220 protein-coding genes, 1 tRNA gene and 3 pseudogenes (1 of these 224 cut by a window edge) are annotated in these 227,025 nt (G+C 62.9%); 108 read left to right on the top strand and 116 right to left on the bottom strand.

Features of this window, described 5'->3' with window-relative positions; genetic code table 11:
* The first annotated feature begins 96 nt into the window (after positions 1-96).
* Genes GDH07_RS18725 through GDH07_RS18715 form a run of 3 tightly spaced genes read left to right on the top strand, consistent with a single transcriptional unit; the run spans position 97 to position 3,726 of the window.
* Positions 97-1,518: a di-heme oxidoreductase family protein gene (locus GDH07_RS18725; protein WP_152898491.1), complete on the top strand. Its 1,422-nt coding sequence runs from the start codon at positions 97-99 to the stop codon at positions 1,516-1,518.
* Positions 1,519-1,561: 43 nt separating this feature from the next.
* Positions 1,562-2,626: an imelysin family protein gene (locus GDH07_RS18720; protein ID WP_053131646.1), complete on the top strand. Its 1,065-nt coding sequence runs from the start codon at positions 1,562-1,564 to the stop codon at positions 2,624-2,626.
* Positions 2,627-2,628: 2 nt separating this feature from the next.
* Positions 2,629-3,726 carry a DUF1513 domain-containing protein gene (locus tag GDH07_RS18715; protein ID WP_152898880.1) on the top strand — a complete coding sequence of 366 codons (1,098 nt, stop codon included), beginning with the start codon at positions 2,629-2,631 and terminating at the stop codon, positions 3,724-3,726.
* 66 nt (positions 3,727-3,792) lie between these two features.
* On the opposite strand, the gene GDH07_RS18710 is transcribed toward GDH07_RS18715, so the two are convergent.
* The 9 genes from GDH07_RS18710 to GDH07_RS18665 form a co-directional block, all read right to left on the bottom strand.
* A complete protein-coding gene (locus tag GDH07_RS18710; protein WP_053131648.1) occupies positions 3,793-4,020 on the bottom strand; it encodes a hypothetical protein in 228 nt (75 codons plus the stop codon).
* A gap of 2 nt (positions 4,021-4,022) precedes the next feature.
* The gene (locus tag GDH07_RS18705; protein ID WP_152898490.1) at positions 4,023-4,736 is read right to left on the bottom strand and encodes a lipopolysaccharide kinase InaA family protein; all 714 of its coding nucleotides are present in this window, start codon (positions 4,734-4,736) and stop codon (positions 4,023-4,025) included.
* A gap of 4 nt (positions 4,737-4,740) precedes the next feature.
* Complete coding sequence (locus tag GDH07_RS18700) at positions 4,741-5,421, bottom strand: class I SAM-dependent methyltransferase (RefSeq protein WP_152898489.1); 681 nt, start codon at positions 5,419-5,421, stop codon at positions 4,741-4,743.
* A 197-nt stretch (positions 5,422-5,618) separates the two neighbouring features.
* On the bottom strand, positions 5,619-6,899 hold the full coding sequence (locus GDH07_RS18695; protein WP_152898488.1) for a sensor histidine kinase: 1,281 nt from the start codon (positions 6,897-6,899) through the stop codon (positions 5,619-5,621).
* Complete coding sequence (gene colR / locus GDH07_RS18690) at positions 6,889-7,572, bottom strand: two-component system response regulator ColR (RefSeq protein ID WP_053131653.1); 684 nt, start codon at positions 7,570-7,572, stop codon at positions 6,889-6,891. Before colR ends, GDH07_RS18695 begins: the two co-directional genes overlap by 11 nt.
* Positions 7,573-7,842: 270 nt before the next feature.
* Positions 7,843-9,489, bottom strand: coding sequence for a chaperonin GroEL (gene groL / locus GDH07_RS18685; RefSeq protein WP_053131655.1), 1,647 nt, complete (start codon positions 9,487-9,489; stop codon positions 7,843-7,845).
* 49 nt (positions 9,490-9,538) lie between these two features.
* A complete protein-coding gene (locus GDH07_RS18680; RefSeq protein ID WP_029614823.1) occupies positions 9,539-9,832 on the bottom strand; it encodes a co-chaperone GroES in 294 nt (97 codons plus the stop codon).
* Positions 9,833-10,086: 254 nt separating this feature from the next.
* A complete protein-coding gene (locus GDH07_RS18670; RefSeq protein ID WP_022640597.1) occupies positions 10,087-10,560 on the bottom strand; it encodes an FxsA family protein in 474 nt (157 codons plus the stop codon).
* A gap of 66 nt (positions 10,561-10,626) precedes the next feature.
* Positions 10,627-11,358, bottom strand: coding sequence for a HugZ family pyridoxamine 5'-phosphate oxidase (locus GDH07_RS18665; protein WP_343038285.1), 732 nt, complete (start codon positions 11,356-11,358; stop codon positions 10,627-10,629).
* A gap of 163 nt (positions 11,359-11,521) precedes the next feature.
* Between GDH07_RS18665 and GDH07_RS18660 the strand changes: the two genes are divergently transcribed.
* Entirely contained in the window at positions 11,522-12,280 is a 759-nt protein-coding gene (locus GDH07_RS18660; RefSeq protein ID WP_152898487.1) for an SDR family oxidoreductase, read from the top strand.
* A 91-nt stretch (positions 12,281-12,371) separates the two neighbouring features.
* On the opposite strand, the gene apbC is transcribed toward GDH07_RS18660, so the two are convergent.
* Positions 12,372-13,466 carry an iron-sulfur cluster carrier protein ApbC gene (gene apbC, locus GDH07_RS18655; protein WP_152898486.1) on the bottom strand — a complete coding sequence of 365 codons (1,095 nt, stop codon included), beginning with the start codon at positions 13,464-13,466 and terminating at the stop codon, positions 12,372-12,374.
* Between the two features lie 184 nt (positions 13,467-13,650).
* On the opposite strand from apbC, the gene metG reads away from it, so the two are divergent.
* The 8 genes from metG to GDH07_RS18615 all read left to right on the top strand — a co-directional run bounded on the left by metG (position 13,651) and on the right by GDH07_RS18615 (position 20,704).
* Positions 13,651-15,696 carry a methionine--tRNA ligase gene (metG, locus tag GDH07_RS18650; protein WP_152898485.1) on the top strand — a complete coding sequence of 682 codons (2,046 nt, stop codon included), beginning with the start codon at positions 13,651-13,653 and terminating at the stop codon, positions 15,694-15,696.
* A gap of 130 nt (positions 15,697-15,826) precedes the next feature.
* A complete protein-coding gene (locus GDH07_RS18645; protein ID WP_152898484.1) occupies positions 15,827-16,405 on the top strand; it encodes an Rnf-Nqr domain containing protein in 579 nt (192 codons plus the stop codon).
* The gene (gene rsxB, locus GDH07_RS18640; RefSeq protein ID WP_152898483.1) at positions 16,402-17,610 is read left to right on the top strand and encodes an electron transport complex subunit RsxB; all 1,209 of its coding nucleotides are present in this window, start codon (positions 16,402-16,404) and stop codon (positions 17,608-17,610) included. Before GDH07_RS18645 ends, rsxB begins: the two co-directional genes overlap by 4 nt.
* Positions 17,597-18,586, top strand: a complete 990-nt coding sequence (locus tag GDH07_RS18635) for an RnfABCDGE type electron transport complex subunit D (RefSeq protein WP_152898482.1) — start codon at positions 17,597-17,599, stop codon at positions 18,584-18,586. The genes rsxB and GDH07_RS18635 overlap by 14 nt, the downstream gene beginning before the upstream one ends.
* On the top strand, positions 18,583-19,194 hold the full coding sequence (locus GDH07_RS18630; RefSeq protein WP_085595123.1) for an RnfABCDGE type electron transport complex subunit G: 612 nt from the start codon (positions 18,583-18,585) through the stop codon (positions 19,192-19,194). The genes GDH07_RS18635 and GDH07_RS18630 overlap by 4 nt, the downstream gene beginning before the upstream one ends.
* The gene (locus GDH07_RS18625) at positions 19,187-19,771 is read left to right on the top strand and encodes an Rnf-Nqr domain containing protein (RefSeq protein WP_152898481.1); all 585 of its coding nucleotides are present in this window, start codon (positions 19,187-19,189) and stop codon (positions 19,769-19,771) included. Before GDH07_RS18630 ends, GDH07_RS18625 begins: the two co-directional genes overlap by 8 nt.
* Before the next feature lie 7 nt (positions 19,772-19,778).
* Complete coding sequence (gene nth / locus GDH07_RS18620; protein ID WP_022640607.1) at positions 19,779-20,417, top strand: endonuclease III; 639 nt, start codon at positions 19,779-19,781, stop codon at positions 20,415-20,417.
* 107 nt (positions 20,418-20,524) lie between these two features.
* The gene (locus GDH07_RS18615) at positions 20,525-20,704 is read left to right on the top strand and encodes a PA3496 family putative envelope integrity protein (RefSeq protein WP_022640608.1); all 180 of its coding nucleotides are present in this window, start codon (positions 20,525-20,527) and stop codon (positions 20,702-20,704) included.
* 138 nt (positions 20,705-20,842) lie between these two features.
* Here GDH07_RS18615 and GDH07_RS18610 read toward each other — a convergent pair whose 3' ends face one another.
* The 5 genes from GDH07_RS18610 to GDH07_RS18590 form a co-directional block, all read right to left on the bottom strand.
* Complete coding sequence (locus GDH07_RS18610) at positions 20,843-21,469, bottom strand: response regulator transcription factor (RefSeq protein ID WP_152898480.1); 627 nt, start codon at positions 21,467-21,469, stop codon at positions 20,843-20,845.
* Positions 21,470-21,782: 313 nt separating this feature from the next.
* Positions 21,783-22,022, bottom strand: a complete 240-nt coding sequence (locus tag GDH07_RS18605; protein ID WP_152898479.1) for a hypothetical protein — start codon at positions 22,020-22,022, stop codon at positions 21,783-21,785.
* Positions 22,023-22,199: 177 nt separating this feature from the next.
* Complete coding sequence (locus GDH07_RS18600) at positions 22,200-22,619, bottom strand: hypothetical protein (protein ID WP_022640611.1); 420 nt, start codon at positions 22,617-22,619, stop codon at positions 22,200-22,202.
* Between the two features lie 279 nt (positions 22,620-22,898).
* Positions 22,899-24,116: an argininosuccinate synthase gene (locus GDH07_RS18595; RefSeq protein ID WP_022640612.1), complete on the bottom strand. Its 1,218-nt coding sequence runs from the start codon at positions 24,114-24,116 to the stop codon at positions 22,899-22,901.
* A gap of 129 nt (positions 24,117-24,245) precedes the next feature.
* Positions 24,246-25,160 carry a flagellar protein MotY gene (locus tag GDH07_RS18590; protein ID WP_022640613.1) on the bottom strand — a complete coding sequence of 305 codons (915 nt, stop codon included), beginning with the start codon at positions 25,158-25,160 and terminating at the stop codon, positions 24,246-24,248.
* A 157-nt stretch (positions 25,161-25,317) separates the two neighbouring features.
* Here GDH07_RS18590 and pyrC point away from each other — a divergent pair, with 157 nt between their 5' ends.
* Positions 25,318-26,364: a dihydroorotase gene (gene pyrC, locus GDH07_RS18585; RefSeq protein ID WP_053131679.1), complete on the top strand. Its 1,047-nt coding sequence runs from the start codon at positions 25,318-25,320 to the stop codon at positions 26,362-26,364.
* Positions 26,361-27,029: a ribonuclease T gene (rnt, locus tag GDH07_RS18580; RefSeq protein WP_022640615.1), complete on the top strand. Its 669-nt coding sequence runs from the start codon at positions 26,361-26,363 to the stop codon at positions 27,027-27,029. The genes pyrC and rnt overlap by 4 nt, the downstream gene beginning before the upstream one ends.
* A 59-nt stretch (positions 27,030-27,088) precedes the next feature.
* On the opposite strand, the gene GDH07_RS18575 is transcribed toward rnt, so the two are convergent.
* The gene (locus GDH07_RS18575; RefSeq protein ID WP_022640616.1) at positions 27,089-27,691 is read right to left on the bottom strand and encodes a peroxiredoxin; all 603 of its coding nucleotides are present in this window, start codon (positions 27,689-27,691) and stop codon (positions 27,089-27,091) included.
* Between the two features lie 324 nt (positions 27,692-28,015).
* On the opposite strand from GDH07_RS18575, the gene GDH07_RS18570 reads away from it, so the two are divergent.
* Positions 28,016-28,234, top strand: coding sequence for a bacterioferritin-associated ferredoxin (locus GDH07_RS18570; RefSeq protein WP_022640617.1), 219 nt, complete (start codon positions 28,016-28,018; stop codon positions 28,232-28,234).
* A 203-nt stretch (positions 28,235-28,437) separates the two neighbouring features.
* Entirely contained in the window at positions 28,438-28,911 is a 474-nt protein-coding gene (gene bfr, locus GDH07_RS18565) for a bacterioferritin (RefSeq protein ID WP_022640618.1), read from the top strand.
* Between the two features lie 128 nt (positions 28,912-29,039).
* Here the strand turns inward: bfr and grxD are convergent, their stop codons facing one another.
* The 3 genes from grxD to GDH07_RS18550 all read right to left on the bottom strand — a co-directional run bounded on the left by grxD (position 29,040) and on the right by GDH07_RS18550 (position 32,011).
* Entirely contained in the window at positions 29,040-29,381 is a 342-nt protein-coding gene (grxD, locus tag GDH07_RS18560) for a Grx4 family monothiol glutaredoxin (RefSeq protein WP_022640619.1), read from the bottom strand.
* 96 nt (positions 29,382-29,477) lie between these two features.
* Positions 29,478-31,586: a molybdopterin oxidoreductase family protein gene (locus tag GDH07_RS18555; RefSeq protein ID WP_152898477.1), complete on the bottom strand. Its 2,109-nt coding sequence runs from the start codon at positions 31,584-31,586 to the stop codon at positions 29,478-29,480.
* 134 nt (positions 31,587-31,720) lie between these two features.
* Positions 31,721-32,011 carry a hypothetical protein gene (locus GDH07_RS18550; protein ID WP_152898476.1) on the bottom strand — a complete coding sequence of 97 codons (291 nt, stop codon included), beginning with the start codon at positions 32,009-32,011 and terminating at the stop codon, positions 31,721-31,723.
* Positions 32,012-32,424: 413 nt separating this feature from the next.
* Here GDH07_RS18550 and argF point away from each other — a divergent pair, with 413 nt between their 5' ends.
* Positions 32,425-33,345: an ornithine carbamoyltransferase gene (argF, locus tag GDH07_RS18545; protein WP_031320415.1), complete on the top strand. Its 921-nt coding sequence runs from the start codon at positions 32,425-32,427 to the stop codon at positions 33,343-33,345.
* Complete coding sequence (locus tag GDH07_RS18540; RefSeq protein WP_031320416.1) at positions 33,342-34,451, top strand: ABC transporter ATP-binding protein; 1,110 nt, start codon at positions 33,342-33,344, stop codon at positions 34,449-34,451. Before argF ends, GDH07_RS18540 begins: the two co-directional genes overlap by 4 nt.
* Positions 34,452-34,509: 58 nt before the next feature.
* Here the strand turns inward: GDH07_RS18540 and ybaK are convergent, their stop codons facing one another.
* Entirely contained in the window at positions 34,510-34,980 is a 471-nt protein-coding gene (gene ybaK / locus GDH07_RS18535; RefSeq protein ID WP_022640623.1) for a Cys-tRNA(Pro) deacylase, read from the bottom strand.
* A gap of 371 nt (positions 34,981-35,351) precedes the next feature.
* Here ybaK and GDH07_RS18530 point away from each other — a divergent pair, with 371 nt between their 5' ends.
* The 14 genes from GDH07_RS18530 to GDH07_RS18465 all read left to right on the top strand — a co-directional run bounded on the left by GDH07_RS18530 (position 35,352) and on the right by GDH07_RS18465 (position 49,795).
* Positions 35,352-36,200: an MIP/aquaporin family protein gene (locus GDH07_RS18530; protein ID WP_152898475.1), complete on the top strand. Its 849-nt coding sequence runs from the start codon at positions 35,352-35,354 to the stop codon at positions 36,198-36,200.
* Between the two features lie 76 nt (positions 36,201-36,276).
* The gene (glpK, locus tag GDH07_RS18525) at positions 36,277-37,782 is read left to right on the top strand and encodes a glycerol kinase GlpK (protein ID WP_022640625.1); all 1,506 of its coding nucleotides are present in this window, start codon (positions 36,277-36,279) and stop codon (positions 37,780-37,782) included.
* 221 nt (positions 37,783-38,003) lie between these two features.
* Positions 38,004-38,759, top strand: coding sequence for a DeoR/GlpR family transcriptional regulator (locus tag GDH07_RS18520; protein WP_011063123.1), 756 nt, complete (start codon positions 38,004-38,006; stop codon positions 38,757-38,759).
* Between the two features lie 267 nt (positions 38,760-39,026).
* Entirely contained in the window at positions 39,027-40,565 is a 1,539-nt protein-coding gene (gene glpD / locus GDH07_RS18515) for a glycerol-3-phosphate dehydrogenase (RefSeq protein ID WP_152898474.1), read from the top strand.
* A 360-nt stretch (positions 40,566-40,925) separates the two neighbouring features.
* Entirely contained in the window at positions 40,926-41,840 is a 915-nt protein-coding gene (locus tag GDH07_RS18510; RefSeq protein WP_022640627.1) for a glutamate/aspartate ABC transporter substrate-binding protein, read from the top strand.
* Positions 41,841-42,034: 194 nt separating this feature from the next.
* A complete protein-coding gene (locus GDH07_RS18505) occupies positions 42,035-42,781 on the top strand; it encodes an amino acid ABC transporter permease (protein ID WP_022640628.1) in 747 nt (248 codons plus the stop codon).
* Positions 42,781-43,452, top strand: a complete 672-nt coding sequence (locus GDH07_RS18500) for an amino acid ABC transporter permease (RefSeq protein WP_022640629.1) — start codon at positions 42,781-42,783, stop codon at positions 43,450-43,452. The genes GDH07_RS18505 and GDH07_RS18500 overlap by 1 nt, the downstream gene beginning before the upstream one ends.
* Positions 43,449-44,183 carry an amino acid ABC transporter ATP-binding protein gene (locus tag GDH07_RS18495; RefSeq protein ID WP_022640630.1) on the top strand — a complete coding sequence of 245 codons (735 nt, stop codon included), beginning with the start codon at positions 43,449-43,451 and terminating at the stop codon, positions 44,181-44,183. Before GDH07_RS18500 ends, GDH07_RS18495 begins: the two co-directional genes overlap by 4 nt.
* A 177-nt stretch (positions 44,184-44,360) precedes the next feature.
* A complete protein-coding gene (gene aauS / locus GDH07_RS18490; RefSeq protein ID WP_053131689.1) occupies positions 44,361-46,262 on the top strand; it encodes a two-component sensor histidine kinase AauS in 1,902 nt (633 codons plus the stop codon).
* A complete protein-coding gene (aauR, locus tag GDH07_RS18485) occupies positions 46,259-47,584 on the top strand; it encodes a two-component response regulator AauR (protein WP_022640632.1) in 1,326 nt (441 codons plus the stop codon). Before aauS ends, aauR begins: the two co-directional genes overlap by 4 nt.
* A 27-nt stretch (positions 47,585-47,611) precedes the next feature.
* A complete protein-coding gene (locus tag GDH07_RS18480) occupies positions 47,612-47,941 on the top strand; it encodes a GlpM family protein (protein WP_178124098.1) in 330 nt (109 codons plus the stop codon).
* Positions 47,942-48,070: 129 nt separating this feature from the next.
* The gene (locus tag GDH07_RS18475; RefSeq protein WP_053131694.1) at positions 48,071-48,991 is read left to right on the top strand and encodes an arginase family protein; all 921 of its coding nucleotides are present in this window, start codon (positions 48,071-48,073) and stop codon (positions 48,989-48,991) included.
* Positions 48,988-49,362, top strand: coding sequence for a DMT family transporter (locus GDH07_RS18470; RefSeq protein WP_053131697.1), 375 nt, complete (start codon positions 48,988-48,990; stop codon positions 49,360-49,362). The genes GDH07_RS18475 and GDH07_RS18470 overlap by 4 nt, the downstream gene beginning before the upstream one ends.
* 31 nt (positions 49,363-49,393) lie before the next feature.
* Positions 49,394-49,795: an EamA family transporter gene (locus tag GDH07_RS18465; protein ID WP_085595101.1), complete on the top strand. Its 402-nt coding sequence runs from the start codon at positions 49,394-49,396 to the stop codon at positions 49,793-49,795.
* A gap of 157 nt (positions 49,796-49,952) precedes the next feature.
* Here the strand turns inward: GDH07_RS18465 and GDH07_RS18460 are convergent, their stop codons facing one another.
* Positions 49,953-50,816, bottom strand: coding sequence for a fatty acid desaturase family protein (locus GDH07_RS18460; RefSeq protein ID WP_152898472.1), 864 nt, complete (start codon positions 50,814-50,816; stop codon positions 49,953-49,955).
* Positions 50,817-50,928: 112 nt separating this feature from the next.
* Positions 50,929-51,699: a MipA/OmpV family protein gene (locus GDH07_RS18455; RefSeq protein ID WP_152898471.1), complete on the bottom strand. Its 771-nt coding sequence runs from the start codon at positions 51,697-51,699 to the stop codon at positions 50,929-50,931.
* 229 nt (positions 51,700-51,928) lie between these two features.
* On the opposite strand from GDH07_RS18455, the gene GDH07_RS18450 reads away from it, so the two are divergent.
* From GDH07_RS18450 to GDH07_RS18425, 6 genes are read left to right on the top strand one after another with little or no spacing between them, the layout of a single operon-like run.
* Entirely contained in the window at positions 51,929-52,624 is a 696-nt protein-coding gene (locus GDH07_RS18450; protein ID WP_022640639.1) for an HAD-IB family phosphatase, read from the top strand.
* Entirely contained in the window at positions 52,617-54,011 is a 1,395-nt protein-coding gene (locus tag GDH07_RS18445; protein ID WP_022640640.1) for an aspartate aminotransferase family protein, read from the top strand. Before GDH07_RS18450 ends, GDH07_RS18445 begins: the two co-directional genes overlap by 8 nt.
* Positions 54,008-54,874, top strand: a complete 867-nt coding sequence (locus GDH07_RS18440) for an alpha/beta hydrolase (protein ID WP_022640641.1) — start codon at positions 54,008-54,010, stop codon at positions 54,872-54,874. Before GDH07_RS18445 ends, GDH07_RS18440 begins: the two co-directional genes overlap by 4 nt.
* 14 nt (positions 54,875-54,888) lie before the next feature.
* The gene (locus GDH07_RS18435; RefSeq protein ID WP_343038284.1) at positions 54,889-56,016 is read left to right on the top strand and encodes a GNAT family N-acetyltransferase; all 1,128 of its coding nucleotides are present in this window, start codon (positions 54,889-54,891) and stop codon (positions 56,014-56,016) included.
* On the top strand, positions 56,013-57,791 hold the full coding sequence (locus GDH07_RS18430; protein WP_152898470.1) for a sensor histidine kinase: 1,779 nt from the start codon (positions 56,013-56,015) through the stop codon (positions 57,789-57,791). The genes GDH07_RS18435 and GDH07_RS18430 overlap by 4 nt, the downstream gene beginning before the upstream one ends.
* Positions 57,781-59,178: a sigma-54-dependent transcriptional regulator gene (locus GDH07_RS18425; RefSeq protein ID WP_053131708.1), complete on the top strand. Its 1,398-nt coding sequence runs from the start codon at positions 57,781-57,783 to the stop codon at positions 59,176-59,178. The genes GDH07_RS18430 and GDH07_RS18425 overlap by 11 nt, the downstream gene beginning before the upstream one ends.
* A gap of 50 nt (positions 59,179-59,228) precedes the next feature.
* Here GDH07_RS18425 and GDH07_RS18420 read toward each other — a convergent pair whose 3' ends face one another.
* Complete coding sequence (locus GDH07_RS18420; RefSeq protein WP_053131711.1) at positions 59,229-60,263, bottom strand: alpha/beta fold hydrolase; 1,035 nt, start codon at positions 60,261-60,263, stop codon at positions 59,229-59,231.
* Positions 60,264-60,496: 233 nt separating this feature from the next.
* Here GDH07_RS18420 and metR point away from each other — a divergent pair, with 233 nt between their 5' ends.
* A complete protein-coding gene (gene metR / locus GDH07_RS18415; protein WP_085595091.1) occupies positions 60,497-61,414 on the top strand; it encodes a transcriptional regulator MetR in 918 nt (305 codons plus the stop codon).
* Between the two features lie 24 nt (positions 61,415-61,438).
* Here the strand turns inward: metR and GDH07_RS18410 are convergent, their stop codons facing one another.
* The 6 genes from GDH07_RS18410 to GDH07_RS18385 all read right to left on the bottom strand — a co-directional run bounded on the left by GDH07_RS18410 (position 61,439) and on the right by GDH07_RS18385 (position 65,326).
* Positions 61,439-61,948, bottom strand: a complete 510-nt coding sequence (locus tag GDH07_RS18410) for a GNAT family N-acetyltransferase (RefSeq protein ID WP_031321378.1) — start codon at positions 61,946-61,948, stop codon at positions 61,439-61,441.
* A 2-nt stretch (positions 61,949-61,950) separates the two neighbouring features.
* A complete protein-coding gene (locus tag GDH07_RS18405) occupies positions 61,951-62,316 on the bottom strand; it encodes a nuclear transport factor 2 family protein (protein WP_152898468.1) in 366 nt (121 codons plus the stop codon).
* A 16-nt stretch (positions 62,317-62,332) separates the two neighbouring features.
* Positions 62,333-62,971 (bottom strand): LysE family translocator, encoded by a 639-nt coding sequence (locus GDH07_RS18400; RefSeq protein WP_022643459.1) that lies wholly within the window; start codon positions 62,969-62,971, stop codon positions 62,333-62,335.
* A gap of 23 nt (positions 62,972-62,994) precedes the next feature.
* On the bottom strand, positions 62,995-63,426 hold the full coding sequence (locus GDH07_RS18395) for an NUDIX hydrolase (RefSeq protein ID WP_053131715.1): 432 nt from the start codon (positions 63,424-63,426) through the stop codon (positions 62,995-62,997).
* A gap of 87 nt (positions 63,427-63,513) precedes the next feature.
* Positions 63,514-64,860, bottom strand: coding sequence for a response regulator c-di-GMP phosphodiesterase, NosR family (gene nosR / locus GDH07_RS18390; RefSeq protein ID WP_152898467.1), 1,347 nt, complete (start codon positions 64,858-64,860; stop codon positions 63,514-63,516).
* A 196-nt stretch (positions 64,861-65,056) separates the two neighbouring features.
* Positions 65,057-65,326, bottom strand: a complete 270-nt coding sequence (locus GDH07_RS18385) for a type B 50S ribosomal protein L31 (protein ID WP_152898466.1) — start codon at positions 65,324-65,326, stop codon at positions 65,057-65,059.
* Positions 65,327-65,446: 120 nt separating this feature from the next.
* On the opposite strand from GDH07_RS18385, the pseudogene GDH07_RS18380 reads away from it, so the two are divergent.
* The 6 genes and pseudogenes from GDH07_RS18380 to GDH07_RS18355 all read left to right on the top strand — a co-directional run.
* Positions 65,447-65,545: pseudogene (locus GDH07_RS18380) on the top strand (LuxR C-terminal-related transcriptional regulator); the annotation flags it as partial.
* A 163-nt stretch (positions 65,546-65,708) separates the two neighbouring features.
* The gene (locus GDH07_RS18375) at positions 65,709-67,328 is read left to right on the top strand and encodes an FMN-binding glutamate synthase family protein (protein WP_022643463.1); all 1,620 of its coding nucleotides are present in this window, start codon (positions 65,709-65,711) and stop codon (positions 67,326-67,328) included.
* Positions 67,329-67,386: 58 nt separating this feature from the next.
* Positions 67,387-67,683, top strand: coding sequence for a cupin domain-containing protein (locus GDH07_RS18370; protein ID WP_152898465.1), 297 nt, complete (start codon positions 67,387-67,389; stop codon positions 67,681-67,683).
* Positions 67,684-67,761: 78 nt separating this feature from the next.
* Complete coding sequence (locus GDH07_RS18365) at positions 67,762-68,604, top strand: alpha/beta fold hydrolase (protein WP_152898464.1); 843 nt, start codon at positions 67,762-67,764, stop codon at positions 68,602-68,604.
* A gap of 248 nt (positions 68,605-68,852) precedes the next feature.
* Positions 68,853-69,446 (top strand): papain-like cysteine protease family protein, encoded by a 594-nt coding sequence (locus GDH07_RS18360; RefSeq protein ID WP_152898463.1) that lies wholly within the window; start codon positions 68,853-68,855, stop codon positions 69,444-69,446.
* Between the two features lie 9 nt (positions 69,447-69,455).
* Positions 69,456-70,055, top strand: coding sequence for a hypothetical protein (locus tag GDH07_RS18355; RefSeq protein WP_152898462.1), 600 nt, complete (start codon positions 69,456-69,458; stop codon positions 70,053-70,055).
* 103 nt (positions 70,056-70,158) lie between these two features.
* Here the strand turns inward: GDH07_RS18355 and GDH07_RS18350 are convergent, their stop codons facing one another.
* Positions 70,159-71,577, bottom strand: coding sequence for an amino acid permease (locus GDH07_RS18350; RefSeq protein ID WP_022643468.1), 1,419 nt, complete (start codon positions 71,575-71,577; stop codon positions 70,159-70,161).
* Between the two features lie 592 nt (positions 71,578-72,169).
* On the opposite strand from GDH07_RS18350, the gene GDH07_RS18345 reads away from it, so the two are divergent.
* The 3 genes from GDH07_RS18345 to GDH07_RS18335 all read left to right on the top strand — a co-directional run bounded on the left by GDH07_RS18345 (position 72,170) and on the right by GDH07_RS18335 (position 76,805).
* Positions 72,170-75,277 carry a transglycosylase domain-containing protein gene (locus GDH07_RS18345; protein WP_152898461.1) on the top strand — a complete coding sequence of 1,036 codons (3,108 nt, stop codon included), beginning with the start codon at positions 72,170-72,172 and terminating at the stop codon, positions 75,275-75,277.
* A gap of 164 nt (positions 75,278-75,441) precedes the next feature.
* Complete coding sequence (locus tag GDH07_RS18340) at positions 75,442-76,023, top strand: PadR family transcriptional regulator (protein ID WP_022640647.1); 582 nt, start codon at positions 75,442-75,444, stop codon at positions 76,021-76,023.
* Positions 76,020-76,805 (top strand): siderophore-interacting protein, encoded by a 786-nt coding sequence (locus GDH07_RS18335; protein WP_152898460.1) that lies wholly within the window; start codon positions 76,020-76,022, stop codon positions 76,803-76,805. Before GDH07_RS18340 ends, GDH07_RS18335 begins: the two co-directional genes overlap by 4 nt.
* Positions 76,806-76,859: 54 nt before the next feature.
* Here the strand turns inward: GDH07_RS18335 and GDH07_RS18330 are convergent, their stop codons facing one another.
* Complete coding sequence (locus tag GDH07_RS18330) at positions 76,860-77,531, bottom strand: Pr6Pr family membrane protein (RefSeq protein ID WP_022640649.1); 672 nt, start codon at positions 77,529-77,531, stop codon at positions 76,860-76,862.
* 8 nt (positions 77,532-77,539) lie between these two features.
* Positions 77,540-77,770, bottom strand: a complete 231-nt coding sequence (locus GDH07_RS18325; RefSeq protein WP_022640650.1) for a VF530 family protein — start codon at positions 77,768-77,770, stop codon at positions 77,540-77,542.
* 404 nt (positions 77,771-78,174) lie between these two features.
* On the opposite strand from GDH07_RS18325, the gene GDH07_RS18320 reads away from it, so the two are divergent.
* Positions 78,175-80,214 carry a TonB-dependent receptor gene (locus tag GDH07_RS18320; RefSeq protein ID WP_152898459.1) on the top strand — a complete coding sequence of 680 codons (2,040 nt, stop codon included), beginning with the start codon at positions 78,175-78,177 and terminating at the stop codon, positions 80,212-80,214.
* Between the two features lie 30 nt (positions 80,215-80,244).
* On the opposite strand, the gene GDH07_RS18315 is transcribed toward GDH07_RS18320, so the two are convergent.
* A complete protein-coding gene (locus GDH07_RS18315; protein WP_152898458.1) occupies positions 80,245-81,633 on the bottom strand; it encodes an aminotransferase-like domain-containing protein in 1,389 nt (462 codons plus the stop codon).
* 315 nt (positions 81,634-81,948) lie between these two features.
* On the opposite strand from GDH07_RS18315, the gene GDH07_RS18310 reads away from it, so the two are divergent.
* The 6 genes from GDH07_RS18310 (at position 81,949) to GDH07_RS18285 (ending at position 89,063) form a co-directional block, all read left to right on the top strand.
* A complete protein-coding gene (locus GDH07_RS18310) occupies positions 81,949-83,151 on the top strand; it encodes a benzoate/H(+) symporter BenE family transporter (RefSeq protein WP_085595069.1) in 1,203 nt (400 codons plus the stop codon).
* 220 nt (positions 83,152-83,371) lie between these two features.
* Positions 83,372-84,727: a carbohydrate porin gene (locus GDH07_RS18305; protein WP_053131733.1), complete on the top strand. Its 1,356-nt coding sequence runs from the start codon at positions 83,372-83,374 to the stop codon at positions 84,725-84,727.
* A gap of 118 nt (positions 84,728-84,845) precedes the next feature.
* Complete coding sequence (locus GDH07_RS18300; protein WP_152898457.1) at positions 84,846-87,266, top strand: glucose/quinate/shikimate family membrane-bound PQQ-dependent dehydrogenase; 2,421 nt, start codon at positions 84,846-84,848, stop codon at positions 87,264-87,266.
* A gap of 317 nt (positions 87,267-87,583) precedes the next feature.
* Positions 87,584-87,844, top strand: a complete 261-nt coding sequence (locus GDH07_RS18295; RefSeq protein WP_022640657.1) for a hypothetical protein — start codon at positions 87,584-87,586, stop codon at positions 87,842-87,844.
* A 176-nt stretch (positions 87,845-88,020) separates the two neighbouring features.
* Complete coding sequence (locus GDH07_RS18290) at positions 88,021-88,314, top strand: hypothetical protein (RefSeq protein WP_022640658.1); 294 nt, start codon at positions 88,021-88,023, stop codon at positions 88,312-88,314.
* Between the two features lie 101 nt (positions 88,315-88,415).
* On the top strand, positions 88,416-89,063 hold the full coding sequence (locus GDH07_RS18285) for a carboxypeptidase-like regulatory domain-containing protein (RefSeq protein WP_152898456.1): 648 nt from the start codon (positions 88,416-88,418) through the stop codon (positions 89,061-89,063).
* A gap of 6 nt (positions 89,064-89,069) precedes the next feature.
* Here the strand turns inward: GDH07_RS18285 and GDH07_RS18280 are convergent, their stop codons facing one another.
* Positions 89,070-90,698 (bottom strand): hybrid sensor histidine kinase/response regulator, encoded by a 1,629-nt coding sequence (locus GDH07_RS18280; protein ID WP_152898455.1) that lies wholly within the window; start codon positions 90,696-90,698, stop codon positions 89,070-89,072.
* 141 nt (positions 90,699-90,839) lie between these two features.
* Between GDH07_RS18280 and GDH07_RS18275 the strand changes: the two genes are divergently transcribed.
* Both GDH07_RS18275 and GDH07_RS18270 read left to right on the top strand, forming a co-directional pair.
* Positions 90,840-91,457, top strand: a complete 618-nt coding sequence (locus GDH07_RS18275; RefSeq protein WP_022640661.1) for a LuxR C-terminal-related transcriptional regulator — start codon at positions 90,840-90,842, stop codon at positions 91,455-91,457.
* Positions 91,458-91,516: 59 nt separating this feature from the next.
* Positions 91,517-91,948: a hypothetical protein gene (locus GDH07_RS18270; protein WP_053131741.1), complete on the top strand. Its 432-nt coding sequence runs from the start codon at positions 91,517-91,519 to the stop codon at positions 91,946-91,948.
* 36 nt (positions 91,949-91,984) lie between these two features.
* Here the strand turns inward: GDH07_RS18270 and GDH07_RS18265 are convergent, their stop codons facing one another.
* Complete coding sequence (locus GDH07_RS18265) at positions 91,985-94,327, bottom strand: putative bifunctional diguanylate cyclase/phosphodiesterase (protein ID WP_031320427.1); 2,343 nt, start codon at positions 94,325-94,327, stop codon at positions 91,985-91,987.
* Positions 94,328-94,784: 457 nt separating this feature from the next.
* Here GDH07_RS18265 and lon point away from each other — a divergent pair, with 457 nt between their 5' ends.
* From lon to cmoB, 5 genes are all read left to right on the top strand, one after another.
* Positions 94,785-97,205 carry an endopeptidase La gene (lon, locus tag GDH07_RS18260; protein WP_152898454.1) on the top strand — a complete coding sequence of 807 codons (2,421 nt, stop codon included), beginning with the start codon at positions 94,785-94,787 and terminating at the stop codon, positions 97,203-97,205.
* Positions 97,206-97,383: 178 nt separating this feature from the next.
* On the top strand, positions 97,384-97,776 hold the full coding sequence (locus tag GDH07_RS18255; protein ID WP_022640665.1) for a protease inhibitor I42 family protein: 393 nt from the start codon (positions 97,384-97,386) through the stop codon (positions 97,774-97,776).
* Position 97,777: 1 nt separating this feature from the next.
* The gene (locus GDH07_RS18250; protein WP_031320428.1) at positions 97,778-98,413 is read left to right on the top strand and encodes a lysoplasmalogenase; all 636 of its coding nucleotides are present in this window, start codon (positions 97,778-97,780) and stop codon (positions 98,411-98,413) included.
* Positions 98,414-98,523: 110 nt separating this feature from the next.
* Positions 98,524-99,267, top strand: a complete 744-nt coding sequence (gene cmoA, locus GDH07_RS18245; protein WP_022640667.1) for a carboxy-S-adenosyl-L-methionine synthase CmoA — start codon at positions 98,524-98,526, stop codon at positions 99,265-99,267.
* Entirely contained in the window at positions 99,264-100,220 is a 957-nt protein-coding gene (cmoB, locus tag GDH07_RS18240) for a tRNA 5-methoxyuridine(34)/uridine 5-oxyacetic acid(34) synthase CmoB (RefSeq protein ID WP_152898453.1), read from the top strand. Before cmoA ends, cmoB begins: the two co-directional genes overlap by 4 nt.
* Before the next feature lie 126 nt (positions 100,221-100,346).
* On the opposite strand, the gene tadA is transcribed toward cmoB, so the two are convergent.
* From tadA to treP, 7 genes are all read right to left on the bottom strand, one after another.
* Positions 100,347-100,841, bottom strand: a complete 495-nt coding sequence (tadA, locus tag GDH07_RS18235) for a tRNA adenosine(34) deaminase TadA (protein WP_053131743.1) — start codon at positions 100,839-100,841, stop codon at positions 100,347-100,349.
* Positions 100,841-102,223, bottom strand: coding sequence for a multicopper oxidase family protein (locus tag GDH07_RS18230; protein ID WP_068584812.1), 1,383 nt, complete (start codon positions 102,221-102,223; stop codon positions 100,841-100,843). The genes tadA and GDH07_RS18230 overlap by 1 nt, the downstream gene beginning before the upstream one ends.
* Before the next feature lie 127 nt (positions 102,224-102,350).
* Complete coding sequence (locus tag GDH07_RS18225; protein ID WP_022640671.1) at positions 102,351-102,641, bottom strand: PTS sugar transporter subunit IIB; 291 nt, start codon at positions 102,639-102,641, stop codon at positions 102,351-102,353.
* Between the two features lie 2 nt (positions 102,642-102,643).
* Complete coding sequence (ptsP, locus tag GDH07_RS18220; RefSeq protein ID WP_152898452.1) at positions 102,644-105,175, bottom strand: phosphoenolpyruvate--protein phosphotransferase; 2,532 nt, start codon at positions 105,173-105,175, stop codon at positions 102,644-102,646.
* A 60-nt stretch (positions 105,176-105,235) separates the two neighbouring features.
* Positions 105,236-106,459, bottom strand: coding sequence for a maltoporin (locus GDH07_RS18215; RefSeq protein ID WP_152898451.1), 1,224 nt, complete (start codon positions 106,457-106,459; stop codon positions 105,236-105,238).
* Between the two features lie 120 nt (positions 106,460-106,579).
* Positions 106,580-108,232 carry an alpha,alpha-phosphotrehalase gene (gene treC, locus GDH07_RS18210; protein WP_152898450.1) on the bottom strand — a complete coding sequence of 551 codons (1,653 nt, stop codon included), beginning with the start codon at positions 108,230-108,232 and terminating at the stop codon, positions 106,580-106,582.
* A 52-nt stretch (positions 108,233-108,284) separates the two neighbouring features.
* The gene (gene treP / locus GDH07_RS18205) at positions 108,285-109,727 is read right to left on the bottom strand and encodes a PTS system trehalose-specific EIIBC component (protein ID WP_022640675.1); all 1,443 of its coding nucleotides are present in this window, start codon (positions 109,725-109,727) and stop codon (positions 108,285-108,287) included.
* A gap of 230 nt (positions 109,728-109,957) precedes the next feature.
* Here treP and treR point away from each other — a divergent pair, with 230 nt between their 5' ends.
* Positions 109,958-110,662, top strand: a complete 705-nt coding sequence (treR, locus tag GDH07_RS18200; protein ID WP_152898449.1) for a trehalose operon repressor — start codon at positions 109,958-109,960, stop codon at positions 110,660-110,662.
* A gap of 12 nt (positions 110,663-110,674) precedes the next feature.
* On the opposite strand, the gene GDH07_RS18195 is transcribed toward treR, so the two are convergent.
* From GDH07_RS18195 to GDH07_RS18170, 6 genes are all read right to left on the bottom strand, one after another.
* Positions 110,675-111,193, bottom strand: coding sequence for a helix-turn-helix transcriptional regulator (locus tag GDH07_RS18195; protein WP_152898448.1), 519 nt, complete (start codon positions 111,191-111,193; stop codon positions 110,675-110,677).
* Positions 111,194-111,198: 5 nt separating this feature from the next.
* Entirely contained in the window at positions 111,199-111,477 is a 279-nt protein-coding gene (locus GDH07_RS18190; protein WP_152898447.1) for a hypothetical protein, read from the bottom strand.
* A 323-nt stretch (positions 111,478-111,800) separates the two neighbouring features.
* Positions 111,801-113,378 carry a glutamine-hydrolyzing GMP synthase gene (gene guaA / locus GDH07_RS18185; RefSeq protein WP_022640681.1) on the bottom strand — a complete coding sequence of 526 codons (1,578 nt, stop codon included), beginning with the start codon at positions 113,376-113,378 and terminating at the stop codon, positions 111,801-111,803.
* A 104-nt stretch (positions 113,379-113,482) separates the two neighbouring features.
* On the bottom strand, positions 113,483-114,958 hold the full coding sequence (gene guaB, locus GDH07_RS18180; RefSeq protein WP_022640682.1) for an IMP dehydrogenase: 1,476 nt from the start codon (positions 114,956-114,958) through the stop codon (positions 113,483-113,485).
* Between the two features lie 162 nt (positions 114,959-115,120).
* Complete coding sequence (locus GDH07_RS18175) at positions 115,121-115,669, bottom strand: sugar ABC transporter ATPase (RefSeq protein ID WP_152898446.1); 549 nt, start codon at positions 115,667-115,669, stop codon at positions 115,121-115,123.
* A gap of 131 nt (positions 115,670-115,800) precedes the next feature.
* Positions 115,801-116,571 (bottom strand): sulfite exporter TauE/SafE family protein, encoded by a 771-nt coding sequence (locus GDH07_RS18170; RefSeq protein WP_152898445.1) that lies wholly within the window; start codon positions 116,569-116,571, stop codon positions 115,801-115,803.
* 102 nt (positions 116,572-116,673) lie between these two features.
* Between GDH07_RS18170 and GDH07_RS18165 the strand changes: the two genes are divergently transcribed.
* The 4 genes from GDH07_RS18165 to leuA all read left to right on the top strand — a co-directional run bounded on the left by GDH07_RS18165 (position 116,674) and on the right by leuA (position 121,880).
* The gene (locus GDH07_RS18165; protein WP_022640685.1) at positions 116,674-117,570 is read left to right on the top strand and encodes a LysR family transcriptional regulator; all 897 of its coding nucleotides are present in this window, start codon (positions 116,674-116,676) and stop codon (positions 117,568-117,570) included.
* A 47-nt stretch (positions 117,571-117,617) separates the two neighbouring features.
* Positions 117,618-118,997, top strand: coding sequence for an exodeoxyribonuclease VII large subunit (xseA, locus tag GDH07_RS18160; RefSeq protein ID WP_022640686.1), 1,380 nt, complete (start codon positions 117,618-117,620; stop codon positions 118,995-118,997).
* 3 nt (positions 118,998-119,000) lie between these two features.
* Positions 119,001-119,822 carry a M23 family metallopeptidase gene (locus GDH07_RS18155; RefSeq protein ID WP_022640687.1) on the top strand — a complete coding sequence of 274 codons (822 nt, stop codon included), beginning with the start codon at positions 119,001-119,003 and terminating at the stop codon, positions 119,820-119,822.
* Between the two features lie 378 nt (positions 119,823-120,200).
* Positions 120,201-121,880, top strand: coding sequence for a 2-isopropylmalate synthase (gene leuA, locus GDH07_RS18145; protein ID WP_022640688.1), 1,680 nt, complete (start codon positions 120,201-120,203; stop codon positions 121,878-121,880).
* 93 nt (positions 121,881-121,973) lie between these two features.
* Here the strand turns inward: leuA and GDH07_RS18140 are convergent, their stop codons facing one another.
* The 22 genes from GDH07_RS18140 to trmJ form a co-directional block, all read right to left on the bottom strand.
* Positions 121,974-122,381 carry a hypothetical protein gene (locus tag GDH07_RS18140; protein WP_152898444.1) on the bottom strand — a complete coding sequence of 136 codons (408 nt, stop codon included), beginning with the start codon at positions 122,379-122,381 and terminating at the stop codon, positions 121,974-121,976.
* 66 nt (positions 122,382-122,447) lie between these two features.
* Entirely contained in the window at positions 122,448-123,239 is a 792-nt protein-coding gene (locus tag GDH07_RS18135) for an amidohydrolase (RefSeq protein WP_022640690.1), read from the bottom strand.
* Complete coding sequence (locus tag GDH07_RS18130; protein ID WP_022640691.1) at positions 123,227-124,375, bottom strand: pyridoxal phosphate-dependent aminotransferase; 1,149 nt, start codon at positions 124,373-124,375, stop codon at positions 123,227-123,229. Before GDH07_RS18130 ends, GDH07_RS18135 begins: the two co-directional genes overlap by 13 nt.
* 166 nt (positions 124,376-124,541) lie before the next feature.
* Positions 124,542-126,014 (bottom strand): ribosome biogenesis GTPase Der, encoded by a 1,473-nt coding sequence (gene der, locus GDH07_RS18125; RefSeq protein WP_022640692.1) that lies wholly within the window; start codon positions 126,012-126,014, stop codon positions 124,542-124,544.
* A 141-nt stretch (positions 126,015-126,155) separates the two neighbouring features.
* Complete coding sequence (gene bamB, locus GDH07_RS18120; protein WP_022640693.1) at positions 126,156-127,307, bottom strand: outer membrane protein assembly factor BamB; 1,152 nt, start codon at positions 127,305-127,307, stop codon at positions 126,156-126,158.
* Positions 127,300-127,941 (bottom strand): tetratricopeptide repeat protein, encoded by a 642-nt coding sequence (locus tag GDH07_RS18115; RefSeq protein ID WP_022640694.1) that lies wholly within the window; start codon positions 127,939-127,941, stop codon positions 127,300-127,302. Before GDH07_RS18115 ends, bamB begins: the two co-directional genes overlap by 8 nt.
* 40 nt (positions 127,942-127,981) lie before the next feature.
* Positions 127,982-129,271: a histidine--tRNA ligase gene (gene hisS / locus GDH07_RS18110; RefSeq protein WP_022640695.1), complete on the bottom strand. Its 1,290-nt coding sequence runs from the start codon at positions 129,269-129,271 to the stop codon at positions 127,982-127,984.
* A 22-nt stretch (positions 129,272-129,293) separates the two neighbouring features.
* Positions 129,294-130,403 (bottom strand): flavodoxin-dependent (E)-4-hydroxy-3-methylbut-2-enyl-diphosphate synthase, encoded by a 1,110-nt coding sequence (gene ispG / locus GDH07_RS18105; protein ID WP_022640696.1) that lies wholly within the window; start codon positions 130,401-130,403, stop codon positions 129,294-129,296.
* 3 nt (positions 130,404-130,406) lie between these two features.
* Positions 130,407-131,423, bottom strand: coding sequence for a RodZ domain-containing protein (locus GDH07_RS18100; protein ID WP_152898443.1), 1,017 nt, complete (start codon positions 131,421-131,423; stop codon positions 130,407-130,409).
* Entirely contained in the window at positions 131,423-132,181 is a 759-nt protein-coding gene (gene pilW / locus GDH07_RS18095) for a type IV pilus biogenesis/stability protein PilW (protein WP_053131780.1), read from the bottom strand. Before pilW ends, GDH07_RS18100 begins: the two co-directional genes overlap by 1 nt.
* 12 nt (positions 132,182-132,193) lie before the next feature.
* Positions 132,194-133,342, bottom strand: coding sequence for a dual-specificity RNA methyltransferase RlmN (rlmN, locus tag GDH07_RS18090; protein ID WP_031320437.1), 1,149 nt, complete (start codon positions 133,340-133,342; stop codon positions 132,194-132,196).
* 31 nt (positions 133,343-133,373) lie between these two features.
* Entirely contained in the window at positions 133,374-133,799 is a 426-nt protein-coding gene (gene ndk, locus GDH07_RS18085; protein WP_022640700.1) for a nucleoside-diphosphate kinase, read from the bottom strand.
* A 94-nt stretch (positions 133,800-133,893) separates the two neighbouring features.
* On the bottom strand, positions 133,894-134,094 hold the full coding sequence (gene iscX, locus GDH07_RS18080) for a Fe-S cluster assembly protein IscX (protein ID WP_022640701.1): 201 nt from the start codon (positions 134,092-134,094) through the stop codon (positions 133,894-133,896).
* 14 nt (positions 134,095-134,108) lie between these two features.
* Positions 134,109-134,450, bottom strand: a complete 342-nt coding sequence (gene fdx, locus GDH07_RS18075; RefSeq protein ID WP_022640702.1) for an ISC system 2Fe-2S type ferredoxin — start codon at positions 134,448-134,450, stop codon at positions 134,109-134,111.
* 3 nt (positions 134,451-134,453) lie between these two features.
* Positions 134,454-136,316 (bottom strand): Fe-S protein assembly chaperone HscA, encoded by a 1,863-nt coding sequence (gene hscA, locus GDH07_RS18070; RefSeq protein WP_152898442.1) that lies wholly within the window; start codon positions 136,314-136,316, stop codon positions 134,454-134,456.
* A gap of 51 nt (positions 136,317-136,367) precedes the next feature.
* Positions 136,368-136,889, bottom strand: coding sequence for a co-chaperone HscB (gene hscB / locus GDH07_RS18065; protein WP_343038283.1), 522 nt, complete (start codon positions 136,887-136,889; stop codon positions 136,368-136,370).
* Positions 136,890-136,897: 8 nt separating this feature from the next.
* Positions 136,898-137,221 carry an iron-sulfur cluster assembly protein IscA gene (iscA, locus tag GDH07_RS18060; protein WP_053131791.1) on the bottom strand — a complete coding sequence of 108 codons (324 nt, stop codon included), beginning with the start codon at positions 137,219-137,221 and terminating at the stop codon, positions 136,898-136,900.
* Between the two features lie 42 nt (positions 137,222-137,263).
* Positions 137,264-137,650, bottom strand: coding sequence for a Fe-S cluster assembly scaffold IscU (gene iscU / locus GDH07_RS18055; RefSeq protein ID WP_007929523.1), 387 nt, complete (start codon positions 137,648-137,650; stop codon positions 137,264-137,266).
* 93 nt (positions 137,651-137,743) lie between these two features.
* Complete coding sequence (locus GDH07_RS18050; RefSeq protein WP_022640706.1) at positions 137,744-138,958, bottom strand: IscS subfamily cysteine desulfurase; 1,215 nt, start codon at positions 138,956-138,958, stop codon at positions 137,744-137,746.
* Between the two features lie 50 nt (positions 138,959-139,008).
* Positions 139,009-139,500 carry a Fe-S cluster assembly transcriptional regulator IscR gene (gene iscR / locus GDH07_RS18045; RefSeq protein WP_011063217.1) on the bottom strand — a complete coding sequence of 164 codons (492 nt, stop codon included), beginning with the start codon at positions 139,498-139,500 and terminating at the stop codon, positions 139,009-139,011.
* Positions 139,501-139,736: 236 nt separating this feature from the next.
* On the bottom strand, positions 139,737-140,513 hold the full coding sequence (cysE, locus tag GDH07_RS18040) for a serine O-acetyltransferase (RefSeq protein ID WP_022640708.1): 777 nt from the start codon (positions 140,511-140,513) through the stop codon (positions 139,737-139,739).
* On the bottom strand, positions 140,513-141,283 hold the full coding sequence (gene trmJ / locus GDH07_RS18035) for a tRNA (cytosine(32)/uridine(32)-2'-O)-methyltransferase TrmJ (RefSeq protein ID WP_152898441.1): 771 nt from the start codon (positions 141,281-141,283) through the stop codon (positions 140,513-140,515). Before trmJ ends, cysE begins: the two co-directional genes overlap by 1 nt.
* Before the next feature lie 226 nt (positions 141,284-141,509).
* Here trmJ and suhB point away from each other — a divergent pair, with 226 nt between their 5' ends.
* A complete protein-coding gene (gene suhB / locus GDH07_RS18030) occupies positions 141,510-142,328 on the top strand; it encodes a type III secretion system regulator SuhB (protein ID WP_007941397.1) in 819 nt (272 codons plus the stop codon).
* A gap of 88 nt (positions 142,329-142,416) precedes the next feature.
* On the opposite strand, the gene GDH07_RS18025 is transcribed toward suhB, so the two are convergent.
* From GDH07_RS18025 to queA, 6 genes are all read right to left on the bottom strand, one after another.
* Positions 142,417-142,965 (bottom strand): glycine zipper 2TM domain-containing protein, encoded by a 549-nt coding sequence (locus GDH07_RS18025; RefSeq protein WP_343038282.1) that lies wholly within the window; start codon positions 142,963-142,965, stop codon positions 142,417-142,419.
* A 121-nt stretch (positions 142,966-143,086) separates the two neighbouring features.
* A complete protein-coding gene (gene secF / locus GDH07_RS18020; RefSeq protein ID WP_022640713.1) occupies positions 143,087-144,001 on the bottom strand; it encodes a protein translocase subunit SecF in 915 nt (304 codons plus the stop codon).
* Between the two features lie 9 nt (positions 144,002-144,010).
* Positions 144,011-145,879 (bottom strand): protein translocase subunit SecD, encoded by a 1,869-nt coding sequence (gene secD, locus GDH07_RS18015; protein ID WP_053131797.1) that lies wholly within the window; start codon positions 145,877-145,879, stop codon positions 144,011-144,013.
* A gap of 61 nt (positions 145,880-145,940) precedes the next feature.
* Entirely contained in the window at positions 145,941-146,279 is a 339-nt protein-coding gene (gene yajC / locus GDH07_RS18010) for a preprotein translocase subunit YajC (protein ID WP_011063224.1), read from the bottom strand.
* A 46-nt stretch (positions 146,280-146,325) separates the two neighbouring features.
* A complete protein-coding gene (gene tgt / locus GDH07_RS18005; RefSeq protein ID WP_022640715.1) occupies positions 146,326-147,441 on the bottom strand; it encodes a tRNA guanosine(34) transglycosylase Tgt in 1,116 nt (371 codons plus the stop codon).
* 14 nt (positions 147,442-147,455) lie between these two features.
* Positions 147,456-148,520 carry a tRNA preQ1(34) S-adenosylmethionine ribosyltransferase-isomerase QueA gene (gene queA, locus GDH07_RS18000; protein WP_085594997.1) on the bottom strand — a complete coding sequence of 355 codons (1,065 nt, stop codon included), beginning with the start codon at positions 148,518-148,520 and terminating at the stop codon, positions 147,456-147,458.
* Positions 148,521-148,628: 108 nt separating this feature from the next.
* Here queA and GDH07_RS17995 point away from each other — a divergent pair.
* The 3 genes from GDH07_RS17995 (at position 148,629) to GDH07_RS17985 (ending at position 151,526) form a co-directional block, all read left to right on the top strand.
* Positions 148,629-148,713, top strand: a tRNA-Leu gene (locus GDH07_RS17995).
* Positions 148,714-149,546: 833 nt separating this feature from the next.
* Positions 149,547-150,326, top strand: a complete 780-nt coding sequence (locus GDH07_RS17990) for an AraC family transcriptional regulator (protein WP_152898440.1) — start codon at positions 149,547-149,549, stop codon at positions 150,324-150,326.
* 243 nt (positions 150,327-150,569) lie between these two features.
* A complete protein-coding gene (locus GDH07_RS17985) occupies positions 150,570-151,526 on the top strand; it encodes a DMT family transporter (RefSeq protein ID WP_152898439.1) in 957 nt (318 codons plus the stop codon).
* Here the strand turns inward: GDH07_RS17985 and pcaF are convergent.
* The 8 genes from pcaF to GDH07_RS17945 all read right to left on the bottom strand — a co-directional run bounded on the left by pcaF (position 151,510) and on the right by GDH07_RS17945 (position 158,844).
* Positions 151,510-152,715 carry a 3-oxoadipyl-CoA thiolase gene (pcaF, locus tag GDH07_RS17980; protein WP_152898871.1) on the bottom strand — a complete coding sequence of 402 codons (1,206 nt, stop codon included), beginning with the start codon at positions 152,713-152,715 and terminating at the stop codon, positions 151,510-151,512. The genes GDH07_RS17985 and pcaF overlap by 17 nt on opposite strands.
* Positions 152,716-152,731: 16 nt before the next feature.
* Positions 152,732-153,403: an alpha/beta hydrolase gene (locus GDH07_RS17975; RefSeq protein ID WP_152898438.1), complete on the bottom strand. Its 672-nt coding sequence runs from the start codon at positions 153,401-153,403 to the stop codon at positions 152,732-152,734.
* Between the two features lie 469 nt (positions 153,404-153,872).
* On the bottom strand, positions 153,873-154,712 hold the full coding sequence (locus tag GDH07_RS17970; RefSeq protein WP_152898437.1) for a beta-keto acid cleavage family enzyme: 840 nt from the start codon (positions 154,710-154,712) through the stop codon (positions 153,873-153,875).
* A gap of 572 nt (positions 154,713-155,284) precedes the next feature.
* Positions 155,285-155,524, bottom strand: a complete 240-nt coding sequence (locus GDH07_RS17965; RefSeq protein ID WP_053131800.1) for a Rieske (2Fe-2S) protein — start codon at positions 155,522-155,524, stop codon at positions 155,285-155,287.
* Entirely contained in the window at positions 155,508-156,365 is an 858-nt protein-coding gene (locus GDH07_RS17960; protein ID WP_053131802.1) for an iron-containing redox enzyme family protein, read from the bottom strand. The genes GDH07_RS17965 and GDH07_RS17960 overlap by 17 nt, the downstream gene beginning before the upstream one ends.
* The gene (locus tag GDH07_RS17955; protein WP_053132165.1) at positions 156,365-157,165 is read right to left on the bottom strand and encodes a dihydrodipicolinate synthase family protein; all 801 of its coding nucleotides are present in this window, start codon (positions 157,163-157,165) and stop codon (positions 156,365-156,367) included. The genes GDH07_RS17960 and GDH07_RS17955 overlap by 1 nt, the downstream gene beginning before the upstream one ends.
* Positions 157,155-157,673, bottom strand: coding sequence for a DUF6190 family protein (locus tag GDH07_RS17950; RefSeq protein ID WP_053131805.1), 519 nt, complete (start codon positions 157,671-157,673; stop codon positions 157,155-157,157). The genes GDH07_RS17955 and GDH07_RS17950 overlap by 11 nt, the downstream gene beginning before the upstream one ends.
* On the bottom strand, positions 157,666-158,844 hold the full coding sequence (locus GDH07_RS17945) for a pyridoxal phosphate-dependent aminotransferase (protein WP_053131807.1): 1,179 nt from the start codon (positions 158,842-158,844) through the stop codon (positions 157,666-157,668). The genes GDH07_RS17950 and GDH07_RS17945 overlap by 8 nt, the downstream gene beginning before the upstream one ends.
* A 326-nt stretch (positions 158,845-159,170) precedes the next feature.
* On the opposite strand from GDH07_RS17945, the gene GDH07_RS17940 reads away from it, so the two are divergent.
* Complete coding sequence (locus GDH07_RS17940) at positions 159,171-159,809, top strand: acyl-homoserine-lactone synthase (protein ID WP_425502127.1); 639 nt, start codon at positions 159,171-159,173, stop codon at positions 159,807-159,809.
* Here GDH07_RS17940 and GDH07_RS17935 read toward each other — a convergent pair.
* Positions 159,779-160,507: a helix-turn-helix transcriptional regulator gene (locus GDH07_RS17935; RefSeq protein WP_152898435.1), complete on the bottom strand. Its 729-nt coding sequence runs from the start codon at positions 160,505-160,507 to the stop codon at positions 159,779-159,781. The two genes, GDH07_RS17940 and GDH07_RS17935, sit on opposite strands and share 31 nt — an antisense overlap.
* Positions 160,508-160,792: 285 nt before the next feature.
* Positions 160,793-161,422: a glutathione S-transferase family protein gene (locus GDH07_RS17930; protein ID WP_152898434.1), complete on the bottom strand. Its 630-nt coding sequence runs from the start codon at positions 161,420-161,422 to the stop codon at positions 160,793-160,795.
* A 117-nt stretch (positions 161,423-161,539) separates the two neighbouring features.
* Between GDH07_RS17930 and GDH07_RS17925 the strand changes: the two genes are divergently transcribed.
* Complete coding sequence (locus tag GDH07_RS17925; protein WP_152898870.1) at positions 161,540-162,658, top strand: transketolase-like TK C-terminal-containing protein; 1,119 nt, start codon at positions 161,540-161,542, stop codon at positions 162,656-162,658.
* Positions 162,659-162,662: 4 nt separating this feature from the next.
* Here the strand turns inward: GDH07_RS17925 and GDH07_RS17920 are convergent, their stop codons facing one another.
* Positions 162,663-163,115, bottom strand: a complete 453-nt coding sequence (locus GDH07_RS17920; RefSeq protein ID WP_152898433.1) for a MarR family winged helix-turn-helix transcriptional regulator — start codon at positions 163,113-163,115, stop codon at positions 162,663-162,665.
* Positions 163,116-163,294: 179 nt separating this feature from the next.
* Between GDH07_RS17920 and aceE the strand changes: the two genes are divergently transcribed.
* On the top strand, positions 163,295-165,964 hold the full coding sequence (aceE, locus tag GDH07_RS17915; protein ID WP_022639709.1) for a pyruvate dehydrogenase (acetyl-transferring), homodimeric type: 2,670 nt from the start codon (positions 163,295-163,297) through the stop codon (positions 165,962-165,964).
* A gap of 115 nt (positions 165,965-166,079) precedes the next feature.
* Here aceE and GDH07_RS17910 read toward each other — a convergent pair whose 3' ends face one another.
* Positions 166,080-166,748, bottom strand: coding sequence for a M35 family metallo-endopeptidase (locus GDH07_RS17910; protein WP_152898432.1), 669 nt, complete (start codon positions 166,746-166,748; stop codon positions 166,080-166,082).
* Between the two features lie 396 nt (positions 166,749-167,144).
* Here GDH07_RS17910 and ppk2 point away from each other — a divergent pair, with 396 nt between their 5' ends.
* Positions 167,145-168,038, top strand: a complete 894-nt coding sequence (ppk2, locus tag GDH07_RS17905; protein WP_164485063.1) for a polyphosphate kinase 2 — start codon at positions 167,145-167,147, stop codon at positions 168,036-168,038.
* Positions 168,039-168,409: 371 nt separating this feature from the next.
* Positions 168,410-169,147: a hypothetical protein gene (locus GDH07_RS17900; RefSeq protein WP_152898430.1), complete on the top strand. Its 738-nt coding sequence runs from the start codon at positions 168,410-168,412 to the stop codon at positions 169,145-169,147.
* A 140-nt stretch (positions 169,148-169,287) separates the two neighbouring features.
* Here GDH07_RS17900 and GDH07_RS17895 read toward each other — a convergent pair whose 3' ends face one another.
* On the bottom strand, positions 169,288-170,622 hold the full coding sequence (locus tag GDH07_RS17895) for an ATP-binding protein (protein WP_343038281.1): 1,335 nt from the start codon (positions 170,620-170,622) through the stop codon (positions 169,288-169,290).
* Positions 170,619-171,329, bottom strand: a complete 711-nt coding sequence (locus GDH07_RS17890; RefSeq protein WP_343038280.1) for a response regulator — start codon at positions 171,327-171,329, stop codon at positions 170,619-170,621. Before GDH07_RS17890 ends, GDH07_RS17895 begins: the two co-directional genes overlap by 4 nt.
* Before the next feature lie 166 nt (positions 171,330-171,495).
* On the opposite strand from GDH07_RS17890, the gene GDH07_RS17885 reads away from it, so the two are divergent.
* Positions 171,496-171,819, top strand: coding sequence for a hypothetical protein (locus tag GDH07_RS17885; protein ID WP_053131820.1), 324 nt, complete (start codon positions 171,496-171,498; stop codon positions 171,817-171,819).
* 90 nt (positions 171,820-171,909) lie between these two features.
* On the opposite strand, the gene GDH07_RS17880 is transcribed toward GDH07_RS17885, so the two are convergent.
* Positions 171,910-173,037 (bottom strand): MFS transporter, encoded by a 1,128-nt coding sequence (locus tag GDH07_RS17880; RefSeq protein ID WP_152898429.1) that lies wholly within the window; start codon positions 173,035-173,037, stop codon positions 171,910-171,912.
* Positions 173,038-173,138: 101 nt separating this feature from the next.
* Between GDH07_RS17880 and gcvA the strand changes: the two genes are divergently transcribed.
* The 5 genes and pseudogenes from gcvA (at position 173,139) to GDH07_RS17855 (ending at position 177,243) form a co-directional block, all read left to right on the top strand.
* Positions 173,139-174,068, top strand: coding sequence for a transcriptional regulator GcvA (gene gcvA, locus GDH07_RS17875; protein ID WP_152898428.1), 930 nt, complete (start codon positions 173,139-173,141; stop codon positions 174,066-174,068).
* Between the two features lie 75 nt (positions 174,069-174,143).
* Positions 174,144-174,254: pseudogene (locus GDH07_RS17870) on the top strand (LysE family translocator); the annotation flags it as partial.
* A 177-nt stretch (positions 174,255-174,431) separates the two neighbouring features.
* Entirely contained in the window at positions 174,432-176,357 is a 1,926-nt protein-coding gene (locus GDH07_RS17865; RefSeq protein WP_152898427.1) for an alkaline phosphatase D family protein, read from the top strand.
* A 37-nt stretch (positions 176,358-176,394) separates the two neighbouring features.
* Entirely contained in the window at positions 176,395-176,865 is a 471-nt protein-coding gene (locus GDH07_RS17860; protein ID WP_152898426.1) for a hypothetical protein, read from the top strand.
* Between the two features lie 12 nt (positions 176,866-176,877).
* Complete coding sequence (locus tag GDH07_RS17855; protein WP_031320450.1) at positions 176,878-177,243, top strand: DUF7079 family protein; 366 nt, start codon at positions 176,878-176,880, stop codon at positions 177,241-177,243.
* Between the two features lie 8 nt (positions 177,244-177,251).
* Here the strand turns inward: GDH07_RS17855 and GDH07_RS17850 are convergent, their stop codons facing one another.
* The 3 genes from GDH07_RS17850 to GDH07_RS17840 form a co-directional block, all read right to left on the bottom strand.
* On the bottom strand, positions 177,252-177,833 hold the full coding sequence (locus tag GDH07_RS17850; protein ID WP_068588876.1) for a hypothetical protein: 582 nt from the start codon (positions 177,831-177,833) through the stop codon (positions 177,252-177,254).
* A 160-nt stretch (positions 177,834-177,993) separates the two neighbouring features.
* On the bottom strand, positions 177,994-180,039 hold the full coding sequence (locus tag GDH07_RS17845) for a c-type cytochrome (RefSeq protein ID WP_152898425.1): 2,046 nt from the start codon (positions 180,037-180,039) through the stop codon (positions 177,994-177,996).
* A gap of 215 nt (positions 180,040-180,254) precedes the next feature.
* A complete protein-coding gene (locus GDH07_RS17840; protein WP_152898424.1) occupies positions 180,255-180,920 on the bottom strand; it encodes an ArsR/SmtB family transcription factor in 666 nt (221 codons plus the stop codon).
* A 109-nt stretch (positions 180,921-181,029) separates the two neighbouring features.
* Between GDH07_RS17840 and GDH07_RS17835 the strand changes: the two genes are divergently transcribed.
* From GDH07_RS17835 to GDH07_RS17820, 4 genes are all read left to right on the top strand, one after another.
* Positions 181,030-181,539 (top strand): DUF2938 domain-containing protein, encoded by a 510-nt coding sequence (locus GDH07_RS17835; RefSeq protein ID WP_053131840.1) that lies wholly within the window; start codon positions 181,030-181,032, stop codon positions 181,537-181,539.
* Between the two features lie 41 nt (positions 181,540-181,580).
* On the top strand, positions 181,581-182,099 hold the full coding sequence (locus GDH07_RS17830; RefSeq protein ID WP_152898423.1) for a hypothetical protein: 519 nt from the start codon (positions 181,581-181,583) through the stop codon (positions 182,097-182,099).
* 139 nt (positions 182,100-182,238) lie between these two features.
* Positions 182,239-182,820, top strand: coding sequence for a DedA family protein (locus GDH07_RS17825; protein WP_152898422.1), 582 nt, complete (start codon positions 182,239-182,241; stop codon positions 182,818-182,820).
* Between the two features lie 120 nt (positions 182,821-182,940).
* The gene (locus GDH07_RS17820; protein WP_152898421.1) at positions 182,941-184,188 is read left to right on the top strand and encodes a 2-aminoadipate transaminase; all 1,248 of its coding nucleotides are present in this window, start codon (positions 182,941-182,943) and stop codon (positions 184,186-184,188) included.
* A gap of 25 nt (positions 184,189-184,213) precedes the next feature.
* Here the strand turns inward: GDH07_RS17820 and GDH07_RS17815 are convergent, their stop codons facing one another.
* The 3 genes from GDH07_RS17815 to GDH07_RS17805 all read right to left on the bottom strand — a co-directional run bounded on the left by GDH07_RS17815 (position 184,214) and on the right by GDH07_RS17805 (position 186,223).
* The gene (locus GDH07_RS17815; RefSeq protein ID WP_022640740.1) at positions 184,214-184,798 is read right to left on the bottom strand and encodes a hypothetical protein; all 585 of its coding nucleotides are present in this window, start codon (positions 184,796-184,798) and stop codon (positions 184,214-184,216) included.
* A 4-nt stretch (positions 184,799-184,802) separates the two neighbouring features.
* Positions 184,803-185,246, bottom strand: a complete 444-nt coding sequence (locus GDH07_RS17810; RefSeq protein WP_022640741.1) for a DUF3592 domain-containing protein — start codon at positions 185,244-185,246, stop codon at positions 184,803-184,805.
* Positions 185,247-185,392: 146 nt separating this feature from the next.
* Entirely contained in the window at positions 185,393-186,223 is an 831-nt protein-coding gene (locus GDH07_RS17805; protein WP_022640742.1) for an amidohydrolase family protein, read from the bottom strand.
* A gap of 170 nt (positions 186,224-186,393) precedes the next feature.
* On the opposite strand from GDH07_RS17805, the gene GDH07_RS17800 reads away from it, so the two are divergent.
* The gene (locus tag GDH07_RS17800) at positions 186,394-186,789 is read left to right on the top strand and encodes a GNAT family N-acetyltransferase (RefSeq protein ID WP_152898420.1); all 396 of its coding nucleotides are present in this window, start codon (positions 186,394-186,396) and stop codon (positions 186,787-186,789) included.
* Between the two features lie 35 nt (positions 186,790-186,824).
* The gene (locus tag GDH07_RS17795) at positions 186,825-187,454 is read left to right on the top strand and encodes an SMI1/KNR4 family protein (protein ID WP_152898419.1); all 630 of its coding nucleotides are present in this window, start codon (positions 186,825-186,827) and stop codon (positions 187,452-187,454) included.
* A gap of 24 nt (positions 187,455-187,478) precedes the next feature.
* On the opposite strand, the gene msrA is transcribed toward GDH07_RS17795, so the two are convergent.
* The 3 genes from msrA to msrB form a co-directional block, all read right to left on the bottom strand.
* A complete protein-coding gene (gene msrA / locus GDH07_RS17790; RefSeq protein WP_053131854.1) occupies positions 187,479-188,177 on the bottom strand; it encodes a peptide-methionine (S)-S-oxide reductase MsrA in 699 nt (232 codons plus the stop codon).
* Between the two features lie 87 nt (positions 188,178-188,264).
* Positions 188,265-190,043, bottom strand: a complete 1,779-nt coding sequence (locus tag GDH07_RS17785) for a cytochrome c biogenesis protein DipZ (RefSeq protein ID WP_152898418.1) — start codon at positions 190,041-190,043, stop codon at positions 188,265-188,267.
* Positions 190,044-190,074: 31 nt separating this feature from the next.
* A complete protein-coding gene (msrB, locus tag GDH07_RS17780; protein ID WP_152898417.1) occupies positions 190,075-190,593 on the bottom strand; it encodes a peptide-methionine (R)-S-oxide reductase MsrB in 519 nt (172 codons plus the stop codon).
* Between the two features lie 150 nt (positions 190,594-190,743).
* Here msrB and GDH07_RS17775 point away from each other — a divergent pair, with 150 nt between their 5' ends.
* On the top strand, positions 190,744-191,457 hold the full coding sequence (locus GDH07_RS17775) for a response regulator transcription factor (RefSeq protein WP_152898416.1): 714 nt from the start codon (positions 190,744-190,746) through the stop codon (positions 191,455-191,457).
* Positions 191,454-192,962 carry a sensor histidine kinase gene (locus GDH07_RS17770; protein WP_152898415.1) on the top strand — a complete coding sequence of 503 codons (1,509 nt, stop codon included), beginning with the start codon at positions 191,454-191,456 and terminating at the stop codon, positions 192,960-192,962. Before GDH07_RS17775 ends, GDH07_RS17770 begins: the two co-directional genes overlap by 4 nt.
* 137 nt (positions 192,963-193,099) lie before the next feature.
* On the opposite strand, the gene GDH07_RS17765 is transcribed toward GDH07_RS17770, so the two are convergent.
* From GDH07_RS17765 to GDH07_RS17750, 4 genes are all read right to left on the bottom strand, one after another.
* Positions 193,100-193,897, bottom strand: coding sequence for a GNAT family N-acetyltransferase (locus GDH07_RS17765; RefSeq protein WP_152898414.1), 798 nt, complete (start codon positions 193,895-193,897; stop codon positions 193,100-193,102).
* A 1-nt stretch (position 193,898) separates the two neighbouring features.
* A complete protein-coding gene (locus tag GDH07_RS17760) occupies positions 193,899-194,375 on the bottom strand; it encodes an HIT family protein (RefSeq protein WP_152898413.1) in 477 nt (158 codons plus the stop codon).
* A gap of 107 nt (positions 194,376-194,482) precedes the next feature.
* The gene (locus GDH07_RS17755) at positions 194,483-196,090 is read right to left on the bottom strand and encodes a 5-guanidino-2-oxopentanoate decarboxylase (RefSeq protein WP_152898412.1); all 1,608 of its coding nucleotides are present in this window, start codon (positions 196,088-196,090) and stop codon (positions 194,483-194,485) included.
* A 121-nt stretch (positions 196,091-196,211) separates the two neighbouring features.
* Positions 196,212-197,132 carry a LysR substrate-binding domain-containing protein gene (locus GDH07_RS17750; RefSeq protein WP_022640755.1) on the bottom strand — a complete coding sequence of 307 codons (921 nt, stop codon included), beginning with the start codon at positions 197,130-197,132 and terminating at the stop codon, positions 196,212-196,214.
* Positions 197,133-197,358: 226 nt separating this feature from the next.
* On the opposite strand from GDH07_RS17750, the gene GDH07_RS17745 reads away from it, so the two are divergent.
* The 9 genes from GDH07_RS17745 to GDH07_RS17705 all read left to right on the top strand — a co-directional run bounded on the left by GDH07_RS17745 (position 197,359) and on the right by GDH07_RS17705 (position 205,935).
* Positions 197,359-198,153 carry an ABC transporter ATP-binding protein gene (locus tag GDH07_RS17745; protein WP_022640756.1) on the top strand — a complete coding sequence of 265 codons (795 nt, stop codon included), beginning with the start codon at positions 197,359-197,361 and terminating at the stop codon, positions 198,151-198,153.
* 49 nt (positions 198,154-198,202) lie between these two features.
* Entirely contained in the window at positions 198,203-198,976 is a 774-nt protein-coding gene (locus tag GDH07_RS17740) for a transporter substrate-binding domain-containing protein (RefSeq protein ID WP_053131879.1), read from the top strand.
* A gap of 50 nt (positions 198,977-199,026) precedes the next feature.
* A complete protein-coding gene (locus GDH07_RS17735) occupies positions 199,027-199,740 on the top strand; it encodes an ABC transporter permease (RefSeq protein ID WP_022640758.1) in 714 nt (237 codons plus the stop codon).
* Positions 199,741-199,749: 9 nt separating this feature from the next.
* Positions 199,750-200,454 (top strand): ABC transporter permease, encoded by a 705-nt coding sequence (locus GDH07_RS17730; protein WP_053131882.1) that lies wholly within the window; start codon positions 199,750-199,752, stop codon positions 200,452-200,454.
* A gap of 42 nt (positions 200,455-200,496) precedes the next feature.
* A complete protein-coding gene (locus GDH07_RS17725; protein ID WP_152898411.1) occupies positions 200,497-201,678 on the top strand; it encodes a pyridoxal phosphate-dependent aminotransferase in 1,182 nt (393 codons plus the stop codon).
* A 130-nt stretch (positions 201,679-201,808) separates the two neighbouring features.
* On the top strand, positions 201,809-203,557 hold the full coding sequence (locus GDH07_RS17720) for an amidohydrolase (protein WP_343038279.1): 1,749 nt from the start codon (positions 201,809-201,811) through the stop codon (positions 203,555-203,557).
* Positions 203,554-204,480 (top strand): CobW family GTP-binding protein, encoded by a 927-nt coding sequence (locus GDH07_RS17715; protein ID WP_152898410.1) that lies wholly within the window; start codon positions 203,554-203,556, stop codon positions 204,478-204,480. Before GDH07_RS17720 ends, GDH07_RS17715 begins: the two co-directional genes overlap by 4 nt.
* 78 nt (positions 204,481-204,558) lie before the next feature.
* Complete coding sequence (locus tag GDH07_RS17710) at positions 204,559-205,056, top strand: hypothetical protein (protein ID WP_152898409.1); 498 nt, start codon at positions 204,559-204,561, stop codon at positions 205,054-205,056.
* A gap of 180 nt (positions 205,057-205,236) precedes the next feature.
* Positions 205,237-205,935 carry a hypothetical protein gene (locus GDH07_RS17705; protein ID WP_022640764.1) on the top strand — a complete coding sequence of 233 codons (699 nt, stop codon included), beginning with the start codon at positions 205,237-205,239 and terminating at the stop codon, positions 205,933-205,935.
* Positions 205,936-206,001: 66 nt separating this feature from the next.
* Here GDH07_RS17705 and GDH07_RS17700 read toward each other — a convergent pair whose 3' ends face one another.
* On the bottom strand, positions 206,002-207,357 hold the full coding sequence (locus GDH07_RS17700) for a serine hydroxymethyltransferase (RefSeq protein ID WP_031320455.1): 1,356 nt from the start codon (positions 207,355-207,357) through the stop codon (positions 206,002-206,004).
* 510 nt (positions 207,358-207,867) lie between these two features.
* Here GDH07_RS17700 and GDH07_RS17695 point away from each other — a divergent pair.
* Both GDH07_RS17695 and GDH07_RS17690 read left to right on the top strand, forming a co-directional pair.
* Positions 207,868-208,470, top strand: coding sequence for a helix-turn-helix transcriptional regulator (locus GDH07_RS17695; RefSeq protein WP_085594901.1), 603 nt, complete (start codon positions 207,868-207,870; stop codon positions 208,468-208,470).
* Positions 208,457-209,332, top strand: a complete 876-nt coding sequence (locus tag GDH07_RS17690) for a queuosine precursor transporter (protein WP_152898408.1) — start codon at positions 208,457-208,459, stop codon at positions 209,330-209,332. Before GDH07_RS17695 ends, GDH07_RS17690 begins: the two co-directional genes overlap by 14 nt.
* Positions 209,333-209,431: 99 nt before the next feature.
* Here the strand turns inward: GDH07_RS17690 and GDH07_RS17685 are convergent, their stop codons facing one another.
* The 8 genes from GDH07_RS17685 to hmpA form a co-directional block, all read right to left on the bottom strand.
* Positions 209,432-209,986 carry a cytochrome b gene (locus GDH07_RS17685; protein ID WP_152898407.1) on the bottom strand — a complete coding sequence of 185 codons (555 nt, stop codon included), beginning with the start codon at positions 209,984-209,986 and terminating at the stop codon, positions 209,432-209,434.
* Positions 209,987-210,130: 144 nt separating this feature from the next.
* Positions 210,131-211,018: a heme o synthase gene (gene cyoE, locus GDH07_RS17680; RefSeq protein ID WP_022640771.1), complete on the bottom strand. Its 888-nt coding sequence runs from the start codon at positions 211,016-211,018 to the stop codon at positions 210,131-210,133.
* Between the two features lie 10 nt (positions 211,019-211,028).
* Positions 211,029-211,370, bottom strand: coding sequence for a cytochrome o ubiquinol oxidase subunit IV (gene cyoD / locus GDH07_RS17675; protein ID WP_022640772.1), 342 nt, complete (start codon positions 211,368-211,370; stop codon positions 211,029-211,031).
* Positions 211,371-211,997 (bottom strand): cytochrome o ubiquinol oxidase subunit III, encoded by a 627-nt coding sequence (locus tag GDH07_RS17670; protein WP_031320461.1) that lies wholly within the window; start codon positions 211,995-211,997, stop codon positions 211,371-211,373.
* A 3-nt stretch (positions 211,998-212,000) separates the two neighbouring features.
* The gene (cyoB, locus tag GDH07_RS17665) at positions 212,001-214,019 is read right to left on the bottom strand and encodes a cytochrome o ubiquinol oxidase subunit I (protein WP_068588657.1); all 2,019 of its coding nucleotides are present in this window, start codon (positions 214,017-214,019) and stop codon (positions 212,001-212,003) included.
* Between the two features lie 3 nt (positions 214,020-214,022).
* Entirely contained in the window at positions 214,023-214,967 is a 945-nt protein-coding gene (gene cyoA / locus GDH07_RS17660) for a ubiquinol oxidase subunit II (protein ID WP_031320464.1), read from the bottom strand.
* A 795-nt stretch (positions 214,968-215,762) separates the two neighbouring features.
* The gene (locus GDH07_RS17650) at positions 215,763-216,272 is read right to left on the bottom strand and encodes a disulfide bond formation protein B (protein ID WP_022640776.1); all 510 of its coding nucleotides are present in this window, start codon (positions 216,270-216,272) and stop codon (positions 215,763-215,765) included.
* A 381-nt stretch (positions 216,273-216,653) separates the two neighbouring features.
* On the bottom strand, positions 216,654-217,835 hold the full coding sequence (hmpA, locus tag GDH07_RS17645; protein WP_152898406.1) for an NO-inducible flavohemoprotein: 1,182 nt from the start codon (positions 217,833-217,835) through the stop codon (positions 216,654-216,656).
* Between the two features lie 154 nt (positions 217,836-217,989).
* On the opposite strand from hmpA, the gene norR reads away from it, so the two are divergent.
* From norR to GDH07_RS17620, 5 genes are all read left to right on the top strand, one after another.
* Positions 217,990-219,543 (top strand): nitric oxide reductase transcriptional regulator NorR, encoded by a 1,554-nt coding sequence (gene norR / locus GDH07_RS17640; protein WP_022640778.1) that lies wholly within the window; start codon positions 217,990-217,992, stop codon positions 219,541-219,543.
* Between the two features lie 136 nt (positions 219,544-219,679).
* On the top strand, positions 219,680-220,582 hold the full coding sequence (locus tag GDH07_RS17635; protein ID WP_152898405.1) for a chemotaxis protein CheV: 903 nt from the start codon (positions 219,680-219,682) through the stop codon (positions 220,580-220,582).
* A 3-nt stretch (positions 220,583-220,585) separates the two neighbouring features.
* The gene (locus GDH07_RS17630) at positions 220,586-221,065 is read left to right on the top strand and encodes a GNAT family N-acetyltransferase (RefSeq protein ID WP_022640780.1); all 480 of its coding nucleotides are present in this window, start codon (positions 220,586-220,588) and stop codon (positions 221,063-221,065) included.
* A gap of 163 nt (positions 221,066-221,228) precedes the next feature.
* On the top strand, positions 221,229-221,555 hold the full coding sequence (locus GDH07_RS17625; protein ID WP_152898404.1) for a hypothetical protein: 327 nt from the start codon (positions 221,229-221,231) through the stop codon (positions 221,553-221,555).
* Positions 221,556-221,646: 91 nt separating this feature from the next.
* Positions 221,647-222,396: a YkgJ family cysteine cluster protein gene (locus GDH07_RS17620; protein ID WP_152898403.1), complete on the top strand. Its 750-nt coding sequence runs from the start codon at positions 221,647-221,649 to the stop codon at positions 222,394-222,396.
* Between the two features lie 30 nt (positions 222,397-222,426).
* Here the strand turns inward: GDH07_RS17620 and GDH07_RS17615 are convergent, their stop codons facing one another.
* From GDH07_RS17615 to GDH07_RS17610, 3 genes and pseudogenes are all read right to left on the bottom strand, one after another.
* A complete protein-coding gene (locus GDH07_RS17615; RefSeq protein WP_371263436.1) occupies positions 222,427-223,482 on the bottom strand; it encodes a methyl-accepting chemotaxis protein in 1,056 nt (351 codons plus the stop codon).
* A gap of 246 nt (positions 223,483-223,728) precedes the next feature.
* A pseudogene (locus GDH07_RS32890) lies at positions 223,729-224,010 on the bottom strand (PAS domain-containing protein); the annotation flags it as partial.
* 157 nt (positions 224,011-224,167) lie between these two features.
* A complete protein-coding gene (locus tag GDH07_RS17610) occupies positions 224,168-224,413 on the bottom strand; it encodes a hypothetical protein (protein WP_022640784.1) in 246 nt (81 codons plus the stop codon).
* 223 nt (positions 224,414-224,636) lie between these two features.
* Here GDH07_RS17610 and GDH07_RS17605 point away from each other — a divergent pair, with 223 nt between their 5' ends.
* Both GDH07_RS17605 and GDH07_RS17600 read left to right on the top strand, forming a co-directional pair.
* Complete coding sequence (locus GDH07_RS17605) at positions 224,637-225,797, top strand: efflux RND transporter periplasmic adaptor subunit (protein ID WP_152898402.1); 1,161 nt, start codon at positions 224,637-224,639, stop codon at positions 225,795-225,797.
* Positions 225,794-227,025: the start of a multidrug efflux RND transporter permease subunit gene (locus tag GDH07_RS17600; protein WP_152898401.1), read on the top strand. The gene runs 1,864 nt beyond the window's last position; only the first 1,232 of its 3,096 coding nucleotides appear in the window; it begins with the start codon at positions 225,794-225,796; its stop codon lies off the right edge, out of view. The genes GDH07_RS17605 and GDH07_RS17600 overlap by 4 nt, the downstream gene beginning before the upstream one ends.

Here is a 227,025-nt window from a genome sequence, read left to right as displayed (position 1 = left end):
TGTCCTGGATCAAACCAAACGATAATTCCTCTTATTCAAACCAGGCTGCCCTGTTAGACTTTGCGCCCTTGTTTTGCTCGTCCTGCAGGATATCCGATGCCTTCGTCGCTGCTTCGCTGGTCCGCGCTGTTCCTGGCCTTGAGCCTGGGCGCCTGCGATGAGGCGCCGCGCTTCACCCAGGCCGAGCCTGGCGAAGCCCGCGCCGGGGGCGCGACGACAGTCAACAAGAGCGATCGCAATGCCTTTTCCCTGCCCTCGGCCAACCTGCCGCCTACCCGCCGCCTGGATTTCAGCGTCGGCAACAGTTTTTTCCGCAACCCCTGGGTCATAGCCCCTTCCACCACCACCGCCCGCGATGGCCTGGGCCCATTGTTCAACACCAACGCTTGCCAGAACTGCCATATCAAGGATGGCCGTGGCCATCCACCGGCCCCGGACGCGCTTAACGCGGTATCCATGCTGGTGCGCCTGTCGATCCCCGACGATCCGACCCTGGCCCGGCTCATCGAGCGCACGGGGGTAGTGCCGGAGCCGGTCTATGGCAGCCAGCTGCAAGACATGGCGATCCCCGGGGTGGTCCCCGAGGGCCGAGTGCGGGTGGACTACGAACCGCTCCAGGTGCACTTCAAGGACGGCACCCAGGTTGAGCTGCGCAAGCCCAGGCTGCGGGTGACCGACCTGGGCTACGGCCCGATGCATCCGGAGACCCGTTTCTCGGCCCGAGTGGCGCCACCCATGATCGGCCTGGGGCTGCTCGAGGCCATTCCCGAGGAAGCCATCCTGGCCAATACCAGGCCGACCCGGGAAAACCCCATCGCCGGCCGGCCCAACTGGGTCTGGGACGATGCCCGGCAAAAGACCGTACTCGGGCGTTTTGGCTGGAAAGCCGGGCAACCGAGCCTCAATCAACAAAATGTTCACGCGTTCTCTGGTGATATGGGCCTGACCACCAGCCTGAGACCCTTCGATGACTGCACCGACGCGCAAACCGCCTGCAAGCAAGCCCCCAACGGCAATGGCCCAGACGGTGAACCGGAGGTCAGCGACAACATCCTGCGCCTGGTGCTGTTCTACACCCGCAACCTGGCGGTGCCCGCCCGCCGCGATGTGGACTCGCCCCAGGTCCTGGCCGGCAAGAACCTGTTCTTCCAGGCCGGCTGCCAGTCTTGCCATACCCCAAGCTTCACCACGGCGGCCAACGCCGCGGAACCTGAATTGGCCAACCAGTTGATCCGCCCCTACAGCGACCTGCTGCTGCACGACATGGGCGAAGGCCTGGCCGACCAGCGCACCGAGTTCAAGGCCAGCGGTCGCGACTGGCGCACCGCTCCGCTCTGGGGCATCGGCCTGACCGAAACCGTCAGCGGCCATACCCGGTTCCTGCACGATGGCCGCGCCCGCAACCTGATGGAAGCGGTGCTCTGGCATGGCGGCGAAGCCGAAGGTGCGAAACAGCAAGTCCTTGCTTTCAATGCCCAGCAGCGCGCGGCGTTGCTGGCATTCCTGAATTCCTTGTAACGCTCGACTCATATGCTTTCTCCACAATAAAGGGAGCCCGAACATGTTCCGCCCCAAACTGCTCTTCACCAGCCTTGCCGCGCTCGCCCTGGGCGCCTGTTCGCCCCAGGACCCACAAGCCGTGACTTCCGCGGCCATCGCCAAGCAGGTGATCCTGCCGACCTACAGCCGCTGGGTCGACGCCGACCGCCAGCTGGCCGTCAGCGCCCTGGCCTTCTGCGAAGGCAAGGAAAGCCTGGAGACCGCCCGCGCCGACTTCCTCCATGCCCAAAAAGCCTGGGCCGAACTGCAACCGCTGCTGATCGGCCCGCTGGCCGAGGGCAACCGCTCCTGGCAGGTCCAGTTCTGGCCGGACAAGAAGAACCTGGTCGGTCGCCAGGTCGAGCAACTGGTCAACGCCAACCCACAGATCGATGCCGCCGCCCTGAGCAAGTCCAGCGTCGTGGTGCAAGGCCTGTCGGCCTATGAGTACATCCTCTTCGACAGCAAGATCGACATGGCCGATAGCACCCAGAAAGCCCGCTATTGCCCGCTGCTGACCGCCATCGGCGAACGCCAGAAGCAACTGGCCGAGGAGATCCTGTCGAGCTGGAACAACAACGACGGCATGCTGGCGCAGATGAGCAAGTTCCCCAACCAGCGCTATGCCGATTCCCACGAAGCCATTGCCGACCTGCTGCGTGTGCAAGTCACGGCCCTGGATACCCTGAAGAAGAAGCTCGGCACCCCGATGGGCCGCCAGACCAAGGGCATCCCACAGCCGTTCCAGGCCGATGCCTGGCGCAGCCAGTCGTCGCTGCAAGGCCTGGAGGCCAGCCTCAGCGCGGCCCAGACCGTCTGGGCCGGGGTCGACAACAAAGGCCTGCGCGGCCTGCTGCCGGCCGAGCAGAAACCACTGGCCGACAAGATCGACGCAGCCTATGCCGCGTCCTTGAAACTCTTCGCCAGCACCCAGCGCTCGCTGACCGAAATGCTCGGCGACGACGCCGGGCGCCAGCAGCTCAACGACCTGTATGACAGCCTCAACGTGGTCCATCGCCTGCACGAAGGCGAACTGGCCAAGGCGCTGGGCATCCAACTGGGCTTCAACGCCAACGACGGTGACTGATGATGCTGCGACGTCAGGCTTTGGCACTGGGCAGCTTGCTGCTCAGTGCGGTGACCTTGGGCGGCTGGACGCTGTTCAAGCAAAAGGGCAAGCAGCCCTTGCTGCTTTCGGCCAGGGATGACGGCGACGGCAAGCATTACGCCGTCGGTTATCAACTGGACGGTAAACAGGTGTTTGCCACCCAGGTCGGCCAGCGTTGCCACGACATCATCAACCACCCGCGCTTGCCCATCGCCCTGTTCGTGGCCCGGCGCCCGGGTACCGAGAGCTACCTGGTCGACCTGCGCGACGGCAAGCTGCTGCAGACCCTGACCTCGCAACCCGACCGGCATTTCTATGGGCACGCGGTGATCCACAAGGATGGCGAGTGGCTGTACGCCACCGAGAACGATACCCGGGACCCTGGGCGCGGCCTGTTGGGGGTCTACCGCTTCGAGGGCGAACGCCTGGTGCACAGCGGCGAACTGTCGACCCACGGCATCGGCCCGCACCAGGTGTCATGGATGCCCGATGGGGAAACCCTGGTGGTGGCCAACGGCGGCATTCGCACCGAAGCCGAAAGCCGGGTGGAAATGAACCTCGATGCCATGGAACCAAGCCTGGTGCTGATGCAGCGCGACGGCACCCTGCTGAGCAAGGAAACCCTGGCCCAGCAGATGAACAGCGTGCGCCACATGGGCATCGCCAGCGACGGCACCATCGTCACCGGCCAGCAATTCATGGGCGCCGCTCATGAGTCGTCCGAACTGCTGGCGATCAAGCGGCCCGGCCAACCCTTCAGTGCATTCCCGGTGGCCGAACAGCAATTGCAAGCCATGGGGCACTACACCGCCAGCGTCGCCGTGCACAGCGAGCTGCGGCTGGTCGCCCTGACCGCTCCACGGGGCAACCGCTTCTTCATCTGGGACCTGGACAGCGGTGCGCTACGAGTGGATGCCCCGCTGCCGGACTGCGCGGGGGTCGGCGCCGTGGCCGATGGCTTCGTGGTGACCTCGGGACAAGGCCGTTGCCGCTTCTACGATTGCCGTCAGGCGCAGATCGTGGCCAAGCCCCTGGAACTGCCTGCAGGGCTGTGGGACAACCACCTGCACCTGGCGTGAAGACAGGATTCGGGAAAAATCAAAAGGCCTCGCATCGCGAGGCCTTTTGATTGGCAGGAAAACTCTTCAGCTCTGGGGCTTGAGGCCCTGGCTCATGCCGAACATGAACAGCAACAGGTCATGGTCGGGCTTGGCCGCCGTGGACACCTTCGCCACCCGTGGCAACGGACAGTGGGCATTGCCCTTGGCCGCGCTCAGCACCTGGGTGCGTGGCTGCTCCCAGGCAACCACCGCCAGGGAAGCAACTGCCAAGGCTCCTGCCAGGAATACACCTCGTGCAATTTCTAGCTTCATAGCTATAAACCTTTGATAGAGCTGCCAAACGCCGTTCTGTAAAAGTAGTAGAGCTTCTCCCAGTCGGTGTCGCTCCACGACGAATGGCGGCGCAATTGTTTTAGATCATGAGCCGCAGCCCGCTTGCTGCTCAGGCGCTGGCGGCATTTCTCGAAATCCAGCAAGGCGATCTTCGGCCGAGCCTGCTCGCCTTCACCGTCCACCCGCACGAACACATGCTTGGAATACAGGCAACCATGCTGCCAGCGTCCCTTGTGCATCCGCGCCAGTGTCGTCGCCAGGGATTGCAGCACCTGGTCGTGGAACGCCTCGCCATGGCGCTCACGCTCGCCGGCGGCGTACCAGTTGTCGATCTCGATGAAACCATCGAGCGCCGCGGTGACCAGCAGTGCTTGCCATTGCTGCTCGGGACCGCGTCGAGCCCCGCAGTAAACCAGCTCCGGGACCGTCACTTCCAGCAGGCGCAGGCCCCGCAGCGCATCATGTTCACGCAACACCGTGGGTCGACCGAAAGGGTGCAGCCAGCTGCGATAGATATGTCCCACTTGGCGCTTGGCATAAAGCTGGCGTCCATTGCCGCTCATCAGCCGTTGCACACCACTCTCGCCACCTCGGCGTCGATTGGGCTCCTCGACCCATTCACCTTGTTCGTTCCAGAAGTATTCAAAACGATCTGTGGGTGCGGCATCCATTTCCGAAGCACATTCAACAGCCATCCTTTTACCTCTTGCGTAGTACGTACACTCGCCACATGGCGTAGAGCGGAAGGAAGTCCAGATGTCGCTGGACGCTAAAGCCGGCTTGCCGGAATTCTTCTTCGACCGTGGCCGCCGGTAACACGAAACGATTCTGGTAACCCTGTTGTTCGGCGCCGAAAGAGCGCTTGCGCTCCATCCTTTTGCGTTTCCAAGCCTTGAAGTTGCCGTCGACCCACAACGAGACGATCACGCTATCGCGGGTCACGCGCTGGAACTCGCGCAACAGCGCCATCCGATGTTGCGCCTCGCCGATATGGTGCAACAAGCGCATGGAGAAAATGCAGTCCACGGCGTTGTCCGGCAGGTCGATGGCAAACGCCGATGTCTGCAAGGGCCGTACCCGTTTCACCACTTCGGCAGGTTGCGCCACTGTGGCGGTGTTGAGCATAGCCGCTGAATAATCGGCACCAATGATGATTCGATTGCTCTTTTCGGCCAGTAACGGCCAGAAACGCCCAGCGCCACACGGCAGGTCCAGTACCAACCCCGGATCGCCCGCCAGGGACAAGGCGGTGCGAGCCAAGTGCTCATCTCGCTTGTGGGACAGCTGGCGCGCCAGTCCATCCTGATGCTTGAGCAGGTACTCCAGGGCATGCTGGGTATCGTACTTCTCGGAAAACTTCAGCTTGATCGGTGCAACCATCGCCAGAACCTCCTGCAATTGATGGCGCTACCTTAAGCAGCACCATGTCAGCGACAGGTTGTTCCCGCGTGAAAACTTCGTACCGTCCAGCCAAGAAATATTGCAGAGTTTTACAGTGTACGAGCAGTGGCCTGGGGCCATACCAAAGGGGAAATCGACAAGTGACAGGCCCCGTAAAACAGGGCCATACAGGATAATCAGGCCTTGGCCGATTGCAGTTGAACGTGAAAACGACAGCCATTGGGGGTCATGGTGCTGAGGCTGACGCTCCAGCCCTGGTTCTCACAGATACGCTGGACCAGCGACAAGCCAAGGCCCAGGCCCTCGCCACGCTTCTCATCGCCACGCACGAAAGGCTCGAACATCGCCTCGCGCTTTTCCTCGGGAATGCCCACGCCGCTGTCCTCCACCGTAAAGCCGCCAGGCGCCAGACTCAGGCGAATGAACCCCTGCTCGGTATAGTGCAGGGCGTTGCGCAGGAGGTTGCCCATCACCGCATGCAGGAAGGTGGCGTGGTAGCGGGTATCGTCGGACTGTCCGGGATCGAAGATCAGCTCGATGCCCTTGGCCTCGATGGACTCGCTCCACACCCCGAGCAGGTCGTTGGCGGCCTGGCTCAAGGTCAACTGCGGCGACATGCTGGCATCCTCACGCTGGGCTCTCGCCAGCATCAGGAAGGTCTGCACCAGTTCGCGCATTTCCGAACAGGCCCGAGTGATACGCTCCACCTGGGCCCGCCCGCGATGGTCCAGGGCCGGGTTTTCCAGCAACAGCTCGCAAGAGGTGGCCAGGACCATCAATGGCGTACGCAATTCATGACTGACGTCACTGGTGAACAGCCGCTCGCGATTGAGCGCCTGGCGCAGGCGGCCCAGGGTCGCATCGAAGGCAATGGCCAGCTCTCCCACTTCGTCCGCCGCGTAGTCCGGCGCCAATGGCGGTGCCAGGCCCAACAACTGGTCACGATGCCGTACCTGGCGTGCCAGGCGCACCACCGGCGCCATCACGCGCCGCGCCAGCACCCAGCCGAGGAACACCGCCAGCGCCAGGCTGAGCACGAAGCCCACCAGCACCACCGCGAACAACACTCGCTCGCGCTCTTCGAAGTCGCTCTGGTCTTGCAGCAGCACATAGCGCCGGCCATCCACCACCTCGACCATGGCGTGATAGGACAACTGTTCGCGAAACACTTCATGGAACCCGGGGTCCAGGTGACGCAGATCCTTGGGCAACTCGAAATCGCCGCGACCACCACTGTAGTAGAAGAGTTGGTCGGGCTCGGGGCGGTGGCTCCAGTCGCCGACGTTATCCATCAACAGCAGGCGTTGCAGGTCGCCTCCGAGACCGGCGGAGATGAGCTTTTCCTCCACCAGGTGCACGGTGGCCACGATGCCCATGGCGAAGGCCCCGGCCACCAGGGCGCTCATCAACGCAAAGGCGATGATGATCCGCTGGGCAAGGCTCTGCTTAAACTCCATCGCGGCCCTCGGCCAGGCGGTAGCCGACACCATGCACGGTGTGCAGCAGCGGCTTGGCGAACGGCTTGTCGATCACCTGGCGCAATTGGTGGACGTGGCTGCGCAGGCTGTCGCTGTCCGGACAGTCATCGCCCCACAGGGCTTCTTCGAGGATCTCCCGGCGCAAGACATGGGGACTCTTCTGCATCAGCACCGCCAGCAGTTTCAGGCCGACCGGGTTGAGCTTGAGCAGGCGTCCCTCACGGGTGACTTCCAGGGTATCGAGATCGTAGCTCAGATCGCCCACCTGCAATGCACGCCTGCCGCCACCCTGGCTGCGGCGCATCACCGCCTCGATCCGGGCGGAAAGCTCCGAAAGGGCAAAGGGCTTGACCAGGTAATCGTCGGCTCCGGACTTGAAGCCCTGGAGGCGATCGTCGAGCTGGTCGCGGGCGGTAAGCATGATCACCGGGGTGTCTCGCCGCGCGTCTTCGCGCAGGCGCTTGCACAGGGTGTAGCCATCGATCCCCGGCAACATGATGTCGAGCACGATCAGGTCGTAGTGCTCGGTGGCGGCCAGGTGCAAGCCCGACAGACCGTCCTGGGCACAGTCCACGGTGTAGCCCTTGAGCCCCAGGTAGTCAGCCAGGTTGGCGAGAATATCGCGGTTGTCTTCAACCAGTAGGATTCGCATCGGCACTCTCTCCGTATACAGTTACGGCCGTCTTGGCTCGCGCAGCTTAAGGCCAAGTCCGGCTCACCGCCACCCTTGTCGGAAGGCTCGGGTGACTGTTTCCAGTGTCGCCATGGCTTGACGTTTTTTTCACCTGGGACTCACGTCCCGACGACAGCCAGGGCAACACAATGGCAGCCATTTGCCCTGGGTTTGCCGCAGGACAACGGAAACGAAAAAGCCCCGCCGGCTTGCGCCGGCGGGGCTTTTCAGTACGGGGGTAAGGCTGGCTTACATCATGCCGCCCATGCCACCCATGCCGCCCATGTCTGGCATGCCGCCGCCAGCTGGAGCGTCTTTCTTCGGTGCGTCGGCAACGGCTGCCTCGGTGGTCAGGATCAGACCGCCGATGGAAGCTGCAGCTTGCAGAGCCGAACGGGTTACCTTGGTTGGGTCCAGGATGCCCATTTCGATCATGTCGCCGTATTCGCCGGAAGCAGCGTTGTAACCGAAGTTACCTTTGCCGTTCTTCACTTCGTTGACTACAACGCTTGGCTCGTCGCCGCTGTTAGCGGAGATCTGGCGCAGCGGAGCTTCAACGGCGCGACGCAGAACCGCGATACCTACGTCCTGGTCAGCGTTGTCGCCCTTGAGGTCGACGATCGCTTGCAGGGCACGGATCAGGGCCACGCCACCGCCAGGCACCACGCCTTCTTCAACGGCTGCACGGGTAGCGTGCAGGGCGTCTTCAACGCGGGCTTTCTTCTCTTTCATTTCAACTTCGGAGCCAGCGCCAACCTTGATCACTGCAACGCCGCCGGACAGCTTGGCCAGGCGCTCTTGCAGTTTTTCACGGTCGTAGTCCGAGGAAGTCTCGGCCACTTGGGCACGGATCTGGGCGATACGGGCTTCGATGTCGGCCTGGTTGCCAGCACCGTCGACAACGGTGGTGTTTTCCTTGGACAGGGTCACGCGCTTGGCGCTACCCAGGTGCTCCAGGGTGGTGCTTTCCAGGCTCAGACCGATTTCTTCGGAGATCACGGTACCGCCGGTCAGGACGGCGATGTCCTGCAGCATGGCCTTGCGACGATCGCCGAAGCCTGGAGCCTTGACGGCTGCGACTTTGACGATACCGCGCATGTTGTTCACAACCAGGGTCGCCAGGGCTTCGCCTTCGACGTCCTCGGCCACGATCAGCAGTGGGCGGCCGGCTTTGGCAACGGCTTCCAGCACTGGCAGCATTTCGCGGATGTTGGAGATCTTCTTGTCCACCAGCAGGATCAGCGGGCTGTCCAGCTCGGCAACCATGGTGTCTGGCTTGTTGACGAAGTATGGGGACAGGTAGCCACGGTCGAACTGCATGCCTTCAACGACCGACAGTTCGTTTTCCAGGCCGGTGCCTTCTTCGACGGTGATCACGCCTTCTTTACCGACTTTTTCCATGGCTTCGGCAATGATGTCGCCGATGGAGTTGTCGGAGTTGGCGGAGATGGTGCCTACCTGGGCGATGGCCTTGGTGTCGGCGCATGGCTTGGACAGAGCCTTGAGTTCCTTGACGATGGCGATGGTCGCCTTGTCGATGCCGCGCTTGAGGTCCATCGGGTTCATGCCGGCAGCAACGGCCTTCAGGCCTTCGTTGACGATCGACTGAGCCAGAACGGTGGCGGTGGTGGTGCCGTCGCCAGCGTCATCGTTGGCACGGGAGGCAACGTCCTTGACCAGCTGCGCGCCCATGTTCTCGAAACGGTCTTCCAGTTCGATTTCCTTGGCTACGGAAACGCCATCCTTGGTGATGGTCGGAGCGCCGAAGCTCTTTTCCAGGATCACGTTACGGCCTTTCGGGCCCAGGGTAGCTTTTACCGCGTCAGCCAGGACGTTGACGCCGGTGAGCATTTTCTTGCGGGCGGAGTCGCCGAATTTAACTTCTTTAGCAGCCATGATCGATATTCCTTAAATACTGTGTAGTAGCGGGAAAATACGCGGGTAATCAGCCTTCGATAACAGCGAGAATCTCGTTCTCGGCCATTACCAGCAGATCTTCGCCATCGACTTTCACGGTGTTGCTGCCGGAGTACGGGCCAAACACCACTTTGTCACCCACTTTCACGGCCAGCGCACGTACTTCACCGTTGTCCAGCACACGGCCGGTACCTACAGCGACGACTTCGCCACGGTTAGGTTTTTCAGCGGCCGAACCAGGCAGAACGATACCGCCGGCAGTTTTCGATTCTTCTTCGCTGCGACGGATGACGACGCGGTCATGCAGAGGACGAAGCTTCATTGTCGATCTCTCCTAATTGTGGTTTTCAGCGGCCGGTGTCGATACCGGCGGGTTAACAAATCCGGCGTGGCCGGTTGCGGCTCGACGAGCGAGACGCGGAAGTCTGTCTGGTATCAGCACCAGAAACCTTGCGGTGACCGTTACATAAGGGCGCACAAGGCTATTACAAGGGCTGGTCGATGAATTTTTTTAAATCGCCTGCGCAATAACCAACACGGCACCCGAAGGTGCCGTGTTTGCGAGGCTGGAAGCGATCAGTCGCGGTGCTCGAACTCACCTTCGATGACGTTCGGTTCGCGTCCCAAGGGTTGCTGCGGCGCAGGACCACCACGGGCCGAGCGCATGTCGTCGGCGAAGGCGCGCTGGCGCATGGCCTGCTCCTCGGCACGCTCGCGCATCTTGTTGGCCAGCAGACGACGGGTGAATGGCAGCAGCATCAGCAGGCCGAACACATCGCTGATGAAGCCCGGCAAGATCAACAAACCACCACCCAGGGCCAGCATCAGGCCCTCGAGCATCTGCTGGGCCGGCAACTCGCCACGATTGAGACTTTCACGGGCGCGCAGGGCCGTGGCCAGGCCGGCCACACGCAACACCATCACGCCAAGCAGCGAACCGAGAATGACCAGCAGCAGCGCCGGGAAAAACCCGATCGCCGCGCTGACCTTGACGAAGACGAACAGCTCCAACACTGGGAACAGCAGAAAGAGCAACAGAAAAGGGCGCATCAAATGGTTTCCTCTGCGGAAGAATGCCTTCCAGTAGACCGTAAATGACGTCGCCAATTCGTGAATTCAAGCATCCACGGTCTGATTTTTCGGCCACTGATCGGCGCGCGCCAGGAAAACCAGGGCCTCGCGCACTTGTGTCGGCGTGTTGCAAGGGGCTTGGAATGGCAACCAATACAGCGCCTGGCCAATACGCAGGTGCATGCCCTCGGTATCGATCCCGGCCATCTGCGCCGGCACCTTGTCAGGCAAGCCGGTCAGCTCGACGTAGTGGGCGATGGCCTTGGCATGATCGCTGTTCATGTGCTCCACCATGCTCAACTCGGCCTTGCCGGCGAACGGGTTGGCCAGGGTCAGCTGGTCGACCCAATGGATGGCGCCGAAACCGCCGATGTAGCGATGGCGCACCGGCTTGAGCACCCAGAAATCGAAATCGTGGGCCTGGTGATAGTTCTGCGATTCGGGAAAGTAGCGGTAGTAGCGCTCGGCGGCGGCCTCGATCGACGCCTCGTCGGCCAGCTTCTCGGCCTCGGCCAGGTAGGTCAGGCGCCCCACCGCCTGCACGTCATCGGCGTCGCGCTCACCGACCAGCAGCGAACACTTGGGATCCTTCTGCAGGTTATGGGTGTGCTGGGCGATGCGGCTGATGAGGATCAGCGGACGACCTTCGGCATCGAGGCAATAAGGCACTACGGAACCGAAGGGAAAACCCGGCATGGACTTGGAATGCGTGGACAGCACGCCGCGGTATTCCTTGAGCAGCAGTTCTCGTGCATTCTTGGCAGCTTCAACGCTCACTTTATGACTCCTTCAATAGAATCCGTCGAAAACGGACGGACGATCGGACCACGGTCCGTCTACGCCAACGGGGCAATACTCGTCTGCAGCCAGGCCAGGCCCAGCTGTCGCGAAGGGCCCTGGTACAAGGACACCCTCTCACGACAGCTGACAGGACATGCGAATGCAACTCACTGACAAAGTAATCATTATCACCGGCGGTTGCCAAGGCCTGGGCCGCTCCATGGGCGAGTATTTCGCCAGCCGTGGAGCCAGGCTGGCCCTGGTGGACCTGAACCAGGAAAAACTCGATCAGGCCGTCGCGGCCTGCAGAGCCCATGGCGTCGAGGCACGCTCCTACCTGTGCAACGTGGCCAACGAAGAACAGGTCGAGCATATGGTGAATCAGGTTGCCGAGGACTTCGGTGCCATCCATGGCCTGATCAACAACGCCGGGATCCTGCGCGATGGCCTGCTGCTCAAGGTCAAGGACGGTGAAACGACCAAGATGAGCCTGGCCCAATGGCAGTCGGTGATCGACGTCAACCTGACCGGCGTGTTCCTGTGCACCCGGGAAGTGGCGGCGAAGATGGTGCAACTCAAGACCAGCGGCACCATCATCAACATCTCGTCGATTTCCCGCGCCGGCAACATCGGCCAGACCAACTACTCCGCGGCCAAGGCCGGGGTTGCCGCAGCGACCGTGACCTGGGCCAAGGAACTGGCGCGCTACGGCATCCGCGTGGCCGGTATCGCCCCGGGCTTCATCGAGACCGAGATGACCCTGGGCATGAAGCCCGAGGCCCTGGAGAAAATGACCGCCGGCATTCCGCTCAAGCGCATGGGTAAGCCGGAAGAAATCGCCCATTCGGCGGCCTATATCTTCGAGAACGACTACTACACCGGACGCATCCTGGAAATGGACGGCGGCTTGCGCCTCTGATCCGAAGACGCTGCTCCCAGCCCTTGCGGCGCGGGAGTTGATGCAACAACGCTCGCCGCAACCTAAATCGCGACGAGCGCCTGCCCTGGGCTCAATCTTCGCTGACGGTGATGCTGGGCATCGCCGGGGCGGCAGCTTCCTGCAACACGATACGTGCCCCCACGTGCCGTGCCAGTTCCTGGTAGACCATGGCGATCTGGCTATCCGGCTCGGCGATCACCGTCGGCTTGCCGCCATCGGCCTGCTCGCGGATCAGCATCGACAGCGGCAGCGAAGCCAGCAGTTCGACGCCGTACTGGCTGGCCAGCTTCTCGCCGCCGCCTTCGCCGAACAGGTGCTCGGCATGGCCGCAGTTGGAGCAGATGTGCACCGCCATGTTTTCCACCACACCCAGTACCGGGATGTTCACCTTGTGGAACATCTCGATGCCCTTGCGTGCATCCAGCAGGGCCAAGTCCTGGGGCGTAGTGACGATCACCGCACCCGCCACCGGGACCTTCTGCGCCAGGGTCAGCTGGATGTCGCCGGTGCCCGGCGGCATGTCGATCACCAGGTAGTCGAGATTGCCCCAGTCGGTCTGGGTCACCAGTTGCTGCAAGGCGCCAGAGGCCATCGGGCCACGCCAGACCATGGGCGTGTTGTCGTCGGTGAGGAAGGCCATGGACATGACTTCGACACCGTGGGCCTGGATCGGCACGAACCACTTCTGGTCCTTGATCTTCGGCCGTGTGCCTTCGGCGATGCCGAACATGATGCCCTGGCTCGGGCCATAGATATCGGCGTCGAGAATGCCCACCCGGGCACCTTCCCGGGCCAGGGCCAGGGCCAGGTTGGCGGCGGTGGTGGACTTGCCCACGCCGCCCTTGCCCGATGCCACCGCCACCACGTTCTTGACGTTGGCCAGGCCCGGTACCTGGGCCTGGGCCTTGTGCGCGACGATCACGCTGCTGGCCTCGACCTTGGCCGAGCCCACGCCTTCCAGGCCCTCGATGGCCAGTTGCAGCATCTGCGCCCAGCCATTGCGGAACAGGCCGGCGGCATAGCCCAGCTCCAGGCGGACCGAGACCCGGTCGCCCTGGATGTCGATGTCCCGCACACAGCCGGCGCTCACCGGGTCCTGGTTCAAATAGGGGTCGGTGTACTGGCGAAGCACGGCTTCCACCGCTGCGCGATTGACGGCGCTCATGGGCAACTCCGATAACAAGACAGGAAAATCAGCCGGCTATCCTACGCCGCCTCTCCCTTCGTGGCGAGGGAGCGGCGCCGCCCCTGGAGCTTGCCTGCGCTGCACAGGGACGCCTGGAAGGGTGAAAATTCCGTCCCGGCGTTTTATAGTGACCGACCTTCGTTTCATCAAGTAGCCGAGCCCCATGTCCGAGCCACGCAAGATCCTCGTCACCAGCGCCCTGCCCTATGCCAATGGTTCCATCCACCTTGGCCACATGCTCGAGTACATCCAGACCGACATGTGGGTGCGCTTCCAGAAGCACCGCGGCAACCAATGCGTCTATGTCTGCGCCGACGACGCCCACGGCTCGGCCATCATGTTGCGCGCGGAAAAAGAAGGCATCACCCCGGAACAACTGATCGCCAACGTCCAGGCTGAGCACAGCGCCGACTTTGCCGACTTCCTGGTGGACTTCGACAACTTCCACTCGACCCACGCCGAGGAAAACCGCGAGCTGTCGAGCCAGATCTACCTCAAGCTGCGGGATGCCGGGCACATCGCCACGCGCGCCATCACCCAGTATTTCGACCCGGACAAGAAAATGTTCCTGGCCGACCGCTTCATCAAGGGCACCTGCCCCAAGTGCGGCACCGAGGATCAATACGGCGACAACTGCGAGAAATGCGGCGCCACCTACGCCCCCACCGACCTGAAGGATCCGAAGTCGGCGATCTCCGGCGCCACTCCGGTGCTCAAGGAGTCCCAGCACTTCTTCTTCAAGCTGCCGGACTTCCAGCAGATGCTGCAGACCTGGACCCGCAGCGGCACCCTGCAAGACGCCGTGGCCAACAAGATCGCCGAATGGCTGGATGCCGGCCTGCAGCAGTGGGATATCTCCCGCGATGCGCCGTACTTCGGCTTCGAGATCCCCGATGAGCCAGGCAAGTACTTCTATGTCTGGCTGGACGCGCCGATCGGCTACATGGCCAGCTTCAAGAACCTCTGCGCCCGCCGTCCGGAACTGGACTTCAATGCGTTCTGGGCCAAGGACTCCAGCGCCGAGCTGTACCATTTCATCGGCAAGGACATCGTCAACTTCCACGCCCTGTTCTGGCCCGCCATGCTCGAGGGCGCGGGCTTTCGCAAGCCCACGGCGATCAACGTCCACGGTTACCTGACCGTCAACGGCCACAAGATGTCCAAGTCCCGCGGCACCTTCATCAAGGCCCGCACCTACCTGGACCACCTGTCGCCGGAATACCTGCGCTACTACTACGCCTCCAAGCTGGGCCGTGGCGTCGACGACCTGGACCTGAACCTCGAGGACTTCGTGCAGAAGGTCAACTCCGACCTGGTAGGCAAGGTGGTCAACATCGCCAGCCGTTGCGCCGGGTTCATCCACAAGGGCAATGCCGGGGTGATGGTCGACACCAACGCCGCCCCCGAGCTGACCGAGGCCTTCCTGGCCGCCGCGCCGAGCATCGCCGAGGCCTACGAGGCCCGTGACTTCGCCCGTGCCATGCGCGAGATCATGGCCCTGGCCGACCGCGCCAACGCCTGGATCGCCGACAAGGCGCCCTGGTCGCTGAACAAGCAGGAAGGCAAGCAGGATGAAGTCCAGGCCATCTGCGCCACCGGCATCAACCTGTTCCGCCAGCTGGTGATTTTCCTCAAGCCGGTACTGCCGGTCCTGGCCGCCGACGCCGAGGCATTCCTCAACGTCCCGGCACTGACCTGGAACGACCACCAGCAATTGCTGGCCAACCATCAGCTCAACGAATTCAAGCCGCTGATGACGCGGATCGACCCAGTGAAAGTACAAGCCATGACCGACGCCTCGAAGGAAGACCTCGTCGCCAGCCAGACCGACACCGGTGCGCCCAAGGGCAATGGCGAACTGGCCAAGGACCCGCTGTCGCCGGAAGTCGACTTCGACACCTTCGCCGCCATCGACTTGCGCGTGGCGTTGATCGTCAAGGCCGAAGCCGTGGAAGGTGCCGACAAGCTGCTGCGCCTGACCCTGGATATCGGCGATGAACAGCGCAATGTCTTCTCCGGGATCAAGAGCGCCTACCCGGACCCGTCCAAGCTCGACGGTCGCCTGACCATGATGATCGCCAACCTCAAGCCGCGGAAAATGAAGTTCGGTATCTCCGAGGGCATGGTGATGGCTGCCGGCCCAGGCGGTGAAGAAATCTACCTGCTGAGCCCCGACAGCGGCGCCAAGCCCGGCCAGCGGATCAAGTAAGGCCGTCGGCTGGACCCCGTCCCCCCGTTGCCCACTGGCGCAACGGGGGGATTTGCATATCTGGGCAGTCACGCGCACGCGTGGAGTTTGCCTACTCTTGAGGGACAGCCTGCCTGCACCGGCATCGACCATGACCCACTTCCTGCTCGCTCTCATCAGCACCGCCCTGGTCAACAACTTCGTGTTGCAGTGGCCGCTGGGCGTCGACCCGCTGCTGCAGTCCCAGGCTGGCCACAGGCGGCAGGTCCACGCCCTGGGCCTGGCCACCACGGTCTTGATGCTGGTCAGCAGCGTGCTGGGCCAGCTGCTCTATCGTGGCCTGCTCGAGCCTTGGGGGCTGGCATCGCTGCAACTGTTCTTCTGGCTGCCCCTGAACGTGCTGCTGATCCAACCGCTGCTGGGCTTGCTGGCGCGGATTCTGCCCGGTTGGCCGTTCGACGGTCTCTGGCTGTTGCTCCTGGGCAATGCCGGCGTGCTTGGCCTGTTGCTGGCGGGCAGCCGCGATGATCTGGGGCTGGCGACCCTCGGCGCCATGGCGCTGGGAGCCGGCCTGGGTTTCTGGCTGGTACTTGGCTTGTTCAGCGACCTGCGCCAGCGCGTCTGCAACAACGATGTTCCCCTGCCCTGGCGGGGCCTGCCCCTCGACTTGATCGGCGCCGGCCTGCTGGCAGTGGCGTTCCTGGGCTTCAACGGAATGGTCAAACCATGAGTCTGATTCAACGCATCGATGCCCTCTTGCCGCAAACCCAATGTGGCAAGTGCGGCCATGGCGGATGCAAACCCTACGCCGAAGGCATCGCCAAGGGCGAGGCCATCAACAAGTGCCCACCCGGCGGCGAGGAAACCATCGCCGGCCTGGCCCGGCTACTGCAATTGCCGGTCATCGAACTGGATCGCAGCCGCGGCGAAGCCCCGGCCCAGGTGGCCTACATCCGCGAAGCCGAGTGCATCGGCTGCACCAAGTGCATCCAGGCCTGCCCGGTGGACGCCATCGTCGGCGCGGCCAAGCTGATGCACACCGTGCTGGTCGATGAATGCACCGGTTGCGATTTGTGCGTGGCGCCCTGCCCGGTGGATTGCATCGACATGCTGCCCCTGGCCCTGGGCCAGGTGGTACCGATTGTCGGCGGCCTGGCCGGCAGCCCCGAGCAATTGCAGGCCCGCAGCAGCAAGCGCGAGCACGCCAGGCGCCGCTTCGAACAACGCAACCAACGCCTGCAGCGTGAAGAAACCCGACGCCTGGCCGAACGCCAGGCCCGGGCGCAAAAGGCCGCCCAACCTGTCGCGAGCGGCGACAACCCGGTCCAGGCGGCGATCGAACGAGTTCGCGCGCAGAAGGCCGCGGCTGCCGATGCCGCGCTGAAAAAAGCCAAGATCGAATTAGCCATGAGCCGGACCCAGTTGAACAAGTCCCTCAAGGCCTTCGGTCATCCGCCCACCTTCGAGCAACAGTCGCAACTGATCGTCCTGCAGCGTCAGTTCGAAGCCGCCGAGCAGGCCCTGGCTCGCCTGGAAGCCCAAACCCCAGCCACGTCACCAGTGGCGACGCCCAAGGATGCCAATCTCAAGCGCGCCAAGATCCAGCTGGCCACACGCCGCGCCGAACTGAAAAAAGCCCAGGCCGCAGGTGCTCCACAGGCTGAACTGGAGGCGCTGGGCGCAGCCCTGGCGGCTGCCGAACAGGACCTGCATGCCGCCGAGGATGCCAGTGCCAAGCCGGCACCGGTGCTCACCCGTACCGAGAAGCGGCCAATCGACCCGCAACTGCGTCGCCTGAAGACCGAGCTGGCCTATGCCCGGGCCGAGCTGCACAAGTTGCAACGCCAGGCAGGCAGCAGTGCCGAGCAATTGACCCAGGCCCAGGCACGCCTGAGTGAAGTCGAACGCCAGGTGGATGCCCATGCCGCTGGCTGAGGGCGCCGACCCACGCCTGCGCCAGGCCATGCAGCGAGTGCTGCTGGCCACTCTGCCAGGGCTGCTGGTACTGCTGTGGCTGTATGGTTGGGGAGTGCTGTTGAATCTGCTGCTGGCCGCTGGTGCCGCACTGGCCATGGAGGCCCTGGTATTGCGCCTGCGCAAGCGCCCGCTGCTGGCGTCCCTCAGCGATGGTAGCGCCCTGGTCAGCGCCACTCTGCTGGCCTTGGCCCTGCCGGCCTACTGCCCCTGGTGGCTGGCTCCAAGCGCCGCGGCCAGCGCCATGCTCCTGGGCAAGCACCTGTATGGCGGCATCGGGCAGAATCCCTTCAACCCGGCCATGCTCGGCTATGCCCTGGCCCTGCTGTGCTTCCCGCAGTCGATGACCCATTGGCCTGCCCCCCAGGCCATGGGCTTGCTGGACGGCCTGCAACTGGTCTTCGGCCTGGACGGTTCGCGTCCCGATGCCTGGGCCCAGGCCACTGCGCTGGACAGCCTGCGCATCAACAAGAGCCTGACCATCGACGAGCTATTCGCCGCCAGCCCGGCCTTCGGTCATTTCGCTGGTCGCGGCGTCGAATGGGTCAACCTGGCCTTCCTGGCCGGCGGATTACTGCTGCTGCAACAGCGAGTCATCAGCTGGCATGCCCCTGTTGGCATGCTCGGCAGCCTGCTGCTCATCAGCCTGCTGTGCTGGAACGGTACAGGCTCCGACTCCCACGGCTCGCCGCTGTTCCACCTGCTCACCGGGGCCAGCATGCTCGGCGCCTTCTTCATCGTCACCGAACCGGTATCAGGCCCCAAAGCAGCCAGGGCACGCTTGCTGTTCGGGGTCGGGGTCGGCCTGCTGACCTACCTGATCCGTACCTGGGGCAGCTACCCTGACGGCCTGGCCTTCGCCGTGCTGCTGATGAACTTGGCGGTGCCCGCCCTGGAACGCCATTGCGCCCGCGAACCAGCCGGGAGCCGACCATGAAGCCCCCACGCAGCCTGTTGTTGCTGGCGGCCCTTGGCATCCTGGGCATCGGTGCCACGCTGTGGTTGCAACATGCCAGCGCCCCGCGGATCGAAGCCGAGCAAAGAGCCCTGCAAGCGCGCAAGCTGCTGGACTTGCTGCCAACGGACAGCTATGACAACCAGCCCCTGGATCGGCCAGTGCCACTACCTGCCACGCAGTTGGCCAACAGCCGCCTGCTCGAGGGCTACCTGGCCACCCGCAATGGCCTGCCCAGCGCCCTGCTGCTGCGCAGCCAGGTTACGGGGTATGCCGGCCCCATCGAGCTGCTGATCGCCATCGACAATCAGGGCCGCCTGCTCGGCAGCAAGGCCCTCAGGCAGGAGGAGACACCGGGCCTGGGCTCCCACATCGGCGATCAACCCAACCCTTGGCTGGCCGGGTTTTCCGGCAAGTCCCGCAACGATCCCGGTGACGCAGGCTGGGCACTGAAGAAGGACCAGGGCCAGTTCGACCAGATCGCCGGCGCCACCATCACCTCCCGTGCAGTGATCAGCGCCCTGCACGATGCCCTGCGTTACTTTGACGAACACCGCGCCACCCTGCTCGAGGGAGCCGACCATGAATAAGCCGCTGGCGCTGCCCGGGTTGTTGATGCTGCCGGCACTGATCGGGGCGACGGATTCCTGGGTCAAGGCCCTGGGCATGACCCTGGGCTTTGGCTTGCTGGCGACGGCTTTCGGTCTTGGCATGCGCTCGCTACGCCCGCATCTGCAGGCCGGTGGCCCGCGCCTGCTGGCCAGCTTGTTGCTGGCCGCCGGCCTTGGCAGTTGCCTGTGGCTGGCCGCGCAGGCCTGGAGCCTGGATTTGCACCAGCAACTGGGCCTGTACCTGGCGCTGCTGCCCTTGCAGTGCATAGCACTGGAACAGGTGGGATTTTTTCAGCATGCCGACCGGCTACGCCTGGCGCTGGCTTTTTGTGCCGCCCTGAGCCTGCTGGGCGCCCTGCGCGAACTGCTAGGCACCGGGGCCCTGGGTAGCCACCTGGGCTGGCTCATCGGCATGACCGATACCGGAAGCGGCTGGGTAGTAGCCAATGGCGGCTTGCACCTGCTGACTCTCGCCCCGGGCGGTTTTATCCTTCTGGGCCTGTTGCTGGCCGCCACCCGGGCCTGGACCCTCTACCGATCGCCTTCGAGGAAATGAATCACCCATGAATGCAGCCAAACGCCTGGAAATATTTCGCCGGCTCCATGAGGACAACCCCGAACCGAAGACCGAACTGGCCTACTCCTCGGCATTCGAACTGCTGATCGCCGTGATCCTTTCGGCGCAATCGACCGACGTCGGGGTCAACAAGGCGACTGCCAAGCTGTTTCCCGTGGCCAACACCCCGGCAGCCATCCATGCCCTCGGGGTCGATGGGTTGTCGGAGTACATCAAGACCATCGGCCTGTACAACAGCAAGGCCAAGAACGTCATCGAAACCTGCCGCCTGCTGGTGGAACGCCATGGCGGCGAGGTACCGCAGACCCGGGAAGAACTCGAAGCCCTGCCGGGCGTTGGTCGCAAGACCGCCAACGTGGTCCTCAACACGGCTTTTCGCCAATTGACCATGGCCGTGGATACCCACATCTTCCGGGTCAGCAATCGCACCGGGCTGGCGCCAGGCAAGAACGTGGTGGAAGTGGAAAACAAGTTGATGAAGTTCGTGCCCAAGGAGTACCTGCTGGACTCCCACCACTGGCTGATCCTGCACGGTCGATATGTTTGCCTGGCCCGCAAGCCACGTTGCGGAAGTTGTCGGATCGAGGACCTGTGCGAATACAAGCAAAAGACTTCCGATGATTGATCGAGCATTGATTTTCTTCATGACTCGATTGAAAAAATCTTTTTTACCCGCCAGGAGAATATCGATATAAGGAGCGCCAATGGCAGTCCTAGCCTGGAGTCGACCTTATGAGCACTGGCAAAGAACAACTGGACGTAGAAGACGATTTCACCGCGGCTGAAACAGACGATGCCGAACCTGTGGTGGAGGTGGCGAAGACCAACCTGAGCAAGCGCCGCACCATCGACAATCTTCTGGAAGAACGGCGCCTGCAAAAGCAGCTGGCCGATTACGATTTCGATCTTTAGTAACGAGAAAACCTCCGACTGGAGGTTTTCTCGTGTACTGGTTTCTCCTGCTCCCACGGTCGGCCTTAGAGGCCGACCAGGCGTTCGCAGTATTCAGGGATCATCCCGCCCGCTACAGTCCTTGCTATCGGAAAAACTTCATATCAACCGGTGCCGCTGGGCAAACTCGATCAGGTCGACCAGTGACCGGGCATTGAGCTTGGTGAGTAATCTTCGCTTGTAGGTACTGATGGTCTTGTTGCTCAGGCATAGTCCTTCGGCGATTTCCTTGTTACTCATTCCACTGGTGAGTTGTTTCAATACCACCAACTCACGCCCTGACAACCGTTCGATCATTTCTTCCTCGCTGCTGACTCCCTGGCTGGAACGGAAAGTGTGCAACGCTTCATTGGGGAAGTAGCTGTAGCCGGCCAGCACCGCCCGCACCGCGCTGATCAACTCGGTAATGTCCTGCTGCTTGCACACATAACCCGCCGCCCCGGCCTGCATGCAACGCATGGAAAAAGGCCCGGGCGTCTGCAGGGTCAACACCAGTATCTTGATCGGCATGGCCCGTGACATCAGCCGCGTTATAACTTCAAGCCCATCAAGTTGTGGAAGTCCAATATCCAGGATCAGGATGTCCGGTACATACTCCACGGCCAACTTCAATGCATCCGCGCCATTGTCCGTTTCCGCTATAACTTCAAAACCATGTCGCTCCATCAACATACGTACGGCCAGACGAGTTACCGGATGATCATCCACGATCAAGACTCTTTTCATAGGTCCGTCCACGTCCTGAGATTTTTAGAGCCAGCACCATACCCGAGAGAATTGACGCTGGCACTGTGTATCAGGCGGCTACGACTGTAGGAGGACGTTCCTTACAAGCAATACCGAATTGCCTTACAAAATAACTTTCACACTGAACAACAAACTTTAAAGACACATAAGACCAATCAACAGCCAAGCTACTTTCCGTACTAACAGAAATTTAATAAAAACATGACAAGTATTGTTTCTAAAAGTTTAAATCACTCAAAACCCAAAACTAACCAACGACCACCCCATGATTTAGCCCCATCTAAATATTCATCTATTGAGTTTGTCTTCGACTGATCAAGTGGGCCTTTACTTCATCCGCATATGCGACCAGCCGCTCCTCGTCGTCCTGGAACAACTGGCACATCCTCACCAGCGCCTCGGCATCCGCACCATTGCCTGCCTGGCGCAGCAATTCAGCGATACGCCTGAGTTCCACCGCCGACCAGCGCAAGTCGGAAGCCGTGCCTTGCAGGTCACGCCGGAGACTCTGTTCCACATCGTTGAGCCGCATGCTGATCTCCCTGGTTTTCGTCGATCCCCAATCCTGAACATGATAGGCCCTGCCCCGCAAGCTGCCAGGCTGCTCGTCAACCGACGGTTGCTGGAAACCTGGGCAGAAAAAACCGGAGCCCCGCGGGGGCTCCGGATCGCCTACTCATATCAGGCAAGGATCAACGACACTTCGCCCTCATTTATCGCAGGTGGCGTGGTAGCGCCCCTTGGGATTCTTGTATGAGAAAGCGTGGCAGGTCTTGAGGCGGGTATCGGGGTCGGTGGATTTATAGACGTAGGCAGTTACATGCTGCTTGCCCTTGAACGGCTCAATGCCACCTATGTGCCAAAGACTTTTCTTCAGATAGAGGTCAGTGTTGGCGATGCTGTTGTAGCCATTGGTGATGGATTCACTCGCCGAAAGGCTGAGGGTCTGGCGAATGGTCGTATTTTCTCCATCGGTGGACTTGGTCTCGAGCTGCACTTCGGTAATGGCATCCCAGGTGCTGCATTCCTCATCGCCACAGACATAAACCGCCGCCAGCGCATGGCTGGAAAGCACAGCCAGGCCCAGCGTCGAGGCCAGGGGAAACAGGTAGGATCTGAGCGTTTTCATTGGAGTCCCTCCCAATAGGAACTTGATAGGCGCAACGGTAAGTTAGGGTCTGGCCCTTACCCTGTACCGACGGCCTATTGGCAGCCAGGGGCAGGTACCGCTAACGACCTTATTCCCGCCCGTGTGGCGCTACCACGCGGAACCGCTTCCCCGACAAGCCGCCCAGAGACCCCGAGCATTTGCCGGCCCCATGCAAAACGCCGCTGGTCTCACAATGAGCCAGCGGCGTTTTGGGTACGACGGTGTGCCTATGGCGGCCTGTCACGGCCGCTCAGGGATTCAGAGCATGCTCCGGCCCTTGTTGGCGGCGATGCGCATGCGCAACGCATTGAGCTTGATGAAGCCTGCCGCGTCCGCCTGGTTATAGGCGCCGCCATCTTCTTCGAAGGTGGCGATGTTAGCGTCGAACAGCGAATCGTCGGACTTGCGGCCGGTGACGATGACGTTGCCCTTGTACAGCTTCAGGCGTACCACACCGTTCACGCTGGCCTGGGAGGCGTCAATCATCTGTTGCAGCATCAAGCGCTCCGGGCTCCACCAGTAGCCGGTGTAGATCAGGCTGGCGTACTTGGGCATCAGCTCGTCTTTGAGGTGAGCCACTTCACGATCCAGGGTGATGGACTCGATGGCACGGTGGGCCTTGAGCATGATGGTGCCGCCAGGAGTCTCGTAGCAGCCACGGGACTTCATGCCTACGTAGCGGTTCTCGACGATGTCCAGGCGACCGATGCCGTTCTCGCCGCCGATGCGGTTCAGGGTCGCCAGCACGGTGGCCGGGCTCATCTCGACGCCATCGATGGCGACGATGTCGCCGTTGCGGTAGGTCAGCTCGATGTAGGTCGGGGTATTGGGGGCCTTCTCCGGGGAGACGGTCCAGCGCCACATGTCTTCTTCGTGCTCGGTCCAGGTGTCTTCCAGCACGCCGCCTTCATAGGAGATGTGCAGCAGGTTGGCGTCCATGGAATACGGGGATTTCTTCTTGCCATGGCGCTCGATCGGGATGGCGTGCTTCTCGGCGTAGTCCATCAGCTTCTCGCGGGACAGCAGGTCCCATTCGCGCCAAGGGGCGATCACCTTCACGCCGGGCTTCAAGGCATAGGCGCCGAGTTCGAAACGCACCTGGTCGTTGCCCTTGCCGGTAGCACCGTGGGAGATGGCGTCGGCGCCGGTCTCGTTGGCGATCTCGATCAGGCGCTTGGCGATCAGCGGACGGGCGATGGAGGTACCCAGCAGGTACTCGCCTTCATAGACGGTATTGGCGCGGAACATCGGGAAGACGAAGTCACGCACGAATTCTTCGCGCAGATCGTCGATATAGATCTCTTTGACACCCATGGCTTGTGCCTTGGCGCGGGCCGGTTCGACCTCCTCGCCCTGGCCCAGGTCAGCAGTGAAAGTCACTACTTCACAGTTGTAGGTATCCTGCAGCCACTTGAGGATCACCGAAGTGTCCAGGCCGCCCGAATACGCGAGAACGACCTTGTTAACGTCCGCCATGCCATCACTCCACGGGGTTGTACGGAAAGCCGTCGAGTCTACCGGTCAATGCGGATAATTTACAGAGGGGCGACAGCTTATGACGCCCAGGCGACAAAATATGTCAGGCGGGCGACGATGAAAACCGGGTCAGGAAGTGGCCGCAGCCCCCGCTCCGGAGGCCGCCTGGGGCGCCGGGGCAGGTTTCTCGGCGGGGGCGGCCCGCTCCAGATGCACGTTGACCCGACGATTCTTGGCCCGGTTGGCGGCATTGGTATTGGGTGCCAATGGATAGCGTTCGCCATGGAAACGCACGACGATCTGGTTTTCGGCCAGGCCATTGGCCTTGAAGAACTCCATCACCGCCAGGGCCCGGCGCCGCGACAGGTCACGGTTGGTCAGGCGATTGCCGCTGTTGTCCGAGTGGCCATCGAGCTCAATGTGATTGACCGTCGGGTCGGCCTTGATGAAGTCCACCATGACCTGCAGCTTGGCCTTGGCCCGGGCATCGAGCTCGATACCACCTCCAGGGAAACCGATCTCGGCCTGCTTGATCTGGTCGTAGTTCATCGGCAGCAACTTGGTCATGCAGGTTTGATAGTCGCCATAGGCCTTGCTGAACTTCACCGGTAGCAGGCGAACCTCGGAAACGCCGCCCTCGCGGGAGTAATGACGGACCACCGGGCTGCGCCCTTCCAGCAAGCCGATGATCAGGCGGCCAGCTTGCATCTGGTTGCTGTTGAACAACACGCCATCGGTGCCGGCCTTGACCGCCCCGAGGTTGATGTCGCCACGACCGGGCTGCCAAGGCGCGGCAGCCGCGAGCAGGGTCGCCGAGCCACCCGCCTGCATCGGGTTGAAACTCTTGAGGCGGAAGATCGCTTGTTCGCCGGCCCGGCGCACGAACTCACCAGAACCGAAATCGGTCACCGGCTGGATCAAGCGGCATTCGAACTTGTCGCCTTCGACCGTCCACTCAATGCTCTCCAGGCGAGTCTGGAAAGTGAGAGCCATCGCGGGCAGGCTGGCAAACACACTGAGCAAGGCTAGATAACGCTGGCGCACGGGAGGCTCCACTGACGTGTACAACAGAAAAATCGACAGGCGTGAATACGCCATACCTTCGGGCTATCGGTCGCTCTGAGCAAAACTTGATAGCGAGTGCCTGCAAGAGTCTTTTCCGGTAGCATTCCCCCCTAGTTTTACCCGCCTGGAACCTCCCATGTCCGACCGCCTGACCCTATTGCGTCCCGACGACTGGCATATCCATCTTCGCGATGGTGCCGTGTTGCCCAATACAGTCGCAGATGTCGCGCGCACCTTTGGCCGCGCGATCATCATGCCCAACCTGGTGCCTCCAGTGCGCAATGCCGCACAAGCCGACGCCTATCGCCAGCGCATCCTCGCCGCCCGCCCGGCCGGCAGCCGCTTCGAGCCGCTGATGGTGCTCTACCTCACCGACCGTACCCAGCCGGACGAGATCCGCGAAGCCAAGGCCAGCGGCTTCGTGCACGCCGCCAAGCTGTATCCGGCCGGCGCGACCACCAACTCGGACTCGGGCGTGACCAGCATCGACAAGATCTTCCCGGTACTCGAAGCCATGGCCGAAGTCGGCCTGCCGCTGCTGGTCCACGGTGAAGTGACCCACGGCGACATCGATGTCTTCGACCGCGAGAAGATCTTCATCGACGAACACATGCGGCGCGTGGTCGAACGCTTCCCGACGCTGAAGGTGGTGTTCGAACACATCACCACCGCCGATGCAGTGCAGTTCGTCAAGGAAGCCCCGGCCAACGTCGGCGCCACCATCACCGCGCATCACCTGCTCTATAACCGCAACCACATGCTGGTAGGCGGGATTCGCCCGCACTTCTATTGCCTGCCGATCCTCAAGCGCAACGTCCACCAGCATGCCCTGCTGGATGCTGCTACCAGCGGTAGCGAGAAGTTCTTCCTCGGCACCGACTCCGCGCCTCACGCCCAGCATGCCAAGGAAGCCGCCTGCGGTTGTGCCGGCTGCTATACCGCGTTTGCCGCCATCGAGTTGTACGCCGAGGCCTTTGAACAACGCAATGCGCTGGACAAGCTGGAAGCCTTCGCCAGCCTCAATGGCCCACGCTTCTATGGCCTGCCGGCCAACACCGACCGTATCACCCTGGTTCGTGAAGAATGGACCGCCCCCGCCAGCCTGCCGTTCGGCGAGCTGACTGTCATTCCGCTGCGCGCCGGGGAAAAACTGCGCTGGCGCCTGCTGGAGGATCACTCGTGAGTGACGAACATTTCGACGATGAACAAGAAGGCAGCGGTGGCCCTCGCCACCCCATGGCCGCACGCTTTCGCGGCTACCTGCCAGTTGTCGTCGACGTAGAGACCGGCGGCTTCAACTGCGCCACCGACGCCCTGCTGGAAATCGCCGCTACCACCATCGGCATGGACGAAAAAGGCTTCGTGTTCCCCGAGCACACCTACTTCTTCCGGGTCGAGCCTTTCGAGGGAGCGAACATCGAGCCGGCGGCCCTGGAGTTCACCGGGATCAAGCTCGATCACCCCCTGCGCATGGCCGTCAGCGAAGAGACCGCCCTCACGGATATCTTCCGCGGGGTGCGCAAGGCCTTGAAGGCCAACGGTTGCAAGCGCGCGATCCTGGTCGGCCATAACAGCAGCTTCGACCTGGGCTTCCTCAACGCCGCCGTGGCGCGCCTGGATATGAAGCGCAACCCGTTCCATCCGTTCTCCAGCTTCGACACCGCCACCCTGGCGGGCCTGGCGTACGGTCAGACGGTACTGGCCAAGGCCTGCCAGAGCGCAGACATCGACTTCGACGGTCGCGAGGCACACTCGGCGCGCTACGACACCGAGAAGACCGCCGAGTTGTTCTGCGGCATCGTCAACCGCTGGAAGGAAATGGGCGGCTGGCAGGACTTCGACGACTGAAGATCGCTGCATAAAAAAACCGGCCCTGAGGCCGGTTTTTTTATGCGAGATGCCAGGCCTTACAGCTTGCCGGCGTTCTCGGTCAGGTAGGCAGCAACGCCTTCTGGCGAAGCGGTCATGCCTTTGTCGCCTTTTTTCCAGTTGGCAGGGCAGACTTCGCCGTGCTCTTCGTGGAATTGCAGGGCGTCGACCAGACGGATCAGCTCTTCCATGTTACGGCCCAGTGGCAGGTCGTTGACGATCTGCGAGCGAACCACGCCCTTGTCGTCGATCAGGAAGGCGCCACGGAAAGCCACGCCGCCTTCGGACTCTACGTCGTAGGCCTTGGCGATTTCGTGCTTCATGTCGGCAGCCATGATGTATTGAACCTGACCGATGCCGCCGGCATTGATCGGGGTGTTACGCCAGGCGTTGTGGGTGAAGTGCGAGTCGATCGACACGGCGATCACTTCCACGTTGCGTGCCTTGAAGTCAGCCATGCGGTGGTCCAGGGCGATCAGCTCGGACGGGCAGACGAAGGTGAAGTCCAGTGGGTAGAAGAACACCAGGCCGTATTTGCCTTTGATGGCCGAGGACAGGGTGAAGCTGTCGACGATTTCGCCATTGCCGAGAACGGCCGGGACGGTGAAGTCAGGGGCTTGTTTGCCTACGAGAACGCTCATTGGATATCTCCTGGTGTGGACGTACTGATGGAAGAAGGGGACCGGCCTCGAGTCTGTCATTTTGATACGACAGCTGCATGACCTGACCCCGCTTCGCATGAACCGAGCATCATACACGGCGTTTTTAAGCTGTCCTTAGTGGTTTTTTCCCAAGCTGGCCCACAAGGCGAAAAATACCGCTTATCTGTCATTAACGGGAGCAAAAGCCATTCGTCACCCCGACGGAAAACCGCAGGAAATGCTGTCGAAACCACTTTGACAATCATTCTCGTTAACATTAAGATCCATCGCAATTGAGCCCTAACCAGCGACGGTTCTCATCTTATGTATGTCTGCCTCTGCACCGGTGTCACCGACGGCCAAATCCGCGAAGCGATCTACGAAGGTTGCTGCAGCTACCGTGAAGTGCGCCAGGCGACCGGCGTTGCCAGCCAATGTGGCAAATGTGCTTGCCTGGCCAAGCAGGTAGTCCGCGAGACGCTGACCGAATTGCAGACCGCCCAAGCAGCGATTCCCTATCCTGTGGAATTCAGCGTCGCCTGATTTAAACACCCAGATTCAAGAACCGGACCTAGTGTCCGGTTTTTTTATGCCTGCAATTCAATTGCTTAGGTGCAAAACGCGGAACACAAACATTCTTATTCCGATTAATTTTTATATATTATTCAATAACTTAGGTTTGACAGTAATCTATATGCGGCTCAGACTCTGCCCGTGTTCAACTAATTAAAGGGCAGGACCCCATCATGAAAGGCGACATTACAGTCATCCAGCATCTCAATAAAATCCTTGCCAATGAACTGGTCGCGATCAATCAGTACTTCCTGCATGCCCGCATGTACGAAGATTGGGGCCTGAACAAGCTGGGCAAGCACGAGTACCACGAGTCCATCGACGAGATGAAGCATGCGGACAAGCTGATCAAGCGCATCCTCTTCCTCGAAGGCCTGCCCAACGTCCAGGACCTGGGCAAGCTGCACATCGGCGAACACACCAAGGAAATGCTCGAGTGCGACCTGCGCATCGAGCGTACCGGCCATGCCGACCTCAAGGCAGCGATCGCCCACTGTGAATCGGCCGGCGACTTCGGCAGCCGTGAACTGCTGGAAGATATTCTCGAATCCGAAGAAGAACATATCGACTGGCTGGAAACCCAACTAGGCCTGATCGATAAAGTTGGTATCGAGAACTATCTGCAATCGCAAATGGGTGACGAGTAACTTAACTCGTAATATTCCCGACAATAAAAAGCCCCGCTTCTTTCCAGAAGCGGGGCTTTTTGCATTACGTGGATATATTCACGCAATGCACAGGAGCGAGTGTTCTCGCTCCCGCAAGGCAACCTGGATCAGGCTTCGGTCTTGGCTGCGGCTGCTTTCTCGGCAGCGGCCTTGATCAGGGTCTGCAGTTCACCGTTGGCGAACATCTCCGCCATGATGTCGCTGCCACCGACCAGCTCACCATCGACCCACAGTTGCGGGAAGGTTGGCCAGTTGGCGTACTTGGGCAGGTTGGCGCGAATTTCCGGGTTCTGCAGGATGTCCACGTAAGCGAACTTCTCGCCACACCCCATCACGGCCTGCGCGGCTTTCGCGGAGAAGCCACACTGTGGGGCATTCGGCGAGCCTTTCATGTAAAGCAGAATGGTGTTGTTGGCAATCTGCTCTTTAATAGTTTCGATGATATCCATGGAACACCTCGGCTGAACTTTCCGACTCTGTTGTCGGCACGGTGGCGCATTGTAACGGAATCCTGAGCGCGCTGCTTGGCCTCTCCGACAGACATCTCAGGCCGCCACCACCTTGACCGGCACGCCATTGAGCGCCGCATTCCCCGACAACGCATCCAGATGGCGCTCATCGGTCAAGTCATTGGCACTGCAGCCTGGTTGTCCGCTGGCGATCTCCATCTGCACACCCGGGCGGGCGTGCCCCCAGCCATGGGGCAGGCTTACGACTCCCGGCATCATATCGGCGCTGGCCAGTACCTCGACCTCCACCGTGCCAACCCGGGAACTGATGCGTACTCGCTGGCCATCGCTCAAGCCACGCTGGGTCAAGTCTTGCGGATGCATCAGCAATTGATGGCGCGGCTTGCCTTTGACCAGGCGATGATAATTGTGCATCCAGGAATTGTTGCTGCGCACATGCCGCCGCCCGATCAGCAGCAGCTCATCCACCTGCGGTACAGGCTGTGCGGCAAAACGTTGCAGGTCCGCCATGATCGCCGCTGGCGCTGCCTGGATCCGTCGGTTCTCGGTCTTCAGGCGTTGCGCCAGGTTCGGCTGCAACGGCCCCAGGTCGATGCCGTGGGGGTGCAGGTCCAGGGTTGCCAGGGATAGCTTGAGCGGCGCCCCGTCGCCATAACGTCCGGCACGCAATCCCAGGTCGATCATCTGCGCCGGAGCCATGGTCGGCTTGAGGCTGTTGCCGGTTCTCGCGGCGAACGCCTTGGCCAGGCCGACGAAGATTTCCCAATCGTGCAAAGCCCCCTCGGGCTTGGGCAATATCGCCCGGTTGAAACGACTGACGTTACGCACCGCGAACATGTTGAACGTGGTGTCGTAGTGATCATTCTCCAGCGCCGAAGTGGACGGCAGGATCAGGTCCGCATAACGGGTGGTTTCGTTGATATACAGATCGATGCTGACCATGAACTCCAGGCCGTCCAGGGCCTGCTCCAGGCGTCGGCCATTGGGCGTGGACAGCACCGGGTTGCCCGCCACCGTAACCAGGGCCCGGACCTGTCCCTCGCCCTCGGTGAGCATCTCTTCGGCCAAGGCGGATACCGGCAGCTCGCCGCCGTATTCGGGAAGTCCGGATACCCGGCTCTGCCAGGCATTGAAGTGACCGCCCGAGGTCGCCGCCACCAGGTCCAGTGCCGGCTCGGTACACAGCGCGCCGCCCACCCGGTCGAGATTGCCGGTGACCAGGTTGAGCAATTGCAGCAACCAATGGCACAGCGTGCCGAAGGCCTGGGTCGAGACGCCCATGCGTCCATAGCAGACCGCCCTGTCGGCACTGGCGAACTCCCTGGCCAACTGCCGGATCTGCGGCGCCGGGATCGCGCACAACGGGCTCATGGCCTCCGGGGTGAAACGGGAAATCGCCTCCCGCACCTGCGCCAATCCATCCACCTGCAGATGACTGTCGCGCATCGGGCCGTCCAAAAAAATGCTGTTCAGCAGGCCGAACAGCAAGGCCACGTCGCCCCCGGGGCGAATGAACAGATGCTGGTCGGCCATCGCCGCCGTCTCGCTGCGCCGTGGATCGATCACCACCACCTTGCCGCCCCGGGCCTGGATCGCCTTCAGGCGCTTCTCCACGTCGGGCACGGTCATGATGCTGCCATTGGAAGCCAGGGGATTGCCGCCGAGAATCAGCATGAAGTCGGTGTGATCGATATCGGGAATCGGCAACAGCAGGCCGTGGCCATACATCAAGTAGCTGGCCAGGTGCTGGGGCAACTGGTCCACCGAAGTGGCGGAGAAACGGTTGCGGCTCTTGAGCTGGCCGAGGAAGTAGTTGCTGTGGGTCATCAGCCCATAGTTATGCACGCTGGGATTGCCCTGGTAGGTGGCCACCGCATCCTTGCCATGGCGCTGCTGGATATCCGCCAGGCGCTCGGCCACCAGGGCGAAGGCCTCATCCCATTCGATCGGCTGCCATTCATTGCCGACCCGCCGCACCGGATGGCGCAGGCGATCCGGATCATCCTGGATGTCTTGCAGGGCCACGGCCTTGGGGCAGATATGGCCACGGCTGAAACTGTCCTGGGGGTCGCCCTTGATCGAGGTGATCCGCGGGCCGCTTCCCGGCTCTTCGGTGATTTCCAGGGTCAGGCCGCAGATGGCTTCGCACAGGTGGCAGGCACGGTGATGGAGAGTCTTGGTCATGGCCAGTCTCTATTGTTCGACGACACCTGCGATCAGGCATCGGAAGCCAGGACTATGGCGTCAGTCCACCAGGCACGCCAGGGATGTTCGTCCCATGAATCCACGACCATCAACCCGGGACATGCTCGCCACCGTCAGTTGGGCGGCAGCCTGGGCAGGCTGTCCATGGACAGCGGCACTCTCGATTCCGCTGGTCCTTGTCCGGGATAAGTGCCCGACAACTGGGCAAGCAGGCGCCAATGTTCATCGAGGCCGGCACTGAGGGTCATCATCCGATCGATCATCTTGCGCGCCGCGTCCCGGGTCACCTGGTCATCGCTGCGCAGCAGTTCGAAGGAAAATGTGGTCACCGAGGCCGTCATGTCGGTAAGAGCCCGGGCCGTGAGCCCCAGCAGCGTCATAAGTTGTTGCTCCTTGGACTCCATCGCACACGCTTCCCGGCTGCTGATCCGCCTTTATAACCCCAGCACTTTGCATTAGGAAATGTTTCAGGTTGGCGACCGAGGCTCACCTGGCCGGCAGATCCACGGCCCATGGGTCAGAAAGCGACCACGGCCCCGCGGGCAGCGTCCCTTCGATTGCCAAGCCGTGCCGGGGCAGTGTACAAATGCCCGGCTGCTGCCTGGAAACTGATCTTGAAAATGCCGACGCGTTCGCGTCCCGGCTCCTGTGAACACCCTTGATCGCCGTAGCACTATTGGTAATACGCGACATTTAATTATAAGATCGCGCCTTCCCCATTTCGTCGCCCCGTGCGGCTTCCGCCGCAGGTCCAGCCTATTGTTCGATAAAACAAGGCCTAGAGAATCTGCGGTCCGTGGCAAAAAGGTAGTTAATGATGAGCGCAAGGCACTTTCTCTCCCTGATGGATTGCACGCCCGATGAGCTGGTCAGTGTGATCCGTCGAGGCGTCGAGCTGAAGGACCTGCGTAACCGCGGCGTACTCTTCGAGCCCTTGAAGAATCGTGTGCTGGGCATGATCTTCGAAAAGTCCTCGACCCGTACCCGCCTGTCCTTCGAAGCCGGCATGATCCAACTGGGCGGCCAGGCGATCTTCCTGTCGCCACGCGATACCCAACTGGGACGCGGCGAACCCATCAGCGATTGCGCCATCGTCATGTCGCGCATGCTCGACGCCGTGATGATCCGCACCTTCGCCCACAGCACCCTGACCGAGTTCGCGGCCAACTCCCGCGTCCCGGTGATCAACGGCCTGTCCGATGACCTGCATCCCTGCCAACTGCTGGCCGACATGCAGACCTTCCTCGAGCATCGCGGCTCGATCCAGGGCAAGACCGTGGCCTGGATCGGCGACGGCAACAACATGTGCAACAGCTATATAGAAGCGGCCATCCAGTTCGACTTCCAGCTGCGCATCGCCTGCCCGGAAGGTTATGAACCCAACCCAAGGTTCGTCGCCCAGGCCGGCGAGCGCGTGACCATCGTCCGTGATCCTCGGGAAGCGGTACAGGGCGCCCATCTGGTGAGCACCGACGTCTGGACCTCCATGGGCCAGGAAGAGGAAACCGCCAAGCGCCTCGAGCTGTTCGCCCCGTTCCAGGTCAACCGGGCCCTGCTCGACCTGGCAGCACCGGATGTGGTGTTCATGCACTGCCTGCCCGCCCACCGCGGCGAAGAAATCAGCCTCGACCTGCTGGACGATCCACGTTCGGTGGCTTGGGACCAGGCGGAAAACCGCCTCCACGCACAAAAGGCCCTGCTCGAGTTCCTCGTCGAGCCGGCGTACCACCACGCATGAGCCAACCATTGCTACTGAACCTGCGCAACCTCGCCTGCGGCTACCAGGACCAGCGCGTGGTGCAGAACCTCAACCTGCACCTCAACGCCGGTGACATCGGCTGCCTGCTGGGCTCCTCCGGTTGCGGCAAGACCACCACCCTGCGGGCCATCGCCGGCTTCGAACCGGTGCACGAAGGGGAAATCCAGCTGGCCGGGGAAACCATTTCCAGCGCCGGCTTCACCCTGGCCCCGGAAAAACGCCGGATCGGCATGGTGTTCCAGGACTACGCGCTGTTCCCGCATCTATCGGTGGCGGACAACATCGCCTTCGGCATCCGCAAGCATCCGCAGAAGGACCGGGTAGTCGCCGAACTGTTGGAACTGGTCAACCTCAAGCAATTGGGCCAGCGCTTCCCCCACGAGCTGTCCGGCGGCCAGCAACAGCGGGTGGCCCTGGCCCGCGCCCTGGCTCCCGAACCGCAGTTGCTGCTGCTCGACGAACCCTTCTCCAACCTCGATGGCGAACTGCGTCGCAAGCTCAGCCATGAGGTGCGCGATATCCTCAAGACCCGCGGCACCAGCGCCATCCTGGTTACCCACGACCAGGAAGAAGCGTTCGCCGTGAGCGACCAGGTAGGGGTATTCAAGGAGGGCCGACTGGAGCAGTGGGACACACCCTACAACCTCTACCACGAGCCACAGACTCCTTACGTCGCCAGCTTCATCGGCCAGGGCTATTTCATTCGTGGCCAGTTGAGCAGCCCGGAGTCGGTGCAGACCGAACTGGGAATGCTGCAGGGCAACCGTGCCTACACTTGGCCGACCGGCGGCGCGGTGGATGTGCTGCTGCGCCCGGACGACATCGTCCACGCACCGGACAGCACCCTCAAGGCCCGGGTAGTGGGCAAGACCTTCCTCGGCGCCTCGACCCTCTATCGCCTGCAACTGCCCACCGGCAGCCAGCTGGAGTCGATCTTCCCGAGCCACGCCGACCACCAGGTCGGAGCCGATGTGGGCATCCGCGTGGCCGCCGAACACCTGGTGCTGTTCCAGGCCTCGGGCAGCACCGCCGCACAGATCGCTGCAAACGATTCTGGCGTGCGCCGCTACAGCAACGCCCACTGACGCAAAAAGCCGGCTGCCGCATAACACGGCAGCCGGCCTTGCATTCACGTCTCCCGGTTCAGTCTCGCCCGATATCGGCGAACTTGGCCTGGGTATGCTCGGCCAGCACCGCTGCCGACAACTCCACTTCCAGACCACGGCGACCGGCACTGACGAAGATGCTGGCAAAGGGCTGTGCGCTGTTGTCGATGAAGGTACGCAAGCGCTTCTTCTGCCCCAGCGGGCTGATCCCCCCCAGCAAATAGCCGGTGGCACGCTGGGCAGCGGCCGGATCGGCCATCTCGGCTTTCTTCACCCCCGCCGCATGGGCCAGGGCCTTCAGGTCGAGACTGCCTACGACCGGCACCACCGCCACCAGCAACTCGCCCTTTTCGCTACTGGCCAGCAAGGTCTTGAACACCTGTGCCGGATCCAGGCTGAGTTTCTCCGCCGCTTCCAGGCCGTAGGAGGCCGCCTTGGGATCGTGTTCATAACTGTGGATGCGATGTTCGGCGCGAACTTTTTTCAGCAGGTCCAGTGCAGGGGTCATGGCAGCTCCAGGGCAATGATGAAAGGCAAAACAAAGCACCCGGATTTTAGGTTATTCGTCGACAAAAGGCTCTATTCCGAGCCTTGAAAACCAACGCCCCACCACGACCGCGCGACCATCGCTGTCAGTCTTGGCACAACCCCCGCAAAGCATTCATTTGACTGATATCTATAAAATGACCACTCGTTCACTTTCGACCTTTGACAGCGGTGTTTCTTGTCTATATTTTTTCGTTTCTGAATATCATGCGGTAGATCCAAGTTGGCACCCAGTAGCAAGACGAGGCCGGAATGGGGATTCCGTCGTCGTTGGAAGTCGCGCTCCATGCCTTTTGCAGCAGCGCCAGACAACAACAAAAACCGAGGTTCACAATGACAACTGCTCTGCAACAACCATCGCTATCGGGCCAGTGCATGGCCGAGTTCCTGGGTACTGCGCTATTGATCTTCTTCGGTACCGGTTGCGTCGCCGCGCTCAAGGTCGCGGGCGCCAGCTTCGGCCTGTGGGAAATCAGCATCATCTGGGGGATCGGCGTGAGCATGGCGATCTACCTGACCGCCGGTGTTTCCGGCGCACACCTGAACCCCGCCGTGAGCATCGCCCTGTGCCTGTTCGCCGACTTTGAAAAGCGCAAACTGCCGTTCTATATCCTGGCCCAGGTCGCTGGCGCCTTCTGCGCCGCCCTGTTGGTTTACACGCTGTACAGCAACCTGTTCTTCGATTTCGAACAAGCCCACCAGATGGTCCGTGGTTCCCAGGCGAGCCTGGAACTGGCCTCGGTGTTCTCCACCTTCCCCAACCCGGCCCTGAGCACCGCCCAGGCTTTCCTGGTGGAAGTGGTGATCACCGCGATCCTGATGGGCGTGATCATGTCCCTGACCGACGACAACAACGGCCTGCCGCGCGGCCCCATGGCACCGCTGCTGATCGGCCTGTTGATCGCCGTGATCGGCAGCGCCATGGGCCCGCTGACCGGCTTTGCGATGAACCCGGCGCGGGACTTTGGTCCTAAACTGATGACGTTCTTCACCGGCTGGGGTGAAATCTCCTTCACCGGTGGCCGTGATATCCCGTATTTCCTGGTGCCGATCTTCGCCCCGATCCTGGGTGCCTGCCTCGGCGCAGCAGCCTATCGCGGCCTGATTGCCCGCCACCTGCCCGATGCCGCGCCGGCTGCGCAAACCGAACCAGCCGCTGACGGCAAGGTCAAGGCTTCCTGAATCCGCTGGCGCGGGATCCTGCCCGAATCGATCCCGCGCCTGTTTCCACTCCCTTATTTCGTCCAAGGCAATCGACATGACCGACATTCAGAATAAGAACTACATCATTGCCCTCGATCAGGGTACGACCAGCTCCCGAGCCATCATTTTCGATCGCGACGCCAACGTGGTCTGCACCGCCCAGCGCGAGTTCGCCCAGCACTACCCACAAGCCGGCTGGGTCGAGCATGACCCCATGGAAATCTTCGCCACCCAGAGCGCGGTGATGGTCGAGGCCCTGGCACAAGCCGGCCTGCACCATGACCAGGTGGCTGCCATCGGTATCACCAACCAGCGTGAAACCACCGTGGTCTGGGACAAGAACACCGGCCGCCCGGTCTACAACGCCATCGTCTGGCAATGCCGACGCAGCACCGAGATCTGCCAGCAACTCAAGCGTGACGGCCTGGAAGACTATATCCGCGAGACCACCGGCCTGGTCACCGACCCCTACTTCTCCGGCACCAAGCTCAAGTGGATCCTCGATAACGTCGAAGGCAGCCGCGAGCGCGCCCGCAACGGCGAACTGCTGTTCGGCACCATCGATAGCTGGCTGATCTGGAAATTCACCGGCGGCAAGACCCACGTCACCGACTACACCAACGCCTCGCGCACCATGCTCTTCAACATCCATACCCTGGAGTGGGACGCGAAGATGCTGGAAGTGCTGGACATCCCGCGCGAGATGCTGCCGGAAGTTAAGTCCTCCTCGGAAATCTACGGCCGTACCAAGAGCGGCATCGCCATCGGCGGTATCGCCGGCGACCAGCAAGCGGCGCTGTTCGGCCAGATGTGCGTCGAGCCGGGCCAAGCCAAGAACACCTACGGTACCGGCTGCTTCCTGCTGATGAACACCGGCGACAAGGCAGTGAAGTCCCAGCACGGCATGCTCACCACCATCGCCTGCGGCCCACGCGGCGAAGTGGCCTATGCCCTGGAAGGCGCGGTATTCAACGGCGGCTCCACCGTGCAATGGCTGCGTGACGAGCTGAAGATCATCAACGACGCCCACGACACCGAATACTTCGCCGGCAAGGTCAAGGACAGCAACGGCGTGTACCTGGTACCGGCCTTCACTGGCCTGGGCGCGCCCTACTGGGACCCCTACGCCCGTGGCGCGCTGTTCGGCCTGACCCGTGGCGTGCGCGTGGACCACATCATCCGCGCCGCCCTGGAATCCATCGCCTACCAGACCCGCGATGTACTCGACGCCATGCAACAGGACTCCGGCGAGCGCCTCAAGGCCCTGCGCGTGGACGGCGGCGCCGTGGCCAACAACTTCCTCATGCAGTTCCAGGCCGACATTCTCGGCACCCAGGTGGAGCGTCCGCAAATGCGTGAAACCACCGCCCTGGGCGCCGCCTACCTGGCAGGCCTGGCCTGCGGTTTCTGGGGCAGCCTGGAAGAACTGCGCGGCAAGGCAGTGATCGAGCGCGAGTTCGAACCACAACTGGCCGAAGCGGAAAAAGAAGAGCTGTATGCGGGCTGGAAGAAAGCCGTCAGCCGCACCCGCGACTGGGAACCCCACGACGAGGCCAAATAAGCCAGATCCTGGACTCCATCTCCAGGCAACCTGGGCAGCCCCCATGACCTGCGGGGCTGCGCAACGAACCGGCATAGCCGCATCCACCACCTGCCGCAGGTAAGGTGTGCGGACCGGTTTTCGAGGCACGGCACTCGCCGTCACCCGGCCTGGCAACTGGTAGGGAGCGGATTCCTGCGGCATCATGGGCAAATTTTGCACGGCAGCCCAAAGGAAGCCCCATGAATCTGCCTCCCCGTCAGCAGCAAATCCTCGACCTGGTCCGCGAACGCGGCTATGTCAGCATCGAGGAATTGGCCCAGCTGTTCGTCGTCACCCCGCAGACCATCCGCCGCGATATCAACCAGCTGGCGGAAGCCAACCTGTTGCGTCGCTACCACGGTGGCGCGGCCTATGACTCCAGCGTAGAAAACACCGCCTACGCCATGCGCGCCGACCAGATGCGCGATGAGAAACAACGCATCGGCGAAGCCGTTGCCGCCCAGATCCCCGACCATGCCTCGCTGTTCATCAACATCGGCACCACGACCGAATCCATCGCCCGCGCCCTGCTCAACCACAGCCACCTGAAGATCATCACCAACAACCTGCACGTGGCCTCGATGCTCAGTGCCAAGGATGATTTCGACGTGCTGCTGACCGGCGGCAATGTCCGGCGCGACGGCGGCGTGGTGGGCCAGGCCAGCGTCGACTTCATCAACCAGTTCAAGGTGGATTTCGCCCTGGTGGGCATCAGCGGCATCGACGAAGACGGCAGCCTGCTGGACTTCGACTACCAGGAAGTGCGGGTCTCCCAGGCGATTATCGCCAACGCCCGGCAAGTGATCCTGGCCGCCGACTCCAGCAAGTTCGGCCGCAACGCGATGATCCGCCTGGGCCCGATCAGCCTGATCGATTGCCTGGTGACCGACCAGCAACCGGTGCCGGCCCTGACCCAACTGCTCAACCAGCACAAGATCCGCCTCGAAGTGGTCTGAGACCGCCTCCCCCCCTCCCTACACCGCTCGCGCATTCGAACGATATCCCGCCACCAGGCTGGGTATCGGCGCGCCTGCGTGCCCGCCGCCCAACGGCACAGCAGCTACAGTTACCCCTCGGTAATGTTCGAAAACTTTCCTTTAGCGGTTTTCCGATCAGTTTTTTCAATCGAAACACGCTGGATGTACCGTTCCTTATCCGCTAATATTTTCGTAAATGAACATTAATGTTCGAATTCAAATATCAAAGCAACACGAGGCTTGCTGATGCCCACTTCTACCTTGCCCGCGCGCCCTCTCTCCGAGGTTTACGATATCGCCGTCATTGGCGGTGGGATCAATGGTGTTGGAATTGCCGCGGATGCGGCGGGTCGCGGCCTGTCCGTGTTCCTTTGTGAAAAGGACGACCTGGCCAGCCACACCTCCTCCGCCAGCAGCAAGCTGATCCACGGTGGCCTGCGCTACCTGGAGCACTACGAATTCCGCCTGGTGCGCGAGGCCCTGGCCGAACGCGAGGTGTTGCTGGCCAAGGCCCCGCACATCGTCAAGCCGATGCGTTTCGTCCTGCCGCACCGCCCTCACCTGCGCCCGGCCTGGATGATCCGCGCCGGCCTGTTCCTCTACGATCACCTGGGCAAGCGCGAGAAACTCGCCGGCTCGCGCGGCCTGAAGTTCGGTGCCGACAGCGCACTGCAAGCGCAGATCACCCGGGGCTTCGAATATTCCGACTGCTGGGTCGACGACGCCCGCCTGGTAGTGCTCAACGCCATGTCCGCCCGTGAACATGGCGCCCACGTGCATACCCAGACCCGCTGCGTCAGCGCCCGTCGTAGCAAGGGCCTGTGGCAGCTGGACCTGGAGCGTGCCGACGGCAGCCTGTTCTCCATCACCGCCAAGGCCCTGGTGAATGCTGCCGGCCCCTGGGTCGCCAAGTTCATCAAGGACGACCTGAAGCTGGAATCGCCCTACGGCATCCGCCTGATCCAGGGCAGCCACCTGATCGTGCCCAGGCTGTACGAAGGCGAGCACGCGCATATCCTGCAGAACGAGGACCAGCGCATCGTCTTCACCATTCCCTACCTCGACCAGTTCACCCTGATCGGCACCACCGACCGCGAATACACCGGCGATCCGGCCAAGGTGGCGATCACCGAGGGGGAAACCGACTACCTGCTGCAAGTGGTCAACGCCCACTTCAAGAAACAACTGAGCCGCGACGACATCCTGCACACCTATTCCGGGGTTCGTCCGCTGTGCAACGACGAGTCCGACAACCCGTCGGCGGTCACCCGTGACTACACCCTGGCCCTGTCCGGCAGTGGTGACGAGGCGCCCCTGCTGTCGGTGTTCGGTGGCAAGCTGACCACCTACCGCAAGCTGGCGGAATCGGCCATGGCCCAGCTGGCCCCTTACTTCAAGCACGCCAAGCCAAGCTGGACGGCCCAGACCAGCCTGCCCGGCGGCGAGGACATGAGCACGCCGCAAGCCCTGGCCGAAGCCATCCGCAGCCAATATGACTGGGTGCCCAGCCAGATTGCCCGGCGCTGGGCCACCACCTACGGCAGCCGCACCTGGCGCCTGCTGGAAGGCGTGCAAGGTCTGGGCGACATGGGCGAACACCTGGGCGGCGGCCTCTACAGCCGCGAAGTGGACTACCTGTGCAGCGAGGAATGGGCGCTCAAGGCCGAGGACATCCTCTGGCGCCGCAGCAAGCTGGGGCTGTTCACCACCGAACAGGAACAGCAGCAACTGCGGGAATACCTGGAAAAAGTCGAGCACAATCGCGGCAAGATCAAGGCCGCTTGAACCTCTAGCCCAACCAGCCCCTGCACCTTGAGGTCCAGGGGCTTTTTTGTGCCTGTACAGCGGACATTCGCGGCACCGAAGAGCTCAAGCGAGCCGATGCCGAGCGTTCGGTTTTCCGAACGCTGCTTGCGGGGTAGTTCGGTTAACCGGATAGCCTGGCTAGGCGGGTTTCGTCACGAATATTTAATTCCCTTTAAAATCAAATAGTTGATCGTTATCTACTGGTCTGGCACGACTCATGCTCTACACTGTTCGACGAATGCCTGTCGTGCCAACACAACAGGAGCCGTCAAGGCATTCGCTGTATAAAAGAGCCGTCGAACTGGCTTCATAAAAAAAACAAATGTCGAGGAAATATTGATGCGCATCGTTCCCCAGCTGTTGGGCGCAGCTATCGCTGCAGCTCTGATTAGCACTCCAGTTCTCGCTGCCGAGCTCACCGGCACACTGAAGAAAATCAAAGAGTCCGGCACCATCACCCTCGGACATCGCGACGCTTCCATTCCGTTTTCCTATATCGCTGACGCTTCCGGCGTACCGGTCGGCTACTCCCACGACATCCAGCTGAAGATCGTCGAAGCGCTCAAGAAAGACCTCGACATGCCTGACCTCAAGGTCAAGTACAACCTGGTCACCTCCCAGACCCGTATCCCGCTGGTACAGAACGGCACCGTGGACGTCGAGTGCGGCTCCACTACCAACAACGTCGAGCGCCAGCAACAGGTCGACTTCTCGGTCGGCATCTTCGAGATCGGTACCCGCCTGCTGTCCAAGAAGGACTCCACCTACAAGGACTTCGCCGACCTGAAGGGCAAGAACGTGGTAACCACCGCCGGTACCACCTCCGAGCGTATCCTCAAGGCCATGAACGCCGACAAGCAGATGGGCATGAACGTGATCTCCGCCAAGGACCACGGCGAGTCGTTCCAGATGCTGGAATCGGGCCGTGCCGTCGCCTTCATGATGGACGACGCCCTGCTGGCCGGTGAGATGGCCAAGGCCAAGAAGCCTACCGACTGGGCCGTGACCGGTACCCCCCAGTCCTACGAAATCTACGGCTGCATGGTCCGCAAGGGTGATGCTCCCTTCAAGAAAGCCGTGGACGACGCCATCGTCGCTACCTACAAATCGGGCGAAATCAACAAGATCTACGACAAGTGGTTCCAATCGCCGATCCCGCCAAAAGGCCTGAACCTGATGTTCCCGATGAGCGACGAGCTCAAGGCCCTGATCGCCAATCCGACCGACAAAGCGGCTGACGACAAAAAGTCCTGATTCCTGACTAACCTTACTCCTGAGGGGCCCCTGGCCTCTTCAGGAGCCTGTCACTACCTGCTGGCACATTCTGGAAACACTCGCACCGGTGGTTGTCGAGCCGATAGCGCGTGCCTGGCCGTCCTGGCCAGAAGGGAACGGATCTCCCCAGGCGGGTGCTTGTAGTACATCGAACGATCTGAGGGGTAACCCCAATGAATTACAACTGGGACTGGGGCGTGTTCTTCAAGTCCACCGGCGTGGGCAGCGAGACCTATCTCGACTGGTTCATCTCCGGACTGGGCTGGACCATCGCCATCGCCGTGGTGGCCTGGATCATCGCACTGATACTGGGATCGATCCTGGGGGTCATGCGTACCGTGCCGAACCGCCTGGTGTCGGGCATCGCCACTGTCTACGTGGAGATCTTCCGCAACGTGCCCCTGTTGGTGCAGCTGTTCATCTGGTACTTCCTGGTGCCCGACCTGCTGCCGCAGAACCTGCAGGACTGGTACAAGCAGGATCTCAACCCGACCACCTCGGCCTACCTGAGCGTCGTCGTCTGCCTGGGCCTGTTCACCGCCGCCCGGGTCTGCGAACAAGTGCGCACCGGTATCCAGGCCCTGCCCCGCGGCCAGGAGTCCGCCGCTCGCGCCCTGGGCTTCAAGCTGCCGCAGATCTACTGGAACGTGCTGCTGCCCCAGGCCTATCGGATCATCATTCCGCCGCTCACCTCGGAATTCCTCAACGTCTTCAAGAACTCTTCCGTGGCCTCGCTGATCGGCCTGATGGAGCTGTTGGCCCAGACCAAGCAGACCGCCGAGTTCTCGGCCAACCTGTTCGAAGCCTTCACCCTGGCCACCCTGATCTACTTCACCCTGAACATGAGCCTGATGCTGCTGATGCGCCTGGTGGAGAAGAAAGTCTCGGTCCCCGGCTTGATCTCCGTGGGAGGTAAATAATGGAATTCGACTTCTCGGGCATCGTCCCGGCCATTCCCGGCCTGTGGAACGGCATGCTGATGACCCTCAAGCTGATGGTCCTGGGCGTGGTCGGGGGGATCATCCTCGGCACCCTGCTGGCCCTGATGCGCCTGTCCCACAACAAACTGCTGGCGAACATCGCCGGCGCCTACGTCAACTACTTCCGCTCGATCCCGCTGCTGCTGGTGATCACCTGGTTCTACCTGGCGGTGCCTTTCGTGCTGCGCTGGATCACCGGCGAAGACACCCCGATCGGCGCGTTCACCTCGTGCATCGTGGCCTTCATGATGTTCGAAGCGGCGTACTTCTGCGAAATCGTCCGGGCCGGCGTGCAGTCGATTCCCAAGGGCCAGATGGGCGCCGCCCAGGCCCTGGGCATGACCTACGGCCAGACCATGCGCCTGATCATCCTGCCCCAGGCGTTCCGCAAGATGACCCCGCTGCTGCTGCAGCAGAGCATCATCCTGTTCCAGGACACCTCCCTGGTGTACACCGTGGGCCTGGTGGACTTCCTCAACGCCTCGCGCTCCAGCGGCGACATCATCGGCCGCTCCAATGAATTCCTGATCTTCGCCGGTCTGGTGTATTTCACAATCAGCTTCGCCGCCTCGCTGCTGGTCAAGCGTCTGCAAAAAAGGTTCGCCGTATGATCTCTATCAAAAACGTCAACAAGTGGTATGGGGACTTCCAGGTACTGACCGACTGCAGCACCGAGGTCAAGAAAGGTGAGGTGGTGGTGGTCTGCGGGCCGTCCGGTTCGGGCAAGTCGACCCTGATCAAGTGCGTCAATGCCCTGGAGCCTTTCCAGAAGGGCGACATCGTGGTCGATGGTACGTCCATCGCCGATCCCAAGACCGACCTGCCCAAGCTGCGCTCGCGGGTGGGCATGGTGTTCCAGCACTTCGAACTGTTCCCGCACCTGAGCATCACCGAGAACCTGACCATCGCCCAGATCAAGGTCCTGGGCCGCAGCAAGGAAGAGGCCACCAAGAAAGGCCTGCAATTGCTCGAGCGGGTGGGCCTGGCTGCCCACGCCCACAAACATCCGGGTCAGCTTTCCGGCGGCCAGCAACAACGTGTGGCCATCGCCCGCGCCCTGGCCATGGACCCGATCGTCATGCTGTTCGACGAACCGACCTCGGCCCTGGACCCGGAAATGGTCAACGAAGTGCTGGATGTGATGGTGCAACTGGCCAACGAAGGCATGACCATGATGTGCGTGACCCACGAAATGGGCTTTGCCCGCAAGGTGGCGAACCGAGTGATCTTCATGGACAAGGGCCAGATCATCGAGGACTGCCAGAAGGAAGAGTTCTTCGGCGACATCAACGCCCGCTCCGAACGTGCGCAGCACTTCCTCGAGAAGATCCTGCAGCACTGATACGGCGGCGTTCCGCCCGCCCTCGTGGCAAGGGAGCCTGCTCCCACGGGGTCGCCTGGCGACCCCCAACCTGCGAACGGATCTTGCCTGGCACAACGCACCCAGCGCTCTACGACGGCCCCCGGGCCGAGCGCGAGTGCGTCCTGTCGCCATGCTGGTTGACCCAAGGCATCTGTGATGAAATGCGACCCCACTCTCTATCGCGCCACGCCGCCATCACTCGCCGTGAAACCCCGTCTGATCCGTCATCTGTTGCTGCCGCCTTTGGTCATCGCCCTGATGGCCGCCCTGGGCTACGCCGGATTCTGGATCAGCGAGCACAACGGCATCCGCACCCTGGGTGAAAACGGCGCGCGCCAACTGGAGCTGCATGCCCGCGCCGTAGAGAGCGAGATCAGCAAGTACACCTACCTGCCCAGCCTGCTGGAGCTGGAATCCAGTGTCTCGCAATTGCTGGCCGACCCTTCGCCGGAGCACCGCCAGGCGGTCAACCAGTACCTCGAAGGCTTGAACCGGCGCAGCCGCAGCCGGGCCATCTATGTCATGGACACCACCGGCCGAGTACTGGCCACCAGCAACTGGCGCGATGTCGACAGCTACCTGGGCGAAGACCTGTCGTTCCGGGCCTACTACCAGAACGCCGTGCGCGGTTACCCCGGGCGCTTCTACGGCATCGGCAGCACCAGTGGCGAGCCCGGCTACTACCTGGCCCACGGCCTGGAAGAGCAAGGCAAGATCATCGGCGTGGCGGTGGTCAAGGTCCGCCTCGAAGCCCTGGAGGAACGCTGGCAACGGGCGCGCATGGAAGCCTTCGTCAGCGACGAGAACGGCATCATCATCCTCTCCAGCGATCCGAGCCGCCGCCTCAAGTCGGTCCGCCCCCTGAGCGACGACACCAAGGAACGCCTGGCCCGCAGCCTGCAGTACTACTGGTTCCCGCTCAACGAACTGGAACCCCTGGCCCGCGAGCGCCTGGACGAGGGCGTGGAGAAACTCACCTTCCCCGCCAATACCGAGCTGGCGGACGACGAACAGCCCATCAGCTACCTGTCCCAGACTCGGCCCCTGAGCGACACCCCGTGGAATTTCACCCTGCTGACGCCCTTGCAGGATCTGCGCCGCGAAGCCATCAACCAGGGCATCCTGGTGGCCGTGGCCTTCGCCCTGGTGGCTTTCCTGATGATCGCCTGGAACGAACGGCGCAAGGTCATCGCCACCCGCCTGGCCGCCCGCGAGGCCTTGCAGGAAGCCAACAGCCAGCTCGAACGACGGATCACCGAGCGCACCGCCGACCTGCGCGCCAGCAACGAACGGCTCAAAGCGCAGATCCGTGAGCGCCGCCAAGCCGAGGAGACCCTGCGCCGGGCCCAGGACGAGCTGGTCCAGGCCGGCAAGCTGGCAGCCATCGGCCAGATGTCCACCAGCATCGCCCACGAACTCAACCAGCCGCTGGCAGCGCTGCGCACGCTATCGGGCAACACCGTGCGCTTCCTCGAGCGCGGCGCCCTGGACACCGCCAGCGCCAACCTCAAGACCATCAATGAACTGATCGACCGCATGGGGCGCATCACCGCCAGCCTGCGCTCCTTCGCCCGTCGTGGCGACGACCAGGGCCAGGCCAGCCTGGGCAAGGCGGTGGACGCCGCCTTGCAAGTCCTCGGCGCGCGCCTGGAACCGCTGCCCCTGCAACTGCATCGCGACTTCGCCGAGCAGACCCTGCAGATCGACCAGACACGCCTGGAGCAGATCCTGGTCAACCTCATAGGCAACGCCCTGGATGCCATGCAGGCACAGCCGGCGCCGCAGCTCTGGCTCGAAGGCGAATCCGCCGACGGCAAGTACCGCCTGCGGGTACGGGACAACGGCCATGGCATCGACCCCGAGACACGCAAGCATCTGTTCGAACCCTTCTTCACCACCAAACCCGGCGAACAGGGGCTGGGACTGGGCCTGACCCTGTCCGCCAGCCTCGCCGCCGCCACCGGCGGCAGCCTGGGGGTGGAACATCCGGCAAGCGGCGGCACCGCCTTTGTCCTCAGCTTGCCCCTGGCAAGCCCTAATCGAGCCGAGCCGATATGAACCACGAGCTGACCGTGCTGATCGTCGAAGACGACCCCCATGTCCTGCTGGGTTGCCAACAGGCCCTGGCCCTGGAAGACATTCCCTGCATCGGCGTAGGCAGCGCCGAAGATGCCCTGGCCCAGGTCGGGGACAACTTTCCCGGCATCGTGGTCAGCGACATCCGCCTGCCGGGCATCGACGGCCTGGAACTGCTGACCCGCCTCAAGGCTCGCGATCGCAGCCTGCCGGTGGTCTTGATCACCGGCCATGGCGACATCTCCATGGCGGTGGGGGCGATGCAGAACGGCGCCTACGACTTCATGGAAAAGCCGTTTTCCCCCGAGCGCCTGGTGGAAGTGGCTCGCCGCGCCCTGGAACAGCGGGGCCTGGCCCGTGAAGTGAGTTCACTACGGCGCCAGCTGGCCGAACGCAGCTCCCTGGAGGGGCGAATCATCGGCCGCTCGCCAGCGATGCAGAACCTGCGGGAATTGATCGCCAACGTCGCCGACACCTCGGCCAACGTACTGATCGAAGGCGAGACCGGCACTGGCAAGGAACTGGTCGCCCGGTGCCTGCACGACTTCAGTCGGCGCCACCAGCAACAGTTCGTCGCCTTGAACTGCGGCGGCCTGCCGGAAAACCTGTTCGAGAGCGAAATCTTCGGCCACGAGGCCAACGCCTTCACCGGTGCCGGCAAGCGGCGCATCGGCAAGATCGAGCACGCTCACCAGGGCACGCTGTTCCTCGATGAAGTGGAAAGCATGCCCATCAACTTGCAGATCAAGCTGTTGCGGGTGCTGCAGGAGCGTACCCTGGAGCGCCTGGGCTCGAACCAGAGCGTGGCCGTGGACTGCCGGGTGATCGCCGCGACCAAGTCGGACCTCAACCAGTTGAGCCAGGCCAAGGAGTTTCGCAGCGACCTGTACTACCGCCTCAACGTGGTGACCCTGGAGCTGCCACCCCTGCGCGAGCGGCGCGAAGACATCCTGCAACTGTTCGAGCACTTCCTGCAGCAGTCATCCCTGCGCTTCGACCGCGTGGCGCCAGAGCTGGACAACCAGACCCTGTCGAACCTGATGAGCCACGACTGGCCGGGCAACGTGCGCGAATTGCGCAACGTCGCCGAGCGCTTCGCCCTGGGCCTGCCGGCCTTCAAGAAATCCGGCAGTGGCAGCGGCCAGGGCCTGGGCTTCGCCGAGGCGGTGGAAGCCTTCGAACGCAACCTGTTGAACGATGCCTTGCAACGCAGCGGCGGTAACCTGACCCAGGCCAGCCAGGAGCTGGGCATGGCCAAGACCACGCTGTTCGACAAGGTCAAGAAGTACGGCCTGAGCCACTGACCCCAAGACGCCCTATCCATGGACCTGTTGTTGAAAGCCGCGCTGGGCGCGGCTGTGGTGGTAATTCTCGCGGCACTGGCCAAGACCCGGAACTACTACATTGCCGGGCTGGTACCACTGTTCCCGACCTTCGCCCTGATCGCCCACTACATCGTCGGCAAAGACCGTTCGCTCGATGACCTGAAGACCACCATCCTGTTCGGCATGTGGTCGATCATTCCCTACTTCGTCTACCTGGCGACCCTGTACTTGATGATCGACCGCCTGCGCCTGGAGGCGTCTCTGGCGGTGGCCGCAGTGGCCTGGCTGATGGCCGCCAGCATCCTGGTCGGCGTCTGGGTCCGGATCCACGCCTGAGGCCCGCCCGGGCAGGTCCATATGCGGCCCTGGCCCGACCCTTGCATTTACCCGGCAAAGCCCGCCTGGCCTGCGTTCCAGCCTGATCACGCAGTTTCCCGGGGGGCGCTGCCATGGGTAAAGTACACCTTGAACATTCTAGATCTCGACCACAGCCTGACCGCCCAGGAGCCCATCACCCGGCGCCTGCAAAGTGGCCAGGCGCAACGCATCGACCTGCTGGACCTGGGCCCCAGGCTGCGGCTCTGGTCCACCGAGCGCACCTACCGCCAATTCATCGAGCGCCTCGAACGGCGGCCCCGGCATAGCGGCCCGCAGCCGGAAATCTTCTTCGTCGGCTCCGGCGACTATCACCACCTGACCCCGGCCTTCCTGCGCAACCTGCCGGAGCCGGTGAGCCTGATCCACTTCGACAACCATCCGGACTGGGTGCGCTTCGCCCCGCGCCGGCATTGCGGATCCTGGGTCAACCGGGCGCTGCAACTGCCCAATATCCAGCGCATCGTCACCCTGGGCCCCTGCAGCGAAGACCTGCACAACCCGCAACTGCGCGGCGGCAACCTCGGCGCCTTGAAGCACGGCAAGTTGCAATTGTTCCCCTGGCAGCACGAACCCTCCCGGGTCTGGGGCCGGGTCGGCGACGGCGCCGGGCACCAGCAGCAAGACCAGCACCTGCACTGGCGCAACCTGGCCCAGCAGGACTGGACGGACTTCCTCGACGGCATGATCGCCAGCCTGCCCACCGCGGCGGTCTGGATCACCATCGACAAGGACGTGCTGGCCAGCGAGGACGCCGCCACCAACTGGGACCAGGGCGGCATGCGCCTGGAACACCTGCTGCAAGCCATCCGCGCCCTGGCCGCGCGCAAACGGATACTGGGTATCGATGTTTGCGGCGAATTCGCCCAACCGGCCTTCAGCAATGCCTTCAAGCGCTGGGAGGCCAAGTCCGACCAGCCACCGCCCGAACGCTGGAGCCAGGAGGATCTGCTGCGCAACTCGGTGACCAATGAAGCCCTGATTTCGCTGTTCGAGGAGCTGTTCCCATGACCTTGACCGTCGTGTTGCTGGTGGCCTTTTCCATCCTCCTGGATGTGATCGGCCAGTTGTGTTTCAAGCTGGGCCTGGACCGCTTGCCGGAGCTGGAGGGCGGCTTCCGCCTGAACGCCTTCTGGGGCCAGGTGTTCAACGCCCCGCTGCTGTGGTGCGGGGTAGGCGCCTACGTGGTGGAGTTTTTCGTCTGGCTCGAGGCCCTGTCCCGGGCCCCCCTGAGCCTGCTGTTCCCGGCTGCGGCCCTGGGTTATTGCGGAGTGGTGCTGGCGGGCAAGGTGGTGCTGGGGGAAACCGTCAGCCGCCGGCGCTGGCTCGGTACCCTGGTAATCACCGCCGGCGTGATGCTGGTCTGCGTCGCCAGTACCTGAGCCCTGTCCAACCGATACAAGGAAACGCTTCATGAGTTCGAACCAAGCTAACGACTGGCTGCATGGGCGCCTGGGTACCCTGCTGCTGTGGTTCTTGTTGATCAGTTTCGAAGGGGCCGGCCAGATCGCCACCAAGGTCGGCGGCGATCAACTGGGACAGATGGATTTCAGCCTGCAATGGCTGGCGGCGGTCGTCGCCAATCCCGGGGTGCTGACGGCGATCGCCTGCTACATCGGCGCATTCTTCGTCTGGATGCTGATCCTGCGGCGCAGCAGCCTGTCCCTGGCCTTTCCCCTGAGCGCCCTGGTGTATGTGGTAGTGCTGCTGGGCTCCTGGCTGATGCTGGGCGAGCAGATCAACCCGCTGCACTGGCTCGGGGTCTTCGTGATCATGGGCGGGATCGCCCTGCTGGCCGAAGGGGAGGAAGCCTGAAAACACCCTGCGCCCGCTGCGCAACCTTCGGCAGCGGTACAGGATCGGCTTCGTGTAGCCGCTGCCGCCAGGCTGCGACAAGGTCATCAGGACCTTCAGACTTCAGCCTCCTGCGGCAGCTGCGCGGTCGTGCGCAGCCTTCGGCGGCAGCTACAGGTTACTTGCGGCGGGAAACCAAAAAGCCCAGTCCGTGGGACACCGGGATCACTTTCACCCCCGCCGCACGCTGTTCCTCGCGAATCTGGCGATGGAAGGCCTTGACCTTGGTCCAGTGCATCTTCGGCCGGTAGTGGTGCTCGGCGTGGTAGCCGTTGTTCATCCAGATCAGGTTGTACAGCGGGCTATAGGAACTCACGCCCCAGGCGATCGGCAGGTCGGGATTACCGCCCAGGTGCTCGTAGTAGCCATTGAGCGACGACAGCGACTGGCCCAGGTACCAGAACGGCAACAGCACCAGCACCGCGTGCCAGTCGAAGAGCGCCAGGGCCAGGTAGAAGGCCACGGTCACGGCGATTTCCACTTTCACCCAGCGGGCATCGTCCGGGCGCTTGCGCTGCATTTGCTGGTAGATCTCCTTCGGATCATCGCGAAAGAAACTGAGGAAGGTATAGGCCCATGGGTTGTCCGGCTGGCCGTTCTTGCCATGCAGGTAGATCGACAGCGGATCGACCGTCTTGCCATTGGCGTCCGGCAGGTCGGAGTTGCCCCGGTGGTGGCGGTTATGGATGTCGCGGTACAGGGTCTGGGAAAAACCGATGGTCACCGACAGCAGCAGGTCGAAGGCGCGGTTCATCCAGGAGGGCGTGAAGTAGGCGTTGTGGATCTGGTTGTGGGAAATGCTGTTGATGCTCCACGACAGGCTGACGGCGTACAGCAGCGCGGCCGGGATGATGATCCACCAGGACAGCGCGTGGAAATCCAGCACCAGCCACAGGACGAAGGCGAAATGCGCCAGGGCCATGACGATCGGGATCAGGTCCCAGAGGGAATAGGCGAGCAAACGATAGGCAGGACGGGCCATGAAGAACTTCCTGAGAAATTGAATTCATGGCGCCTGTTGCAAAGGCCAGACCAGTTTTCCTCCTGGCGGCGCCCGTGGCTGGTCCAGCCCCGGGCGCCAGGCTGCAAAGCCCTCAGAAACGGTAGCTGATGGCGGTCTGTACTTGTCCCTGGTTGACGTGGCCCTTGTCGCGCACGATGGTGCTGTCGGCCGCCGAGTTGACCAGGCGGATCCAGCTGGCGCTGGCCACCAGCGACCAGTTGCGCCCCAGCGGGACCTGGATGTTCTGGGTCAGGGTGAAGTTCTGCAGGCCACCGCCGGCGTCATAGCGCTGGATGCCAGAGGCCAGGAACTCCTTGGTGCTGACACCGAAGAAGGTCTGGTTCTGCCGGGCATCGGCAAAGTGCAGGGTCAGGTTGTTGCTGCCGATGATGCCCATGCCCAAGGGGTAGCCGATCTCGGCGCCCACCTTGCCCAGCATGCCGCCCTGGCCACCGGAACCGCCCACGGCCTGGCCCACGGCGGCGAACACGCGCCAGAAATCATCCGGGGCGTACTGCACGAAACCACCGACGTCGGCCATGTCCGGCACGTCCCGCAACCCGCGCAACGAGCCGTCGGCATTACGCCCCTGCAGGTAATTGATGTAGGGCCCGGCACTCCAGCCATTGCTCTTGAAGGCATCCCAGGTCAGGCCGTCGTCGGTGCTCAGGCTGACATCGCCCCAGTCCAGGTCCAGGTAGGGCAAGGGCGTGGTGTCGTAGCGGCTGGCCGTAGGGTCGTGGGGTTGGTAGCCGATGCCCAGGCCCGCTTCGCCAGTGATGCCGGAGTCGCCCCAGGCGCTACAGGCAAGGCCCAGCGACAGCAGGCCGGCCAGGAGGGAGGGGAAGGTGAACCTTGGCATGAATGAAATTCCTTATCTGAAAATGCGCGCATCAATCACCACGGACAGCCTCGAGCGCAAGCACTGATGTTGTTTGTAGCAAGCTACAAAAATTGTAGCTACCAAGCTACAAATCGCCTGCCCTTCCAAGCAAAGCCCCAGCCCCGCTGGGTTTCCCCTACTTGGCACAGTCCCTGCTCTACCTCTGCCACAAGCGTACACAACGCTCTTATTCAACAGGTAACAGCAGATGATGCACTGGCATATCGTATGTGACTTCGACGGGACCATCTCCCGCGCCGACGTGATCGATAACGTCCTCCAACGCTTCGCCGACCCAAGCTGGGAAACCATCGAGCAAGAGTGGCTGGACGGTCATATCGGCTCCCGGGAATGCCTCAGTCGCCAACTGGCCCTGGTCAAGGCCTCGCCCGCCGAATTGCTGGGCTACTTCGACAGTGTCGAGATCGACCCCGACTTCCCTGACTTCGTCGACCATGTGATCGGCCTGGGCGCCACCATCGAAGTGGTCAGCGACGGCATCGAACAGGGCATTGCCCGCATCCTGGCGCGCAACTACGTGACCCTGCTGCCGATCCTCGCCAACCGCCTGCGCCAGGTCGACCACAACAGCTGGCGCATCGACTTCCCGTATTCCAGCGACGCTTGCCGGGCCGCTTCCGGCAACTGCAAGTGCAAGTCCACCCCGCGCGGCAAACGCGTGCTGGTGATCGGCGACGGCCAGTCCGACATGTGCGTGGCCTCCACCGCCGACTTCGTCTTCGCCAAGGGCCGCCTGGCCGAGTACTGCGAACGCAACGCCATTCCCTACGCGCGCTTCGACTCCTTCGCCGAACTGCCGGCGCTGCTGGCCAAGCTGCCGCGCGAAGCCGCCAACGCCACCACTTTCTCTCTTGAAACCCAGGAACTCTTCCACCATGTCTGATATCCGCATCGCTACCGCAGAAGACCAGGTCCTTCTGGAAAAAGAAGCCAAGTACTGCTCCTACGGCGATACCGTCCACTACATCGAACCCCCGCGCATCTTCAGCCGCTGCGAAGGCTCCTACGTCTGGGATACCGAAGACCAGGCCTACCTCGACCTGCAGATGTGGTACTCGGCGGTGAACTTCGGCTACGCCAACCCGCGCCTGAACAACGCCCTGAAGCAGCAGATCGACACCCTGCCGCAGATCGCCAGCCAGTACCTGCACAAAGGCAAGATCGAGCTGTCGGAAATGATCGCGGTCGACGCCAAGAAGAAGTTCGGCCTCGACGGTCGCGTGCACTTCAACGTCGGTGGTTCGCAGTCCGTCGAGGACTCGCTGAAAGTCGTGCGTAACGCCAGCAACGGCAAGAGCCTGATGTTCGCCTTCGAAGGCGGCTACCACGGTCGTACCCTGGGCGCCTCGTCCATCACCTCCAGCTACCGCTACCGCCGCCGCTACGGCCACTTCGGCGAGCGTGCGCAGTTCATTCCGTTCCCGTACCACTTCCGCGGCCCGAAAGGCATGACCAAGGAAGAGTACGGCAGCCACTGCGTGAAGCAGTTCGCCCGTCTGTTCGAAACCGAATACAACGGGGTCTGGGACCCGAAGGTCGGCCAGAGCGAATACGCAGCATTCTACGCCGAGCCGATCCAGGGCACCGGCGGCTACGTGATCCCGCCGATGAACTTCTACCGCGAGCTCAAGCAAGTGCTGGATCAGCACGGCATCCTGCTGGTGGTCGACGAAATCCAGATGGGCTTCTACCGTACCGGCAAGCTGTGGTCGATCGAGCACTTCGACGTCCAGCCTGACGTGATCGTGTTCGGCAAGGCACTGACCAACGGCCTCAACCCGCTGGGCGGCATCTGGGCCCGTGAAGAGCTGATCAACCCGGGCGTGTTCCCGCCAGGCTCGACCCACTCCACCTTCGCCTCCAACCCGCTGGGCACCGCCGTGGGCCTGGAAATGTTCAAGATGACCAGCGAGATCGACTACGGCGCGATGGTCATGGAGAAGGGCAAGTACTTCCTCGAAGGCCTCAAGGACCTGCAGAAGCGCTACCCGATCATCGGCGACGTCGACGGCCTGGGCCTGGCCCTGCGCTGCGAGATCTGCACCACCGACGGCTTCACCCCGGACAAGGCGACCCTGGACTACATGGTCGAGGAAGGCATGAAGGGCGACATCGTCATCGACGGCCAGCGCCTGGGCCTGATCCTCGACGTGGGCGGCTACTACAAGAACGTGATCACTCTGGCGCCATCGCTGGAAATCAGCTACGCGGAAATCGATCTGGGGCTGGCCCTGCTGGACCGCCTGCTGGATCGGGCCATGAAGCGATGAGCATGGCTGAGATCGATCTGGGCGAAGGCGACGCCGGCTTCGTTCTCGGCACGGGTCAGGTCGGGATCTTGTTGATCCATGGCCTGACCGGCACCCCGACGGAACTCCGTCGGGTGGCCCAGGGCCTGGCCAAGGACGGTACGTGCACCGTGTACGTACCGACCCTGCCCGGGCACTGCGGGGACAACAGCGACCTGCAGGCCACCGGCTGGCAGGACTGGTACCAAGGCGTGCGCAAGACCTTCGCCGCCATGCAGCAACGCCACGAGCAGGTGTTCGTCGGCGGCCTGTCCATGGGCGCGGTGATGTCGATGTACCTGGCCTCCGAGCACCCGGGGCGGATCAGCGGCCTGCTGATGTATTCCACCACCCTCAAGTACGACGGCTGGAGCATCAACAAGCTGGCGTTCCTGACCCCGCTGCTGATGAAGATCCCGTTCGGCGTGCATATCTGCCGCTTCGAGGAAAAACCACCCTACGGCATCAAGAACGAACGCCTGCGGGCCATCGTCGAGAAGCAGATGAAGGCCGGCGCCAGCAGCGATGCCGGACTCCTGACCATGGAGGGCGTGACGGTGCGCGAGTTGCACCGGATGAACGCCGTGGTCAAGAAACGCATGCCGTCGATCATGACCCCGGCCCTGGTCCTGCACTCCAGCGAAGACGACATCACCAGTACCTGGAATGCCGACTACGTGGAGCGCAAGCTCGGCGGCCCGGTGACCAAGATCCTCCTGGACAACTGCTACCACATGATCACCGTGGACCTGCAATACCAGCGGGTGATCGAGCTGAGCGCCGACTTCATCCAGCAACGGGTGACCAGCCCGAGCCTGCGCGAAGACTATCGACAGCTGGCGTGACTTAAGGACGAGACGTGATTACCGCCCAAGCCTTTTCAACCATACAGGCCATCGAACGCAGTGCCTGGAACGACTGTTTTCCAGGGGCCCTGGAGGATTGGGACTATTACCTGGCCGTGGAAAAAGCCGCCATCGCCGATTTCCGCTGGCGCTACCTGGCGGTCTACGAGGGATCGACCCTGGTGGCGGTGGCGCCGGCCTTCACCACCCAGTACCGGCTCGACACCACGGTTTCGGGGCTGGCCAAGCGCTTTACCGAGCGCCTGGAACGCCAATGGCCCGGGGTCCTGCAACTGCGCCTGTACGCCATCGGCTCGCCAGTGGCCGAACAGTGCAATGTCGGCACCGCCAGCCATGTACCGGCCGAACGCCGCCAAGCCCTGCTGGACGAGTTGCTGAAGCTGGCCCGGGCCGACGCCGACAGCTTCGGCATCGGCCTGATGGCGGTCAAGGACGCCGCCAGCCACGACCGGCAATGGGCCGCCAGTTGCCTGGCCGCCGGGCTGCAGGCGATGCCGAGCCTGCCCAGCGCCCTGCTGCCGATACCCTTCGCCTCCATCGACGCCTACCTGGGCACCCTGGGCAAGTCCACCCGCAAGGACCTGCGCCGCAAGCTCCGGGCGCCGGCGCCGCGCATCGAGTGGCGGCAGCGGATCGATGACGTGCTACCGGACATCATGCGCCTGTACGAGGCGACCCTGAACCGCGCCGACCTGCAGTTCGAACGCCTGCCGGCGGAGTACTTCACCGGCATCCTCGAACAGCTGGGTGAACGGGCCGCCTGCGTCCTGTACTGGGTCGGCGAGCAACTGGTGGCGTTCAACCTGGTGCTCATCGACCAGCATCGGCTGATCGACAAGTTCTTCGCCCACGACCTGGATGTCACCCGCGATTACAACCTGTATTTTCGCAGCTGGCTGGCCAACGTCGACTACTGCATCCAGCAGCGCATCCCGTTGTACGAGTGCGGCCAGGCCGGTTATGCGAGCAAATTGCGCCTGGGCTGTCGCTTCACCGCTAACATGCTGTTTTTCCGCCACCGCAATCCCTTGCTCAACGCGTTGCTGAAGGTGATAAAACGCTTTGTCCGCCCGGATCGCTCCGACCCCGCCATGGCCGCTGCAATAAGCGAAAGTACATGACCAGAAAAGATCGTCGTCCTCCCCGCCCCTTCGCCATCTCCCGCTGGAGCCTGCAGCGCAAGCTGGTGCTGGCGTTCTGGCTGGTCAGCGTGATTCCCACCATGATCGCCGCCGAGCTGGCAGCCACCACGTTGTCGGAAATCTTCGACAGCAACGTACGGATCTGGCTGCAGGAATCCACCAAAATCGTCGAGGACGAGATCACCGAGATCCTGCGCGACAACGCCCGGATCGCCCAGCTGTTCCTGCGCTACACCCGGCCCCCGGGGGAACGCAACGCAGCCAAGCATGACAAGCTCACCGCCGATATCGCCGATTCCATGGGCATCGATGTAGTGGCGCTGATTCGCAAGAGCGACCACAAGGTGATGTTCACCACCGCCGCCGACGATGTGGTCGGGCAGATCAGCACCGCCTCCAACGCCGTGTTGCAGACCATCCAGGTCGGCGGTGCGGCCACCGGCGTGGTGGTCTCGACCTTCCAGACCAACCTCGACGGCGTCGACTACCAGTTGTTGATCGCCACCTACCTGGACGCCAGCTTCCTCACCAGCGTGGCCGACGTGCACTCCCTGGACCTGCGCCTGTACCTGGCCAAGGCCGACGACTTCTCGGAAATCTTCGCCACCCAGCGCTTCGAGGACCACCCGCCACGGGTACCGCACCGGATCGAGGACATCCTGCGCACCACGCGCCAACCCACCGAGCAGTTCACCAGCCGCTACAGCGGACTGTACCGGCCGATCTTCAACGACAGCGGCGACCTGGTGGGAGTGATCTTCAGCGGCCTGCTGCGCCACAGCAGCCTGGTGGGCCTGGTCAACCAGAGCAACCTGTTCATCCTGATCTTCCTCCTCAGCTCGGCGGCCTCGCTGTGCGTCGGCTGGCTGGTGTCGCAACGCCTGACCCGGCCCCTGCGGGGCTTGTCCAAGGGCGTACAGGCGGTGATCAGCGGCGACTACCGGCAACGGGTGCCGGTGATCGGCGGCGACGAGCTGGCGGAACTGAGCAGCACCTTCAACCACATGACCGAGCGCCTGGGCAAGTTGCAACACCTGGAGGGGCAACTGCGCCGCCGTGACCGCCTGCATGCCCTGGGCGAAGTCGCCATGGGCCTGGCCCACGAGATCCGCAATCCGCTGGGCATCATCAAGACCGCCACCCAACTGCTGCACCGCCGGGCCGACCTGCCCGAGAACGACAAGCGCCACCTGGAATACGTGATCAGCGAAGTCAGCCGGATCAACGACCTGATCACCGAGTTCCTCGACTTCGCCAAGCCCAGCGCACCGATCCGCGCCACCCAGCCGGCGCGGCCCCTGCTCGAGGAACTGCTGGGGTTCTGCGGCCCGGAACTGGCGACCCACAACATCGACGCACGCATCGAGGACCTGGCCCCGGGCGCGACCATCCACGCCGACGCCCGCCAGCTCAAGCAGGCCTGCCTGAACCTGATCCTCAATGCCATCGACGCCATGCCCGAAGGCGGCCGCCTGACCTTGGGCATCGCCCAGCAGGAGGACGAAACCATCATCAGCATCGGCGATACCGGCCAGGGCATCGAGCCGGACATGCTGGAGCGCATCTTCACGCCGTTCGTGACCACCAAGGCCTCGGGTACCGGCCTGGGCCTGGCCAAGGTCTATTCGATCCTGGAAAGTCATGACGGCCACATCGAATGCGCCAGCGAAAAGGATGCCGGCGCCACCTTCAGCCTGTACATTCCGGCCAATGGTGAAGACGACGAGGATGATGAGGACCGCGATGACGCATAACCTGTTGGTGGTCGACGACGAACCCAAGCTCTGTGACCTGCTGTCCTCGGCCCTGGGCCAGAACGGCATCCAGGTGTTCACCGCGGGCAACGGCCTGCACGCGCTCAAGGTGCTGGAACAGGAGGACATCGACCTGGTGATCAGCGACTGGCGCATGCCCGGCATGGACGGCCCGCAGTTGCTGGGCGAGATCAAGCAGCGCTACCCGCAGTTGCCGGTGATCGTGATGACCGCCTACAGCACCGTGAAGAACGCCGTGCAGTCCATGCGCAACGGCGCCTACGACTACATCGCCAAGCCTTTCGACATCGACGAGCTGGACATCACCGTCAGCAAGGCCCTGCAGTTTCGCGACATCCTCAAGGACAACCAGCGCATGCGCGCCGAACTTGAGGAGCACCAGCAGATCGACAGCCTGGTGGGCGACAGCCCGGCCTTTCGCCAGGTGCTGCAAGCGGTGGACTCGGTCCGCGAGAGCAATGCCACCATCCTGCTCACCGGCGAAAGCGGCACCGGCAAGGAAATGGTCGCCCGGGCCATCCACAAGCACGGCAATCGCGCTGGCAAACCATTCGTCGCGGTCAATTGCGCGGCCATCCCCGAAGGCTTGCTGGAAAGCGAGATGTTCGGCCATCGCAAGGGCGCCTTCACCGGCGCCGTGGCCGATCGGGTCGGGCGCTTCCAGCAGGCGGACAAGGGCACGTTGTTCCTCGACGAAGTGGGCGACATGCCCCTGGCCCTGCAAGCCAAGATCCTGCGCGCGCTGCAAGAGCGGGTGATCGAGCCGGTGGGCGATCCGCGGGAGCGCAAGGTCGATGTGCGGGTGATCGCCGCGACCAACAAGGACCTGCTGCAAGCGGTGGCCGACAAGGAGTTTCGCGAAGACCTGTACTACCGCCTCAATGTGTTCCCCATTCCCTTGCCGGCCCTGCGCGAGCGCGTCGAGGACATCGGCCCGCTGGCCCGGCATTTCGCCCACAGCCTGGGGGCCACCGCCGGCAAGCGCATCACTGGCTTCAGTCCCCAGGCCTTGCAGGCCATGGCCAACTACAACTGGCCGGGCAATATCCGCGAGCTGCAGAACTGCGTGGAGCGGGCGACCATCGTCGCCACCGGCCAGACCATCGAGGAAAGCGACCTGCCGGGCTACCTGTTCGATACCCGTGCCGAGGAGGGAGCCGCCAGCGTCGCTCTCAACGTCGGGCCGCAAGTGCCCAGCGATCTGGACGCTGCCCTGGCCGAAGTGGAAAAGGCCTACATCCTCGCGGCCCTGCACCAGAGCAACGGCGTCCAGGCCGCCGCCGCCCAGATGATCGGCATCTCCGAACGCAGCTTCTGGTATCGCCTGAAGAAACTCGGGATCCAGGTGGACAAGATCGTTCGCTGACGCGAACAGCGACAAGCCGCTAGCGAAAATCTATCCGCTTGAGGCTTGGCTCAGAGCATGCGCCCCACTTCCAGCGGCTCGATCTGCGCCCAGTGCGACGTATCTTCGCGATGGCTTTGCAGGTACGGCAGCACCGCCGCCAGCAGTGGCGCCTTGAACGCTTCCTGGAAACGATGGGCCAGCCCCGGGATCAGCTTCAACTGGCTGCCCTGGATATGCGCGGCCAGATGCACCCCATGCATCACCGGCAGCAACGGATCGGCAGTGCCATGGACCACCAGGGTCGGCACCCGCAATTGCTTGAGCATGGTCACCCGGCTCGGCTCGGCGAGGATCGCCATGATCTGGCGCTTGACCCCCTCGGGATTGAACGCCCGGTCATAGGCCAGCGCCGCCTGGTGCAGCAATACCTGGCGATCGTCATGCACCTTGGGGCTGCCCAGGGCCGCCAGCAAGTCCGCCTGCTGTTCCAGGGCCGCCTCCCGGTTGGGCGCATTGCGCCGCGACAGCAACTGCACCAGCGCCGCGTTGGGTGCCGGCAGGCCTTCGGCGCCGGAACTGGTCATCACCAGGGTCAGGCTCTCGACCCGCTGCGGAGCCATCGCCGCCAGGTGCTGGGCGATCATCCCGCCCATGCTCGCCCCCAGCACATGGAACTGCTCCACATGCAGGGCATCCATCAGCCCCAGGGCATCATCGGCCATGTCGGTCAGGGTGTAGGGCGCGGCCACTGGCAGGCCGAGCTTGTAGCGCAGCACTTCGAGCGTCAGGTTGGCGCTGGCCGGCGCCTGGCGCCAGGTGGACAGGCCGACGTCGCGGTTGTCATAGCGGATCACCCGGAAGCCTTGCTGGCACAGGGCGACCACCACCTCGTCCGGCCAATGGATCAACTGCCCGCCCAGGCCCATGACCAGCAGCAGGGCCGGATCCGAAGCCCGGCCGATGCTCTGGTACGCCAGGCTCACCTGTGGCAGGTCGACCCGCTGGGTCGCCACATCGACGTCGCAACGCCCGGACGCAAAAACAAACTGGCCGAGCAATAGCCCGGCCAGCAAGAGACAACCTGAAAGAAATCTTGCCCGCATGGAAAACACCGAAACGCAGAACCCCAGTGGAGCGCGAGTCTGATGAAGTTCGATGATTCGCGCTGCCACAGTTGCGTGACAATTTGATGAAGATTGCCCCGACGGTCGTGCCCGCCGGAACGGCATGGGGCAAAACCCCGGATAAAGCGGCGCCAGTGGTCGACAGCCCCTTGAACATGAGACAAACTCACCAGCCTTCGCACTTATCAGTAAATTCATTCATGGAGAGCCCGGTGCTCGAGATCCGTCACCTGAAGACCCTGCACGCCTTGCGCGAAGCCGACAGCCTGGTCGAAGCCGCCGAACGCCTGCACCTGACCCAGTCCGCCCTGTCCCACCAGTTCAAGGAGTTGGAAGAGCGCCTGGGCATGCCGCTGTTCGTGCGCAAGACCAAGCCGGTACGCTTCACCAGCGCCGGCCTGCGCCTCTTGCAACTGGCGGACGCGACCCTGCCACTGCTGCGGGGCGCCGAACGCGACCTGTCGCGACTGGCCGGCGGCACCGCCGGGCGCCTGCACATGGCCATCGAATGCCACAGCTGCTTCCAGTGGCTGATGCCGACCATCGACCAGTTTCGCGACGCCTGGCCTGAGGTGGAGCTGGACCTGGCTTCGGGCTTTTCCTTCGCCCCGCTGCCGGCCCTGGCCCGTGGCGACCTGGACCTGGTGGTAACCTCCGACCCGGTGGACCTGGCCGGGATCACCTACGTGCCGCTGTTCACCTACGAGGCCATGCTGGCGGTCGCCAACCAGCACCCGCTGGCGGGCAAGCCCTACGTAGTTCCCGAAGACCTGCGAAGCGAAACTCTGATCACCTATCCGGTGGAGCGCGATCGCCTGGACATCTTCACCCGCTTCCTGGAGCCGGCGGACATCGAGCCGGCGCAGGTGCGCACCTCGGAACTGACGGTGATGATGATGCAGCTGGTGGCCAGCGGTCGCGGCGTGTGCGGCATGCCCCATTGGGCGCTGCATGAATACAGCTCGCGGGGCTATGTGAAGGCCAAGCGGCTGGGGGAAAAGGGCCTGTTCGCCACCCTGTACGCGGCGATTCGCGCCGATATGCTGGACGCGCCCTATATGCGTGATTTCCTGCTGACCGCCAAGGACACTTCGTTCTCGACCCTCGACGGGGTCAGTGCGGTGCGTTGATTGCCCGAAACTGCCGGTGGCGGCTCAGCCTTGCTCCGGCAGTCGGTACCACATGTGGATCTTGTCGAAGTAGTCATCCCCCACTCGCACCGCCAGGGGTTCGAGGCCGTACTGGACGAAACCGCAGCGCTGGTACAAGGCCAGCGCCGAGTCGTTGCCCGCCGTCACCGTCAGTTGCACCAGGCGCACGCCTTCGTATTCCGCGGCTTCGGCCAGCAGCTCCTGCACCAGGCGCAGGCCCAGGCCGCTGCTGCGCTGTTGGGCGGTGACGTACAAGCCAAAGAGCGTCGCCTTGTGCTGGGCTTTTTCGCGCAGCTCGAAGGCCAGGCCAACGACCCCCACCAGGCGCCCATCGCAGAAGGCCCCCAGTAGCACGTCCAACTCGCCATCCAGGCGCGCGGCCCACCAGGTCAGGGGCAGTTTTTCCCGCTCGCGGACACTGGAGGTGAATGCCTCGGGATGGCGGTCGTAGGCTTCGAGCATCAAGGCCCGGTACTGCTCGACATCCTCCGGGACCAGGCGCTGGATCTGCATGTTCAATCGAGGCTCTTCTGTCCGGTGATGAATGAGGCGGACTTTATCTTGCCGTCCTGCACTTCATAGATGGCTACGGTTTCCAGGGTTCCGGTGCCGTCGCTGAAGGTGCGGCTGATCAGTTCATGATCGATGACCACATTGCCCATCACCGAGCGCTGCACCAGCCGGGCGTGCAGGTTGGGCTCCTGGAAGCGCAGTTGCGCCCGGGCCCGGATCTCTTCATGACCACGGGCCAGCAAGGTCGCCGGATGCTCGTATTGCCGGGCGTCCCTGGCATAGGTCGCCAGCCAGGCCTCCAGGTCCTTGCGGTTATAGGCTTGCAGTTGCTCCTCGACCACGGCCTCGGGGCTGGAAAACTCTGTCATGGCACTACTCCTGTGTTCAGTTGGCACGACGTTGTTCGAACATCAAGCGCACCGCCAATCCTGCCAGCACGAAGCCCATGAAATAGCGCTGGACCGACAACCAGGTCGGATTGCTGGCGAACCAGGAAGCGATACCGGCGGCGAACAGGGCGATCAGCAGGTTCACCGAGAAACTCACGCTGATCTGGGTCAGGCCGAGGATGATGCTCTGGGTGAATACCGAACCGTATTCGGGGTGGATGAACTGCGGGAAGATCGACAGGTAGAACACGGCGATCTTGGGATTCAGGGCACTGGTCAGGAAGCCCATGGTCATCAGCTTGCGCGGCGAATCGGCCGGTAGTTGCTGGGCCTCGAAGGGCGACCGGGCACCGGGCTTGAGCGCCTGCCAGGCCAGCCACAGCAAGTACAGGGCACCTGCCCACTTGAGGACCTCATAAGCCATGGGCACCGCCATGAACACAGCGGTGAGCCCCAGGGAGGCGGCCATCAGGTGGACGAAGAATCCCGCCACCACGCCCAGCAACGAGGTTACGCCGGCCTTGCGTCCCTGGCAGATCGAACGGGAGATCAGGTAGATCATGTTCGGCCCGGGGGTCAGCACCATCAACAGGGAAGCGGCGACGAAAATCAGGTAGTCGTGCAGTGGAATCATGGCAGTCCTTGGCAAGTGATCGATCAGGCGAGGGTCGCTTGAGACTGGCGATAAAACGGCAAGATCAGATCCCGTGTCAACGGCGCCAGGAACAAATCTCCGTCGCCGGCCGGATCGATCCAGCGCACCTCCTCGATCTCCGCTGCCGGAGTCACCGGGGTATCGATACGGATCAGGAAGACCTCGGCCTGCACCACATGGCCGGGCTCATTGGCCGCGGGAGCCGAGAACTGCTGCAGGTAGCGGGCCTGGGCCGGGTCGATGCGCAGGCCCAGTTCCTCCTCCAGCTCGCGGGCCAGGGCATGCACCGGCTGCTCGCCGGCCTCGATCTTGCCGCCAGGCTGCATGAAGGCGCGGGTGCCGCGCTTGCGCACCAGCAGGGTGTGGCCGTCGGCGCCGATCAACAGCGCGGCGGCGATGCGAATGATGGAAGGATCAGCAGAAGAAGCAGGCATGGCGATGGGGTGACCTTGGAAATGAAGGGGCAAGGATCACACGTGCCGCCCTCCCGACGCTATCGAGCAATGGTCTTTCGCTGTCGCTCAGGCGCCCACGGTTTCTTCCCGGGGCAGCTTGACGAACACGCTGTAACGCGCGCCCTCCATGGTTTCGAAGGCAATCAGCTTGTCCACCAACGGCAGGTTGAGCACCTTGCCGGCATTGAGCAGCAACATGCCGTTGTCGGCGTTGAGGTTGCGCGCCAGGATCATGCCCGGCGCCAATTCGCGGGTACCCAGGACCCGGACCGACGGATCGCCCAGGGTCACGTCGCACAGGTACACCGAGCACACCTGGATGAAACCCTCCACCAGCTGCGGGTCGTACAGGCGCCCGGCGTACTTGCGAATGAAGACCAGGGCCTCGTCGCTGTTCATGCGGCGCTCCAGGATCAGGCCGCACTGCAACTCGATGAAATCCACCGCCAGCTTGAGCACCCGCGAGCCCAGGGGGATAGCCTCGCCCCTGAGCCGATCGGGAAAACCGCTGCCGTCCCAGTGTTCCTGGTGATGACGGATCAGCCGCGCGGCATCCTGCACCGGCTCCAGGGTCATCAACAGCGATTCGCTCTGTTGCGGATAGGCCCGGTAGCGCTCGCGTTGCTGGTGATGCAGCAGGTCCGCCGGGGTGGTCATCAGCTGATCGCTCCAGCTCAATTTGCCGATGTTGTGCAAGGCCGCGGCCATGGCCAGGTCGCGCTGGAAGATCGCATCCAACCCCTGGATCGTGCAGTAGGCACGTACCAGCTCGATGATCCGCCGATTGGTCTGCTTGGCCAGAGGCAGGCGCTGGTTGACCAACAGGGAAAACAGTTCGGCACCGGTGGCATAGCTGTGCTTGAGCTCCTCGTAGGCCAGGTCGAGCATGTCGGCGGTCTGCTGCAACTCGGCGGTGCGCGCCGCGACGCGTCTTTGCAACTGGACGTTGAGCGCCTTGAGCTCAGTGTTCTGCTGGCGCACCAGAAGCCCCAGGCGCTGGCGCTCACGCTCGGCATGCTGGTGGTCGAGGGCCTGGCGCAGGGCCAGCAGCAACTCCTGGTCGTCCCAGGGCTTGTTCAGGTAGCGATAGATCTCGCCCTCGTTGATGGCCCGGGCGACGAGCCTGGGGTCCGGGTCACCGGTCAGCAGGATCCGTGCGGTGTCCGGATACTGCTGGTGGATGCGCGTCAGCAGCGCCGGGCCATCCATCTGCGGCAGGTGGGCGGCGCTGATCACCAGGTCCACCTCGCAGTGGCCCATCACGTGCAGGGCCTGGATGGCGTCCCGGGCAAAATGCAGTGCATAGGGATGGGGGCTGAGCAACTGGCGCAGGCGTTGCAGGACCAGGTCCTGGGCGTCCACCAGCAGGACCCCGGGTAAGCGGGAGACTGTGACAACGTCCGGATCACCCATGGGGACACCTCGGGTCAACGTTGATGCACGCGTCCATCATTGCGTGTGCCGGCAACAACGAAGCTTGCTGCCTGATTGAAGATTAGAAGAATTTCCAATTGCGATGATGGCTTTTTAACACCATTCATCCAGCGACAGTGTCCCGCTGTCGTTCAGCGACGCCCCTGGCCAGTGGCGAGGGGCGCTGCCGGTGCACTCACTTGGCGGCCTTGCCGCCGGAGCCGAAGGATGCAAAACGCTTGTTGAAACCGGCGATACGGCCTTCGGACTGGGTCTTGCGCTGCTGGCCGGTGTACACCGGATGCGAGGCGCTGGAGACGTCCAGGGCCACATAGGGATAGGTCTGGCCGTCGCTGTACTGGTGGGTGCGATCGGTGTCCACGGTGGAGCCGATGAGGAAGAACACGTCGGCGGCGGTGTCGTGGAACAGCACGGTGCGGTAATCGGGATGGATACCGGGTTTCATGGGGGGCCTCCAGGGCGTTTGGGTGAATTCAATACGCTATAAAATAACATATCATAACTTTCCAAACGAGAACCGATTGCAACAAGCCCCTGGCTGCCTGTCTGTGCCGCGCCAGAGCGGCTGATCAGCGGTTGCTCCAGCAAGGAGATCGCCCGTAAGCTGGAAATTTCCACCGAGACGGTGAAAAACCATAAGACAATCAGCGCCAGCACGCTGGGGCATGGCTTCCCGGCTCCAGCTGTTCGCGGAACTTTCTTCAGGTGCATGGCGCCTGATAGCCGGCCCGGCCTGTCGCCGCGCCCGGACATAACAATAAGAACCAGCGCTCCAACAAGAATGAGTACCGACAAACGATCTGATGAGTCCGAACCAAGGAACCCGTATGAGCCTGTCACTCCTGAGCCGCTATGCCTTCTTTGCCGCCTGCGTGATATTCACCCTCGCCAGCCTGCCCTTCGTCGAATATGACTGGGTCTGGCCCTTCACCCTGGTCACCGGCCTGCTGAGCCTGCTGGGGATCTTCGACCTGCTGCAAAGTCCCCATGCCGTACGCCGCAACTACCCGATCCTGGGCAACATCCGCTACCTGGTCGAAGGCATCCGCCCGGAAATCCGCCAGTACCTGCTGGAGTCCGACAGCGACGCCCTGCCCTTCTCCCGGGCCCAGCGCTCGCTGGTCTATTCGCGGGCCAAGAACCAGAGTGCGGACAAACCCTTCGGCACCTTGATCGACGTCTACCAATCGGGGTTCGAGTTCATCGGCCACTCCATGCGCCCGGCGCCCCTGAGCGATCCCGACAGCTTTCGCGTCACCGTCGGCGGCCCACAGTGCACCCAGCCCTATTCGGCCTCGGTGTTCAACATCTCGGCCATGAGCTTCGGTTCCCTGAGCGCCAACGCCATCCGCGCGCTGAACCAGGGCGCCAAGCTCGGCAACTTCGCCCATGACACCGGCGAAGGCAGCATCAGCCCCTACCACCGCGAACACGGCGGCGACCTGACCTGGGAACTGGGCAGCGGCTACTTCGGCTGCCGCACCAGCGATGGGCGCTTCGACCCGGAGCGCTTCGCCGCCCAGGCCAGCAACCCCCAGGTACGGATGATCGAGATCAAGATGAGCCAGGGCGCCAAGCCTGGCCACGGCGGCATCCTGCCCAAGCACAAGGTGACCCAGGAAATCGCCGATACCCGGGGTATCCGCATGGGCGAGGACTGCATCTCGCCATCGAGCCACAGTGCCTTCTCCACCCCTATCGAAATGATGCATTTCATCCAGCAGTTGCGTGAACTGTCCGGTGGCAAGCCGGTGGGCTTCAAGTTCTGCCTGGGCCATCCGTGGGAGTTCATGGGCATCGCCAAGGCCATGCTGGAGACCGGCATCCTTCCGGACTTCATCGTGGTCGACGGCAAGGAGGGCGGCACCGGCGCCGCACCGGTGGAATTCACCGACCATATCGGTGCGCCGATGCGCGAAGGCCTGCTGTTCGTGCACAACACCCTGGTGGGCCTGAACCTGCGGGACAAGATCAAGCTCGGCGCCAGCGGCAAGATCGTCAGCGCCTTCGACATCGCCAGCGTACTGGCCATCGGTGCCGACTGGGCCAACTCGGCGCGCGGCTTCATGTTCGCCATCGGCTGCATCCAGTCGCAGAGCTGCCATACCAACAAGTGCCCGACCGGCGTGGCCACCCAGGACAACCTGCGCCAGCGGGCGCTGGTGGTACCGGACAAGGCCCAGCGGGTGTACAGCTTCCATCGCAATACCCTCAAGGCCCTGGCCGAGATGCTCGCCGCCGCCGGCCTGCAGCACCCTTCGCAATTGGAAGCCAAGCACCTGGTACGGCGCATGTCGGCCACCGAGATCAAGCTATTCTCCCAACTGCATGTATTCCTCAAGCCCGGCGAATTGCTGACCGGCGAAGTCACCGGCGAGTTCTACTCGCGCATGTGGCAACTGGCCCGCGCCGACAGCTTCGAGCCCAACACCCCGGCCGCGGCCTGATCGCGGCCCCCGGGCCTGCCCCTGGCGGCCCGGGCCTTGGCCCACAAGGAAGAGCGCCATGCCCCTGCTGTCATTCGACCGGTTGTCCCAGCAACTGCCCGAGCCCTGGCAATCCTCGCCGGTGGGGCGGATCGGCCCGGCCTGCGTCAAGGTCCTGCGCATGGACCAGCAGCCCAGCGGCGACGAAGTCCACGACTACGACGAAGGCCTGCTGGTGACCGAGGGCTGCCTGCGCCTGGGCATCGACGGCGGCACCGTGCAGGTGCAGGCCGGGCAGATGTACCTGGTGCCGGCCGGGCAGGTCCACAGCGTGCTCCCGGGCAGCCAGGGCACCCTGGTGATCATCGATACTTAGAGCCGTGCGCCCGCAACGGCGTCCCGGCGCGCCCACCCACGGCCCGTAGCGGCCGACCCCATAGCCACGGAGAAAGCCATGTCCCATCGCTTGCTTGCAGGGCTCGTCCTGCTGCTGTCGTTCACCAGCACCTTCGCCAGCGAGCGCTGGCAGACCCTGCCGCCCACTCCAGCCCCGGTGGCCGGGGCCCAGGGTGGATATGCAAAGGTCAATGGCATACGCCTCTACTACAGCAGGATCGGCCATGGTTCGCCGGTGGTGCTGCTACATGGCGGCCTGGGCAATGCCGACTACTGGGGCCATCAGGTCAAGGCCCTGGCCGCCCGGCACACGGTGATCAGCGTCGACAGCCGTGGCCATGGACGCAGCACCCGCGACGCGCGCCCCTACGGCTACGACCTGATGGCCGACGACGTGGTCGCCCTGCTCGACCAGCTGAAAATCCCCCGGGCCGATTTCGTCGGCTGGAGCGATGGCGCGATTCTCGGCCTGGACCTGGCCATGCGCTATCCGCAACGGGTGGGCAAGGTCTTCGCCTATGCCGCCAACACTCGCACCGACGGGGTCAGGGAAGGGGTGGAGAACAATCCGACCTTTGCCGCCTACATCGAGCGCGCCGGCAAGGAATACGCGAAGCTGTCGCCAACACCCGGGGAGTACCAGGCCTTCGTCGAGCAGATCAGCCACATGTGGGCCAGCCAGCCCAACTGGAGCGACGCCGACCTTTCCAGGATCAAGGCGCCGGTACTGATCGTCGATGGCGATCGCGACGAAGCCATCAAGCGTGAACACACCGAATACATGGCGGCGACGATTCCCGGGGCCGGGCTGTTGATACTGCCCAATGCCAGCCATTTCGCCTTTCTCCAGGATCCCGATTTCTTCAACGCCGCCCTCGAGCATTTCCTCGACGGCCAATGACCCCGGCCTTTCCCCCACCCCACCACGGATGTCCCCTTTAGCGGGGACGTCTTTATCGGCAGTTTTGCATAAGCGCATATTTAAATTGCATTGACGCATATTTCATCTAAGGTTGATTACAGACCCGACAGCGCCTGCCATCGAGGCTGGCCTGGCGCGATGCTCGGCATCCGGGTCCGGTACGCCGCTCGCTCCCGTGCGGCGACGAACACCAGCCGGAGGCTGGTTTTCATTCACGGAGGATGAACATGCTAAGCACTACCCTGCCCCCTATCGGCAATCCACAAGTCATGCCCCGCTGCCTGGCCGGCACCCTGCTGGACCCGGAGCTGGACGAGATCACTCAAGCTGCCGAGGCCGCGCCCCTGGCCGGCGCCCGCCTGAGCTTCAACATCCAGCAGCAAACCCAGACCAACTGGTGCTGGGCCGCCCTGTCGGCCTCGGTCGGCAATTACTACAACACCGGCTCCTGGACCCAATGCGGCGTGGCCAACGCCGAGCTGGGCCGCAGCACCTGCTGCAGCCAGCCCGGACCGTGCAACGTCTATGGCTACCTGGACTCGGCCCTGCGTACCACCGGCAGCTACGGCGGCATGCGCGAAGATCGCATGCAGATGGCCGCCATCGAGAACCAGCTCGGTATGGGCCGCCCCGTCGGCCTGCGCTGCGCCTGGTACGGCGGTGGCGCGCATTTCCTGGCGATCTACGGCACCGACGGCGGCTACGTACTGGTGGCCGACTCGATCTTCGGCTACTCGACCCGCGCCCTGAACAGCTTCCCCGGCACCTACAACGGCGGCGGCAGCTGGACCCACACCTACTTCACCCGGAAAAACTACTGAGGAGGCAGCATGCAACTGACTTATCCAAAGGCGCCCGTCGGTGGCGTCCAGCAACTGCGTCCGATCCTGCAGGCGGCCCTGCAGACCCAGGGCTTCGGTATCAATCGCGCTTTCGCCAATGCCGGCCCGGCCACCTTGAACCTGTCCCAGGCCTTTCGTGGCTATACCCTGAGCCTGGAAGACCTGGCCAACGGCCAGGACCTGGCCCAGGCCACGCCCGGCGATTGGCATTACCTGGTGTTCGCCGGTGGCGTCTCGATCGCCGATGCCCAACTGACCGAAACCACCGGCCAGCTGGAGTTCTGCGCGCTGAACCACGGAGCCCTGGCGGCCTCGACCATCAGCGCCCTGAACCTGGCCGAGCAAGCCCCGCAGCTGCAAGGCAAGTCCTATGAACTGCGCTTGTTGTTCGTCCCGGCCCTGCAAGCGACGCTGATCTGGCTGCACGGCGACGCCGAGGAAGTGCTGATCCCCATCGAGCCCACGCCCGCCAACCTGGCACCCCGGCAGCTCTACAGCGAGGCCACGCTGTTCGGCCTGCTGGTACCGGCCGCCAAGCAGGCCAAGGCTGTGTTCGATGCCGACACCAGCGGCACCCTGGGCGGTTGAGCCCGGCCAAAAAAAATCCGGCGCCCCTCGCGGGACGCCGGATTTTTCATTGCCTGGCCATCAGGCCGGGCTGCTCACGCCGAGAACAGCACCGGGACGCGGGTCAGGAGGCCGAACGGGCCTGCTGCTGGGTGTTGGTCGGCTGCAGGTTGAGCATGTAGAACAACGCGGTCAGCAGCACCAGGAACGCCGGGCCGACATACAGCGCCACGCGGGTATCCGGGAAGTAGGCCATCAGCCCCACCACCAGCACCAGGAACGCCAGCGCCAGGTACGAGCTGATCGGGTACAGCCACATGCGGTACTTGAGGCCAGCGCGCTCGGCCGCAGTCAGGCCTTTGCGGAACTTGAGCTGGGCCAGGAGGATCATCACCCAGGTCCAGATCGCGCCGAAGGTGGCGATGGAGGTCACCCAGACGAACACCTTCTCGGGCACCAGGTAGTTGAGCAGCACGCCCAGCAGCAAGGCGAAGATCGACAGCAGCAAGGCGCGACGCGGCACGCCGCTTTCCGAGGTCTTGGCGAAGCTGGCCGGCGCCTGGCCGTTCTGCGCCAGGCTGTAGAGCATCCGACCGGTGCTGAAGATGCCACCGTTGCAGGACGACAAGGCCGCGGTGATCACCACGAAGTTGATGATGCCAGCGGCGGTCTTGATCCCCAGGCGCTCGAAAGTCATCACGAAGGGACTGCCCTGGGTGCCGATTTCGTTCCATGGGTAGATCGACAGGATCACGAACAGCGCGCCCACGTAGAACAGCAGGATGCGCCAGAACACCGAGCCGATGGCGTTGGGAATGGTTTTTTGCGGGTTGCGTGCTTCACCGGCGGTCAGGCCGATCATCTCCACGCCCAGGTAGGCGAACATCACCATCTGCAGGGACATCAGCACGCCAGTCACGCCGTTGGGCATGAAGCCGCCGTGGGTCCACAGGTTGGAGATCCCCAGAGCCACCCCATCGTTGCCGAAGCCGAAGGCGATGATGCCGACACCGCCGATGACCATGGCGATGATGGTGACGATCTTGATCAGGGCGAACCAGAACTCGAACTCACCGAAGGCCTTGACCGCGATCAGGTTGATCGAGCCCATGCTCACCAGGGCCGCCAGGGCCCAGATCCAGCGCGGTACATCGGGGAACCAGATGCCCATGTACACCGCCACGGCGGTGATCTCCGCGACGCAGGTCACCAGCCACAGGAACCAGTAGTTCCAGCCAGTGAGGAAGCCCGCCAGCGGGCCCAGGTAATCTTGTGCATAGCGGCTGAAGGAACCCGCGACCGGGTTGTGCACCGCCATCTCGCCGAGGGCGCGCATGATCACCAGGATCGCCAGGCCGCCGATGATGTAGGACAGCATGATCGCCGGACCGGCCATTTCGATGGCCTTGGCCGAGCCGAGGAACAGGCCGACGCCGATACAGGCGCCCAGGGCCATCAAGCGAATATGCCGTTCGCCGAGTTCGCGTTTCAGCGGGCCGCCCTGAGCGGTTTCGCCGTGGGGCAGTTGGTTGCCAACTGGCATAGAGATACAACCTCATTTTGTTATTGGATATGAACCACCGAGTCTTCCAGGTCGCGGCGGATAACCGCGGCCTGCTCGACCGGACCGGCCTTGTGGGACGGCGCGTCTGTAGGACAAAACCTGCCAGATCAGCGGGGTGCGCAGTATAAAAAGCTCGTCACAGGGCTTTTCACTCTATAAACAGCAAAATTCAGAGAGAAATCTCGGCAAAAACCGCTTTCACGGAGAAGCATTCCCTGCTTTTTTCCACCAAACCCCACTCGGAAAGGGGCGTGAGTATTGCACAGCCCCGGTGCCCCGTCATGCCCCTACCTAGGGCGTATTTACCTGGGAAAAGGCTCTATAACAGGGGTTTGCAAAGGGAGGTAGGCAGCCCTGCGTACAAGCCCACGACAGCCCTGGATCCGGGCTCGACTGGCTATTGGGTACAACGTACGACTCGCCCTGGTAGTGAGCGGATAACCAGCCAGAACGCAGACCTGATTCCCCGCTGACCCGCCAAACGGTCGTTTTGACAATTTCTTCACCACCGGCCGCCACCGACTAAGCTTCAGACAAGTCCGATCAATCTCTGTGGAGGGATCAATCGACTATGGGCGCTTTGGGGCACACCGATCCACGCAGTACCGCAGTGCCAAGCCACAGCGACGACGAAGCGCCTTTGCCCGAACGCCCCCGGCCCCGCCGTTATTTCTGGCGCCTGTTCTGGCTGTTGTTGTTGATCGCCCTGGTCGCCCTGGGCGTTGCCGCCAGCCGCGAAATGCGTACTTCCAGGTTCCAGGCCCGGGAATTCAGCAGCCTGGCCCGTGACCTGAGCTATTCCCTGCAACCTGGCCCCAGCGACGCGATTGTCTATCCCGGCGCCGGCCCCTTCGATCGACGCTTGGGTTACAGCGCCCTGGGCGAGTTCCTCCCACGCCTGCTCAAGCGGGGCTACCTGATCGAGTCCCAGGTACGGTTCTCCCCGGCATTGATGGACTACAGCGAAAACGGCCTCTTCGTGCCCTATGCCGAGAAGATCCAGGCCGGGCTATCCATCACCGATTGCCGCGCCGCGCCGCTGTACCGGTTCAAGTATCCGCAGCAGTTCTATGCCAGCTTCGCCAGCATCCCGCCCCTGGTGGTGCATAGCCTGCTGTTCATCGAGAACCGCGACCTGCTGGATCCACAGCTGGCCCAGGCCAATCCGGCGGTGGACTGGCCGCGCTTCGCCAAGGCCGCCTGGTCCCAGGTAGCCCGGCTGCTGCACCTGCCCGGCCAGAGCGCCGGGGGCAGTACCCTGGCCACCCAGCTGGAAAAATACCGCCATTCCCCCGATGGCCTGACGGTGTCGGGCGGGGAGAAGATCCGCCAGATGATTTCCGCCAGCGTGCGCGCCTATCAGGACGGCCCGCAGACCCTGGAGGCCCGCAAGCGCATCGTCCGCGACTACCTCAATAGCGTGCCGCTATCGGCCGTCCCCGGCCATGGCGAGGTGCACGGCATGGCTGAAGGATTGCGGGTCTGGTACGGCGCCGACTTCAGCCAGGTCAACCAGGCCCTGGCCGGCACCGGCACCGATGGCCACAGCCTGGCCCAGCGCGGCTTGGCCCTGCGCCAGGTGCTGTCGTTGATGATCGCCCAGCGCCGCCCCTCCCATTACCTGGCCAAGGGCCGTACGGAACTGGCGGACCTGACCGACAGCCATATCCGCCTGCTGGCGCAGAACAATGTCATAGACCCGGCGCTGAGCGCCGCCGCCCTGGCCAGCAAGGTGGCCTATCGCGACTGGCAGCAACAGCCGACGATCCAGCCGATCGAGACCAACAAGGGCATCAGCGTGGCCCGCAGCCGCCTGGCGGCCCTGCTCAACCGCCCGCTGTACGACCTGGATCGCCTCGACCTCTCGGCCACCAGCACCCTGCAGAGCGACCTGCAGCGCCAGGCCACTGAGTACCTCAAGCACCTGGCCGACCCGGCGTTCGCCGCCCAGGTCGGAGTGCTCGGCGAACGCCTGCTCACCCCCACCAGTACCACCCAGGTCCGCTACAGCTTCACCCTGTTCGAACTCACCGGCGACGGCTCCCGGGTGCGGGTGCAAACCGACAGCACCGACCAGCCCTTCGACATCAACGAAGGCAGCAAGCTGGAACTGGGCTCCACCGCCAAGCTGCGGGTGCTGACCACCTACCTGCAGATCATCGCCGAGCTGCATGACAAGTACGCCGGGCAGACCCCGGCGCAGTTGAAGAAAGTCCCGGTGGACGACCAGGACCGCCTGAGCCGCTGGGCCCTGGACTACCTGGCGCAGAACAGCGACCAGAGCCTGCCGAAGATGCTCGACGCCGCCCTGGATCGCACCTACTCCGCCAGCCCCGGCGAGGCGTTCTTCACCGGCGGCGGTGTGCACCACTTCCACAACTTTCGCAACGAGGACAACGGGCGCAGCCCGACCCTGCGCGATGCCCTGCGCGAATCCATCAACCTGCCGTTCATCCGCCTGATGCGCGACCTGGTGCGCTACAGCACCTACGGTGGCGACAGCACCAGCGCCGAGCTGCTCAAGGACGATGACAACCCACGGCGCCAGGAATACCTGGCGCGCTTCGCCGACCGCGAAGGCACCTCGTTCCTCCTGCGGTTCTGGAAGAAGTACCGCAACAAGGACACCCAGTCGCGCCTGGAAACCTTCCTCGACAGCATGCACCCCACGGCGATCCGCCTGGCCGCGGTGCATCGCTACCTGCTACCGGATGCCAGCCAGGACAGCTTCAACCGCTTCGTGCGGGCCCATATGAAAAACGCCAAGGTCGGCGAGAAGCTCACCGACGAGCGCCTGGACAAGCTCTACGCCAGCTACGGCCCTGGAGCCTACGACCTGCCGGACCAGGGCTACATCGCCAAGGTCCACCCGCTGGACCTGTGGCTGCTCGGCTACCTGATGAACAACCCCGAAGCCAGCTTCAGCCAGGTGGTCAAGGCCAGCGAGTTCGAACGCCAGGAGGTCTACAGCTGGTTGTTCAAGAGCCGTCACCGCAGCGCCCGGGACAGCCGCATCCGCACCATGCTGGAGATCGAGGCGTTCCTCGACATCCACCAGCGCTGGCAGGCCGTGGGCTATCCGTTCGACCACCTGGTGCCGTCCCTGGCCACCGCCATCGGCAGTTCCGGCGACCGGCCAGCGGCCCTGGCCGAGCTGGTGGGGACCATTCTCAACGACGGTGTGCGCCTGCCGACCCTGCGCATCGACAGCCTGCACTTCGCCGCCGGCACACCCTATGAAACCCGCTTGCTCAACGACCCGGACAAGGGCCAGCGGGTAATGCCTTCGCAGGTGGCCACGGCGCTGCGCGGGGCCCTGTCCCAGGTGGTGGATGCAGGCACGGCAAAGCGGGTATCCGGCAGCTTCAAGCTGGCCGACGGCACGCCCCTGGCCATGGGCGGCAAGACCGGCACTGGCGACAACCGCATCGAAGCCATCGGCGCCGGAGGCCGGGTGCTGAGCTCCAAATCCATCAACCGCACCGCGACCTTCGTGTTCTACATCGGCGATCACCACTTCGGCACCCTCACCGCCTATGTTCCCGGCGCCTCCGCCCAAGCCTTCAAGTTCACCTCGGCCTTGCCGGTGCAGGTGCTCAAGGGCATGGCGCCGATCCTCATGCCCTACCTGCAACCGGGTAGCGGCACCCAGTGCCAGGGCAACCTGGCGCAACGCTGACACCCTCCACGCCGGCCAACCCCGGGGCTGGCTGCACGGTATTTCGTGCTCTCTTTGCCAACTGGCGCTCGCGACGAACGGTGGCCCCGGGTCGTGCGGAACCGCTTGCGTCAGCATTAAGATATATCTTAAGTTATGTCTTAACCAAAACGGAGAGCACGAAAATGAGAGAGCACCACCACCCCCACCATCACCGCGGACATGGCGACGGCCCCGAAGGCTTCGAGCGCCGCGGCGGCCGTGAGCGCGGCGGCCGTGGCCCACGGGTATTCGCCCCCGGCGACCTGAAGCTGCTGTTGCTGGCGTTGATCGCCGACGAGCCTTGCCATGGCTACGACCTGATCCGCCAGATCGAAACCATGTTCGATGGCGTCTACAGCCCAAGCCCGGGCGTGATCTACCCGACCCTGACCTTCCTGGAAGAAAGCGAAATGATCCAGGGCGATGCCGAAGGCGGAAAAAAACGCTACAGCGCCACCGACACCGGTCGTCTGTTCCTCAAGGAGCAGGCCGTTGCCCTGGATGGCGTGCGCATGCGCATCGAAGTCAGCAAGCGCTCGCTGCGCGGGCATGACCGCCCGGCAGAAATCCACGAGGCGGTGCACAACCTGCGCCATGCCCTGCAAATGCATAACGGTCGCTGGAGCCCCGAGGAAATCCTGCGGGTCCGCGATCTGCTGAACAACACCGCCAAGGCCATTGTCGATGGTCCTGCAACCCCTTCCAGCCAGGAGAAAGCCGAATGACTGCCACCCCCGAACTGTCCATTCACCGGGTCATGCACGAGATCAAGCGCCGGCGCCTGCAGGTCCTGCGTGTGGTCGACGTCACCCCGCGCATGCGCCGGGTCACCCTGGGCGGCCCGGAACTGGCCGGGTTCCTCAGCCTGGGCAGCGACGACCATGTGAAGTTGCTGTTCCCGCAGAACGCCGAACAGCAAGCCGCCCTGCAAACCCTGGTCATGGGCCCGGGCAAGGACAGCGGACCGATGCCGGCCATGCGCGACTACACCCCGCGCCGCTACGACCCGCAGTTGGGTGAGCTGGACATCGACTTCGTCTTGCACGGCGACGGCCCCGCATCGACCTGGGCCGAACAGGTCCAGCCCGGACAGGAGCTGCACATCGCCGGGCCACGAGGCTCGATGGTGGTCCCGGATATCTTCGACAGCTACCTGCTGATCGGCGATGAAACCGCCCTGCCGGCCATCGCCCGGCGCCTGGAGGAACTGCCTGCCGGCCGCCGGGTCCTGGCGGTGATCGAAATCCAGGATCGTGCCGAACGCCAGGCGCTGCACAGTGCCGCCGAGGTGGAAGTGATCTGGGTCGAACGCGATGGCGGCCAGCAGGATCTGCATGCTTGCGTGCGCGAGCTGCAAGTGCCCCAAGGCCGGCTGTATGCCTGGATCGCCACCGAGAGCAAGGTCTCGCGGCAACTGCGCCGGATTCTGCTCGATGAACACCGGCTCGACGACGAGTTCGTCAAGGCCGTCGGCTACTGGCGCCTGGATACCAGCGAAGAAGACTGATCGCTCACCCGCCAAGCCCTCGCCGGCGCAGGTGCCCAGCACCTCGCCGGCGAATCATTTCTGGCCCGCGCAATGCCGGCGCCCCAGCCAGTGGTCCAACCCCAGCAATAGCAGCGACACCAGGACGAACCCTGCCAGCAGTCCCAGGGCATTGAGCACGGCCCGGGGATACCCCAGCCGGTCAACGGCGATGAAGGGATAGGGATAGAGCCCGAGCAAGTGACCGCGCAGGAGCAGGTAGGCGAAGTACAAGGTCGGGTACAGCGTCCATAGCCCGACATGGCGCAAACGCAGGCGGCCCTTGGGTACGCAGCAGCACCAGTAGGCCAGGAACAGCAGCGGCATCACATCGTGCAGCAGCTCATCGGCCAGCCACTGCCAGCCTTGGGGATGCCACAAGTGGCGCAGCAGCAGGTTGTAGGCCAGGCCCACCAGCACGATGCTGGCCGCCACCGCGCCACTGACCCAGGGTTGGAGCATGAACGCCTGCCCGCGGGAAACCCGCAGGTTCAGGGCGCAGGTCAGCACGCTGGCCACCAGGGTATTGCTGAGCACGGTGAAGAAACTGAAGAAGTTCACCAGGCCGCCCAGCAAGCTGGCGCCGACATCCCAGCGCAGCAACAGGATCAGGTACAGCTGCACCGCCAGGCCGAACCAGCCAAGGAATGCCGCGATCGCGATCAGGCCGCGCCGAGCGGACCACTGGGCCAGCGATCCGTCCTCCATGCGGGGCCTCAGAGCGGACGCTTGGTGCGCTGCAATTTCACGTAGAGCCGCTCGACCTTCTCCCGGGCCCAGGGCGTCTTGCGCAAGAACGTCAGGCTCGACTTGATGCTCGGATCGCTCTTGAAGCAGCGGATGTCGATGCGTTCCGCCAGTCCCGACCATTCGTAGTGCTCCACCAAGGCCTTGAGGATCTGTTCCAGGGTCACGCCATGCAGCGGGTCGGTGTGGGTAACGGTCATGCCAGGCCTTCGAACGCAGATGAGGAAAACAAGCCGCGCACCTTAGCCGACGGCCTGCGCCCGCGCCAGTGCGCTGGATTAACTGTAGCCGCTAGGCAGCCCGCAAGGCTGCGCAGGCCTTCAATGATCGACTGGCCAAATTCGTCACCAGCCCCTACCTGCCGGCCGCTGCGCGCCCGTTCACAGCCTGCGGCAGCGGCGATGCGCGGACGGCTTGGCTGCCGTTGCGCCAAGCCGCGAAGGCACCCCGATGCGAGTCGATGAAAAAGTTCCTGGCTTTTTCACGCATTTGAGATGTTATATTGTATCAACACATAACAACTCACCCGCGCTTCGGGTGTCCCGTGTCCTGCCTGTTTTTCGACTCATATGCGCGTCGCGCAATGCTTGCCAAGGAACGACCGATGTCCCTCTCAGCTCACCGCCCTTCTCGCTCGCTACTGTGGCGCCTGTCGCCGCTGTCCGCCGCCGTGCTGATCGCCTCCCAGGCCCACGCCGTGGAACTGCCGCAACAGGTCATCACCGCCAACCCCCTGGGCAACACCGAACTGGCCGCCCCTACCACCGTGGTGGAAGGTGATGCGCTGACCCTGGCGCAGAAGGGCAGCCTCGGCGAGACCCTGAACAAGCAGCCGGGGGTGTCTTCGTCGTACTTCGGCCCCGGTGCCAGCCGCCCGGTGATCCGCGGCCTGGACGGCGATCGCATCCGCATCCTGCGCAATGGCGTCGGTGCCCTGGACGCCTCGTCGCTGTCCTATGACCACGCCGTGCCTCTGGACCCGGTCAACGTCGAGCGCATCGAGATCGTCCGTGGCCCGGCAGCCCTGCTCTATGGCGGCAACGCCATCGGCGGGGTGATCAACAGCTTCGATAACCGCATCCCCACCGAAGCCATCGAGGGCATCCACGGTGCCGGCGAGTTGCGCTACGGCGGTGCCGACACCACCCGCAGCAGCGCCGGCAAGCTGGAAGCCGGCAACGGCACCTTCGCCCTGCACCTGGACGCCAACTCACGGCAGTTCAACGATCTGAAGATCCCGGGTTACGCCCGTAGCCGCCATGCTCCGGCAAGCGAAGACGGCAACGGCAAGAAAGGCCGCCTGGGCAACAGCGACGGCCGCCAGGACGGTGGTGCCATCGGCGGTTCCTACACCTGGGACGACGGCTACGCCGGCTTGTCCTACAGCAACTACGACTCCAACTACGGCTCCCCAGCCGAGCAGGACGTACGCATCCGCATGAAGCAGGACCACTACGCCTTCGCTTCCGAGTTGCGCAACCTGCAAGGCCCTTTCAGTTCGCTGAAGTTCAATGCCGGCTATACCGACTACGAACACCGCGAGATCGAAGGCGGCGAAACCGGCACCACCTTCAAGAACAAGGGTTATGAAGCCCGGGTCGAGGCTCGGCACTTGCCCATCGGCCCGCTCGAAGGGGTGGTCGGGGCCCAGTTCAACCGCAACGAATTCTCGGCCCTGGGCGAGGAAGCCTTCGTCCCGAAAACCGATACCAACAGCGGCGCGCTGTTCATCCTCGAGGAACTGCAAGCCACGGACCGCCTGAAACTCAGCCTTGGCGGGCGCCTGGAACACACCGTCGTGGACCCGGATGGCAAGGGCAACGAACGCTTCGCCCAGGCCGACAAATCCAGCAGTTTCACCGCCGGCAGCCTGTCCTCGGGCGCGGTCTACACCCTGACTCCGGTCTGGTCCCTGGCTGCCACCCTGGGCTACACCGAACGCGCGCCGACCTTCTACGAGCTGTATGCCAATGGCGCCCACGTCGCCACCGGCACCTACGAAGTGGGCAACGCCAAGCTGTCCAAGGAAAAAGCCGTCTCCAGCGACCTGGCCCTGCGCTTCGACAACGGCGTGCATAAAGGCAGCGTCGGGGTGTTCTACAGCCACTTCTCCAACTACATCGGCCTGCTGGGTACGGGGCGTACACTCGACGATGAAGGCGAAGAAGATCTGGCAGGGCATCCGGAATATATCTACAGCGGAGTGCGGGCGCGCTTCACCGGAATCGAAGCCCAGGATCGCTGGACCCTGGGAGAGAACGCCTACGGCAAGTTCGCCCTGGAGCTGTCCGGCGACTACACCCGGGCCAAGAACCTGGACAACGGCCAGGACTTGCCGCGTATAGCACCACTGCGCCTGAACAGCGGCCTGCTCTGGGAACTGGACCGCTGGCAGGCCCGGCTGGACGTGCAACACGCCGCCAGCCAAGGCCGAGTACCGGACAACGAAAGCGGCACCGATGGCTACACCACCCTGGGAGCCAGCGCCGGGTATCGCTTCGACATCGGCAGCAGCCAGTGGCTGGCCTTCGTCAAGGGCGAGAACCTGACCAACCAGACCGTGCGCTACGCCAGTTCGATCCTGCGGGATATCGCCCCAGCGGCCGGGCGCAGTGTGGAAGTGGGCCTGCGCACTACCTTCTAAGGCCAGGCCAGCCAGCGCCCCGCTCGGCGCTCAGCGATAGCGCCGCGGGTCGGTGTCGATCAGGCTGGCCAGTTGGGTCAGGGCAAAGCGCAACTCGTCGCGGGTGGTGGGCGACATCAGCACCACTCGCACCTGGCGGCAGCTGGCATCGCGCTCCACCTGGAACTGCGTGCCGCTCATCACCAGCACGCCATTGGCCCGGGCCAGGGTGGCGAACTCATCGGCGGTCCAGGGCTGCGGCAAGGTCAACCACAGGTGGTAGCTGTGGGGCTGGGTCCGGAACTCGAAACCGGCGAACACTTCCCGGGCAATCGCCTGGCGCGCCGCCGCCTCGCTGCGCTGGGTCTCTACCAGCTTGCGGTCCAGCCCCTCGACCAGCACATTGCTGGCCAGTTGCGCGGTCAGCGGCGAGGGCATCCACACGCTGCTGCGGACCATCGCGCTCAAGCGCGACAGCAGCTTGGGCGGGCTGTACAGGTAGCCGACCCGCAGGGCCGGCATGATCGCCTTGGACAGGCTGGTGAGGTACACCGAACGCTCCGGCGCATAGGCCGATAGCGGCTTGATCTGCGGATCGGTGGCGAGAAAACCGTAGATATCGTCGTCGACCAGCAGGAAATCGAACTCTTCGGCCAGTGCCGCAATCTGTGCCCGACGCCCCGGCGACATGATCGCCGTGGTGGGGTTCTGGCAACTGGCGACACACACCAGCAACGCCGGTTTCTCCCGCAGGCACTGCTCGCGCAGGGCTTCGGGCAGTATCCCCTCCTCGTCCATGGCCACGCCCCGCAAGCGCCGCTCCAGACCATGGGCCACCGAGATGATGCCCGGGTAAGCCAGGGACTCGCAGAGCACCAGGTCACCGGCATTGCTCAAGGCGCTGATGGCGACCATCAGCCCGTGCTGCGCGCCGGAGGTGATCACCACTTGTTGCCACTGGGCCTCGGGCAGCGAATGCCGCAACCACTGTGCCCCCGCCTCGCGGTGGGCCGGATGGCCGCCATCGGGGGCATAGTCCAGGGCCCGACCGAAATCGCTGCTGCGGGCCATGCCCACCAGGGCGCCGCGCAGCCAGTATTCCAGGGTTTCGCTGTAGGGCTTGATCAGCGACAGGTCCAGGGCCTCGGACTGGCCCAAGGCCAACGACGGCCCGGCTGCGCCCTCCGCCAACGCCAACGGCGCGCGCCCCAGCACGTAGGTACCACGCCCCACCTCGCCCTGCACCAGGCCGCGGCGCTGGGCTTCACCGTAAGCCCGATTGATGGTGCCGGGGGTAACGTTCAGGGTCACCGCCAGCTCGCGCAGGGTCGGCAGGCGCTCACCATCCTTGAGCAGGCCACTGCCGATATCCCGCTGCAGGGCATCGGCGATGGACAGGTAGACCGGCTGGTTGAAGTCGCTTAACTGGGGAACCCACATGGAGGCTGGTGACCATCGGCTGCATTGAAATGCGGCGCAGCATAGCACAGGGCCGCCGCCCACTCGTCCATCGAATCAATCGGAAAATTGATTCAATCACCAGGCCAGATTTCGCCCGGATGATTTTTTACCAAATGTACTTCAACCAACAAAATCATTAATAAACAGTTACTTACAATAAATAATCAGCATTCAATGCTCCTCGCCAAGCCATTGATTGCACCAATACAATTGAATCGATTCAATTCTCTGAAATACACTGAAACACGCTCCTTTCGATCGACTCAATCATCCACCCCCACCAGTCGAGATGCCATGCACAACCTCAGCAAGGACCTGTCCCTCTCCGCCGTGGTCGCCGGCTTGATCGCCGTGATCATTTCCTACGCCGGCCCCCTGATCATCGTGTTCCAGGCTGCCCGCGAGGCCCATATGCCCGATGACCAGGTGTCCTCCTGGATCTGGGCCATATCCATCGGCAGCGGCCTTACCGGCCTGCTGCTCAGCTGGCGCTTGAAGGTGCCGGTAATCACCGCCTGGTCCACCCCCGGTGCCGCGCTGCTGGTCTCGATGCTGCCGACGGTATCGCTGCCCCAGGCCATTGGCGCGTACATCGTCGCCGCGCTGATCATCGCCGTGCTCGGCCTCAGCGGCGCCTTCGACAAGCTCATGGCCCGCCTGCCCAAGGCCATCGCCGCCGCCATGCTGGCGGGCATCCTGTTTCGCTTCGGCGCAGGCCTGTTCACCTCGCTCAGCCTGCAACCGGTGCTGGTGCTGGCGATGCTCGCCACCTATCTGCTGGGCAAGCGCTGGTCGCCGCGCTACGCCATCCCCGCCGTGTTGCTGGTGGGCTGCTGCGTGGCCGCAGCCCTGGGCGAATTCAACCTGGGGGCCATCACCCTGGCCGTGGCCGAGCCGATCTTCATCGCCCCACAGTGGAATTGGCAGGCCATCGTCAATATCGGCCTGCCCCTGGCCCTGGTGACCCTCACCGGGCAATACGTGCCGGGCATGGCAGTCATGCGCAGTTCCGGCTATACCACCCCGGCCCGCTCGATCGTGTCCTGGACCGCCATCACCTCGGCGCTGCTGGCCCCCTTCGGCGCGCACGGCATCAACCTGGCCGCTATCACCGCGGCGATCTGCACCGGCCGCGAAGCCCATGAAGAGCCCAATAAGCGCTACATCGCCGGAATCGCCTGCGGCTTGTTCTACCTGCTCATGGGAGTGTTCGGCGCCACCCTGGCCTCGGTCTTCGGTGCCCTGCCCAAGGAGCTGATCGCCGCCCTGGCCGGCCTCGCCCTGTTCGGCGCCATCAGCACCGGCCTGAGCGGCGCCATGGCCGACGACCAGCAACGTGAAGCGGCGCTGATCACCTTCCTGGTCACCGCCTCGGGCATGAGCTTCCTGGGCCTGGCCGCGGCATTCTGGGGCTTGATCTTCGGCCTGGTGGCGTACTTCGTCCTCGGTCATACCCGGCACAAGGCTGCCGTGGCGCAACCGTCTCCATCACGCTGAGCGGCAAAACCCGAACGACTGTTACCGAATCCGAAACGGTTCATGTCGATAAAAGCGCTTTCTCTTGCCGAGAGGGCGCTTTATTCTTCGCACCCGAAGCTGAAACGCTTCACTTTCCTTTTGAAAACAGCGGCCTGGCGCCCTCGACCGACAGCGGTCAAGGTCGCATGCCCTGCCCTTGTTTTGCCTATTCCTAGAAAAAGACCTTATTCGAATGCCTATGCCTCTTTCTCAGCGCGCAAAAGATAGCGCTGTCCTGACGCCAGCTGCCTTCCTCGGCGCCCTGGGTTTTGCCGCTTGCGCCCAAGCCACGCCGGCCTTCGACAGCGACTCACCCTGGATGCTCGGCGACTGGAACGGCACCCGCACGGAACTGGCCAGGCAGGGCTACGACTTCAAGATCGACTACGTCGGCGAGATGGGTGCCAACCTGCGCGGCGGCTACGACCATGACCGCACCGCACGCTACAGCGACCAGTTCGCCTTCGGCAGCCACCTGGACCTGCAGAAGATCCTCGGCTGGGACGATGCCGAGTTCCAGCTGACAGTGACCAAGCGCAATGGCGACAACATCAGCAACGACCGGATCAACGACCCACGGGTCGGCGGGTTCACCTCGGCCCAGGAAGTCTGGGGTCGCGGCCAGACCTGGCGCCTGACCCAGATGTGGTACCAGCAGAAGTTCTTCGACCAGAAGCTGGACATCAAGGCCGGTCGCTTCGGCCAGGGCGAAGACTTCAACAGCTTCCCCTGCGACTTCCAGAACCTGGCGTTCTGCGGCTCGCAAGTCGGCAACTGGGCCGGCAGCGTCTGGTACAACTGGCCGGTCAGCCAATGGGCCCTGCGCATCAAGTACCACCTGACCCCAGAGCTCTATGCCCAGGTCGGCGCCTACGAGCAGAACCCTTCGAACCTGGACCGCGACAACGGCTTCAAGCTCAGCGGCAGCGGCACCCAGGGCACCTTGCTGCCGGTGGAGCTGGTCTGGACTCCACGGCTCAATGGCCTGCCCGGGGAATACCGCGCCGGCTACTACTACAGCAGCGCCAAGGCCACCGACGCCTATAAAGACCGCAATGGCCAGCCCGCCGCGCTGACCGGTGAGGCCTACCGCAGCAGTTCGAGCAAGCACGGCCTGTGGCTGGGCGTGCAACAGCAGGTCACCAGCCTGGCCAGCGACCAGTCCCGGGGCCTGAGCCTGTTCGCCAACGTCACCGCCCATGACAAGAAGACCAACGCCATCGACAACTACGTCCAGGCTGGCCTGGTCTACAAGGGCCCGTTCGACGCCCGGGCCAAGGACGACATCGGCTTCGCCCTGGCCCGGGTCCATGTCAACCCGGCCTACCGCAAGAACGCCCAGGCCAGCAACCAGGCCCGCGCGCTGTACGACTACGACAACCCCGGCTACCTGCCGCCCCAGGACACCGAGTACAGCGCCGAGCTGTACTACGGCGTGCACCTGGCCAACTGGCTGACCGTGCGCCCCAACCTGCAATACATCCGCCATCCCGGCGGTGTGAACCAGGTGGACGACGCGCTGATCGGCGGCATCAAGCTGCAGAGTTCGTTCTGAGGCTCGCCGGCAAAAAAAGCCGGCGCCATCCACTTTCCTGCTGAACCAAGCCCGCGCCTGAACGTCATCTACAGTGAACAAGCGCGGGTACATTCTTAACGTCACGGAGAACCACACTATGAGCACAGAGGGCGCTTCGAGCCCGAGCCGCTTGCTACCAAGCCTGCTCGGGATCTTGCTGCTGCTAATGGGCCTGGCCTTGCTGGCCGGGGGGATCAAGCTGAGCATGCTCGGCGGCTCGCTGTACTACGTCCTGGCCGGTATCGGCCTGACACTGACCGGCCTGCTGTTGCTGGCCGGCAAACGCGCGGCACTGGGCCTGTATGCGCTGGTGCTGTTCGCCAGCACCATCTGGTCGCTGTGGGAAATCGGCCTGGACTGGTGGCAACTGGTACCGCGCCTATCGCTGTGGTTCGCCCTGGGCGTGGTCTTGCTGCTGCCCTGGTTCCGTCGCCCACTGCTGCGTGATGGCCCGGCCCCCATGGGCACCGCCGCCCTGAGCGTGGCCGTGGTCCTGGCTGGTGGCGCCGCCATCGGCAGCCAGTTCACCAACCCCGGGGAAATCTCCGGCGACCTGGGCCGCGACAGCGCGGACATGACCAGCACCGCCCCGACCATGCCCGAAGGCGACTGGCAGGCCTATGGCCGTACCGAATTCGGTGACCGCTACTCGCCGCTCAAGCAGATCACTCCGGCCAACCTGGGCAAGCTGCAGGAAGCCTGGCGTATCCGCACCGGCGACATGCCGACCGCCAAGGACCCGGTGGAAATCACCAACCAGAACACCCCGCTCAAGGCCAACGGCATGCTCTATGCCTGCACCGCCCACAGCAAGGTACTGGCGCTGGACCCGGATACCGGCAAGGAAATCTGGCGTTTCGACCCGCAGATCCAAGGCCCCAACGGTGACGACTTCCGTGGCTGGGCCCACATGACCTGCCGTGGCGTGTCGTACTACGACGAAGCCAACTACCAGAACTCCGACGCCATCAGCCATCCGGCGACCCTGTCCCCTGCCGGCCAGGCCATCGCCGCCAGCTGCCCGCGCCGCCTGTTCCTGCCGACCGCCGATGCGCGCCTGATCGCCATCAACGCCGACACCGGCAAGGTCTGCGAAGACTTCGGCAACAAGGGCGCCGTGGACCTCAAGGCCGGCATCGGCTCGTTCACTCCAGGTGGCTACTACTCCACCTCGCCGGCGGCCATCACCCGCAACCTGGTGATCATCGGCGGTCATGTGACCGATAACGAGTCGACCAACGAGCCGTCCGGGGTGATCCGTGCCTTCGACGTGCACGACGGCCACCTGGTCTGGAACTGGGATTCGGGCAACCCCGACGAAACCACGCCGCTGCCGGAAGGCAAGACCTACACCCGCAACTCGCCGAACATGTGGTCCCTGGCCAGCGTCGACGAGAAACTGGGCCTGGTCTACCTGCCACTGGGCAACCAGATGCCCGACCAATGGGGCGGCAACCGCAGCGCGGGCGCCGAGAAATTCAGCGCCGGCACCGTGGCCCTGGATATCGATACCGGCAAGCTGCGCTGGAACTACCAGTTCACCCACCACGACCTGTGGGACATGGACGTGGGCAGCCAGCCAACCCTGCTGGACATGAAGACCGCGGACGGCGTCAAGCCGGCGCTGATCCAGCCGACCAAGCAAGGCAGCCTGTATGTGCTGGACCGTCGCGATGGCACCCCGATCGTGCCGATCCGCGAGATCCCCGCCCCGACCGGAGCCGTGGAAGGCGACCACACCGCACCGACCCAGGCCCGTTCGGACCTGAACCTGCTGAACCCGCCACTGGACGAAAAAGCCATGTGGGGCGCCACTCCGTTCGACCAGATGCTGTGCCGCATCCAGTTCAAGGAGCTGCGCTACGACGGCCAGTACACCCCGCCATCGGTGCAGGGCAGCCTGGTCTATCCGGGTAACGTCGGCGTGTTCAACTGGGGCAGCGTATCGCTGGATCCGGTACGCCAGCTGCTGTTCACCAGCCCGAACTACATGGCCTTCGTGTCCAAGCTGGTACCGCGCGCCGAAGTGGCCGCCGGCAGCAAGCGCGAAAGCGAGACCTCGGGCGTGCAACCCAACACCGGTGCTCCTTATGCGGTGATCATGCATCCGTTCATGTCGCCGCTCGGCGTGCCTTGCCAGGCTCCGGCCTGGGGCTACGTGGCCGGTATCGACCTGACCACCAACAAGGTGGTGTGGAAGCACAAGAACGGCACCAGCCGTGACAGCTCGCCGATCCCGATCGGCCTGCCGATGGGCGTACCGAGCATGGGTGGTTCCATGGTCACCGCCGGCGGCGTGGGCTTCCTCAGCGGTACCCTGGACCAGTACATCCGCGGCTATGACGTGAAGAACGGCAAGGAGCTGTGGAAATCCCGCCTGCCAGCTGGCGGCCAGGCCACGCCGATGAGCTACACCGGCAAGGATGGCAAGCAGTACGTGCTGGTGGTCGTGGGCGGCCACGGCTCACTGGGCACCAAGATGGGCGACTACATCATTGCCTACAAACTGTCGGAATAAACCCCGATAGCGACTGAAAAAGGCGGCTACCTGCGGGTAGCCGCCTTTTTTGTGCCCGCCCTCACACGCCTTCGTGTAACGGCTGCCGCAGGCTAGGTACGGCCGCGCAGCGGACGCGGATCCAGGAAGGCCCTACGGGCCTTGGCGCAGCTTCCCAGGCTCGGCAGCGGCTACAGCCATGGGTTTTGAAAAGTCCTACAGCTCACAGAGAACAACATCACCTTGTTCGCTACGACCGTCTGCCTTTAAGGTCCGCAAGATCACCGGGCAGGCCCCAGGCAATGGACGACGACACCGCACATCCCCCAAGGCGCTTCATGCCCCTCACCAGCAACGACTACGATATCCCCGCCCTGCTGGTGGACACCCAGGCCCCGCTGGATGCGCTGCACGAAGCGGCCATCCACCGTATCCGCGCCGCGACCCAGCTGCTGGAAAGCATCGCCAGCCAGGACCACCTCGGCGGCAATCCACAATTGCTCCAGGACTTCGCCCAACTGTGCGTCATCCCCTTGCGTGATGGCTGCGACTTGCTGGATGTATTGGGCCGCCGCCTGCAGGAACAACTGGCCGATTGACCCTGCCAACCTGCGTAATTGCAAAGGGACACTAGCCCATCTGTGCTAATCGACCCTCCCCGTCCCCCGACGCTATAGTTTTGGCCAACCACCTCGTTCCCACCAACACCGCAGTCCTGCGGTGCGGGGGACGGCTGCGCCGTGGAAAGAAACTACAACACCAAGGAAGCGTCATCATGAAACTCCATCCCAACGCCCGTTCCTTCACCCTGCTCAGCGGCCTGGTGGTCGCGCTCGCCGGCTGTGCCGTCGCCAGCCCCAGCAACGACGACCTGAAGAACCGCGCCCAGCTCACCATTGGCAAGAACGTGACCAGCGTCTCGAACGTGCGTAACGACAATACCCAGACCTACTTCACCGCCAACACCAGCGCCGGTGGCTACAACTGCGTGCTGCCCTCCGGCGGCATGATTGCCTTTGCCAGCATGGGTGGCCTGGTCTCGATGCCCGCTGAGTGCAACAAGGAATAAAGCGGCCATCCCGAAAACTCGCGACGAATCACCGCACCTGCCCGACGCAGGGCGGTGCCGCGCGAACGCGCTACTTCCCTGCATACAAAGGTCCCGCCGTCATGACATCCCGCCTATTCATGGTCTCAGGTACAGTGCTGCTCGCCTGTGCCTTGAGCGCCTGCGCCCCGCGCCAGGGACGAACCCTGGACGAATACCCGCTGGTGAAGGTCCCCAGCGTGCAATACCCCGACGTTCCCTTCGACACCCAGGCCGCACGTGCGGCCCTGCAACCGGGCACGGCAACCCTCACCGGCAAGTTCTGCATCGTCGGCAACGATGGCATCGAGAGCAGCCGCAACGTCGAGATCTATCTGTATCCAGTCACCCCGCACTTGCAGGCCTGGCACAAGTTGCGCTCATCCCAGCCCGAAGGCGCACCGGTGAGCATGCTCCCCGAGGCCGTGGCCGTGCACCGGGTGACCCGGACCAACGACGACGGCATCTTCCAGTTCACCGGCCTGCAACCAGGCCGATACTTCGTCCAGGGTCAGGACATGGTGTACGGCACCAGCCGCTGGAACGAGTACGTGGGCACCGGCCAGAGCAACACCAACTACGGGCCGGTGACCACCCACTACTACACCGAGCGCAGCTCGATCTCTTCGTACTCGGGCATGCTGGATGACTTCGTCGAACTCGCCAGCGGCGACAACAAGAAGCTGACCATGACCAACTACCCCCTGCTCATCCCGTGCCGGACCTGGTAGCGTCCGCTACGCCCCAACTTGGTGAACCAGCGCTACTGGCGTCTCGCGCAAGGCACGCAAGGTAGCCCGCAACTCCACCGGCCGCACCGGCTTGGACAGGATGGCGATGTTGCGATCGTGCAGCGCGGCATAGATCTTCTCGATGTCGTGGCCGGTGATGATCAGCGCCGGCACTTCCCAGCCCCGTTGCTGGCGTATGTGGTCGATGCACTCGATGCCCGAGACCCGGGTGCCCAGGTCATAGTCGGCGACGATGATGTCGCAGTCGGTGACCAGGTCCTGCGCCGACGCCTCGGCCTGGACCACGCAGCCCCAACGCTCCAGTAGCGCCGAGGTGGCCAGCAGCACGTTGCGGTCATCCTCCACCAGGCATACCCGCAAACCGCTCAGCAGGCCGTTCTGCAACGCCTCGTCGTGGCGCCGCAACTGCTGCGGCGCGGCCGGTTGCAGGCCAGCCAGGGTCACGCTGGTGCCGTGGTCGACCCGCGAGCGCAAGCGCACTTCCAGGTCCACCAGCTGCCCCAGGCGCTTGACGATGGACAACCCCAGGCCCACGCCCTCGACATCCTTGTCGCGCAATTGGCGGACCCGGTAGAACTCTTCGAAGATCCGCGGCAGGTGCTCTTCGGCGATACCGCGCCCACGGTCATGGATCTCGATGGCCAGGCCCTGGCCACGGCGGCGCACGCCAATCAGCACGGGCCCCTGCGGCGCATACTTGAAGCAGTTGGACAGGACGTTCTGCACCATGGTCGCCAGCAACCCGGGGTCGATGCGTACCCAGTGGTTGCAGGGCCGCAGCCGCAGCTCGACCCCGGCCCAGCGCGCCGCCTCGGCGTTCTGCCGGATCAGGTCGCGCAGCAACTGTCCCAGGTGCACGGTTTCGTACTTGGGTTGCACGCGCCCGTTGTCCAGGGTGTAGAGGTCGAGGATCGAGCGGAACAACTGCGACACGTTGAGCAGCGAACGGTCGATGTTGTCCACCAGCCGCCGCTCATCCTGGCCCAGGTCGGCCTCGCGCAGACAGGCGGTGAACAGGCCTATGGAGTGGATCGGCTGGCGCAGGTCATGGCTGGCCTGGGCCAAAAAGCGCGATTTCTCCAGGTTGGCGGCGATGGCTTGCTCGGAGGCCAGCCGGGTGCGCTTGAGCAGGATATGGGCATAGATCGGGATCACCGTGCTGGTGACCATCAGCATCAGCACCATGTAGGGCTGGCTCTGCCAGTACGGGGTCAGCAGGTAGACCATGAACAACGCGAACAACGCCAGGACGGTGGCGATGGCCAGGTAGCGCGAGCCGAAGCGCATGCCATTGCCCAGGTTGACCCAGACCATCACCGCATAGATGGGCAGCGCGCCCTCGCCGCCCATCACCAGGCCGAAGCAGGTGCCGGTGTAGTCGTAGATGATCCCCAGTATCCGCCGGGCCGGGTAGTGGCCCGGCCAGCGGGCGATGGCCAGGCGCAGCCCGATGGAAACCAGGGTGAAGACGATGATGTAGATGATCACCGGCAAATAGGTGTCGAAATCCTGCCCCGGCAGGCAACTGGTGATGATCACGTAAACCAGCGCACAACTGGCGACGATGATGCGCAACGTGGCCTGGTCGAGCTCACTGTCCTTTTCGACTTTCATGCAAACAACTCCTTGTTCGGGACACCGGCACGGTGCCTTGCTGGCAATACGCGGTATCGGACACGACCAGCGGGCAGGTACAGTGCCGGCCTGCCAAGGTAGCATGGCCCCAGGACCGATTGTTTCAAGGAGCTTCAAGACATGACATGCAGGATTATCGTCGCCGACGACCATCCCCTGTTTCGCGAGGGCATGCTGCGCACCGTCCAGCGCCTGCTGCCCGAGGCGGTCCTCGAAGAAGCCGGCGACCTGGCGACCGTGCAGGCCCTGGCCGGCAGTGGCGAGGAGCCCGACTCGCTGATCCTCGACCTGCGCTTTCCCGGGTTGACCTCGGTGAGCATGATCGCCGACCTGCGTCGGCAACTGCCCAGGACCTCGATCATCGTAGTGTCGATGGTCGACAACCAGGACCTGATCAGCGAAGTCATGGCCGCCGGCGCCGACGGTTTCATCGGCAAGAACATCTGCCCAGAGGACATCGCCCAGGCGATCCTCGACATCCGCCAGGGCGAGGTGGTGGTCAAGTACGCACCCTCCGGCCTGCTGCTGCCCCTGGATGCCTGCACCGAACTCAGCGCCCTCACCACCCGCCAGCAAGAAGTGCTGCGCCTGATCGCCCAGGGCAAGACCAACAAGGAAATCGCCCGTGAACTGGACATTTCGCCGTTCACCGTGCGTATCCACGTCTCGTCGCTGCTGCACGCACTGAAGGTGCCCTCCCGGGCCGCGGCGGCAGTGAAGTTCGCCGGGAACGGCTGAACCGCCAACTGTCCTACTGACCCGATGCGCCCAGCCCAGGCGGCTGCGCTGGAGAAGACATGCACACCGCAGTACCCGAAGACATGCTCGAACAACTGCAACGCTGGATCGGCGACAGCGAAGCCGCCAACTGGAACGAATACATCACCGAGCACGTGGCCAAGGGCGTGCTCCAGGCCTTTACTGCAGCGCAATGGCAGCGCCTTGACGCGCTGCTCCTGGACCAGCCCGAATACTGGCAGCAACGTTGCGCCGTCTCCCTCGGGGAGTTGCGCGGCCCGCAGGCCATCGCACTGCTCAAGCGCCTGCTGGTGCAATCGCCTTACCTGGATGTGCGGATCATGGCGATCTATGAACTGGACTGGGCGGAAGTGGCCATCGAACGGCGCTATGCACTGCCGGTTCGCGAGGTCATGGCCCGGCTTCCCGAAGACCAGGTGGAACCCGAGCTGCACAGCCTGCTGGCCAAGGCCGAGGCCGCTAGCTGCTGATCGGCCGGGAACCGGCGGGAAGCGCCGCCATGGCCTTCAACTCGAGACCCGGGCCTTGAGCAACCAGCGCTCGAAGGACTCGGTGGGCAACGGCCGGCTGATCAGGTAGCCCTGCACCGTATCGCAGCCCCAGCCTTCCAGCAGCTTCAGGCAGTGCTCGAACTCCACCCCCTCGGCCACTACCTTGAGCCCCAGCTTGTGGCTCATCTCGATGGTCGAGCGCACGATCACCGCATCGCCGCTGGTCTCATCCAGGTTGCGGATGAACGACTGGTCGATCTTCAGCTCCTGCACTGGCAGGCGCTGCAGTTGCGCCAAGGACGAGTAGCCGGTGCCGAAATCGTCCACCGACAGGCTGATGCCACAGCCACGCAAGCGCTGGAGCACCGCCAGGGATTGTTCCGGGTGGCGCATGATGGCGCTTTCGGTGATCTCGAAGACCAATTGCTCGGCCGCCACCTGATAACGATCCAGGCCTTGGCTGACCCGCTCCACCAGGTCGCTGTCCTCCAGGTCCCGGGCGGAGATGTTCAATGACAGGCGCACCGGCAGGGCGCGGCGGTTCCATTCGGCCAACTGGCGCATGCAGGCCTCGATGACCCAGGTGGTCAGGCTGTGCATGCTGCCGGTACGTTCGGCCAGGGGAATGAATTCCGCCGGCGACACCACGCCGAACACTGGATGTTGCCAGCGCAGCAGGGCTTCGGCCTGGTGCAGGTAATCCCGGCGCAGGTCGAGCTTGGGCTGGAACAGCAGGAACAACTCGCCCTCGGCAGCGGCGCGACGCAGGTCGCGGATCAGGCTGATCTGTCGCTGATGGGCCAGGTCGCGGTCCTGCTGGTAGACCTGCAGGTAACCCGGCTTGAGCGCAGCGTCGTGGCGGGCGATGGCCGCACGGCTGATCAGCTCTTCGGCGGACTGGCCATCGGCCGGGTACACCGCCACGCCCACGCAGATCTGCAAGCGCACTTCATCGCCCTGGATCAACTGCGGCCGGCTGAGCAGGCCATGGAGCCGGTCGGCCATGGCGATGGCGCCAGTGAGCTCGGTGTTCTCCAGCAACAGCAGGAACTCGCTGGTGGTGATGCGTGCCGCCGTGTCGCCCTGGGAGAGGACCTCCCGCAGGCGCCAGCTGAGCTCGCCCATCATCTGCTCCAGGCCTTCGGCCCCGAAGCCTTCGTTGATCGCCCGGTAATTGTCGATCCCCAGGTACAGCAGCACCACGTTGCGCCGCTCGGCAATGGCCTTGCTCAGGCGCTCGATGGCCAGGGCCCGGTTGGGCAGCCCGGTCAGCGGATCGTGCAGGGCGTTGTGGGCCAGTTGTCGCTCGCGGGTGGCGATGGCGCTCTGCATGGCGTTGAAGGCATCGGTCAGCACCCCGAACTCATCGCTGCGCTTGATCGCTACCGGCGCCTGGTAGTTGCCGGAACCTATGCGTCGGGCCGCCTGGGCCAGGTCTTCCAGGGGCCGGGCCACCCAGCGCGCCATCAGCAAGGCACAAAGCAGCGATGCCACCAGCGCCACGCTGGCGATCCACAAGAACTCCCGGTCCAGCGGAGCGAAGGCCTCCAGGGCCTGTTCCATGGGGCTCTGCAAGAGGGCCATGACCCGCGGGTCGCCTTCGCCGCCGGTATTGGCCAATTGCAGCGCCTGGTTGAGAAAGCGCTGGCCATGGAGTTCGCTCAACTGTGGCAACGGCTGCCACAGCGAGTCGCGCAGGATGTTGATGATGGCCGACCAGAGCACCTCCGGCTGGGTGCTGAACAACTCGCCGGAGCGCTGTCCGTCCACTGCCAGGAACGAGACCTCGAGGTTGCTCATCGAGCGCAGTTCCTGGGCGAAGGACTCGTCCATGGGAAAGCCCATGACCACCCGGGCGATCGGCAAGGGCTCGAGCACTTCACCCTGGACCAGCAGGTAGGGCCGGTCCTGGATCGCCACCAGCAGCATGTGGATGTCGTGGCGCAGGGCCCGGCGCAACGCCTGGTCATAAGGGAAGGTCTGGTCGCGACCGATGGCTGGCAGGGTACTGGCGATGACCCGGCCGTCCGGGGACAGGACGAACATCTCGCTGGAGCGAATGCCACCCCGATGCTGGGCCAGGGCCGCAAGGATATCCACCGGCCTGCCGCTGATCACCGCGCGACGAAACTCGGAATCCCCCACCAGCCAGTCGATGCCGTATTGCAGGTTGCGCCCGCGGGAATCCAGCAAGCGCTCGAAGACCCGGGTGCCGGTCTTCAACTGCAACTGCGCCTGGCGCTCCACCGCCTGGGTGGTGGCGGTCTTGACCGCGAAATACACCGCGGCGATCAGCACCAACAGCAGCAGGGCAAGCACCCCGACGATCCTTGCCTGGAAGGTTCGGCGCCACCTCATGAGGGCGCTCTCGACAACTCCGGTTGCCAGCAGGATCCAGGAAACGACAACGCGGCTAGCTGCCGCCGGGCGCTGAAAAATCCGTTCTTCATACCCATCCCTCTGAGAAGCTGAATATGGATGTCAAATAAATGGCGTCTTTGTTCCGATAATCCGGACACTCATGTCAATGCGCAAATCATAGAAGATCGCGCAATGAAACTGGTGAGTTTGAAGTCATTTTATTGACAAGCGATATCGGAAAATTACTTCAAGCTATCTCACCGATTCCACCACAAGGCTAGGAAATTACGCCATGAGCCAGGACAATTCGGGCCTGGAACACTCCATGACCTGACAACCTGCACCGCCAACGCGGGCTGGCACAGCTCGGAAAAAAGCTGTAACCCTTGCCCCATTGAAACCCGCCATGACCCGCCCCATCTAACCCTGCATAGCCCATCGTGCAGGAGCCTCCATGAGCGATCAGCAAGAATTCCCCGAAGATCCGCGTGACTACGTCGATCCGGATGAAACCGAACATCCGGCCGCCCATGGCACCGACCTGGCACTGCCGGGGCAAAGCCTTCCGGACAAGGTCTACATCATCCCGATCCACAACCGGCCGTTCTTCCCGGCCCAGGTGTTGCCGGTCATCGTCAACGAAGAGCCCTGGGCCGAGACCCTGGAGCTGGTGAGCAAATCCGAACATCACTCCCTGGCCCTGTTCTTCATGGATACGCCCCAGGAAGACCCACGGCATTTCGACACGTCGGCGCTGCCGGAGTACGGCACCCTGGTCAAGGTCCACCACGCCAGCCGCGAGAACGGCAAGCTGCAATTCGTCGCCCAGGGCCTGACCCGGGTGCGCGTGCGCACCTGGCTCAAGCACCATCGTCCGCCCTACCTGGTGGAGGTCGAGTACCCGCGCCAGCCCGCCGAGCCCACCGACGAGGTCAAGGCCTACGGCATGGCGCTGATCAACGCGATCAAGGAACTGCTGCCGCTCAACCCGCTGTACAGCGAAGAGCTGAAGAACTACCTCAATCGCTTCAGCCCCAACGACCCGTCGCCACTGACCGACTTCGCCGCCGCCCTGACCTCCGCCACCGGCAACGAGCTGCAGGAAGTGCTCGACTGCGTGCCCATGCTCAAGCGCATGGAGAAAGTCCTGCCGATGCTGCGCAAGGAAGTGGAAGTCGCGCGCTTGCAGAAAGAAATTTCCGCCGAGGTCAACCGCAAGATCGGCGAACATCAGCGCGAGTTCTTCCTCAAGGAACAGCTCAAGGTGATCCAGCAGGAACTGGGGCTGACCAAGGACGATCGCAGCGCCGACCTGGAACAGTTCGAGCAGCGCCTGCAGGGCAAGGTCCTGCCGCCCCAGGCGCAGAAACGCATCACCGAGGAAATGAGCAAGCTGTCGATCCTCGAGACCGGCTCGCCGGAATATGCGGTCACCCGCAACTACCTGGAATGGGCGACCGCGGTGCCTTGGGGCATCTATGGCGAGGACAAGCTCGACCTCAAGCACGCGCGCAAGGTGCTGGACCAGCATCACGCTGGCCTGGACGACATCAAGAACCGCATCCTCGAGTTCCTCGCCGTGGGTGCCTACAAGGGCGAGATCAGCGGTTCCATCGTGCTCCTGGTGGGCCCGCCCGGCGTCGGCAAGACCAGCGTCGGCAAGTCCATCGCCGAGTCCCTGGGCCGACCGTTCTACCGCTTCAGTGTCGGCGGCATGCGTGACGAGGCCGAGATCAAGGGCCACCGCCGCACCTACATCGGCGCCCAGCCGGGCAAGCTGGTACAGGCCCTGAAGGAAGTGGAGGTGATGAACCCGGTGATCATGCTCGACGAGATCGACAAGATGGGCCAAAGCTACCAGGGCGATCCGGCCTCGGCGCTGCTGGAGACCCTCGATCCAGAGCAGAACGTCGACTTCCTCGACCATTACCTGGACCTGCGCATGGACCTGTCCAAGGTCCTGTTCGTGTGCACCGCCAACACCCTGGACGCCATCCCCGGGCCGCTGCTGGACCGCATGGAAGTGATTCGCCTGTCGGGCTACATCACCGAGGAAAAACTCGCCATCGCCAAGCGCCACCTGTGGCCCAAGCAACTGGATAAGGCCGGTGTGGCCAAGACCAGCCTGGGCATCAGCGACAGCGCCCTGCGCACGGTGATCGACGGCTACGCCCGGGAAGCCGGGGTGCGCCAGTTGGAAAAACAACTGGGCAAGCTGGTGCGCAAGGCCGTGGTACGGCTGCTGGACGAACCCGACGCCCGTATCAAGATCGGCCCCAAGGACCTGGAAGCGTCCCTGGGCATGCCGGTGTTCCGCAACGAGCAGGTGCTGAGCGGGGTCGGGGTCATCACCGGGCTGGCCTGGACCAGCATGGGCGGCGCCACCTTGCCCATCGAGGCCACGCGCATCCACACCCACAACCGCGGCTTCAAGCTCACCGGCCAGCTGGGCGATGTGATGAAGGAGTCGGCGGAGATCGCCTACAGCTACGTCAGCTCGCACCTCAAGCAGTTCGGTGGCGATAGCAAGTTCTTCGACGAGGCCTTCGTCCACCTGCACGTACCCGAGGGCGCCACGCCCAAGGATGGCCCCAGCGCCGGGGTGACCATGGCCAGCGCCCTGCTGTCCCTGGCACGTAACCAGCCGCCGAAGAAAGGCGTGGCCATGACCGGCGAGCTGACCCTCACCGGCCACGTGCTGCCCATTGGCGGGGTGCGCGAGAAGGTGATTGCCGCACGCAGGCAGAAAATCCACGAACTGATCCTGCCGGAGCCCAACCGCGGGCACTTCGAGGAACTACCGGACTACCTCAAGGAAGGCATCACCGTGCATTTCGCCAAGCGCTTCTCTGACGTCGCCAAGGTGCTGTTCTAACCCGGGCCCTGCAGGAGCGGGGCTTGCCCGCGACGAAAACGACGCGTGGTACCTCACGTACCGCGTCATCGTTCATCGCGAACACGCTTCGCTCCTGCAACCGCCCAGCCCCGCCACACATTTCTCCATCTTCAGTTATGCTCGCCGTTCGTCGTGAATGATCGGAGCTTCCTGACCCATGCCCGCCAACCGCCTGCTTATCCTGCTCAGCTTTGCCCTGCTGGCCGCCTGCGCCAGCCAACCCAAGCAAAACGTCACCGTGGAAAACCAGAGTGAGTGCCCGCTGCAACTGCACAACGGGCAGAACTTGATCGTCACCCTGCCGAGCAACCCCACCACGGGCTATCGCTGGGCGATCCAGGATTCGGCTGGCGGCATCCTGCGCAAGGTCAGCCCGGAGGTCTACAGCAATCCGGATGACACCGGCCTGGTCGGCAGCGGCGGCTTTTCCACCTGGCGCTTCCAGGCCTTCGCCAACGGCACGGGCCGCCTGCTGCTGACCTACCAGCAGCCCTGGGCGCCGGAGGAAGCGCCGGTCAAGGCCTTCGACTGCTCGATCACGGTCAATTGACATGGGCTGGCTAATCCTTGCGCTGATGGGCGCCGCGACCTTCATCTACGGCACTGCCATACATGCCACCCTGCTCTGCCTGCTGGTCAAGCCCCTGCCGGTGCTGGCCCTGCTGGGCTGGCTGCACGATGCGCCACCGGGGGACTACCGGCGCTGGATCATCATCGGCCTGCTGTTCTCGGTGCTGGGGGACATCCTGCTGGCCTGGCCCATGGACCTGTTCGTGTTCGGCCTGGGCGCCTTCCTGGTGGCCCACCTGGCCTACCTCAAGGCTTATTTGAGCGACTGCCGGCGCCTGGCGCCGCTGCCACTGCTGCTGGCCCTGGCCATCGGCGGGGCGCTGCTGAGCGTGCTGATCGCCCATGGCCTGGGGCCGTTGCTGGTACCGGTGATCGTCTATGCCCTGACCATCAGCGCCATGCTCTGGCGGGCCCTGGCGCGGCTGGGCACGGCGGTGCCCAAGCGCTCGGCGGCCCTGGCCGCGCTCGGTGCCTTGAGTTTCGCCTTCTCCGACAGCCTGATCGGCCTGAGCCGCTTCGTCGGGGCCTTCGATGCCGCGCCCTACCTGATCATCGTTTTCTACTGGCTGGGCCAGTGGGGCATCGCCGCTTCGGCCTTCAGCCAGAAGCCGCGCTAGCCCCGGGATGGGCGACACCCGTTGTCGCCCTCGCTGCTCCAGGCCTTATCGCAGCCGGCCGCAGCGGCTACAATGCCGCCCCTCTTTTTATCGCCATCGCCGGAACCGCCGTGAGCAAAGAACCCGACCGCCTATTCGCCCAGCCCCTGGCCCAGGTGCCCGACTTCGCCTTCAACGAGGACGTGGTGCGGGTCTTCCCGGACATGATCAAGCGCTCGGTACCCGGCTACCCGACCATCGTCGAGAACCTCGGGGTCCTGGCTGCACAGTTCGCCCAGCCCCACAGCGTGCTCTACGACCTCGGGGCGTCCCTCGGGGCGGTGACCCAGGCTTTGCGTCGGCATGTGCGCAGCGATGGCTGCCGGGTGATCGCGGTGGACAACTCGGCGGCCATGGTCGAGCGCTGCCGGGAGTACCTCAACGGCCAGGACTCGATGTTCCAGGAGCTGCTGCCGGTGCAAGTGGTGGAGGGCGATATCCTGGCCCTGGAGTTCCAGCCGGCCTCGGTGGTGGCGATGAACTTCACCTTGCAGTTCATCGCCCCTGAACAGCGCCAGGCCTTGTTGACGCGTATCCGCCAGGCACTGCTGCCCGGCGGCGCACTGATCCTCTCGGAAAAGCTGCGCTTCAACGACGTCCAGGAACATGAGCTGCTCACCGACCTGCACGTCGCCTTCAAGCGCGCCAATGGCTACAGCGAACTGGAGATCGCCCAGAAGCGCAGCGCCATCGAGAACGTCATGAAGCCCGACAGCCTCGAAGAACACCGCGAGCGCCTGCTGGCCGCCGGCTTCTCGAAAGTCGTGCCCTGGTTCCAATGCCTTAATTTCGCTTCGTTGATTGCCCTGCCATGATCGATCTGTCCCCCCTGGCCCGCCATCTGGTGGGCACTCCCCTGGCCGTCTGGGCCCAGGGCCTGCAAGCGCAACTCGATGCCAAGATGGAAAAGGGCCATGGCGACCTGGCCCGCTGGCAGAGTGCGCTGGACGCCCTGCCGGACGTGCGCCCCAGTGAAATCGACTTGCTCAACGGCCTGCTCCTGGACACCGACTGCGACGCCGCGACCTGCGAGCGGATGCGCACTGCCCTGATGGGCCTGAGCCCCTGGCGCAAGGGCCCGTTCGACCTGTTCGGCGTGCATGTGGATACCGAGTGGCGCTCGGACTGGAAATGGTCGCGGGTCGCGCCGCACCTGGACTTGCAGGGCAAGCGCATCCTCGATGTCGGCTGCGGCAACGGCTACTACATGTGGCGCATGCTCGGCGCCGGCGCCGACAGCGTGATCGGCGTCGATCCGAACTGGCTGTTCTTCTGCCAGTTCCAGGCCGTACAACGCTACCTGGAACGACCCAAGGCCTGGCACCTGCCGTTCCCGTTCGAGGACCTGCCGCCGAACCTCGAGGGTTTCGACACCGTGTTCTCCATGGGGGTGTTCTACCACCGCCGCTCGCCCATCGAGCACCTGCTGGCGCTCAAGGACTGCCTGGTCAAGGGTGGTGAACTGGTGCTGGAGACCCTGGTGGTCGAAGGCGACCAGCAGCAGGTACTGGTGCCGGAAGACCGCTACGCACAGATGCGCAACGTGTGGTTCCTGCCGTCGGTACCGGCCCTGGAGCTGTGGCTGCGCCGCGCCGGGTTCAGCGACGTGCGCTGCGTGGATGTCAGCCTGACCAGCGTGCAGGAACAGCGGGCCACCGAGTGGATGAAGTACCAGTCCCTGAGCGACTTCCTCGACCCCGACGACCACAGCAAGACCATCGAAGGCCTGCCGGCGCCGATGCGCGCCGTGATCGTCGCCAGGAAATGAATCCCCCACATCCATAGGATGCGAGGCTGGCCCGCGATAGCGATATCGAACATCAAGCCCGATTCAAGGTGAGCATGCCCGGGCTGGCGTCATCGCGGGCAAGCTTCGCTCCTGCTGGGGTGGCGTTCAATCGCGGCTGGCGCGCCGCGCCTTGAAGAACTCGCTGAGCACCGTGCCACATTCCTCGGCCAGTACCCCGCCCTCGTACAGCACCCGGTGGTTGAGAAACCCCTGGGTGAAGAACTGTCCCTGGCTCTGCACGATGCCCGCCTTGGGCTCCAAAGCGCCGTAGACCACCCGCGCGATGCGCGAATGGACGATCAGCCCGGCGCACATGCTGCAAGGTTCCAGGGTGACGTACAGGGTGCTGCCTGGCAGGCGGTAGTTGCTCACCGCCTGGGCTGCGGCGCGGATGGCCACCATCTCGGCATGGGCGCTGGGGTCGCTGCCGCTGATCGGGCAGTTGTAGCCGCGGCCGATGACCTGCCCATCGAGCACCAGCACCGCGCCCACCGGCACCTCGCCCAGGGTGGCCCCTTGGGCGGCCAGGGCCAGGGCCTCGCGCATGAACTCCTGGTCGCGGCTGCGATCGATGATCGACGCCGGGCGAATCTGGCGCATCACACCACCTCGATCGCGGCCATCAGGCCGGTTTCCATGTGGTCGATCACATGGCAATGGAACATCCAGGTGCCCGGGTTATCGGCCACCAGCGCCACCTGGGCGCGTTCGTTCTTGCCCAGCAGGTAGGTGTCGGTGAACCAGGGCTCGACGATCTTGCGGCGATTGGAAGCGATCACCTTGAAGCTCATACCGTGCAGGTGGATCGGGTGCTGGTACTGGGTCATGTTCTTGAGCTCGAAAATGTAGCTCTTGCCCTTCTTCAAGGTGGCGATCGGGCGATCGGCGCAGGTCTTGTCGGTGATGTCCCAGGCCTGGCCGTTGATCTGCCACAGGCTCGGCGGCTTGCCGTTCTCGGTATTCACCGAGACCTTGCCGGCCCACTCGAAATTGAAGTTGAGCTTCTCGGCCTTTTCCAGGTCCGGTTCGGCGATGGGGTTGGCCGGCAGCGCCTTGGGCCAGTCACCGGGGGCTTCGCTGCTGGCCACCGAGCGCAGGGTGCCCAGACGCACGAAACCATCGCGCAGGGAAATCTCCTCGCCCGCCTCGGGAATGCGGATGGCCAGGCAGATACGCATGCCCGGTCCCAGCCAGTAATCGTCGTCCAACGGGCGCGGGGTGATCGGGTTGCCGTCGAGGGCGTAGATCATCGCCTCGCAGTTGCCCTTGAGGTTCAGGCGATAGGTCCAGGTGTTGTCCAGGTTCAGCAGGCGCACTCGCACCACCTGCCCGGCCGGCAGCTCGGTCACCGCCTCGGCCTGGCCGTTGATGGTGATCAGGCGCCCCGCGGTACCGTTGCGCGCGGCCTCGCGCGGCACGCTGAAGGGCATCCAGGCGCCCTGCTCGTCCACATGCCAGGTCTTCAGGCTCAGGGTGCGCTCATGCTTGAAGCCGGTCGGCTCGCGCTCCTCGACGATCAGCGGGCCCACCAGGCCCCGCCCCAGCTCCTCGGAGCTGCTGACATGGGGGTGGTACCAGTAGCTGCCGGCATCCGGCACGCGGAACTTGTAGTCAAAGAACTCGCCCGGTTTGACCGGCAGTTGCGAGACGTAGGGCACGCCGTCCATTTCCAGCGGCAGGCGGATGCCGTGCCAATGGATGGTGGTTTCCACCGGCAGGTGGTTGATGAAACGCACCCGCAACCAGGTGCCCTGGCGGACCCGCAATTCGGTGCCCGGCGCCGACGGCCCGAAAGCCCAGGCCTGGGTCTTGAAACCCGCTACCAGTTCGACATCCAGCGGAGCGGCGATCAGCTCGTAGTCGTGCCCGGCATTGTCGTCCGCGACCTTGCCCAGCCAGTAACGCGACGCACCGCCGGCGCCCACGCCAACCACCACCAGACCGGCCAGACCACCGAGTATTTGTCGACGGGTAAAGGACATGGACTCAACTACCTCACGTATCTGCCGCGGGCCCGGGCCCGCAAAAAGGCGAATACGATACACCCGCAGTTGAGAAACAGTAAGGCCAGCGCGGCGACGGGACGCAGATGCAGGGCCGTGGCTGTGCTCAGTCGCGCAGCCCCAGCAACAGATGCACCACGCCGCCTGCCAGGGGCATCACCGCCGGCACCCCTGCCCTTTGCAGGGCAGTGCTGTCGAGCAATTGCGGGTCATGCAGCTCCAGGCGCAACCGGGTCAGGGCCAGCCATTGCTGGCTCTTGATATTGGCAGGTCCGCCCAATGCCGCCAGCGTCGGTTCATCCAGAGCATGACCGCCAGCCTTGGGCGCTTTCGGCTGGTCAGGCACCAGGTCCGGGGTCAGGGCTTTCCAGAACGCCCGCTGTAGTTTCTCGAACATCTTCAGTTCTCCAGGACCGGTGAGTGAACGGCAAACGGTTGGCGATGCAGGCATTCACGTACCTGGGCAGCATCCTCCAGATCGACGATACGCGCGGCCAGCGCCTGGCACTGGACCAGGTCCAGCTCCCGCACCCGGGCCTTGATGGCCGGGATCAGCGGCACGCTCACCGACAACTCATCCACCCCCAGGCCCAGCAACAGCGGCACCGCCAGGGTTTCAGAAGCCAGCGCACCGCACACACCGACCCACTTGCCGTGGGCATGGGCAGCCCGGACCGTGGTGGCGATCAGGCGCAGCACCGCCGGGTGGAAGCTGTCGGCCTGGCTGGCCAGCCGCGGGTGATCGCGGTCCATGGCCAGGGTGTACTGGGTCAGGTCGTTGGTGCCGATGGAGAAGAAATCCACCTCCGGGGCAAAGCGATCCGCCAGCAGCGCCGCTGACGGCACCTCGATCATGATCCCCAGCTTGGGCGATTGCGCGAGCCCCAGGGCCTGGACCTCTTGCTCCAGCAACTGGCGCGCCTGGCGCAGCTCCGCGAGCTGGCTGACCATCGGCAACATGATGTGCAAGCGGGCCTGCCCGGCACTGGCCAGGATCGCCCGGAATTGCTCCCGCAGCAGTTCCGGACGCGCCAGGCACAGGCGAATGCCGCGCAGGCCGAGAAAGGGGTTGGCCTCGCTGTCCATCGGTACATAGGCCAGGGGTTTGTCGCCGCCCACATCCAGGGTCCGCACCACCAGGTTGCGTTCGGGCCCCAGGGCCTGGGCGATGGCCTGATAGGTGGCTGCCTGTTCCTGCGGGCTCGGCGCCTGGGTACGGTCCTGGTAGAGAAACTCCGAACGCAGCAGGCCGACACCATCGCCACCCAGGCTGACGGCCTGTTCGGCCTCCGCCAGGCAGGCAATGTTGGCCGTGACCTCAAGGTGATGACCATCGAGGGTTACCGCCGGCAAGGCAGCCTGGGCCAGGTCCCGGTGCTGGCGCTGGCGTTGTTGTTCACGCTGGGTATCCAGTTGCCGCAGCAACTGCGGATCCGGGTCCCGGTGCAGTTCGCCACGATCGGCATCCAGCAGTACCGGCGTACCGTCGGCCAGTGACAGCACCTGGGGCGACAGGCCACAGAGCGCCGGCAGCCCCAGGGCTCGGGCCAGGATCGCCACATGGCTGGTGGCGCCACCGCCCACGGTGACAAAACCCAGCACCCTGGTGGTATCCAGGTTCGCGGTTTGCGAAGGGGTCAATTGCTCGGCCACCAGGATGGCCTGCTCCGGCAGGACCAGGGCCTGTTCCTGCACGCCAAGAATCAGCTCCAGTACCCGCTGGCCAACATCCGCCAGATCCACCGCACGCTCGGCCAAGAGGCTGCTGCCCAGGCTTTGGAACAGCTGGGCGGTGACCTCGATGGCGCTGTTCCAGGCAAAGGCGGCGCTCTTGCCGCTGGCGATCAGCGACTCGGCCTGCTCCAGCAGGCTCGGGTCGTCCAGCAGCTCCTGGTGCGCGCGGAAGATGTTCTGTTGCGCTTCACCCGGAGCATCGTCCCGCAACTGTTGCAGGGCACTGGCGGCCTGGCGCAGGGCCCGCGCCAGGGCTTGGCGCTCCTGCTGCGGGTTGGCTGCCTGTTCAATGATTTGCAAACGCTGCGGCACCACCTGCAGCACCTGGCCGAAGGCCGAGCCCGGTGAAGCACAGACCCCACGCAGGATGGCCCCGGGTGCAGCATCCGATACAGCAGGGGATACGGCTTTGGGCAGCGCAGCGACCTGCTCCCCACAGCCGGAGGCCAGCAGCGCCACCAGGGCCTGGATCGCCTGGTCGGCATCCGCGCCCACGGCACTGACCTGCAAGGCATCGCCCTGGACCGTCTGCAACGCCATGATCGATACCAGGGACTTGGCGTTGGCCGAGTCGGTGCGCCGGTGCAGGCAGATGTTCGCGGCAAAACCCTTGGCAGCCTGGGCCAGCAAGGCCGCCGGGCGCGCATGCAGGCCCTGGGGGTTGCCCAGGATCAGCGGCTTGGAAAACAGCGCCTCGCCCTCGGCCTCAACGTCCTCGGCAGCGCCCAGGGCTGCCGGCGCGAGCTGCAGCAGCGGCTGGCCCTGCCCCACCAGCCGGCGATCGTCCACCAGTGCGGTCACCGGCTCGCCGCTGACCACCAGCATCAGGGTCAGCAGGCTGCGAGCATGCAGGGCCAGGTAGTCGGCGTCGAACTCGATCAGCGCCTGTCCCGCCGCCACCTGCTGGCCTTCGTGGACCAGGCAGGTGAACCCCTTGCCCGCCAGGTTCACCGTGTCCAGCCCGATGTGCATCAATACCTGCTGGCCCTGCTCGCCGGTAATGCTCACAGCATGGCCACTGTGCTGCAGGTTGCTGATCACCCCGGACAGGGGCGCGCAGAGGGTCTGGGAAGTCGGGTCGATGCATACGCCGTCGCCGATCACCCGGCTGGAGAACACCGGGTCCGGCACCTGCTCCAGGGGCAGCAGCACCCCGGACAGGGGCGCGAGCAATTGCAAGGGTTGGGTTATGGCCATGACGTCACCTGCTGTTGATTCCTTGAAGTGCCGATGGAGCGCGAGCCCCGCCAGCATCGCTTATTTCCACCAGTACTCGACCTGCAAACCGACGTTCGCCCCATGTTGGGCGCTGCCGAACGCACCGCTGTCGGACAGCGCGGAGCCGGCCGCCAGTTGGTTGGCCGCACACTTGGCCGCCTCGTTCCAGCTGGCATAGGTGTAATACAGGCGCACCTCGGGACGGGCCCAGAACTCCGGTCCCTTGGGCGACCAGGTCGGCGCGAAGGTGAACTTGCTGAGCTTGCGCGTGCCCCCGGGGGCCTCCACCTGATCGTGGCCGAACTCGGCCACCAGCTTGAACTGCTCGGTGATGGCATAGGCCGGGCGCACGCCAAGGGAGATCCAGCTCTGGTCCTGGCCGTCGGGGCGAATGTCCTTCTGATAGACCGCCTCAAACTGACCGCCGAAGCGTGGGGTCAGTTGCCAGTCGAAAAACTCCACCAGGCGATAGCTCTTGTTACTGTCATCCAGGTAGGAGTTGCCGGTATAGCCCAGGCCGGTGCCCGGGCCCTCGCCGTATTGCAGGGCGAGCTTGTTCTTGCCGCCCAGGAAACCCTGTTGCACATGCTGGGTGGTGATCGCCCAGCCGTTGTGAGCGCCACGGCGATCGGGCTTTTCCAGGTAGCTCAGGCCCAGCTCCAATTCGCCGCCGGGGTTGCTCTGGAAGCCGGCGACGTTGAAGTCATGACGGGTCACGGCCTGCTTCTGGTAGAGGTTGTCCTTGCGGGAAAAGGCATAGCTGTATTTCAGATCGCCGATGCGCACGTCCTCGACCCCGCCGCCGGTGGCGCTCTGGTTCCAGTAGTAGAAGTCGGAGATATGGATGTCGTTACGCTTATAGTAACGACGCCCGGCCCACAGCGAACCGCCATTGAGGCTGGGCAGCTTCGACCACTGGGCATACATCTGCGGCATGCGCGCCGAGCCGTTCTCCCCCTGGAAGGTCAGGTTGCGGTCGTAGCGGTTGTTGAGCGATGCCATGCCATCGATGCTGAGCACCGAACCGTCCTCGAGGGTGTACAGATCCTGGCGCAGCTCCAGCTCGGCGTACTGCTCGCACTCGTTGCCCAGACGGTATTTGGATGGCGCGCCGGGAAGCTGGAAGCACGATTGCCCGCCACTGTTGACCGAAGTGCCGAGGCCACTGCGCAGGTAGCCGGCAAACTCCAGGGCCTGGGCCGGATAAGGCAAGGCCAGGCACAGGCAGGACGCCGCCAAACCGCGATTGATCGTTGTTTTCATAAGCCACCCCATTATTTTTATTGTGATATCCGGATCCGCAGGCGCCGGCAGGCCGGCGCGAGGCCCTGCGCTGGCTCCGGTACAGCGCATGCCTGGCAAACGGCAAAAGCCACCTGGCTACTAGTAGGCGTCGGCCAGGTGCAGGACGAAGGACTCATAGGGCCGCAGCAGCAACTGCCGGCTGCGCACGACATCGCCCAGGTAGTTGCTGATCAGCTGCTGCTGTTGCATACCCGGCGCGATAATCTGCGGCGGCAATTGGACCTCGCACGGCGTGCCATAGAAGTTGTTCACCACCAGCAGGCGCTCGCCCTGCCCTTCGCGCACGTAGATCCAGAGCTGTGGATGGTCGGGCAGCAATTGGCGGTAGATACCGTGCTGGATCAACGCCTGCTCACGACGCAAGGCGATCAGCCGACGATAGTGGTGCAACACCGACTGCGGGTCCTCTTGCTGCGCCTCGACATTGATCCGGTCGGCATTGGCCGCGACCTCGATCCAGGGCTCGGCGCTGCTGAAGCCGGCATTGGCCCCGGTATTCCATTGCATGGGTGTACGTCCGTTGTCCCGGGACTTCTGCTGGATCGCCGCCATGATCTGTTGCGGGTCTTCACCAGCCTCGCGCTTGAGGCGGTAGATGTTCAGGGTCTCGACGTCGCGGTATTGCTCGATGCGCTGGAAATGCGGATTGGTCATGCCCAGCTCTTCGCCCTGGTAGACGAAGGGCGTGCCCTGCAGCAGGTGCAAGGCGGTGGCCAGCATCTTCGCCGACACCACCCGATGCTCGCCGTCATCGCCGAACCGCGATACCACCCGGGGCTGGTCGTGATTGCACCAGAACAACGCGTTCCAGCCGCCGCCAGCCTGCATGCCGCACTGCCAATCGGACAAGATGCGCTTGAGTTCGAGGAAGTCGAAATCGGCCCGCAACCACTTCTGCTGGTTGGGGTAATCCACCTTCAGGTGATGGAAGTTGAAGGTCATCGACAGCTCCTTCGACTCCGGGTTCGAGTAGCGGATGCAGTGCTCCAGGCGGGTGGAAGACATCTCGCCGACATTCACCAGGTCGTGGCCGGCGAACACCTCCCGATGCATCTCCTGCAGGTACTCATGGACGTTCGGGCCGTCGGTATAGAAACGTCGGCCGTCGCTCTGGTCTTCGGGAAAATCCGCCGGCTTGGAGATCAGGTTGATCACATCCAGGCGAAAGCCGCCGACCCCCTTGTCCCGCCAGAAGCGCATCATCTTGAAGACTTCGGCGCGCACCAGGGGGTTGTCCCAGTTCAGATCGGCCTGGGTGTGATCGAACAGGTGCAGGTAGTACTGGCCGGTCTGCGCCTCGTACTCCCAGGCCGAGCCGCCGAACTTGGACTCCCAGTTGTTGGGCTCGTCGCGCCAGATGTAGAAGTCCCGGTAAGGGTTGTCCAGGCTGCTGCGGGCCTGCTGGAACCAGCTGTGCTCGATGGAGGTGTGGTTGACCACGATGTCGAGCATCAGCTTGATGCCGCGCTTGCCGGCCTCCGCGATCAACAGTTCGCAGTCGGCCATGCTGCCGTAGCTGGGATCGATGGCGTAGTAGTCGCTGATGTCATAGCCGTTGTCGCGCTGCGGCGAGCGCAGGAACGGAGTCAGCCACAGGCAGTCGACCCCCAGCCAGTGCAGGTAGTCGAGCTTGTCTACCACGCCCAGCAGGTCGCCTGTGGCCTGTCCTGAGTGGCTGTGAAAACTTTTCGGGTAGATCTGGTAGATCACCGAGCGCTGCCAGTCTTGCATGGGGGATTCCTTTGGAAAGTGCACAAGCATTCACCGCCTCCTGCCAGGCCGGTCAGGCCACTCGGTAACCGGGACGGATGATCTTCAGGCTCAAGCCGCAAGTGAGGACGAAGGGCACCACCAGGGCCACGACCATGCCAATGACGAACATCGGGATGTATTGGGGAATGATCGAGATGAATCCCGGCAGCCCGCCGACACCGATGGCCGAGGCCTGGACCTTGTTCAGCGAGAGAACGACGCTGCCCAGGGCCGAGCCGATCAGCGCGGCGTAGAACGGAAACTTGTAGCGCAGGTTGACCCCGAACATCGCCGGCTCGGTGATGCCGAAATACGCCGAGACCGCCGAGGTCGAGGCCATGCTGCGGTCCCGGGCGTTACGGCTCATGGTGAATACCGCCAGGGCGGCACTGCCCTGGGCCAGGTTGGACATGACGATCATCGGCCAGATGAAGGTGCCGCCCTGGGTAGAGATCAGTTGCAGGTCGACCGCCAGGAACATGTGGTGCATGCCGGTGATCACCAGTGGTGCATAGAGCAGGCCGAAGATCGCCCCGCCCACCATCGGCGCCAGCTCGAACAGCGTGACCACGCCCTCGGTGATCAGGATTCCCAGGTGGCGGGTCACCGGTCCGATGATCGCCAGGGCCAGCACCCCGGTGACCACGATGGTGGTGATGGGCACCACCAGCAGGGTAATGGCATTGGGCACCCTCGCCCGCAGCCACTTTTCGATCACGCTCATCACGTAGGCGGCCAGCAGGATCGGCAGGATCTGCCCCTGGTAGCCGACCTTCTCGATCTGGAACAGGCCAAGGATGTCGAAGTACGGCAGGCTCTGGCCATCCAGGCCAGCCACGGCCTTGCCGTAGTTCCAGGCGTTGAGCAGGTCCGGGTGGACCAGCATCAGGCCCAGGACGATGCCGAGGATCTCGCTGCCGCCAAAGCGCTTGGCCGCCGACCAGCCCACCAGGGCCGGCAGGAACACGAAGGAGGTATTGGCCATCAGGTTGATCAGGCTCCACAACCCGTCCAGGTCCGGATGGGCCTCAAGCAAGGTCTTGCCCTCGATGAACATGCCCTTGGCGGCCAGCAGGTTGTTCACCCCCATCAACAGCCCGGCGATGATCAGGGCCGGCAGGATCGGCATGAACACGTCGGAGAAGACCCGCACCAGGCGCTGCATGGCGTGGGCCTTCTGCGCGCCCTTGTGCTTCACATCGGCAATGGTCGAGACGGCAAGGCCGGTCTGCTCGCGCAGTGCCGCGTAGACCTTTTCCACCTCGCCGGGGCCGATCACGACCTGGAACAGGCCACCGGTGAAGAACGAGCCCTTGACCAGATCGATCTGGTTGAGCGTGGCGCTGTCGACCCGGCTCGGGTCCTTCAGGGCCAGGCGCAGGCGCGTCACGCAATGGGCCGCCTGCTCGAGGTTGTCGGCGCCACCGAGGCTGTGCAGCAACTCGCTGGCGATCGTTGAATAGTCGTGGCTCATGCTCGTTCTTCCACCTGAGATTCTTGTTATTGGCAGCACGCCGGGGAGGAAAGCTACTCGTCTGTACGAGTTAAATCAACAACTCGTACAGACGAGTTTGTTTTTTCTTCGGGTCTCCCCACCAGATCCGCTTTCCAGGCTCTCTAGAGCCTGCGTCAGGCGCATGGACAAATGCCCCGCCCAGCCCTTAAGGTGCCTGCCTTGAGCACCGTCCGGCACAGAGCCATCCCATGAGCAAATACAACCGGATCTACAGCGATCTGCTTGCCAGCATCACCACCGAACGCCTGGAACGCGGCGCCCGCCTGCCCTCGGAAGCCGAACTGATGGACAGCTACCAGGCCAGCCGCGGCACTGTGCGCAAGGCCATCGAACTGCTGCAGGAACGCGGTTTCGCGCAGAAAGTCCATGGCAAGGGCACCTTCGTGCTCTCGTCCGCTCCCATCGAGTTCCAGCTGGGTGGCATCGTCAGTTTCCAGGAAACCTATCCACGGCTGGGGGACGACGTCAGCACCGAGGTGGTGGAGTTCAGCCAGTTTCCTCTCGAAGGATCGCTGCGGGCGCACCTGCAGGCAGAAGAAGGCAGCCTGGTCACCCGGATCAAGCGGGTACGGCGCATCGACGGCAAGCGGGTGATCCTCGACATCAACCACTTCGTCGCGGAGCTGATTCCGGGGCTGGACCGGCAAATCGCCGAGCATTCGATCTACGCCTATATCGAACAGACCCTGCAACTGAACATCAGCTACGCCCAACGCACCATCGAGGCCAGCCCACGCAGCAAGGACGACCAGCAGTTGCTCGACCTGGACGGCCAGAGCCATGTGATCGTGGTCAGCAACCAGACCTTTCTCCAGGATGGCCGGCAGTTCGAGTACACCGAATCACGCCATACCCTGGACAAGTTCTACTTCTCCGACGTGGCGCGGCGCTGAGCCAGCGAGCGATCAGCCGAGCAAGGCCACAAGCTCGCAGCTCAAGGGACCGATGCGCTTCGACTCCTTGGCCGCATTCACCTGCTGCGCTACCCGCGCCACCTCGATCAGCGGATGTTCGAGGGCATAGCCGCCCTTGCTGTCGAGCCAGCTCAAGACTTCCGCCAGGTGCCACAGCGAGGAGCTGCCCTCATGGATCGCCAGGGGAAAGCTGTCGGCGTGACCAAGCATCAGCTTGCGCATGTTCTGCCGGGACACCCCGATGATTTCGGCGATTTCGCTGAGACCGACGAAATCCGGGCTGGCCTCCACCAACCGCGCTTCGGGAATGATTCGCTTGATATCACCGAGGGCGCTGAGCAACGCGACCTCGGCACTATCGGCCTCGCGAGTGAACTCCAGGGCCAGGCGCCCAGCCAGGCCGGTGCCCACCAGGACGTCGGTGCAACCCGCCGCACCGAGGCGCTCCACCAGTTGCAGCTGATCACAGCCCTCCAGCAGCAGATAGTTGAGAGTGAACAGGTATTCCATGGTGCTTACTCCTTGCGGGCTGCCGGCGCCTTGTCTCCACGCAGCTGGTTCACGGTGCAGTTATCGATCACCCGGCATAACGCCCGGGCGTGCTGGGTCGGATTCTTCGGCGTACGCCATACGCTGGTAACGCAGAACTCGCCACAGCGGCACACTTCATTGTTGTACGGGCAGTAGATCCGCCCCCAGGCATGACCACCGCCGACCTCGATGCGCCAGCCCTGCCATTCGGCGTAACGCAGGGCCATTTCAATATCCTTCTTGGGATGAGTTGCACGAGCCATCCATAGCCTCCAGTATCGCCAGCGACACAAGGTTGTCAATCGACAACCTATTACCACCCGATCAAACCCGCGCCACGAACAAACCGCAGCAAAAACAGGCGGGGGAGACCCAAGGGTAGAGAGAAGCCCAGGACAAGGGGCCGAGCATGTCTTACGTGATATTGCCGGAAGGCGAAAAAGCGCCGCATCTAAAAGTCCTGCAACACAAATGCCGATGTGCGCCAAAGGCAGTCCCCCAGAAACGACAATGGCGATCGCCCCCCAAAGGTTCCGATCGCCATTGTTTACTGCGAATGGGTCAAGTGCCGATCACTTGGCGCCGATCATTCCCACTCGATGGTGGCTGGCGGCTTGCTCGACACGTCGTAGGTGACGCGGGAGATGCCTTCGATCTCGTTGATGATCCGGCCGCTGACGGTCTCCAGCAGCTCGTATGGCAGGTGCGCCCAACGAGCGGTCATGAAGTCCACGGTCTCCACCGCGCGCAGGGCCACGACCCAGGCGTAGCGACGACCGTCACCCACGACGCCCACCGATTTCACCGGCTGGAACACCACGAATGCCTGGCTGGTCTTGTGGTACCAGTCGGCCTTGCGCAGTTCTTCGATGAAGATGTGGTCGGCGCGACGCAGGATGTCGGCGTACTCCTTCTTCACTTCGCCGAGGATACGCACGCCCAGGCCCGGGCCCGGGAACGGGTGGCGGTAGACCATGTCGTACGGCAGGCCCAGCTCCAGGCCGATCTTGCGCACTTCGTCCTTGAACAGCTCGCGCAGCGGCTCGACCAGCTTGAGGTTCATTTCCTCCGGCAGGCCGCCGACGTTGTGGTGCGACTTGATCACATGGGCCTTGCCGCTCTTGGCGCCAGCCGATTCGATCACGTCGGGGTAGATGGTGCCCTGGGCGAGGAACTGGATGTTTTCCAGCTTGCTGGCTTCGGCATCGAACACGTCGATGAAGGTGCGACCGATGATCTTGCGCTTCTTCTCCGGGTCGGCTTCACCGGCCAGGTTGTCGAGGAACTGCTTCTCGGCGTCGGCACGGATCACCTTGACGCCCATGTTCTCCTTGAACATGGCCATCACCTGGTCGCCTTCGTGCAGGCGCAGCAGGCCGTTGTCGACGAATACGCAGGTCAGCTGGTCGCCGATGGCGCGGTGCAACAGCGCGGCAACCACCGAGGAGTCGACACCGCCGGACAGGCCGAGCAGGACGTTGGCCGAGCCCACTTGTGCACGGACCTGGGCGATGGCGTCCTCGACGATGTTCGATGCAGTCCACAGGGCTTCGCAGCCGCAGATGTCCTGGACGAAGCGCGACAGGATACGACCGCCTTGCTTGGTGTGGGTCACTTCCGGGTGGAACTGCACGCCGTAGTAGCCCAGGGCGTCGTCGAACATGCCGGCGATCGGGCAGCTCGGGGTGCTGGCCAGGATGTTGAAGTTGCCCGGCATCTGGGTGACCTTGTCACCGTGGCTCATCCACACGTCCAGGCCCAGTACGCCGTCGTCGTCGACGTGGTCTTCGATACCGTCCAGCAGGCGGCTCTTGCCGACCACGTCAACGCGGGCATAACCGAATTCGCGCAGCTCGGAACCTTCGACCTTGCCGCCCATCTGTTCGGCCATGGTCTGCATGCCGTAGCAGATGCCCAGCAGCGGGACCTTCAGGTCGAATACCGCTTGCGGTGCACGTGGGCTGTTGGCTTCGTGGACCGACTCCGGGCCACCGGCCAGGATGATGCCGCGCGGATTGAATTCGCGGATCGCTTCATCGTCCATGTCGAACGGGTGCAGTTCGCAGTACACGCCGATTTCGCGCACGCGGCGGGCGATCAGCTGGGTGTACTGGGAACCGAAGTCGAGGATCAGGATGCGGTGAGCATGAATGTCGAGGGCCATGGTCAGTCTCGTCTAATTTCAGAAACGACACGGGGCTGAAAAACACAGCCCCGGTTACTAGATTCGTCGATCGCCTGCAGGCCTGGACCTGAAGGCGACCACTATCAACCTACGCGATAGTTGGGTGCTTCCTTGGTGATCTGCACGTCATGGACGTGGGATTCAGCCATGCCGGCACCGGTGATGCGTACGAACTCCGGCTTGGTGCGCATCTCGTCGATGGTTGCGCTGCCGGTGTAGCCCATGGAGGACCGCAGGCCACCCATCAGCTGGTGGATGATCGCGGCCAGTGCGCCCTTGTAGGGAACGCGACCTTCGATACCTTCCGGAACCAGCTTCTCGGCACCGGCCGAGGAGTCCTGGAAGTAGCGGTCCGAAGAGCCTTGCGCCTGTGCCATGGCACCCAGCGAGCCCATGCCGCGGTAAGCCTTGTAGGAGCGGCCCTGGAACAGTTCGACTTCACCTGGAGCCTCTTCGGTACCGGCGAACATCGAACCCATCATCACGCAGGAAGCACCGGCGACGATGGCCTTGGACAGGTCGCCGGAGAAGCGGATACCGCCGTCGGCGATCAGTGGCACGCCAGTGCCTTCCAGTGCCGCTGCGACGTTGGCGATGGCGCTGATCTGCGGCACGCCGACACCGGCAACGATACGGGTGGTGCAGATCGAGCCTGGGCCGATACCGACCTTGACCGCGTCGGCGCCAGCGTCGGCCAGGGCCTTGGCGGCGGCACCGGTGGCGATGTTGCCGCCGATCACCTGCACTTGCGGGTAGTTCTCTTTCACCCAGCGAACGCGATCGATCACGCCCTTGGAATGGCCGTGGGCGGTATCCACTACCACCACGTCGACACCGGCAGCCACCAGGGCGGCAACGCGCTCGCCGGTGTCCTTGCCGGTACCGACGGCAGCTCCGACGCGCAGGCGGCCCTGGTCGTCCTTGCTGGCCAGCGGGTAGGCCTTGGCCTTCTCGATGTCGTTGACGGTCATCATGCCCTTGAGGACGAAGGCGTCATCGACGATCAGCACGCGCTCGATGCGGTGCTTGTGCAGCAGCTCGCGAACGGCGGACTTGTCGGCGACGGCCCCATCCTTGACGGTGACCAGGCGCTCTTTAGGCGTCATCACTTCGCGGACGCTGACTTCCAGGCGGCTTTCGAAACGCACGTCACGGGAAGTCACGATGCCCACCAGGTCACCGTTGTGCAGCACCGGCACGCCGGAGATGTTGTGGGTCTTGGTCAGGTCGAGCAGGTCGCGCACGGTGGCGTCGGCTTCGATGGTGATGGGGTCCTTGACCACACCGGCCTCGAAACGCTTGACCTTGCGCACTTCGGCAGCTTGCTGCTCGATGGTCATGTTCTTGTGGATGATGCCGATGCCGCCTTCCTGAGCCATGGCGATCGCCAGACGGGCTTCAGTGACGGTGTCCATGGCGGCGGAAACCAGTGGGATATTCAGCTCGATGCCACGGGTCAAACGGGTCTTTAGACTGACTTCGTTAGGCAGTACTTCGGAATAACCGGGCACTAAGAGGATGTCGTCGAAGGTGAGGGCTTCTTGGCTGATACGCAGCATCGCGGGGGCTCCCGGGCGGGAAAATGGAAGCGCGCCATTATACTCAGACCGCCTGCCGGGCTCAATGTAAAACTCGATCTAATATCGTTGGAGTGATGGATGGAGAGCGCCTGCCATGCTAGCCGGAACCAACCCGGCCAACCGGGCGCCCCCGCCAAGAAACTACAACTCGACCTTGATCCAGCTCATCGGCTGGTCCAGCCAGTCGGCGAACTCATCGATGAAGCTTTGCTTGAACCCCGCTTCGGCCCAGTTGTTGAAGATGAAGCCCAGGTTGGAAAACCCGCATGGCTGGAGGAACAGGAAGCCGTTGATGTCGTCTTCATGGCCGCATTCGGGGCAGGTGAAGTTATCGGTGCGCCCGGGCATCCAGTCTTCCAGGCTTTCGAACAAGGCCTCGCCGATTTCCTGGCGACACTCGGCGCAACCGGCTTCTTCGAGGAAGCCCTTGGTCGGGGTATAGATGCAGCGCTTGGTGATGATCTCCAGGCCATTGACTGGCTCACCGAACGGCAGCGCCTCAGGATGCAGCACCACGTCCCGGGCGCCTGGCGCGATGGCATGCCCCATGCGGTTGCCGGTGCGCCCGCAAGTGGTCAGGGCTTCCTCGACGATATTCTTGCGTACCAGCCAGCGCACGATGGCGCGGGCCCGGGGCTCATGCACCGGCAACGTGGAGATTTTCGGGACGAGGATGCTTTGGGAATTCATGGTCCAGCCTGGAGCGTCGAGGGACAGGGAAAACGCAGCGCCGGCGAGCCGACCCCATCACCCAAGTGTAGAAGCCGGTTCGGCGACGAGCAGCGCCGAGGGCCGGCAGCTTAATCCCTGCTCCTTACAGGTCAAGCGCTCAGGTAACGGCCGATCAGGGCAATGCCACTGGCCAGTACCAGCCAGGTCACCAGCCGCACGAAGGTTTCCCGGGACAGTTTCATCGCCAAGCGCCGGCCAATCCACGACCCCAACACCATGGCCGGCAACAAGCACAGCGCCAGCAACAGCAGCGATACCTCGGCGTAGACCCCGGCCAGGGCGAACAGGCTCAGGCGTACCACGGTACTGCTGCTGATCAGCGCGCTCTGGGTCGCCCGGGCCGAGTCCTTGGGCAACCGACTGTTCAGGTAGATCGCATACAGAAAGCCACCGCTGCCGAACAAGGCACCGAACAAACCACCCACGATGCCCATGGGCACCGACCAACCGGCCGCCATCTGCGCCGGGCGGGCCTTCACCCAGAGGCTGTAGATGGCATAGGCACAAATGAATATCCCCATCAGCAGCAGCAACACATCGGACTTGAGGCTGAGCAGGAAGATCACCCCCAGGGTGCAGCCCACTGCCATGCACGGCAACAGGCGCAGCAACTCGGGCTTGGCCACGTCCTTGCGTGATGACAGGAAGCTGCCGAAGGCGGCGATGAAATCCAGCAGCACCAGCAACGGCACGATCTTCGACAAGGGCATGAACAGGATCAGGATCGGCCCGGCCACCAGCGCCGTGCCGAAACCGGCGACGCCGAACACTATGTAGGCCAGGGCAATGCCCAAGCCGATTGCCAACCAGGCACCCGGCCCGAACGCCCACTGGTTCAATCCTTCAACGAACAGACTCATTACCGCCACTTCCTCGACCTTATGTCCCACGACTTTAGCCAGAGACGAGCCTTGCGACTAATATCGTCGCAGCCGCCCACTCATCGCAAAAAGGCATGACTTGTGATTTCAACCCGTCAACTGCGCTACTTCGTGGAAATCGCCGAATGCGGCAGCTTCAGTGCTGCGGCTGAACGCCTGTTCGTCGCCCAGTCGGCCCTGAGCCGGCAGATCAAGGAGCTCGAAGGCCTGCTGCAAACCCCGTTGTTCGAGCGTACCGCTCGCCTGCCACGCTTGACCGCCGCCGGCGAGGCGTTCTTCCCCAAGGCTCGCAACCTGCTGACCGAACTGCACAAGGCCGGCGAGTTGGCGACCCAGGTCGGCCAGGGCCAGCTGGGAACCCTGCGCCTGAGCCATTCCAGCACAGTGCCCATGAGCGGGCGCCTGCTGCAGGGGCTCGGCCACTATCTGCAGCAGTGCCCCGGGGCCTCGCTGGACATCGTCAAGCTGTCTTCCGAAGCGCAGTTGGAAGAGCTGGCCGAGGGCCGCCTGGACGTGGGCCTGTTGCGCCTGCCAGTGCTGCGCCAGCGCGAAGGGGTGCAAATCATCCCGCTGTTCAGCGAACCCTTGCTGGTGGCACTGCCACCGACACATCCCCTGGCGCTCGACCCACCAGCCAAGGGGATCGACCTGGCGCAACTGCGCGACGAAGCCTTTATCTCCATTCCCCATCCCCAGCGTGGCGGCTTGAGCTACCTCTCGGCCGAGTTGTGCATGCGCCAGGGCTTCTTTCCCAAGGCGGCGCGGGTGATGTCGCGCAAGACCACCCAGTTGCAGTTGATCCAGGCCGGTTTCGGCATCGCCCTGCTGCCCGAGTCGATGCAGGATATAGCCCCGGCCAGCATCCATTTCCTGCCCTTGGCCGATAGCGATTGCCAGAGTGTCATCGCCCTCGCCTGCCGCCAGGAACCCACGCCGCTGGTGGCGCAGTTCGTCGAGCATTTTCGCGACTGTCTATAAGCGATTTGCCTTGGCCCATTGGGAAACAGCCCTTTAAACTGCGCCCCATGATTAAAGATCCCTTTGCACGACTCGGACTGGACCGCGAAGTCCTCACCGTCACCCAGCTCAACGGCCGCGCCCGGGTGCTGCTCGAGGACGTGTTCAGCAATATCTGGGTCGAGGGCGAGATCTCCAACCTCGCCCGTCCGGCTTCCGGCCACGTGTACTTCACCCTCAAGGACAGTGGCGCCCAGGTGCGCTGCGCGCTGTTCCGGCAGAACGCCGCGCGGGTACGCCAGGCGCTCAAGGACGGCCTGGCGGTCAAGGTCCGGGGCAAGGTCTCGCTGTTCGAGGGACGCGGCGACTACCAACTGATTCTCGACACCGTGGAACCAGCCGGCGACGGTGCCCTGCGTCTGGCCTTCGAGGCCTTGAAGGACAAGCTCAGCGCCGAAGGCCTGTTCAGCGCCGAGCGCAAGCGGCCGCTACCGGCCCACCCCCAACGCATCGGCATCATCAGTTCACCCACGGGGGCGGTGATTCGCGACATCATCAGTGTCTTCCGGCGCCGCGCGCCTCAAGTCTCGCTGACCTTGATCCCTACCGCAGTGCAGGGCCGCGAAGCCACGGCGCAGATCGTCCGGGCCCTGCAACTGGCCGACGCCCGGGGCTTCGACGCCTTGATCCTGGCCCGTGGCGGCGGCTCCCTGGAAGATCTCTGGTGCTTCAACGAGGAGCCGGTGGCTCGGGCTGTAGCCAACTGCGTGACACCGATCGTCAGCGCCGTCGGCCATGAAACCGACGTGTCCATCAGCGATTTCGTGGCTGATGTTCGCGCGCCCACGCCCTCGGCCGCCGCCGAGTTGCTGGCCCCGGACTCCAGCGACCTGCAACGGCGGGTCGACAGCCTGCACCGCCGCTTGGTAATGCGCATGCGCGACCGCTTGCTGCGCGAGCGCCTGCGCCTGGATGGCCTGGCCCGGCGTCTGCGCCATCCAGGCGAGCGGTTGCGCCAGCAGGCACAGCGCCTGGACGACCTGGACATGCGCCTGCGCCGGGCTTTCGAGCGCAGCCTGAATACCCGCCGCGAACGCCTGATCCGCCTGGAGACCCGCCTCGGCGCCCAGCATCCGGGACGCAACCTGGCGCTGTTGCGCCAGCGCCTGGACAGCCTCGCCGAACGCCTGCCCCGGGCCATGCGCGAAGGCCTGAAGGCCCGGCGCTTGCAACTGCACAGCCAGATGCAGACCCTACACGTGGTCAGCCCCCTGGCGACCCTGGGCCGGGGCTACAGCATTCTCCTCGACGAGCGTGGCCAGGCCATCCGCAGCGCCGCACAAACCCGCAATGGCCAGCGCCTCACCGCGCGCCTGGGCGAAGGCGAGTTGCAGGTGCGGGTCGAGGACAACCACCTGACGCCTGTCACCCTTTCCCTACTGGACTGATCCATGCCACGTTTTCTCTGCTCCCTGCTGTTGCTGTGCCTGGCCTGCAATGCCCAGGCCGATAGCTATATCACCCGCCTGTTGAACAAACCCGTGCCCGGCGGCGTAGCGGTGATCGACCTCGGCCAAGCCACCCAGGCGCCCAAGGCCAGCTACCAGGGCAAGCCGGTGCTGGTGGTCAAGGAACAGGCCAACTGGCTGGCGATCGTCGGCATTCCGCTGACGGTCAAGCCCGGGGCCCAGCAACTGACTAGCGCCAGCGGCAACCTGGGTTTCGTGGTCGGGAACAAGAAGTATCCCGAGCAGCACATCACCCTGAAGAACCAGCGCCAGGTGAATCCCAACCCGGCCGACCTGAAACGCATCGATGCCGAACTGGCCGAGCAACTGCGCGCCTACCGCAGCTTCAGCGCCAATACCCCGAGCAACCTGTTGCTGGACAAGCCGGTGAACGGGCCGCTGTCGAGCAAGTTCGGCGTGCGCCGCTTCTTCAACGGTGAGGAACGCAACCCGCATTCGGGCCTGGACTTCGCGGTGCCGGCGGGCACGCCGATCAAGACCCCGGCGGCGGGCAAGGTGATTCTCACCGGCAACTACTTCTTCAATGGCAACACGGTGTTCGTCGACCATGGCCAGGGTTTCATCAGCATGTTCTGCCACATGTCGAAGATCGACGTGAAGGTCGGCCAATCCCTGGCCCGCGGCGCAGTAGTGGGCAAGGTCGGCTCCACCGGCCGGGCCACCGGTCCGCACATGCACTGGAACGTCAGCCTGAACGACGCACGGGTCGATCCGGCGATCTTCATCGGCGCCTTCCAACCCTGATCTGCCTCGCCATAAGCGGACTACCGCCGGCCCTTTCCGGCCAAGGGCGCTTGCCCCGAGGATTGCGCAGCTCGCGAGGACTGCGCAATCCACATAAAACAAAAAACCATCAAGCAGAATAAAATCTCGTCAATTTTTGAAATTCGAGTATTCCTCTCAATTTTTTTTCGTTACTTGCCATCTCTGACCCCAATAGTTAGGGTTGAGCACATGAAAACCTCTCACACCCTCATTCAGCGTCGTCAACACCGGAGCCTCTGCCTCGTCAGCGCACGACTGCCAGGCTGAACCGCGGTGCCTCATCCCCCTGCGTCAACAATTCATTCTTGACTCACCGGCAGGCCGCCCCTTTTCGGCCCGGACCATAAGGATTTCGCCATGACCATGCTCAAAGATCCGTCCTCCAAGTACCGCGCGTTCCCGACCATCAACTTGCCGGACCGCACCTGGCCGTCGAAGACCATCACCAGCGCGCCGATCTGGTGCAGCTCGGACTTGCGCGATGGCAACCAGTCGCTGATCGAACCGATGGACGCGGTCAAGAAACTGCGTTTCTGGAAGACCCTGGTGGCGGTCGGTGTGAAGGAAATCGAAGCTTCGTTCCCTGCCGCTTCGCAAACCGACTTCGACTTCGTACGCACCCTGATCGAAGACAAGCATATTCCGGACGACACCACCATCCAGGTGCTGACCCAGGCCCGTGAAGACTTGATCGCTCGCACCTTCGAATCCTTGCGCGGGGCGAAGAAGGCGATCGTCCACCTCTACAACGCCACCAGCCCTTCTTTCCGCCGCATCGTCTTCAACCAGGACAAGGCCGGGGTGAAGGAAATCGCGGTGAATGCGGCCAAGCTGTTCGTCAAGTACGCCGCCCAGCAACCGGAAACCCAGTGGCAGTTCGAATACTCGCCGGAAACCTTCAGCGCCACCGAGCTGGAATTCGCCAAGGAAGTCTGCGATGCCGTGGTGGAAGTGTGGAACGCGACTCCAACTCATAAGGTGATCCTCAACCTGCCAGCTACCGTCGAAGTGGCAACGCCGAATATCTACGCCGACCAGATCGAGTGGTTCTGCCGCAACATCAACCGCCGTGACAGCGTGATCATCAGCCTGCACACCCACAACGACCGTGGCACCGGCGTAGCAGCTACCGAACTGGGCCTGATGGCCGGTGCCGACCGCGTCGAAGGCTGCCTGTTCGGCAACGGCGAGCGTACCGGCAACGTCGATCTGGTGACCGTGGCCCTGAACCTCTACACCCAGGGCATCGACCCCGAGCTGGACTTCTCCGACATCGACGGCGTGCGCAAAGTGGTGGAAGAGTGCAACCAGATTCCCGTGCATCCGCGCCACCCCTATGTGGGCGACCTGGTCCACACCGCCTTCTCCGGCTCCCACCAGGATGCAATCCGCAAGGGCTTCGCCCAGCAGCAAGCCGATGGCGTCTGGGAAGTACCGTACCTGCCGATCGACCCGGCCGACATCGGCCGCAGCTATGAAGCCGTGATCCGCGTCAACAGCCAGTCGGGCAAGGGCGGCATTGCCTACCTGCTGGAACAGGAGTACGGCATCAGCTTGCCGCGCCGCATGCAGATCGAGTTCAGCCAGGTGGTACAGCGGGAAACCGACCGCCTCGGCCTGGAGATGACCGCCCAGCAGATCCACGCGTTGCTGCACAGCGAGTACTTGCAGGCCAATACCCCGTACGCGCTGGTCAGCCATCGCCTGCAGGAAGAGAACGGCCACAGCTCGGTGGAGGTGGAAGTCGCGAGCAAGGGCCAGGGCGAAACCAACCTGCACTGGCGCGGCAAGGGCAACGGCGCCCTGGAGGCGCTGGTGGCCGGCCTGCCGGTACCAGTGGAAATCATGGACTACAACGAACACGCCATCGGCGCAGGCACCAACGCCAAGGCGGCGGCCTACATCGAGCTGCGGGTCAACGGTGAACGTGCGGTGCACGGCGTGGGCATCGACGAGAACATCACCACCGCCAGCTTCAAGGCCTTGTTCAGCGCCCTGAACCGCGCCCTCAGCGAACAACAGGCCCAGGCCGCCTGACCCGACAGGCACCAGGTAAAAGGCCCCGGGGAGTCGCTCTCCCCGGGGCCTTTTTGCATCTGGCCGGCAAGGCCAATGCTTGCCGCCAGTCAGTCAGGCATGCACGTCGACACTGAACATGGCCTGCAGCAATGCCGCCTGCAGGACCTGCAAGGTGCTGCTGGTCTGGGCGATCTGCGCCTGGAGCTCCATGACCTGCTGGGCCTTCTGGTCGTCGCTGGCCTGGCTCTTTTCGGTACTGGCCAGCTGCGCCTGCTGTTGCTCGAGGATCTTCTGGGTCTGCTCGATCTGTTTTTGCAGTTGCTTGACCGGATCGCCCCCGTCCTTCACTGCATCGATACCCGCATCGGCGGAATTGACCCGCAGTTCCTTATCCTCGTCCTGCTCGATCCTGGCCGCTGGCGCCAGCGGGCTGGCGGCAGTGTCTTCGGCCCCGCTCAAGCGGACTTTCGGCGCCACCGGCGGATAAGGATTGACGGTATTGGCGTTGATGCTGGTCATGAATGATTCCTCCTGGACTCATGTCCTATCGGCATCGGCCCCAAAGCTTGATGGGCCGCTGCGATCCTAGGTGAACCTGAAGCCGTCGGCATCGAGGTTGGCCGGAAACCGGGCGCGGTAGGCGGCCAGGTCCGCAGCCTTGAGGCAGACCTGGAATACCCCGTCCGCCTCTCCGGCACTGAGCAGGCTCTCACCCTGGAAATCCAGCACCTGGCTGTCGCCGGTGTAGGCGAAGCCCTTGCCATCGGTGCCCACCCGGTTTACCGCGGCGACATAACACAGGTTCTCGATGGCGCGCGCCGGCAGCAGCCGGTTCCAGTGCAAGCGCCGCGCTCCCGGCCAGTTGGCGGTATACAGCAGCAAATCAGTGTCCTGGGAATCGCGGCTCCACACCGGGAAACGCAGGTCGTAGCAGATCAACGGGCGAATGCGCCAGCCCTTGAGCTCGAACTGCACTTGGCGCTCGCCAGGAGTGAAATGCTCGTGCTCGCCAGCCATGCGGAACAGGTGACGCTTGTCGTAGTGCCAGACTTCACCGTCGGGGCGCGCCCACAGCAGGCGATTGCGGTGGCTGCCATCGGCCGCCTGGATGATCACGCTGCCAGTGATCACCGCATCGAGCTTCTTCGCCTGGCAACGCAACCACTTGCTGGTCGGACCATTCTCCGCTTCCGCCAGGGTCTGGGACTCCATGGAGAAGCCGGTAGTGAACATCTCCGGAAGAATCACCAGGTCGGCGCCACGGGCCTGTTCCAGCAACGGCTCGAAATGTTCCAGGTTGGCCTGGCGATCGTGCCAGGCCAGGGTCGTCTGGACCAAAGCCAGGTTCAGATCGGGTAGTGCACTCAGATCACGCATAGTTTCTCCGCTGCCTGACGCAGCGTCTCCTCGCGCTTGGCAAAACACAGACGCACCAGACGCTGCCCCTGGGGCGGCTGCTGATAGAACACCGACACCGGAATGGCCGCGACCCCATGTTCACGGGTCATCCAGGTCGCCATCTCGACATCGTTCAGGTCTGGACGAATCTGCGAATAATCCACCAGTTGAAAGTAGGTGCCGGTCACCCGGGTGAAACTGAAGCGTGAAGCGCTCAACAGATCACAGAACAGATCACGCTTGGCCTGGTAGAAAGCAGGCAACTGCTCGACGTGTTCCGGATGCTCGGCCATGAAATCAGCGAGAGCGTACTGCAAAGGGGTCACCCCGCAGAAGCTGACATATTGATGCACCTTGCGCAGCTCGGCGCTCAAGGCCGGTGGCGCCACCACGTAGCCAGTCTTCCAGCCGGTGACGTGGTAGGTCTTGCCGAAGGAGCTGACCACGAATGCCCGCTGGTACAACTCCTCATGGGCCAGGACGCTGGCATGGGGCACGCCATCGAACACCAGATGCTCATAGACCTCGTCGCTGACCAGGTAGATGTCGCGATCGCGGATCAGCTCGGCCAACCGGTCCAGCTCGGCGCGACTGATCAGGGCGCCACTGGGGTTGTGCGGGGTATTGATGATGATCATCCGCGTACGCGGCCCCAGCGCCGCCTCGAGCCGCTGCCAGTCGATGGCGAAGTCGCCCTGGCCCAGTTGTACGTGCACGCAGCGACCGCCGGCCAGTTCCACCGATGGCTCGTAGCTGTCGTAGCTGGGGTCGAAGACGATGACTTCATCTCCCGGGCGGATCACTGCATGGATCGCGCAGAAAATCGCCTGGGTGGCCCCCGGAGTGATGGTCACTTCAGCGTCAGGGTCGACCTTGGCGCCATAGCTGCGGGCGATCTTGGCCGCCACCTGCTGGCGCAGCGCCGGCAGGCCGGTCATCGGTGCGTACTGGTTATGACCACTGGCGACATGCCGGCCGACTGCATCGCGCAGTGCTTGCGGGCCGTCGAAATCCGGGAATCCCTGGGACAGGTTGAGCGCTCCGGTCTGGGCCGCGAGCTGGGACATTTGCGTAAAGATGGTGGTGCCGACATTCGGCAGCTTGCTGGTGATCATGCGGGTTCCCTGCTGAACACCCGGCTCTACGACGGCGCGGGAGGTCCCGAGGATAGCCCAAAGCGCGACGATTGAAAAAGGGGCCCGAAGGCCCCTTTTCCTGTCACCGTTTCAAGCTCCAGGCCGCAAGCTGCAAGGCTTGGCCGCCTTGACCCGGAATGCTTGGTCAGCGCTTGTCGCGGCGCTTCTTGTCGGCTTTCTTGTGGTGCGACATCAAGCGGCGCTTCTTGTTGACCTGACGGTCGGTGAGCGTGTTCTTGTTGCCCTCGTACGGGTTGTCGCTGCCCTTGAACTCGATACGGATCGGCGTACCCACCAGCTTCAGCACGCGCCGGTAGGTGTTCTCCAGGTAGCGCACATAGGACTTGGGCACCTTCTCCACCTGGTTGCCGTGGATCACGATCAACGGCGGGTTGGCACCACCCAGGTGGGCGTAGCGCAGTTTGATCCGGCGGCTGTTGACCATGGGCGGGGCATGCTCGCTCACGGCGTCTTCCAGGATCTGGGTCAGGCGGCTGGTAGGCCAGCGGGTCACCGCCGACTTGAAGGAGTTCTGCACCGATTGGTACAGGTTGCCCACGCCAGTGCCGTGCAATGCCGAGATGAAGTGGATATCGGCGAAGTCGACGAAGAACAGCCGGCGCTCCAGCTCGGTCTTCACGTAGTCGCGCTCGCTAGGCTGCATGCCGTCCCACTTGTTCAGGGCTATCACCAATGCCCGACCGGCTTCCAGGGCGAAGCCCAGCAGGTTCAGGTCGTGGTCCACCACACCTTCGCGGGCGTCCATGACGAAGATCACCACGTTGGCGTCCTTGATCGCCTGCAGCGTCTTGACCACCGAGAACTTCTCGACTTCCTCGTGGATCTTGCCGCGCTTGCGCACACCCGCGGTGTCGATCAGCGTGTACTTCTCCTCGTTGCGCTCGAACGGGATGTAGATACTGTCGCGGGTGGTGCCGGGCTGGTCGTAGACGATGACCCGGTCTTCACCGAGCATGCGGTTGACCAGGGTCGACTTGCCTACGTTGGGACGACCGATGATGGCGATCTTGATCCCATCCTTCTCGCTCGGACCAGGAATACGCTTGGCTTCCTCGCCTTCGGCAACGATCTCTTCCTCGCCCTCTTCGAGCTCGTCGGCGTCATCCTTGGGGAATTCGCGCAGGGTGATTTCCAGCATCTGGCTGATGCCACGGCCGTGGGCGCCGGCGATCGGGATCGCGTCCCCCATGCCCAGCGGGGCAAACTCGGCGCGAGCCATGTCCGGGTCGATGTTGTCGACCTTGTTGGCGATCACGTAGGAGGTCTTGTTACGTTTGCGCAGGTGCTCGCCGATCATCTGGTCGGCCGCGGTGAACCCGGCCTTGGCGTCCACCAGGAACAGCACCACGTCGGCTTCTTCGATGGCCAGCAGCGACTGCTCGGCCATCTTTTCATCCATGCCATGTTCGTCACCGGAGATACCACCGGTGTCGATGAGAATATAGGTACGCCCTTGCCACTTGGCCTCACCGTATTGGCGATCACGGGTCAGACCGGACAGGTCGCCGACGATGGCGTCGCGAGTCCGAGTCAGGCGGTTGAACAAGGTGGACTTGCCGACGTTGGGTCGGCCCACCAGGGCGATTACGGGAACCATGCGGCTCTCCACTGCATTATTTCAGAAAATACAAAAGCCGCTGCGAGGCAGCGGCTGGTGCTCGGGGCAGCACCTTGAAGTGCTGCAAGCCTTGTCCAGACAAGGCCGCTTGGGGAATCAACCCCAAGCATAGTCAAACCATTACTTGATGGTCAGGGCTTCCAGTTTGCCGCTGTTGCCAAACACGTAGATCATGTCGCCCACCACCAGCGGACGAGCGCGCAGGCCGTCACTGTCGATGCGCTCACGAGCGACGAAACGACCATCCACCTGGCTCAGCAGGTGCAGGTAGCCTTCCAGGTCACCCACGGCCACATAGCTGGAGAACACTTCCGGTGCCGACAGTTGGCGGCGAGCCAGGGAATCGTTGCTCCACAGGGCGGAGGTCGAACGCTCGTCGATGCCTTCCACGGTACCCGAGGACAGGCTCACGTAGACGCTGCCGAAGCCCTGGGCGACACCTGCGTAGCTGGAAGCATCACGCTGCCACAGCGGGCGACCGCTCTCCAGATCCAGGGCCGTGACACGCCCCTGGTAGCTGGCCACGTACAGGGTGCCACCGGACAGCAGCAGGCCGCCGTCGATGTCCACCACGCGATCCAGCTCGGAACGACCTTGCGGGATGGCGACACGCTGCTCCCACACCGGCACGCCGTTGCGGATATCCAGCGCCACTACCTTGCCGGTGGAAAGGCCGGCCAGGGCCAGGCGGTTGGTCGCCAGCGGAGCACTGGTGCCACGCAGGGTCAGGACCGCCGGGGTGCTGTCGTAGAGCCAGAGCTGGTTGCCGGTGCTGGCATCGAGGCCGATCACCCGGTCATCCTGGGTCTGGACCACCACTACATCACCGTTGGTAGCCGGCGGAGCCAGCACTTCACTGGTGACACGGGCACGCCATTTCTCTTCACCGTTGGAAGTGTCCAGGGCGATCACTTCACCCTTGAGGGTGCCGATCATCACCAGGCCGTAACCGACGCCCACGGCTCCGGAAACCGGCAGCTCCAGGTCCTGCTTCCATTTGACGTCGCCGTTCATGCGGTCCATGGCCACCACTACACCGGTGACATCGGCGGCGTAGATGGTGCTGCCGTCGATAGCTGGAACCAGCATGTTGTAGGTTTCGCCCTGGCCATCACCGATGGAGCGGCTCCACTGTTTCTGCAGGACCACCTCTTCCTTGAAGTCGACCAGTTCGGCCGGTGGCAGTTCTTTCTTGCTGTTGCTGCTGCAACCCGCGGCCAACAAGGCCAGGGCCAGCAATGCTGCATGTTTCCAACGGATCACGTCACGCATCCCCTTTGGCCAGGTCGTCGAGCTTGATTTGTAGGCCACCGACCGCTGCTTCATCCGACAGCGCCGCCTTGGCTTTCTGATATGCAGCATGGGCTTCGTCAATGCGGCCCAACTGGACCAGCAGATCGCCCTTGAGTTCTTCACGGGTGGCCAGGAAGGCCTTGTCGGCATCGCCGTCGAGCAGCTTCAGGGCCTCGTCGGCCTTGTTCTGCGCGGCCAGCACCTGGGCCAGGCGCTGACGCGCCACTTCGCCCAGGGTCGCGTTCGCCGGCTTGTCGGCCACGGCCTTGAGCTGAGCTACAGCGTCATCCAGCTTACCGCTGTCCACTGCTACCTTGGCGACGAACAGGCTGCCGTACTGCGCATAGGCGCTGCCGCCGAACTCGCTGTTGAGCTTGCCGGCCAGGTCGGTGACACGGGCTGCATCCGGCTTGCCATCGGGCGTCAGGGTGGTTTCAAGCAGTTGCTGATAGAGCACCGAAGCGCCTTGCGACTGGTTGTTCTGATATTTGTGCCAGGCCTGCCAGCCGAACACGATGACCAGGGCCAGCAGGCCGCCGTTCACCAGGGGTTTGCCGTTACGCTGCCACCAGTCTTTCAATTCCGCCAGCTGTTCATCTTCGGTACTCGACACCCCAATACTCCTTATTCGCTAAATCGGCTGTTTGACAGCTTCAACCCTGCACGACGCAGGTGGCCAGGTGCGCAGCGAGTGCATCCCAGGCAATGCTTTGTTGTTCGCCCTGGCCACGCAGGGGCTTGAAACCTACCACTTGCTGGGCCATTTCGTCGTCACCGAGGATCAGCGCATACAACGCACCGCTCTTGTCGGCCTTCTTGAACTGGCTCTTGAAGCTGCCACCGCCGGCGTTTACCTGCAGGCGCAGGTTCGGCAGTTGATCGCGTACCCGCTCGCTAAGGGCCAGGCCTGCCAGCTCGGCGGCCTCGCCAAAGGCGCACAGGTAGACATCCACCTGGCGGGAGATTTCTTCCGGCACCCGCTCCAGGGTCTCCAGCATCAGCACCAGGCGCTCGATACCCATGGCGAAACCCACACCCGGGGTCGGCTTGCCGCCCATCTGCTCCACCAGGCCGTCGTAGCGGCCACCGGCACAGACAGTGCCCTGGGCACCGAGCTTGTCGGTCACCCACTCGAAGACGGTCTTGCTGTAGTAGTCCAGGCCACGCACCAGCTTCGGATTGATCACATAGGGGATGCCAGCGGCTTCCAGGCGGGCCTTGAGGCCTTCGAAATGCACCCGGGACTCTTCATCCAGGTAGTCGGCGAGCTTCGGCGCGTCCACCAGCACCGCCTGGGTGCCTGGGTCCTTGGTGTCCAGCACCCGCAGTGGGTTGGTCTTGAGGCGACGCTGGCTGTCTTCGTCCAACTGTTCGTGGCGGGCCGAGAGGAACTCCACCAGGGCATCGCGATAACGTGCACGGGCCTCGGCGGTCCCCAGGCTGTTGAGCTCAAGCTTCACCGCATCGCGGATGCCCAGCTCGCCCCACAGGCGCCAGGTCAGCACGATCAGTTCGGCGTCGATGTCCGGACCGTCCAGGTTGAAGACTTCCAGGCCGATCTGGTGGAACTGGCGATAACGGCCTTTCTGTGGACGCTCATGGCGGAACATTGGGCCGATGTACCAGAGTTTCTGCACCTGGCCAGCGCCGGTCAGGCCATGCTCCAGGGCTGCGCGCACACAGGCGGCCGTGCCTTCCGGACGCAGGGTCAGGGAATCGCCGTTGCGGTCCTCGAAGGTGTACATCTCTTTTTCGACGATGTCGGTCACTTCACCGATGGAGCGCTTGAACAGCTCGGTGAACTCGACGATCGGCATGCGGATCTGCTTGTAACCGTAGTTATCCAGCAGCCGTGCCACGGTGCCTTCGAAGTAGCGCCACAGCGGCGTCTGCTCGGGCAGGATGTCGTTCATGCCACGAATGGCTTGCAGGGACTTGCTCACAAAGAATCCTTAATACGTTCGGTTAGCCACGAGCGATCAGCGCTGCGTCGGCCTCGACCTTTTCGGCCGCTTTCTGCCGGATCAGCTTTTCCAGCTCGTCCACCAGATTGTCATTGGTCAGTTTCTGCGACGGCTTGCCATCGATGTAGATCAGGTTCGGTGTACCGCCGGTCAACCCCACATGGGCTTCCTTGGCTTCGCCCGGACCGTTGACCACACAACCGATCACCGCGACATCCATGGGTACCAGCAGGTCCTCGAGACGCCCTTCCAGCTCGTTCATGGTTTTCACCACATCGAAATTCTGCCGCGAGCAGCTCGGGCAGGCGATGAAGTTGATGCCACGGGAACGCAGGTGCAGGGACTTGAGGATGTCGTAGCCGACCTTCACTTCCTCGACCGGATCGGCCGCCAACGAGATGCGAATGGTATCGCCAATCCCTTCGGCCAGCAGCATACCGAGGCCGACGGCGGATTTCACCGTGCCTGAACGCAAACCACCGGCTTCAGTGATCCCCAGGTGCAGGGGCTGGATGATTTCCTTGGCCAGCAGACGGTAGGCCTCGACGGCCATGAACACATCGGAGGCTTTGACGCTGACCTTGAAATCCTTGAAGTTCAGCCGTTCCAGGTGTTCCACATGGCGTAATGCCGACTCCACCAGCGCTGCCGGGGTCGGTTCGCCATACTTCTTCTGCAGGTCCTTTTCCAGCGAGCCGGCATTGACCCCGATGCGGATCGGGATGCCGCGGTCACGGGCCGCGTCCACTACCGCGCGCACCCGATCCTCGCGACCGATGTTACCCGGGTTGATCCGCAGGCAATCGACGCCCAACTCGGCTACCCGCAGGGCGATCCGGTAGTCGAAGTGGATGTCGGCCACCAGCGGTACCTTGACCTGCTGCTTGATCCGGCCAAACGCTTCGGCGGCGTCCATATCGGGCACCGAAACCCGCACGATATCGACACCGGCGGCTTCCAGGCGGTTGATCTGGGCCACGGTTGCGGCCACATCGTTGGTGTCGCTGTTGGTCATGCTCTGTACCGCGATAGGGGCATCGCCGCCCACCGGTACCGAGCCGACCCAGATCTTGCGGGACTCGCGACGTTTGATTGGAGATTCGCCGTGCATGACTTATTGACCTAACTTCAGGCGAGCAGTCTCGCCAGTGGTGAACGGGGCGATATCCACCGCCTGACCGTTGTAGCTGATTTGTGCGCCACGGGCGTAGCCCAGCCGTACGGCAAAAGGCGGCTTGCCGCTGACATCGACGCTCTCGCCCTTGCGCTTCAAGGCGCTGAGCAGGATCTTGCCATTGCCGTCGGTGACCTGGGTCCAGCAATCGGCGCTGAACTGGATCTGTACCTGCGCGGAGCCGGCGGCTGCGACAGTCGGGGCTGGCACGTTGGCCTGAGCGGTCGCCGTGGTTGCTGGGGCTGGCACCGGAGCGGCCGGAGCCGCGATCACCGGGGCCGTAACCGGGGCAGTCATAGGATGGGACGCAGTGGCTGGAGCAACTGCCGGCGCCTGCGCAGGGGCCGCCGGAGCCACAGCCGGGGCTGGGGTCTCGGCAGGTGCCTCACCGGCCAATTGCGCGGCATTGGCCTCGGCTTCGCTCTGGCCTTCGGCAACGGCCTGGTCTTCCGGCTCGTCGATCGGGTGGATCTGAGTCTTGCCGTCGGCACCCTCGACTTCCACATGTTCCGGGCTCAGGCCCACCAGTTCCTTGCTGCGCTGCGAGGTCTGGTCCTGCCACCAGATGAAACCACCGCCGACCACGGCCACCAGCAGCAACAGACTGACGATCCTCAAGATGGTATGGGAGACCCGTACCGGCTCTTCGATACGGCCCAGGGCATGCACGCTGCTGCCTTGGGAGTCGGTGCCGGTGTATTGGTCGAAAGCCTGGACCAGGGTCGCCTGGTCCATATCCAGCAACTTGGCGTAGGCACGGATATAGCCACGGGCGAAGGTATGCCCCGGGAGCTTGTCGAATGCGCCGGCTTCCAGGTTGCTCAGGGAGCTCACGGTGAGGTTGAGCTTGTGGGCCACGTCCGCCAGCGCCCAACCATTGCTTTCGCGAGCCTGGCGCAAGGTCTCACCGGGATTGACGCTAGTCGCTGCTTGAACTTCGGGTTGCGCCACTTTCATCATTGCTCCGACAGGTATTGCTGATATTCCGGCGTACCGGGATAGAGTCTTTTTAGTTGCAGACCGTAACTGGAGGCCTTCTCGTGATCTTCGAACACCGTTGCCAGGCGCACGCCGAGCAATAGACTACGTGCATTTTGCTCGCCAAGCAGGTTAAAACGATCGTAATAATCACGCGCGGGCACATAATGCCTGTCTTCGTAAGACAACTCAGCCATTTCCAGCAATGCGCGAGGCTGTTGGTGATTCAGCCGCAGGGCCTTCTCCAGATGCGACTGGGCCAGCTTGCGCTGGCCGAGCTTCGAGGCGGTCATCCCAAGGTTCTCGAGAACCCGGGAACGGCCGGGATACAGGGTATCAGCTGCGGCCTGCTCGAAACGCGAGTATGCGTCGTCGTAGCGCTTCTCCTGGAACAGGAAACTGCCGTAGTTATTGAGAATCCGGGAATCGTCCGGGCGTGCCGCCAGGGCCTTGCGAAACTGCGCTTCAGCCAGCGCCGGCTCCATCTCGGCCTGGAACACCAGCGCCAGGGCGGCATTGGCGTCGGCATCGTCGGGAGCCAGCTCCAGGGCCTTTTTCAGCGGGGCCTTGGCTTGTTCACCCAAGCCCTGCTGCAAATAGCCCAGCCCCAGCTGCACATAGGCCTGGCGCGCCTCGTCACGCCCCTTGCCAGTGTCCAGCGGGCTGGAATCGCCCGACATGACACAGCCAGCGCAGAGACTGGCAACAAGCAGGAGCAGCGCTAGGCGCAAGACCATGGAGATCCTCTCTCAGGTACGGGCCGCGACGCTTTGCGGCATATCGGCATCGGCGCTCAATTCACGCACAGCGATATAGCGTTCACTGCGCCGGGTGCGGTCCAGCACCTGGCCTACCAACTGGCCGCAAGCGGCATCGATGTCTTCCCCGCGAGTGGTGCGCACGGTGACGTTGAAGCCGGCATGGTGCAACTGGTCCTGGAAACGCCGGATGGCGTTGTTGCTCGGACGCTCGTAGCCGGAGTGGGGGAACGGGTTGAACGGGATCAGGTTGATCTTGCAAGGAATGTCCTTGAGCAACTCGATCATCTGCACCGCGTGCTCAGGCTGGTCGTTGACGTCCTTGAGCAGGGTGTACTCGATGGTCAGCACACGCTTCTCGCCCAGGGCCGACATGTAGCGCTGGCACGAGTCGAGCAGCATCTTCAGCGGGTACTTCTTGTTGATCGGTACCAGCTGGTTGCGCAGTGCGTCGTTGGGAGCGTGCAGGGACAACGCCAGGGAGACGTCGATGTGCTTGGCCAGCTCATCGATCATCGGTACCACGCCGGAGGTCGACAGGGTCACCCGGCGCTTGGAGATGCCGTAGCCCAGGTCGTCCATCATCAGGTGCATGGCCGCGATGACGTTGTCGAAGTTCAGCAGCGGCTCGCCCATGCCCATCATCACCACGTTGGTGATGGCTCGGTCGATGGTTGCCGGGACGCTGCCGAAGGATTTGTTGGCAATCCACACCTGGCCGATGACTTCAGCGGCGGTGAGGTTGCTATTGAAGCCTTGCTTGCCGGTGGAGCAGAAACTGCAGTCCAGGGCACAGCCGGCCTGGGACGAAACGCACAAGGTGCCGCGCTTGCCCTGGGGAATGTATACGGTCTCGACGCAGCTGCCGGACGCCACGCGCACCACCCACTTGCGGGTGCCGTCGCTGGAGATGTCCTCGCTGACCACTTCCGGACCGCGAATCTCGGCAACGGCCTTGAGCTTTTCACGCAAGGCCTTGCCGACATTCGTCATGGCATCGAAATCATCGACGCCAAAGTGGTGAATCCATTTCATTACCTGACCGGCACGGAAACGCTTCTCCCCGATCGAGTCGAAGAATTTCTCCATTTCCGGTTGAGTAAGCCCCAACAGGTTAGTTTTGCCGATCGATGTAGTCATGGTTTCACCCTTCACTCACAGGCCTGGCGGCTTAGCGAGTGGTCACCTCGGTAGCTGCGAAGAAGTAAGCGATTTCGCGAGCAGCGGCGGCTTCGGAGTCCGAACCGTGAACGGCGTTGGCGTCGATGGACTCGGCGAAGTCAGCGCGGATGGTGCCGGCAGCAGCTTCTTTAGGGTTGGTAGCGCCCATCAGCTCACGGTTGCGAGCGATGGCGTTCTCGCCTTCCAGGACCTGAACCACAACCGGACCGGAAGTCATGAAGGCAACCAGTTCGCCGAAGAAGCCACGCTCGCTGTGCTCAGCGTAGAAACCTTCGGCTTCGGCCTTGGACAGTTGCTTCATTTTCGAAGCTACAACGCGCAGACCGGCTTCTTCAAAACGGGAAACGATCTTGCCGATGACGTTTTTTGCAACAGCGTCAGGCTTGATGATGGAGAAAGTACGTTGAACAGCCATGGTGTAACTCCAGAAACGGTGATTAAAGCGAAAAATTAAACCCGCGAATTATACGCGGGTTTAAAGGGATTGCCTAACTGCGTAGCCCGCGGATTCAGTCAGTTTCGTCGATCCAGGCGGCCTGAATTGCTTCAAGAACCTTCTCGCCTCCGCGAGCCGGATCGTCACTGAACTCCGGCAATGCCAGAACCCACTTGTGCAGATCGACAAAGTTCACATAACGCGGATCCACATCCGGCTTGGAATCAGCCAGCTGGATCGCGATTTCCAGTACATCAACCCACTTCAGACTCATGATGACCCCTTGAATCAGTGCGGCGCTTCGGCCGCGTGGTTGAGCGAGTACTTGGGAATTTCGACGGTCAGGTCTTCATCGCCAACGATAGCCTGGCACGACAAGCGCGACTGGGCTTCCAGGCCCCAGGCCTTGTCCAGCAAGTCTTCTTCCAGCTCGTCGGCCTCGTTCAGCGAGTCGAAACCCTCGCGCACGATGCAATGGCAGGTAGTGCAGGCACAGACACCGCCGCAGGCGCTCTCGATCTCGATGTGGTTGTCATGGGCAACCTCGAGCAGCGAAACGCCGGGCTCGACTTCGACGACCAGGCCATCCGGGCAGAACACGGCGTGGGGCAGAAAAATGATCTGCGGCATCAGTTATTCCTCGATCTCATTCAGGTTGCGCCCCGCCAGGGCGGCTTTCACCGTCGAATCCAGGCGACGGGCAGCAAAGGCGTCGGTCACTTGCGACAGACGCTTGGTCTGCTGCTCGATGGCATAGCCATCGGTGCCACGCATCAATTCACTCAGGTCCTGCATCTGCAGCTCGATGACCATGCGCTCCTCGGCGTCCAGCAAGCGGTCGCCGTCGGCCTCCAGGGCCCCCTGCACCGCCTCGATCAACCGCTGGGCATCCACCTGCTGCTCACGCAGCACGCGGGCGACCTTGTCATCGCCGGCGTACTGGAAGGAATCCTTGAGCATCCGGGCGATCTCGCCATCGGTCAGCCCGTAGGACGGCTTGACCTGGATACTGGCTTCGACTCCCGACCCCAGCTCCCGCGCGGCAACGCTGAGCAGGCCATCGGCGTCCACCTGGAAGGTCACCCGGATCTTCGCCGCGCCAGCCACCATCGGCGGGATGCCGCGCAGTTCGAAACGAGCCAGGGAGCGGCAGTCGCTGATCAGCTCGCGCTCACCCTGCAGCACATGGATCATCATGGCCGTCTGGCCATCCTTGTAGGTAGTGAAATCCTGGGCTCGCGCGACCGGGATGGTGGTGTTGCGCGGAATCACCTTCTCCATCAGCCCACCCATGGTTTCCAGCCCCAGGGACAGCGGAATCACGTCCAGCAGCAGCAATTCGCCGCCGTCACGCTTGTTGCCCGCCAGGGTGTCGGCCTGGATCGCGGCACCTATGGCCACCACCTGATCCGGATCGATCTCGGTCAGCGGCTGGCGACCGAACATCTCGGCAACCGCCTCACGCACCCGTGGAACACGGGTCGAACCGCCAACCATGACCACGGCCCGCACTTCGTCGAGCTCGACGCCGGAGTCCCGCACCGCGCGACGGCAAGCCTTGAGGCTGCGAGCGACCATCGGCTCGATCAGTTCATCGAACGCCTCGCGGGTCAGCGCGGCGCGCCAGGTGCCATACTCGACGTCCACCGAAGCGGCGTCAGTCAAGGCTTCCTTGGCCCCACGGGCAATCTGCAACAAGTTACGCTGCGCGCCCGGATCCAAGTCGGAGGACAAACCAGCGCCCTGGATGATCCAGCTGGCGATGGCATGATCGAAATCGTCGCCACCCAGGGCAGTATCGCCACCCGTGGCCAGCACTTCGAAGACACCGCCGGTCAGGCGCAGGATGGAGATATCGAAGGTCCCGCCACCCAGGTCGTAGATAGCCACGACCCCTTCGGCCTGCTGGTCCAGGCCATAGGCCACGGCGGCGGCCGTTGGTTCGTTGAGCAGGCGCAGCACATTCAGGCCGGCCAGCTTGGCCGCATCCTTGGTCGCTTGCCGCTGGGCATCGTCAAAATAGGCAGGAACGGTGATCACCGCGCCGACCAGCTCGCCGCCCAGAGTCGCCTCGGCCCGCTGGCGCAGCACCTTGAGCACCTCGGCGGAGACTTCCACCGGGCTCTTCGGCCCCTGCACCGTCTCGATGAACGGCATGTGCGATTCACCACCGACAAAACGATACGGAAGCTGCTCACCCAGTTGCTTGACGTCAGCCAGGCCACGCCCCATCAGGCGCTTGACCGACAGCACGGTGTTCAGGGGATCGGCGGGGGCCGCCAACCGGGCGGACTCACCCACCTCAACGCGATCGGCGTGGTAGCGCACGGCGGAGGGCAATATGACCTGGCCCTGCGCATCGGCCAGCGGCTCGGAAAGGCCGCTGCGCAACGCAGCGACCAGCGAATTGGTAGTACCCAAGTCGATCCCCACAGCCAGGCGACGCTGGTGCGGTTGAGGACTTTGGCCGGGTTCAGCGATCTGCAGTAGGGCCATGTCTATCTGGACTTATCTGTATATCAGGCGTGCGACCGGAGCGGCACTAGGTTAATCGTCGAGGCGCTCTTCTAACTGGCGCACTTCGTAGGTGAGCTTGTCGAGGAACTGCATGCGCCGCATCAGGCGCTCGGCCTGCTCGCGCTGCGCGGCATCGTCCCAACAGGCTGCGAAGCTTTCGTTCAGCTGTTCCTGGGCGGTCCTGAGCCGGCGTTTGAACGCCGCCACCCCCGACAGATCGGCACTGTCCTGCAAGTCCTCGAGCTCTTCGCGCCATTGCATCTGCTGCAGAAGAAACTCGGGGTCGTGCACCGTGACCTCAAGCGGCAGCTCGCCGCCCTTGAGAGCCAGGAGATAACGGGCACGCTTGGGAGGGCTCTTGAGGGTCTGGTAGGCCTCGTTGAGACTGGCAGACCGCTCCAGGGCCAGGCGCTGCTCACGCTCGGGGGCGTCGGCAAACCGGTCGGGATGGACTCCGCGCGCCAACTCACGATAGCGCGCGGCCAACTGCTCGAGATCCAGGCGAAAACTCGGCTGCAACTCAAATAAGGCGAAATGACAAGGAGTACCCACAAGCAGCCTCAGACGTTGAAGCTTTCGCCGCAGCCACACTCACCGCGCACGTTGGGGTTGTTGAACTTGAAGCCTTCGTTCAACCCTTCCTTGACGAAATCAAGCTCGGTGCCATCCAGATAGGACAGGCTCTTGGGGTCGATGATCACTTTCTCGCCGTGACTTTCGAACACCTGGTCGTCCTCGCCGATCTCGTCGACGAACTCCAGCACATAGGCAAGGCCGGAACAGCCCGTGGTGCGAACACCCAGGCGAATCCCATCACCCTTGCCGCGCCCATTGAGGGAGCGTCGCACGTGTTGAGCAGCCGCTTCTGTCATGCTGATAGCCATCGTGACTCCTTACTTGTCGCCAAATCTGTGAAAGCCGATCGGTCAGATCAGGCCTTTCTTCTGCTTGTAGTCGCGAACGGCAGCCTTGATGGCGTCCTCGGCGAGTACCGAGCAGTGGATCTTCACTGGAGGCAGGGCCAGCTCTTCAGCCAGCTGGGTGTTCTTGATGGTCTCGGCTTCGTCCAGGGTCTTGCCCTTCATCCACTCAGTGGCCAGGGAGCTGGAAGCGATGGCCGAACCGCAGCCGTAGGTCTTGAACTTGGCATCTTCGATGATGCCCTGCTCGTTGACCTTGATCTGCAGGCGCATCACGTCGCCACAGGCAGGAGCACCGACCATGCCGGTGCCGACATCCGGATCTTCCGCGTTCATCTTGCCGACGTTACGCGGGTTCTCGTAGTGGTCGATGACCTTTTCGCTGTAAGCCATGATTCTTAATCCTCACTCATCAGAGAGTCGCTCTGGGGTTCCACAAACCGCCTTGTCGATACGTCCTGCAGAACCCTGTGCGGCGACTTAAATTCAGTGTGCCGCCCACTCGATCTTCGAGATATCGACGCCATCTTTGTACATGTCCCACAGCGGCGACAGGGCGCGCAGCTTGGTAACGGCCTCGCAGACTTTCTGTGCGGCGTAGTCGATCTCTTCTTCGGTGGTGAAGCGGCCGAAGGTGAAGCGGATCGAGCTGTGCGCCAGCTCGTCGTTACGGCCCAGGGCACGCAGCACGTACGAAGGCTCCAGGGAAGCCGAAGTACAGGCCGAACCAGACGACACTGCCAGGTCCTTGAGCGCCATGATCAGCGACTCGCCTTCGACGTAGTTGAAGCTCAGGTTCAGGTTGTGCGGTACACGGGCAGTCATGCTGCCGTTGACGTACAGCTCTTCCAGGTGCTCGACCTGCTTGTAGAAACGGTCGCTCAGGGCCTGGATGCGAGCGTTCTCGGCCGCCATGTCTTCCTTGGCGACGCGGAAGGCTTCACCCATGCCGACGATCTGGTGGGTAGCCAGGGTCCCGGAACGCATGCCGCGCTCATGACCACCACCGTGCATGGTGGCTTCCAGGCGAACACGTGGCTTGCGGCTCACGTACAGCGCGCCGATCCCCTTGGGGCCGTAGGTCTTGTGGGCAGAGAACGACATCAGGTCGACCTTCAATGCCTGCAGGTCGATCTCGACCTTGCCGGTGGACTGGGCGCCGTCGACGTGGAACAGGATGCCCTTGGAACGGGTCAGCTCGCCGATGGCGGCGATGTCGTTGATGGTGCCGATCTCGTTGTTCACATGCATGATCGAAACCAGGATGGTGTCGTCACGCAGAGCGGCTTCCACCATGGCCGGAGTGATCAGGCCGTCTTCACCCGGCTCGATGTAGGTCACTTCGAAGCCTTCGCGCTCGAGTTGGCGCATGGTGTCCAAGACAGCCTTGTGCTCGATCTTCGAGGTGATCAGGTGCTTGCCCTTGGTGTGGTAGAAATGCGCGACACCCTTGATAGCCAGGTTGTCGGACTCGGTAGCACCGGAAGTCCAGACGATTTCACGCGGGTCGGCGTTGACCAGGTCAGCCACTTGGCGACGGGCGTTTTCCACCGACTCCTCGGCTTTCCAACCGAACACGTGGGAGCGGGAGGCCGGGTTACCGAAGTTCCCGTCGACCAGCAGGCATTCACTCATCTTTTGCGCTACGCGCGGATCGACCGGCGTGGTCGCTGAGTAATCAAGGTAAATCGGCAATTTCATGGACTCTCTCCTAAATCAGGCTGGCTGGCGTGCCGCTAGCTCTTCGGCTGTCATTCGACGGCGGACGCTTCAATCTTGTCCAGGCGCGGCGCCTTGCCATTACAACGGCGCTGGTCCTGTCGCTGGGCCACTTCTTGCACCTCACGGCGGGTTACAAGGTCGGCCAAGCTGATACCGCTCAGAAATTCGTGAATCTGCAGGCTCAGATCGCACCACAGGTGATGGGTCAGACAGGTGTCACCGGCATGGCAGTCGCCCAATCCCTGGCATTTGGTCGCATCGACCGATTCGTTCACCGCATCGATCACCTGGGCTACCTGGATCCCCTGCATATCGCGTGACAGCTGATAGCCGCCACCGGGGCCCCGGACGCTGGATACCAGGTTGCTACGGCGCAACTTGGCGAAAAGCTGTTCGAGATAGGACAGGGAGATGCCTTGGCGCTCAGAGATATCGGCCAGGGAGACCGGGCCATGTTGCGCGTGCAACGCCAGGTCAAGCATGGCGGTCACCGCATATCGGCCTTTAGTAGTCAGTCGCATGGACAAGTACCACGGAGTTTCGGAATGGAGGCGAGTATGCAATACCCGAGTAATCGAGTCAACTATAAGACCAACTACTTTAGTCGGGTTTACCCGCAAAAGAGCGCGCGAATCATAGCAAAGTCCGCGACGTAATGGCACAGCGGATGGCAACAACCGACCTACGGGTCCGTTTCCGGCCAACGCGCCCTTTATTTGCGAGCGCCTCGGCCCCTGAGGAACCGAGACGCCGGCATTCAGCCGACCCTGCTGTCGCTCTTGTCCTTGACGCCAGCGAAGTCTTCCTCGCGCAGCGCAGGCAAGTCCTTGGCGCAATAGTCGCTACCCAGGTCCTTCAGCGCACCGCAAATCCCTTCCAGACGACCATCGACCGCCTGCAGGTGATCGAGCAACTGGCCAATGGCACGCGCCACCGGGTCGGGCATGTCCTCACTGACGCCATAAGCATCGAACCCGAGCTTTTCCGCCATGGCTTTGCGCTTGGCTTGCTGCTCGTCGCTGGATTTCATGATGATCCGCCCCGGGATCCCCACCACCGTCGCCCCTGCCGGCACTTCCTTGGTCACCACCGCATTGGAGCCGACCTTGGCGCCCGCACCGACCGTGAACGGCCCGAGCACCTTGGCGCCCGCCCCGACCACCACGCCATCTTCCAGGGTCGGATGGCGCTTGCCCTTGTTCCAGCTGGTACCACCCAGGGTCACCCCCTGATAGAGCGTCACATCATCGCCAATCTCGGCCGTTTCGCCGATGACGATACCCATGCCGTGATCGATGAAGAAACGGCGCCCTACCTTGGCCCCAGGATGAATCTCGATCCCGGTCAGCCAGCGCCCGAAGTTCGACACCAGGCGCGCCAACCACTTCCAGCCCATGCCCCACAAGGCACCGGACAAACGATGGATCCAGATCGCATGCATGCCCGGATAGCAGGTCAGCACCTCGAAGGCGTTGCGCGCCGCCGGGTCACGATGGAATACGCTCTGGATATCTTCACGCAGACGCTCGAACATCACTGATCCTTCCGCTTCTGCAGCTCCCCACGGGCCGCTTTCTGGGTTTCCGTGAGTATGCCGCGCAATATGTTCATTTCCGCTCGAGTCACCGAGCTACGACCGTATAGCCGGCGCAGGCGCGCCATCAAGTGCCGGGGCTTTTGCGGATCGAGGAAGTCGATTTCCACCAGCGCCTGCTGCAGGTGCTCGTAGAATCGCTCCAGCTCATCCATGGTCGCCAGCTCATCACTGGACGATACCGTTTCATCCTTGCGCGCCGCGCCCGACTGTCCTTGCACCGCCAACCAGGACATGCGCACTTCATAGGCCAGCACCTGCACCGCCGTTGCCAGGTTCAGCGAACTGAACGTCGGATCCGACGGGATATGCACGTGAAAATGACATCGCTGCAGCTCGTCGTTGGTCAGGCCGGAATCTTCACGACCGAACACCAGGGCGATCTGCGCTCCCTGCCCCGCCTGCTCCACGACTTTTACCCCCGACTCGCGAGGATCGAGCAATGGCCAGGGAATGCTCCGCTCACGGGCACTGGTACCGAACACCAGGGTACAACCGACCAGGGCATCTTCGAGCGTGGCGACCACCTCGGCAGCCTCCAGTATGTCGGTGGCGCCGGATGCCCGCGCATCCGCCTCAGGAGAAGGAAATACCCGGGGCTCCACCAGCATCAGGCGCGACAGCCCCATGTTCTTCATGGCGCGCGCAGCCCCACCGATATTGCCGGGATGACTGGTGTTGACCAGGACGACACGAATGTTCTGCAGCAAGGGAAGCGCCCTCGGACACGGGAAAGGGGAACAAATCTTACAGAACGGGCAGCGCTGTTGCCTCAAAAATAACCACCCGTCACTCCTGGCAACTCACCAGCAATCCAGGACCACCCACAAGCACCACACGGCGGGCAGATGCAATCAAAGCGAACTCCGAACTTCATCTGCAAAAGTTTTCTGCTAGAATGCTCGGCTTTCTTTAACAACCTTAGGTGACCTATCCATGCAGCCAATGCTGAATATCGCGCTGCGCGCCGCCCGCAGCGCCAGTGAACTGATTTTCCGCTCCATCGAGCGCCTGGATACCATCAAGGTCGATGAAAAAGACGCCAAGGACTACGTGTCCGAGGTCGATCGCGCCGCTGAACAGAAGATCATCGACGCGCTGCGCAAGGCCTACCCGAATCACTCGATCATGGGCGAAGAAACCGGCCTGCATGCAGGCACCGGGATCGAAGGTGAAGAGTACCTGTGGATCATCGATCCACTGGATGGCACCACCAACTTCCTGCGTGGCATCCCCCACTTCGCTGTAAGCATCGCCTGCAAATACCGTGGTCGCCTGGAACATGCCGTGGTCCTGGATCCGGTTCGCCAGGAAGAATTCACCGCCAGCCGCGGTCGTGGCGCCCAGCTCAACGGTCGGCGCCTGCGGGTCAGCGGCCGCACCAGCCTCGACGGCGCCCTGCTTGGCACCGGCTTCCCATTCCGCGACGACCAGATGGACAACCTGGACAACTACCTGGGCATGTTCCGCGCCCTGGTCGGCCAAACCGCCGGCATTCGCCGCGCCGGCTCCGCCAGCCTGGACCTGGCCTATGTTGCCGCCGGTCGCTTCGACGCCTTCTGGGAGTCGGGCCTGTCCGAATGGGACATGGCCGCAGGCGCCCTGCTGATCCAGGAAGCCGGTGGCTTGGTGAGCGACTTCACCGGCGGCCACGACTTCCTGGAAAAAGGCCACGTGGTAGCCGGTAACACCAAGTGCTTCAAGGCCGTGCTGACCGCCATCCAGCCACACCTGCCAGCCTCGTTGAAACGCTAAGCAACAGGCATGAAAAAGCACCCCGCGGGGTGCTTTTTTTATACCTGCGATTCGCGCCATCGGCAGCCGCCGACTCATGCGCAAAGCATTATTGGCCGGGCTGGTTCTGACCCAGGATCAGCCGACCGTCTTTGTCCACAGGGATCTGGTTGCCCGGATCGCGATCCATCCGTACCTGGCCCTGCTTACCCCCCAGATCGTACTTCACGTCATAACCCACGACCTTCTCGCTGATATCATTGACCGTATTGCAGCGAGTTTGCGTCGTGGTGTAGGTGTCACGCTCCTGCATGCCCTCCTGCACCTTGTTACCCGCATAACCACCGCCCACAGCACCGGCCACGGTAGCCAGCTTGCGGCCATTGCCATTGCCGATCATGCTGCCCAGCAAGCCGCCGCCCACAGCACCGGCCACGGTACCCAGGATCTGATGCTCATCCTTGACCGGACGCTGCCGGGTCACGGCAACGTCCTTGCAGACTTCACGAGGAGTCTTGATCTGTTGTTTGACCGGCTGCACCGCCAGTACTTGCGCATACTCAGGGCCGCTTTTAACCAGGCTGTAGGTGGCCACAGCACCCCCGGCAGTGACACCGACAGCACCCAATACCGCACCAACCAGCAACGACTTGTTCACGTGAACCTCCTGACCATACATACGGGTCATAACCCGCGCTTCTCCCAGCCTTGGAGCAAAAAAAAAGGCGCGAGTTCAACACTCGCGCCTTTTTAGCTGACGACTGGAAGGGGTCAGGCCCTCACGGACGGTCGTCCACTTCCTTGTCGGTATTGGCTGCGGGAATCAGGTCCTCGCTGCTCAGTTTCAGCCAGATCAGCACCACGTTGGCGATGTAGATCGACGAGTAGGTACCCGCCAACACGCCGACGAACAGGGCAATGGAGAAGCCATGCAGGTTATCGCCGCCGAAGAACAACAGGGCAATGATCGCCAGCAAGGTGGAGATCGAGGTCGCCATGGTCCGCAACAGGGTCTGGGTGGTCGAGATGTTGATGTTCTCGATCAGGCTAGCCTTGCGCAGCACACGGAAGTTCTCGCGCACCCGGTCGAATACCACGATGGTGTCATTGAGCGAGTAGCCGATGATCGCCAGTACCGCCGCCAGCACCGTCAGGTCGAAGGTGATCTGGAAAAACGACAGGATACCCACGGTCACCACTACGTCGTGGATCAGCGAGACAATCGCACCGACCGCGAACTTCCACTGGAAGCGGAAAGCCAGGTAGATGAGGATGCCACCCAGAGCCATGAGCATGCCGAGGCCGCCCTGGTCACGCAGCTCTTCACCCACCTGAGGACCAACGAACTCGACGCGCTTGACCTGCGCCGGGTTGTCACCGCCAACCTTCTGCAGTGCAGCTGCCACCTGGTGGCCCAGTTGCGGGTCTTCGCCCGGCATCCGCACCAGCAGGTCGGTGGTCGCGCCGAAGCTCTGCACGATCGCCTCGTGATAACCGGCGTCGTTCAACTGCGAACGCACCTTCATCACATCCGCCGGACGCTCGTAGGTCAGCTCGATGAGCGTACCGCCGGTGAAGTCCAGGCCATAGTTCAAGCCCTTGTGGAACCAGCTGAACAACGCCAGAACGGTCAGGAGCACGGTCAGGCCGAACGCAACGTTGCGCACGCCCATGAAGTTGATAGTACGTAACATGGCAGCCCCTTAAATCCACAACTTCTTGAAGTCACGACCGCCGAAGATCAGGTTGACCATCGCACGGGTCAGCCAGATGGCCGTGAACATCGAGGTAAAGATCCCGAGGGACATGGTCACCGCAAAGCCCTTGACCGGACCGGTACCCATGGCGAAAAGGATGCCACCCACCAGCAATGTGGTCAGGTTGGAGTCCAGGATCGCCGTGAATGCCCGGCCGAAGCCTTCGTTGATCGCCCGTTGCACGGTCATGCCAGCGGCGATTTCCTCACGTATCCGCGAGAAGATCAGCACGTTGGCGTCCACCGCCATACCCATGGTCAGTACGATACCGGCGATACCCGGCAGGGTCAGCGTCGCCCCCAGCAGGGACATCAGGGCCAGCAGCAGCACCATGTTCAACGCCAACGCCACAGTGGCGATCAAGCCGAAGAAGCGATAGATGGCAATGATGAACAGCGACACGAACAGCATGCCCCACAACGAGGCATCGATACCCTTGGTGATGTTGTCGGCACCCAGGCTAGGACCGATTGTGCGCTCTTCGGCGAAGTACATCGGCGCCGCCAGACCACCGGCACGCAGCAACAGCGCCAGTTCCGAGGACTCGCCCTGGCCGTTCAGGCCGGTGATGCGGAACTGGCTGCCCAGTGGCGACTGGATGGTCGCCAGGCTGATGATCTTCTTCTCTTCCTTGAACGACTGCACCGGCACGTCTTTCTCGACGCCATCCACCACTTGCTTGGTGTAGGTGGTGATCGGCTTCTGCTCGATGAAGATCACCGCCATGCCACGGCCGACGTTGTTGCGGGTCGAACGGTTCATCAGCTCGCCGCCATGGCCATCGAGCTTGATGTTCACCTGCGGACGACCGTGTTCGTCGTAGCTGGCCTGGGCGTCGGTCACCTGGTCACCGGTGATGATCAGGCCGCGCTCGATCAGTGCAGGAGGACGGTTGCCCTCACGGAACTCGAAGGACTCGGAGGTAGCCTTGGTGGCACCCGGCTCGGCGGCCAGGCGGAACTCGAGGTTGGCCGTCTTGCCCAGGATCCGCTTGGCTTCGGCGGTGTCTTGCACGCCTGGCAGCTCGACCACGATCCGGTTCGCGCCCTGACGCTGGACCAGAGGCTCGGCCACGCCCAGTTCGTTGACCCGGTTACGTACAGTGGTCAAGTTCTGCTTGATGGAGTATTCGCGGATTTCCGCCAGCTTGGCCGGGGTCATCGCCAGACGCAGCACCGCCTGACCGTTGAGGTCGGCTGGCACGATGTCGAAATCATTGAAATTCTTGCGGATCAGGGCACGAGCCTGTTCACGGCTGTCTTCGTCGCTGAAGCCCAGCTGGATGGCGCCATTGAGCTGCGGCAGGCTGCGATAGCGCAGGCGCTCTTTGCGCAGCAGGCTCTTGACGTCGCCTTCATAGACCTTCAGGCGCGCGTCGAGGGCTTTCTCCATATCCACTTCCAACAGGAAGTGCACACCACCGGAAAGGTCCAGACCCAGTTTCATCGGGTGCGCACCCAGGTTGCGCAGCCACTGCGGAGTGGTTTGCGCCAGGTTCAACGCCACCACGAAATCATCGCCCAGCGCCTTGCGTACTACATCCTTGGCCGGGAGCTGGTCTTCCTTGTTGATCAAGCGCAGCAGGCCGCCCTTGCCGTTGGCGGCAACGGAAGAAGCCTTGACGTTGATGCCGGCGTCGGTGAGCGCCTTGCTCGCACGATCCAGATCCGCCTGAGTGACCTGCAGAGCAGTGCTCGCACCGCTGACCTGAATGGCCGGGTCATCAGGGTATAGATTGGGAGCGGAATAAATAAAACCGATCGCCAGCACCGCCAGGATCAGTAGGTACTTCCATAGAGGATATTTGTTCAGCATCACGCCGCCCGTTATGACGCGGGGCGCCTTGCGCGCCCCGTCGATTGGTAAAAGATGAAACTTAGATCGCTTTCAGCGTGCCTTTTGGCAGCGTGGCCGCGATCGCGCCCTTCTGGAACTTCAGCTCAACCGAGTCCGACACTTCCAGAACCACGAAATCGTCGGTCACTTTGTTGATCTTGCCGGCGATACCACCGGTGGTCACAACTTCATCGCCTTTCTGCAAGCTGCCCAGCAGGTTCTTCTGCTCTTTGGCGCGCTTGGCCTGTGGACGCCAGATCATCAGATAGAAGATGACCAGGAAACCCACCAGAAAAATCCACTCGAAACCAGTGCCAGCAGGGCCGGCAGCAGCAGGTGCGGCGGCATCCGCATACGCGGCAGGGATCAAAAAGCTCATTTAGCACTCCGATAGTTGCAAAATTAGTATCTGACGCTTCTGGAAATCAATCCAAAGGCGGCACGGGCAATCCGCGCTTGGCATAGAAGGAATCGACAAAGGCGGCCAATGTACCTTGTTGAATAGCCTCGCGCAAACCAGCCATAAGGCGCTGGTAATGGCGCAAATTATGGATGGTATTGAGCATACTTCCGAGCATTTCCCCGCACTTGTCCAAGTGGTGCAGATAGGCACGGGAGAAGTTCTGGCAGGTATAGCAATCACAGGTTGGATCCAGGGGCGAATCATCATGGCGATGGAACGCGTTACGGATCTTCAGCACGCCGGTGTCGATGAACAGATGCCCATTGCGGGCATTGCGGGTTGGCATCACGCAATCGAACATGTCCACACCGCGGCGCACACCCTCAACCAGATCTTCCGGCTTGCCAACTCCCATAAGGTAACGAGGTTTGTCGGCTGGCATCTGGCCTGGCAGGTAGTCCAGGACCTTGATCATTTCATGCTTGGGCTCGCCCACCGACAGGCCGCCGATGGCCAGGCCGTCGAAGCCGATCTTGTCCAGGCCTTCCAGGGAGCGCATGCGCAGGTCCTGGTGCATGCCGCCCTGGACGATGCCGAACAGCGCCGCAGTGTTGTCGCCGTGGGCGTTCTTCGAGCGCTGCGCCCAACGCAGGGACAGCTCCATGGATATCCGCGCCACGTCCTCGTCAGCCGGGTACGGCGTGCATTCGTCGAAGATCATCACGATGTCCGAACCCAGGTCACGCTGCACCTGCATCGACTCTTCCGGCCCCATGAACACCTTGGCGCCGTCCACCGGCGAGGCGAAGGTCACGCCCTCTTCCTTGATCTTGCGCATGGCGCCCAGGCTGAACACCTGGAAGCCACCGGAGTCGGTAAGGATCGGCCCTTTCCACTGCATGAAGTCATGCAGGTCGCCGTGAGCCTTGATCACTTCGGTGCCTGGACGCAGCCACAGGTGGAAGGTATTGCCCAGGATGATCTCGGCGCCGATGGCCTCGATATCCCGCGGCAGCATGCCCTTGACCGTGCCATAGGTGCCCACCGGCATGAAGGCCGGGGTTTCCACCGTACCGCGGGGGAAGGTCAGGCGACCGCGACGCGCCTTGCCATCAGTGGCCAGGAGCTCGAAGGACATACGACAGGTGCGACTCATACAGTTTCCTCGGGGGCCAGGTCCTTGGGAGCGGTTGGCGCAGGATTACGGGTGATGAACATCGCATCACCGTAGCTGAAGAAGCGGTATCCATGCTCGACCGCCGCACGATAGGCAGCCATGGTCTCGGGATAACCGGCGAAGGCCGAAACCAGCATCAACAGCGTGGATTCCGGCAGGTGGAAATTGGTCACCAGGGCATCGACCACATGGAACGGCCGGCCCGGGTAGATGAAGATGTCGGTGTCGCCGCTGAACGGCTTGAGCACGCCATCACGGGCAGCGCTTTCCAGGGAACGCACGCTGGTGGTGCCTACCGCGACCACCCGACCGCCACGGGCCCGGCATGCGGCCACGGCATCCACCACGTCCTGGCCGACTTCCAGCCATTCGTGATGCATGTGGTGATCTTCGATGCGCTCCACCCGCACCGGCTGGAATGTCCCAGCCCCCACATGCAGGGTCACGAAAGCGGTCTCCACGCCCTTGGCGGCAATGGCTTGCAGCAGCGGCTGGTCGAAGTGCAACCCCGCGGTCGGCGCCGCCACCGCACCCAGGCGCTGGGCATAGACCGTCTGATAACGCTCGCGGTCTGCGCCTTCATCCGGACGGTCTATATAAGGAGGCAGCGGCATATGCCCGACCCGGTCCAGCAGCGGCAACACCTCCTCGGTGAATTCCAGCTCGAACAAGGTGTCGTGGCGGGCCAGCATACGCGCCTCGCCACCACCGTCGACCAGGATCGTCGAACCCGGCTTGGGCGACTTGCTGGAGCGCACATGGGCCAGCACACGGTGGCTGTCCAGCACCCGCTCGACGAGGATCTCCAGCTTGCCGCCGGAAGCCTTCTGGCCAAACAGGCGTGCCGGGATCACCCGAGTATTGTTGAACACCATCAGATCGCCCGGGCGCAGATGCTCGAGCAAATCGGTGAATTGACGGTGGGCCAGGGCGCCGGTTGGCCCATCCAGGGTCAGCAGGCGACTACCGCGACGCTCGGCCAACGGGTGGCGGGCGATCAGCGAATCGGGAAGCTCGAAAGTAAAGTCAGCAACGCGCATGATGGGGTTCGTCTAGCAGGGCCGGAAAGTTTAGCGGAATCAGCAAAAATTGACCATGAAAGCCGATTGACCAACGGTATCCGCCTCTCTATACTTCGCCGCCATTGAGCCCTGATGGCGGAATTGGTAGACGCGGCGGATTCAAAATCCGTTTTCGAAAGGAGTGGGAGTTCGAGTCTCCCTCGGGGCACCACATAGCAGTACATAGCCGACTACCAGCGGTTATGGAGATAGAAAAAAAGCCCGCTAAATGCGGGTTTTTTAGTTTCTGATCAACCCTCCCCTTCCAATGGGCCTATACGCCATCGATGCGTATGAACTTCCCCTCCGTACTGTATTTGTGTAGCCATACATTCGCTAAATGGCAGATCAATGCTCCCAAACCAGCCATCAGGACATATTCCGCGTCCAGATCAATCGTCCCGACATGTGGGTCCAATACCATTGGCACCAGTCAGCTCAAACTCGACGATTGCCAACGAGGAGTACTCCACAGCGATAGGCCTCGGGGGGAGCCCTCGACTACAGCTCGACTGAAGACGCCTCAGAACTGTTTCAGCAGCATGGACAGCTGTACTGTTAAAACGTAATCATATATGAGCAATATCGCCTCACCCTGTGCAATGCTCTTGAGCACAGGCAGAGCGCGATAGCGCCGTAGCCATGCGCGGCAAGGCCTACGACTCACACTCAGGTAAACGATTTACCAAGAGGCAGGACGATGGAACGTAGTTTTTTTGCCACCCTCCCAATCTCTCGCTTTGCGCGGCCCTATCACCTCATGCCTGCGGCTGATCATCCGGCGCAGCTCCAAGGGCTCGCCAAGTCACCGCCCAAGCTCGTGCTCCTACCTTCTGCTACCTCCTGGTGACGTAGCCAGCCATCTTCGAGATAAATCTCTCCAGCGATTGATATGTCCCCCGAAAAGATCGATTCACATCAGGACGAGCGACGCTCTGTGCGCCACCGATGGTTGTCGAATAGCCTTTTTGGGGGCCATACGCTACAGACAACTACCGAGCAGAAATGATGAGCTTGAGCCACGACCTTGATAAATGGGTATATGCGACAAATCCGATTGTTTCGATGCCCAAGGAATATCCAGCCGGTCACGAAGTACCTCTTCATCAGCATCCTCGAGCGCAATTGGTCTACGCCGTCGATGGCGTAATGGAACTGCGCACTCGGCAAGAGTACTGGCTTCTGCCTCCTCTACGCGGTGTCTGGATCCCACCTTTTGTCGAGCACCAGATGCGCACTCGAACACCGGTGTCCTTGCGCACACTCTATGTCGATCTAGCCAGGCTGCCCTTGGCCTTGCCGACCCGAACGGTAGGCATCAACATTTCGCCCCTGCTACGCGAACAGTTGATTCGAGCTTCATTATTTTCCATCGACTACAAGGCTGGCAGCTTCGAGTCCAGATTCCTTGAAATAACCTTGGAAGAAGTCCTCAACTCCTCCGAAAAAGGACTGAACCTGCCTACTGGAAAAGACCGGCGTCTTCGCCACATTTGCAATACGCTGATCAATGACCCTGGCGACATGCGCTCGCTTGCGGACTGGGCACAGATCGTCGGGGCGACCACCCGAACACTGACTCGTCTTTTCAAGAATGAAATTGGTATTTCCTTCGTTTACTGGCGACAACAACTACGGATTGTGAATGCTATTTTCCGCCTAAACACTGGAGAACCCATCAGCCAGGTTGCCGAATATCTGGGCTATAGCTCACAGAGTGCCTTCACCGTCATGTTCAAGCGGGTCACGGGACACCTGCCAAGTGAGCATCAGAAGAAACCCTGAACCAACTTCACGATCCGCCTCCACACCGAGCACGTTAGATCGAGAACACCATCGAGAAGGCCAAGCCATGCGAACGCACCAATGGCTGCAGGGCAACCTGCGACAAACGCTCATGACTGCGGCTGGGCAACATCTAGCGACTCTAAAGTCCCGTTCTCAATAACATCTGTCGGAAACGCTCGCACTGGGCCAACTTGAGTGCCTTAGAGTCCTCCCATTTGGGCAAACCCTGTGGGAGCATCTATGCAAGTAGCCAATAACTCGAGCCAAAATCAGTATTTATTGCTGGTTCTGGCTTCTACTTTTCTGCAGGGTTCTTCCTTCGTAAGTACAAAGATCGTGATGAGCGAAATGCCACCGTTGTGGACAGCGTCAGCACGTTTTTTTGTCGCAGCGCTCTCGCTACTGCCTTTTGTTTTCCTGCTCATGCGTCAGCAGAAATTGAACCTCAGGCACATCCCCTGGCTTAAAGTCCTTGCTCTGGGCTCATTACAGACTGCCGGGGTAATGGCATTTCTGAATATCGGCTTGACCTCGACCTCCGCTTCCACCGCTGCCATTTTGATGGCGAGCAACCCCTTGCTGGTTGTGGTGCTGGCACGATTGTTCCTTGGGGAACGCTCTTCGCCATTGGCTCTTGGCGGCTTGCTGGTGGCCTTCATTGGCGTCGTTATTTGCATTGGCATCAGTACGACAGGATCAATGAGCGTGGGGGCTGGTGAAGGCTTGGTGATTCTGGCCTCCACTTGCTGGGCATGTTCGACCGTCCTCAACAAGAAATTCAATCTTGCGCTTTCCCCCTGGCTGGTCACCTTCTGGCAGATGCTGCTGGGCTCGCTGATATTGGCTGCGGTCGCCGCAATCAGCTCGCAGCACCTAAGGTTCCCCAGCACCGCATATCACTGGGGCATGTTCTTATGGCTTGCCATTCCGGCCTCGACTGGGGCCATGGGGCTCTGGTTCGCCGCACTGAAAATAGGCGGGTCCGTACAAACCAGTGGTTTTCTCTTTCTCTGTCCTCTTTTTGCCGCCTTGATTGCCTTTGCCTTAACCGGCCAGGTACCCACCTGGCATGAAATAGCGGGCGGCGCGCTCATAGGCCTGGGATTGTATGCAATGTCCCGCCGGCGTCATGCCAGCGGGCAGTCTGTGAAAAATGACCTCGAGCCTGAACCTGGCTCGATCAACAACGCTCGATGATCATCGCGATGCCTTGGCCTACGCCGATGCACATGCTGCACAACGCATAGCGGCCATTGCTCAGTTCGAGCTGATGCATGGCCGTCCCGATCAAGCGCGCACCGCTCATGCCCAGCGGATGACCCATCGCGATTGCGCCACCGTTTGGATTGATCCGCGGATCGTCATTATCCAGCCTCAGCTCCTTCATCACCGCCAACGCTTGCGCCGCAAACGCTTCGTTGATTTCAAGAACGTCCATCTGCTCGAGCGTCAAGCCCGAAAGCTTCAGCACCTTTTGCACCGCAGGAACCGGGCCAATCCCCATGATCCGCGGCTCAACCCCAGCGCAGGCACAGGCCACGATCCGCGCACGCGGTTTCAATCCGTGCTGCGCAATTCCGGTTGCAGAAGCGAGCAGCAACGCGGCAGCCCCATCATTGACTCCCGATGCGTTGCCTGCGGTGACGCTACCGCCCACTTTGCGAAATGGTGTAGTGAGGCGTTGCAGCATTTCCAGGGTTGTTTCTCGCGGATGCTCGTCCGAATCAATTCGGCGCGACTCTCTGCGCGGAAGCGAAATATTGACTGGTACGATTTCCTTCTGAAAAAAGCCGGATTTTGCAGCTAGCGCATATTTTTCCTGGCTACGCAGGGCGAAAAAGTCCTGCTCCTCACGACCGATACCGAATTGTTCAGCGACGTTCTCTGCCGTTTCAGGCATCGAGTCGGTACCGTATTGGGTTTGCAGACGGGGATTGATGAAACGCCAGCCCAGAGTGGTGTCGTAGAGCTCTGCCTGGCGCGAAAAAGCCGAGTCGGCCTTGGGCATTACCAAGGGAGCGCGTGACATGGATTCAACCCCACCGGCGAGCAAGAGATCCGCCTCGCCACTCTTTAGGTAACGAGCCGCCATGCCAAGGGCATCCATACCGGAGGCACACAAACGATTGATAGTCGTGCCAGGCGTACGGACATCAAACCCCGCAAGTAACAGGCTCATACGCGCAACATTGCGATTGTCCTCACCCGCCTGGTTGGCGCAGCCGAGGATGACATCATCCAGATACTGCCAATCAACAGATTGATTACGGGACTTCAACGCCTGCAGGGGGATGGTCGCCAGATCGTCGGCCCGGACCGAGGCCAGCGCACCGGCATACTTACCGATAGGCGTACGAACGTAGTCGCAAATAAAAGCATCCGTCATGATCTTCATCTCCTCTTCACGCAGCCTGGGTCAGCCAATTTCTGGCGATATCAATTTCCTGCTCTGAAACCAGATGGTCGCGCTCGGTGAAAATTTCCTCCTGCACATCGGCACCCAGTTTGCGAAACAGGCAGGCTGTATCTCGGACCCGGGTTTCAGGCACCCAACTGTCGGTGGTGCTTCCAGTCAGTAAAATCGGCATGCTTGCGAGGCAGTTGCTGTCATCCGAAACCAGACTCACTTCCGGCCCGAAAAGGCCACCAGTGAACAACAAGGCGCCTCCGAGCCTTTCCCGCGAGCTGAATAGGTACTGGCTGCCGATGCAAGCACCTTGGGAAAACCCCATCAACCAGATGTCATTCGCCGGCACATTGCGCTCAAGCAAGTACTGGACAAGCCGGTTGACGTGAATCAGTGCTTTATCCAAATGGGGCTGGTTTTGTTCGAGCTCCCTTTGAAAACCGCTCGGGTACCAGGTTTTACCAGGCGCCGATGGCAACAAGTAAGTGATGTTCTGCAAATCGATGCGACGCCCGATCTCGTAAATATCTTCAGGCGTCTGCCGGCGGCCGTGAATCAGAATCACAAACTTGTTACCTCGCCGTGGCTCGGCACCTAGCTTTGTAACGGTATAATCTTGATCATTGAAAACAGTATCCAGGTCACTCAAATCGTGAAAGACCGTCATTATAAAACTCCATTCCCCAATTTCACTGCATTGACTGCTCGATGCAAATTCAATCACGACTATAGAGCCTGCCGAGCCCTATTCAGGACTGCATCCAAGCCGCTATTCGCCACCGATTAAATACACTCGCCACTCGAAAAAATTATAGCGGCACATCAACCGCCGACCTGACAAACCACTGGCGACAGCCAGATTTACTACATACCCTGCCCACCAATTACTGATGAACTAAGAGGCATGACGGCACGCACGGCAAGCAATAGGTCTGCAAGCGAATTACAGCCAGAGTCTTTATATATTTATATTTTTACTCAGAAAACCAAGAAGCACTGACTTTCAAACAGCAAGCCTGCTGCTAAAAACAGTTACCCACAAGTTTCCTGCATTACCAATGCCTCGTAGCCTTACCCACATAAACCCCTATGTGATGGGTAAAAGCGAAGCTAGTACACGCCCAACCCTGAAGGTCTTATCGCGAACTGAGGCCCACGGGCAGCCCCATCAATTCACGTGTTTCGGCAGGAGTTGCGATTTCCCTGCCCAACTCACGCGACAGCCGGACGACACGCTCCACCAACTGGGCGTTACCAGTAGCCAACTCGCCCTTTCGATAATAGACATTATCTTCCAAGCCAGTGCGCACGTGGCCACCGAGCAGAATCGTATGCATGTTAATCGGCAACTGATCCTGGCCAATACCCAAGGCTGACCAAATGCTGTTTTCCGGCAAGTTGTCGATCAGGTTCAGCAGGTTCTTGCATGTAGCTGTGACCCCACCATGAATACCCATTGCAAAGGAAAAGATGAGTGGCGACTTCAAGAAGCCTTCCTTGAACAGGGTCAAAGCTTCATTGATAACACCTGAGTGATAAACTTCAATTTCAGGCTGAACCTGATAACGCAACAAGTCGGCAGCCAGCCTGCGAGCCATAGCTGGAGAGTTTATAAACGGTTTACTACCATGATTGACCGACCCACAGTTGAACGAAGCAATCTCCGGCTGATATACCAGATTATTCCAGGCCTGTTCTTCTGGCGCTCCTTGGGGAAGATTAAATCCGGAGGTACTCAAATTAATGACAATATCGCAGCGAGCACGCACTCGCTCGACAATCTCCCCCCAGACATGCTGATCATAGCTTGGTCTACCTTGTGCATCACGGGCATGTATGTGAGCAATACTTGCTCCAGCATCCCAGCACTGAGCAACAGACTCAGCAATTTCCTCAGGAGTATAAGGCACTGCACTATTTTTACTGCGGGGAGTAATCCCCCCATTTACGGCAGCAGTAATAATTAGCTTTTGCATGACGAAACAAGCTCTCACTTATTAGAAGGCGATAGGCTATATCAACCAACCTCCAACAACTATTCACAATTAGACAAAATTTGTTGAGAGCCGGAAATCATTGGAGATCTTCAACTAACACCTGCCGCCATCCAACTAGCAGAAGAAGTTACCGAGGCTTGTACCCGCAAGGAGGTTAGTTCAACTGCTTCCTGTCCACCCCTGGATGGGACGGATGGCATGTCCGATACGAGCCTGCGACTCACGCTCGATTGTCGCCGATGCTGGTGTGCACCCCGGCCCTTAGGGTAGACCTCGGTACTGCTGCCTGGGACGATTCCCCTCCAGCACCAGAACGAGGACGCGCGACAGTTCATGCTCGTCAACCCCGGCAGGATCAGCTGGCAGCCAGCATATCCGGGGTTAAGGCGATCCTCATGCTCCTGCCCTATTCACGGGACTGGCATGCCGCTGGAACCCAGGAACTATCTTTTCGCATACCGAAGGCTCAGCCTTTGCTGGCTCTAAAAACGCAAATGCCGCACGACCCGAAAGTCGTGCGGCAAAATGAGCGGATGCGAAACGGCCTTCCGTCAGGAAGTCACGCGCTTGACTTCCAGGCGTCCGCAGGGTGGACCGCTGAGCTGTTCACCGGTTTCCAGGCTGAACACCGAGAAGTGCAAGGGGCAGGTGATGCTCTTGCGCTGCTCATTGATGTTGCCGTGGACCAGCCAGCCCTCGCGGTGTGGACAGGTATGGGGCACCTCGTACCGCTGGTTGTCGATCTCAACGGTGAAGGTGCCGGGGCGATGGAACTCAGATAGCTCGCTCAACGGCCTTCTCCCGATTGAAATGCTTGAGACGCTGGGCCTTTTCCACGGCGGCGTCGAACGCCGCGTTGGTGATGTCGCGGCCCATGCAGATGCCCTGCCAGGCCTTGACCGGATCCAGGTCCCCCGCCACGTCCATGGCCTTGAGCAGGCGCTGGCCTTCGATGGCGTGGTACACGTCGATGTGCACATGCTCCGAGTAATAGGTGTGGGCCTTGATCTTCAGGCGATCGCAGATCGCGGTGTAGCATTCGAAGAAAAATGGCACCACGGTCTCGAAGTAGGTGATCACCCCGGCGAAATACGAAGGATCGTCGGCGCGCATGGTCAGCCAGCAGAACATGTTGGGGAATGAATAACCTGCCGAGGAGTTGGCCTCGATGTAGAACGGCAGGTCGGTGGGCATCTCCAGTTCCTTGAGCAAATCCATGTACAAGGTGGTATGGGAGCGCTTGATATTCCCGGAGCCGAACTCGTCGATCATCATCCGCAGCATCGGCATCTGCGCCTCCAGGCTCAATCGCGGCATCAGGTGGTAGAACACCTGGGCCTCGGTCAGGCCATCGAGGGCGAACTCCTGGACCAGGATCCGGAACTCATCGAGGGTCATCTGTTCGGCAACATACACCGCGCTGGGCGGTACTTCGCTGCGATCCTGCTCCACCAGGTCGGCCAGCTTCTGGCGCAGGGTGGCCAGGTCGCGCGGTACCTCGGCGGTGAGGGTCTTGTCGATGGTGGAGAAAATCCAATCGTGCTCGAATTCGGCGATCCGGCGGTCAAGCGGCTTGAGATGCTTGATGCAGGAACGATTGGCCAGAAACAGTTCCTTCTGAAGATCGTTCATCACGCTGCTCCCTCTTCTGCCAGCACCCGGTCAGTGGTGATGACACCCCGGGCCTTGAGTTCCTTTTTCACCTGGGCGTACCAATCGTCGGCACCCAGATCGAAGTAGCCATTGAGTGTCTCCACCCACTGCGCCACTACTTGCTGGCGCGCGCCTATGGCCAGGCGGCACAACGCCGGTTCCAGGTTGGCCAGGGACACCACGTTGCCATCGGACTCCAGGTCGCGCGCCAGGGACATCTCCCAGCCGATGAAGTAGTCCAGGCCTTCGGCCCGCAACTGCTGGATCTGCTGCTGGGTTCGCGGCTGCGACGGCGAATCCTTGATGCCGATCACCCGCGGCAGGCGGGCGATGGTCATCAGGGTCTCGAAGCTCTTTTCGTTCCCCGACAGCGCGGACTCGTTGTAGATGAAGATATCCAGCGACGTGGCGTCATGGACGGCACGATAATGCTCGATGATCTCCTCCTGGGTAGTGCCTTTGGCGAACGGCGAGGTGAACATCACCCCGTGTGCCCCCAGTTCCTGGGCCAACCGGGCATATTCCAAGACCTCGGCGGTGGTGCCACGCTCGATGCCGGCGATCACCGTACGGTCCTGGGCGTGGGCCAGGGTCAGTTCCAGCATGCGCTGCCAGTCCCGCCGGCCCAGGCGCCAGCCCTCGCCTGAAGTCAGGCAAGGGATGTAGCCATCGACATAGGGCTGCGAGCCATGCAGCAACTGGCGCACGCTGGTTTCACAGATCTGCGACCGCTCGTCCAGTGGCGAGATCAGGGGCACGAAAATGCTCTTAGCCGACATCATGGAAATCCTCCTGCTCGATCAGCATTTCCTTCGACTGTTCGAACAACCCTTGCAGGAATTCCGGGAAAGCCGGCCCGGAGGCCGGCTGGGGGAATGGCTGCAGATAGGGTTGCAAGGCTGCCAGGTCACGCAGCTCCGGGTCGTGGGTGTACAGCGGCTGGCCGTACTCCACCACCTGGGCGGCGAGCAACTTCTTCTCGACGCTCAGGTGCGACCATGCCGGCTCCCGGGTGGCGCGTTGCAACACAGCGTTGCAGTAGCCCTGGCGCTGGATGTCCATGTCGGTGTGCAGCACGTCCATGAACGGGTAGTAGACATCCTGCAGGTGCCGGCTCTTCTTCCAGATGATGGCATCGCAGATGCCGATCTGGCCGTAGTTCATCTGCACCTGCTGCTGATAGAAGTGGCTGAAGAACCCCAGCGACTTGGCCCGCAACTGCGGATCGGCGTGATGCATGCCCATGAAGACGGTGGCATCGATCACCGGCAAGAGTGCCTCAGCCATTGTACTTCTCCAGTGCCCGGGCGATGGTCTCGACCGCCTGCTGGAACTCTTCCGGCTTGCGCGCCAGAGCCAGGCGGATGTACTTCTGCCCGGCTTCAGGCTGACTCCAGTAGAAGTACTTGCCCGGCAGCACGTAAACGTCGTAGTCCATCAGGTAGGCCTGCAGGTCATCGGCGCTAACCCCCTCACGAGTGATTTCGAACCAGGCCACGCTGGTGTCGACCATCGGCGTCAGGTAGTTGAGGAAGCTTCCGTCCAGACGCTTGCGCGCCACTTGGCGGTTGATGTCCAGCACCGAGCGCACCGACTCGAAACCATCTTCGCTGCTGTCGAGGATGTACTGGGTGACCACGTTGAGGATGAACGGCGAGACGTTCAGCAGCACGCTGGTGACGATGCTGTAGATATCGGCATTGATACCCTTGCTCGACATGATGGTGGCGCACTTGGCGTCCTGCAGCGGCCAGGTCTTGCCGGTGTCTTCCATGATGATGTATTGGGTGCCGATCTCGTCGAGGATCGCGTAGGCGTCATAGCGGCTGCCGCCGGAGGCCTTGATGAATGCGGCGAAGCAGAAGTCGAGGATCAGCAGCTTGCCGTGATCCTTGCAGTAGCGCGCGACCTCGATGAAGGTTTCCGGGCCCTCGGCGAACAGGCTCGAACCGGTAGGGTTGTTCGGGTCCACCAGGAAGATCGCGTCGACCTTGGCCGCTGCGGTCTCGAGGTTGGCGTAGACATGCTCCGGGGAATGGAACAGCGACTCGTTGAGCGGCGACAGCGGTACTTCCATGTGCTTGAGCAGGTCATGCAGGTTGTCGAAGCACGGCTCGATCAAACCAACGCTCATGTCGCGCTTGCGCAGGTAGGTCGCGGTGATATGCATGGCAATCGACGCGGCGTAGACCAGGTAGATCTCGTCGTGGCGCTTGAGGGCGTGCTCCTGGCCGTGGAAGGTGAAGAACGCCTTGATGAACTCCTGTTCGCTCTGGTACTGGGTCTGGCCCTGGGCGCGGTACCACAGCTCCGGAAGTCGTTCGACGATCTGGCGCTGGGTTACGCTCTGGTCCTGGTGAGTATGGGCATCTGCAAGATTGAAACGGGTCTTCAGGGCAGAGATTTCATGCTGAGTGATATCCTGCTTAACTTCCTGACGCGTAATTACGACACTCATATTATTATTCCTGTAAGAGCTAAATAATCGCCTGCGGGATAGGTGTAGTTATCAAACCACGGGTAAATCCTCTCCATGTTTATCGCTCCGCGACAGGCCGACAACTGTACCTAAGTGCAGATCGACACTTATAAAAACGAGCGTTTAATTCTTTCCGCGAAGACTGACCTTAGGTACAGTTGCTTTCTCGAAACAGGCAATTCATCCTTTCCGCGACCCGGCGCGATGGATGAAGGTGGTCTGTCTTTATTCCTCGGATGGAAATAACAATAAGTATGGATAAAGTCAGTTTTTATAATATCGACTACACAAATGCGTCCCAGGACTTGTTGGGAAACTTGTATGGGTTGCGCAAGGAAGTCTTCGCCGACCGGCTCAATTGGAAGGTCAATGTCTGCGGTGACCAGGAAATCGATGAATACGACAATCCCCGCGCCACTTACCTGGTTGGAGTCCACACCGGAGTCCCCCTGGCCAGCCTGCGCCTGATCAACACGCTGCATCCCTACATGGTGGAAGGGCCATTCCGTAGTTTTTTCAGCCAGCCCGCGCCCAAGCACCGCCTGATCGCCGAATCCAGTCGCTTCTTCGTCGACAAGACCCGTTCCCGCGCCCTCGGGCTGGAGCGCCTGCCACTGACCGAAATGCTCCTGCTGGCCATGCACAGCCATGGAGCACACACAGGCCTGGAGTCGATCGTCACCGTGGTGAGCCAAGCCATGTCACGCATCGTGCACCGGGCCGGATGGCACTACGAGATCCTCGACAGCGGGCAGGCCTCACCCGGAGAGCGGGTATTGCTGCTCAAGATGCCGATATCGCCAGACAATGCCGGGCGCCTGCAGGCGATGATCGCCACCAAGGGCGGCAACCACCTGTACGAACTACACACTGCAGGCCCACGCCAACGCTCCGCCAGCGCCAGGCGAGCGCCTCAGACCATGCCCATGCTCACAGCCTTGTAGACCGCCTGCTTGGCATTGCAGACCTGCAGCTTGTGCACGATGTTGGACATGTGGAATTTCACCGTGCGTACGGAAATCGCATGGATCGCAGCGATTTCCCCGTAGGTCTTGCCCTTGACCACCCATTGGAGGACTCCCATTTCCCGATTCGACAAGCTGGCATCGTCCTTCTCGGGAAACAGCTCATTGGGTGTGAACCTATCCATCAGGCTGTTGTGAAACTGGATCAGCGCCATCTGGATCTCGGCGGTATGCCGGGTCATGACCTGGTCGAAGTCGGCCCGCAATTCCGTGTTACAAATACTCAACGCGGCGAACAGACCATTGGAGTCATGGAGATTGAAGGTGAAACCGGTGGATATCCGGTATTTCTCGGATAGCGCGAATAATTTATCGCCCTGCCCCGGCTCCGCGGACCCAAGCGCTTCGCGCCAGGAAAAGGGGGCAATGGACTTCAATCCATGATTGATTACCGGATCGATCAAGTGGTAATTGGAAGCCTTGTAGATATCCAGCCAACGCTTTGGATAACTGGAGAAGATCAGCGGCTTTACTTGCCGCCCTTTATGCATGGTGAAATAGGCATATTGGCAACCATCGAGGGGCGGCAGACGCTTCTCGAAGGCATTTTTCAGCAGATAATCAAGTTCAGCTTCATCATCGGTTACTTGTCTGCCACTAACTAATTGAGTGCTCATAAGAACTCCATGTTCTTTATAGTGTTCAGTCCGTGAATCTTGTTGCTCTGACTTCGCCACCCCTGACACTCAACTCAAAAGCTTTTATGTAGTAAAGACAAATAATCACTACACAAATTAACTACAACGTGAGTTCAACAGGGGTTATCGACCTTCTCGAAGCCCGTGACTCAATGACCGAACCGGCAGTAAATCCAACCTCGTACCCACTATGAATGCAGAAAACCGCTCTTTCCCGACAGGGCCAGAGCGGTTCCTCGAACCAGCTGACATTCCCGGGTTCGCCTAGGCTTCCCGGGAGTCGGCCAAGCCAGCCTTTACCGCCGGCCGCGCTTCGATCGCATCCAGCCAACGGCGAACATGGCGGAACGGAGTGATATCCAGGTTCAGTTCCTCATGGGTGCGCAACCAGGGAAACGCCGCGACGTCGGCGATGGAATAGTTGTTCGAAGCCAGGTAGGCATGCTTGGCCAGCTGGCTGTCGACTACGCCATAGATACGCAGCGACTCCTTGCGGTAGCGCGTGATGGCTTCCTGGTTGGCGGTCTTGCTGCCATGGAGGAACCACCAGAGTTGGCCGAGCATCGGACCGATGGCGCCGACCTGGAAGAACAGCCATTGCTGGACCGCCAGTTGTTCGGTCGGCGATTGGGCTCGAAGGCAGTCGTATTTTTCCGACAGATAGCCAAGGATCGCTGCCGACTCGAATACCGAGACTCCAGCCTCATGATCGACGATCGCCGGGATCTTGCCGTTGGGGTTGATCTGCAGGAACTCCGGGGAGTGCTGGCGCCCTTCGGACAGATTGAATTTCACCCGTTCACAATCGATGCCGGCTTCCTTGAGGAAAATGCTGATTTTCTGTCCGTTTGGGGTGTCTGCGGTATAGAAAGTGAGGGATTTTGGCGTGTTCATGAGTCCTCCGTTGACTACTGCGAATGTCACTGCGTTTGAATCTTATTGCATTTGCAATCATATTGAGGCGTACAGTATGGTGCAAGAATGACGGAACGCACGGAGAGCTTCGAAGTTATGATGGGTTTTTCCAGTTTCAGGACCACGCGCGAGACCGGCGAGGCCGCGCAAGCCTGCATCGACAAGATCCAGACGTTGGCCGTCCAGGCCAGCGAAGGATGCTCTTCACCGCTCTACACCATGATCGACATCGCCAATCGTCTGGAGAGGGATCCGAGAACGGCGAAGAACATCTGGGTGGTGCGTTCCAACACGCGTCCCGGTGCCGCGCCCGAGCACACCCGTATCAGCGCCTGGCCCCTGCACTTCAGTTCCCAGGCCCGAGCCAGCGAAAAACCGCTGCTGTACCTGACCAGTTCCTCCACATCGGCCCAGCTATGCGCCCTGTCGAGCGAGTCCTCCCAGCGCGGGATCCTGTGCAACGATATCGAGACCATTTCCTCGATCTGGCCCAAGGGTGCGCATCCATGGGTGCCGTTGTGGCTGGCGGCCAATCCTCGCTGCCTGCCCTTCGACCCGGCCAGCGGTGCCGAGGCCCGGGCCATTGCGCTTGCGGCGCTGAAAAGCCTGTATGTGGATGGAAGCAACGGCTTCTACTACATGGCCCTGCACGATGAGCCCAATGACTTCGTCGGCCCGATGGACAAGCACAGCGTCAACCAGGCCCTGCAAGGCATGTACAAGATCGCCGAGCTGGAGGCCGGGCCCGATCGCCCCAAGGTCCGCCTGCTGGGAGCCGGCCTGAGCCTGCGCGCGGTGATCGCTGCGGCGCAGATCCTGCACGAGGACTGGGGCGTGGGTTGCGAACTGTGGAGTTGCCCCAGCTATACCCGCCTGGCCCGGGATGCCGACAGCGCCCTGCGCTGGAACCGCATGCACCCGGACCTGCCGCGGCGCTCATCGCATCTGCGCGACAGCCTGAACGTCGAGGATGCGCCGGTGGTCGCCGTGACCGGGTACGCCCAACATGTGGCCGAGCAGATCGGTGCCCATCTGAATTCGCGTTTCGTCGCCCTGGGTGCCGACTCCATCGGCTCACTGCCGACCCGTCCTATCTCCTGCAAGACCGTGGACAAACGCTGGATCGCCACCCTGGCCCTGCGCGCCCTGGCCCAGGACGGCAAGGTTCCCCAGGAATACGTCAAGCAGGCCATGCGCCGCTACCTGCTGCAATGAAGGCCTAGGCCTCTCGCCCACTCCTGCGCGCGGCGCTGGCCGCACGCTCCAGGGCATCACTGAAAAAGCGCTGTTGCTGTTCATCGAACTGCGCCAGGAACAACTCGGCGACCGCATCTTCGTAGATTCGCCACATCTTTTTGCGCAACACCTTGCCGGCCTCGGTGATCGAGGCGCAGGCACCACGGCCGTCCTCGCTGGCCCGGCTGCGCTCGACCAGGCCTTCGGCCTCCAGGCGGTCGACCAGGCGTGTCAGGTTGTAGCGTTCGATCGCCATGACATCGGCCAGCTCGTTCATTCGCCGGGTACCACCAGGGCCGCTTTCCAGCCCCCACAAGGCGTCGTACCAGGCATAGGCCGGAAGCCCGGCGGCAGCCAGGCGGCGCTCGATTTCGCGAATCAGGCAGCGGTGGGCCCTGACGAATCTGAACCAGGTATCCGGCTCGCTGGAAGACATGCATCACCTTTTTTCAAGAATCGATTTAGTTGCAATTGTAACGCGGTGCACGATAAATTCCCGAGAATAATTGCAATTGCAATCATCTGGATTCTGAACAATATCGGCAACCGCCGATGCCCCTCGCTATGGCACCGAACGACTCGGTGTTCCCCGCTGTAACTGCCCAGGAGACGACGATGGCACAACAATCAGTGTTTCTCGACGAGGATCCACAAGAGACTCGTGAATGGCTCGAATCCATTGAATCGGTTCTTAATGTCGAAGGCCGCCCTCGGGCGCATTACCTGATCGACCAACTGCTGGATTTCGACGTTGCCCAACATGGCGATTTCTACGGGCGCGTGACCACGCCTTACGTCAACACCATCCCGGTCAGCCGCCAACAGCCCTACCCAGGCGACCTCGCCGTAGAGAAGCGGATCAACGCCTACATCCGCTGGAACGCCCTGGCCATGGTGCTGCGCGCCGGCAAGCACTCCAACGTCGGCGGGCACATTGCCTCCTATGCCTCGGCGGCAGTGCTCTACGACGTAGGCTTCGACCACTTCTTCCGTGGCCGCACCGAGCAGTTTGCCGGTGACATGGTCTACATCCAGGGCCACTCCTCGCCAGGCATCTACGGCCGCGCCTTCCTCGAGGGCCGCCTGAGCGAAGAGCAACTGGACAACTTCCGCCGCGAAACCGACCGCGATGGCGTGTCCTCCTACCCTCACCCACGGCTGATGCCCGACTTCTGGCAGTTCCCCACCGTTTCCATGGGCCTGGGTCCGATCACCGCTGCCTACCAGGCACGCTTCATGCGTTACCTGGAGAACCGTGGCCTCAAGGAACACCAGGGCCGCAAGGTCTGGGCGTTCCTGGGCGATGGCGAGATGGACCAGCCCGAATCCCTGGCGGCGATCTCCCTGGCCGGTCGGGAAAAACTCGACAACATCATCTTCGTGGTCAACTGCAACCTGCAGCGCCTAGACGGTCCGGTACGCGGCAATAGCAAGGTGGTCCAGGAATTCGAAAGCCTGTATCGCGCCGCTGGCTGGAACGTGATCAAGGTGATCTGGGGCAGCGGCTGGGATGCCCTGCTGGACAAGGACAAGAGCGGCCTGCTGCGCCGGCGCATGATGGAATGCGTGGACGGCGACTACCAGAACTACAAGTCGCAGAACGGCGCCTACGTGCGCGAGCACTTCTTCGGCAAGTATCCCGAACTGCTGGAACTGGTCAGCGACATGACCGACGAGCAGATCTGGAAACTCTCCCGTGGCGGCCACGATCCGGAGAAGGTCTACAACGCCTACGCCGCGGCCATGCGCCACACCGGCGGGCCGACCGTGATCCTGGCCAAGACCGTCAAGGGCTTCGGCATGGGTGAGGCCGGCGAAGGCCAGAACATCAACCACCAGCTCAAGAAGATGGGCGACCAGGCGGTCAAGGCCTTCCGTGACCGTTTCGGCCTGGAGCTCAGCGATGAGCAACTGGGCGACATGCCATACCTCAAGCCGGCGCCGGACAGCGTCGAGGCCAACTACCTGAAGGCCGTGCGCGGCAAGCTCGGTGGCCATATCCCGGCGCGCTTCAGCGATGCCCAGTCCCTGCAGATCCCGCCGCTGTCGGCCCTGGAGACCCAGCTCAAGGGCACCGGCGATCGGGCGATCTCCACCACCATGGCCTTCGTGCGCATCCTCGGCACCCTGCTCAAGGATCCGAACATCGGTAAGCTGGTGGTACCGATCGTGCCGGACGAGTCCCGTACCTTCGGCATGGAAAGCCTGTTCCGCCAGATCGGCATCCACTCCCACGTGGGCCAGTTGTATACCCCGCAGGACGCCGGCCAGCTCAGCTACTACAAGGAGAGCAAGGACGGCCAGATCATGCAGGAGGGGCTCAACGAGTCCGGGGCCATCTCGTCGTGGATCGCCGCCAGTACCTCCTACAGCAACCACGGGGTGATGACCGTCCCGTTCTACATCTTCTACTCGATGTTCGGCTTCCAGCGGGTCGGCGACCTGGCCTGGGCCGCCGGCGATGCCCGGGCCCGTGGCTTCCTGCTCGGCGCCACCTCCGGGCGCACCACGCTGATGGGCGAAGGCCTGCAGCACGATGACGGCCACAGCCACGTGATGTCGTCCACCATCCCGTGCTGCGTCTCCTATGATCCGACCTATGCCTACGAGCTGGCGGTGATCATCCAGGACGGCATGCGCCGCATGTATGTCGAGAACGAGGACATCTACTACTACATCACCCTGCTCAACGAGAACTACGCCCACCCGGACATGCCCGAAGGCGTCGAGCAAGGCATCCTCAAGGGCATGTACCGCTTCTCGGCCCCGGCCAAGCAGAACAAGGGCAAGCACGTGCAACTGATGGGTTGTGGCTCGATCCTGCAGGAAGTCAACGCCGCCGCGAAGCTGCTGGAAGCCGACTTCGGCGTCAGCAGCGAGGTCTGGAGCGTCACCAGCCTGACCGAGCTGCGTCGCGACGGCCAGGAAGCCGAGCGCTGGAACCTGCTGCATCCCGAGCAGGAGCCTCGCGTGAGCTATGTGGAAAGCTGCCTGCAAGACAAGGAAGGCCCGGTGGTGGTCGCTACCGACTACATGAAGATCTTCGCCGACCAGATCCGTCCCTTCGTACCCAAGCGTCGTTTCGTCGCCCTGGGCACCGACGGCTTCGGCCAGTCGGACACCCGTGAGTCCCTGCGTCGGTTCTTCGAGGTCGACCGTCACTTCATCGCCGTGGCCGCCCTCAAGGCCCTGGCCGACGAAGGCAGCCTGCCACGGGAAAAGGTCGCCGAGGCCATCGCCCTGTACGGCATCGATCCGGAGAAGAAGAACCCAGCCAAGGTCTGACGCTGCAAACTGCCTTGCCCACCCGGGCAAGGCACACCCTCGCTGTACCCCCTTCCAACGCCAAACGCCCCGGGGCTTGCCCCGAGGCGTGGACGCGTTCCCCGACCAGCCCTGGTCAGTCGTACATCTGTTCCTCGTAATATTCGTAGTTATCGGCGTTTTCCACTGCCTGGCCCGGGTGATCGGTCGCCAGATCACGCGCGCCCACCGGTCCATAGCCACCCGGGATATCGGCGGTGTGGCCGATCGAGTGGGTCAGCTCATGCACCACGCTACCGGCCTGGGTATCGAAGCCCACCCGTGGCGGCAAGGCGAAGAACGCCGTGCAGAACCAGGCTTCGATGTCCCCGCGGGCATTGACGTAGGTCGCCGCGATAACATCTGCGCTGTCGCAGGGATCGACGGGGTTGGTCCGGCAACGGGCCGTCAGGGTATTGCCGCTGTTGAGCTTGAAGCGCACCCCGTCGAGTACCGCACGCACTCGCTGATAACGATCCTGGCTGAAGACGCCGAACCATGTCTGATAGACCGGGTCGCCGTTACGACGAAAGACCGCTTCGTTGTTGTTGACCCGGTTGTAGGCATCATTGGACCAGGTAGTGGCCACCGCCACCGCGTTGCTCACCGCGGTGCGATCGGCCTGGGTCGAACACGAGGCATCGAAGGCCACGTTGATCGCCAGCGCCGATTGCGCCGCCGCACTCAGCCCCAACCACAGCAACAGCCTCCACAGCCGGTACGCCAACCGGGGGCGGGATGAATAGACAAGGGATCGGATATCCATGATTCAGCATCCTTTGCAAGTTCCAGAGACCACCCCGAACGGGGCGGCATTTGCATTGGATTCCCCGCCCGAACGCTGTATCAGCAGGAACTGCTTCCGCATTTGCCCCAGCGCCTAGCGCCATCTCCCGAGCACAACCTTGATGGAAGTCAACGAGCGGTGCTTTGCGCTCCCTACACTGGTCGCTACCCCTTTGAACAAGATCCGCAGGCCCCCGCCATGAGTGAAGATTCCCGCGCACTTCCCCTCCCTGAAGTGCTGCCCAAGACCAGCGCAACCAGCCCCGCCAAGCCTCCGGCACGCAAGCCCGCCACACCCCGCACCCGCCGCCCGCGCAGCACACCCACCAAGGCTGCGGCAGTGAAGGCCATCGAGGTCGATCTCGAACAGAACCCCATGGCCCTGCAGATCGCCAGCGCGCCTCGTGGCTCCAACGAAGACAGCGTCTCGGCCAAGCTGCCGGGCAATTATCCCTACCGCAACCGCATGCGCCGCGCCGAGTACGAGAAGGCCAAGCACGAGTTGCAGATCGAATTGCTCAAGGTGCAAAACTGGGTCAAGGAAACCGGGCAACGCATCGTGGTGCTGTTCGAAGGCCGCGACGCCGCGGGTAAGGGTGGCACCATCAAGCGCTTCATGGAGCACCTGAACCCCCGCGGCGCGCGGATCGTCGCCCTGGAAAAACCCTCCGAGCAGGAAAAGGGCCAGTGGTACTTCCAGCGCTACATCCAGCACCTGCCGACGGCGGGGGAAATGGTCTTCTTCGACCGCTCCTGGTACAACCGCGCCGGCGTCGAGCGGGTCATGGAATTCTGCTCGCCCCTGCAATACCTGGAGTTCATGCGCCAGACTCCGGAACTGGAACGCATGCTGTGCAACAGCGGCATCCTGCTGTTCAAGTTCTGGTTCTCGGTCAATCGCGAAGAGCAACTGCGACGCTTCATCTCGCGCCGCGACGACCCGCTCAAGCACTGGAAACTCTCGCCCATCGATATCAAGTCCCTGGACAAATGGGACGAATACACCGGCGCCAAGCAGGCGATGTTCTTCCACACCGACACCGCCGACGCACCGTGGACAGTGATCAAGTCCGACGACAAGAAACGCGCCCGGATCAACTGCATCCGCCACTTCCTGCACGAGCTGGACTACCCGGGCAAGGATCCCAAGGTCGCCCACGCTCCCGATCCGCTGCTGGTGGGTCGCGCCTCGCGGGGGCTGGAAGAAGATGAGCGCCCCGGCCAGCTGGCGGCGGACATCGACACCACAGGCCCCGCACTGTCGTTCTAAGGTCATCCTCGCGCGCTGCACACGGGCCTCAGGACCCGTGTCGCGGTGCGCCTGGCCCGGGCCCTCGCCAGGTGTTAAATTGCCGGCCCCGGCAATGACCGCGTATTGCACAGACCGGACTTGGACATGGATGCCCAGCAACACCCTCCGATACCCGCGCCCCCTGGCGCTCGCTGTTTCGCCCGCCCCGCAAGCCTTGCGCGCGGCAGGCCATTCGCTACCACCCGACTGCTCCCGGCCACCAGCGCCCGGGCCCTGCGTCGCACCCGATCATCCGGCAACCATCGACCCTGCTCGACCGCTTGCCTCTTGTTCTTCCTGAATCGCGCAGTGACTTGCGCACGTTAATCGCCCGATACCAAGGATGCTCCATGCCCACTATCCCGACCCCGGAATTCAACCAGCTGCCGGCTGGCGCCGTGGCCTACCCAGACGCCCGCGACCTGTTCGTCGCCGACCAGCAAGAGCTGGCCGAACACCTGCTGCCGCTGCTGTCCTTCGATGCCAGCCTGATCAACCCCGAATGGTCCGCTCGCCTGCACCTGCTCAACCCCATCGAACCCAGCGGCGGCCTGGTCGGCATGTTCACCGAGGGCCAGGGCTTTGGCAGCGACTTGCTGAAGACCAACTGGATCGGTTTCAAGATCGAGGACGGGCGCTATCGCCTGTGCGGTGATCCGCGCTACTTCTTCCTGCACCCGGACAACGCCCACCTGGCCGACCCCGAGCACAACGCCCGCGCCGACCTGGAACAGCACTACAGCGAACAACGCGCCGACTACCAGGCCGCCCGTCTGCGCTACCAGGAGCTCGGGCACCTGACCTGGCCCCGGGACAACGGGCAGAAGCTCAACTTCATCGAGGAAGTCGGTGGCGTGGCCGAAGGTTATGGCAACTGGGTGGAAACCGTGGAGTTCCCCATGGACGTGGTCGAAGCCGAGGATGACAGCGGCGACATCGACGTCTGGCCCCTGAGCCCCGCGGGCCGCCGCTTCCAGCACGTCCTGGGGGTACCGGCCTACAACTACGGCATCCGCGGCGCCGACCTGATCGTGATGTTCTACGAACCGGTTGAAGGCCTGGTGCTGTTCTGCTTCGACTGGTCCTGACCCACGACACCTGTAGCCGCTGTCGAGCGACGCGAGACTGCGACAAGGCCCGCAGGGCCTTCAACCACAACGGCCGCTACGCGCCCGTACGCAGCCTCGCAGGTTCGACAGCGGCTACCAGAACCGCCCAGGTACAAGGGTTACAGCGGCAGTTCCACCCGGGCTTCGAGCCCGCCGCCATCGCGGTTGAACAGGCGCAAGCTGCCGCCATGCTCACGCACGATGGCCCGGGCCGCCGACAGGCCCAGGCCAACGCCGCCGGTGCTCTTGTTGCGTGACGTCTCCAGGCGGAAGAACGGTTCGAACACCTGCTCCAACGCCTCGGGCGCAATGCCCGGGCCACGATCCAAAACTCGCACCCGCACCTGCTCAGCCCCCTGCTCCAGCACGATGGCCGGCTCGACGCCGTACTTGAGGGCGTTGTCCAGCAGGTTGGTCATCACCCGCTTGAGCCCCAGTGGCCTGCCGCCATACACCAGGCGCGACGGGCCGCTGAAGGTGATTTCCAGGCCCTGGTCGCGATAATCGTCCACCAGGGTCTGCAGCAGTTCGGCCAGGTCGAACTGGGTCGCCTGCTCCAGGCGTGCATCGTCGCGAAAGAATTCCAGTGCCGAGTTGATCATGGCCTGCATCTCGTCCACGTCGCGGAACAGCCGTTGCTGCTGGTCGGCATCCTCGATGAACTCACCGCGCAGGCGCATGCGGGTCAAGGGCGTGCGCAGGTCATGGGAAATGGCTGCGAGCATCTGCGTACGGTCCTTGATGAAATGCTGCAACTGCGCCTGCATGGCGTTGAACGCCAGGATCGCCTGGCGGATCTCGTGAGGGCCCACCGGCTCGATGGGTGGCGCGTGAAAATCCAGGGCAAAGCGTCGTGCGCCCTGGGCGAATTGCTGCAACGGCCTGGCCAGGCGGCGGGTGGCGATCCACGCCACCAGTCCGGTGGACACCAGCACCAGGGCGATGACGATCAAGTTGCGGGTGCTCTCATCCAGCCCCCAACTGCGGGATGTCGAGGAGAACATCAGCCAGGATTGATCGGTCAACTGCACCAATAGCGCGTAACGGCCATTGGGCCCCGGCCAGTCGCTGGGCATGTAGGCCTCCATGCGCCGCGTAGGCGGTTCCAGCGCCTGGCGGATGCCCTCTCCCACGTACTCAGAGTCCTCGACGACCGGCAGATTGAAAGCCTCGCGAGTCGGCTGCCAGACCACGCTGGAATACTCATGGCTGACCGCTGCCGCCAGCCGTGCACGCTGGCCCGGCTCCGAGGCCTCGATCATCAGCACGATGGACGCCGAGTTCTCCAGGATTCCCGACTCTTCCAGGGACGGATAGGCCCAAACCCCGGCCAACTGCACGAACAACGCATTGAAGGCCAGGGCCGTGAGCATGGCCATGATGATGGTCAGGGCGATCCAGCGCGCCACCGTATCGCGCAGCCGATAGCGCCATAGCGGCTTGAGCGCCTTCACTGGCGGGTCACGCTGGGGGTGAACAGGTAACCGCCGTTGCGCACCGTGCGGATCATCGCCGGGCGCTTGGTGTCGAACTCCAGCTTGCGCCGCAGGCGGCTGACCTGGACATCGATGCTGCGGTCGAAGGCGTCATGGGCGTGGCCCCGGGCCAGGTCGAGCAACTGCTCGCGGGTGAGGATGCGCTGCGGATGCTCGACGAACACCAGCAGCAAGTCGAACTCCCCCGCCGACAGCGGGATCATCACCTGGTCCGGCGAACGCAGTTCGCGCCGGGTCAGGTCCAGTTGCCAGTCGGCGAAGCGGATCAACGGCCGTGGCACCTCTCCGGCCAGCGGCCGGCTCTCGCCGGAGCGACGCAACACCGCACGCACCCGCGCCAGTAGTTCGCGGGCATCGAAGGGTTTGCCCAGGTAATCGTCGGCGCCCATCTCCAGGCCCACCACCCGGTCGCTCAGCTCGCCCATGGCCGTGAGCATGATCACCGGCGTGGCATGTTGCAGCCGCAGGCGCTGGCACAGGGTCAGGCCGTTGTCGCCGGGGAGCATCAGGTCGAGGATGATCAAATCCGGCACGTCCCGCTCCAAGGCCGCCCACAACCCGGCGCCATCGGTGGCCACGCTGACCTCGTAGCTCTGTTGGACAAAGAATTTCTTCAGCAGGGCGAGGACTTCGACGTCGTCGTCCACGATCAAGAGACGGCTCACCGGCGGGTTCACTTCAACTGGAAAGGAGCGTTATCTAAAACCATTCGCCGCGTCGCGTCATATATTTCAACCCGGTAACAAACCTGCAACGCTGCAATAAAGCAGACATCTTTGCGCAAGGTTCGGCTGCCAGCATCGGCCTCCCCCTACTGGAGAACAGCCGACCATGCACCTGATCAAGAACACCTCGGCGCCCGCCCCAGCCATCCGCGAAGAACTGCCCGAACCCTGCCTCACCCAACCGGCCCTGACGCTGCTGCAGCGAGTGACCAAGCTCGACGACGCCAGCCTGCATTGCCGCGAGGTCAGCCTGCGCCTGTCCGAGGACCAGAACCACCTGGTGCTGACCCGCTACAGCGAACACTACAGCCCCCAAGGCATGGAATGGGTGGAGCGCAAGCATCGGGTTTCGGTCACCGACCTGCTGCGCTGGGTCATCGAACAGGGCCAGCCCCAGAGCATCGAACGCGGCGACGACAAACAGGCGTAAAGACAGCTGCAAGCGACAAGCTTCAAGATTAAAGCTTGTCGCTTGCAGCTTGCAGCTTGCAGCTTGCGGCTTGCGGCTTGCGGCTTAGATTCAGAGGTTTGCATCGGACTTCCGGCACGCCAACGCACTCAGCGCCAGGCACACTGCCGCCAGCGAATACACCCACACCGTGGAGGCCACCGGCAGCAGCATGCCGGCAATCAGTGGGCCGAGCCCGGCGCCGATATCCCGCCATACCGCATTGGCCGCCAGGGCTCGCACTCGTCCCGCGCCCGGGTGTCGCTGGGCCACCACCGTTACTACCAGCGGCAGTTGCAGAGCCCGCAGTATCAATACCAGGGCGCCGCCGACAATCAGCCAGTGGCAACCGAACCCCACCAGGGCCGCGCAGGTCAGCAACGAGAAGACGATCAGCATCCGCGTCGCGCCAAAGCGTTGCGCGGCGATGCCGCCCAACGGGCTGAGGAGCATTTCCGAGACATAGCGCAGGGCCAACAGCGCACCCGCCACCAGCAGCGCGTTGCCGGCCATTAGTTGTTCAGCCTGCAACGACAAGCCAATGATGAACAGCCCGTCCAGCACCAGGCCTTCGATGAAGGACCACAGCGCCACGCTGTCGGGACGTTGCAAGCGCCGGCCGGAATTCGCCAGTGGGTGAGGCCTGCCAGGCAGGCCGAAGGCCAGCAGCATGGCGAGCAGCGAGGTCAGGACCATGAGCCCGAAGATCACCCGCGGGCCGTATTCGACGCTGACCAGTGCACCGATGGGCAAGGCCAGCATCGGCCCGGTGGCGATCAGCGCGCGGGAGCGGCCGGTGCGGCGGGCGGCGCCCGTGGGCTCGGCGGTGGCCATGACCTGGGTCGAGAGGTTGAGGGCGGCGTAACTCAGGCCCCAGCCCAGGCGCAGCAGCAACAACCACCAGAAGCCCGACAGCGTGGCGTAGCCCAGAGCGCACAACGCGGCGGTCGCAGCGGCCAGCACGCACACCGGGCGGTCGCCGTGCCGAGCATAGAAACGCATCACTTGGCCGTAGCCGAAGATCCGCACCAGGCGGTTGGCAGCCAGCAGCAAGCCGGCCTCGGCCAGGGTCACACCGAAGGCTTCGTGCTGCATGGGCAGCAACAGGTACAGCAGGACATCACCAGGCAGGCACAGGCCGAGGATGCTGGCGCAACGGGCAGAGTCTTGATCGGTGCGGCAAAGCGAAGTATCGGGCATGTCAGGCAAACCGGCAGATCGTGAACCCGACGCAGCGTGCCGCCCGTGACCTGCGCTGACAAACGCTTTATTTGCGCCGTATAGGTAACTAAATTAGACACATGATCAGCGACCTGCCCCCCCTGAACGCGGTCCGCGCCTTTGCCGCGGCCGCCCGCCACGAAAGCTTCAGCCGCGCGGCGGATGAGTTGCACGTGAGCCACAGCGCCATCAGCCGACATATCAAGTTGCTGGAAGAACACCTGGGCGTGCTGCTGTTCGAGCGCCGCATCCGCCAGTCGGTCCTCACCCCGGCCGGACAGGCCTTCTACGAACAGGTCAGCGTGGCCCTGACCCAGATCGCCCAGGCCGCCGCCGCCCTGCGCCAGGGTGCGGCGCTGCGCAAGGTGACCATCAACGTGCGACCGTCCTTCGCCGTGCGTTGGCTGATTCCGCGCCTGCCGCAGTTCATGGCGCAGTACCCGCAGATCCATCCGGAAGTGGTGACCAGCACCCTGCCCCCCGACCCGGCGCGGGAAACCTTCGACCTGGTAATCCGCCGTGGGCGCTCGGGGTGGGCGGCAGCGCTGCAACCGCAACGCCTGCTGGACGACGAAATCCTGGTGGTGGCCGCCCCCGCGCTCTTGCAGGACACCCCCTTGCACAGCCCCAAGGACCTGGTACGCCATACCCTGCTGGTCAGCCGCACCCGGCTCGGCGATTGGTCGAAATGGCTCGAGCACTGCCGGCTCAAGCCGCTGCGCAACCCGCCGACCCTGCATTTTGACCATATGCACTTCGTGCTCCAGGCCTGCGTCGACGGCCTCGGCTTGAGCCTGTGTCCCGCCTCGCTACTGGCCAAGGACCTGGCCAGCGGTCGGCTGGTCTGCCCGTTGCCAGAGTTGCGCCAGCCCCTGACCCACTATTACTACGCCTTGGCCCGCGACGCCGCGCCCGAGGCCCTGGTGTTCATCGACTGGATGCAGGCCCAGATCCAGCAGGACGCTGCGCTCAACCTGCCGCAGCTGCCGGCGCGCCAGAACGACCGCTGAAGCAGCCAGGCCAATCACCCTTGTGCCTGATTCCGGCGCGGCGGCGCTCTTTCATCGTCCAAGCCCGGAGTGCCCTTGGTGAGTTACGAAATGTTCCTGCTGCTGGCGACCCTGACCATCCTCAGCCCCGGTCCCGGGGTGGTGCTGATCCTGTCCAACGCCCTGGGCCATGGCAGGGCCGGCGCGGGGCACGGATCGCCGGCAGACTGTCGGGGATCACCTTCTTGGGCTTCGGGGTGATGATGGCCACGGCCAGTAAATAACTGGATACAAATGCCTGGGGACGGCGCCGCCAGGCAACGTTTCTGTGACATTGGCTACGCTACCATGGCGCCCCTTTTCTGGCCCCGAGCATCCGCGCGCATGCCCTTGTCCCACGCCCTCGACACCCCGCCTCCCGTACTCGCCGGCCCGCTGTTGCGCCGCCTGGAACCGAGCCGGCTGGTGTTGTGGCTGGTGGGCTCGCAGCCTTTGTCCCTGACCCTGCAACTGCAGGCCGAAGGCGCTGCCGTACAGGAATTGACCCTGGATGAACACCAGTGCCAGGTCATCGCCGTGGGCCGCGATGCCTACATCCACCTGATCGACGTGAGCCTGGACGCCGCCCTGCCCGAGGACGTGCCGGTCGCCTATGACCTGCTGCTCAGCGATGCGCAGCACAGCCTCCAGGGCATGGCCGCTTGGGCGCCCCACTTGCTTTATGGCAATGCCCGACGGGCCGAATTCGTACTGCATAACCGCATCGACAACCTGCTCCACGGTTCCTGCCGCAAACCCCATCACCCGGCCCCCGACGGCCTGTTATGCGCCGACCGCCTGCTGGCGCAAAAACCGGCGACCAAGGACCGACCCGCGCTGCTGCTGATGAGCGGCGACCAGATCTACGCCGACGATGTGGCCGGCCCCATGTTGCGGGCCATCCATGCCCTGATCGAGCGCCTGGGCCTGTTCGACGAACAACTCGAAGGCGCCGTGGTGGACGACAGCCAAGCGCTCTACTGCCACCACGCCAGCTACTACCAGCGAGCCGAACTGCTCCCCGCGCTCAAGAGCAACGAGACCCTGCGCGAGCGGTTCTTCGGCGGGGTGAAGAAGCCGATCTTCACCAGCAGCAGCGCCGACAATCACCTGGTGACCTTCGCCGAAGTGCTGGCCATGTACCTGCTGGCCTGGTCGCCGGTGCCCTGGAGCCTGATCGCGCCCCAGATGCCGCAACTGAGCCCGCAACACCAGGCGCGCTATGCCAGGGAGCAGCGGCATATCGAGGCCTTCGTCGCCGGCCTGGACGGCGCGGCGCGGGTCTTCGCCCACCTGTCGTGCCTGATGATCTTCGACGACCACGACATCACCGACGACTGGAACCTCAGCGCCCAATGGGAAGAAACCGCCTACGGCCATCCCTTCTCCAAGCGCATCATCGGCAATGCCCTGCTGGCCTACATGCTGTGCCAGGGCTGGGGCAACAACCCTGACGCCTTCCCGGCATTGCTGGAGCAGACCCAGGCCCTGAGCGCCAGCGCGCAAGGCAACCGGCGACTGGACCGACGACTGCACGACCCGTTGCTCGAGCAACTGCTGCGCTTTGCCCAGTGGCAATACGTACTGCCCAGCACCCCGGCCCTGGTGGTGCTGGACACCCGTACCCGGCGCTGGCGCAGCGAGTTCAGCCTGGGCCAGCCTTCGGGCCTGCTGGACTGGGAAGCCTTGAGCGAACTGCAACACGAACTGCTGGACCACCCTTCGGCGATCATCGTTTCGCCGGCGCCGATCTTCGGCGTCAAGCTGATCGAAACCGTGCAGAAGGTCTTCAGCTGGTGTGGCTACCCGCTGCTGGTGGACGCGGAAAACTGGATGGCCCATCGCGGTTCGGCCCAGGTGATCCTCAATATCTTCCGCCACTCACGCACCCCGGGCAGCTACGTGATCCTCTCCGGCGATGTGCACTACTCCTTCGTCTACGAAGTGCTGATCCGCCACCGCCAGGGCGGCCCGCGGATCTGGCAGGTCACCAGCAGCGGCATCAAGAATGAATTTCCCGCAACCCTGCTGGACTGGTTCGACCGCCTCAACCGCTGGCTCTACTCACCACGCTCGCCGTTGAACTGGTTCACCAGGCGCCGGCGCATGAAGGTCATCCCCCATGTGCCCGAGCATGCCAAGGCCGGTGAACGGTTGTGGAACTCTTCCGGACTGGGCCAGGTGTTCTTCGACGACCAGGGCCAGCCAGCGGCCATCTACCAGCACAATGCCAACGGACGCGAGCCGACGCGGATGATCGCGCCAAGATAGAATCGCCATTCGCCGGCAACCAGGAAGGACCCGCCCGATGGAAAAACAACCGCTGTATCGCAAGGTCAACACGCGGACCCACGGCGTGCACCACAAGATCCATCCGGCCTATGCCCGGCAGCGCCACAGCAAGGCCCTGGCCGCCAAGGAAGAGCAGCAGCGCGGCAGCATGCATTCCGGGCTGCGCCTGGGGCTGGACTACACGCCGCTGTTTCGCTTCCTGCTCAGCCGGGTGGGCGAACCCTGGGATTCGGTGTTCAGTGAGGCCAAGAGCCGCCTGGACCGTGAGGAGCCGGTGTTCTGGCTGGTAGCCCGGCATGAGCATGAACGCGAGGATTACGTGCGCATCGGCCACTTCAGTTTCTTCAGCGGCTTGTACGTCAACGCCCAGGGGTTGCTGCAAATGGTCGATCCGCAACTGCGCGCAGCGCACATGAGCCCCGACTGCCCCTGCTGTACCCACACCCTGAACGGGGTGCCCTTCGGCTTGCCCTACCAGCGCTCCTGAGTCCATTCGACCATGCCTAGCAACCCCATTACCCAGGAACAGTTGGACGAGATCCGCTATGTGCTGTCGGATGCCTTCGTCGACAACCAGGTGGACTATGCCTACATCGCCCGGCAGACCCAGGCCTACGAGCGGGCCGAGATCGAGCGCATCCTCTACTGCGAGGTGGCGCCGGTGTGCTACGTCAACCTGATGGCGGTGATCCCGGAAATCTGGATGGGTTTCGAGCGCACCTCGCTCCTGGCGGATATCGAAGAAAGCCTGCAGCGACGTCGCAACAGCCGCTGGCAAGCCTTTGTCGATCATCTGTATATCCGCTGGATCCGCTACAGCGGTGGCTATATCTGGAAGGAAATCTGCCAGCACTACCCAGGCTGAACCCCCTATCAGCGATCTCTGATCCGAGCATCGGGGCTGCAGTAGTCGCTGGAGTGCAGCCCTACAGGCTCGGCCTGCATCCGCCCCTGCTCATCGATCTTGCGCAGCAGCGCGGTGCATTGCTGGTCCTGCAGGAACACCAGCTGGTAGGTCGCGCCAGCCTCAGGCACGAAGCTCACGCTCTGCTCACAGACGGCGCGGAAATTCTCCAGCTGCCCGGGTTCGCTGTTGTAGAACATCAGGGCGAAGGGACGATTGGCCGGGAGCTTGAGTTCGTTGGCGCCAAACCCTTCCTGGCGCCGCATGCGGTCGGTCTCGGCGCTCATGGGAATGCCCAGGCTGCGGAACTTGGGATTGGCGATGCCGCGATGCGGCTTGACCATCACGCCCGAGCCCGGCTTGCGCCAGTCGATGCAATCGCTGTATGGCACGCCACGGACCGAGCCCTGGGACACGATGCGGATCAATGCAGTGTCACCGGCATCCGCCGGAACGCGATAACTGACGGTAGTGGCCTTGAGGGTCGAGACGAAGGTGCAACCGCCCAGGCCCAGGGTCAGGCCGAGCAACACCACAGAGGGAAACCGCATGCTTCATCCTTGGCAGGAGCAGCCATCGGTGGCCGCAAAAGGATGGCGATCTTAACTCGGCGTGATCGGCCTGCCACAGGTTTTTTTCTGCTCGAAAACCGCGGCTACGGGCTGCTCAAACCGAGCATGGCGGCTACCGAAGCAGCCGCCATGGTCAGGGTCAGTAGCGAGCGTCTGCCGGCCGGCCACCGTTCGGCCAATCCTTGACCTTGTCCGGGAAGTCCGGACGCGGTTGATGGGAGAAGTACTCGGCCACATCCAGGGCTTCCTGATCCGAGAGGCCACCCTGGCCCAGGGGGAATTTCTCGTGGAAGCCGATCGGCATGTTGCGCTTGACGAAGGCCGCGGCGGTGTAGGTACGGGCCATGCCGGCGCCGATGTTGAACGACTCGTCGCCCCACAGCGGCGGGAAGATCAGGCTGCCGTCGGCACGCTTCAGGCCTTCGCCATCAGCGCCATGGCACACCGCGCACTGCTTGGCGTATACCTGCTTGCCGTTCTCGGCGTTGGGCTTGAGGGCGGGATCGATCTTGCCCACGCCACGCCCAGCCACCTTGTCCTCGGGCCGGGTGTTCATCTTCATCCACTCGAAGTAGGCGACCATGGCTTGCATGTCCGGGCCAGCCACCGGCAGCGGCTTGCCGTGCATGGAGCGGCGGAAGCAACCGTTGATACGCTCTTCCAGGGTAATGGTCTTGCCCGCCCGTGGCGCGTAGCCGGGGAAGAATGCCGAGACACCGACGAAAGGCGACCCATCGGCCACGGTACCGGCGTTGAGGTGGCAGCTGGTGCAGTTCAGCGAGTTGCCGACGTTGTCCGGCAGCAGGGCCTTGGTTTCCAGGTGCAAGCGCATGCCGCGTACCAGTTGCTCGGCGTTCGGCGCGGCCAACAGCTTGGCCAGGCGTGGGGTTTCGAACAGCGTGCTCTCCACTTGCGGGCTCAGTTGGGCCCGCATTTTCTTGACCTGGTTAGCGTCGATGGCCGAGCCCTGGTTGCCCCAGCTGCTGCGGACGAAGGTCAGGATCTCGGCGATTTCCTCATCGGCCAGCTGGGCGAAACCCGGCATGGTGTAGACCCGTGGATGGGCCGCGGTCTGGGCGGTCTTCCAGCCGGTCAGGGTGATGTGCAGCAGGGAAGTCGGGTTGCTCGACGCCACGCTGGGGTTGCCCGCCAGGGACGGGAACATCTGCGGTACGCCGGCGCCATCCTGGCGGTGGCAGTCGGAGCAGAACTGCGCATAACCCAGGCCACCACGAGAAGTGAACAGGTTGCTCGGCGGTGCTGCCGGGGCCTGGACCTCGGACGGCATCGGCAGGTCGTCCTTGCCTGCCGGCAGCGACTTGAGATAGGCCGCGATGGCGGTCAGGTCGGCATCGGTGAAGTGCTGGGTACTGTGGTGGATCACATCGGCCATGTTGCCCGAGACCGTGGCGAAGCGGTTCTGCCCGGTCTTGAGCAGTTGCACGGTGTCTTCCACGGTCCACAGGTTGCGCAGGCTCAGGGCACGCCACTCTTCTACCGTCTCCCCGGCCAGATAATGCTGGCCACCGGATTCGGTGTCGCTCATGGCCTTCTCCTGGAAGGCGATGCCCCGTGGGGTGTGGCAGGAACCGCAATGGCCCAGGCCCTGGACCAGGTAAGCGCCACGGTTGAGCTGTTCGTCACGCTGAGGATTGGGCTTGAAGGGCTGCTTGTCGACGAAGGCGAAGTTCCAGAACCACAGGCCCCAGCGCTGGTTGAAGGGGAAGCCCATGTCGGCCTCCAGGTTGCCCTGGGCCACCGGCTCCACGCCATTGATCAGGTAGGCAAAGAGCGCTCGCATGTCCTCTTCGGTCATCTTCGCGTAGGACGGGTACGGCATGGCCGGGTACAAATGGCTGCCATCAGGGGTCACGCCTTCGCGCATGACGCGGTCGAACTCTTCGAAGCTGTAGGCGCCGATGCCAGTTGCCTTGTCCGGGGTGATGTTGCTGGAGTAGATGGTGCCCATGGGCGTCTTCAACTCCAGGCCGCCGGCCATGACGGCGCCGCCACGAGCGGTATGGCAGGCGATGCAGTCGCCAAGCTGGGCCACATACTGGCCACGCTGGATCGTTTCGGCATCGGGGGTGGGAGTAGCTGCCGGAGCAGGCTCGCTACCGTGGGCAGAATGTACGCAGAGCAACGCAGCGCCCAGGAGGCACAAGCGTGACAGAGAAAAAGCCATCAGGTTATTCCTTTAAAACCCGCCTGGGGTGATCCCCTCGGCCGATATCCGCAAAGGTTTTTATTGGTTATCTCGGGCCCTTGGGAGGTAGGCCCGGGGCTCGATACCTTGTGGGTCCGAGCCTGAGTCCCTTGTAGCGGATTTCTCTGAAAACCCTGTTGATATGGATCATGCACCTGTAGGCAATGGCTTATTCGCCCTGTTTCTCGGCGTTTTCACTCACTAGCTTCGACACCCAGCCCCGCGGCCTGCCAGTCGGTGAACCCCTCGTCCAGGCGCCGCACCTTGAAGCCCTTGGCCCGCAACAACGCCGCAGCGTTGTGCGAAAGCACGCAGTAAGGGCCGCGGCAGTAGGCCACCAACTCCTGCTCCGACGGCAGCTCCGCCAGGCGCAGTTCCAGCTCATCCAGCGGGATGTTGATCGCCCCCGGCAGGTGCCCCTGGGCAAATTCCTCCGGCGAACGCACATCCAGCAAGGTCATGCCGCCTTCCTGCAAGCGCTGGTGCAACTCGCCCCGGGAGATGCCCTCAAGCCGCGCCGGCTGTTGCACGCTATCGCTAAGCAGGTCGCGAATCTGCCCATGGTTGTAGTCCACATACCGGCGCAAAGCATCGAGCAAGCCCGCCACCGGGCCTTGGGCCAGGCTGTAGAGCACGCGCTTGCCATCGCGCCGGGTCTGCACGAAACCGCCGCGACGCAACTGCTGCAGGTGCTGGGAAGTGTTGGCTACCGAAAGGCCCGAGGCCTCCACCAGGCGCTCCACCGGTTGCTCGCCGCGAGCGATGTGCTCCAGCAGGATCAAGCGATGGTGATGCCCGAGGATGCGCGCCAGCTCGGCCATGTCGGCCAGTGGCTGCTGTGGGGAAAATGAATCGGTCATTGACAGTTCCTGCTGCTTTATTGATCATTCAATCATTAAATTGAATGAAATCTTATCACGGGAATACTTGGCACTGTACTGCCAGGCTTCCGTATCCGAAGGAGTCCTTATGCATGCACTCATGGCGTTGATCTTACCGGCACTGGCGATCGGTGTCGGCGCAACCGTGGTCCTGGATCTCTGGAACCTGTTCCTGGCCCGGTTCCTGAACATGCCCGGCCCCAACTGGGGCATGGTCGGGCGCTGGGTCGGCCACTTCCCCAAGGGCCGGTTCGTGCACCAGAACATCGCCCAGGCGGCGCCAATAGCCGGAGAACAAGCGCTGGGCTGGCTGGCCCACTACCTGATCGGGATCGCTTTCGCGGTACTGTTGCTGCTGACCCAGGACCCGCAATGGCCGTTGCAGCCGACCCTGGCCCCGGCGCTGATCGTCGGCGTGCTGACGGTGGCCGCGCCGTTCTTCCTGATGCAGCCGTGCATGGGCGCCGGAGTCGCGGCCAGCAAGACACCCAAGCCGAACGTGGCCCGGCTGCGTAGCCTGGTCGGCCACTCGGTGTTCGGCCTGGGCTTGTATGGTTCGGCCATGACCTGGGCCTGGGTGATGGGACAGGCCACCTGAGCGTCAACTCCAATCACCAGTGCCCAGGAACCGCGCCAGCGATGAAACCAGCCATCTGCGATCTATGCCTCAACGACTTTCGCTCGGAGATGTTCCATGCCGCCAGCGGCGGCGACCTGGTGCGCTTTGCCGACTACAGCCCCCTGGACGCCAGCTGTGCGGGCCATCCCCATGGCTATGAGTGGTTTTGCGCTGAACACCTGGCCAGCGCCCAGGCTCTGGCCTCGCTGAACCACGCCGATGCCATGGCCAGGCTGTTCCGACAATATGGGCCATTCCCGGAATATCCGCCGCTGGCCCCTAGCGATCCGGCACTGTGGCTCGTCCAGGTCGGCGCGAATCCCGCCCGAGTGTTCGGCATCGTCCGCCAGGCCATGGCCCTCAGTCCCCGGCAGGCCAAGACGCTGATGGCCAACGCTCCCTTCAAGGTCATGCAAGCCTGGCCCCAGGTGTTCAGGACCTGGCAACAAGCCCTGGAACAAGCCGGGGCCAGCGTCGAGATACGCTACCCTTCGTCAAGATCCGTCCTGGCCGAAAGCGCAGCCCCGCCCAGTCGCTGAAGCGCCTACCCGAGAGCCCTTGAACGCAACTGTCGCCAGCGGCGAATGTTCCAGGCACTTGTGCCGACCGATGGAATCAGAGTTCTGTGTAGCATCGCTACCGATCACCGGTTCCACCTGCCCACGGAAGACCCTGCCCATGCTCGACCACCTGGACCTCAACGCCCTGATCGCCACCTACGGCTACTGGGTGATCTTCGTCGGTTGCCTGCTGGAGGGTGAGACTGTGTTGATCCTCGGTGGCATGGCGGCGCACCAGGGCAACCTGGAGTGGCCCCAGGTGCTCGGCCTCGCCACCCTCGGCGGCATCCTCGGCGACCAGCTGCTGTTCTGGACCGGTCGCTACTCCGGCACCCGGATACTGCCCAGGCTCAAGCGCCACCAGGCCGCCATCGCACGGGTCAAGGGCCTGATCGAGCGCTACCCCCTGACCTCGGTGTTCGCCGTGCGTTTTCTCTATGGCATGCGCCTGGTAGGACCGATGGTCATCGGTGCCAGCGGCCTGGCACCCTGGCGCTTTGCCTTGCTCAATGTGCTCGGGGCCGCGGTCTGGGCCATGTTGTTCGTCGGGGCTGGCTATTGGGCCGGCGAGGCCTTGCAGCATTTTTTCGGCGACCTGAAGCCCTATCGCCTGCCGATCTTCCTCGGCGTGGTGGCCCTGCTGGGACTCGCCGCGCTGGTACGGCACCTGCGCAACCGACACAAGACGAAAACCTCTTGAAGCGGGCGCAAACCCTGGATCGGGAAATTTCATACTGACCCGGCGACTTTATTTCGTTTGTCCCAGGCGGCCGAGGCCGGCTTAGATAACGGCTCGTTTCCGGCATGCAGAGCCCGTCCAATGAGCTACGAAAATATCAGCCGTTCGATCGCCACCGTCCACCCGATCCAGCTCAGCCACGGGCGCAACGCCGAAGTCTGGGACACCCAGGGCAAGCGCTACATCGACTTCGTCGGCGGCATTGGCGTGCTCAACCTCGGGCACTGTCATCCGCGCATCGTCGCGGCCATCCAGGCCCAGGCCAGCCGCCTCACCCACTACGCCTTCAACGCCGCTGCCCACGCGCCCTACCTTGAGTTCATGGAGCGCCTGGCCCGCTTCATCCCGGTGAGCTACCCGGTCAGCGGCATGCTCACCAACAGTGGCGCCGAAGCAGCGGAAAACGCCTTGAAGATCGTCCGCGCCGCCACCGGGCGCAGCGCCGTGATCGCCTTCGATGGTGGCTTCCATGGCCGTACCCTGGCCACCCTCAACCTCAACGGCAAGGTCGCCCCCTACAAGCAGAAGGTCGGCGTACTACCGGGGCCCGTGTACCACCTGCCCTACCCTAGCGCCGACAACGGCGTGAGTGCAGAAGAAGCCTTGAAGGCCATGCAACGGTTGTTCAGCGTCGAGATCGATGTCGGCGAGGTGGCCTGCTTCATCTTCGAGCCAGTGCAGGGCGAAGGCGGCTTCCTGGCTCTGGACCCGGGGTTCGCCCAGGCCCTGCGTCGCTTGTGCGACGAACAGCGGATCCTCTTGGTGGCCGACGAAATCCAGTCCGGCTTCGGCCGCACCGGCCAGCGTTTCGGTTTTTCCCGGCTGGGCATCGAACCGGACCTGATCCTCCTGGGCAAGAGCATCGGCGGCGGCCTGCCCCTGGGCGCGGTGGTGGGTCGCCAGGAGCTGCTGGACAGCCTGCCCCGAGGCGGCCTGGGCGGCACCTATTCGGGCAACCCGATCGCTTGTGCCGCGGCCCTGGCGACCCTGGAGGAAATGACCGACGAGCATCTGCACACCTGGGGCACGCACCAGGAGCGAGCGATTGTCGAGCGTTACCAGCACTGGAAGTCCAGTGGCCTGTGCCGCTACCTGGGGCGCTTGACCGGGGTCGGCGCCATGCGCGGTATCGAGCTGCTGGATGAGCATGGCGCGCCAGCGTCGGAGCCGTTGAACAATCTGCTGGCCAGCGCCCGGGAAGCCGGCCTGCTGCTGATGCCCAGCGGCAAGTCACGGCATATCGTGCGCCTGTTGGCGCCCCTGACCACGGAAGCGGAAGTCTTCGAAGAGGGGCTGGATATTCTCCAGCAATGCCTGGCGCGCCTGTGACCCCAGGCGCCCCGGGCAGAAAGGGCTAGAACAGGTAGCCCATGTAGATCGCCGCACCGCCGCCGGCTTGCAGGCCGGCGTTCATCCCGGCCATGACTACCGCACCCTTGGCCGACTGCAGCAGTTGGCGGTTGACCGTGGTAGCCGCGAAAATCGAGGCCGCAGTGGAATTCACCGCTACCGCCAGGGCCAGCAGCTTGGGGTCCAGGCCGAACAGCAAGGCCGTGGCCGAACCACCCACCCCCAGCCCGGCACCGACTTCGGTGTACAGGCAAGGGCCGGTGATGTCGTCGCTGGTCAGGTCGCGGCTGGCCAGGGCGTCGGAAACGAACACCTTGCCGGTGCTGGGAAAGGCTTCGGCAGCACCGGCGCCGCCGACGGTCTTGCCCTTGATCCGGATATTGACCTTGCCGAAACGCGGCAGGCGGGCGCCGAACCCTACCCCCACCCCAAGGCCGCCATAGTGGTAGTGCACATCCTCGCCCTGGGGCGAGCGCAGTACCAGGGAAGCGCCGCTGCCAGCCAGCAGGGCCACGGTCAGGCCGCCGCCACTGGCGGTCTGGTACTGCCAGCGACTCTCGTTGACCGGGATCGGGATGTCATAGCTCATGGGTTCAAAGTCCTTTTAATGGTTGTGCGGCGCGACGCCCGCGCTGGCTGGCGATGCCGATGAGGCCGGCAATGACGAACACCAGGCCGATCAGGCCCAGCACGCCCGGGGTGGCCCAGAGAGCGGCCGGATCGTCGATCACCGCGCTGTTGGCCGCGCGGTCGGGCTGGTAGTAGACCCGGACCGGCTGGTCTTTCTGGTAGCCGAAGATGAAGCCGCCCTGGGGATAGGAGATCTTCTCCCCACTGGCCGTGGTGAAGGCGATCTCGGGGTGCGAGCCGCCGGCATTCAGGTCGCTGACGATGCCGTCGGCGGTCTGGGCGCTGGCGAGGAATTCGCGGCGGTCGAGTGCAAGGTTGCCGGCGATGACCAGCAGGCCGATGCCGATCAGGGCGAACAGCAGACCCTGGAGGATCTTGCCGAGGCGTGACGGGGTGGAGTTAGCCATGGGCTGTCTCGATATTCGTCCGTGAATGGGGAGGCCAAGATTACAAGAAACCTCGAGCCAGAAAAACCGCTGCCAAGGTGCGCGCACCGTTCGCCAGCGGACCCGGGCCGCCCAGGGTCACGGCCGTGTGCGCCTGCGGGAGACGACTACAAACCGAAAACCCGGCGGGCATTGCCCTGGAGGAATTTGTCCGCGATTGGCGGCGGAAGTTCCAGGGCCTGGACCTGCTCCAGGCATTTTTTCAGCGACAGCTGGGGGAAGTTGCTGCCGAACAAGACCTTGTCCTGGCCGTAAGTACGGATGAAATGCAGCAGTTGCGGCGGGTAGTAGGCCGGCAGGTAAGCCGAGGTATCGATGTGGATATTGTCGTGCTTCCAGGCCAGGCCGATCATCTCGTCGGTCCAGGGATGGCCGATGTGCCCGCCGACGATCACCAGCTCGGGAAAGTCCAGGGCCACCTCGTCCAGGTAGGGCACCGGCCGCCCGGTCTCCGAGGGCATCAGCGGTCCGGTGTGGCCGACCTGGGTACAGAAGGGAATCCCCAGCTCGATGCACTTGGCGTACAGCGGGTAGTACAGGCGGTGGTTGGGCGGCAGCTTCCAGAGCCAGGGCACGATGCGCAGGGCCTTGCAACCCAGCTCGCCCACCGCCCGATCGAGCTCGGCCAGGGCCGCCATGGGCCGACTCAGGTCCACCGTGGCCACGCCGACGAAACGCTCGGGAAAGGCCCGGGTATAGGCCGCCACTTCATCGTTGCTGAACACCCAGCCCTCGGGCCGGCACCAGGCGCTGAGCATGAGCTTTTCCACTCCGGCCTGATCCATCAGCGCCACGGTCTGCTCGATGCTCACCGGCTGGTCGAGCAGGTGCGCCGAGCCGGATTTCTCGAACAGCCGGGCGACTTCCGGCAACAGCGCCCGCGCGCGGCCATTGGCCGGCTGCGCCCAGGCATCGATGGCTCCCAGTTTCACGGTCATGCTTGCGTCCCTCCAGGCAGATCCAGGTCCAGGCACCACGCTACGCCTGGCGCCAGCCGGCAACAATGTTCGCAATGCTCGCCCGGCTTGACCGAAGCGTTCAGCCGCGCTTGACGAATAACCCGCCGGCGGGATGCAATCCGCGATCGCTACCCATTGGAGACATGCCCATGCTGATCCGCGACGCCCGGGCCGAGGACTGCGAAGCCCTGCGGCAATTTCTCGGCGACAACGGCTGGGGCCATCGCATTGGTACCCGCGAGTACTTCAGCCAGTTGCTGGCCAACTCCCAGCGCACGGCGGTGGCATGGCACGACAACAGCATCATCGGCTTTGCCCGCGGCCTCAGCGATGGGCTATCCAACGGCTACCTGTCCATGGTGGTGGTTGCCCAGCAATATCGGCGGCAAGGTACAGGCCGGGCCCTGGTGCACTGGGTGATGGGCGATAACCCGCAGATCACCTGGGTCCTGCGCGCCGGTCGTCCTGGAGCGGCGCAGTTCTTCCGCTCGATGGGCTTCGAGCCCTCGGACATCGCCATGGAGCGCAAGCGCCATAGCGCCTGATCGCCCTTCACCTGCCGCTCACCCAAGGAGCCCTCATGTCAGAACAACACGACACCAACGCCGACTGGCCACCGACCGGCTGCCCGCCCCTGGCCTGGCCGGACCTGCCCGATCAGGCCACGCGCCTGGCCTGGTACCGGGCGGCGATTGGCGCCTACGGCGCGTTATGGGAAGGACACATCAACGAACCCGAGCTGACACCCGTCAGCGAAGACGCCTTGCAGGCCCTGGAACAGCGCCTGGGCTGCCCGCTGCCACCGGCGCTGCGTGACTATCACCGCCAGCTGGGGGTGCTGTCCCTGGCCGAGACCCTGTGCAGCGTCGAGCCCGGCGACATCTCGATCCAGCCTCTGCTGGAGGCCTACCCCGGCATCGTCGAGATCGACGAGCAATACCTGGACCTGGCACTGGCGCAAAGGCTGGTGGCCTTCGGCGACTACCTGGGCAACGGCAACCTGTTCTGCTTCGAGCGTGACACCGGCACGGTCTACTACTTCGACCACGATAGCGGCATGGCCCTGACGCCTTTCTTCGATTCGCCGCAGGACTACCTGGACGCGCTGATGCTGCTGTGCCTGGCCGAGGTACATGACGACGATGACGGCGTCGAAGCGCTGATCAGCCAGCGCTATGGCGAGGATCTGCTACGCAAGTGGCGCTACTGACCTCCCCGCCCTCAAGATCGGTCATCAACCGCCAGTCTTCACCCGTATCGGCTGTTCCTGGTAACGCTCGGGAAACAGCTGCTTGAGGTGCACCACCTTGGGCAGGTCATTGATCACGATGTAGGGATAGCCAGGGTGCTCGGCAAGAAAATCCTGGTGATAGGCCTCCGCCGGGTAAAAAGTCTGGTCCGGTTCCAGGCGGGTGGCAATGGGCTTGGCGAACGCCCGTCCTGCATCGAGCTGGGCGATGTAGGCCTGGGCCACCCGTTGTTGCTCGGGCGTCTGCGGGAACAGCGCCGAGCGGTACTGGGTGCCGCTGTCCGGCCCCTGGCGATTGAGTTCGGTAGGGTCGTGGGCCACCGAGAAGTAGATCTGCAGCAAGCTGCCGTAGCTGACCTGGGCCGGATCGAAGGTCACCTGCACCGACTCGGCATGCCCGGTGTCACCTTCGCTGACCCGCTGATAGTCCGCCGTCTGCGCCGCGCCCCCGGCATAACCGGACACCGCGCGCTGCACGCCTTTGACATGGGCAAACACGCCCTGCACACCCCAGAAGCAACCACCGGCAAATACCGCCGTCTCGCTAGGGGCCGGATTGCGTTCATCCAGCGCTGGCGGTGCGATCACCACCGCGTCACCGGTACCGCCAAGGGAAAAGGCCGAGCACTGCCCCGCCAGCCCCAGCACGGTCATTGCCAGCACTGCGCCCAGAATGTTTTTCATACCTGCCTCTCTTGCCATGAGTGAACCAGCAGGGCCGCGCCCGGCCTTTCCACGATCCAGACCAACCGACTGTCGTGTCCCCGCCTCTCAACCAAAGGTGAAGGCATAGGCCTGCACCCCTGGTTCGAGAAACTCGATGCTGAAGGTGTGCTCCGCCACATCGCCGGCCTGACGCACCAACTGGTACAGGCGCTGCTCGGTCACTTGGCCGCTGCCGTCGGGCGCCACATCCACGCCGTGGTCCGCCCCCGGTGCCTGGCCGTCGATCAGCACCTTGAAGCGCACTGGCCGACCATCGCTCCCCGGACCCAGTACCAGGTGCAGGTCACGGGCGTGAAAGCGGTACACCAGCGCCCCGCCTGGTGCAGTGGATCGAGCACTTTCGGCACCGACCTTCCACTGCCCGCGCAGGCCCCAGTCGTTCAGCGCCAACTGCGCCGGCACGTCATAGGCCGCGATGGTGTCCGGCGCCAGGCTGGCCTGGGGCACGAAGTTCTCCGAGCGCTGGTAGCCGACGTAGGTTTCCGGCGAGCGCACCTCGTTCATGTCCGCCGCTTGCTGCACCCCCTTGGCCTCGGCCTGGATCAAGCCACCGGTGACCTGGGCATTGCCGGCCTCGCGCAGCAGTTGCTGGATCACTCGCTCCGACTCGGCGTACTCACCCTCGCCGAAGTGCTGGTAGCGAATGCGCCCCTGGGCATCGGCGAAGTAGTGCGCCGGCCAGTACTGGTTGTCGAAGGCACGCCAGATCCGGTAGTCGTTGTCGATGGCCACGGGGTAGTCGATGCCCAAGTCCTTCACGGCCTTGGTGACATTGCCCACGTCCCGTTCGAAGGCGAACTCCGGGGCGTGTACACCGATCACCACCAGCCCCTGGTCGCGGTACTTCTCGGCCCAGGCTTTGACATAGGGCAGGCTGCGCAGGCAGTTGATGCAGGAGTAGGTCCAGAAATCCACCAGTACCACCTTGCCCTTCAGCGCCTCGGCACTCAGGGGGGGCGAGTTGAGCCACTGCACGGCGCCACTCAGCGGCGGCAACGGGCCCTGCACCGGCAAGGCCGGCGCGGACATGGCGCCAGCGGCAGCCATCATTGCGCCGCCGAGGTGATCTTGCGCCTGCATCGCCCCCTCCGGTGCAGCCGCCCCACCCGCCAACCGTCCCACCAGGGCCTGCTCCAGGCCGGCGGTGGAGGCCGTGGAAAGACGCGCCAGAATCCCGGTGTCCCAGCCCATGGCAATGGCCGCGACCCCGGCGAGCATCGCTGCCCCCAGGCCCTTGCGCAGCCATTCACCGGCGCCCAGGGAGCGCTTCATGGCGGCGAATACCTTGCCACCGAGCAACAGCGCCACGGCCAGCGAGGTCGCAGCGCCGCCCGCGTAGGCCAGCAACAGCAGGCTGGTCGCGAGGTTGGCGCCCTGCAATGCTGCCCCGGTCAGCAACAGCCCGAGAATCGGCCCGGCGCACGGCGCCCAGAGCAGGCCGGTGGCAACGCCGATCAACAATGAAGCGCCGGGCCGCGGCCGTGGGTCGTGGCCGGCAGCCTCCGACAGCCGCCCGCCCACCGCAACCAGCGGCCGGGTCAGGCGCTCGGCCAACCGCGGCAGCAGCAGCGTCAGCCCGAACAGTGCTACGCACAGCAACGCGAGCCAGCGACCGTACTGATTGGCTTGCACCACCCAGGCGCCGCCCACCGCCGCCAGGCTCGCGACCACGGCGAAGGTCAGGGCCATGCCCAGCAACAGCGGCAAGCCACTGCGCAAGAACGGCTGGCCGGTGCGAGCGAAGACAAAGGGCAATACCGGCAGAATGCAGGGGCTGACAATGGTCAGCACACCACCGAGATAAGCGAGAAGCAGTAGCCACATGAGGTCATCCTTCTATCGGTGAGAAACAGCATCAGGCCGCTTGTACGGTGAAGTTCATGGCCAGCCCGTTCATGCAGTAGCGCAGGCCGGTAGGCGCCGGGCCATCATCGAATACATGCCCCAGGTGGCCGCCGCAGCGCCGGCAGTGCACTTCGGTGCGCTGCATGCCCAAAGAACGATCGTTGCGCTGCGCCACTGCATGTTCCAGCGGGGCCCAGAAGCTTGGCCAGCCGGTGTGGCTGTCGAACTTGGTGGTCGAGGAAAACAGCGCCAGCGCACAACCGGCGCAGGCAAAGGTGCCGGCGCGGTGCTCGTCGTTCAACGGGCTGCTGTAGGCGCGCTCGGTGCCCTCCTCGAGCAGCACCTGGTACTGCTGCGGGCTGAGCAGGCTGCGCCATTCAGCGTCGCTGTGACTGACCTCGAAAACCTCGTCGGCCAGCGCCGGTGCGACCAGCGCGTCAGCGCCGCCCAAGCGTGGCAGGACCTCCAAGGCCAGGGCCGCCACACCCAGGCCGCCACTGGCCAATAAGAACTGTCGCCGTGAAAACATGGCTGCCTCCCACAATCATCCGCTCCGGTAGTGGGTTGAGCCTAAGCTTGGGCTGATCGCCAAATCCTCACGCACAGTTAAACAATTCGTGATAACTGGCCCCGGCGAAACACCGCACAATGCGCCCATTGCCTAAAGGACCCTGTGTCGATGGAACAAGCCAAACGCGTGCTGGTGGTCGAGGACGACCAGCACATCGCCGACCTGATCACCCTGCACCTGCGCGATGAGCAGCTGGAGGTGGTGCACAGCGCCGACGGCACCGAGGGCCTGCGCCTGCTGGAACAGGGTGGCTGGGACGCGCTGATCCTGGACCTGATGCTGCCCGGGGTCGACGGCCTGGAGATCTGTCGCCGCGCCCGGGCGATGACCCGCTACACCCCGATCATCATCACCAGTGCCCGCTCCAGCGAGATGCACCGCATCCTTGGCCTGGAACTGGGCGCCGACGACTACCTGGCCAAGCCGTTCTCGGTGCTCGAGCTGGTGGCCCGGGTCAAGGCGCTGCTGCGCCGGGTCGATGCGCTGGCACGCAACCTCAAGCTGGACAGCGGCAGCCTCGCCCTCGACGGCCTGGCCATCGATCCGCTGACCCGCGACGCCAACCTGGACGGGCGGCGCCTGGACCTCACGCCGCGGGAGTTCGACCTCCTGTATTTCTTCGCCCGCCAGCCGGGCAAGGTGTTCTCGCGCATGGACCTGCTCAATGCCGTCTGGGGCTACAACCACGAAGGCTACGAGCACACTGTCAACACCCATATCAATCGCTTGCGGGCCAAGATCGAAAGCGACCCGGCACAGCCCGCGCGGATCCTCACGGTCTGGGGCCGCGGCTACAAGTTCGCCACCCAGGAGCCGATATGAGGCTGACCCTGAGCCAACGCCTGTCCGTGGTGTTCGCCCTGTTGCTGCTGGTGTGCTGCTCCACCTCGGCCTGGCTGCAGGTGCGTTCCAGCCGCATGCATGAGCTGGAAGTGGTGCAGGGCCTGTCCCGGGATCTGGCCGGGCATATCGCCCGGGACACCCAACTGATGGATGCCAACGGTCTGATGCCCAACGCCCTGCGTGCGCTGTTCGGCCAGCTGATGCTGGTCAACCCCAGTGTCGAGGTGTACCTGCTGGACAGCCAGGGACGGATAGTCGGCAATGCCGCTCCCGCCGGCCGCCTGCGCCGCGAACAGGTCGACCTGGCGCCAATCCGTCACCTGCTGGCTGGCGACCCGCTGCCGATCCTTGGCGACGACCCGCGCAGCCCGGACGGGCGCAAGGTGTTCAGCGCCGCGCCGTTGATGGTTGCCGGCAAGCAGGCGGGTTATCTGTACGTGGTGCTGCTCAGCGAGGAACACGACCGCATCGCCGAACGCGGCGCCACGGGTGCGGCCTTGAACATCGCCTTGTGGTCGATCGCCCTGGTGGCGCTGTTGTGCCTGATCGCCGGCCTCACGGCTTTCGCCCTGATCACCCGGCCATTGCGCACCCTGACCGAGCGGGTTGGCCACTTCGACATCGAGGGTGCTTCGCCGCCACTGGAGCCCACGCCACCAGCTCAACCCAAGAACGGTAGCCTGGATGAAATCGCCGTACTCGATGCCACGTTCCGCCAGATGCAAACCCGGCTCAACGAACAGTGGCGCACCCTGACCCGCCAGGACCAGGAGCGCCGCGAGCTGGTGGCGAACATTTCCCACGACCTGCGCACGCCACTGTCGTCCCTGCATGGCTACCTGGAAACCCTGTCGCTCAAGGACGCCAGCCTGAGCCCCGAGGAACGTCGGCGCTACCTGGGCATCGCCCTGGATCAGAGCCGCAAGGTCGGCGGCCTGGCCCAGGCACTGCTGGAACTGGTGCGCCTGGAACACGGTTTCGTCCAGCCGGTGCTCGAGACCTTTTCCCTGACCGACCTGCTGCAAGACATCTTCCAGAAGTTCGAACTGGCCGCCGAGGCGCGCCAGGTGCAGCTCAAGGCCGACTTCGCCCCAGGCGCCTGGGGCGTCTGTGCCGACCTGGGGCTGATCGAACGGGTGCTGACCAACCTGGTGGACAATGCCCTGCGCCACACCCCCGGCAGTGGCGAGATCGAGATCGGCCTGCGCGCCGACGGCCCAGAGGTGCAGGTACGAGTCAGCGACAGTGGTCCCGGCATTGCCGAGCACCTGCGCGAAGGCCTGTTCCTGCGCCCCTTCACTATCGGTGGCGCCCGCCGTGACGGCGGCCTGGGCTTGCGCATCGTCCATCGCATCCTGCAATTGCACGGGGTGAGCATCCGCCTGGTGGACGAACCCGGGCGCGGTGCGACCTTCTGCTTTGCCCTGCCGGTGGAGGCGAAAACGGCCGAGGAGTGGGCCAGACAATCGCGGACAAGCCAATAGCGCTGATTCCGAAACTCATCGCTTCGGCCGGTTGCACAAGGCCAAGCCTCGCCCGCTGCCTGCCTGTCGCAAAGCAGCCGGGCTGCCCGTCTTGCCCAAGGGCTCGCCACCCGTTCAGGGCCAGGGCTTCAGCGCTGCTAAGGCGCGGCCCGATACAGGGTTTGCAGGTGGGAAAGGCGCAGGCCGCAGTGCTCCAGGTTGCGCCGGCTTTGCGAGTTCAGCAACGCCGTGGCCGCCACACTCCGAGCGCCGAGGGCGACGGCCTGGTGCAACCTGTGGGCGATCAGGACCCGGTGATGACCCTGGCCGCGCGCAGCCTTGGTGGTAAAGGCGGTGCCCAGATAGGCCACGCCGTTGTCGGCGATGAACAACGCCGCTCCGGCCACCGCGACACCCTGTTCGCGTATCAGGTACAAGTGCCCGCGAGCATCGTCGAGCAATGCGCCGAAAGCCGCTTGGGTAACCGGCCGGGCAGCCGCGGGTGTGTTGAATGCCTCGCGGTGCAGCACACAGAAGCTTTCCAGGGTCGACAGATCCACTGACTCGATATCCGAACACGCCGGCGAGGCCGGGATCGCCTCCACGGGCGCAAGGAATTGCCCATGGGTCCAGCCCTTCAGGCGTTGCAGCAGTTGCCCTTGCAGCTCCAGGCTTGGGGCGATCCTGGCCGATGCGGCGATCAGGGCGATGGCCGGGTTGCAGGCGTTGCAAGCCTGCAACAGGTTGGCCAGCTTCCCGGCATCTCGCTCCTGGTCACCGTGCACCCGATTCAGCATCGGGCTGGGATGGTCGGCCACAAGGAACGCACCGCAACTCGAATCGCCCTGCACACTTGCCCGATAGGGGTTGCCCGGCAAGTTCGCCAGCCCCTCGACCCGGGCCCGCAGGTATTGGTTTTCTGCATATTCCAGCGCCAACGCGCGCGCGCGATCCATATCAGCGGCCGCCTGCCGGCGTTTCACTGACCCAGGGCACCCGTACTTCTTCAGCGATACGCGCAGCCTGTTCCTGCAGGCTCGCGAGGCTGGCCTTGCGCCCGAACAGCCCGGTGAAGTGCAGCAACAGGCGCCCGGCGAAACCCAGGCCATCGCCGCTGCGCCGGGGGATCAGGTGCATGTGGGCATGGGGAATATGCTGGTTGGTGGCCCGGCCATCGTTGACCAACAGGTGCGTGCCCTCCATGCCGAAGCCGGCACGACGCTGCGCGGCCACCAGGCCATCGAACACCTGGTACAGGTGCTGGCGGACGAAACCGGGCAACTGGTCGAGCTTTTCCACATGGGACTGGGGAATCAGCAGCACATGCCCCTGCCCCAGGGGGTGCACGTCCATGAAGGCCATGCAATGTTCATCGCGGTAGATCACGGCCGCAGGCAAGGCGCCAGCGATAATCTGGCAGAAAATGCAGTTCATCCATGAGTCCTCGAGTGACAAGGTGCGTCCCGGCGAAAACCTGAATGTAACCCAGCTTGCCCCCTGCCTGCGCGTTTCTTGCGGCGCCTTGCCAGGGCGCCGGACAATCAGTCCAGGGCCAGGTAGGCGCCGGCATTGACCTCGATCATCACCGGTTGGCGAGTACTCGCAAGATTAGCCAGCAGTTCCTGCAACTGCGCCGGGCTGGCCACCTGGTGGTAGGCCACATGGCAACTGGCGGCCAGGGCCTGGAAATCCGGGGTGAGGATGTCCACCCCCAGCGGCTGGATGTCCCGGGCGTGCATGTAGTCGCGGATCTCGCCATAACACTGGTTGTTCCACACCAGCAGGATCACGCCGATCTGCGCTTCACAGGCCGCGATCAGCTCGCCGCTGGTGAACTGCAGGCCGCCGTCGCCCACCAGCGCCACCACCGTCCGCCCGGGCTGCGCCAGCTTGGCGCCCATGGCCGCCGGCAAGCCGTAGCCCAGGGTGCCGTAGCCACTGCCGGCGTTGAACCAGCTGGCCGGGGCCGGGGCCTGGTAGCCGCACGCGCCCTGGTACACCGGCTGGGTCGAGTCGCCCACCAGGATCGGTGCGTCGAGGTTGTCGCGCAGCAGGTCCAGCAAGCCTTGCAGCCCTCGCTGCCGGGGCGTCCAGCTGGCGCGTTCGGCCTGGTTCACCCGTTGCACGCTGTCCACCGCCCAGCGCCCGCGAGCGCCCTGCGGGGCGACCTGGTCCAACAGCGCTTGCAAGCCTTGCCGGGCATCGCCCAACAGGCCGACATGGGCCCGTTGCACGCCCATGACCTGCAGCGGATCGATGTCCAGGCGGATCAGCGAACCCTTGAAGCGCAACGGCCCCAGGCCAAAGAAGTCGTAGTCGGTCTCGCCCAGCTCGGTACCCACCGCCAGCACCACGTCGGCCTCGTCGATCAACGCCCGGCCATGGGCCGCCGACTGCACCCCATCGAGCAATAACGGGTGGGCCTGGGGCAGCAGGCCCCGGGCGTTGGTGGTCAGCGCCACCGGGGCTTGCAGGCGCTCGGCCAGTTGCTGCAGCACCTGGGCGCAACCCCGGGCACCGCCACCGGCGAGGATCAGCGGCCGGTGGGCGGCATCGAGCAGGGCCAGCGCCGCGGCCAGCGAATCCCCGGCCGGAGCCGGTGCGCCGGGCAGGCTGCGCGGCATCAGGTTGAGGTCGACGGCCGGCATCTCCAGCACGTCCAGGGGAATTTCGATGTGCACCGGCCGTGGGCGCGCGCATTTGAACAGGGCAAAGGCCCGGGCCAGGATCTCCGGCAACTCCGCCGGCGACTGCAAGGTATGGCTGAAGGCGCAGACCCCGGCCACCATCGCCCGCTGGTCCGGCAACTCATGCAGGTGGCCATGGCCCAGGCGCAGGTGCTCGCGCCGGTTGACCGTGGAGATCACCAGCATCGGCACCGAGTCGGCGTAGGCCTGGCCCATGGCTGTGAGGATGTTGGTCATGCCCGGGCCGGTGATGATGAAGCACACCCCGGGCTTGCCGCTGGCCCGGGCGTAGCCGTCGGCCATGAACCCTGCGCCCTGTTCGTGGCGCGGGCTGACGTGGCGCAGGCGGCTGCCATGCAGGCCGCGATACAGCTCCACCGTGTGCACCCCGGGAATCCCGAACACCGTGTCCACGCCATAACCTTCCAGCAAACGAACCAGCGACTGCGCACAGGTGGTCATCGACTACTCCTCTTGTTCTTATGGCGGGCGACACCCTGCGCCCGGCTGATGTCGGGGGACATTAGTCGCAGCCACCGAGGAGCAACAATCGAAAAAAATCCTCGCTATTGATCAATAAAATTCACGCTTTGCCAGCGCGTCGCGGTTCCGGATGCAGGCGGGTGATGCCGTGCAATTGCGACTTGACCCACTCACTGAAGGCCAGCACCACCGGGCGCTCGGCCTTGAGCTGGTCGGCCACCAGGTAGTAGCCGCGGTTGGATTCGATCTCGGTGTCGAACGGCTGCACCAGCAGGCCCTTGGCCAGGGCTTCGCCGCTGATCAGGTTGTCGCCCATGGCGATGCCCTGGCCGGCGATGCAGGCCGACTGCACGAAGTGCGCATCGGCGAACACTATGCCCCGGCGCACGTCGACGTTCGGCGCCCCGGCCGCCGCCAGCCAGATCCGCCAGTCGGAGTAGTCGATCATGTGCAGCAACAGGGCGTGGTCCAGCGCATCCAGGCTCTTGAGCCCGCCCATGGCGTTCACCAGGCTCGGGCTGCACACCGGGAAATAGCGCAAAGAGACGATCTTCTGCACATGCTGGTTGGGCCAGTCGCCCATGCCGTAGGCGACGAACAGGTCGACGTTGCTGTCGCTGGTATCGCCCGGGGTACGCGGCGATACCAGGTGCAGTTCGACCTGGGGATACAGCGCCTGGAACTCGGCGATATGGGTGCACAGCCAGTAGGTGGCGAACCCTGGCGGGCTGCTGATGCACAAGCGCCCGCTGACTTGCTGGCCGTCCGAGCGCTGCCCGGCCTCAAGGATATTGGCCAGCAGCAGGTGGATGTCCCGGGCGTAGCGCTCGCCCTGGTAGGTGATGCGGATGCTGCGGCCCTGGCGCTCGGTCAGGGCGAACCCCAGGGTCTGCTCCAGGCTCTTGATCTGGTGGCTGATGGCGCTGGGAGTCAGGTTCAGCTCGCTGGCGGCTTCGGCGACACTGCCCAGGCGGGCCACCGCATCCAGGGCCCGCAGCGCCGTCATGGAGGGATAACGCATACCGATCGTGCCTCGACTGCAAGAAAACGAGTGGCTGCACGATAGCGATAATCGGCGTGCGGCAATAGCCTTGTCCGTCGCCGAAAAAACCGCCGACTACTGAAAAAAATTTCCGTGTCCGGCTAAAAAAGCTCGATTGACCCTATGCCGCCGATGGCTAATTCTCAGGCCCTACCCTGCGCCGGGGAAACGCCCGGCCATCGCACAATAACAAGAGGGTCGACCCTTGCAATCGCAGCCCAACTCCACCCAGCCCGTGGTGGCGATCGACGATCTGCACAAGAGCTACGCCGATCACCACGTTCTCAAGGGCATCGCCCTGCGCGCCAACGAAGGCGAAGTGGTATCGCTGATCGGCTCCAGCGGTTCGGGCAAAAGCACCCTGCTGCGCTGCATCAACCTGCTGGAAATTCCCTGCAGCGGCAGCCTGCGCATCAATGGCGAACAGGTGCGCCTGAAGACCGACCGCGCCGGCAATCCCCAGGTCGCCGACCCGGCCCAGGTGGCGCGCCTGCGCACCCAGCTGAGCATGGTGTTCCAGGGCTTCAACCTGTGGCCCCACCGCACCGTGCTGGAGAACGTCATCGAGGCCCCGGTGTATGTCCTGGGCGAAGACCGCAAGGAGGCCATCGCCCACGCCGAGCACCTGCTGGAGAAGGTCGGCCTGGCCCACAAGCGCGACACCTTCCCGTCCTTTCTCTCCGGTGGCCAGCAACAACGGGTGGCCATCGCCCGGGCCCTGGCCATGCGCCCCAAGGTGCTGCTGATGGACGAGCCGACCTCGGCCCTGGACCCGGAACTGGTGGGCGAGGTGCTCAAGGTCATCCAGGGCATCGCCGAGGAAGGCCGGACGATGATCCTGGTGACCCACGAGATGGCCTTCGCCCGCGATGTGTCGAGCAAGGTGATGTTCCTCCACCAGGGCCTGGTGGAGGAGGAAGGTGCGCCGCAGCAAATATTCTTCAACCCGGTCAGCGAGCGCTGCCGGCAATTCGTCATGGCCCAGGAAAACCGCGTCTGACGTCCCGCTGCAATCCTTGAAAACAACAACTTAGATAAAGGGTCAAGCCATGAAAAACCTGCTCAAGGTGCTCGCCACCGGTTGCCTGTTCAGTGCCCTGTCCAGCCATGCCCTGGCCGCCGACAAGATCGTCTTCGGCATCGCCCTGGAACCCTACCCGCCGTTCTCGATGAAAAGCGGCGCCGGCGACTGGAGCGGTTTCGAACCGGAGCTGATCAAGGCCCTGTGCGAACGCATGCAGGCCCAGTGCCCGCTCAAGGAAGTGGCCTGGGACGGACTGATCCCGGCCCTGCAATCGAGCCAGATCGACGCCATCCTCAACTCCCTGAGCATCACCGAGGAACGCCAGCAGGTCATCGATTTCTCCGCGCCCTACTACCAGACCCCGGCCATGTGGGTCGCCGACCAGTCCCTGGAACTCACCCCCACCCCCGAAGGGCTCAAGGGCAAGCTGATCGGTGTGCAGGGCTCGACCTCCAACGCCACCTTCGCCAAGGCCTACTACGGCAAGACCTCGACCCTGCGCTACTACACCACCCAGGACGACATGCTCTCCGACCTGCAGAGCGGGCGCATCGACGTGATGCTGGCCGACGCCCTGACCATCGAGCCGGTCCTGCAATCGGCGGCTGGCGCGGGCCTGGCCAACAAGGGCCTGGCGCCCCGGGACCCGCTGTTCGGCTCCGGCATCGGCGTCGGCCTGCGCAAGGGCGACAGCGCCCTGCAGCAGCGGATCGACAAGGCCCTGGCGGCACTCAAGGCCGACGGCACCTACGACAAGATCCGCAGCCGCTACTTCAGCGTCGACATCTCTGCCAACTAAGCCGCCCGGCGACCTGCTGCGGCAGGCCGCCGGCGTTGACTGGATACGTCATGATTTCTCTGTCCGACCTTTCCCAACTGTTCGTCGCCGACGGCTGGCTCGGCGCCCTGGCCCAGGGCGCGCTGGTGTCCCTGCAGATTTCCGCCGGGGCCTTCGTCCTCGGCCTGGGCATCGGCCTGCTGGTGGCGATGATCAAGCTGCGCGGGCCGCGCTGGCTGGTGAAGCTGGCCAACCTCTACACCACCCTGTACCGGGCCATGCCCGAGCTGCTGCTGATCCTGCTGCTGTACTACGCCGGCACCGACCTGCTGAACATGGCCATGGCGGCCATGGACCGCCCAAGCGTCACGGTCAACGGTTTCATCGCCGCCGTGCTGGTGCTGGGCATCGTCCAGGGCGCCTATTCGGCGGAGATCATCCGCGGCGCGATCCTGGCCATTCCCCATGGCCAGATCGAGGCGGCGCGGGCCTACGGCATCGAACGCTGGCTGCTGGTGCGGCGCATCCTGCTGCCGAGCATGCTGCCCTTCGCCATGGCCGGGTTGTCGAACCTGTGGCTGGTGCTGGTCAAGGACAGCGCGCTGATCAGCATCGTCGGCTACAGCGAACTGCTCTCGGTGGGCAAGCAGGCCGCCGGTTCCACCAAGCACTACCTGGTGTTCTACCTCGCGGTCGCGGCGTTCTACTTCGTCATCACCCTGGTGTCCGGCAGCGTGTTCCGCGTGCTCGAACGACGCACCCACCGCTGGCTGCCCCAGCACTAGGAGGCTGTGATGGATTTTTCCTGGATCAATGGTTTTTCCACCGAACTGGTACGCGGCCTGGGCATCACCCTCAAGCTGCTGGCCCTGAGCGGAGCTTGCGGTTTCGTCCTGGCGGTGCTGGTGGGCCTGGGCCGAGTGTCGCGCAACCCCCTGGTCAGCGCACCCATGCGCTTCTACATCAGCGTGTTCCGCGGCACGCCGCTGCTGGTGCAGATCTACATCCTCTACTACGGCGTCGGCAGCCTGTTCGCCGCCTACCCGCCGATCCGCGGCAGCTTCCTCTGGCCCTACCTGCGCGAAGGCTTCTGGTACGTGGCCCTGGCGCTGACCCTGAGTGTCGGCGCCTATGTCGGCGAGGTCCTGCGCGGCGGCCTGCGGGCAGTGCCCCGGGGCGAACTGGAAGCGGCCCGTGCCTATGGCATGGGCTACTGGCTGACCTTGCGCCGGGTCTGGCTGCCCCGGGCCCTGGAGCTGGTGCGCCCGACCCTGGTGGGCGAATGCGTGCTGCTGCTCAAGGCCACGGCCCTGGCTTCCACGGTGGCGGTCACCGACCTGCTGGGCGCCGCCAACCTGGTGCGGGCCCAGACCCTGAAGGTCTACGAGCCGCTGCTGGCGGTGGCGCTGATCTACATCGTGCTGGCCTTCGTCATCGAACACCTGTGCGGCCGCCTGGGCGCCACCCCCAACAAGCAGGCGCCCCAGCGCCAGGCCTGAACCCATTCATTACGCGGGCAACGCGCCCGTGAGGAGCACCACATGCGTTATTCCCCTTTCGTCCAGCGCATCACCGGCGAATCCGTCAGTGCCTGGGACATCCACTACGCCGCCATCGAGGCCCGGGGTCGTGGCGAGGACGTGATCGTGCTCAGCGTCGGTGATCCGGACTTCGCCACCGACCCGCGCATCAGCGCCGCCGCCGGCGCCGCGCTGGAGCAAGGCGATACCCACTACACCCATGTGCTTGGGCGCCCGGCCCTGCGCGAGGCGATTGCCGCCAAGCAGCGGCGCCTGCTGAGCATCGAGGTCGAGGCGGCCAACGTGGCCCTGGTGGCCGGGGCGCAGAACGGCCTGTTCGCCGCATCGCTGTGCCTGTTCGGCAGTGGCGATGAAGTGCTGGTGCCCGAACCCATGTACCTGACCTACGAGGCTTGCATCCATGCCTCGGGCGCCAGCCTGGTGGCGGTGGAGCAACCAGCGGCCAACGGTTTTCGCCTGACCGCCGCGGCCCTGGAGGCGGCCCTGACCGACAAGACCCGGGGCATCGCCCTGGCCACGCCGTGCAACCCCACCGGCAACGTCTACAGCCGCGAAGAGCTGGAAGCGGTGGCCGAGGTCGCACGCAAGCACGACCTGTGGGTGATTTCCGATGAGGTCTACGGGCAACTGACCTACGACCGCCAGCACCTGAGCATCGCAGCCCTGCCAGGCATGGCCGGGCGCACGGTGATCCTCAACAGCCTGTCCAAGACCCACGCCATGACCGGCTGGCGCGTGGGCTGGGTGGTGGGCCCCGAGGAGCTGGTGGGGCACCTGGACAACCTGCTGCTGTGCATGCTCTACGGCCTGCCGGGATTCATCCAGGAAGCTGCGCTCAAGGCCCTGGAGCTGGATGACGAGGTGGTCGATAGCGCTCGCGAGGTCTACCGCCGCCGTCGCGACCTGGTGATGGCAGGCCTGCGCCAGGTGCCCCTGCTGGACTGCCGCGAACCAGAGGCCGGGATGTTCATGCTGGTGGACGTGCGCCGTACCGGCCTGTCGAGCATGGACTTCGCCTGGCAGCTGTTTCGCGCCACCGGGGTCTCGGTCCTCGATGCCCAGGCCTTTGGCGCCAGCGCCGAGGGTTTCGTGCGCATTTCCTTCACCGTGGCCGACGAGGTGCTCAAGGACGCATGCCAACGCATCGCCGGGTTCGTCGAGGCCCTGGGCGCACAACGCTGACCCAGGGACCGACGCTGGCGAGGCGGCTTGCTCCCTCGCCATAGCGGCGCCCATGAACCACTGCTTTGCCACTGCGCCTGTCGCCCATTTTTTGCCCACTGTTGAAGGGCCCTGCTTGAGAGGTTGACCCGTGACCGCTTCCGACCAATTCAACTCCACCCATAGCGCCGTCGACCAGTACGCCGAACTGGTGCTGCACAACGGCCGGATCTACACCCTCGACCCGGCGCAGCCCTGGGCCGATGCCGTGGCCATTCGCCGAGGCAAGCTGATCGCGGTGGGCAGCCTCGCCTCCTTGAGCTCGCTGGTCGGCCCCAATACCCGCCAGCACGACCTGAACGGGGCGTTCTGCATGCCCGGCCTGCACGACATGCACACCCATCCGGACCTGGCCCTGGCACCCCGCTACGCCGACGACCTGGACGTGGGCATCGAGGACCCGACCCCGGAGCAACTGGCGGCGGCGATCCTCGCCTATGCCGACAGCCATCCAGGCGACGGCTGGATCTACGGCCAATACTGGGTGCGCTACACCTTTCGCGAGGCCGGCCTGACGCCGGGCCGCGAGTGGCTGGACAGCATCATGCCGGACCGCCCGGTGGCCCTGCTGGACCGCATGTGGGGCACCATGATGGTCAACTCCAAGGCCCTGGAACTGGCCGGTATCGATCGCCATACCAGCGACCCGCGCAACGGCTACCTGGAGCGCGACTCGCTCACCGGCGAGCCCAACGGGCTGCTGATCGACGGCGCCTACGCGCTGATCCACGCGGCCATGCCGGCGACGCCGGTCTCGGTACTGCGCCGGGCCTATCGCGATGGCGTGCACTTCCAGACCTCTCGCGGGGTCACCGCCACCAAGTACGTGCACGTCTGCGAGAACCGCTTGCAGGCTCTCAAGGAGCTGGACGACGCCGGCGAGCTGACCCTGCGAGTGGAAGCCGCCATCAGCTGGCAGGACGATATCTTCCCGGTGCGCCGGCGCTGGGAGCTGCTCAGCGGCGAGCGGCACTTCTATCGCAGCTCGCGCTTGAGCGCCAATGCGGTGAAGTTCCATTTCGACGGCACCGTGGAGCCCAAGTCCTCGTACCTGCTGACCCCCTGGCCCGAGGAATCGAGCTGGCGCGGCAAGCTCAACCTGACCCCGGAACACATCACCGACATGGTGGTGGACATGGACCGCCGTGGCCTGCGGGTGATCGCCCACTGCACCGGCGACGGCGCCTCCGACGTGTTCCTCGATGCTGTGGCCGAGGCCCGGCGCCGCAACGGCCACAGCGGCGTACGCCACCAGTGTGCCCACAGCACCTTGCTGCACCCGGGCAACCTCAAGCGCTTCCAGAGCCTGGACGTGATCGCCGAGTTCTCGCCGGCGGCCTGGTACCCGACCCCGTTCGCCAGCGGCGCGCGCTCAGGCTATGGCCAGGAACGCCTCAAGCGCATCTACGATTTCAAGGGCGTGCTGGCCGCTGGCGGCATCGCGGTGTTCGGCACCGACTGGCCGGTGGCATCCATCGACCCGTGGCTGGCGCTGGAAACCATGGTCACCCGGCAAAACCCCTGGAACCAGGAACCCGACACCTTCGGCGACCCCATCAGCCTGGAGCAGGCGCTGCAAGTGGCGACCCTCAACGGCGCCCATGCCATGGGCCTGGAACACCTGACCGGCAGCCTGCAGGCCGGCAAGTCGGCGGACCTGATCGTGCTCGACCGCGACCTGTTCGCCCAACCGGCCCGCAACTACATCCACCACACCCAGGTGCAACTGACCTTCGTCGAGGGCCAGTTGGTCTACGACCGACTGGGCACCTTCAGCGACACGCCGCTGCAGGCGGTGTGGGAAGGCCTGCCACCGGTGATCGAGGGCCAGGAGCCATGAACAAGCTGCCGAGCATTCCGGTCACGGTGGTCTCGGGTTTTCTCGGGGCCGGCAAGACCACCCTGCTCAACCGCCTGGTGCAACGCGCCGACAGCGGCCGGCTGGCGGTGATCGTCAACGATTTCGGCGAGCTGAACATCGATGCGGCGATCATCGCCGAGGTCACCGACGCGGTGTACAGCCTGCAGAACGGCTGTATCTGCTGCACCGTGCAGGAAGACCTGCTGGCGCAACTGGTGAGCCTGTCCAAGCTGCGCCCGGCCCTGGAGCGGATCGTCATCGAGTGCAGCGGTGTCTCCGATCCGCAACGCATCGTGCAGACCATCGGCTACCCGCAACTGCGCGACCGCTTGCACCTGGATGCGGTGGTGACCCTGGTGGATGCCAGCGGTTTCCAGGCCCTGGAGGGCGACATGGCGCGCCTGTCCCGGGCCCAGGTGGCCTGCGCCGACTGGGTGCTGCTGAACAAGGTCGACCTGGTCACGCCCGAGCAGTTGCAGGCGATCCGTAGCAGCCTCGCCTGCCGTGCCCCGGTGTTCGAAACCGTACAGGCCGAACTGCCGGACGAACTGTTGCTGGCCCCGCCGGTACGCTCCAGCGAGGTGCTGTTCAAGGCTTTGCCCCAGGCCCACGACCAGTTGTTCGAGAGCTGGGTATGGAACAGCCCCCGGCCCTTGCAGGCCACGGCCCTGCGGGACTGGCTGGCGCAGTTGCCGGCCGACCTGCTGCGCCTCAAGGGGCTGGTACGCCTGGACGGTAACGAGCAACCCTACTGGTTGCAGCATGTGGGCAGCCGCAGCCAGTTCACCCTGGCCACCGGGCAACCCACCGAACATGCCGCGCAACTGGTGTTCATCGCCCGCCGCGGCAGCGACCTGCGCCAGGAGCTGGAAGCCGGGATCAGCGCCACCCAGGTGGCCTGATCCCGGGTGGCTTCACGGCCTGGTCGGCAAGGCGCAATATGGGCCGCACGTCTCCTCCAGGAAGCAAGGACGCTGAAAATGATCAACATTCTCCAGGGCACACCCCTCTGGGTGTATGCGGTCTTCGCCATGATCCTCTACTACGGCCTGCGCGCTCGCTCCGGCAGCCGTGAAAGCCTGGGCTCGCTATTGATTGCGCCCTTGATCCTGCTGGTCTGGTCGTTGTGGTCGATGAGCCTGGGCGGGCATCCCCTGTTGGCCCTGGGAGCCTGGACCGCTGGTGCGGTGCTGGGCAGCCTGGTGGCCATATTGCTGTTCTCCACCTTCGGCGCGGTACTGGATTCGGGCGGCGAGGCGCTCCTGGTTCCCGGAACCTTGAAGATCCTCGGGATCTCGCTGCTGTTCTTCGTCGTGAAGTACTGGCTTGGGTATCAAAAGGCCGTTCATCCCGAGCAGGCCACCAGCGTGCAGATGCTCAGTATCGGTGGCGCGGCTGCAGGCTTCACCGTAGGGCTGTTCTGGGGCCGGGCACTCAAGTTGTACCGCCACTTGCGAATCCTGCAGGCCAGGCACTGAATCCAGCGGGAGACAGGGGCTGGGGAATCTTCCCCGGCTAGACCGGTCTGTAGGGACGGCCAGCACCTCCGGGCGCTTGGTCCGTGACAACGGCCATGCGCTCCAATAGATTAGGCGCCCCCGAAAATCCCCCCGGGGTTTTCGCGCCTCAAACCTGTCAAACCAAGTAGTGGATGTTCAATGCCTGATTCCAACACCGAAGAATCCGTAATCGCCTTGTCGAACAAGACCGAGTACGAAAACGCCATGCATCTTTCCCAGCATGTGTCCCAGGCCAAGACCATCAGCGAGATGGTGCTCGACGCCTTCCAGAGCTCGAAAGAAAGTGACCAGATTCGCGAACTGCGCGCCGCCATTCGCCAGGCCCACGACAGCTTTGACGACGATACCGCCTATGAACTCATGGGCCAGCTCAAGCAACTCAAGGATGCCGAAGCTGCGGACCTGGCCGCCCTGGAGGATCTGAGCAAGAAATTCCCCATCAGCCGGATTCTCTCCAGCTACAAGGACGACCCGGACTTCCAGGAACTGGTCTATGGCCTGGCGCTCAAGGTACTGAACCAGACCCACCAGGCCATCAGCAACCCAAGCGGCAAGAGCAAGGCATCGCGGCCCAAGAAGGAAATGGAAGTGTTCGCCATCAGCAAAGACGGCATCAGCGTCACCCTGCCGATGCGCCCGCGCTCCAAGGCCAATGCCGACCGCGAAGCCTTCGAGTTCCTGGGCTTCAGCTTCATCGGCGAAGGCGAAGAGGCCGAGCTGGAAAGCGAGGTGTTCGTCGACAACCTGGGCAACGAACAACCGGCCACCCGCAAGAACATCGTCACCGCGATCCAGCAGCAGACCGCGTTCGCCGGCTACAGCGCCATCCAGCAGTAAGCCGATGCCCGGCCGACCGGCCGGCTGGCAGCCCCGTATTCACGACGAAGGCGGGGCTTGCCCCTCTCAACGATCCCCATACTCGACAATCGGGTACATCGCGCACAGCGCCTCGGTCTGCCGCCGGAACTGCTGCTGCAAGGCAGGCTCCAGGATGTATTGCTGCCCACCGTGGGGCTTGACCTGATCCAGTATCCGACACATCAGGTCGACGAGCTCACGACACCCCTGGGAGTCCAGGTAGCGCTGGGCAATGGAGCCGGTGCCAATGCACAAGCCATTGGCGGCGAATGCTGAACGGATCTCTCCCGGCCCACGTTTCTTGCTGACGATGATTGCGCACTTCTCGAGCGCCGATTCGGCGATGGAGCCGCTGATGCCTCCATGCAAGCGCAGCAGGATGGTGTGATTCTCCGTGCCGCCGCCCACGACTTCATAGTCCCGCTCCATGAATGCATCGGCCATTTCATCGGCGATGGTGCGCACCCGCCCCATGTAGGCATCGAACTGCACCGACTTGGCATAACCCAGCGCGGCCGCCTTGGCGGCGATCATGTTGACCGCCGGCGCCCCCTGCATCCCGGGAAACACGGCCTGGTCGAGCACTCGACGAAAGCTCGACCTGAGGCCCGGCACCTTGGTGTCGGCATCGCGTCCCGAGAGAATCAACCCGCCGCGAGGCCCGCCGAGCTGTCTGTGGGTACAGCAAGTAGTGACGTGAGCCGCATCGATCGGGCTCGGATGACGCCCGGTGGCCACCAGCCCGGCGATATGGGAAATGTCGGCCAGGAGAATGGCTCCGGCTTCATCGGCGATGGCACGAAAGCGCTGGAAGTCGACGATCCGTGAATAGGCCGTCGCCCCACAGATGATGATGCGCGGGCGATGGGCCAAGGCCAGTTGCCGTACTTGCTGGTAGTCGATGGCGCCCTGGGCCGTGGTGCCGTAGCGGATCGCCTTGTAGTGGACACCGCTGAACGCCAGGGAACTGCCATGGGTCAGGTCGCCGCCATGGTCCAGGGCCATGCCGAGGATGGTGTCGCCGGGCTCGGCCAGGGCCGACAGGACCTGGTAATTGGCATTGGAGGCCGAATGCGATTGCACCCCGGCATACTGGGCAGCGAACAGTTCCTTGGCTCGGCGGATCGCCAGGGACTCCACCAGGTCGGCGTTTTCGCAACCGGCATGATGGCGTCGACCGGGAATGCCCTCGACCGTGACGTTGAGCAAGGCCGAGGCAGATGCCGCCAAGGTCCGGGGGCCCGCCGCGCAAGAGGATGAAACCAAGGACAACGTGCGGTGTTGACGTGTGATTTCCGCATCCAGGATGCTTGCCAACTCGGCGTCTTCAGTTCGTAATTCGGCCAAGCCACGTCGCAACAGGTCTGCCTGGGTCCTGAGTGGTTCAGTATCGGCTGCCATGGTTCTCTGTCCCTTCCTTGTGTGTCGCATGCCACGAACGAAGGCACGCTTCCTGGGTTTTACGTTCGTTTGGGCACAACGGGCTAATCCATCCCTGGCGATGACTGTACGAGATGTAACAAAATTAATCAAAAAATTGAACATAAGCTAAATTAAATGAGGCTTTTCTTGAGAGGTCGAAATGACATCGACCTTGCCTTGTGTTCAGGTTTGTCACCAGGGTCATGACGCCGCGCCTCGAGAGCTGTATGGTCACGGCCGGCTCCCACGCCGCCTTTCTCCCCTGAACCAGCAATCCGGCCGTTTCCAAGGGATTTGATCGCCCTGGATATCGACCATCAAGGATTCCAGGAGGAACGCGGCACGCAAGGGAGCACTAGCGAGCTGGCAGAAATTGCCAAAATTGCCCTGGCAGGACTCGTGCCAGCGTCAGGCAGTTGTCCCTAGGCACTGCACGATCGCTATGCAGGACTCGAGGGATCAGGACCAAAAGGAAGTGGTGAGCAACTGATGCACAAAAGAGAAAGAACAGAGCATTTAAAGAGCAACATCAAGTACCTGATAAAAAGTCGTGGTGAGACACAACTGTCCTTGTGCAACGCCAGCGGCCTGACCAGAACGACCATCTACAACATCCTGGAAGGCAAGGTCAGCAACGTACAGCAGTCCACCATCCGGAAAATCTCCGACTTCTTCGGCGTTTCCTATGAAGAGATAGAAACTGTCGACTTCGAGGAAAAGGAGATCATCGAGAGCAGTATCTCCCCTCAAGGAAACATGAACCCGGCAGCCGTTCCGATCATCAAGGAGAGGCTGCTGATGGCCAGCATGGGAAAGCGAATTGGCGAGCTGGTCACGCTTTACCCATTGACCTACTACTTCGGCACTTCCGCTAATCTGATAGCCGTGTTGCTGGAGAATGAAATTCCAGGCGTGAATGAAGCCGGCGATCTGTTGATCGTGCAAAAAGGTTCATCGAGTGACGACAAGGAAAAGCTGATCTACGACAAACTGACAACAAAGCTTCTGATATCGAATGATGCTCGCTCCGACTCGGACCGCATGATCGTAGTCGGCGATATCATCGAGGAGCGGTTCCATGTCGGCCTTTGAAATTGACAACAGCAAATACAAGCTCCTGGGATTCGATAACAACAAGAAGCTTGCGATAATCATGATCATCGCAACCGGCAAGGTTATCAAAATCAAACTAAGCGAAGTCTTGAACAGCGAAATAATAGACAACCTGAACAAGATAGAAATCAAGAATCTTTATCGAAAATTCTACTCCCAAGGAGAGAGTCTCACTGCTTATGACTTGAATGACCGCCATGAAACCTCATGGATGATCTATATAACCCTGAATCTGCTGCTTGTTACCTTCTATATCTTCACCAGCATCGCCGCAACCAAGCCGATCTACCTGGAATCGCTGGGCATCGTCATCACTCCAGGAACCTTTCTTTACTCCCTGACCTTTTTGATCGTTGACCTGCTAAACGAAAACTTTGGGCTCCGCCTGGCAAGAAAAGCCATTTTCTTCGCGTTCGCCAGTACCTCCACCGTGTTCATTCTCCTCTATGGCTCGACCTTCCTCCCTGGTCTGCCCGGCTGGAAATTCGACTCGCCTTATAATGATGTGATCACCCAAGTATCGTCCGTACTGGTGGCGTCATCCATCTCATTCCTTGTTTCGGAAAACATAAACTCCTATTTACTGTGCAAAATAAAAGAACTGACGAACTCCAGATTCCTGTTCCTGCGAATATTCTTGAGTACCTTCTTTGCAGTGATCATCGACAGTTTTCTATTCTGCTACATCGTCTTTTATGGGCTGATGCGCAACGCTGACATCCTCAACATGGTTCTCTTGCAGATCGCGATCAAGGTGTTTTTTGCGCTCTTCAATATCTTGCCCGCTTATGGCGCAAGGTCATTGCTCAGTAAGTACATGACCAGCAGCCAGGCAAGATAAGAACGCTTGAACAGTGCCCTGAATGCCCAACAATGACGGCCAGTAAAAAACCCCGCACTTCTCTCGAAGGCGGGGTTTTCTTGCTGCAGGTTAAAATACTCAAACCGCAGAGGCATTGCCCAGCATACGACGCAGGATATGCCCCTGGCCCTTGGCACAGTGCAAGATCAACGCCGCGACATGGCCAAGGATCAACACCAGCAAGGTCCAGCCCAGGAGGCTGTGGAAGTTGTTGCCCAGATCGGTCATCCACTGGATCTTCGGCCCTTCGAAGCCACTCATTACCGGCAGGCCGAAGGCGGAGAAAGCGCGCCCCGAACCGTACTGGCGCAGCAGGCCGAGAAACGGAATGGCGAACATTCCCACATATAGCAGCCCATGCCCCAGCGTTGCCGCGAGGTTGAGGCTCGGTGGCCGCCGACGGCGATTCAACAGGCTCCACAGCACCCTCACCAGCAACAGGGCCATCAGCAGCAGGCCCACCTGCTTGTGGGTCGGCCAGAGGAACTCGTCCAGGGCCGAATCAGCCAGCAGGTAATGCGCACCGGCAGTGCTGTAGATCCAGGCGAAGGCCAATGCCATGGCCCAGTGCAATCCGCGACTGACGGCGCCGTAGCGCTCCTTCGAGTCGTATAGTTCGATACCGCGTTCCATTCCATCCACTCAGGTTCATCACGAGCGGCGCATTTTACCCGCCCAGGCAAAAGCTTCGGGCCTAAAGCTTTAAATGATGTGACCGCCATGAAATGAAAAAGCCCCGCGCTTCTTGCGAAGGCGGGGCTTTTCCGTGGCCCGGGCTTAGTGGGCGTAGGTCAGCAGCAACTCGGTCGGGGCCTTGAAATCCACCGACATCATCACGCTCAGCGCGGTGATGGTGAAGATCGAGAACACGAAGAGCTTGCGGGCCCATACGGTGTCATCCACCGCCTTGTAGCCGGTCCAGGCCATGTACAGCCAGTACATGCCCATCGCCGCCGCTACCGCCATGTAGCTCATGCCGGCATACCCGCTGAAGGTCAGCATCAGGGTCGCCACCAGGAACGCCAGGATGTAGAGCAGGATGTGCTTCTTGGCCACGCGAATACCGCGCTTGACCGGCAGCACCGGAATTGATGCGGCCAGGTAGTCGTTGAAGCGGAAGATCGCGATGGCGTAGGAGTGCGGCATCTGCCACAGGCTGAACATCACCAGCAGGGTCAACGCGGCCATGTCGAAGCTGTTGCTCACGGCCACGTAACCAATCACCGGCGGCATGGCCCCGGACAGACTGCCCACCAGCGTGCCGTGAACCGACTTGCGCTTGAGGTACAGGCTGTAGAGGCCAACGTAGATGACAAAGCCGATTACCGCGAACAATGCGGCCAACGGGTTGGCCACGTAGTACAGCAGGGCGACGCCGGCGACGCCGAGGAGGGAGGCATAGACCAGGGCCACTTCCAGGGAGATCAGGCCCTGGACCAGCACGCGGTTCTTGGTGCGCTCCATCTTCAGGTCGATGTCACGGTCGATGCAGTTGTTGAACACGCAACCGGACGCTACCACCAGCGAGGTGCCGATCATGGCGGCCAGGAAAATGGCCAGATCGACATGCCCCTTCGAGGCCAGGAAGAACCCGCCTGCCACCGAAAGCACGTTACCGAAAATGATCCCCGGTTTGGTGATTTGGATAAAGTGCTTGAGCGACATCGGGTCTACCTCACTTCGCCATCATGACGGTGTGGATGCTGAACATGATCCACAACGACAGACCAACCAGCAGGACAATGACCAACGCGGCGAAGATGAACGCCACCACGTTGTTGCGCTGTGCCGCGGAACGGTCCAGGTGCAGGAAGTACACCAGGTGCACCAGCACCTGGATCACCGCGAACGCCAGGACGATCCACAGGGTCACGTCTTTAGGCAGCGATGGGTACATCACCAGGCCGAACGGGATCAGGGTCAGGATCACCGACAGGATGAAGCCGATGGCGTAGGACTTGACGCTGCCGTGGCCGGCTTCGTCGTGGCCATTGTGGGAATGTGATGCGTTAGCCATTTACATAGTCCCCATCAGGTAAACAACGGTGAATACGCAGATCCACACAACGTCCAGGAAGTGCCAGAACAGGCTCAGGCAGCTCAGACGGGTCTTGTTGGTCGCCGTCAGGCCTTTTTTCTGCACCTGGTACATCATGATTGCCATCCAGATCAGGCCGCTGGTCACGTGCAGACCGTGGGTACCGACCAGGGTGAAGAACCCGGACAGGAAGCCGGAACGGCTAGGGCCGTAGCCTTCGGAGATCAGCAGGTGGAACTCGTTGATCTCCATGCCGATGAAGCCCAGGCCGAACAGGAAGGTCATGGCCAGCCAGCCCAGAACCTGCTTCTTGTTGCCCCGGAAGAACGCCAGCATGGCGAAGCCGTAGGTGATCGAACTGAACAGCAGCAGAGCGGTTTCGCCCAGTACATAAGGCAGTTCGAAGATGTCGTGGCCCGACGGGCCACCCGCTACGTTGTTAACCAGTACCGCGTATACCGCGAAGATCGACGCAAACAGAATGCAGTCGGTCATCAAGTAGAGCCAGAAACCGAATACGGTCATCTCGCCCGAGTCGTGGTGATGGTCATCGTGCCCATGGTCATGACCATGGGCGTGTCCAGCATTGGTCACTAAGTTCGACATGGATTAAGCCTGTTCCAACGAGGTTTCAACACGGGTAGCCGGGATCTTCTTCTCCGATACCAGACGCTTGTGCTGCTCGGCTTCGATGCGCTCGATCGTCTCGACCGGCACCATGTAGCCTTGATCATCACGGGCAGCGTGGATCGCGAAATAGATCACGGTGCCGGCCAGGCTTGCGATGGCCATCCACCAGATGTGCCAGATCATGGCGAAACCGAACACGGTCAGCAGAGCCCCCATGACCAAACCGGTAGCGGTGTTGTTGGGCATGTGGATCGGCTGGTAGCGGCCAGGCTGCTCGTAGGCAGTACCGTTTTCCTTGGCTTCGGTGAACGGATCGATACCTTCGGCTTTCGGCAGTACCGCGAAGTTGTAGAACGGAGGTGGCGACGAAGTCGACCATTCCAGGGTGTGGGCATTCCACGGGTCGCCCGATACACACATGTTCTGCTTGCGATCACGCACGCTGACATACAGCTGGATCAACTGGCAGGCGATACCCACGGCGATCAAGACTGCACCCACCATGGCGACGTACAGGTACGGTACCCACTCTGGGTTGGTGGTGGCGTTCAGGCGACGGGTCATGCCCATGAAGCCCAGTGCATAGAGCGGCATGAACGCGACGAAGAAGCCCGAGATCCAGAACCAGAAAGCAGCCTTGCCCCAACCTTCATGCAGCTTGAAGCCGAAGGCTTTCGGGAAGTAGAAGCCGAAGCCGGCGATGTAACCGAATACCGCACCGCCGATGATCACGTTGTGGAAGTGCGCGATCACGAACAGGCTGTTGTGCAGAACGAAGTCGGCACCCGGGATGGCCAGCAGTACGCCGGTCATGCCGCCGATGGCGAAGGTCACCATGAAGCCCAGGGTCCAAAGAACCTGGCTGGTGATGCGCAAGCGGCCGTGGTAGATGGTGAACAGCCAGTTGAACAGCTTCACCCCGGTCGGGATCGAAATCAGCATCGTCGCCAGGCCGAAGAAGGCGTTGACGCTGGCACCCGAACCCATGGTGAAGAAGTGGTGCAGCCAAACCATGAAGCCCAAGATCGAGATCGCGCCCGAAGCGTAGATCATCGAATGGTGGCCGAACAGGCGCTTGCCGGAGAAGGTCGAGATGACTTCGGAGAAGATACCGAACGCCGGCAGGATCAGGATGTACACCTCGGGGTGACCCCAGGCCCAGAACAGGTTCACGTACATCATCGGATTGCCACCAAGTTCATTGGTGAAAATGTGGAAATCCATGTAGCGGTCAAGCGTCAGCAGCGCCAGGGTAGCGGTCAGGATCGGGAACGAAGCCACGATCAGCACGTTGGCCCAGGTGCAGGTCCAGGTGAAGATCGGCATGTCCATGATCTTCATGCCCGGGGTACGCATCTTCAGTACGGTGGCCAGGAAGTTGACCCCCGTCAGCGTTGTCCCTAGACCTGAAAGCTGTAGCGCCCAGATGTAGTAGTCCATACCCACGCCAGGACTGTATTGCAGGCCCGACAGCGGCGGATAGGCAACCCAGCCGGTCTTGGCGAATTCGCCAACGCCCAGGGACAGGTTGATCAGCACGACGCCGGAAACCAGCAGCCAGAAGCTCAGGGAGTTGAGGAATGGATAGGCCACGTCGCGAGCGCCGATCTGCAGCGGCACGACGAGGTTCATCAGGCCGGTGAAGAATGGCATCGCCATGAAGATGATCATGATCACACCGTGGGCGGTGAAGATCTGGTCATAGTGTTCAGGTGGCAGGTAACCAGGCGAACCCTCGGTGGCCAGGGCCAGCTGGGAACGCATCATGATGGCGTCGGCAAAGCCACGCAGCAGCATGACCATGGCAACGATGATGTACATCACGCCGATTTTCTTGTGGTCGACCGAAGTCAGCCACTCGGACCACAGGTAGGTCCATTTCTTGAAATAGGTGATACCCGCGACGACCGCCAGACCACCCAGCGCGATCATGGCAATGGTCACCATGACAATCGGCTCGTGGAACGGTATCGCGTCCAGACTTAATTTACCAAACATCGTTTACTCCTCTGCCCCGGCAGCTGAATGCGAGCTCATGTCCATTCCCTGCGAAGTGGCCACTTCTTTCTCTTTCTTCTCGTGCTTGAGCGGCTTGCCTGGAGTCATACCTTCATACTTGTCGACGATGGTCTGGAACAGGTTTGGCGCGTACGAGGAGTAGAGCTCCACAGGGTTGTTCTGGCTTGGCTTGGAAAGGGCCGCGTATTCAGCTGTGTCCAGCTGTTTAGGTGCCTTCTTGGCTTCGTTTACCCAGGCGTCGAACTCTTCCTGGCTGGTTGCGATCGCTTTGAACTTCATGCCGGTGAAACCCGCGCCGCTGTAGTTGGCGGAGATACCTTCAAGTTCGGTGTTCTGGTTGGCAATCAGGTGCAGCTTGGTGGTCATGCCCGCCATCGCGTAGATCTGGCCGCCCAGGCCCGGGATGAAGAACGAGTTCATCACGGTGTCGGAGGTCACGCGGAAATTGACTGGGGTATGCGCCGGGAACACGATCTTGTTGACCGTGGCAATGCCCTGCTCCGGATAGATGAACAGCCATTTCCAGTCCATCGCGACCACTTCGATGGTCACCGGCTTGACGTCGGACTCCAGCGGACGATAAGGGTCCAGGGCGTGGGTCGACTTGTAGGTCACATAGCCCAGGGCCAGGATGATCATGATCGGCACGGCCCATACGGCCACTTCGATCTTGGTGGAGTGGGACCATTTCGGCGCGTAGGTCGCGTTCTGGTTGGAAGCACGATACTTCCAGGCGAAGGCGAAGGTCATGAGAATGACCGGCACCACCACCAGCAGCATCAGGATGGTTGCAGTGATGATCAGGTTTCGTTCGTCCAGACCGACCTGACCCTTGGGATCAAGCAAGGTCCATTTGCAGCCTCCCAGCATCAACATGCTGAGCAGCGGCAATAAGCCTAGTAATCTGGGGTACCTGTTTTTACTCATCTCACGACCTCTAAAGCAGCTTGCGCAATGCAGTTGGGTTTTGATCGCCAACACTTCACCCTGCCAAGGGTTGGCATTTTTCTTCAATTGAATAAGGGCCTGCCCGTTGCGGTGAAACGCTCAACGACACATCCCGGGCTAGCAGTGGTTCTTATTCGATCTCGTGGTCAAAGGCCTTGTTACAGACCAATTCCATTTGGTGCGGAAGTTAGGAAGGCGCCGACACCTGCAGTCGCATGGAGCGCTCAATCCACTCCTCGACCATCCTCGTGTGCTCAGGGGTGAGCAGCGTCGGAAATTCAGTGCGGGCGATTGTAGATATGTCGCGTTTTATAAACCATGTCTTATCCCGAAATAATTTTTATCGCTGACCGCAACAATCCCACATGATTGTTACGAAGGACCGCAATCATATCGATTTTCATTCGCAACAAAAACCCCAGAAAAGCCCCTCATGCCAGTATCGGCAAGCGCCTGAAAAAGTCGCTGAAAGCCGCCATCCGTATGGCTCAGCCCTTGTAAAACGGGGTCTGTGAAGAATTGTATAGATAGCAGGCTATGGGTTTTTTCGACATTGCCGGCATACACAAACTGACAGGCTCGAATTGAACCAGTTGGTGAAATTGCAGTCTCTTGAAACCATTCCCTTGTCTCTCTGCGGCTGCGACAGTGTGACAACATGTCGCACTTTTGTTGCCCCCTGGCTTGCCGCAAATCACGGACTTTTCAGGCACCTCATGCGCGACATGAAAAAGCCCCGGCTCCTCCACAGGAACCGGGGCTTTTGCAAGACGATCAATAGGTTTTCTTGCGATTGCGCACCACGCCCAGCGGTACCAGGATCACTGTCAGCACGAACGCCAGCAACGCCCACTGGGCCAGGGACAGGCCAAGGATCGGCGGGTACGGCGTGGAGCAGAAACCATCGACCTGGAAACCCAGGGGAAAGATGCTCGCCAGCGGCAGGCTGTCGACGATCGGCTGCAGTACATCGATGCCACAGCTCACCGCCGGATAGAACTGGGTATACACATGGTGCCCGGCCACCCCGGCGCCGGCGATGGCGCAGATGACCACCAGGGTCTCCATGATGGTGACGCCGCGGCGCGAGCCCAGGGCCGCGCCGATGAAGGCGAAGATCGCGATCAGCAACAAGGCGTAGCGTTGCAGGATGCACAGCGGACAAGGCGCCTCGCCCAGCACCACCTGCATGTACAAAGCACCACCGATCAGTGCCAGGCAGATCACCCCAAGCAGTACCAGGAAGCGTCGTTCACGCCCCAAACGCAGTCTGTCGTCACTCATCCCTATTCCTTTTTCTGTGTGTTGCAGCGGCCGCCCGCCTCTATCGCGGCGGCACGCTGTGAAATTGCCAAATGGCCGGTTCGCCGTCGCACTGCCCGGAAGTCTACACGCTGAACATGACCTTTGAATGCACGGCTTGCAGGCTGCAAGCCAAGGCCAGCCGGGCGAACAACGCAATCGAACGGATCGCCCGGGCAATCGCGCCTCGGACGATATCGCAGGCAATTAACGACAGGCAGGTTAAGTCGGGATTAACCCGGCAGCCGCCTTCCAAGGTCGGCCAATGGGTCTGGAGATTGCCGGCGCCCCATGGTGGCTGGAATGCACATGGTGGGCGCCGGCAAGCGGCCCCTGGAGGACAGGAGCCGGCAGGCGGGAGGGTTACTCCAGGGCCGCGGCCGGGCCAAAGAACTCGTAGCGGCTCTGCTGCTCAGGAATGCCCAGGGCCTTCAGGTGGCGCTTGATCGCCGCCATGAAGCCCTTGGGACCGAGGAAGTAGGCATCCAGGTCGCGCTGTTCGGGCAGCCACTGCGCCAGCTGATCCTGGGTCAACAAGCCCAGGTTGTCGGCCGCCGGGCTGACGCCATCATCCTCGGCATAGCAGTAGAAACGCTTGAGCTGTGGATAACGTTCAGCCAGGGCGTCGACCCACTGGCGGAAGGCATGCACCTGGCCGTTGCGCGCACAATGAATGAAGTGTACCGGACGCTCGGTAGCCAACGCTGCCTCCAGCATCGGCAAGGTCGGGGTAATGCCGACGCCCCCACTGATCAGCACCAGCGGCTTGTCGCTGGCCTGCAGGGTGAATTCCCCGGCAGGCGGGAACAGCATGATGCTGCTGCCCACCGGGCATTGGTCATGCAGATAGTTGGAGGCCACGCCACCGGCCTCGCGCTTGACGCTGATGCGGTACTGGCCCTGGTCGGACAGGGCCGACAGCGAGTAATTGCGGCGAATTTCCTGGCCATCGATGAACAGTTGCAGGCCGATGTACTGGCCCGGTTCGGCGGCGAGGATCGGCCCCTGGTCGGCCGGCTCGAAATACAAGGAGGTGATTTCCGCACTTTCCTGCACCTTGCGCACCAACTTGAACTCCCGGGCACCACGCCAGCCGCCCGGGGCCTGGGCCTTCTCGTCGTAGATGGCCGCCTCGGCGCTGATCAGGATGTTCGCCAGCTGGTTGTAGGCTGCGGCCCAGGCATCGATGACCTCCTGGGTGGCGATCTCGCTGCCCAGCACTTCCGCGATGGCCCGCAACAGGCAGCTGCCGACGATGGGGTAGTGCTCCGGCAGGATCTGCAGGGCGACGTGCTTGTTGATGATCTTGGCTACCAGGTCTCCCAGCTGGTCGAGCTGGTCGATGTGCCGGGCGTACATCAGCACGCCATTGGCCAGGGCCCGGGGTTGGTCGCCGCTGGCCTGGTGGGCCTGGTTGAACAGTGGGCGGACTTCTGGATACTCCGAGAGCATCATCCGGTAGAAGTGGGTGATCAGGGCCTCACCACCGCTTTCCAGCAGGGGCACGGTGGATTTGATGATGGCGCGATCTTGGACGCTTAGCATGGGACAACTCCTGGACTTATGACTGCTTGCAGGTTTCCCTCGTCCAATCAGTATTCGTGCCAAGATAAAAATCATTTAAATTCAACAAGTTAAAAACATAGTAGTCATAAAGACCCCAATGAATTTATAGTCGTAACGACTACAAGGAGTCTTTATGACTGCAAAAGCCCTGCTCACCACGCTGCTGCCCCTGGTCACCGACCTGTCCCGGGAATTGCCGGAAGGCGAGCGCTATCGACGCCTGCTGGAGGCCCTGCGCGTGCTCCTGCCTTGCGACGCCGCCGCGCTGTTGCGCCTGGATGGCGAGTGGCTGGTGCCGCTAGCCGTCGATGGCCTGAGCACCGACACCCTGGGCCGTCGCTTCAAGGTCAGCGAACACCCACGTTTCGCCGCGTTGCTGGCCAGCCCGGGACCAACCCGCTTCGCCAGCGACAGCCAGCTACCCGACCCCTACGACGGTTTGGTGGAAGGGCTCGACGAACACCTGGAGATCCACGATTGCATGGGCTGCCCACTGTTCGTCGACGAACGCCCATGGGGCCTGCTGACCCTCGACGCGCTGGATCCGCAACGGTTCGAACCCATCGAGCTGGATGCCCTGCAGGCCTTCGCCAGCCTGGCCGCGGCCACCGTCAGCGCCGCCGAACGCATCGAACGCCTAGCCCAGCGAGCGGAGAACGAGCACCAGCGCGCCGAGGTGTATCGCCAGGCCAGCGGCCAGCATCGGGAAATGATCGGCCAGAGCAAGGCCCACAAGCACCTGATGGAAGAAATCGCCCTGGTGGGCAGCAGCGACCTGACGGTCCTGATCACCGGAGAAACCGGGGTCGGCAAGGAACTGGTGGCCCAGGCCATCCACGCCGCCTCGCTACGCGCCGACCAGCCGCTGGTCAGCCTCAACTGCGCGGCCCTGCCGGATACCCTGGTGGAAAGCGAACTGTTCGGCCATGTCCGGGGCGCCTTCACCGGCGCCACCCAGGACCGCCAGGGCAAGTTCGAGCTGGCCAACGGCGGCACCCTGTTCCTCGACGAAGTGGGCGAATTGCCGTTGCTCGTCCAGGCCAAGCTGTTGCGCGTGCTGCAAAGCGGCCAGTTGCAGCGCCTGGGCTCGGACAAGGAGCATCGGGTGGACGTGCGCCTGATCGCCGCGACCAATCGCGACCTGGCCCAAGAGGTGCGCAACGGCCGCTATCGTGCCGACTTCTACCATCGCCTGAGCGTTTATCCACTGCGCGTCCCGGCGTTGCGCGACCGTGGCCGGGACGTGCTGCTGCTCAGCGGCTACTTCCTGGAGCAGAACCGTTCACGCATGGGCCTGGGCAGCCTGCGCCTGAGCGCCGATGCCCAGGCCGCGTTGCTGGCCTACCACTGGCCGGGCAACGTCCGCGAGCTGGAGCACCTGATCGGCCGCAGCGCCCTCAAGGCCCTGGGTAACCACCGGCAACGGCCGAAGATCCTCAGCCTCGACGCCGCGGACCTGGACCTGCCCCATGCAGGCGAAAAACCCGGCGTGGCCGCCGAAGCAGCGCCGCCGGCCCTGCCACTGGCGGCTTCCGGGGACCTGCGCCAGGCCACCGAGCACTACCAGCGCCAGTTGATCGACGCCTGCCTGCAACGGCACCAGCACAACTGGGCCGCCGCCGCCCGTGAGCTAGGCTTGGACAGGGCCAACCTGAGTCGCCTGGCCAGGCGCCTGGGGCTCAAATGAGCGCACTCGGGGCGGTGCATGCAACGAGCCGGATCGGCCAATCCGGCTAAAGCCTGTCCTGAAAACGTCGATAACCCGTTATCAATGGTTGTCCGTGGTTCGATCCACGCGCCAATTCTTCAAGAAGAAGGTTTTTATGTCCTCCAACAAAGCCCGCGCAGATTCGCTTTCGCTTCTGCTGTTTACCTTGCGCAGCGGCAAGCTGATGGCCATCAACCTGCTTAAGGTCAGCGAAATCATTCCCTGCCCGCCCCTGACCAAGCTGCCTGAATCCCATCCCCATGTGAAAGGCATCGCCACTTTGCGCGGCAACTCGCTGTCGGTGATCGATCTCAGCCGGGCCATCGGCGAGCGTCCCCTGGCCGACCCGGACGCCGGCTGCCTGATCGTCACCGACGTCAGCCGCTCCAAGCAGGGCCTGCACGTGCAGGCCGTGAGCAAAATCGTGCACTGCCTGACCACCGATATCCGTCCGCCGCCCTACGGCTCGGGCGGCATCAAGTCCTACATCACCGGGGTGACCCAGGTAGACGGGACCCTGGTGCAGGTGCTGGACATCGAGAAGGTGATCCATGGCATCGCCCCGGCCCAGATCGAGATGGCACCCACCGAATTGAGCATGGAAGACGCCGATGCCCTGGGCAACGCGCGCATCCTGGTGGTGGACGACAGCCAGGTGGCGCTGCAGCAATCGGTGCACACCCTGCGCAACCTCGGCCTGCAATGCCACACCGCCCGCAGCGCCAAGGAAGCCATCGACTGCCTGCTGGAACTGCAAGGCACGGCCAACGAAATCAACCTGATCGTCTCGGACATCGAAATGTCCGAGATGGACGGCTATGCCCTGACCCGGACCCTGCGCGAGACCCCGGACTTCGCCCACCTGTATGTGCTGCTGCATACCTCCCTGGACAGCGCGATGAACAGCGATAAGGCGCGCCAGGCCGGGGCCAATGCGGTGCTGACCAAGTTCTCCTCGCCGGAGCTGACTCGCTGCCTGATCGATGCGGCCAAGGCCATCGCCGCCCACGGAGCCTGAACCGTGGAAGAGCGCTATTGTCTGTTGATGCGCCGCGACCTGAGCGGCCCGCAACTCGCCCCTCGATGGCCGGCCGGGGTCAGCCTGAGCCACTACAGCCCGGATCTCGCACCAGAGGTGCATCATTTGATGCAGCTGGGTTACCTGGACGGCGGCGGCCGCGTCCCGGACCTCGATACCTGGCGCAAGGCCTTCGAGACCGATGCCGAATACGATCCTGAACTCTGCCTGGTGCTCCAGGAGGCCGGCCGGGTCATAGGCGTGGCCCAGTGCTGGACCAGCGCCTACCTCAAGGACCTGGTGGTGCATGCCGACGCACGCGGCCGAGGCCTGGGCCGGGCCCTTTTGCAACAGGTGTTCGTGATGTTCGCCGAACGCCGGGAGGAGCGGCTCGACCTCAAGGTGCTGGAAGACAACCTGCGCGCCCGCCGCCTGTACGACAGCGCGGGTATGCAAGTGGTCCGCCGCGAGCTGGTGCCATAGGCAAACTTACGCCGACACGCACGGCCTGTAGCCACTGCTGAGCCTGCGAGGCCGCGACCAGACCCGCAAGACCTTCGCCCTCCCCTCCTGTCGCCTGCGACAGCAGCGAACCACAGGCCGTCGCCAGGGTCCATCTGGGTATCACGCCTTGAGATCGCACTCCATGAACCACAAGACCCTGGCCCTGCTCTGTCTCGTCGCCGTCTCTGGCCCGGCCCACGCTTCCAGCGACCAGGCCTGGGCCGAACTGGAGCAGGCCATGCAGCGCGCCTGCGTCCAGGCCAGCGGCCTGAAAGACGCCAAACCGCTGGGCCCCGGCACCCAGTTCGACGACAGGGTCGGCTATAGCGCCCTGTTGCTCCAGGGCCAGTATCCACAGAAGCACATGCAGGGCCGCAACGGCATCGAGCTGTGCCTGTACCACCGACCAAGCCGCAAGGCGGTGGTCAGCGAGTGGGACAGCATTGGCCCAGCGCTCAAGAGCCGTTGACTGGCGCATAACTTGCTTCGCCAGGGCCATTCGCAGCGTCGAACAACAGAAAGACGACGCGCCCTTTCGATCCGCTTTGGTTGCTCACGCCATGAACACTCGGTTTTCCTGCGTAGGCTGTGGCAAGTGCTGCCACGACCACCATGTTCCCCTGACTCTCGCCGAAGCCCGGGCCTGGGCGGCCGATGGCGGCCAGGTGATCGTGCTGGTGGAGGCCTTCCTCGGCAATGGCCTGGGTTTGCCGACACAGCAACGCGAACATGCCCAGCGCCGTTCCTGCCGGGTGCCCAGCGGCAGTGCCGATGCCTATGTGGCGATCACCTTCGCCGCCTATAACGTCGGTCCCTGCCGGAATCTTGACGAAGACCAGCTGTGCCGCATCTATGAGCGCAGGCCGTTGGTGTGCCGCATCTACCCCATGGAGATCAATCCGCACATTCCTCTGGTTCCCACGGCCAAGGAGTGCCCGCCGGAATCCTGGGAACAGGGCCCGCAATTGATCCTCGGCGGACAATTGGTGGATGAGCAACTGGCCGAACTGATCCAGCGCTCGCGCCAGGCCGACCGGGATGACATCCAGGCCAAGCAAGCCATCTGCGCCCGACTGGGCATCCGCACCACGGCGCTCAAGGGGGACGGCTTTACCGCCTACCTGCCGGACATGGGCGCCCTGGCCCAGGCCATCGACCAGTTCCAGGCCAACCCGCTCGCAGCGCCGGAACAAGCCTGGCGCTTCCACCTGTCCAACGAACAAGTCGCCGCCGAGGTCGCGGCCAGTGGCGCCCAGGTGGCCAGCGATACGCCCCTGGACTACGCCTTCATCCCGCTGCGGGCCGCCTGAGCCCGGCGCCTGGCGGCATCGAGACGCGGCTCAGGCGCGCTTGTGCCAGAACTCCAGGGCCAGTTGGCGCAGATCCCCTGCCAGGCCGGCCACGTCGCCGGAGTTCACATGGCTGAGCTGGCCGGCATGGACGGTCGCCTCGCAGGCATTGCGAATGCCGATGATGTTGCGGTTGATGTCTTCGCTCACCGCGCTCTGCTCTTCCACTGCCGCGGCGATCTGCAAGCTCATCTCGGTGATCTGGTTGACCCGCTGGCTGATGCCGTCCAGGGCCACCGCCGCACGCTGGGCCTGGTCGACGCTGCTTTCCACATGCTGGCTGCTGTGCTGCATGGCCTCGACGGCGTTGCGCGCACCGTTTTGCAGGGTGCTGATCATGCGCTGGATCTCATTGGTGGAATCCTGGGTCCGCTGGGCCAACCCGCGCACCTCGTCGGCCACCACGGCGAAACCGCGGCCCTGCTCCCCGGCGCGCGCCGCCTCGATCGCCGCATTCAGGGCCAGCAGGTTGGTCTGCTCGGCGATGCTGCGGATCACCTCCAGCACCCCGGAAATGTCGATGCTGTGGCTTTCCAACTGATGGATGACTTCAGTCGCCCGCTCCAGCTCGTTGGCCAGGCGCAGCACCGCGCTGCGGCTTTCCCCCACCAACAGGTGGCCCTCGCGGGTTTCGCTCTCCGCCTGGTCGGCCGCCACCGAAGCCTGCTGGGCATGGGTGGCCACCTCGGCCACGCTGGCCGCCATCTGGTTGATGGCCGCCGCTACCTGATCGGTTTCCGCCTGCTGCTCCAGGGTGCTGTTGTGGCTGCAATGCAAGTGTTCCACCAGCTCGGACGCATGCCCGGCCAGGCGCTGGGAAGCGTCGCCAATACGCCCCACCACCGCGCCGACCTGGGCCTCGAGCATCTGCAGGGCGAACTCGATACGCCCGAACTCGTCCATCCGCCCGGTATAGATGCCCTGGCTCAAAGGGTTGTCACCGATCTGCCGCGCCCGTTGGTTCAGGCGCCCCAGTGGCCGCAACTGCCAGCCGACCCCCAACGAGCCCAGGCAGCATCCCAGGGCCACCGCCGCGCCCTGGTACATCCATGACTGGGGCAACAGCCACACCGAGATGCCGAAGGTGCCGATGAAACTGGCGCTGATCCAGGCCCACAGGCGCAAGCGCAGGCTCATCACCGGCAGCAGGTTCCACCAGGATGGTCCCGGGTTGTTCAGGCGGCCATAGGCTCGCTCGGCAGCCTGTACCTGTTGCGGGCTGGGCTTGGTCCGCACCGATTGGTATTCCACCGCCTGGCCGTCGCGGGTCACGGGGGTGACGTAGGCACTGACCCAATAGTGATCGCCGTTCTTGCAGCGGTTCTTCACCATGCCCATCCACGAACGGCCGCGCTTGAGGGTCCGCCACATATGGGCGAACGCCGCCTTCGGCATGTCCGGATGGCGCAACAGGTTATGGGGAGAGCCCAACAATTCCTCACGGCTGTAACCACTGATATTGATGAAATCAGGGTTGGCGTAGGTGATCGCGCTGGTCAGATCGGTGGTCGAGAGGATGTTCGCATCAGGGGCAAAGTCCACGTTTCGCCCAGTAACCGGAAGGTTGATCTTCATGGATAGCGCGCTCGTAATTGTTGGGTAGAGTCAGCAGGGCTGCTGACTCTAAGCGCACTGAAAGCACAAACACTGATCCAGCTCAGTTTTAAAGCAATTAGCCATCATCGTGCTTGAAAAGCGTAAATGGCTGCTTTATCCGCGAATGTCGGCGATCTCAGCGTTTGCCCATGGAGCGTCGAGTGCCCGGAGGCGCTACACCGGGGGTCTTGGCGTGGTAGTCGCCGGCACCGTTGCGATAGCTGGGCTGGCTCGCGTTTTTGGCCGCCAGGAATTGCGCGGGCTTGAAAGGAAACTTGAACGCCGGGATCGCAGCCTTGCCTTCGCTGTCGCTGGCGACCGACTCAGCCACAGGCTCGGTGTGCGAAACCGCATTGATATCGGGCTGTACGGGGGATGTCATGGAAACTCCGGGGAGATAGGACAACCGGGACCAGGAACGGACCACGGGGAGCGGCAGTATACCTGCAGGGCCCAGGACTTTGAGCGTGGCGACAGCGCCCATCGAGGACTTTTCTGACAGCGCTGACAGCTGGCCGTCACGCTGCTGACCCGGTCGCCGGAATATAACTGTCCACAGATCCTGGCCATCCTTCCGACATCACTGCCCCCCGGCGCCTCCCTCCATGTCCATCGCCAAGAAAACCGCCGTCACCGCCGCCTTGCTCGTGGCCCTCGTCGCCACCGGGGCGTGGTTCCTGTACCGGCCGACGACCGCCAGATCGGCCGCCCCCACGGCGATTCCGGTACGGGTGGTGGAAGTGCTCCGCCAGGACCTGCCGCGCTACACCAGCGGCATCGGTACGGTGCTGTCGCTGCACAGCGTGGTCATCCGGCCCCAGGTGGATGGCATCCTCACCCGGTTGCTGGTCAAGGAAGGGCAACTGGTCAAGGCCGGCGACCTGCTGGCCACCATCGACGACCGGGCGATCCGTGCCGCCCTGGACCAGGCTCGGGCCCAACTGGCGCAGAACCAGGCGCAGCTCCAGGTGGCCCAGGTCAACCTCAAGCGCTACAAGCTGCTGTCGGTGGATGACGGGGTTTCCAAGCAGACCTACGACCAGCAACTGGCCCTGGTCAACCAGCTCAACGCCACAGTCCAGGGCAACCAGGCAGCCATCGATGCCGCCCTGGTACAGCTCTCCTACACCCAGATCCGCTCTCCAGTTACTGGACGAGTGGGTATTCGTACCGTGGATGAAGGCAACTTCCTGCGCATGACCGACAGCCAGGGTCTGTTCTCGGTGACCCAGATCGATCCCATCGCCGTGGAGTTTTCCCTGCCCCAGCAGATGCTGCCCACCCTGCAAGGCCTGATCCAGGCCCAGGATCCAGCGGCGGTCAAGGCCTACCTGGGGGCCGACGGCGACCACCCCGGGGCGCTGCTGGGCAACGGCCACATGACCCTGATCGACAACCAGATCAATAGCGATACCGGCACCCTGCGCGCCAAGGCCGAGTTCGCCAATGCTCGCCAGGCGCTCTGGCCTGGACAATTGGTAACGGTGAAGATCCAGACCGCCCTGGACCAGGGCGCGCTGACCGTACCGCCGACCGTGGTCCAGCGCGGCCTGGACCAGCGCTTCGTGTACCGGGTCAAGGGCGACAAGGTGGAAGCGGTGCCGGTGCAGGTGCTGTACCAGGACAGCGCCCTGAATATCATTTCCGGGGTCCAGGCCGGCGATGTGCTGGTCAGCGACGGCCAGTCGCGGCTCAAGCCCGGCGCGCTGGTCCAGGTGGTGGGCGATCCGCCGCAGGTGGCCCAGGCCCAGGAGTCCAAGCCATGAAAGGCCATGGCTCGATTTCCGCCTGGTGCGTCGACCATCCAGTGGCCACCGTCCTGTTGACCTTCGCCCTGGTGCTGCTGGGGCTGATCGCCTTCCCGCGCCTGCCGGTGGCACCATTGCCGGAGGCCGAGTTCCCCACCATCCAGGTCTCGGCGGCCTTGCCCGGGGCCAGCCCGGACACCATGGCCTCCTCGGTGGCCACGCCCCTGGAAGTGCAATTCAGCGCCATCCCCGGCATGACCCAGATGACCTCCAGCAGCGCCCTGGGTACCAGCCTGCTGACCTTGCAATTCACCCTGGACAAGAGCATCGACACCGCCGCCCAGGAAGTGCAGGCGGCGATCAACACCGCTGCCGGCAAGCTGCCCAAGGACATGCCCACGCTACCTACCTGGAAGAAGGTCAACCCGGCGGACAGCCCGGTGCTGATCCTCAGCATCAGCTCCACCCAGATGCCCGGGACCGAACTGAGCGACTACGCCGAGACCCTGCTGGCCCGGCAACTCAGCCAGATCGACGGGGTCGGCCAGATCAACATCACCGGCCAGCAGCGCCCGGCCATCCGGGTCCAGGCCTCGGCGGACAAGCTGGCGGCCATCGGCCTGACCCTGGCCGACATCCGCCTGGCAATCCAGCAGACCAGCCTCAACCTGGCCAAGGGCGCACTGTACGGCGCCTCGAGCATCTCCACCCTGTCCACCAACGACCAGCTGTTCCATCCCGAGGAGTACGGCCAGTTGATCGTGTCCTACAAGAACGGCGCGCCAGTGCGCCTGCAGGACGTGGCCCGGGTGGTGGATGGCCCGGAAGACGCCTATGTCCAGGCCTGGTCCGGCGACCAGCCCGGGGTCAACCTGGTGATCTCGCGCCAGCCGGGCGCCAATATCGTCGAGACCGTGGACCGGATCCAGGCCGCCCTGCCGGGCCTGGAGGCGATGCTGCCGGCCTCGGTGCAGGTCAAGGTGCTGGTGGACCGCACCCAGACCATCCGCGCTTCGCTGCATGAAGTGGAGATCACCCTGCTGATCGCGGTGCTGCTGGTGGTGGCGGTGATGGCGCTGTTCCTGCGCCAGTGGTCGGCGACCCTGATCGTCTCGACGGTGCTGGGGGTGTCGCTGACCGCCAGTTGCGCGCTGATGTACGTGATGGGCTTCAGCCTGAACAACCTGACCCTGGTGGCCATCGTCATCGCCGTGGGGTTCGTGGTGGACGATGCCATCGTGGTGGT

This window comes from Pseudomonas piscis, from assembly GCF_009380155.1.
Classification (GTDB): domain Bacteria; phylum Pseudomonadota; class Gammaproteobacteria; order Pseudomonadales; family Pseudomonadaceae; genus Aquipseudomonas; species Aquipseudomonas piscis.
The sequence above is the reverse complement of the archived record's forward strand: the minus strand, read 5'-3'. Positions and strand labels throughout refer to the sequence as shown.

Coding starts and splice junctions, on each gene's coding strand:
- GDH07_RS18725 (WP_152898491.1), top strand. CDS start 97: ATGCCTTCGTCGCTGCTTCGCTGGTCCGCGCTGTTCCTGGCCTTGAGC.
- GDH07_RS18720 (WP_053131646.1), top strand. CDS start 1,562: ATGTTCCGCCCCAAACTGCTCTTCACCAGCCTTGCCGCGCTCGCCCTG.
- GDH07_RS18715 (WP_152898880.1), top strand. CDS start 2,629: ATGCTGCGACGTCAGGCTTTGGCACTGGGCAGCTTGCTGCTCAGTGCG.
- GDH07_RS18710 (WP_053131648.1), bottom strand. CDS start 4,020: ATGAAGCTAGAAATTGCACGAGGTGTATTCCTGGCAGGAGCCTTGGCA.
- GDH07_RS18705 (WP_152898490.1), bottom strand. CDS start 4,736: ATGGCTGTTGAATGTGCTTCGGAAATGGATGCCGCACCCACAGATCGT.
- GDH07_RS18700 (WP_152898489.1), bottom strand. CDS start 5,421: ATGGTTGCACCGATCAAGCTGAAGTTTTCCGAGAAGTACGATACCCAG.
- GDH07_RS18695 (WP_152898488.1), bottom strand. CDS start 6,899: ATGGAGTTTAAGCAGAGCCTTGCCCAGCGGATCATCATCGCCTTTGCG.
- colR (WP_053131653.1), bottom strand. CDS start 7,572: ATGCGAATCCTACTGGTTGAAGACAACCGCGATATTCTCGCCAACCTG.
- groL (WP_053131655.1), bottom strand. CDS start 9,489: ATGGCTGCTAAAGAAGTTAAATTCGGCGACTCCGCCCGCAAGAAAATG.
- GDH07_RS18680 (WP_029614823.1), bottom strand. CDS start 9,832: ATGAAGCTTCGTCCTCTGCATGACCGCGTCGTCATCCGTCGCAGCGAA.
- GDH07_RS18670 (WP_022640597.1), bottom strand. CDS start 10,560: ATGCGCCCTTTTCTGTTGCTCTTTCTGCTGTTCCCAGTGTTGGAGCTG.
- GDH07_RS18660 (WP_152898487.1), top strand. CDS start 11,522: ATGCAACTCACTGACAAAGTAATCATTATCACCGGCGGTTGCCAAGGC.
- apbC (WP_152898486.1), bottom strand. CDS start 13,466: ATGAGCGCCGTCAATCGCGCAGCGGTGGAAGCCGTGCTTCGCCAGTAC.
- metG (WP_152898485.1), top strand. CDS start 13,651: ATGTCCGAGCCACGCAAGATCCTCGTCACCAGCGCCCTGCCCTATGCC.
- GDH07_RS18645 (WP_152898484.1), top strand. CDS start 15,827: ATGACCCACTTCCTGCTCGCTCTCATCAGCACCGCCCTGGTCAACAAC.
- rsxB (WP_152898483.1), top strand. CDS start 16,402: ATGAGTCTGATTCAACGCATCGATGCCCTCTTGCCGCAAACCCAATGT.
- GDH07_RS18635 (WP_152898482.1), top strand. CDS start 17,597: ATGCCGCTGGCTGAGGGCGCCGACCCACGCCTGCGCCAGGCCATGCAG.
- GDH07_RS18630 (WP_085595123.1), top strand. CDS start 18,583: ATGAAGCCCCCACGCAGCCTGTTGTTGCTGGCGGCCCTTGGCATCCTG.
- GDH07_RS18625 (WP_152898481.1), top strand. CDS start 19,187: ATGAATAAGCCGCTGGCGCTGCCCGGGTTGTTGATGCTGCCGGCACTG.
- nth (WP_022640607.1), top strand. CDS start 19,779: ATGAATGCAGCCAAACGCCTGGAAATATTTCGCCGGCTCCATGAGGAC.
- GDH07_RS18615 (WP_022640608.1), top strand. CDS start 20,525: ATGAGCACTGGCAAAGAACAACTGGACGTAGAAGACGATTTCACCGCG.
- GDH07_RS18610 (WP_152898480.1), bottom strand. CDS start 21,469: ATGAAAAGAGTCTTGATCGTGGATGATCATCCGGTAACTCGTCTGGCC.
- GDH07_RS18605 (WP_152898479.1), bottom strand. CDS start 22,022: ATGCGGCTCAACGATGTGGAACAGAGTCTCCGGCGTGACCTGCAAGGC.
- GDH07_RS18600 (WP_022640611.1), bottom strand. CDS start 22,619: ATGAAAACGCTCAGATCCTACCTGTTTCCCCTGGCCTCGACGCTGGGC.
- GDH07_RS18595 (WP_022640612.1), bottom strand. CDS start 24,116: ATGGCGGACGTTAACAAGGTCGTTCTCGCGTATTCGGGCGGCCTGGAC.
- pyrC (WP_053131679.1), top strand. CDS start 25,318: ATGTCCGACCGCCTGACCCTATTGCGTCCCGACGACTGGCATATCCAT.
- GDH07_RS18575 (WP_022640616.1), bottom strand. CDS start 27,691: ATGAGCGTTCTCGTAGGCAAACAAGCCCCTGACTTCACCGTCCCGGCC.
- GDH07_RS18570 (WP_022640617.1), top strand. CDS start 28,016: ATGTATGTCTGCCTCTGCACCGGTGTCACCGACGGCCAAATCCGCGAA.
- bfr (WP_022640618.1), top strand. CDS start 28,438: ATGAAAGGCGACATTACAGTCATCCAGCATCTCAATAAAATCCTTGCC.
- grxD (WP_022640619.1), bottom strand. CDS start 29,381: ATGGATATCATCGAAACTATTAAAGAGCAGATTGCCAACAACACCATT.
- GDH07_RS18555 (WP_152898477.1), bottom strand. CDS start 31,586: ATGACCAAGACTCTCCATCACCGTGCCTGCCACCTGTGCGAAGCCATC.
- GDH07_RS18550 (WP_152898476.1), bottom strand. CDS start 32,011: ATGGAGTCCAAGGAGCAACAACTTATGACGCTGCTGGGGCTCACGGCC.
- argF (WP_031320415.1), top strand. CDS start 32,425: ATGAGCGCAAGGCACTTTCTCTCCCTGATGGATTGCACGCCCGATGAG.
- GDH07_RS18540 (WP_031320416.1), top strand. CDS start 33,342: ATGAGCCAACCATTGCTACTGAACCTGCGCAACCTCGCCTGCGGCTAC.
- ybaK (WP_022640623.1), bottom strand. CDS start 34,980: ATGACCCCTGCACTGGACCTGCTGAAAAAAGTTCGCGCCGAACATCGC.
- GDH07_RS18530 (WP_152898475.1), top strand. CDS start 35,352: ATGACAACTGCTCTGCAACAACCATCGCTATCGGGCCAGTGCATGGCC.
- glpK (WP_022640625.1), top strand. CDS start 36,277: ATGACCGACATTCAGAATAAGAACTACATCATTGCCCTCGATCAGGGT.
- GDH07_RS18520 (WP_011063123.1), top strand. CDS start 38,004: ATGAATCTGCCTCCCCGTCAGCAGCAAATCCTCGACCTGGTCCGCGAA.
- glpD (WP_152898474.1), top strand. CDS start 39,027: ATGCCCACTTCTACCTTGCCCGCGCGCCCTCTCTCCGAGGTTTACGAT.
- GDH07_RS18510 (WP_022640627.1), top strand. CDS start 40,926: ATGCGCATCGTTCCCCAGCTGTTGGGCGCAGCTATCGCTGCAGCTCTG.
- GDH07_RS18505 (WP_022640628.1), top strand. CDS start 42,035: ATGAATTACAACTGGGACTGGGGCGTGTTCTTCAAGTCCACCGGCGTG.
- GDH07_RS18500 (WP_022640629.1), top strand. CDS start 42,781: ATGGAATTCGACTTCTCGGGCATCGTCCCGGCCATTCCCGGCCTGTGG.
- GDH07_RS18495 (WP_022640630.1), top strand. CDS start 43,449: ATGATCTCTATCAAAAACGTCAACAAGTGGTATGGGGACTTCCAGGTA.
- aauS (WP_053131689.1), top strand. CDS start 44,361: ATGAAATGCGACCCCACTCTCTATCGCGCCACGCCGCCATCACTCGCC.
- aauR (WP_022640632.1), top strand. CDS start 46,259: ATGAACCACGAGCTGACCGTGCTGATCGTCGAAGACGACCCCCATGTC.
- GDH07_RS18470 (WP_053131697.1), top strand. CDS start 48,988: ATGACCTTGACCGTCGTGTTGCTGGTGGCCTTTTCCATCCTCCTGGAT.
- GDH07_RS18465 (WP_085595101.1), top strand. CDS start 49,394: ATGAGTTCGAACCAAGCTAACGACTGGCTGCATGGGCGCCTGGGTACC.
- GDH07_RS18460 (WP_152898472.1), bottom strand. CDS start 50,816: ATGGCCCGTCCTGCCTATCGTTTGCTCGCCTATTCCCTCTGGGACCTG.
- GDH07_RS18455 (WP_152898471.1), bottom strand. CDS start 51,699: ATGCCAAGGTTCACCTTCCCCTCCCTCCTGGCCGGCCTGCTGTCGCTG.
- GDH07_RS18450 (WP_022640639.1), top strand. CDS start 51,929: ATGATGCACTGGCATATCGTATGTGACTTCGACGGGACCATCTCCCGC.
- GDH07_RS18445 (WP_022640640.1), top strand. CDS start 52,617: ATGTCTGATATCCGCATCGCTACCGCAGAAGACCAGGTCCTTCTGGAA.
- GDH07_RS18440 (WP_022640641.1), top strand. CDS start 54,008: ATGAGCATGGCTGAGATCGATCTGGGCGAAGGCGACGCCGGCTTCGTT.
- GDH07_RS18430 (WP_152898470.1), top strand. CDS start 56,013: ATGACCAGAAAAGATCGTCGTCCTCCCCGCCCCTTCGCCATCTCCCGC.
- GDH07_RS18425 (WP_053131708.1), top strand. CDS start 57,781: ATGACGCATAACCTGTTGGTGGTCGACGACGAACCCAAGCTCTGTGAC.
- GDH07_RS18420 (WP_053131711.1), bottom strand. CDS start 60,263: ATGCGGGCAAGATTTCTTTCAGGTTGTCTCTTGCTGGCCGGGCTATTG.
- GDH07_RS18410 (WP_031321378.1), bottom strand. CDS start 61,948: ATGCAGATCCAGCGCCTGGTCCCGGAGGATGTCGAGCAGTACCGGGCC.
- GDH07_RS18405 (WP_152898468.1), bottom strand. CDS start 62,316: ATGACAGAGTTTTCCAGCCCCGAGGCCGTGGTCGAGGAGCAACTGCAA.
- GDH07_RS18400 (WP_022643459.1), bottom strand. CDS start 62,971: ATGATTCCACTGCACGACTACCTGATTTTCGTCGCCGCTTCCCTGTTG.
- GDH07_RS18395 (WP_053131715.1), bottom strand. CDS start 63,426: ATGCCTGCTTCTTCTGCTGATCCTTCCATCATTCGCATCGCCGCCGCG.
- nosR (WP_152898467.1), bottom strand. CDS start 64,860: ATGGGTGATCCGGACGTTGTCACAGTCTCCCGCTTACCCGGGGTCCTG.
- GDH07_RS18385 (WP_152898466.1), bottom strand. CDS start 65,326: ATGAAACCCGGTATCCATCCCGATTACCGCACCGTGCTGTTCCACGAC.
- GDH07_RS18375 (WP_022643463.1), top strand. CDS start 65,709: ATGAGCCTGTCACTCCTGAGCCGCTATGCCTTCTTTGCCGCCTGCGTG.
- GDH07_RS18370 (WP_152898465.1), top strand. CDS start 67,387: ATGCCCCTGCTGTCATTCGACCGGTTGTCCCAGCAACTGCCCGAGCCC.
- GDH07_RS18365 (WP_152898464.1), top strand. CDS start 67,762: ATGTCCCATCGCTTGCTTGCAGGGCTCGTCCTGCTGCTGTCGTTCACC.
- GDH07_RS18360 (WP_152898463.1), top strand. CDS start 68,853: ATGCTAAGCACTACCCTGCCCCCTATCGGCAATCCACAAGTCATGCCC.
- GDH07_RS18355 (WP_152898462.1), top strand. CDS start 69,456: ATGCAACTGACTTATCCAAAGGCGCCCGTCGGTGGCGTCCAGCAACTG.
- GDH07_RS18350 (WP_022643468.1), bottom strand. CDS start 71,577: ATGCCAGTTGGCAACCAACTGCCCCACGGCGAAACCGCTCAGGGCGGC.
- GDH07_RS18345 (WP_152898461.1), top strand. CDS start 72,170: ATGGGCGCTTTGGGGCACACCGATCCACGCAGTACCGCAGTGCCAAGC.
- GDH07_RS18340 (WP_022640647.1), top strand. CDS start 75,442: ATGAGAGAGCACCACCACCCCCACCATCACCGCGGACATGGCGACGGC.
- GDH07_RS18335 (WP_152898460.1), top strand. CDS start 76,020: ATGACTGCCACCCCCGAACTGTCCATTCACCGGGTCATGCACGAGATC.
- GDH07_RS18330 (WP_022640649.1), bottom strand. CDS start 77,531: ATGGAGGACGGATCGCTGGCCCAGTGGTCCGCTCGGCGCGGCCTGATC.
- GDH07_RS18325 (WP_022640650.1), bottom strand. CDS start 77,770: ATGACCGTTACCCACACCGACCCGCTGCATGGCGTGACCCTGGAACAG.
- GDH07_RS18320 (WP_152898459.1), top strand. CDS start 78,175: ATGTCCCTCTCAGCTCACCGCCCTTCTCGCTCGCTACTGTGGCGCCTG.
- GDH07_RS18315 (WP_152898458.1), bottom strand. CDS start 81,633: ATGTGGGTTCCCCAGTTAAGCGACTTCAACCAGCCGGTCTACCTGTCC.
- GDH07_RS18310 (WP_085595069.1), top strand. CDS start 81,949: ATGCACAACCTCAGCAAGGACCTGTCCCTCTCCGCCGTGGTCGCCGGC.
- GDH07_RS18305 (WP_053131733.1), top strand. CDS start 83,372: ATGCCTCTTTCTCAGCGCGCAAAAGATAGCGCTGTCCTGACGCCAGCT.
- GDH07_RS18300 (WP_152898457.1), top strand. CDS start 84,846: ATGAGCACAGAGGGCGCTTCGAGCCCGAGCCGCTTGCTACCAAGCCTG.
- GDH07_RS18295 (WP_022640657.1), top strand. CDS start 87,584: ATGCCCCTCACCAGCAACGACTACGATATCCCCGCCCTGCTGGTGGAC.
- GDH07_RS18290 (WP_022640658.1), top strand. CDS start 88,021: ATGAAACTCCATCCCAACGCCCGTTCCTTCACCCTGCTCAGCGGCCTG.
- GDH07_RS18285 (WP_152898456.1), top strand. CDS start 88,416: ATGACATCCCGCCTATTCATGGTCTCAGGTACAGTGCTGCTCGCCTGT.
- GDH07_RS18280 (WP_152898455.1), bottom strand. CDS start 90,698: ATGAAAGTCGAAAAGGACAGTGAGCTCGACCAGGCCACGTTGCGCATC.
- GDH07_RS18275 (WP_022640661.1), top strand. CDS start 90,840: ATGACATGCAGGATTATCGTCGCCGACGACCATCCCCTGTTTCGCGAG.
- GDH07_RS18270 (WP_053131741.1), top strand. CDS start 91,517: ATGCACACCGCAGTACCCGAAGACATGCTCGAACAACTGCAACGCTGG.
- GDH07_RS18265 (WP_031320427.1), bottom strand. CDS start 94,327: ATGAGGTGGCGCCGAACCTTCCAGGCAAGGATCGTCGGGGTGCTTGCC.
- lon (WP_152898454.1), top strand. CDS start 94,785: ATGAGCGATCAGCAAGAATTCCCCGAAGATCCGCGTGACTACGTCGAT.
- GDH07_RS18255 (WP_022640665.1), top strand. CDS start 97,384: ATGCCCGCCAACCGCCTGCTTATCCTGCTCAGCTTTGCCCTGCTGGCC.
- GDH07_RS18250 (WP_031320428.1), top strand. CDS start 97,778: ATGGGCTGGCTAATCCTTGCGCTGATGGGCGCCGCGACCTTCATCTAC.
- cmoB (WP_152898453.1), top strand. CDS start 99,264: ATGATCGATCTGTCCCCCCTGGCCCGCCATCTGGTGGGCACTCCCCTG.
- tadA (WP_053131743.1), bottom strand. CDS start 100,841: ATGCGCCAGATTCGCCCGGCGTCGATCATCGATCGCAGCCGCGACCAG.
- GDH07_RS18230 (WP_068584812.1), bottom strand. CDS start 102,223: ATGTCCTTTACCCGTCGACAAATACTCGGTGGTCTGGCCGGTCTGGTG.
- GDH07_RS18225 (WP_022640671.1), bottom strand. CDS start 102,641: ATGTTCGAGAAACTACAGCGGGCGTTCTGGAAAGCCCTGACCCCGGAC.
- ptsP (WP_152898452.1), bottom strand. CDS start 105,175: ATGGCCATAACCCAACCCTTGCAATTGCTCGCGCCCCTGTCCGGGGTG.
- GDH07_RS18215 (WP_152898451.1), bottom strand. CDS start 106,459: ATGAAAACAACGATCAATCGCGGTTTGGCGGCGTCCTGCCTGTGCCTG.
- treC (WP_152898450.1), bottom strand. CDS start 108,232: ATGCAAGACTGGCAGCGCTCGGTGATCTACCAGATCTACCCGAAAAGT.
- treP (WP_022640675.1), bottom strand. CDS start 109,727: ATGAGCCACGACTATTCAACGATCGCCAGCGAGTTGCTGCACAGCCTC.
- treR (WP_152898449.1), top strand. CDS start 109,958: ATGAGCAAATACAACCGGATCTACAGCGATCTGCTTGCCAGCATCACC.
- GDH07_RS18195 (WP_152898448.1), bottom strand. CDS start 111,193: ATGGAATACCTGTTCACTCTCAACTATCTGCTGCTGGAGGGCTGTGAT.
- GDH07_RS18190 (WP_152898447.1), bottom strand. CDS start 111,477: ATGGCTCGTGCAACTCATCCCAAGAAGGATATTGAAATGGCCCTGCGT.
- guaA (WP_022640681.1), bottom strand. CDS start 113,378: ATGGCCCTCGACATTCATGCTCACCGCATCCTGATCCTCGACTTCGGT.
- guaB (WP_022640682.1), bottom strand. CDS start 114,958: ATGCTGCGTATCAGCCAAGAAGCCCTCACCTTCGACGACATCCTCTTA.
- GDH07_RS18175 (WP_152898446.1), bottom strand. CDS start 115,669: ATGAATTCCCAAAGCATCCTCGTCCCGAAAATCTCCACGTTGCCGGTG.
- GDH07_RS18170 (WP_152898445.1), bottom strand. CDS start 116,571: ATGAGTCTGTTCGTTGAAGGATTGAACCAGTGGGCGTTCGGGCCGGGT.
- xseA (WP_022640686.1), top strand. CDS start 117,618: ATGATTAAAGATCCCTTTGCACGACTCGGACTGGACCGCGAAGTCCTC.
- GDH07_RS18155 (WP_022640687.1), top strand. CDS start 119,001: ATGCCACGTTTTCTCTGCTCCCTGCTGTTGCTGTGCCTGGCCTGCAAT.
- leuA (WP_022640688.1), top strand. CDS start 120,201: ATGACCATGCTCAAAGATCCGTCCTCCAAGTACCGCGCGTTCCCGACC.
- GDH07_RS18140 (WP_152898444.1), bottom strand. CDS start 122,381: ATGACCAGCATCAACGCCAATACCGTCAATCCTTATCCGCCGGTGGCG.
- GDH07_RS18135 (WP_022640690.1), bottom strand. CDS start 123,239: ATGCGTGATCTGAGTGCACTACCCGATCTGAACCTGGCTTTGGTCCAG.
- GDH07_RS18130 (WP_022640691.1), bottom strand. CDS start 124,375: ATGATCACCAGCAAGCTGCCGAATGTCGGCACCACCATCTTTACGCAA.
- der (WP_022640692.1), bottom strand. CDS start 126,014: ATGGTTCCCGTAATCGCCCTGGTGGGCCGACCCAACGTCGGCAAGTCC.
- bamB (WP_022640693.1), bottom strand. CDS start 127,307: ATGCGTGACGTGATCCGTTGGAAACATGCAGCATTGCTGGCCCTGGCC.
- ispG (WP_022640696.1), bottom strand. CDS start 130,403: ATGCACGGCGAATCTCCAATCAAACGTCGCGAGTCCCGCAAGATCTGG.
- GDH07_RS18100 (WP_152898443.1), bottom strand. CDS start 131,423: ATGAAAGTGGCGCAACCCGAAGTTCAAGCAGCGACTAGCGTCAATCCC.
- pilW (WP_053131780.1), bottom strand. CDS start 132,181: ATGGTCTTGCGCCTAGCGCTGCTCCTGCTTGTTGCCAGTCTCTGCGCT.
- rlmN (WP_031320437.1), bottom strand. CDS start 133,342: ATGACTACATCGATCGGCAAAACTAACCTGTTGGGGCTTACTCAACCG.
- ndk (WP_022640700.1), bottom strand. CDS start 133,799: ATGGCTGTTCAACGTACTTTCTCCATCATCAAGCCTGACGCTGTTGCA.
- iscX (WP_022640701.1), bottom strand. CDS start 134,094: ATGAGTCTGAAGTGGGTTGATGTACTGGAAATCGCGATCCAGCTGGCT.
- fdx (WP_022640702.1), bottom strand. CDS start 134,450: ATGCCGCAGATCATTTTTCTGCCCCACGCCGTGTTCTGCCCGGATGGC.
- hscA (WP_152898442.1), bottom strand. CDS start 136,316: ATGGCCCTACTGCAGATCGCTGAACCCGGCCAAAGTCCTCAACCGCAC.
- iscA (WP_053131791.1), bottom strand. CDS start 137,221: ATGGCTATCAGCATGACAGAAGCGGCTGCTCAACACGTGCGACGCTCC.
- iscU (WP_007929523.1), bottom strand. CDS start 137,650: ATGGCTTACAGCGAAAAGGTCATCGACCACTACGAGAACCCGCGTAAC.
- GDH07_RS18050 (WP_022640706.1), bottom strand. CDS start 138,958: ATGAAATTGCCGATTTACCTTGATTACTCAGCGACCACGCCGGTCGAT.
- iscR (WP_011063217.1), bottom strand. CDS start 139,500: ATGCGACTGACTACTAAAGGCCGATATGCGGTGACCGCCATGCTTGAC.
- cysE (WP_022640708.1), bottom strand. CDS start 140,513: ATGTTCGAGCGTCTGCGTGAAGATATCCAGAGCGTATTCCATCGTGAC.
- suhB (WP_007941397.1), top strand. CDS start 141,510: ATGCAGCCAATGCTGAATATCGCGCTGCGCGCCGCCCGCAGCGCCAGT.
- secF (WP_022640713.1), bottom strand. CDS start 144,001: ATGTTACGTACTATCAACTTCATGGGCGTGCGCAACGTTGCGTTCGGC.
- secD (WP_053131797.1), bottom strand. CDS start 145,879: ATGCTGAACAAATATCCTCTATGGAAGTACCTACTGATCCTGGCGGTG.
- yajC (WP_011063224.1), bottom strand. CDS start 146,279: ATGAGCTTTTTGATCCCTGCCGCGTATGCGGATGCCGCCGCACCTGCT.
- tgt (WP_022640715.1), bottom strand. CDS start 147,441: ATGTCCTTCGAGCTCCTGGCCACTGATGGCAAGGCGCGTCGCGGTCGC.
- queA (WP_085594997.1), bottom strand. CDS start 148,520: ATGCGCGTTGCTGACTTTACTTTCGAGCTTCCCGATTCGCTGATCGCC.
- GDH07_RS17990 (WP_152898440.1), top strand. CDS start 149,547: ATGATGAGCTTGAGCCACGACCTTGATAAATGGGTATATGCGACAAAT.
- GDH07_RS17985 (WP_152898439.1), top strand. CDS start 150,570: ATGCAAGTAGCCAATAACTCGAGCCAAAATCAGTATTTATTGCTGGTT.
- pcaF (WP_152898871.1), bottom strand. CDS start 152,715: ATGACGGATGCTTTTATTTGCGACTACGTTCGTACGCCTATCGGTAAG.
- GDH07_RS17975 (WP_152898438.1), bottom strand. CDS start 153,403: ATGACGGTCTTTCACGATTTGAGTGACCTGGATACTGTTTTCAATGAT.
- GDH07_RS17970 (WP_152898437.1), bottom strand. CDS start 154,712: ATGCAAAAGCTAATTATTACTGCTGCCGTAAATGGGGGGATTACTCCC.
- GDH07_RS17960 (WP_053131802.1), bottom strand. CDS start 156,365: ATGAACGATCTTCAGAAGGAACTGTTTCTGGCCAATCGTTCCTGCATC.
- GDH07_RS17955 (WP_053132165.1), bottom strand. CDS start 157,165: ATGTCGGCTAAGAGCATTTTCGTGCCCCTGATCTCGCCACTGGACGAG.
- GDH07_RS17950 (WP_053131805.1), bottom strand. CDS start 157,673: ATGGCTGAGGCACTCTTGCCGGTGATCGATGCCACCGTCTTCATGGGC.
- GDH07_RS17945 (WP_053131807.1), bottom strand. CDS start 158,844: ATGAGTGTCGTAATTACGCGTCAGGAAGTTAAGCAGGATATCACTCAG.
- GDH07_RS17935 (WP_152898435.1), bottom strand. CDS start 160,507: ATGAGCACTCAATTAGTTAGTGGCAGACAAGTAACCGATGATGAAGCT.
- GDH07_RS17930 (WP_152898434.1), bottom strand. CDS start 161,422: ATGAACACGCCAAAATCCCTCACTTTCTATACCGCAGACACCCCAAAC.
- GDH07_RS17925 (WP_152898870.1), top strand. CDS start 161,540: ATGATGGGTTTTTCCAGTTTCAGGACCACGCGCGAGACCGGCGAGGCC.
- GDH07_RS17920 (WP_152898433.1), bottom strand. CDS start 163,115: ATGTCTTCCAGCGAGCCGGATACCTGGTTCAGATTCGTCAGGGCCCAC.
- aceE (WP_022639709.1), top strand. CDS start 163,295: ATGGCACAACAATCAGTGTTTCTCGACGAGGATCCACAAGAGACTCGT.
- GDH07_RS17910 (WP_152898432.1), bottom strand. CDS start 166,748: ATGGATATCCGATCCCTTGTCTATTCATCCCGCCCCCGGTTGGCGTAC.
- ppk2 (WP_164485063.1), top strand. CDS start 167,145: ATGGCCCTGCAGATCGCCAGCGCGCCTCGTGGCTCCAACGAAGACAGC.
- GDH07_RS17900 (WP_152898430.1), top strand. CDS start 168,410: ATGCCCACTATCCCGACCCCGGAATTCAACCAGCTGCCGGCTGGCGCC.
- GDH07_RS17885 (WP_053131820.1), top strand. CDS start 171,496: ATGCACCTGATCAAGAACACCTCGGCGCCCGCCCCAGCCATCCGCGAA.
- GDH07_RS17880 (WP_152898429.1), bottom strand. CDS start 173,037: ATGCCCGATACTTCGCTTTGCCGCACCGATCAAGACTCTGCCCGTTGC.
- gcvA (WP_152898428.1), top strand. CDS start 173,139: ATGATCAGCGACCTGCCCCCCCTGAACGCGGTCCGCGCCTTTGCCGCG.
- GDH07_RS17865 (WP_152898427.1), top strand. CDS start 174,432: ATGCCCTTGTCCCACGCCCTCGACACCCCGCCTCCCGTACTCGCCGGC.
- GDH07_RS17860 (WP_152898426.1), top strand. CDS start 176,395: ATGGAAAAACAACCGCTGTATCGCAAGGTCAACACGCGGACCCACGGC.
- GDH07_RS17855 (WP_031320450.1), top strand. CDS start 176,878: ATGCCTAGCAACCCCATTACCCAGGAACAGTTGGACGAGATCCGCTAT.
- GDH07_RS17850 (WP_068588876.1), bottom strand. CDS start 177,833: ATGCGGTTTCCCTCTGTGGTGTTGCTCGGCCTGACCCTGGGCCTGGGC.
- GDH07_RS17845 (WP_152898425.1), bottom strand. CDS start 180,039: ATGGCTTTTTCTCTGTCACGCTTGTGCCTCCTGGGCGCTGCGTTGCTC.
- GDH07_RS17840 (WP_152898424.1), bottom strand. CDS start 180,920: ATGACCGATTCATTTTCCCCACAGCAGCCACTGGCCGACATGGCCGAG.
- GDH07_RS17835 (WP_053131840.1), top strand. CDS start 181,030: ATGCATGCACTCATGGCGTTGATCTTACCGGCACTGGCGATCGGTGTC.
- GDH07_RS17830 (WP_152898423.1), top strand. CDS start 181,581: ATGAAACCAGCCATCTGCGATCTATGCCTCAACGACTTTCGCTCGGAG.
- GDH07_RS17825 (WP_152898422.1), top strand. CDS start 182,239: ATGCTCGACCACCTGGACCTCAACGCCCTGATCGCCACCTACGGCTAC.
- GDH07_RS17820 (WP_152898421.1), top strand. CDS start 182,941: ATGAGCTACGAAAATATCAGCCGTTCGATCGCCACCGTCCACCCGATC.
- GDH07_RS17815 (WP_022640740.1), bottom strand. CDS start 184,798: ATGAGCTATGACATCCCGATCCCGGTCAACGAGAGTCGCTGGCAGTAC.
- GDH07_RS17810 (WP_022640741.1), bottom strand. CDS start 185,246: ATGGCTAACTCCACCCCGTCACGCCTCGGCAAGATCCTCCAGGGTCTG.
- GDH07_RS17805 (WP_022640742.1), bottom strand. CDS start 186,223: ATGACCGTGAAACTGGGAGCCATCGATGCCTGGGCGCAGCCGGCCAAT.
- GDH07_RS17800 (WP_152898420.1), top strand. CDS start 186,394: ATGCTGATCCGCGACGCCCGGGCCGAGGACTGCGAAGCCCTGCGGCAA.
- GDH07_RS17795 (WP_152898419.1), top strand. CDS start 186,825: ATGTCAGAACAACACGACACCAACGCCGACTGGCCACCGACCGGCTGC.
- msrA (WP_053131854.1), bottom strand. CDS start 188,177: ATGAAAAACATTCTGGGCGCAGTGCTGGCAATGACCGTGCTGGGGCTG.
- GDH07_RS17785 (WP_152898418.1), bottom strand. CDS start 190,043: ATGTGGCTACTGCTTCTCGCTTATCTCGGTGGTGTGCTGACCATTGTC.
- msrB (WP_152898417.1), bottom strand. CDS start 190,593: ATGTTTTCACGGCGACAGTTCTTATTGGCCAGTGGCGGCCTGGGTGTG.
- GDH07_RS17775 (WP_152898416.1), top strand. CDS start 190,744: ATGGAACAAGCCAAACGCGTGCTGGTGGTCGAGGACGACCAGCACATC.
- GDH07_RS17770 (WP_152898415.1), top strand. CDS start 191,454: ATGAGGCTGACCCTGAGCCAACGCCTGTCCGTGGTGTTCGCCCTGTTG.
- GDH07_RS17765 (WP_152898414.1), bottom strand. CDS start 193,897: ATGGATCGCGCGCGCGCGTTGGCGCTGGAATATGCAGAAAACCAATAC.
- GDH07_RS17760 (WP_152898413.1), bottom strand. CDS start 194,375: ATGAACTGCATTTTCTGCCAGATTATCGCTGGCGCCTTGCCTGCGGCC.
- GDH07_RS17755 (WP_152898412.1), bottom strand. CDS start 196,090: ATGACCACCTGTGCGCAGTCGCTGGTTCGTTTGCTGGAAGGTTATGGC.
- GDH07_RS17750 (WP_022640755.1), bottom strand. CDS start 197,132: ATGCGTTATCCCTCCATGACGGCGCTGCGGGCCCTGGATGCGGTGGCC.
- GDH07_RS17740 (WP_053131879.1), top strand. CDS start 198,203: ATGAAAAACCTGCTCAAGGTGCTCGCCACCGGTTGCCTGTTCAGTGCC.
- GDH07_RS17735 (WP_022640758.1), top strand. CDS start 199,027: ATGATTTCTCTGTCCGACCTTTCCCAACTGTTCGTCGCCGACGGCTGG.
- GDH07_RS17730 (WP_053131882.1), top strand. CDS start 199,750: ATGGATTTTTCCTGGATCAATGGTTTTTCCACCGAACTGGTACGCGGC.
- GDH07_RS17725 (WP_152898411.1), top strand. CDS start 200,497: ATGCGTTATTCCCCTTTCGTCCAGCGCATCACCGGCGAATCCGTCAGT.
- GDH07_RS17715 (WP_152898410.1), top strand. CDS start 203,554: ATGAACAAGCTGCCGAGCATTCCGGTCACGGTGGTCTCGGGTTTTCTC.
- GDH07_RS17710 (WP_152898409.1), top strand. CDS start 204,559: ATGATCAACATTCTCCAGGGCACACCCCTCTGGGTGTATGCGGTCTTC.
- GDH07_RS17705 (WP_022640764.1), top strand. CDS start 205,237: ATGCCTGATTCCAACACCGAAGAATCCGTAATCGCCTTGTCGAACAAG.
- GDH07_RS17700 (WP_031320455.1), bottom strand. CDS start 207,357: ATGGCAGCCGATACTGAACCACTCAGGACCCAGGCAGACCTGTTGCGA.
- GDH07_RS17695 (WP_085594901.1), top strand. CDS start 207,868: ATGCACAAAAGAGAAAGAACAGAGCATTTAAAGAGCAACATCAAGTAC.
- GDH07_RS17690 (WP_152898408.1), top strand. CDS start 208,457: ATGTCGGCCTTTGAAATTGACAACAGCAAATACAAGCTCCTGGGATTC.
- GDH07_RS17685 (WP_152898407.1), bottom strand. CDS start 209,986: ATGGAACGCGGTATCGAACTATACGACTCGAAGGAGCGCTACGGCGCC.
- cyoE (WP_022640771.1), bottom strand. CDS start 211,018: ATGTCGCTCAAGCACTTTATCCAAATCACCAAACCGGGGATCATTTTC.
- cyoD (WP_022640772.1), bottom strand. CDS start 211,370: ATGGCTAACGCATCACATTCCCACAATGGCCACGACGAAGCCGGCCAC.
- GDH07_RS17670 (WP_031320461.1), bottom strand. CDS start 211,997: ATGTCGAACTTAGTGACCAATGCTGGACACGCCCATGGTCATGACCAT.
- cyoB (WP_068588657.1), bottom strand. CDS start 214,019: ATGTTTGGTAAATTAAGTCTGGACGCGATACCGTTCCACGAGCCGATT.
- cyoA (WP_031320464.1), bottom strand. CDS start 214,967: ATGAGTAAAAACAGGTACCCCAGATTACTAGGCTTATTGCCGCTGCTC.
- GDH07_RS17650 (WP_022640776.1), bottom strand. CDS start 216,272: ATGAGTGACGACAGACTGCGTTTGGGGCGTGAACGACGCTTCCTGGTA.
- hmpA (WP_152898406.1), bottom strand. CDS start 217,835: ATGCTAAGCGTCCAAGATCGCGCCATCATCAAATCCACCGTGCCCCTG.
- norR (WP_022640778.1), top strand. CDS start 217,990: ATGACTGCAAAAGCCCTGCTCACCACGCTGCTGCCCCTGGTCACCGAC.
- GDH07_RS17635 (WP_152898405.1), top strand. CDS start 219,680: ATGTCCTCCAACAAAGCCCGCGCAGATTCGCTTTCGCTTCTGCTGTTT.
- GDH07_RS17625 (WP_152898404.1), top strand. CDS start 221,229: ATGAACCACAAGACCCTGGCCCTGCTCTGTCTCGTCGCCGTCTCTGGC.
- GDH07_RS17620 (WP_152898403.1), top strand. CDS start 221,647: ATGAACACTCGGTTTTCCTGCGTAGGCTGTGGCAAGTGCTGCCACGAC.
- GDH07_RS17615 (WP_371263436.1), bottom strand. CDS start 223,482: ATGTACCAGGGCGCGGCGGTGGCCCTGGGATGCTGCCTGGGCTCGTTG.
- GDH07_RS17610 (WP_022640784.1), bottom strand. CDS start 224,413: ATGACATCCCCCGTACAGCCCGATATCAATGCGGTTTCGCACACCGAG.
- GDH07_RS17605 (WP_152898402.1), top strand. CDS start 224,637: ATGTCCATCGCCAAGAAAACCGCCGTCACCGCCGCCTTGCTCGTGGCC.